Annotated in this window: 201 protein-coding genes, 6 tRNA genes, 6 rRNA genes and 2 riboswitches (2 of these 215 only partly in view); of the genes, 104 read left to right on the top strand and 109 right to left on the bottom strand. The window is 52.8% G+C overall.

What is annotated here, in order from left to right:
* From rng to csrD, 7 genes are all read right to left on the bottom strand, one after another.
* Window positions 1–505: the 5' end (the start) of a ribonuclease G gene (rng, locus tag LCF41_RS01315; RefSeq protein WP_225086561.1), read on the bottom strand. It extends 965 nt beyond the left edge of the window; the window shows 505 of its 1470 coding nt (coding positions 1–505); it begins with the start codon at window positions 503–505; its stop codon lies beyond the left edge, outside the window.
* On the bottom strand, window positions 495–1088 hold the full coding sequence (locus LCF41_RS01310; RefSeq protein WP_225086560.1) for a Maf family protein: 594 nt from the start codon (window positions 1086–1088) through the stop codon (window positions 495–497). The genes rng and LCF41_RS01310 overlap by 11 nt, the downstream gene beginning before the upstream one ends.
* 8 nt (window positions 1089–1096) lie before the next feature.
* Window positions 1097–1585, bottom strand: coding sequence for a rod shape-determining protein MreD (gene mreD, locus LCF41_RS01305; protein WP_225086559.1), 489 nt, complete (start codon window positions 1583–1585; stop codon window positions 1097–1099).
* The gene (gene mreC / locus LCF41_RS01300) at window positions 1582–2568 is read right to left on the bottom strand and encodes a rod shape-determining protein MreC (protein ID WP_225086558.1); all 987 of its coding nucleotides are present in this window, start codon (window positions 2566–2568) and stop codon (window positions 1582–1584) included. Before mreC ends, mreD begins: the two co-directional genes overlap by 4 nt.
* Window positions 2569–2742: 174 nt before the next feature.
* Entirely contained in the window at window positions 2743–3786 is a 1044-nt protein-coding gene (gene mreB, locus LCF41_RS01295) for a rod shape-determining protein MreB (protein WP_039303992.1), read from the bottom strand.
* Window positions 3779–3937, bottom strand: a complete 159-nt coding sequence (locus LCF41_RS01290) for a hypothetical protein (protein WP_156890158.1) — start codon at window positions 3935–3937, stop codon at window positions 3779–3781. Before LCF41_RS01290 ends, mreB begins: the two co-directional genes overlap by 8 nt.
* Window positions 3938–4102: 165 nt before the next feature.
* The gene (csrD, locus tag LCF41_RS01285) at window positions 4103–6040 is read right to left on the bottom strand and encodes an RNase E specificity factor CsrD (protein ID WP_225086557.1); all 1938 of its coding nucleotides are present in this window, start codon (window positions 6038–6040) and stop codon (window positions 4103–4105) included.
* 181 nt (window positions 6041–6221) lie between these two features.
* Here csrD and acuI point away from each other — a divergent pair, with 181 nt between their 5' ends.
* The 6 genes from acuI to accC all read left to right on the top strand — a co-directional run bounded on the left by acuI (window position 6222) and on the right by accC (window position 11812).
* Window positions 6222–7199, top strand: coding sequence for an acrylyl-CoA reductase (NADPH) (acuI, locus tag LCF41_RS01280; RefSeq protein WP_225086556.1), 978 nt, complete (start codon window positions 6222–6224; stop codon window positions 7197–7199).
* A gap of 378 nt (window positions 7200–7577) precedes the next feature.
* Window positions 7578–8579: a protein-methionine-sulfoxide reductase catalytic subunit MsrP gene (gene msrP, locus LCF41_RS01275; protein WP_225086555.1), complete on the top strand. Its 1002-nt coding sequence runs from the start codon at window positions 7578–7580 to the stop codon at window positions 8577–8579.
* A gap of 79 nt (window positions 8580–8658) precedes the next feature.
* On the top strand, window positions 8659–9258 hold the full coding sequence (gene msrQ, locus LCF41_RS01270; RefSeq protein ID WP_225086554.1) for a protein-methionine-sulfoxide reductase heme-binding subunit MsrQ: 600 nt from the start codon (window positions 8659–8661) through the stop codon (window positions 9256–9258).
* A gap of 254 nt (window positions 9259–9512) precedes the next feature.
* Window positions 9513–9965, top strand: a complete 453-nt coding sequence (aroQ, locus tag LCF41_RS01265; protein ID WP_225086553.1) for a type II 3-dehydroquinate dehydratase — start codon at window positions 9513–9515, stop codon at window positions 9963–9965.
* Between the two features lie 24 nt (window positions 9966–9989).
* Window positions 9990–10457 (top strand): acetyl-CoA carboxylase biotin carboxyl carrier protein, encoded by a 468-nt coding sequence (gene accB / locus LCF41_RS01260; RefSeq protein WP_225086552.1) that lies wholly within the window; start codon window positions 9990–9992, stop codon window positions 10455–10457.
* Between the two features lie 11 nt (window positions 10458–10468).
* Window positions 10469–11812, top strand: coding sequence for an acetyl-CoA carboxylase biotin carboxylase subunit (gene accC, locus LCF41_RS01255; protein WP_225086551.1), 1344 nt, complete (start codon window positions 10469–10471; stop codon window positions 11810–11812).
* 166 nt (window positions 11813–11978) lie between these two features.
* On the opposite strand, the gene LCF41_RS01250 is transcribed toward accC, so the two are convergent.
* Window positions 11979–12407 carry a TOBE domain-containing protein gene (locus tag LCF41_RS01250; protein ID WP_225086550.1) on the bottom strand — a complete coding sequence of 143 codons (429 nt, stop codon included), beginning with the start codon at window positions 12405–12407 and terminating at the stop codon, window positions 11979–11981.
* 575 nt (window positions 12408–12982) lie between these two features.
* Between LCF41_RS01250 and LCF41_RS01245 the strand changes: the two genes are divergently transcribed.
* The 6 genes from LCF41_RS01245 (at window position 12983) to fis (ending at window position 18122) form a co-directional block, all read left to right on the top strand.
* Complete coding sequence (locus LCF41_RS01245) at window positions 12983–13225, top strand: YhdT family protein (RefSeq protein WP_225086549.1); 243 nt, start codon at window positions 12983–12985, stop codon at window positions 13223–13225.
* Window positions 13215–14666 carry a sodium/pantothenate symporter gene (gene panF, locus LCF41_RS01240; protein WP_225086548.1) on the top strand — a complete coding sequence of 484 codons (1452 nt, stop codon included), beginning with the start codon at window positions 13215–13217 and terminating at the stop codon, window positions 14664–14666. Before LCF41_RS01245 ends, panF begins: the two co-directional genes overlap by 11 nt.
* Before the next feature lie 17 nt (window positions 14667–14683).
* Entirely contained in the window at window positions 14684–15571 is an 888-nt protein-coding gene (gene prmA, locus LCF41_RS01235) for a 50S ribosomal protein L11 methyltransferase (protein ID WP_225086547.1), read from the top strand.
* Between the two features lie 174 nt (window positions 15572–15745).
* A complete protein-coding gene (locus tag LCF41_RS01230) occupies window positions 15746–16480 on the top strand; it encodes a carbonic anhydrase (RefSeq protein WP_225086546.1) in 735 nt (244 codons plus the stop codon).
* Between the two features lie 356 nt (window positions 16481–16836).
* Complete coding sequence (gene dusB / locus LCF41_RS01225; protein ID WP_225086545.1) at window positions 16837–17802, top strand: tRNA dihydrouridine synthase DusB; 966 nt, start codon at window positions 16837–16839, stop codon at window positions 17800–17802.
* A 23-nt stretch (window positions 17803–17825) separates the two neighbouring features.
* On the top strand, window positions 17826–18122 hold the full coding sequence (fis, locus tag LCF41_RS01220) for a DNA-binding transcriptional regulator Fis (RefSeq protein WP_005975342.1): 297 nt from the start codon (window positions 17826–17828) through the stop codon (window positions 18120–18122).
* Between the two features lie 125 nt (window positions 18123–18247).
* On the opposite strand, the gene LCF41_RS01215 is transcribed toward fis, so the two are convergent.
* Both LCF41_RS01215 and LCF41_RS01210 read right to left on the bottom strand, forming a co-directional pair.
* Window positions 18248–18439: a hypothetical protein gene (locus tag LCF41_RS01215; RefSeq protein ID WP_180743615.1), complete on the bottom strand. Its 192-nt coding sequence runs from the start codon at window positions 18437–18439 to the stop codon at window positions 18248–18250.
* A 10-nt stretch (window positions 18440–18449) separates the two neighbouring features.
* Window positions 18450–18620, bottom strand: coding sequence for a host cell division inhibitor Icd-like protein (locus LCF41_RS01210; protein WP_225086544.1), 171 nt, complete (start codon window positions 18618–18620; stop codon window positions 18450–18452).
* A gap of 186 nt (window positions 18621–18806) precedes the next feature.
* On the opposite strand from LCF41_RS01210, the gene LCF41_RS01205 reads away from it, so the two are divergent.
* The 3 genes from LCF41_RS01205 to LCF41_RS01195 all read left to right on the top strand — a co-directional run bounded on the left by LCF41_RS01205 (window position 18807) and on the right by LCF41_RS01195 (window position 20881).
* A complete protein-coding gene (locus LCF41_RS01205; RefSeq protein ID WP_225086543.1) occupies window positions 18807–18992 on the top strand; it encodes a YlcI/YnfO family protein in 186 nt (61 codons plus the stop codon).
* 408 nt (window positions 18993–19400) lie between these two features.
* Window positions 19401–20132, top strand: a complete 732-nt coding sequence (locus LCF41_RS01200; protein WP_225086542.1) for a protein kinase family protein — start codon at window positions 19401–19403, stop codon at window positions 20130–20132.
* Window positions 20133–20134: 2 nt separating this feature from the next.
* Window positions 20135–20881 carry a PP2C family protein-serine/threonine phosphatase gene (locus LCF41_RS01195; RefSeq protein ID WP_225086541.1) on the top strand — a complete coding sequence of 249 codons (747 nt, stop codon included), beginning with the start codon at window positions 20135–20137 and terminating at the stop codon, window positions 20879–20881.
* Between the two features lie 269 nt (window positions 20882–21150).
* On the opposite strand, the gene LCF41_RS01190 is transcribed toward LCF41_RS01195, so the two are convergent.
* Window positions 21151–21552, bottom strand: coding sequence for an ASCH domain-containing protein (locus LCF41_RS01190; protein WP_040038090.1), 402 nt, complete (start codon window positions 21550–21552; stop codon window positions 21151–21153).
* Window positions 21553–21987: 435 nt separating this feature from the next.
* On the opposite strand from LCF41_RS01190, the gene LCF41_RS01185 reads away from it, so the two are divergent.
* From LCF41_RS01185 to LCF41_RS01160, 6 genes are all read left to right on the top strand, one after another.
* Window positions 21988–22755 (top strand): amino acid ABC transporter substrate-binding protein, encoded by a 768-nt coding sequence (locus LCF41_RS01185; RefSeq protein WP_225086540.1) that lies wholly within the window; start codon window positions 21988–21990, stop codon window positions 22753–22755.
* 42 nt (window positions 22756–22797) lie between these two features.
* Window positions 22798–23463 (top strand): amino acid ABC transporter permease, encoded by a 666-nt coding sequence (locus LCF41_RS01180; protein ID WP_180743621.1) that lies wholly within the window; start codon window positions 22798–22800, stop codon window positions 23461–23463.
* Between the two features lie 390 nt (window positions 23464–23853).
* Window positions 23854–24879: an amino acid ABC transporter substrate-binding protein gene (locus LCF41_RS01175; protein ID WP_005975324.1), complete on the top strand. Its 1026-nt coding sequence runs from the start codon at window positions 23854–23856 to the stop codon at window positions 24877–24879.
* A gap of 65 nt (window positions 24880–24944) precedes the next feature.
* Window positions 24945–26123 (top strand): amino acid ABC transporter permease, encoded by a 1179-nt coding sequence (locus tag LCF41_RS01170; protein ID WP_225086539.1) that lies wholly within the window; start codon window positions 24945–24947, stop codon window positions 26121–26123.
* Window positions 26124–26132: 9 nt separating this feature from the next.
* On the top strand, window positions 26133–27227 hold the full coding sequence (locus tag LCF41_RS01165) for an amino acid ABC transporter permease (protein ID WP_225086538.1): 1095 nt from the start codon (window positions 26133–26135) through the stop codon (window positions 27225–27227).
* An 8-nt stretch (window positions 27228–27235) separates the two neighbouring features.
* Complete coding sequence (locus LCF41_RS01160) at window positions 27236–27997, top strand: amino acid ABC transporter ATP-binding protein (RefSeq protein WP_284144941.1); 762 nt, start codon at window positions 27236–27238, stop codon at window positions 27995–27997.
* A gap of 294 nt (window positions 27998–28291) precedes the next feature.
* Here LCF41_RS01160 and rrf (LCF41_RS01155) read toward each other — a convergent pair.
* From rrf (LCF41_RS01155) to LCF41_RS01140, 4 genes are all read right to left on the bottom strand, one after another.
* Window positions 28292–28407: ribosomal RNA gene (gene rrf / locus LCF41_RS01155) — 5S ribosomal RNA — on the bottom strand.
* Between the two features lie 135 nt (window positions 28408–28542).
* Window positions 28543–31448, bottom strand: a 23S ribosomal RNA gene (locus tag LCF41_RS01150).
* A gap of 260 nt (window positions 31449–31708) precedes the next feature.
* Window positions 31709–31784: transfer RNA gene (locus LCF41_RS01145), tRNA-Glu, on the bottom strand.
* An 86-nt stretch (window positions 31785–31870) separates the two neighbouring features.
* A 16S ribosomal RNA gene (locus tag LCF41_RS01140) occupies window positions 31871–33412 on the bottom strand.
* The 16S, 23S and 5S rRNA genes sit together here with 1 tRNA gene alongside, the layout of an rRNA operon.
* Window positions 33413–34016: 604 nt before the next feature.
* Between LCF41_RS01140 and purH the strand changes: the two genes are divergently transcribed.
* Both purH and purD read left to right on the top strand, forming a co-directional pair.
* A complete protein-coding gene (purH, locus tag LCF41_RS01135; RefSeq protein ID WP_225086537.1) occupies window positions 34017–35606 on the top strand; it encodes a bifunctional phosphoribosylaminoimidazolecarboxamide formyltransferase/IMP cyclohydrolase in 1590 nt (529 codons plus the stop codon).
* Window positions 35607–35624: 18 nt separating this feature from the next.
* Window positions 35625–36911 carry a phosphoribosylamine--glycine ligase gene (gene purD, locus LCF41_RS01130; protein WP_225086536.1) on the top strand — a complete coding sequence of 429 codons (1287 nt, stop codon included), beginning with the start codon at window positions 35625–35627 and terminating at the stop codon, window positions 36909–36911.
* Window positions 36912–36995: 84 nt separating this feature from the next.
* On the opposite strand, the gene LCF41_RS01125 is transcribed toward purD, so the two are convergent.
* The 6 genes from LCF41_RS01125 to nudC form a co-directional block, all read right to left on the bottom strand.
* Complete coding sequence (locus LCF41_RS01125; RefSeq protein WP_225086535.1) at window positions 36996–37682, bottom strand: DUF1481 domain-containing protein; 687 nt, start codon at window positions 37680–37682, stop codon at window positions 36996–36998.
* Between the two features lie 4 nt (window positions 37683–37686).
* Window positions 37687–37959, bottom strand: coding sequence for a nucleoid-associated protein HU-alpha (hupA, locus tag LCF41_RS01120; RefSeq protein WP_005970302.1), 273 nt, complete (start codon window positions 37957–37959; stop codon window positions 37687–37689).
* Window positions 37960–38163: 204 nt separating this feature from the next.
* A complete protein-coding gene (locus tag LCF41_RS01115) occupies window positions 38164–38754 on the bottom strand; it encodes a YjaG family protein (RefSeq protein ID WP_225086534.1) in 591 nt (196 codons plus the stop codon).
* Between the two features lie 77 nt (window positions 38755–38831).
* Window positions 38832–39521, bottom strand: a complete 690-nt coding sequence (gene nfi / locus LCF41_RS01110; RefSeq protein ID WP_225086533.1) for a deoxyribonuclease V — start codon at window positions 39519–39521, stop codon at window positions 38832–38834.
* A 15-nt stretch (window positions 39522–39536) separates the two neighbouring features.
* Window positions 39537–40601 (bottom strand): uroporphyrinogen decarboxylase, encoded by a 1065-nt coding sequence (gene hemE, locus LCF41_RS01105; protein WP_225086532.1) that lies wholly within the window; start codon window positions 40599–40601, stop codon window positions 39537–39539.
* Window positions 40602–40749: 148 nt separating this feature from the next.
* A complete protein-coding gene (gene nudC, locus LCF41_RS01100) occupies window positions 40750–41532 on the bottom strand; it encodes an NAD(+) diphosphatase (protein WP_225086531.1) in 783 nt (260 codons plus the stop codon).
* A 108-nt stretch (window positions 41533–41640) separates the two neighbouring features.
* On the opposite strand from nudC, the gene rsd reads away from it, so the two are divergent.
* The 8 genes from rsd (at window position 41641) to LCF41_RS01060 (ending at window position 48380) form a co-directional block, all read left to right on the top strand.
* Complete coding sequence (gene rsd, locus LCF41_RS01095) at window positions 41641–42102, top strand: sigma D regulator (RefSeq protein WP_225086530.1); 462 nt, start codon at window positions 41641–41643, stop codon at window positions 42100–42102.
* Window positions 42103–42224: 122 nt separating this feature from the next.
* Window positions 42225–42395: riboswitch (TPP riboswitch) on the top strand.
* Between the two features lie 113 nt (window positions 42396–42508).
* Window positions 42509–44464 carry a phosphomethylpyrimidine synthase ThiC gene (thiC, locus tag LCF41_RS01090; RefSeq protein ID WP_225086529.1) on the top strand — a complete coding sequence of 652 codons (1956 nt, stop codon included), beginning with the start codon at window positions 42509–42511 and terminating at the stop codon, window positions 44462–44464.
* Window positions 44461–45102: a thiamine phosphate synthase gene (thiE, locus tag LCF41_RS01085; protein ID WP_225086528.1), complete on the top strand. Its 642-nt coding sequence runs from the start codon at window positions 44461–44463 to the stop codon at window positions 45100–45102. The genes thiC and thiE overlap by 4 nt, the downstream gene beginning before the upstream one ends.
* 1 nt (window position 45103) lies before the next feature.
* Window positions 45104–45883 (top strand): HesA/MoeB/ThiF family protein, encoded by a 780-nt coding sequence (locus LCF41_RS01080; RefSeq protein WP_225086527.1) that lies wholly within the window; start codon window positions 45104–45106, stop codon window positions 45881–45883.
* Window positions 45880–46080: a sulfur carrier protein ThiS gene (gene thiS, locus LCF41_RS01075; protein ID WP_010285513.1), complete on the top strand. Its 201-nt coding sequence runs from the start codon at window positions 45880–45882 to the stop codon at window positions 46078–46080. The genes LCF41_RS01080 and thiS overlap by 4 nt, the downstream gene beginning before the upstream one ends.
* A gap of 1 nt (window position 46081) precedes the next feature.
* Window positions 46082–46867 (top strand): thiazole synthase, encoded by a 786-nt coding sequence (locus LCF41_RS01070; protein ID WP_012772942.1) that lies wholly within the window; start codon window positions 46082–46084, stop codon window positions 46865–46867.
* Window positions 46864–47985, top strand: a complete 1122-nt coding sequence (gene thiH / locus LCF41_RS01065; protein WP_225086526.1) for a 2-iminoacetate synthase ThiH — start codon at window positions 46864–46866, stop codon at window positions 47983–47985. Before LCF41_RS01070 ends, thiH begins: the two co-directional genes overlap by 4 nt.
* Window positions 47986–48128: 143 nt before the next feature.
* Entirely contained in the window at window positions 48129–48380 is a 252-nt protein-coding gene (locus LCF41_RS01060) for a hypothetical protein (RefSeq protein WP_225086525.1), read from the top strand.
* Here LCF41_RS01060 and LCF41_RS01055 read toward each other — a convergent pair.
* Window positions 48377–49801, bottom strand: coding sequence for an aminotransferase-like domain-containing protein (locus LCF41_RS01055; RefSeq protein ID WP_182101257.1), 1425 nt, complete (start codon window positions 49799–49801; stop codon window positions 48377–48379). The genes LCF41_RS01060 and LCF41_RS01055 overlap by 4 nt on opposite strands.
* A gap of 173 nt (window positions 49802–49974) precedes the next feature.
* Here LCF41_RS01055 and LCF41_RS01050 point away from each other — a divergent pair, with 173 nt between their 5' ends.
* Window positions 49975–50166, top strand: a complete 192-nt coding sequence (locus LCF41_RS01050) for a DUF1127 domain-containing protein (protein ID WP_010285501.1) — start codon at window positions 49975–49977, stop codon at window positions 50164–50166.
* A gap of 95 nt (window positions 50167–50261) precedes the next feature.
* Here the strand turns inward: LCF41_RS01050 and shiA are convergent, their stop codons facing one another.
* The 14 genes from shiA to LCF41_RS00980 all read right to left on the bottom strand — a co-directional run bounded on the left by shiA (window position 50262) and on the right by LCF41_RS00980 (window position 66139).
* Window positions 50262–51659 (bottom strand): shikimate transporter, encoded by a 1398-nt coding sequence (gene shiA / locus LCF41_RS01045; protein ID WP_220274105.1) that lies wholly within the window; start codon window positions 51657–51659, stop codon window positions 50262–50264.
* 326 nt (window positions 51660–51985) lie between these two features.
* Window positions 51986–56209 carry a DNA-directed RNA polymerase subunit beta' gene (gene rpoC, locus LCF41_RS01040; RefSeq protein WP_225086524.1) on the bottom strand — a complete coding sequence of 1408 codons (4224 nt, stop codon included), beginning with the start codon at window positions 56207–56209 and terminating at the stop codon, window positions 51986–51988.
* Window positions 56210–56315: 106 nt separating this feature from the next.
* Window positions 56316–60344, bottom strand: coding sequence for a DNA-directed RNA polymerase subunit beta (gene rpoB, locus LCF41_RS01035; protein WP_225086523.1), 4029 nt, complete (start codon window positions 60342–60344; stop codon window positions 56316–56318).
* A 326-nt stretch (window positions 60345–60670) separates the two neighbouring features.
* Window positions 60671–61036 carry a 50S ribosomal protein L7/L12 gene (gene rplL, locus LCF41_RS01030; RefSeq protein ID WP_012772935.1) on the bottom strand — a complete coding sequence of 122 codons (366 nt, stop codon included), beginning with the start codon at window positions 61034–61036 and terminating at the stop codon, window positions 60671–60673.
* 66 nt (window positions 61037–61102) lie between these two features.
* Window positions 61103–61600, bottom strand: a complete 498-nt coding sequence (gene rplJ, locus LCF41_RS01025; RefSeq protein ID WP_012772934.1) for a 50S ribosomal protein L10 — start codon at window positions 61598–61600, stop codon at window positions 61103–61105.
* Between the two features lie 317 nt (window positions 61601–61917).
* Window positions 61918–62622 carry a 50S ribosomal protein L1 gene (gene rplA / locus LCF41_RS01020; protein ID WP_180742832.1) on the bottom strand — a complete coding sequence of 235 codons (705 nt, stop codon included), beginning with the start codon at window positions 62620–62622 and terminating at the stop codon, window positions 61918–61920.
* Between the two features lie 3 nt (window positions 62623–62625).
* Window positions 62626–63054, bottom strand: a complete 429-nt coding sequence (gene rplK, locus LCF41_RS01015; protein WP_012772932.1) for a 50S ribosomal protein L11 — start codon at window positions 63052–63054, stop codon at window positions 62626–62628.
* Between the two features lie 162 nt (window positions 63055–63216).
* Window positions 63217–63762: a transcription termination/antitermination protein NusG gene (gene nusG, locus LCF41_RS01010; protein ID WP_005970339.1), complete on the bottom strand. Its 546-nt coding sequence runs from the start codon at window positions 63760–63762 to the stop codon at window positions 63217–63219.
* 1 nt (window position 63763) lies between these two features.
* The gene (gene secE, locus LCF41_RS01005) at window positions 63764–64147 is read right to left on the bottom strand and encodes a preprotein translocase subunit SecE (protein WP_010285488.1); all 384 of its coding nucleotides are present in this window, start codon (window positions 64145–64147) and stop codon (window positions 63764–63766) included.
* A gap of 237 nt (window positions 64148–64384) precedes the next feature.
* Window positions 64385–65569, bottom strand: coding sequence for an elongation factor Tu (gene tuf, locus LCF41_RS01000; RefSeq protein WP_225086522.1), 1185 nt, complete (start codon window positions 65567–65569; stop codon window positions 64385–64387).
* 107 nt (window positions 65570–65676) lie between these two features.
* Window positions 65677–65752: transfer RNA gene (locus tag LCF41_RS00995), tRNA-Thr, on the bottom strand.
* A gap of 6 nt (window positions 65753–65758) precedes the next feature.
* Window positions 65759–65833 (bottom strand) — tRNA-Gly (locus LCF41_RS00990).
* Between the two features lie 130 nt (window positions 65834–65963).
* Window positions 65964–66048 (bottom strand) — tRNA-Tyr (locus LCF41_RS00985).
* 15 nt (window positions 66049–66063) lie between these two features.
* Window positions 66064–66139, bottom strand: a tRNA-Thr gene (locus LCF41_RS00980).
* A 331-nt stretch (window positions 66140–66470) separates the two neighbouring features.
* Here LCF41_RS00980 and LCF41_RS00975 point away from each other — a divergent pair.
* From LCF41_RS00975 to coaA, 3 genes are all read left to right on the top strand, one after another.
* Window positions 66471–67019, top strand: coding sequence for a GNAT family N-acetyltransferase (locus tag LCF41_RS00975; RefSeq protein WP_225086521.1), 549 nt, complete (start codon window positions 66471–66473; stop codon window positions 67017–67019).
* Between the two features lie 65 nt (window positions 67020–67084).
* A protein-coding gene (locus LCF41_RS00970) for an IS5 family transposase (RefSeq protein ID WP_225086520.1) occupies window positions 67085–67928 on the top strand; the annotation gives its coding sequence in 2 pieces (ribosomal slippage) (window positions 67085–67431 and window positions 67430–67928; 846 coding nt in all).
* 225 nt (window positions 67929–68153) lie between these two features.
* Window positions 68154–69104, top strand: a complete 951-nt coding sequence (coaA, locus tag LCF41_RS00965; RefSeq protein WP_225086519.1) for a type I pantothenate kinase — start codon at window positions 68154–68156, stop codon at window positions 69102–69104.
* A 39-nt stretch (window positions 69105–69143) separates the two neighbouring features.
* Here coaA and birA read toward each other — a convergent pair whose 3' ends face one another.
* The 8 genes from birA to btuB all read right to left on the bottom strand — a co-directional run bounded on the left by birA (window position 69144) and on the right by btuB (window position 79472).
* Entirely contained in the window at window positions 69144–70103 is a 960-nt protein-coding gene (birA, locus tag LCF41_RS00960) for a bifunctional biotin--[acetyl-CoA-carboxylase] ligase/biotin operon repressor BirA (protein WP_225086518.1), read from the bottom strand.
* On the bottom strand, window positions 70100–71137 hold the full coding sequence (gene murB, locus LCF41_RS00955) for a UDP-N-acetylmuramate dehydrogenase (RefSeq protein WP_225086517.1): 1038 nt from the start codon (window positions 71135–71137) through the stop codon (window positions 70100–70102). Before murB ends, birA begins: the two co-directional genes overlap by 4 nt.
* Window positions 71138–71295: 158 nt before the next feature.
* Window positions 71296–71411: ribosomal RNA gene (gene rrf, locus LCF41_RS00950) — 5S ribosomal RNA — on the bottom strand.
* Window positions 71412–71546: 135 nt separating this feature from the next.
* Window positions 71547–74453, bottom strand: a 23S ribosomal RNA gene (locus LCF41_RS00945).
* A 259-nt stretch (window positions 74454–74712) separates the two neighbouring features.
* Window positions 74713–74788: transfer RNA gene (locus LCF41_RS00940), tRNA-Glu, on the bottom strand.
* Between the two features lie 86 nt (window positions 74789–74874).
* Window positions 74875–76416 (bottom strand): 16S ribosomal RNA (locus LCF41_RS00935).
* 379 nt (window positions 76417–76795) lie between these two features.
* Window positions 76796–77653, bottom strand: a complete 858-nt coding sequence (gene murI / locus LCF41_RS00930) for a glutamate racemase (RefSeq protein WP_225086516.1) — start codon at window positions 77651–77653, stop codon at window positions 76796–76798.
* On the bottom strand, window positions 77598–79472 hold the full coding sequence (btuB, locus tag LCF41_RS00925; protein WP_225086515.1) for a TonB-dependent vitamin B12 receptor BtuB: 1875 nt from the start codon (window positions 79470–79472) through the stop codon (window positions 77598–77600). The genes murI and btuB overlap by 56 nt, the downstream gene beginning before the upstream one ends.
* Window positions 79473–79742: 270 nt before the next feature.
* Window positions 79743–79954, bottom strand: a riboswitch (cobalamin riboswitch).
* Window positions 79955–80085: 131 nt separating this feature from the next.
* Between btuB and trmA the strand changes: the two genes are divergently transcribed.
* Window positions 80086–81189: a tRNA (uridine(54)-C5)-methyltransferase TrmA gene (trmA, locus tag LCF41_RS00920; protein ID WP_225086514.1), complete on the top strand. Its 1104-nt coding sequence runs from the start codon at window positions 80086–80088 to the stop codon at window positions 81187–81189.
* A gap of 41 nt (window positions 81190–81230) precedes the next feature.
* On the opposite strand, the gene LCF41_RS00915 is transcribed toward trmA, so the two are convergent.
* Both LCF41_RS00915 and fabR read right to left on the bottom strand, forming a co-directional pair.
* A complete protein-coding gene (locus LCF41_RS00915; protein WP_225086513.1) occupies window positions 81231–81617 on the bottom strand; it encodes a YijD family membrane protein in 387 nt (128 codons plus the stop codon).
* 35 nt (window positions 81618–81652) lie between these two features.
* Window positions 81653–82282, bottom strand: coding sequence for an HTH-type transcriptional repressor FabR (gene fabR / locus LCF41_RS00910; RefSeq protein ID WP_010308157.1), 630 nt, complete (start codon window positions 82280–82282; stop codon window positions 81653–81655).
* Between the two features lie 212 nt (window positions 82283–82494).
* Here fabR and sthA point away from each other — a divergent pair, with 212 nt between their 5' ends.
* Window positions 82495–83901: a Si-specific NAD(P)(+) transhydrogenase gene (gene sthA, locus LCF41_RS00905; RefSeq protein ID WP_225086512.1), complete on the top strand. Its 1407-nt coding sequence runs from the start codon at window positions 82495–82497 to the stop codon at window positions 83899–83901.
* On the opposite strand, the gene oxyR is transcribed toward sthA, so the two are convergent.
* The 10 genes from oxyR to metB all read right to left on the bottom strand — a co-directional run bounded on the left by oxyR (window position 83893) and on the right by metB (window position 96341).
* On the bottom strand, window positions 83893–84801 hold the full coding sequence (gene oxyR / locus LCF41_RS00900; protein WP_010281486.1) for a DNA-binding transcriptional regulator OxyR: 909 nt from the start codon (window positions 84799–84801) through the stop codon (window positions 83893–83895). The genes sthA and oxyR overlap by 9 nt on opposite strands.
* A 477-nt stretch (window positions 84802–85278) precedes the next feature.
* Window positions 85279–86175, bottom strand: coding sequence for a methylenetetrahydrofolate reductase (gene metF / locus LCF41_RS00895; RefSeq protein WP_225086511.1), 897 nt, complete (start codon window positions 86173–86175; stop codon window positions 85279–85281).
* A 504-nt stretch (window positions 86176–86679) separates the two neighbouring features.
* Window positions 86680–87441 (bottom strand): phosphodiesterase, encoded by a 762-nt coding sequence (locus tag LCF41_RS00890; protein WP_225086510.1) that lies wholly within the window; start codon window positions 87439–87441, stop codon window positions 86680–86682.
* Window positions 87442–87488: 47 nt separating this feature from the next.
* Window positions 87489–88493, bottom strand: coding sequence for a LacI family DNA-binding transcriptional regulator (locus LCF41_RS00885; RefSeq protein ID WP_225086509.1), 1005 nt, complete (start codon window positions 88491–88493; stop codon window positions 87489–87491).
* Window positions 88490–89296, bottom strand: a complete 807-nt coding sequence (locus LCF41_RS00880; protein ID WP_225086508.1) for an ABC transporter permease — start codon at window positions 89294–89296, stop codon at window positions 88490–88492. The genes LCF41_RS00885 and LCF41_RS00880 overlap by 4 nt, the downstream gene beginning before the upstream one ends.
* Window positions 89293–90132, bottom strand: a complete 840-nt coding sequence (locus tag LCF41_RS00875) for an ABC transporter permease (RefSeq protein ID WP_225086507.1) — start codon at window positions 90130–90132, stop codon at window positions 89293–89295. Before LCF41_RS00875 ends, LCF41_RS00880 begins: the two co-directional genes overlap by 4 nt.
* A gap of 71 nt (window positions 90133–90203) precedes the next feature.
* Window positions 90204–91337 carry an extracellular solute-binding protein gene (locus LCF41_RS00870; protein ID WP_431191551.1) on the bottom strand — a complete coding sequence of 378 codons (1134 nt, stop codon included), beginning with the start codon at window positions 91335–91337 and terminating at the stop codon, window positions 90204–90206.
* Between the two features lie 22 nt (window positions 91338–91359).
* Window positions 91360–92526 (bottom strand): ABC transporter ATP-binding protein, encoded by a 1167-nt coding sequence (locus LCF41_RS00865; protein WP_225086506.1) that lies wholly within the window; start codon window positions 92524–92526, stop codon window positions 91360–91362.
* Between the two features lie 216 nt (window positions 92527–92742).
* Window positions 92743–95178: a bifunctional aspartate kinase/homoserine dehydrogenase II gene (locus LCF41_RS00860; protein ID WP_225086505.1), complete on the bottom strand. Its 2436-nt coding sequence runs from the start codon at window positions 95176–95178 to the stop codon at window positions 92743–92745.
* Window positions 95179–95180: 2 nt separating this feature from the next.
* Window positions 95181–96341, bottom strand: a complete 1161-nt coding sequence (metB, locus tag LCF41_RS00855; RefSeq protein ID WP_225086504.1) for a cystathionine gamma-synthase — start codon at window positions 96339–96341, stop codon at window positions 95181–95183.
* A 187-nt stretch (window positions 96342–96528) separates the two neighbouring features.
* Here metB and metJ point away from each other — a divergent pair, with 187 nt between their 5' ends.
* The 4 genes from metJ (at window position 96529) to LCF41_RS00835 (ending at window position 99843) form a co-directional block, all read left to right on the top strand.
* The gene (gene metJ / locus LCF41_RS00850) at window positions 96529–96846 is read left to right on the top strand and encodes a met regulon transcriptional regulator MetJ (protein ID WP_005973355.1); all 318 of its coding nucleotides are present in this window, start codon (window positions 96529–96531) and stop codon (window positions 96844–96846) included.
* A gap of 217 nt (window positions 96847–97063) precedes the next feature.
* A complete protein-coding gene (locus LCF41_RS00845; RefSeq protein WP_225086503.1) occupies window positions 97064–97861 on the top strand; it encodes an ABC transporter ATP-binding protein in 798 nt (265 codons plus the stop codon).
* 9 nt (window positions 97862–97870) lie between these two features.
* The gene (locus LCF41_RS00840) at window positions 97871–98833 is read left to right on the top strand and encodes an ABC transporter substrate-binding protein (RefSeq protein ID WP_225088254.1); all 963 of its coding nucleotides are present in this window, start codon (window positions 97871–97873) and stop codon (window positions 98831–98833) included.
* Complete coding sequence (locus LCF41_RS00835) at window positions 98830–99843, top strand: FecCD family ABC transporter permease (protein WP_225086502.1); 1014 nt, start codon at window positions 98830–98832, stop codon at window positions 99841–99843. The genes LCF41_RS00840 and LCF41_RS00835 overlap by 4 nt, the downstream gene beginning before the upstream one ends.
* Window positions 99844–99914: 71 nt before the next feature.
* Here the strand turns inward: LCF41_RS00835 and rpmE are convergent, their stop codons facing one another.
* Window positions 99915–100130, bottom strand: coding sequence for a 50S ribosomal protein L31 (gene rpmE, locus LCF41_RS00830; RefSeq protein ID WP_012772907.1), 216 nt, complete (start codon window positions 100128–100130; stop codon window positions 99915–99917).
* A 313-nt stretch (window positions 100131–100443) separates the two neighbouring features.
* Between rpmE and priA the strand changes: the two genes are divergently transcribed.
* The 7 genes from priA (at window position 100444) to rraA (ending at window position 108592) form a co-directional block, all read left to right on the top strand.
* Window positions 100444–102642, top strand: coding sequence for a primosomal protein N' (gene priA, locus LCF41_RS00825; protein ID WP_225086501.1), 2199 nt, complete (start codon window positions 100444–100446; stop codon window positions 102640–102642).
* Window positions 102643–102930: 288 nt separating this feature from the next.
* Entirely contained in the window at window positions 102931–103974 is a 1044-nt protein-coding gene (cytR, locus tag LCF41_RS00820) for a DNA-binding transcriptional regulator CytR (RefSeq protein WP_225086500.1), read from the top strand.
* An 89-nt stretch (window positions 103975–104063) separates the two neighbouring features.
* On the top strand, window positions 104064–104954 hold the full coding sequence (gene ftsN, locus LCF41_RS00815; RefSeq protein ID WP_225086499.1) for a cell division protein FtsN: 891 nt from the start codon (window positions 104064–104066) through the stop codon (window positions 104952–104954).
* A gap of 83 nt (window positions 104955–105037) precedes the next feature.
* Window positions 105038–105568, top strand: coding sequence for an ATP-dependent protease subunit HslV (hslV, locus tag LCF41_RS00810; protein ID WP_005973334.1), 531 nt, complete (start codon window positions 105038–105040; stop codon window positions 105566–105568).
* Between the two features lie 9 nt (window positions 105569–105577).
* A complete protein-coding gene (gene hslU, locus LCF41_RS00805) occupies window positions 105578–106909 on the top strand; it encodes an ATP-dependent protease ATPase subunit HslU (RefSeq protein ID WP_010299298.1) in 1332 nt (443 codons plus the stop codon).
* Window positions 106910–107054: 145 nt separating this feature from the next.
* Window positions 107055–107972 (top strand): 1,4-dihydroxy-2-naphthoate polyprenyltransferase, encoded by a 918-nt coding sequence (locus tag LCF41_RS00800; RefSeq protein ID WP_225086498.1) that lies wholly within the window; start codon window positions 107055–107057, stop codon window positions 107970–107972.
* Window positions 107973–108106: 134 nt separating this feature from the next.
* On the top strand, window positions 108107–108592 hold the full coding sequence (rraA, locus tag LCF41_RS00795) for a ribonuclease E activity regulator RraA (RefSeq protein WP_180743875.1): 486 nt from the start codon (window positions 108107–108109) through the stop codon (window positions 108590–108592).
* Window positions 108593–108710: 118 nt separating this feature from the next.
* Here rraA and zapB read toward each other — a convergent pair whose 3' ends face one another.
* Window positions 108711–108950, bottom strand: coding sequence for a septal ring assembly protein ZapB (gene zapB, locus LCF41_RS00790; protein WP_225086497.1), 240 nt, complete (start codon window positions 108948–108950; stop codon window positions 108711–108713).
* Window positions 108951–109543: 593 nt separating this feature from the next.
* On the opposite strand from zapB, the gene LCF41_RS00785 reads away from it, so the two are divergent.
* From LCF41_RS00785 to fpr, 4 genes are all read left to right on the top strand, one after another.
* Complete coding sequence (locus tag LCF41_RS00785; RefSeq protein ID WP_225086496.1) at window positions 109544–110383, top strand: MIP/aquaporin family protein; 840 nt, start codon at window positions 109544–109546, stop codon at window positions 110381–110383.
* Window positions 110384–110436: 53 nt separating this feature from the next.
* Window positions 110437–111948 (top strand): glycerol kinase GlpK, encoded by a 1512-nt coding sequence (gene glpK / locus LCF41_RS00780; protein WP_225086495.1) that lies wholly within the window; start codon window positions 110437–110439, stop codon window positions 111946–111948.
* Window positions 111949–112201: 253 nt separating this feature from the next.
* Complete coding sequence (glpX, locus tag LCF41_RS00775; protein ID WP_225086494.1) at window positions 112202–113212, top strand: class II fructose-bisphosphatase; 1011 nt, start codon at window positions 112202–112204, stop codon at window positions 113210–113212.
* A gap of 106 nt (window positions 113213–113318) precedes the next feature.
* Window positions 113319–114065, top strand: a complete 747-nt coding sequence (gene fpr, locus LCF41_RS00770; protein WP_225086493.1) for a ferredoxin--NADP(+) reductase — start codon at window positions 113319–113321, stop codon at window positions 114063–114065.
* Between the two features lie 17 nt (window positions 114066–114082).
* Here fpr and LCF41_RS00765 read toward each other — a convergent pair whose 3' ends face one another.
* Entirely contained in the window at window positions 114083–114505 is a 423-nt protein-coding gene (locus LCF41_RS00765; RefSeq protein WP_225086492.1) for a DUF805 domain-containing protein, read from the bottom strand.
* A 257-nt stretch (window positions 114506–114762) separates the two neighbouring features.
* Between LCF41_RS00765 and LCF41_RS00760 the strand changes: the two genes are divergently transcribed.
* From LCF41_RS00760 to LCF41_RS00750, 3 genes are all read left to right on the top strand, one after another.
* Window positions 114763–115362: a YiiQ family protein gene (locus tag LCF41_RS00760; RefSeq protein WP_225086491.1), complete on the top strand. Its 600-nt coding sequence runs from the start codon at window positions 114763–114765 to the stop codon at window positions 115360–115362.
* Window positions 115363–115542: 180 nt separating this feature from the next.
* Entirely contained in the window at window positions 115543–116310 is a 768-nt protein-coding gene (gene tpiA / locus LCF41_RS00755; RefSeq protein ID WP_225086490.1) for a triose-phosphate isomerase, read from the top strand.
* Between the two features lie 376 nt (window positions 116311–116686).
* Window positions 116687–117001, top strand: a complete 315-nt coding sequence (locus LCF41_RS00750; RefSeq protein WP_102118154.1) for a BrnA antitoxin family protein — start codon at window positions 116687–116689, stop codon at window positions 116999–117001.
* 121 nt (window positions 117002–117122) lie between these two features.
* Here the strand turns inward: LCF41_RS00750 and aguA are convergent, their stop codons facing one another.
* From aguA to LCF41_RS00715, 7 genes are all read right to left on the bottom strand, one after another.
* A complete protein-coding gene (aguA, locus tag LCF41_RS00745) occupies window positions 117123–118226 on the bottom strand; it encodes an agmatine deiminase (RefSeq protein WP_225086489.1) in 1104 nt (367 codons plus the stop codon).
* Window positions 118227–118229: 3 nt separating this feature from the next.
* Window positions 118230–119114: an N-carbamoylputrescine amidase gene (aguB, locus tag LCF41_RS00740; protein ID WP_225086488.1), complete on the bottom strand. Its 885-nt coding sequence runs from the start codon at window positions 119112–119114 to the stop codon at window positions 118230–118232.
* A 520-nt stretch (window positions 119115–119634) separates the two neighbouring features.
* The gene (locus tag LCF41_RS00735) at window positions 119635–120393 is read right to left on the bottom strand and encodes an ABC transporter ATP-binding protein (protein WP_225086487.1); all 759 of its coding nucleotides are present in this window, start codon (window positions 120391–120393) and stop codon (window positions 119635–119637) included.
* A 17-nt stretch (window positions 120394–120410) separates the two neighbouring features.
* Window positions 120411–122009 (bottom strand): ABC transporter permease, encoded by a 1599-nt coding sequence (locus tag LCF41_RS00730; RefSeq protein WP_225086486.1) that lies wholly within the window; start codon window positions 122007–122009, stop codon window positions 120411–120413.
* A 21-nt stretch (window positions 122010–122030) separates the two neighbouring features.
* Window positions 122031–122432, bottom strand: a complete 402-nt coding sequence (locus LCF41_RS00725) for an ExbD/TolR family protein (RefSeq protein ID WP_225086485.1) — start codon at window positions 122430–122432, stop codon at window positions 122031–122033.
* Between the two features lies 1 nt (window position 122433).
* Window positions 122434–123150 carry a MotA/TolQ/ExbB proton channel family protein gene (locus tag LCF41_RS00720; RefSeq protein ID WP_225086484.1) on the bottom strand — a complete coding sequence of 239 codons (717 nt, stop codon included), beginning with the start codon at window positions 123148–123150 and terminating at the stop codon, window positions 122434–122436.
* A 10-nt stretch (window positions 123151–123160) separates the two neighbouring features.
* Entirely contained in the window at window positions 123161–124018 is an 858-nt protein-coding gene (locus LCF41_RS00715; protein WP_225086483.1) for an energy transducer TonB, read from the bottom strand.
* A gap of 446 nt (window positions 124019–124464) precedes the next feature.
* Between LCF41_RS00715 and LCF41_RS00710 the strand changes: the two genes are divergently transcribed.
* The 4 genes from LCF41_RS00710 to LCF41_RS00695 all read left to right on the top strand — a co-directional run bounded on the left by LCF41_RS00710 (window position 124465) and on the right by LCF41_RS00695 (window position 131358).
* Window positions 124465–125472: an ABC transporter substrate-binding protein gene (locus LCF41_RS00710; protein ID WP_225086482.1), complete on the top strand. Its 1008-nt coding sequence runs from the start codon at window positions 124465–124467 to the stop codon at window positions 125470–125472.
* A gap of 171 nt (window positions 125473–125643) precedes the next feature.
* Window positions 125644–127848 carry a TonB-dependent receptor gene (locus tag LCF41_RS00705; protein WP_225086481.1) on the top strand — a complete coding sequence of 735 codons (2205 nt, stop codon included), beginning with the start codon at window positions 125644–125646 and terminating at the stop codon, window positions 127846–127848.
* A gap of 4 nt (window positions 127849–127852) precedes the next feature.
* Complete coding sequence (locus tag LCF41_RS00700) at window positions 127853–130630, top strand: exo-rhamnogalacturonan lyase family protein (RefSeq protein ID WP_225086480.1); 2778 nt, start codon at window positions 127853–127855, stop codon at window positions 130628–130630.
* On the top strand, window positions 130630–131358 hold the full coding sequence (locus LCF41_RS00695; RefSeq protein WP_225086479.1) for a DUF6250 domain-containing protein: 729 nt from the start codon (window positions 130630–130632) through the stop codon (window positions 131356–131358). Before LCF41_RS00700 ends, LCF41_RS00695 begins: the two co-directional genes overlap by 1 nt.
* On the opposite strand, the gene LCF41_RS00690 is transcribed toward LCF41_RS00695, so the two are convergent.
* The 7 genes from LCF41_RS00690 to cpxP form a co-directional block, all read right to left on the bottom strand.
* The gene (locus LCF41_RS00690) at window positions 131345–132274 is read right to left on the bottom strand and encodes a LysR family transcriptional regulator (RefSeq protein ID WP_225086478.1); all 930 of its coding nucleotides are present in this window, start codon (window positions 132272–132274) and stop codon (window positions 131345–131347) included. The genes LCF41_RS00695 and LCF41_RS00690 overlap by 14 nt on opposite strands.
* Window positions 132275–132776: 502 nt before the next feature.
* On the bottom strand, window positions 132777–133739 hold the full coding sequence (gene pfkA / locus LCF41_RS00685) for a 6-phosphofructokinase (protein ID WP_225086477.1): 963 nt from the start codon (window positions 133737–133739) through the stop codon (window positions 132777–132779).
* A gap of 205 nt (window positions 133740–133944) precedes the next feature.
* Window positions 133945–134847, bottom strand: coding sequence for a CDF family cation-efflux transporter FieF (fieF, locus tag LCF41_RS00680; protein WP_225088253.1), 903 nt, complete (start codon window positions 134845–134847; stop codon window positions 133945–133947).
* Window positions 134848–135003: 156 nt separating this feature from the next.
* Window positions 135004–136191, bottom strand: coding sequence for a sugar transporter (locus tag LCF41_RS00675; RefSeq protein WP_225088252.1), 1188 nt, complete (start codon window positions 136189–136191; stop codon window positions 135004–135006).
* 374 nt (window positions 136192–136565) lie between these two features.
* Complete coding sequence (locus tag LCF41_RS00670) at window positions 136566–136928, bottom strand: type II toxin-antitoxin system HicB family antitoxin (RefSeq protein ID WP_180743071.1); 363 nt, start codon at window positions 136926–136928, stop codon at window positions 136566–136568.
* Window positions 136925–137200 (bottom strand): type II toxin-antitoxin system HicA family toxin, encoded by a 276-nt coding sequence (locus LCF41_RS00665; protein WP_225088251.1) that lies wholly within the window; start codon window positions 137198–137200, stop codon window positions 136925–136927. Before LCF41_RS00665 ends, LCF41_RS00670 begins: the two co-directional genes overlap by 4 nt.
* A 228-nt stretch (window positions 137201–137428) precedes the next feature.
* The gene (gene cpxP, locus LCF41_RS00660; protein WP_225086476.1) at window positions 137429–137953 is read right to left on the bottom strand and encodes a cell-envelope stress modulator CpxP; all 525 of its coding nucleotides are present in this window, start codon (window positions 137951–137953) and stop codon (window positions 137429–137431) included.
* A gap of 153 nt (window positions 137954–138106) precedes the next feature.
* Between cpxP and cpxR the strand changes: the two genes are divergently transcribed.
* The 4 genes from cpxR (at window position 138107) to LCF41_RS00640 (ending at window position 143297) form a co-directional block, all read left to right on the top strand.
* Entirely contained in the window at window positions 138107–138805 is a 699-nt protein-coding gene (gene cpxR, locus LCF41_RS00655; protein ID WP_225086475.1) for an envelope stress response regulator transcription factor CpxR, read from the top strand.
* A complete protein-coding gene (gene cpxA, locus LCF41_RS00650; RefSeq protein WP_225086474.1) occupies window positions 138802–140172 on the top strand; it encodes an envelope stress sensor histidine kinase CpxA in 1371 nt (456 codons plus the stop codon). Before cpxR ends, cpxA begins: the two co-directional genes overlap by 4 nt.
* A gap of 180 nt (window positions 140173–140352) precedes the next feature.
* Window positions 140353–142527: a PA5441 family protein gene (locus LCF41_RS00645; protein WP_225086473.1), complete on the top strand. Its 2175-nt coding sequence runs from the start codon at window positions 140353–140355 to the stop codon at window positions 142525–142527.
* A complete protein-coding gene (locus LCF41_RS00640) occupies window positions 142497–143297 on the top strand; it encodes a DUF3142 domain-containing protein (RefSeq protein ID WP_225086472.1) in 801 nt (266 codons plus the stop codon). The genes LCF41_RS00645 and LCF41_RS00640 overlap by 31 nt, the downstream gene beginning before the upstream one ends.
* A gap of 10 nt (window positions 143298–143307) precedes the next feature.
* Here the strand turns inward: LCF41_RS00640 and LCF41_RS00635 are convergent, their stop codons facing one another.
* Complete coding sequence (locus LCF41_RS00635; RefSeq protein ID WP_225086471.1) at window positions 143308–143772, bottom strand: tRNA (cytidine(34)-2'-O)-methyltransferase; 465 nt, start codon at window positions 143770–143772, stop codon at window positions 143308–143310.
* Between the two features lie 203 nt (window positions 143773–143975).
* Between LCF41_RS00635 and LCF41_RS00630 the strand changes: the two genes are divergently transcribed.
* Entirely contained in the window at window positions 143976–144272 is a 297-nt protein-coding gene (locus LCF41_RS00630; protein WP_225086470.1) for a hypothetical protein, read from the top strand.
* A gap of 343 nt (window positions 144273–144615) precedes the next feature.
* On the opposite strand, the gene LCF41_RS00625 is transcribed toward LCF41_RS00630, so the two are convergent.
* From LCF41_RS00625 to ugpB, 6 genes are all read right to left on the bottom strand, one after another.
* The gene (locus LCF41_RS00625) at window positions 144616–145572 is read right to left on the bottom strand and encodes an AEC family transporter (protein WP_225086469.1); all 957 of its coding nucleotides are present in this window, start codon (window positions 145570–145572) and stop codon (window positions 144616–144618) included.
* A gap of 207 nt (window positions 145573–145779) precedes the next feature.
* Entirely contained in the window at window positions 145780–146529 is a 750-nt protein-coding gene (gene ugpQ, locus LCF41_RS00620; RefSeq protein WP_225086468.1) for a glycerophosphodiester phosphodiesterase, read from the bottom strand.
* On the bottom strand, window positions 146529–147602 hold the full coding sequence (locus LCF41_RS00615; protein ID WP_225086467.1) for a sn-glycerol-3-phosphate import ATP-binding protein UgpC: 1074 nt from the start codon (window positions 147600–147602) through the stop codon (window positions 146529–146531). The genes ugpQ and LCF41_RS00615 overlap by 1 nt, the downstream gene beginning before the upstream one ends.
* A 25-nt stretch (window positions 147603–147627) precedes the next feature.
* Window positions 147628–148473, bottom strand: a complete 846-nt coding sequence (gene ugpE, locus LCF41_RS00610) for a sn-glycerol-3-phosphate ABC transporter permease UgpE (protein WP_225086466.1) — start codon at window positions 148471–148473, stop codon at window positions 147628–147630.
* Window positions 148470–149357, bottom strand: a complete 888-nt coding sequence (ugpA, locus tag LCF41_RS00605) for a sn-glycerol-3-phosphate ABC transporter permease UgpA (protein ID WP_225086465.1) — start codon at window positions 149355–149357, stop codon at window positions 148470–148472. Before ugpA ends, ugpE begins: the two co-directional genes overlap by 4 nt.
* A 73-nt stretch (window positions 149358–149430) precedes the next feature.
* Window positions 149431–150765: a sn-glycerol-3-phosphate ABC transporter substrate-binding protein UgpB gene (gene ugpB, locus LCF41_RS00600; protein ID WP_225086464.1), complete on the bottom strand. Its 1335-nt coding sequence runs from the start codon at window positions 150763–150765 to the stop codon at window positions 149431–149433.
* 195 nt (window positions 150766–150960) lie between these two features.
* Between ugpB and LCF41_RS00595 the strand changes: the two genes are divergently transcribed.
* Both LCF41_RS00595 and LCF41_RS00590 read left to right on the top strand, forming a co-directional pair.
* Window positions 150961–151203, top strand: a complete 243-nt coding sequence (locus LCF41_RS00595) for a type II toxin-antitoxin system ParD family antitoxin (RefSeq protein ID WP_012772867.1) — start codon at window positions 150961–150963, stop codon at window positions 151201–151203.
* Window positions 151196–151489, top strand: coding sequence for a type II toxin-antitoxin system RelE/ParE family toxin (locus tag LCF41_RS00590; protein ID WP_225086463.1), 294 nt, complete (start codon window positions 151196–151198; stop codon window positions 151487–151489). Before LCF41_RS00595 ends, LCF41_RS00590 begins: the two co-directional genes overlap by 8 nt.
* 75 nt (window positions 151490–151564) lie before the next feature.
* Here LCF41_RS00590 and LCF41_RS00585 read toward each other — a convergent pair whose 3' ends face one another.
* Window positions 151565–151774, bottom strand: a complete 210-nt coding sequence (locus LCF41_RS00585) for a type II toxin-antitoxin system TacA family antitoxin (RefSeq protein WP_250160543.1) — start codon at window positions 151772–151774, stop codon at window positions 151565–151567.
* Between the two features lie 209 nt (window positions 151775–151983).
* Here LCF41_RS00585 and LCF41_RS00580 point away from each other — a divergent pair, with 209 nt between their 5' ends.
* Together LCF41_RS00580 and LCF41_RS00575 are read left to right on the top strand one after the other, a co-directional pair.
* Window positions 151984–152409: a type II toxin-antitoxin system RelE/ParE family toxin gene (locus tag LCF41_RS00580; RefSeq protein WP_225086462.1), complete on the top strand. Its 426-nt coding sequence runs from the start codon at window positions 151984–151986 to the stop codon at window positions 152407–152409.
* Window positions 152360–152710, top strand: a complete 351-nt coding sequence (locus tag LCF41_RS00575; protein ID WP_225086461.1) for a helix-turn-helix domain-containing protein — start codon at window positions 152360–152362, stop codon at window positions 152708–152710. Before LCF41_RS00580 ends, LCF41_RS00575 begins: the two co-directional genes overlap by 50 nt.
* 3 nt (window positions 152711–152713) lie before the next feature.
* Here LCF41_RS00575 and ygbI read toward each other — a convergent pair whose 3' ends face one another.
* Window positions 152714–153475 (bottom strand): DNA-binding transcriptional repressor YgbI, encoded by a 762-nt coding sequence (gene ygbI / locus LCF41_RS00570; protein ID WP_225086460.1) that lies wholly within the window; start codon window positions 153473–153475, stop codon window positions 152714–152716.
* A 371-nt stretch (window positions 153476–153846) separates the two neighbouring features.
* Between ygbI and ltnD the strand changes: the two genes are divergently transcribed.
* From ltnD to LCF41_RS00530, 8 genes are all read left to right on the top strand, one after another.
* Window positions 153847–154761 (top strand): L-threonate dehydrogenase, encoded by a 915-nt coding sequence (gene ltnD, locus LCF41_RS00565; protein WP_225086459.1) that lies wholly within the window; start codon window positions 153847–153849, stop codon window positions 154759–154761.
* Window positions 154758–156023: a 3-oxo-tetronate kinase gene (gene otnK / locus LCF41_RS00560; protein WP_225086458.1), complete on the top strand. Its 1266-nt coding sequence runs from the start codon at window positions 154758–154760 to the stop codon at window positions 156021–156023. The genes ltnD and otnK overlap by 4 nt, the downstream gene beginning before the upstream one ends.
* Window positions 156020–156676: a 3-oxo-tetronate 4-phosphate decarboxylase gene (gene otnC / locus LCF41_RS00555; RefSeq protein WP_225086457.1), complete on the top strand. Its 657-nt coding sequence runs from the start codon at window positions 156020–156022 to the stop codon at window positions 156674–156676. Before otnK ends, otnC begins: the two co-directional genes overlap by 4 nt.
* A 33-nt stretch (window positions 156677–156709) precedes the next feature.
* Window positions 156710–157498 carry a 2-oxo-tetronate isomerase gene (otnI, locus tag LCF41_RS00550; protein WP_039521266.1) on the top strand — a complete coding sequence of 263 codons (789 nt, stop codon included), beginning with the start codon at window positions 156710–156712 and terminating at the stop codon, window positions 157496–157498.
* 183 nt (window positions 157499–157681) lie between these two features.
* Window positions 157682–159040 carry a GntP family transporter gene (locus tag LCF41_RS00545; protein WP_225086456.1) on the top strand — a complete coding sequence of 453 codons (1359 nt, stop codon included), beginning with the start codon at window positions 157682–157684 and terminating at the stop codon, window positions 159038–159040.
* A gap of 296 nt (window positions 159041–159336) precedes the next feature.
* Window positions 159337–161016, top strand: coding sequence for a methyl-accepting chemotaxis protein (locus LCF41_RS00540; protein WP_225086455.1), 1680 nt, complete (start codon window positions 159337–159339; stop codon window positions 161014–161016).
* A gap of 274 nt (window positions 161017–161290) precedes the next feature.
* Entirely contained in the window at window positions 161291–162961 is a 1671-nt protein-coding gene (locus LCF41_RS00535) for a methyl-accepting chemotaxis protein (RefSeq protein ID WP_225086454.1), read from the top strand.
* 573 nt (window positions 162962–163534) lie between these two features.
* Entirely contained in the window at window positions 163535–165181 is a 1647-nt protein-coding gene (locus LCF41_RS00530; protein WP_225086453.1) for a methyl-accepting chemotaxis protein, read from the top strand.
* Between the two features lie 87 nt (window positions 165182–165268).
* Here the strand turns inward: LCF41_RS00530 and LCF41_RS00525 are convergent, their stop codons facing one another.
* The 6 genes from LCF41_RS00525 to LCF41_RS00500 form a co-directional block, all read right to left on the bottom strand.
* Entirely contained in the window at window positions 165269–166459 is a 1191-nt protein-coding gene (locus LCF41_RS00525) for an aminotransferase-like domain-containing protein (protein WP_225086452.1), read from the bottom strand.
* Between the two features lie 128 nt (window positions 166460–166587).
* On the bottom strand, window positions 166588–167289 hold the full coding sequence (gene livF / locus LCF41_RS00520; protein ID WP_012772851.1) for a high-affinity branched-chain amino acid ABC transporter ATP-binding protein LivF: 702 nt from the start codon (window positions 167287–167289) through the stop codon (window positions 166588–166590).
* A 5-nt stretch (window positions 167290–167294) separates the two neighbouring features.
* On the bottom strand, window positions 167295–168065 hold the full coding sequence (gene livG, locus LCF41_RS00515; RefSeq protein WP_225086451.1) for a high-affinity branched-chain amino acid ABC transporter ATP-binding protein LivG: 771 nt from the start codon (window positions 168063–168065) through the stop codon (window positions 167295–167297).
* Window positions 168062–169336, bottom strand: a complete 1275-nt coding sequence (locus tag LCF41_RS00510) for a high-affinity branched-chain amino acid ABC transporter permease LivM (RefSeq protein WP_225086450.1) — start codon at window positions 169334–169336, stop codon at window positions 168062–168064. The genes livG and LCF41_RS00510 overlap by 4 nt, the downstream gene beginning before the upstream one ends.
* Window positions 169333–170259 (bottom strand): high-affinity branched-chain amino acid ABC transporter permease LivH, encoded by a 927-nt coding sequence (gene livH / locus LCF41_RS00505; protein WP_012772848.1) that lies wholly within the window; start codon window positions 170257–170259, stop codon window positions 169333–169335. The genes LCF41_RS00510 and livH overlap by 4 nt, the downstream gene beginning before the upstream one ends.
* Before the next feature lie 155 nt (window positions 170260–170414).
* Window positions 170415–171527: a branched-chain amino acid ABC transporter substrate-binding protein gene (locus LCF41_RS00500; RefSeq protein WP_225086449.1), complete on the bottom strand. Its 1113-nt coding sequence runs from the start codon at window positions 171525–171527 to the stop codon at window positions 170415–170417.
* A 404-nt stretch (window positions 171528–171931) separates the two neighbouring features.
* Between LCF41_RS00500 and panM the strand changes: the two genes are divergently transcribed.
* Window positions 171932–172378, top strand: a complete 447-nt coding sequence (panM, locus tag LCF41_RS00495) for an aspartate 1-decarboxylase autocleavage activator PanM (protein WP_225086448.1) — start codon at window positions 171932–171934, stop codon at window positions 172376–172378.
* 86 nt (window positions 172379–172464) lie between these two features.
* Here the strand turns inward: panM and rpoH are convergent, their stop codons facing one another.
* From rpoH to ftsY, 4 genes are all read right to left on the bottom strand, one after another.
* The gene (gene rpoH, locus LCF41_RS00490; RefSeq protein ID WP_225086447.1) at window positions 172465–173322 is read right to left on the bottom strand and encodes an RNA polymerase sigma factor RpoH; all 858 of its coding nucleotides are present in this window, start codon (window positions 173320–173322) and stop codon (window positions 172465–172467) included.
* 370 nt (window positions 173323–173692) lie between these two features.
* Entirely contained in the window at window positions 173693–174661 is a 969-nt protein-coding gene (gene ftsX / locus LCF41_RS00485) for a permease-like cell division protein FtsX (protein WP_225086446.1), read from the bottom strand.
* Window positions 174651–175322, bottom strand: a complete 672-nt coding sequence (gene ftsE, locus LCF41_RS00480) for a cell division ATP-binding protein FtsE (protein WP_225086445.1) — start codon at window positions 175320–175322, stop codon at window positions 174651–174653. Before ftsE ends, ftsX begins: the two co-directional genes overlap by 11 nt.
* A gap of 5 nt (window positions 175323–175327) precedes the next feature.
* Window positions 175328–176731, bottom strand: a complete 1404-nt coding sequence (gene ftsY, locus LCF41_RS00475) for a signal recognition particle-docking protein FtsY (RefSeq protein ID WP_225086444.1) — start codon at window positions 176729–176731, stop codon at window positions 175328–175330.
* Between the two features lie 340 nt (window positions 176732–177071).
* On the opposite strand from ftsY, the gene rsmD reads away from it, so the two are divergent.
* Both rsmD and LCF41_RS00465 read left to right on the top strand, forming a co-directional pair.
* Complete coding sequence (rsmD, locus tag LCF41_RS00470; protein ID WP_225086443.1) at window positions 177072–177647, top strand: 16S rRNA (guanine(966)-N(2))-methyltransferase; 576 nt, start codon at window positions 177072–177074, stop codon at window positions 177645–177647.
* Window positions 177648–177676: 29 nt separating this feature from the next.
* Window positions 177677–177952 (top strand): DUF1145 family protein, encoded by a 276-nt coding sequence (locus LCF41_RS00465; protein ID WP_161797826.1) that lies wholly within the window; start codon window positions 177677–177679, stop codon window positions 177950–177952.
* Here LCF41_RS00465 and LCF41_RS00460 read toward each other — a convergent pair whose 3' ends face one another.
* Complete coding sequence (locus tag LCF41_RS00460; RefSeq protein ID WP_225086442.1) at window positions 177953–178315, bottom strand: DUF2500 domain-containing protein; 363 nt, start codon at window positions 178313–178315, stop codon at window positions 177953–177955.
* Window positions 178315–178635: a DUF1820 family protein gene (locus LCF41_RS00455; protein ID WP_225086441.1), complete on the bottom strand. Its 321-nt coding sequence runs from the start codon at window positions 178633–178635 to the stop codon at window positions 178315–178317. The genes LCF41_RS00460 and LCF41_RS00455 overlap by 1 nt, the downstream gene beginning before the upstream one ends.
* Window positions 178636–178827: 192 nt before the next feature.
* On the opposite strand from LCF41_RS00455, the gene LCF41_RS00450 reads away from it, so the two are divergent.
* Together LCF41_RS00450 and LCF41_RS00445 are read left to right on the top strand one after the other, a co-directional pair.
* On the top strand, window positions 178828–179457 hold the full coding sequence (locus LCF41_RS00450; RefSeq protein ID WP_225086440.1) for a lysoplasmalogenase: 630 nt from the start codon (window positions 178828–178830) through the stop codon (window positions 179455–179457).
* 298 nt (window positions 179458–179755) lie between these two features.
* Window positions 179756–182122 carry a zinc/cadmium/mercury/lead-transporting ATPase gene (locus LCF41_RS00445; protein ID WP_225086439.1) on the top strand — a complete coding sequence of 789 codons (2367 nt, stop codon included), beginning with the start codon at window positions 179756–179758 and terminating at the stop codon, window positions 182120–182122.
* Window positions 182123–182259: 137 nt separating this feature from the next.
* Here LCF41_RS00445 and tusA read toward each other — a convergent pair whose 3' ends face one another.
* Complete coding sequence (gene tusA, locus LCF41_RS00440) at window positions 182260–182502, bottom strand: sulfurtransferase TusA (RefSeq protein ID WP_103862344.1); 243 nt, start codon at window positions 182500–182502, stop codon at window positions 182260–182262.
* A gap of 216 nt (window positions 182503–182718) precedes the next feature.
* Between tusA and LCF41_RS00435 the strand changes: the two genes are divergently transcribed.
* Window positions 182719–183396, top strand: coding sequence for a 7-cyano-7-deazaguanine/7-aminomethyl-7-deazaguanine transporter (locus tag LCF41_RS00435; protein WP_225086438.1), 678 nt, complete (start codon window positions 182719–182721; stop codon window positions 183394–183396).
* 169 nt (window positions 183397–183565) lie between these two features.
* On the top strand, window positions 183566–184132 hold the full coding sequence (locus LCF41_RS00430) for a DcrB family lipoprotein (protein ID WP_225086437.1): 567 nt from the start codon (window positions 183566–183568) through the stop codon (window positions 184130–184132).
* 48 nt (window positions 184133–184180) lie between these two features.
* Here LCF41_RS00430 and LCF41_RS00425 read toward each other — a convergent pair whose 3' ends face one another.
* Window positions 184181–185377, bottom strand: a complete 1197-nt coding sequence (locus LCF41_RS00425; RefSeq protein ID WP_225086436.1) for an MFS transporter — start codon at window positions 185375–185377, stop codon at window positions 184181–184183.
* Window positions 185378–185506: 129 nt separating this feature from the next.
* Between LCF41_RS00425 and yhjD the strand changes: the two genes are divergently transcribed.
* Complete coding sequence (yhjD, locus tag LCF41_RS00420) at window positions 185507–186523, top strand: inner membrane protein YhjD (protein WP_225086435.1); 1017 nt, start codon at window positions 185507–185509, stop codon at window positions 186521–186523.
* 166 nt (window positions 186524–186689) lie between these two features.
* Window positions 186690–187622, top strand: a complete 933-nt coding sequence (gene kdgK, locus LCF41_RS00415; protein ID WP_225086434.1) for a 2-dehydro-3-deoxygluconokinase — start codon at window positions 186690–186692, stop codon at window positions 187620–187622.
* Between the two features lie 96 nt (window positions 187623–187718).
* Here kdgK and LCF41_RS00410 read toward each other — a convergent pair whose 3' ends face one another.
* The 7 genes from LCF41_RS00410 to bcsE form a co-directional block, all read right to left on the bottom strand.
* Window positions 187719–187880: a hypothetical protein gene (locus LCF41_RS00410; protein WP_225086433.1), complete on the bottom strand. Its 162-nt coding sequence runs from the start codon at window positions 187878–187880 to the stop codon at window positions 187719–187721.
* Between the two features lie 217 nt (window positions 187881–188097).
* Window positions 188098–189588 carry a M16 family metallopeptidase gene (locus LCF41_RS00405; protein ID WP_225086432.1) on the bottom strand — a complete coding sequence of 497 codons (1491 nt, stop codon included), beginning with the start codon at window positions 189586–189588 and terminating at the stop codon, window positions 188098–188100.
* 380 nt (window positions 189589–189968) lie between these two features.
* Window positions 189969–191261 (bottom strand): dicarboxylate/amino acid:cation symporter, encoded by a 1293-nt coding sequence (locus LCF41_RS00400; protein ID WP_225086431.1) that lies wholly within the window; start codon window positions 191259–191261, stop codon window positions 189969–189971.
* A 319-nt stretch (window positions 191262–191580) separates the two neighbouring features.
* On the bottom strand, window positions 191581–192732 hold the full coding sequence (locus LCF41_RS00395) for an adenylate/guanylate cyclase domain-containing protein (protein WP_225086430.1): 1152 nt from the start codon (window positions 192730–192732) through the stop codon (window positions 191581–191583).
* Between the two features lie 322 nt (window positions 192733–193054).
* Window positions 193055–194716, bottom strand: coding sequence for a cellulose biosynthesis protein BcsG (gene bcsG / locus LCF41_RS00390; RefSeq protein WP_225086429.1), 1662 nt, complete (start codon window positions 194714–194716; stop codon window positions 193055–193057).
* A gap of 1 nt (window position 194717) precedes the next feature.
* A complete protein-coding gene (bcsF, locus tag LCF41_RS00385) occupies window positions 194718–194936 on the bottom strand; it encodes a cellulose biosynthesis protein BcsF (RefSeq protein ID WP_225086428.1) in 219 nt (72 codons plus the stop codon).
* The gene (bcsE, locus tag LCF41_RS00380; protein WP_225086427.1) at window positions 194933–196510 is read right to left on the bottom strand and encodes a cellulose biosynthesis protein BcsE; all 1578 of its coding nucleotides are present in this window, start codon (window positions 196508–196510) and stop codon (window positions 194933–194935) included. Before bcsE ends, bcsF begins: the two co-directional genes overlap by 4 nt.
* A 336-nt stretch (window positions 196511–196846) precedes the next feature.
* Here bcsE and bcsR point away from each other — a divergent pair, with 336 nt between their 5' ends.
* The 6 genes from bcsR (at window position 196847) to bcsC (ending at window position 207477) form a co-directional block, all read left to right on the top strand.
* Window positions 196847–197056 carry a cellulose biosynthesis protein BcsR gene (gene bcsR, locus LCF41_RS00375; protein ID WP_225086426.1) on the top strand — a complete coding sequence of 70 codons (210 nt, stop codon included), beginning with the start codon at window positions 196847–196849 and terminating at the stop codon, window positions 197054–197056.
* A gap of 2 nt (window positions 197057–197058) precedes the next feature.
* A complete protein-coding gene (bcsQ, locus tag LCF41_RS00370) occupies window positions 197059–197796 on the top strand; it encodes a cellulose biosynthesis protein BcsQ (RefSeq protein ID WP_225086425.1) in 738 nt (245 codons plus the stop codon).
* Window positions 197793–200492: a UDP-forming cellulose synthase catalytic subunit gene (gene bcsA, locus LCF41_RS00365; protein ID WP_225086424.1), complete on the top strand. Its 2700-nt coding sequence runs from the start codon at window positions 197793–197795 to the stop codon at window positions 200490–200492. Before bcsQ ends, bcsA begins: the two co-directional genes overlap by 4 nt.
* 74 nt (window positions 200493–200566) lie before the next feature.
* Complete coding sequence (gene bcsB, locus LCF41_RS00360; RefSeq protein WP_225086423.1) at window positions 200567–202894, top strand: cellulose biosynthesis cyclic di-GMP-binding regulatory protein BcsB; 2328 nt, start codon at window positions 200567–200569, stop codon at window positions 202892–202894.
* A gap of 6 nt (window positions 202895–202900) precedes the next feature.
* A complete protein-coding gene (gene bcsZ / locus LCF41_RS00355; protein WP_225086422.1) occupies window positions 202901–204016 on the top strand; it encodes a cellulose synthase complex periplasmic endoglucanase BcsZ in 1116 nt (371 codons plus the stop codon).
* Window positions 203998–207477 carry a cellulose synthase complex outer membrane protein BcsC gene (bcsC, locus tag LCF41_RS00350; RefSeq protein WP_225086421.1) on the top strand — a complete coding sequence of 1160 codons (3480 nt, stop codon included), beginning with the start codon at window positions 203998–204000 and terminating at the stop codon, window positions 207475–207477. The genes bcsZ and bcsC overlap by 19 nt, the downstream gene beginning before the upstream one ends.
* A 6-nt stretch (window positions 207478–207483) precedes the next feature.
* Here the strand turns inward: bcsC and qhpR are convergent, their stop codons facing one another.
* Both qhpR and LCF41_RS00340 read right to left on the bottom strand, forming a co-directional pair.
* Window positions 207484–208542, bottom strand: a complete 1059-nt coding sequence (gene qhpR / locus LCF41_RS00345; protein WP_225086420.1) for an AraC-like transcriptional regulator QhpR — start codon at window positions 208540–208542, stop codon at window positions 207484–207486.
* Window positions 208543–208699: 157 nt separating this feature from the next.
* A complete protein-coding gene (locus LCF41_RS00340) occupies window positions 208700–209707 on the bottom strand; it encodes a phosphotransferase enzyme family protein (protein ID WP_225086419.1) in 1008 nt (335 codons plus the stop codon).
* A gap of 258 nt (window positions 209708–209965) precedes the next feature.
* Between LCF41_RS00340 and eat the strand changes: the two genes are divergently transcribed.
* The 12 genes from eat (at window position 209966) to LCF41_RS00280 (ending at window position 224214) form a co-directional block, all read left to right on the top strand.
* Window positions 209966–211327, top strand: a complete 1362-nt coding sequence (eat, locus tag LCF41_RS00335; protein WP_225088249.1) for an ethanolamine permease — start codon at window positions 209966–209968, stop codon at window positions 211325–211327.
* 25 nt (window positions 211328–211352) lie between these two features.
* A complete protein-coding gene (locus tag LCF41_RS00330; RefSeq protein ID WP_225086418.1) occupies window positions 211353–212696 on the top strand; it encodes an aspartate aminotransferase family protein in 1344 nt (447 codons plus the stop codon).
* 256 nt (window positions 212697–212952) lie between these two features.
* On the top strand, window positions 212953–214635 hold the full coding sequence (locus tag LCF41_RS00325; RefSeq protein WP_225086417.1) for a ShlB/FhaC/HecB family hemolysin secretion/activation protein: 1683 nt from the start codon (window positions 212953–212955) through the stop codon (window positions 214633–214635).
* Between the two features lie 38 nt (window positions 214636–214673).
* Window positions 214674–220046 (top strand): DUF637 domain-containing protein, encoded by a 5373-nt coding sequence (locus tag LCF41_RS00320; RefSeq protein ID WP_225086416.1) that lies wholly within the window; start codon window positions 214674–214676, stop codon window positions 220044–220046.
* Entirely contained in the window at window positions 220043–220429 is a 387-nt protein-coding gene (locus LCF41_RS00315) for a hypothetical protein (RefSeq protein ID WP_225086415.1), read from the top strand. The genes LCF41_RS00320 and LCF41_RS00315 overlap by 4 nt, the downstream gene beginning before the upstream one ends.
* 143 nt (window positions 220430–220572) lie before the next feature.
* Window positions 220573–220962, top strand: coding sequence for a DUF4279 domain-containing protein (locus LCF41_RS00310; RefSeq protein ID WP_225086414.1), 390 nt, complete (start codon window positions 220573–220575; stop codon window positions 220960–220962).
* A 149-nt stretch (window positions 220963–221111) separates the two neighbouring features.
* On the top strand, window positions 221112–221441 hold the full coding sequence (locus tag LCF41_RS00305; protein ID WP_225086413.1) for a zinc ABC transporter substrate-binding protein: 330 nt from the start codon (window positions 221112–221114) through the stop codon (window positions 221439–221441).
* A gap of 357 nt (window positions 221442–221798) precedes the next feature.
* Window positions 221799–222176 (top strand): hypothetical protein, encoded by a 378-nt coding sequence (locus LCF41_RS00300; protein WP_225086412.1) that lies wholly within the window; start codon window positions 221799–221801, stop codon window positions 222174–222176.
* Window positions 222177–222410: 234 nt separating this feature from the next.
* Window positions 222411–222827 (top strand): deaminase domain-containing protein, encoded by a 417-nt coding sequence (locus LCF41_RS00295; RefSeq protein WP_116156659.1) that lies wholly within the window; start codon window positions 222411–222413, stop codon window positions 222825–222827.
* Entirely contained in the window at window positions 222824–223207 is a 384-nt protein-coding gene (locus LCF41_RS00290) for a hypothetical protein (protein WP_225086411.1), read from the top strand. Before LCF41_RS00295 ends, LCF41_RS00290 begins: the two co-directional genes overlap by 4 nt.
* A 144-nt stretch (window positions 223208–223351) precedes the next feature.
* Window positions 223352–223816, top strand: coding sequence for a DUF4279 domain-containing protein (locus LCF41_RS00285; protein ID WP_225086410.1), 465 nt, complete (start codon window positions 223352–223354; stop codon window positions 223814–223816).
* A gap of 71 nt (window positions 223817–223887) precedes the next feature.
* The gene (locus LCF41_RS00280) at window positions 223888–224214 is read left to right on the top strand and encodes a zinc ABC transporter substrate-binding protein (RefSeq protein ID WP_225086409.1); all 327 of its coding nucleotides are present in this window, start codon (window positions 223888–223890) and stop codon (window positions 224212–224214) included.
* Window positions 224215–224330: 116 nt separating this feature from the next.
* On the opposite strand, the gene ggt is transcribed toward LCF41_RS00280, so the two are convergent.
* From ggt to LCF41_RS00265, 3 genes are all read right to left on the bottom strand, one after another.
* Window positions 224331–226124: a gamma-glutamyltransferase gene (ggt, locus tag LCF41_RS00275; protein ID WP_225086408.1), complete on the bottom strand. Its 1794-nt coding sequence runs from the start codon at window positions 226122–226124 to the stop codon at window positions 224331–224333.
* A gap of 212 nt (window positions 226125–226336) precedes the next feature.
* A complete protein-coding gene (locus LCF41_RS00270) occupies window positions 226337–227248 on the bottom strand; it encodes an EamA family transporter (RefSeq protein ID WP_225086407.1) in 912 nt (303 codons plus the stop codon).
* 178 nt (window positions 227249–227426) lie between these two features.
* Window positions 227427–228635: an aldose 1-epimerase family protein gene (locus LCF41_RS00265; protein WP_225086406.1), complete on the bottom strand. Its 1209-nt coding sequence runs from the start codon at window positions 228633–228635 to the stop codon at window positions 227427–227429.
* Window positions 228636–229027: 392 nt separating this feature from the next.
* Here LCF41_RS00265 and LCF41_RS00260 point away from each other — a divergent pair, with 392 nt between their 5' ends.
* Entirely contained in the window at window positions 229028–230278 is a 1251-nt protein-coding gene (locus tag LCF41_RS00260) for a valine--pyruvate transaminase (RefSeq protein ID WP_225086405.1), read from the top strand.
* A gap of 98 nt (window positions 230279–230376) precedes the next feature.
* Here LCF41_RS00260 and dppF read toward each other — a convergent pair whose 3' ends face one another.
* Window positions 230377–230686, bottom strand: the 3' end of a protein-coding gene (gene dppF / locus LCF41_RS00255; RefSeq protein WP_225086404.1) for a dipeptide ABC transporter ATP-binding subunit DppF. It continues 701 nt past the right edge of the window; 310 of the gene's 1011 nt are visible here — the last part of the coding sequence; its start codon lies beyond the right edge, outside the window; the stop codon is at window positions 230377–230379.

The raw sequence follows: 230686 nt of genomic DNA, 5'->3' as shown, positions 1-230686 counted from the left end.
TGAAACCACCGTCATCGTCACAATACTCGGCGACCGTTTTCTTTAAGCGCTCGCGTTCCGCTTCGCTCTCAATCCGCTGTGACACGCCAACGTGCGATGCGCCGGGCATAAACACCAGATAACGTGACGGCAACGTGATATCGGTCGTCAGACGCGCACCTTTGGTTCCGAGTGGATCTTTGACCACCTGAACCATAAGATCCTGTCCTTGACGCACCAGCTCGGCGATATCACGGACGTGAAAATTCTTTTGTTCGTCACCGGCAACACATTCGGTGTGCGGCATAATATCGGACGCATGCAGGAAGGCCGCTTTATCCAGACCGATATCCACGAACGCCGCCTGCATACCTGGCAGAACACGGCTCACGCGGCCTTTATAAATGTTGCCGACGATGCCGCGCTTCGCATCACGCTCAATGTGGATCTCCTGCAGAATACCGCCGTCGATATAGGCAACGCGCGTTTCTGAAGGTGTAACGTTTACCAGTAACTCAGCAGTCATGTTTTCCTCTTGCACTCCGCAATGCAGCAAAATTACTGAATAGCTCCTGGGTTTCTACCAGCGGCAATCCAACCACCGCGTAATAGCTCCCGTTAAGCGACCGGACAAAGCATCCACCCTTGCCCTGAATACCATAAGCCCCGGCTTTATCCATCGGCTCGCCGCTGGCGATATACCGTTCGATATCCTGCTGCGAGAGCGGACGGAAGACGACATCGGTGATCACCAGACAGCTCAATATGTCGTCTTTGTCGGCCAGCGCGACGGCCGTCATCACCTGATGCGGTTTCCCGGACAGCTGACTCAGCATCTCAGCCGCATGGGCTGCATCCCGCGGTTTTTCCAATACCTGACCGTTCAGCACCACAATAGTGTCCGCACCCAGAACCGGTAAATCGAGCGGTGCGACCGCGACACCCGCAGTCGCTTTTTCATGCGCCAGACGCCGGACATAGATTTCCGCCGCTTCCTCCGGTAACCGCTGCTCTTCCACCGCGACGTTCAGTACAGCAAAAGGAATATCGAGCTGCGTGAGCAGTTCACGACGGCGGGGAGAAGCGGAAGCCAGGTAAAGCTGGGTCATGAATCACCTTATTGCACAGTAAACTGACGACGAATTTTTCGCATCAGCAGGAACAGCCACGGCCAGAGTACGCCATCAACGACACAATTCCAGAATGTTTCTGGTCGGAAAGAGACATTAATAACTAAAAATTCTGCCCAGAATACCGTGAGGTCCATCAGCAGCGACAATAGCATCACGATTAATGCCTGTTGCCATAACGCCATATTTCGGAACAGCTGGAATTTAAAGGCGACCAGATAAGCAATAATGCTCAACGCCAGCGCCCGTACTCCCAGTGTAGACCCAAGAATCAGGTCCATAATCAGACCTAATATAAATCCTGTACCCACATTCACCCGATGTGGCAATGCCATCACCCAGTAAATCAGAAACAACGTCAGCCAGGAGGGGCGAAACATGTAGATTTCATCCGGCCACGGCATAATCTGCAAAACCATGGCGATCAAAAAAGAAAGCCAGATAATCCAGTTGCCATGCCTGCGATAACGGTTCATTGGCGGCCTCTCTGCTGCGGCTCGACGGTAGGCCCAGCGGCATCAGGAGGAAGCGGCGGCCCCATCTCGTCAGGCGAGGGTAAAACCTGCGGCATCATCTGCATCAGGCGTTCATTGGCAACCCGATGAACTTCCGCCGGCGGCAGCGACGTATTGGAATTATTCTCCACGCCCCACAGTAACAGCAGATAGCGCAGGCGCTGTAATCCCGCCGTCGGACGTGCCTGAATAATCGTATAGGCACGCTGTGTATCCGCTTTAACCGATGACACGACCGCGACCGGATACCCTTCAGGAAAACGTCCACCCAGCCCGGATGTGACCAGTACGTCACCGACCCGAATATCGGTATTGTTAGGCAGGTGCTCCAGTTGCAGATCGTCGGTGCAGCCATTGCCGGCAGCAATCACGCGGATATCATTGCGCAGCACCTGAATGGGCAACGCGTGGGAAACATCACAAATCAACAAAACCCGGCTGGTAAACTGGCCAACCGCCACAACCTGACCCACCACGCCTTTATCGCTGATGACCGGTTGCCCTTCATACACACCGTTCGCCTGACCTTTATCAATCACGACCTGATCGCTGTAAGGGTCGGTTCCGGCAGACATCACCTGCGTCACCATCTTCTGCTCATCCTGACGCAGCGGCGAGCCGAGCAGTTCACGTAACCGCGCATTTTCCTGCTTGAGCTGGCCTAGCAGCAGCAGGTCACTGTTTTTCATCAACAGTTCCTGACGCAGGGCGGTATTTTCAAGACCTAATTGCCCACGGGTTGCCAGTGAGGCAGACATGTTGTCCAGAACCTGACGAGGCCCATTCGCCAAAAAATAAAATGGGCTAACGGCGGTATCCATGTACGTTCTGATTTTGACAAACGAACCGAGCCGACTGTCCGCAACGATCACGACAATCGCGGTAACGACAGCAAGAAAAAGTCGTAATTGCAGGGAAGGTCCCCTGCTAAAAAGCGGCTTCATAAAATTTGCGTATTCCTCGACAGCAACCTCAAATCGCTCCTGGCGATTTTTAACGTCACAAAGCTGCACCCCGTAGGGCGGATTTCATTCGCTCAGGCAAATAAAAAAGGGGTAACCACGAGAGATGAAAAACGCAGGCGTTCATCCATCCGGTCCCCCCTTTTCCAGACAGGATTACTCCTCGCTGAACAAATCGCCACCGTGCATGTCGATCATTTCCAGCGCCTTGCCGCCACCACGGGCAACACAGGTCAGTGGATCTTCAGCCACCACAACCGGAATACCCGTTTCTTCCATCAGCAAGCGATCCAGGTTACGCAGCAGCGCACCGCCGCCCGTTAACACCATACCGCGCTCGGAGATATCGGAGGCCAGTTCCGGTGGGCACTGTTCCAACGCCGCCATGACCGCGCTGACGATACCCGTCAACGGCTCTTGCAGCGCTTCCAGAATTTCGTTGGAGTTCAACGTGAAGCCACGCGGTACACCTTCAGCAAGGTTACGGCCGCGTACTTCAATCTCAAGCACTTCGTCACCCGGATAAGCGGAGCCGATTTCATGCTTGATACGTTCCGCCGTCGCTTCACCGATCAGTGAACCATAGTTACGACGAACGTAGTTGATGATCGCTTCATCAAAGCGGTCACCACCAATACGGACAGAAGAGGAGTACACCACGCCGTTCAGCGAGATCACCGCCACTTCCGTGGTACCACCACCGATATCCACCACCATGGAACCGGTCGCTTCGGATACCGGCATGCCAGCACCGATCGCAGCCGCCATCGGCTCTTCGATCAGGAACACTTCACGGGCACCTGCACCGAGTGCAGATTCGCGAATGGCACGACGTTCAACCTGGGTTGCTCCTACCGGAACACACACCAGCACGCGCGGGCTCGGACGCATAAAGCTGTCGCTATGCACTTGCTTGATGAAGTGCTGCAACATTTTTTCCGTGACCTGGAAATCGGCGATCACACCGTCTTTCATCGGGCGAATCGCCACGATATTCCCAGGCGTTCTGCCCAGCATCTGCTTAGCGTCATGGCCTACTGCCGCCACGCTTTTTTGGGAACCGGAACGATCCTGACGAATCGCAACGACAGAGGGTTCATTCAGTATGATGCCCTGCCCTTTAACGTAAATCAGGGTATTGGCGGTACCCAGGTCGATGGACAAGTCGTTGGAAAACATGCCACGAAATTTCTTAAACATAACTAAAGGATAATCCTGCAAGCTGGGGGCGAAAAATAAATCCGCCTACTTTACCAACCACACGAAGCAGCGACAAGGCACGAAAAGGCTCTGCTTCGGTGAAAAATGAGTCTGCGTTGCGCACGTCGGCGTCAGGAAGAAGGCACAACATGCTTTCTCCTCACGCGGCAAGGCCTCTTACCGCTGTCCACCCGACAGCATTGCGCTAACACAGGACATAAAATCTAACATTTAATCGGATTGCCGCTATCGTAAGCACACACTAACCGATTTAACAACCGCCTCATTCTACGTCAATTTGCACAGGAGGTTTATATTAAACACGATGCTGCGATGAATATTTTTTCAGCTCATCGGTGACAAGGACTGATGCGGCAAAAAAATCCCCTTGCCCACCATAGGCTCCCTTGCCTAACAGCATTCGCCACTCCTCTTTGGTTCGCACACCAGCGGCAAACACCCGTGTTTGCGTACCCTTACAGGCTTCGGTCAGGCTTTGTACAAACAACTGATTTTCCGGGCGGCGCTCAAGACTCCGAACCAAGCCGGGATGAAGCTTGATGATCTCCACGGGGAGTGACTTGATATACGTCGTGCTGACCAGCGTTAAACCCGCCTGCGTGACGGCCAGGCGACAGCCTAATCCCAGGATCACCTCAAGAACTGGTCGCAGGTGGCCGATATATTGACAAACATCTGCCTCTGCAAGTTCAAATAAAATGCGCTGCCGCTGCGTTTTCGGACATTGCAGTAAGATTTCTTTCAACCAACGTAGGAAAGGCTTCTGTAAAAGTGAGTCCACACTTACCGGCAAAGCCAATGTTTCTCCGGGCCAGCTCGCTGATAAATCAATAATACGCGCCACCAATTGCCGATCATAGCTGGCCACCAGCCCCAATTGTTGCACCAGCGGCATATACTCCGCAGCGAGCAGTTCCTGTTCGCCGTCGTAGATCCGACTCATCATTTCACGATGATGTACCACGCCCTCTTTCGTGACAGCGGGTTTCTGATACAGCCTCGGGCCGCCGCGCGCCAACGTCTGTTCCAGCAAAGTGCGCCACTTCACACTGCCGCGCCCTTTGTCTGGCACCTGTCTGTCAAACACGCACCAGCTGTTACCGCCCTGCAACACTGCATTACGCGTCGCATCTTCCACACTTTCCATCACCTGATCGGCACTTTGCCCGCCGCGATAGGCACAAATACCAATGTGGAGCACCTCTTCCCGATCGATCAGCGGGCAGGCGGGGAGAATATCAATGGCCTTCACCAGTTGCGTAGCAATCGCATTGGCTTCTTTTAAGGTGCTATGGGGGAGCAATACGGTGAAATCGCTGCTGAAGTAACGCGCCAGCAGCGCGGAGGGATAACGCATGACAAACGTCGATAGCAGGTTAACCAGCGTGAAACGGTATTCCTGAAGTGCGCTGGTATAGCCGTGCGTTTCCTGCAAGGTTTCAAAATCGGGTACGCGGATCATCATGACAACGCCGTGCGTCCCCACTTCTGCACCTTCTTCAAGCTGTGTGGTCAGCTGATTATCAAAAAACAGACGATTACTCAGCCCAGTTTCGGCGTCCTGCGCGGCGAAAGCGCGAATTAAGGTATCCACCCGCCCACGTTCCTCACGCGCTTCGACTAAATCAGACAACAGTTTATCGAGCGCGCCGCTGGTATTCACTGGCCATTCACGTACCGAGCCCTGCATAACCGATTCACGTTCGCCCTTGAGAATACGCTGTGCCCGCTCCTCCAACTCTTCCTGCCCGGCGGCCTGACGACGCAGCCAGCGGATGGAGAAATACAGCATCAGGAGCATCAGGCCCGCAGCGAGTAACACCGATAACATCGGCACCACAAAGCGCGGTAAACCAATCAGCGGATCAACATACCTGATGGCGATCGTCATGTTCAGATGATGCATCAGCGGAAATTCAACCTCGTGATAGAGGTGTGTGCGTTCCCAGCCAGCCTCAGGCAACTGTATTAAATAGAGTGTCGAATCGTTGTCCTGAATATCCAGCACAACAATGCCTGCCGTCTTCATCATTGCCGGCAGCCAATATTGGATATTCTCGGGCGATTGCACTAATAATGCCTGATCGATACTGGCCGTAACCTCACGCAGTTGCTGCTCTGTCCGCAACTGGCTGTAATAACAGAGGCTAAATATACTACTGAAAAGCATAAGAAAAATGGCGAGAACCGTCAGCAATACCACGAGTATCGAGAATCTGGTCGTAAATCCCATCCCTACGTCCTATTCCAAATAATTGTCATTTCTGCGAGTTTGTTGTTTTTTATCAGTTCGCATAGGCCAGCTATAACGCATAGTACCAGTACTAACGCAGGTAACTGTATTAACAAATAGTATCTGTAATAACTATAGTCGAATGACTCCCCCTATTTAATCCTGCTACAGGAGATAGCCCATGCAGGCTTTAGTTCTTGAACAGTCAGACGGACTGACCCACGCTCAGATTCGCGAGATTGACGCCGAGCAGCTTCCCACCGGGGATGTAACTGTCGATATTAACTGGTCTGGTATTAACTATAAGGATGCGCTTGCCATTACTGGCAAAGGCAAAATTATTCGTAACTTCCCGATGGTTCCTGGGATCGATTTCGCAGGAACCATACGCCACAGCGACAGCGATCGGTTTACCGTCGGCCAACAAGTCATTCTGACGGGTTGGGGCGTGGGTGAAAACCACTGGGGCGGATTGGCGCAACAGGCTCGCGTGAAGAGCGACTGGCTGGTGCCCCTGCCTGTTTCACTGGATGCACGTAAAGCCATGATCCTGGGTACGGCGGGCTTCACCGCGATGCTGTGCGTCATGGCACTGGAAGACGGCGGCATCACACCGGAAAGCGGCGACATTATTGTGACTGGTGCCAGCGGCGGCGTTGGTAGCACGGCTGTTGCGCTGCTTGCAGAGCTAGGCTATCAGGTCACCGCCGTCAGCGGCCGTGCCGACAACACCGATTACCTGAAAAAACTCGGGGCGAAGCAGGTACTGGATCGCAGCGAATTCAGCGGAAGCCCTCGCCCGCTGGAAAAACAACGCTGGGCTGGCGCGGTGGATACCGTCGGCGATAACGTACTGGCGACGCTGCTGGCGCAGATGGATTACAACGCGACGGTTGCCGCATGCGGCCTGGCTGGCGGTATTGCCCTGCCAACGACCGTGATGCCATTTATTTTACGTAATGTTCGCCTGCAAGGCGTGGATTCCGTCATGGCACCGCTGGCTCGCCGTCAGCAAGCGTGGGAGCGTCTGGCCGCCATCCTGCCCGAGTCGTTCTACCAGCAGGTCACGCGGGAAATTGGGTTAGAAGACGTCCCTGCCACCGCCGCGGCGCTGCTGGAGAACAAAGTCACCGGCCGCACGCTGGTGAAAATCAGCTAACGCCGTTCGTTGACGTATTAATTTGCGGAACGAAAACGGTGATAATGGAATAGAAGAGTAAAGCGTCCGCGACAGGGACAAAGGCGTCAGGAACGCCTTTGAACGTCGCTTGCGACGGCTCTGAAAGGGTGAATCTCAGGGATGAGATTCATATCTGCGCGGCTCGAGCGTACATGGATGTATTCACAGCGTCTTTACGATCTATCCATTATCATCGCCCAACGCATTATCAGTAATCTTGAGCGCTGTTACACCCTGCAAAAAAGTATTTCATCTCTCCTGTCGCGGTTTCTACCGTACTTCATCTATAACTAAGTGAACAGTAAGCAGTAAAAACGCCACTTTGTGTCAAAAAAATAATGACTGGCGGGAGTTCACATGCACAAACATCGCAAGTTCACGGAAGCCGACGTTACCCCGGAATCCCTCTTCTATCAGCGCCGGCGCGTACTCAAAGCGCTGGGTATTTCCGCTGCGGCGCTTGCACTGCCGTTTTCTGCACAGGCCGACCTGCTGGCCTGGTTTAAAGGTGCCGATAAACCCAAAGCGCCGCCGGGTAAACCGCTCACGTTTAGCCAACCTGCGGGCTGGAAGATCGATTTACCACTCACGCCGGAAGATAAGGTCACGGGGTATAACAACTTCTATGAATTCGGGCTCGATAAAGCCGACCCGGCAGCGAATGCTGGTGGGTTAAAAACCGAAGGCTGGACCATCAAGATAGACGGTGATGTCGCCAAACCCCTCACGCTGGATATCGACGACTTGCTCAAACGCTTTCCGCTGGAAGAGCGGATCTATCGTTTTCGCTGCGTTGAGGCGTGGTCGATGGTGATTCCGTGGGTTGGATTTGAGCTGGCCAAGCTGATCAAATTCGCCGAACCCACCAGCAACGCACGCTACGTAGCATTTCAAACGCTTTACGACCCGGAACAAATGCCGGGACAAAAAGATCGCTTTATGGGCGGCGGGCTGGATTATCCCTATGTAGAAGGGCTACGGTTGGATGAAGCCATGAACCCTTTGGCGCTGCTGGCCGTCGGCGTTTACGGCAAGACACTGCCGCCGCAGAACGGTGCCCCCATCCGGTTAGTCACGCCGTGGAAATACGGCTTCAAAAACATCAAATCCATCGTACATATCCGGTTCACTCGTGAGAAACCACCCTGCACCTGGAATCTGGCAGCCCCGGACGAATATGGCTTCTATGCCAACGTTAACCCCCATGTGGATCACCCGCGCTGGTCGCAAGCGACAGAACGCGTCATCGGTTCAGGCGGCCTACTTAACGTTGAGCGTCAACCCACGCTGTTGTTCAACGGCTATGCGGAACAGGTCGCTTCGCTGTATCGCGGCTTGAATCTGCGTGAAAACTTTTAGCGACTGATACCAAAACGTGAACAAATGACACAAAACGTCTAACCAATAACACCTTGTCAGGATAGGAATCCACATCAGCATGAGACTGACGCTACAACACATTACCCGGTTAAAAGTGCTACTCCATCTGGCTGGTTTTCTGCCACTGCTGTGGCTGATATTGTCGGTTGACCAAGGGTGGTTCAGCGCAGATCCGGCCAAGGATATCCAGCACTTTACCGGCAGGATGGCGCTGAAATTGCTGCTGGCGACGCTGTTGGTCACCCCACTGGCGCGCGATGGCAAGCAGCCGCTGCTCATTCGCTGTCGTCGGCTCCTCGGGCTGTGGTGCTTTTTCTGGGCGACGTTACATCTGGTGAGCTATACGCTGCTGGAGCTGGGTCTGAGTCATCTGGAGCTATTGGGTAAGGAACTGATATCCCGTCCCTATTTGACGCTGGGTGTCATAAGCTGGCTGATTTTGCTGGCACTGGCGGTAACGTCGCCACAGATAATGATGCGCAAGTTGGGATCGCAATGGCAAAAACTGCATAATTTCGTCTATTTAGTCGCCATCCTTGCGCCTATACACTATCTTTGGTCAGTTAAAACACTGTCTCCACAGCCTATTTTATATGCACTGGCGGCGCTGATATTGCTGCTGTTCCGTTATAAGAAATTTCGTCAATGGTGGCGCTAAACACCGCGTTGGCACGGGGAAAACCGGGCGTAAGTCACAGCAAGATTCACACCGTCTCACGGTCTGGCTCAGGAATATCTCCGCAGATAAGACCAGTATTTAGCTGCGAATTGCCACGATATGGTTATAATGCACGACTTTAATTTCTCGGGTCGGACAATTTGCATCACGAAAGGTGACAAACGAATAGCTTCGCGCTATTTTGTGCGACACGGTTTTGCCAATCTAGGTCAATCGCGGGAGATAGCAGCACAATGGCAGAAAAGTTTCACATTTTGCTCTTGAACGGTCCAAACCTGAATCTGCTAGGAACCCGAGAGCCCGACAAATACGGTAAGACGACGCTAGCAGACATTGTCAGCGAACTGGAAACACAGGCGCAGACATTGAACGTGGAGTTTTCCCATCTGCAATCCAACGCGGAACATATCCTGATCGATACCATCCATCAGGCCAGAGGAAACACAGACTTCATTCTGATTAACCCAGCGGCATTCACCCACACCAGCGTTGCGCTGCGTGATGCCCTGCTGGCGGTCTCGATTCCGTTTATCGAAATTCATCTGTCCAACGTGCATGCACGCGAGCCTTTTCGTCATCACTCCTATCTTTCTGATGTTGCGGTAGGCGTGATATGTGGCCTGGGGGCAGATGGTTATCAGTATGCTTTACAGACAGCGGTAAAACGCCTGTCAACTTCCAATTAAACAAAAGAGTACGGAACCACATCCATGGATATTCGTAAAATCAAAAAACTGATCGAACTGGTTGAAGAGTCCGGCATCGCCGAACTGGAAATTTCTGAAGGTGAAGAATCAGTACGTATCAGTCGTGCCCCAGCAGCGGTTAACTACCCGATGATGCAACAGGCTTACGCTACGCCAATGATGCAGCCACAGCCTGCTCTGGCCGCCGCCGTTGCACCAGCGCCAGTGGAAGCTGCAGCAGCACCGGCTGCCATCAGTGGACACATCGTTCGTTCTCCAATGGTTGGAACCTTCTATCGCACCCCAAGCCCGGACGCTAAAGCCTTCGTGGAAGTGGGTCAGCACGTCAACGTTGGCGATACCCTGTGCATCGTCGAAGCCATGAAAATGATGAACCAGATCGAAGCCGACAAAGCAGGCGTGGTGAAAGCCATCCTGGTCGAAAGCGGTCAGCCGGTTGAATTTGACGAGCCACTGGTTGTCATCGAATAACGAGGCTTATCATGCTAGATAAAATCGTTATCGCTAACCGCGGAGAGATCGCGCTGCGTATTTTGCGTGCCTGTAAAGAACTGGGCATCAAAACCGTCGCCGTTCACTCCAGTGCGGATCGCGATTTGAAACACGTATTGCTGGCGGACGAAACCGTGTGTATCGGCCCGGCGCCGTCAACAAAAAGCTATCTGAATATCCCTGCGATTATTTCCGCTGCGGAAATCACCGGTGCCGTCGCGATTCACCCTGGCTACGGCTTCCTGTCCGAAAATGCGGATTTCGCCGAGCAGGTTGAACGCTCTGGCTTTATCTTCATCGGCCCACGCGCAGAAACTATTCGCCTGATGGGCGACAAAGTGTCTGCCATCACCGCGATGAAAAAAGCAGGTGTTCCAACCGTACCTGGCTCTGATGGCCCGTTAGACGGTGACATGGACGCTAACCGCGCTCATGCAAAACGCATCGGCTATCCGGTCATCATCAAAGCCTCTGGCGGCGGCGGCGGTCGTGGTATGCGCGTCGTGCGCAGCGACAAAGAGCTGGAACAATCCATCAACATGACCCGTGCAGAAGCCAAAGCGGCTTTCAACAACGACATGGTCTACATGGAAAAATACCTGGAAAACCCACGCCACGTGGAAATTCAGGTATTGGCTGACGGTCAGGGCCATGCTGTTTATCTGGCTGAGCGTGACTGCTCCATGCAGCGTCGCCACCAGAAAGTGGTGGAAGAAGCGCCAGCACCGGGCATCACCGACGAACTGCGTCGCAACATCGGCGATCGCTGCGCCAAAGCCTGTATCGATATCAACTATCGTGGCGCGGGTACGTTCGAGTTCCTGTACGAAAACGGCGAGTTCTACTTCATTGAAATGAACACCCGTATTCAGGTGGAGCATCCGGTCACCGAGATGATTACCGGCGTGGATCTGATCAAAGAACAGCTGCGTATTGCTGCTGGTCTGCCGCTGTCCATCAAGCAGAAAGACGTCAAGGTTCGCGGCCATGCGGTAGAATGCCGTATCAACGCGGAAGATCCGAACACGTTCCTGCCAAGCCCAGGTAAAATCACGCGTTTCCACGCGCCGGGCGGCTTTGGTGTACGTTGGGAATCGCATATTTACGCCGGTTATACCGTACCGCCGTATTACGATTCCATGATCGGCAAGCTGATCACTTACGGTGAAACCCGCGAAATCGCGATTTCCCGTATGAAGAACGCGCTGGCTGAACTGATTATCGATGGTATTAAAACCAACATCGAGCTTCAGATGAAGATCATGAGCGACGAAAACTTCCAGAAAGGTGGCACGAACATCCACTATCTGGAGAAGAAACTCGGCTTGCAGTAAACACTTCGCAATCGAGCCAAAAGGCCAGCTTATGCTGGCCTTTGTTATTTATATCTGCGTATATCTCTTAAATAATCCTATTCAAGGTCAATCTTCCGACGATACCAGACATTGGCTATTTAAACGGGAAATAAGCGATATTTGAATTCACTAAAGAAAGCGGTAATTATTTCCGGGTAGCCAGAATAATACTGGACGCTTTAACCAGAGCAATTAATTCGCTGCCCACATCAATATTCATCTCTTCCAGACTCTCATTGGTAACGGTTGATGTCAGCGTCAACCCACTGGCAGTCACCAACTGCACTGTCGAGTTGACGGCGCCTTTTGTAACGGTGCTCACCTTACCGTGGAACTGATTGCGGGCAGAAAAATTCAAACCACATTCGGCGGATGCCAGAATGACCCAAGGGGCTTTCACCAACGCAATCGCAGGCTTGCCAACGGCAAGGTTCATCGATTGACAGCTGGCTCGTGTAATCACCGTCGTTAACTTATCCCCACTTTCCAAGGTCAATGCGACTTCATTGTTTACTGCACCTTCAACAATGGAAGACACCACACCCGAAAGCTGATTTCTTGCTGAAACTGACATAACGACTCCTTTGGCTCATCTTTAACTATTCTGCTCTGAAAGAGCAGACGATAAATAATAGTCCTACAGTAAACCTTCTCCTGAGAAAATTATGCGATGTGACGTCCATCATTCGCCAATTACCTCAAGATCAATAAGCCAAAATACTCATTTAGTATTATTTTGTGGTGAGATAGATTTTATTTCAGTCTTGACCTGTTGCTCACCAGACCGAAATATACCCGTCGTACTTCCTTTTTAACACCTATCGCAAAGCAGGCTTTTTTTGCCAGACAATGAGCGCCCCGCAATTGAATGCTGAACGCTTACTTCTGGATTTAGGGGAAACACGGTGATGAGGTTCCCGCAGGGATGCCTCACACCGTGGTAGCCCCGGTATCTCGATTCTTAAACGATTAGCATTACCTCCCGAGACTGGCTTTTACGCTGATGGCGTAATTCTTACTAGTCAATTGGCTCACATGCCGTAAAATTCCCGCTTTCGTCATCACGACGTCCATAACAATATGACGCCCATAACAATCCCCATACCCTAAAATGACGGGTTGATGCTCCCATTTACGGTGGAGAAGAACATGGATACACGCTTTCCTCAGGCGCACAAAGAGGCCCGCTGGGCTTTTGGCCTGACGCTGGTTTATTTAGTGGCCTGGGTGCTTGCCGCCTATTTGCCAGACAACACACAAGGGATCACCGGCCTTCCACACTGGTTTGAGATGGCCTGCCTGCTGCTGCCGCTCGTGTTTACGCTGCTATGCTGGCTGATGGTGCGCGTTATTTTCCGCGATATCTCACTGGAGAGTAACGATGCAAATTGAAATTTTATTGCCGCTGATTGGCTACCTGCTTCTGGTGTTCGGGCTGTCGGTTTATGCGTACCGTCGCCGTCAGGCGGGTAACTTTCTTAACGAGTATTTCCTCGGCGGCCGCTCAATGGGCGGATTTGTGCTGGCGATGACGCTCATCGGCACTTACGTCAGCGCCAGCTCGTTTATCGGTGGGCCGGGTGCGGCGTATAAATACGGGCTGGGCTGGGTGCTGCTGTCGATGATCCAGCTTCCCACCATGCTGCTGTCGCTCGGTATTCTGGGGAAAAAGTTCGCCATTTTGGCACGACGCTACAACGCCATCACGCTGAATGACATGCTGTACGCCCGCTACAACAGCCCGCTGCTGGTCTGGTTCGCCAGCATCAGCCTGCTGGTCGCGTTTATCGGCGCCATGGCTGTGCAGTTCATTGGTGGCGCGCGCCTGCTGGAAACCGCCGCGAACATCCCTTACGACATCGGCCTACTGATTTTCGGCGTCACCATCGCGCTGTACACCACGTTTGGCGGCTTCCGCGCCAGCGTGCTTAATGATGCGATGCAGGGCATCGTGATGCTGATCGGCACCGTCATCCTGCTGGTCGGCGTGATCTATGCCGCGGGGGGCTTGCATAGCGCGGTCGATAAACTGCAACAGATTGACCCGATGCTGGTGTCGCCGCAGGGCAGCAACGGTATTCTGTCGATGCCGTTTATGACCTCATTCTGGGTGCTGGTCTGCTTCGGCGTCATCGGCTTGCCGAACACCGCCGTGCGCTGCATCTCTTATCGTGACAGCAAAGCGCTGCACCGTGGAATTATCATCGGCACCATCGTCATCGGCATTCTGATGCTCGGCATGCACTTGGCCGGTGCGCTGGGCCGCGCTGTGATGCCAAATCTGACGATCCCCGATCAAGTGTTACCGGCGCTGATGGTCACCGTATTACCGCCGCTGGCCGCTGGGATCTTTCTCGCCGCGCCAATGGCCGCTATCATGTCCAACATTAATGCGCATTTGCTTCAGGCCTCCGCCACGATCATCAAAGATCTCTATCTCAGCGTGCGCCCGCAGCAGATCCATAACGAACGCCGCATCAAGATCCTCTCCAGCATGACCACGCTGCTATTGGGCCTGCTGGTGCTACTGGCCTCGTTGCGGCCGCCGGATATGATCATTTGGCTGAACCTGCTGGCATTTGGCGGGCTGGAAGCGGTGTTCCTATGGCCGCTGGTGCTGGGCCTGTACTGGGAACGCGCGAACGCCGCAGGTGCGCTTAGCGCCATGTTCACCGGGGCGATTTGCTATACCTTACTGGCCAGCTTCAATCTTCAACTGGCCGGATATCACCCGATTGTGCCATCGCTGTTACTCAGCCTGATGGCGTTTATTATTGGCAACCGCTTTGGTCATAATCCACCAGCGCCGGTTGCCGCTTCATCTTCACTTTAAATGTAATAGAGACTGCTATGCCGTGGATTCAACTGAAAATAAACACCTCAGGAAAGGTTGCTGAACAACTGGGTGACGTCATGATAGAAAGCGGTGCGGTATCCGTTACGTTTCAGGATACGCACGATACCCCGGTGTTCGAACCGCTACCGGGCGAGACCCGCCTGTGGGGCGATACCGACGCGATTGCGCTGTACGATGCTGAAACCGATATGAACACGGTTATCGCTATGCTGGAGCAAGAACCGCTGCTGGGCAGCGGTTTTAAACACAAAATCGAACAGTTGGAAGACAAAGACTGGGAGCGCGAGTGGATGGATAACTTCCACCCGATGCAGTTCGGCAAACGTTTATGGATTTGCCCAAGCTGGCGTGACATTCCTGACCCGACGGCCGTCAACGTGATGCTCGATCCCGGTCTGGCGTTCGGCACCGGCACCCACCCAACGACCGCGCTGTGCCTGCAATGGCTCGACGGACTGGATCTGGAAGGGAAAACCATCATCGATTTCGGCTGCGGTTCCGGTATTCTGGCGATTGCCGCCCTGAAACTGGGTGCTGCACGCGCTATCGGGATTGATATCGATCCGCAGGCGATTCAGGCCAGCCGCGACAACGCACAGCGCAACGGCGTTTCCGAGCGTCTTGAGCTTTATCTGCCGAAAGACCAGCCTGCCGACCTGTCTGCCGATGTCGTCGTCGCCAACATCCTTGCTGGCCCACTACGCGAGCTGGCACCGCTGATTAGCGATTTGCCTAAAGTGGGTGGTCACCTCGGCTTGTCCGGCGTACTAGCGACGCAGGCCGAAGGCGTCGCAGAAGCATACGAAGACAAATTCACGCTCGACCCAGTCGCTGAACGCGAAGAGTGGTGCCGCATTACCGGCCAACGCCGCGCATCGTAATAGTATTACCCCGCGAGTCCCGCCCACCGTATGTGCAACGGTGGGCGCCTTTCTTCTTGCTATATCTCACGATTGATCCCGAAAAGCTGGCGTATGATGCAGCTCGGCAAGTGACCAGACGCACCTGCGCCTGGCGCTCAACGATGCCGTATCATTATTTTCAAGGGATGAAAAATGAAAGGTAAACTCTCTATCGTATTGATGCTGTCCGCCAGCTTTTCCGCCTTGGCGGCCGATCCGGTTCACTGGGGCTACGAAGGCAATGGCGATCCCGCACACTGGGGAAAGCTATCTCCAGACTTCTCGCTGTGTGAAACCGGTAAAAACCAATCTCCCATCAATATCCGCCAGGCACTGAACGCTCAACACGACCCTTTACAGTTGGCTTTCCTGCCAGGGACGCAGCACATTATCAACAACGGGCATACCGTTCAGGTTAACGTCAGTACAGGGAATACGCTGTTGCTGGATAACGAGACATTCACCTTGCAACAGTTTCACTTTCACGCACCGAGCGAGAATGAAATTGACGGTAAGCAGTTCCCGCTGGAAGGCCATTTTGTCTATAAAGACGCGGCTGGCGCGCTTACCGTTATCGCGTTGATGTTTCAGCAAGGAGAGGCCAATCCACAATTAGCCATGGCATGGCAGCAGATTCCGGCTCAGGTTAATCAGGCGGTGGAGATGCGCACGCCAATCGCGATTCAAGCTCTGTTACCAACATCATTAAACTACTATCGGTTTAGCGGGTCACTCACCACGCCACCGTGCTCAGAAGGTATTCGCTGGCTCGTGCTGGATCACCCCGTCACCGCCTCCGCTGAACAGATAAACCAGTTCCGTTCGGTCATGCATCACGCCAATAATCGCCCCATACAGCCGCTTAATGGCCGCGTCATCATCCATTAAGCTACTCGCGAGGCTGGTCAGGCCGTCTGTCGACCAGCCTCTGATGAATCAGTATCCTTTTTTGCCGCATTAACCAACGCATTTCACTGATAACGCATTGATAGCCTGCTGTATCTCCACTAAAAATGGCTACGCTTACAGATAAAATTCTGTAAACAGATGAATATTTCCCAGAACAAAAAATCGCCATAAAAATATAACTAGCTGTTAAATATGGATAATATTTTTACACATCTTCACGATGTGCATTTTCATTGATCGATAGCCGTAAATTGGTCAAAGTTTGGCCTTTCATCTGACGTAAAAAATGCGTAATATACGCGCCCTTGCAGGCACAGTATGGTCAATTTTTGTCTATGCACATTGGACAATTTCAGCTTACCAATCGTTTGATAGCAGCCCCAATGGCTGGTATTAGCGATCGCCCATTTAGAGCACTCTGTCACGCGATGGGCGCTGGAATGACCGTGTCTGAAATGCTTTCTTCCAACCCGGAAGTGTGGCGTTCAGACAAATCGCGTTTGCGAATGGTTCATAGCGATGAACCGGGTATCAGAGCCGTGCAGATTGCCGGTTGTGACCCCGATGAGATGGCGGCGGCAGCGAGAATCAATGCTGATTCCGGCGCACAAATCATTGACATCAATATGGGCTGCCCGGCGAAGAAGGTGAACCGCAAGATGGCAGGATCTGCGTTATTGCAGTATCCGGATTTGGTCAAACAGATCCTCTCTGCGGTAGTGAAAGCGGTAGACGTGCCGGTGACACTGAAAATCCGTACCGGTTGGGCACCAGAGCACCGCAACTGTGTAGAAATTGCCAAACTGGCTGAAGACTGTGGCATTCAGGCGTTAACCATTCACGGACGCACCCGTGCGTGCCTGTTCAATGGTTCCGCCGAGTACGACAGCATTCGGGCAGTTAAGCAGGCCGTTACCATTCCAATTATTGCGAATGGCGACATTACAGACCCGCATAAAGCCAGAGCGGTTCTGGACTACACCGGGGCTGATGCCCTGATGATAGGACGAGCCGCTCAGGGAAGACCCTGGATCTTTCGGGAAATCCAGCATTATCTGGACACAGGGGAGTTGCTGGCACCAATGCCGTTGGCAGAGGTCAAGCGCTTGTTGATCGAGCACATACGGGAATTGCACGACTTTTATGGTCCAGGCAAGGGATTTCGTATCGCTCGTAAGCACGTATCCTGGTATCTCCAGGAGCATGCCCCAAACGACCAGTTTAGGCGCACATTCAACGCCATTGAGGATGCCAGCGAGCAGCTGGAGGCGTTGAAGGCATATTTTGAAAATCTTGCGTAAACAGAAAAAGAGCTGACAGAACTATGTTCGAACAACGCGTGAATTCTGACGTACTGACCGTTTCCACTGTAAACTCTCAGGCTCAGGTAACCCAAAAACCCCTGCGCGACTCGGTTAAACAGGCACTGAAGAACTATTTTGCTCAATTGAACGGTCAGGATGTAAGTGACCTTTATGAGCTGGTACTGGCTGAAGTTGAGCAGCCACTGTTGGACATGGTGATGCAATACACCCGCGGTAACCAAACCCGCGCCGCCCTGATGATGGGCATCAATCGCGGTACTCTGCGTAAGAAATTGAAAAAATACGGCATGAACTGATACTAATCAGTTAAGCATTTGAAAAAAGGCGCTTTACCTTTCGGGTTAAGCGCCTTTTTCTTTGCCCTTGATTAAGGCAAAAACAGCCTTAGCGTGGCGGCCTGAGCATTGTGTCCGCGACGTTGTTAATGACTCATCCCTTCTTGTGTATCCGTCTCCGGCGTATGAAGAATTCGGTATAGGTTATCTAATCGCTCTGCCAACACGAACGTTAAGATCTCTTTCGATTCTGGATGGTTCAATTCAACAATAGCGTAAGCCAGCGCACGACACTGATCGAGCGCTTCTTCGGGTTCTAACGGCGTGTTATCAAACATGGCGCCCCCCCTAAGCAGGCAGGCGGCCAGCGAAGACCATGACATGACCATCAGGGGAATGCTCCCGCGCCTGACGTTCGGTGGTAGCGATAATATGCACGACACATTGGGAAGAGATTCCCAAAGCAAGAAAGCGATACTGAAATTCGGGGCGAGTTTGGGTAGACTGGATATCAGCCATAGTGTTAGCTCCAATAACATTGTGGTTAGAGGCTCGGTTAGTGCTCCAACACTGCCGGGCTTCGTATTTTATAGGTGAATCGCACCTATGCAGCTAACATTACGCCCAAGTGAATCGCACCTCAAGGTATTTTTTAGAATTATTTTTACGTATACTGGATCGCACTTAGTGCATGGAGATCCAGCAATGGCAACGGGTTCAATTAACAACAAATCACAGCAGTTGAATGCAAGATTCCCGCACGACGTTGTTGCTGAAATGGAAAGCAGTCTTGAAGCTGGTGAGACAAAGGCGCAATTCATCATCACCGCAGTAAAAAGCGAGATCAAACGCCGCCAGCGAAAACAGACCAAAGATGAGTCCAGAGACTAGTATTGGCGGGTAGGGTAAGCCAGTTAGTCCAAAGTTAATGCGAATTGAGGCTAGCAATTGGTACTTCATAACTAAATATGCTTTACACATTGATGACTCACATACGACCACCCCATAATCCAAAGCCAGTAAGTGGTAATAATAAAATAGCTTTAAAAAACAAAAAGTAAAAAATTAAAAGCATTCTTACCGAACCACTCATCACAAAAATTTCGACATAATTTGGGTTAAAATCCCCCCCTGATAAATTAACAGTATTGTTAGAGGTTAGTGATAATAATACTATACGGATAGTTATCAATACGTGTCTTTTGGGGGTTAATAAATATGACCTCAACACTGATAATTATTTAATAAAAATAAAATACAACCACCATGGAAAATAACATTAAAATCTAGGAGTTTGATGTGATTCCACATAGCAATTACATAATAGAACCAATGAACCAGATCGGAACTGGTAGTTTTGGGGTAGTTGAAAAAGTAAGAGTTAAAAACACTCAAAACGTTATCTGTGGTGAATACGCTAGAAAAATATTAATCAATCAACATGAAGACCCTGACTTAATTTCAAGGTTTATAAGAGAAGTAAAACTTCAAGATTTATGCCTTCATAAGAATGTTGCTCAAATATTCATATGCAATCTAGATACGACCCCTCCATGGTTTATAATGGAGCTTGCCGAGTCAAATTTAGACAATGAAATTAAATCAGGAAAGCTAAGTAGAAAAGAAAAAATAAACATTGTGTTAATGATAGCAGAAGGAATAGATTGGATTCATTCCAAAGGTTATCTACACCGTGATATAAAACCCCAAAATATATTAAAGTTCTCTAACGGAATTTATAAAATATCTGACTTTGGAATTGCAAGACACATGGATCCGTCCGAAGCCAGCAAAATTCTAACACTAGCAGGCCATTTCCCAAGAACACCAAAATATTTCGATCACAATGTTGTTATTGATGGATACTCAAGACAGTCAGATATTTTCTCTCTAGGTATAATAATCGAAGAATTAAATATTGATGGATTCGATGATATAGTGGCAAGAAGTACTGATAGAAAACTAAAAAAAAGATATGTCAGCGCTGAGCAACTTATAATAGATATCAGAAGAATAGGCGAGGTTATATAACCATGTTAAATTTAACATCAGCTTCATTTTTTTCATTTTCAAAAGAAAATAATAAAACCAACCAAGATACCATTCTTCCCCCATTAAAAATAAATAATGGCTATCTTTTTGCTATTGCTGATGGGCTGGGCGGATATAAAGGTGGAGATAAAGCATCTCAAAGGGTTGTAGACTATCTAGCTAAAAACTTCGTAAATGAAATAGAAAGTGACTTTATAAGCTTATTTTCGAATCTCAAAGATGATCTAAAAAAAATAAGCGAAGTCGAAAAAGAATATGTTAATGCGGCAAGTACATTAACATTGTGCTATGTCACTCAAGAGTCAGTTATTATTGGTCATATTGGCGATTGCAGATTATATATAAAAAGACAATCAAAATTAAACCAGTTAACCAAAGATCATACTCAACATCAAGCTTATATAGATAATGGGGTTTTTACTTCTCGTCAACTTAAAAATGCAAAAGGAAAAAATATACTAACAACAGCCATTTCAAAAACGTTAGATCTAAAATACAACATTATTAATTTCACATTCAAAGAATTAGCAGATGAATATGGGGATTTATCTATTTTCATTATGTCTGATGGTGCACATTCATTTTGGGAAAAGAGACCACGCTTTTCTCTTAACACATTATCAGAGCCTTCACGCTTCAGTTCAAGTTTGAAGAAAAGAATTGAAAATGGCCCCCCCATTGATGACTATTCGCTTATCTCGGTAAAATTCAGATCCCAAGATATTTAACAACCAATTACAAAAATAACACAACCTGGCTAGACTAGTCAGGTTGTGTACTATAAATAGAATTTTTAGATAATTAACATACCTACTTAATAATCTATTGGATTTTATTTCTTCCGACGTATTATGTAATGATTCGTATCCGCCACCGGATACTAGTTACTCTAAAATCATTATTTATACAAATCATAAGATAAATAAATCACAACAGATAATTGCTTTTAAAAATGCTGGAAGTAATCACCAGATTCTTTATGCCTGCTAATCCTGAATCAAAACACCTCAATCAGCTCAAACTCTTCAAACACCAGCAGCATATCTGGGGCGAAGGTACCTTCTCGTTCGAAAAATGTCTGATGACCTTCACGCCAGAAAGCCAGGCTTTTGTCTCCTTCGCCCTCTTTCGCCGCCATCTCGGCCGTCACATCACAGTAGCGCACCAGCGTTAACGAGCGCGTGCGGATTACGCAGGAAGGCTGTCCGGCACCGTCCAGAACGATGTTGTAATCGCCGACCTGTGGCGTTTCCTCGTTTTTAAACGCGTGATACGAGCTACAGGTTGCCGTTTTATGCCCTTCGAGTACCAGTTGCAAAAGCTCATCCGCCAGCTCGGGGCTGTCACCAAATGACCAGCGCAACGCGTCTGGATATTGCTCTAATCCTTGCTTGCTCATCATCTTCCTCGGTTTATATGGCTATCATCGCTCTATTTTCTCACGCCATCATAGCCGTAAAGCGCCTATCAGGTAATATCCTAGGAAGTTGAGAAGCGGAACGGTGGAACAGGTTCTCTACGTTATAACTGGCGATGCGGAGCTTCATTGTTGTCTCCTGCTGGGTAGTGGCAAAAGCAATGATGTCCTTTTGAGGATAGAAGCACATTGTGACAGTTGGTCAGCATTCCCAGCAGCAATAGACTTTTTCTATCGTTCTTTCACTCAACATGGTTAAAACCTGACGGGCGCACTATATTCTCAACACATGCACTATATTCACTTCTGCTATAAACCATCACACAACGTGATTTATAATCAGATGTATTGTCTAGTAGATTAATTATTAACAAAAGTTATAAGCACATCACTGCACTCCACTCACAGGAATTCATAATGAAAAAAATACGTTTTGCTTTACTGACCAGCGCCCTGCTTGCTACCAGCGTATTCGCTCATGCCGATGACCTTAGCGCCATCAAGTCCGCAGGGGTTATCAAGATCGGCACAGAGGGCACCTACGCACCTTATACCTATCATGATAAATCAGGCCAGTTGGTTGGCTTCGATGTGGATATTGGCCGCGCGGTGGCAGAAAAGCTCGGCGTAAAAGCCCAGTTCATTGAAGGACGTTGGGACGGCTTAATCGCCGGTATTGATGCCAAGCGCTACGATGCGGTCATCAATCAGGTTGGTGTGACCAAAGAGCGCCAGGCCAAGTATGATTTCTCCAAGCCGTATATCGACTCCAAAGCGGTGCTGGTTGTCCGTGGCGATAACACCACCATTAAAGATTTCAGCGATTTGAAAGGCAAAAAATCAGCACAAAGCCTGACCAGCAATTACTCTAAACAAGCCACCAGCTACGGCGCGGACATTGTGCCGACGGACGGCTTTAATCAGTCGCTGGATCTGGTTCTCAGCGGCCGTGCGGACGCCACGTTGAACGACAATCTGTCATTCCTGGATTTCAAAAAGCAGAAGCCAGATGCCAACGTGAAGATTGCAGCGACCTCAAAAGACGGCGAACCTTCCGCGATTCTGGTGCGTAAGAATCAGGCACCACTAGTGGAAGCATTGAATAAAGCTCTGGATGAAATCAAAGCAGACGGCACCTATAAAACCATATCTGTGCGATACTTCGGGGAGGATGTTTCTCAATAATCGCACTGTTATCAGCGCATACCGTTATCGGAGCTCGTTTTCATGCCGCCTTGGCTACAACTCATGGCAGACTCCTTTTGGAGTCTGCTGTCTGCGGGACTTAAATTTACCGTCCCTCTGGCGATTCTGTCTTTCATCTTTGGCTTAGCCCTCGGCATTCTCATCGCGCTGGTTCGCCTTTATGGCCCGAAGCCGCTGAAATGGCTGGGTGATTTCTACGTTTGGGTTATTCGTGGCACGCCGTTACTGGTGCAGCTTTTCCTGATTTTTTATGGGCTGCCCAGCGCGGGGATTACTCTCGATGCCTTCCCCGCTGCGCTCATTGGCTTCACCATCAGTGTGGGTGCCTACAGCTCGGAAATCGTCCGTGGAGCCATTTTGTCTGTCCCGAAAGGCCAATGGAATGCCGCCTATTCTCTCGGCATGAACGGCAGGCAGGCGATTCGCTGGGTCATCTTCCCGCAATCCGTTTTCGTGTCGCTACCGCCGCTTTCCAATACGTTTATCTCCTTAATCAAGGATACGTCGCTGGCTGCCGTGATTACCGTACCGGAGATGTTTTTATCCGCTCAGCGCATCGTTTCCGTTACCTATGAGCCTCTGATTCTGTATATCGAAGCAGCGTTGATTTACTTGATGTTCAGCACCGTACTGAGCCAGCTACAGGTGAAACTCGAAAAGTATTATCAGCGCCATATCGCACACTAATGCCGACATCAGCCTATGCACTCCGCTGGGCTGATGCTCCCTCGCAGTCACTCCGCTTTTAAAGCAGCTAGAACGACGACTCCCCATACCAGAAAAATGCGTATATTGGCTGAGGTAGCCTCGCACACTCTATTTCGGCGCACCAAAAGAGGGCGCACCGCCCTCTTTGCATTTGTCACGGTGCGAACATACCCATTTAGAATTACCTATTTAGATCAATAAGCCTTTCATTTCGTCTTCATTATCAAGCAAATAGAAAATTGGCATTTTATTTGCTTCGCTCTGCTCACGTCGGCATCCCGACAGACAGGTATGGTGCACCTTATTGTGTACGTCAAAAACAATTGTGTACTTCAAAAACAGCAAATAACTCTAGACGCTAGGATGATTATGAAAAGAATAGTGATTTCTACTCTGGTTGCTGGCGCGTCACTCTTTGCCGCAATCAATCAAGCCCATGCTGGTGCAACACTGGACGCCATTCAGAAGAAAGGATTTGTGCAATGCGGTATCAGCGATGGCTTACCCGGTTTTTCCTATGCCGATGCAAGCGGTAAATACTCCGGTATTGATGTTGACGTGTGTCGCGGCCTTGCCGCAGCCGTATTCGGCGATGCCAATAAAGTTAAATATACGCCGCTGACGGCGAAGGAACGCTTTACCGCGCTGCAATCCGGTGAAGTTGACGTGCTGTCACGTAACACCACGTGGACATCTTCCCGCGACGGCGGCATGGGTATGCTCTTTACCGGTGTCACTTACTACGACGGTATTGGCTTCCTGACGCACAACAAAGCAGGCTTAACCAGTGCAAAAGAGCTGGATGGCGCAACCGTTTGTATTCAGGCCGGTACCGATACCGAGCTGAACGTCGCAGATTACTTCAAGACCCATAAAATGCAGTACACCCCTGTCACGTTCGACCGCTCTGATGAAAGCGCCAAAGCGCTGGAATCTGGTCGCTGCGATACGCTGGCATCCGACCAGTCACAGCTGTACGCGCTGCGCATCAAGCTGAGCAAACCTGCTGAGTTTATCGTTCTGCCAGAAGTCATTTCTAAAGAGCCGCTGGGCCCGGTGGTACGCCGTGGTGATGAAGAGTGGTTCTCTATCGTGCGCTGGACATTATTCGCCATGCTGAACGCCGAAGAGATGGGTGTGACCTCGAAAAACGTCGATCAGTTGGCAGCAAAACCGACTACGCCAGATATGTCTCACCTGCTGGGTCACGAAGGCAGCTATGGTAAAGATCTCAAATTACCAAACGATTGGGCATTTAAAATCATCAAACAAGTCGGTAACTACGGCGAAATCTTTGAACGTAATGTCGGTATGGGCAGTGAGCTGAAAATTAAGCGCGGCCTGAACGAACTGTGGAACAAAGGCGGGATCCAGTACGCGCCAGCGGTACGTTAATTATCAGAAAAAACCGGGCGCAGCGTATGGCTGCGCCCTTCAGTACCCCGCATCGAGGTTCCAGCATGCTACAACGCCCAACCGTAAAAGGTGATTTATCACTGACTAACCCAGCGGTGCGCGCCTGGCTGTATCAAATTGTCGTTGTGATCGCGGTATTGGCTGTCGCAGCCTACCTGTTGCACAACACCGTAACCAATCTGGCACAGAGGGGCATCACCTCTGGCTTTGATTTTCTGAATAAAAGCGCCGGCTTTGGCATCGTCCAGCACCTGATTGACTATCAACAAGGCGACACCTACGCCCGCGTTTTTCTTGTTGGGTTATTCAACACACTGCTGGTTTCAGCATTGTGTATCGTGTTTGCATCGATTCTCGGCTTTACCGTTGGCCTTGCCCGACTGTCCGATAACTGGTTACTGCGAAAAATATCCAACGTTTACATCGAGATATTTCGTAATATTCCACCGCTATTGCAGATCTTCTTTTGGTACTTTGCGGTACTACGAAATTTGCCGGGGCCACGCCAGTCGATCAGCGCCTTTGATATCGCGTTCCTCAGCAATCGGGGCTTTTATCTACCCTCTCCTGAATTGGGGCCAGGCGCGGCGGCATTTTTCCTTTCTCTGCTGATCGCAGCAGTTGTGGCATGGGTCGTCTTTCGGCGTAACCGGCGCTACCACGCGTTAACCGGCCAGCCACGCAGAACCTGGCCGCTGGCGTTAGGCCTGTTGCTTGTGCTGTGCGCACTCAGTCATTTGATTTTCGGCTCCGCTTTTCACTGGGATATGCCGGAATTGAAAGGCTTCAATTTCCGTGGTGGTATGGTGTTGATCCCTGAACTGGCGGCATTAACCGTCGCGCTTTCGGTCTACACCTCATCGTTTATCGCCGAGATCATTCGTTCAGGTATCCAATCGGTTTCCCACGGTCAACATGAGGCGGCACGTTCTCTCGGGTTGCCAAATCCCGTTACGCTACGCAAAGTGATCCTCCCACAGGCGCTGCGCGTCATCATTCCGCCACTCACCAGCCAGTATCTGAATATTGTGAAGAACTCTTCACTGGCTGCCGCCATTGGCTATCCCGATATGGTGTCGCTGTTCGCAGGAACGGTTCTCAATCAGACCGGCCAGGCCATTGAGACCATCGCCATTACCATGTCGGTCTACCTCATTATCAGCCTGCTGATTTCGCTGCTGATGAATCTGTATAACCGAAAGATCGCATTAGTCGAACGCTAAGAGGACGTCATGACGATGAACCATTATACGCAAGGCCGTCAGTCCTCTCTTTTCAGAGCGATGTTATGGGCTCGACGTAATCTCTTCTCCAGTATCAGCAATAGCCTGCTAACGCTGTTTTGCCTCTGGCTATTGTGGGTTGCCATACCGCCGCTGCTCAACTGGGCGATCTTTCAGGCGAATTGGATTGGCACCACCCGCAATGACTGTACGCGTGATGGCGCTTGTTGGGTCTTCATTCATGAAAGATTTGGTCATTTCATGTATGGCCTGTATCCGGCTGCGGAAGTCTGGCGTATCAACTTTGCGCTCACTATCGGGTTGCTGAGTATCCTGCCGATGTTTCTGAAAAGCATTCCCTATCGCGGGCGCTACATTGCGGTCTGGGCGATGGTGTATCCGCTCATTGCATGGTGGTTACTTTACGGCGGTTTTGGCGGACTTAGCCGAGTGGAAACCTATCAGTGGGGCGGGTTAACGTTAACGCTGATTATCGCCGCCGTGGGTATCGCGGGTGCGTTACCACTTGGCATCTTGCTCGCATTAGGCCGCCGTTCCACACTGCCGATTGTGCGTATGCTTTCCGTTGTCTTCATCGAATTCTGGCGCGGCGTACCGCTTATCACCGTGCTTTTTATGTCCTCCGTGATGCTGCCGCTGTTTTTAACGGAGGGCACGACTATCGACAAACTGCTAAGGGCGCTAGTCGGCGTGATTTTATTCCAGTCCGCCTATGTCGCCGAGGTCGTTCGCGGTGGCTTGCAGGCGCTACCTAAAGGACAGTATGAAGCCGCTGAATCTCTGGGCTTAGGCTATTGGCGTATGCAGGGCCTGGTCATTCTCCCACAAGCGCTGAAAATGGTTATCCCGGGTCTGGTGAATACCATTATTTCTCTCTTTAAAGACACGAGTCTGGTGATCATCATCGGCCTTTTCGATCTCTTCAGCAGCATCCAACAGGCCACGGTCGATCCCACCTGGCTAGGTATGTCGACAGAAGGCTATGTCTTCGCCGCCATGGTCTATTGGATTTTCTGTTTCAGCATGTCGCGTTATAGCCAGCATCTTGAAAATCGTTTTAACACCGGACACAAGTCACACTGAGGCCATCCATGAATCAGACTGCATTCACTCAATCAACCGATCACATGATTACCTTAGAAAATGTGAATAAATGGTACGGGCAATTTCATGTACTTAAAGATATCAATTTGCAGGTCAGACAGGGGGAACGTATCGTACTGTGTGGCCCATCTGGCTCGGGGAAATCAACCACCATACGCTGCATTAATCATCTCGAAGAGCATCAACAAGGGCGAATTGTCGTTGATGGGATCGAATTGAATCATGATTTGCGTAATATCGAAAAAATTCGTACTGAAGTCGGCATGGTTTTCCAACACTTCAATTTGTTCCCACACTTAACCGTATTACAGAACTGCACGCTGGCGCCATGCTGGGTGCGCCACATGCCAAAAAAAGAAGCGGAAGAGCTGGCAATGCACTATCTGGAACGCGTGCGTATCGCCGCCCATGCCCATAAATTTCCGGGACAGTTATCTGGAGGTCAGCAGCAGCGTGTGGCCATCGCCCGTTCACTGTGCATGAAACCTAAGATTATGTTGTTTGATGAACCGACATCCGCGTTGGATCCTGAAATGGTAAAAGAGGTACTCGATACCATGCTTGGACTGGCTCAGGACGGGATGACGATGCTCTGCGTAACGCACGAGATGGGTTTCGCAAGAACGGTCGCTGACCGGGTGATCTTTATGGATCAGGGGGAGATCGTGGAACAAGCGCCACCAGATATCTTCTTCTCCAGCCCTCGCTCAGAACGCACGCAGTCATTTCTCTCGCAGATTCTGCACTAATACCGAAGCACTCTGCCTGCGTGTCTGCGCAGGCCTTTCCTAATAACATCAGTATGATGATGGCTCTCGCGGTTCACATTATCGGATCACTAACGCGATATTAAGGTAGACTGGTTTCACTTCATCACTGGCTCAAAAATAACCGTCAATAGCCCAGAATTGAGCACAGTTTACACAGAGTAATTGAATAGATAGAGGCGGTCTTTCACCATGGGTATAGATAAAATCAGCTCGCACCGACACGCGCACAGCAAAAAGCCCCTGTCTTTCGACAGGGGCCTTCCACTATTTGATGCCTGGCAGTTCCCTACTCTCACATGGGGAAGCCCCACACTACCATCGGCGCTACGGCGTTTCACTTCTGAGTTCGGCATGGGGTCAGGTGGGACCACCGCGCTATCGCCGCCAGGCAAATTCTGTTTCATTCCAACCGTCGCACTTCAGTCGCTTTCGCTTCTCTCTGCACAACCATCAGAACCAATCTTCGAACAAGCTGAGTATTGTTTTTTATGAGTCATCATCACTCAAAACACCTTCGGTGTTGTAAGGTTAAGCCTCTCGGGTCATTAGTACTGGTCAGCTCAACGTATCGCTACGCTTACACACCCAGCCTATCTACGTCGTCGTCTTCAACGGCCCTTCAGGGACATCAAGTGTCCAGGGAAGACTCATCTCGAGGCAAGTTTCCCGCTTAGATGCTTTCAGCGGTTATCTCTTCCGCACTTAGCTACCGGGCAATGCAATTGGCATCACAACCCGTACACCAGTGGTGCGTTCACTCCGGTCCTCTCGTACTAGGAGCAACCCCTCTCAATCTTCCAGCGCCCACGGCAGATAGGGACCGAACTGTCTCACGACGTTCTAAACCCAGCTCGCGTACCACTTTAAATGGCGAACAGCCATACCCTTGGGACCTACTTCAGCCCCAGGATGTGATGAGCCGACATCGAGGTGCCAAACACCGCCGTCGATATGAACTCTTGGGCGGTATCAGCCTGTTATCCCCGGAGTACCTTTTATCCGTTGAGCGATGGCCCTTCCATTCAGAACCACCGGATCACTAAGACCTGCTTTCGCACCTGCTCGAGCTGTCACTCTCGCAGTCAAGCTAGCTTATGCCTTTGCACTAACCTCCTGATGTCCGACCAGGATTAGCTAACCTTCGTGCTCCTCCGTTACGCTTTGGGAGGAGACCGCCCCAGTCAAACTACCCACCAGACACTGTCCGCAACCCGGTTTACGGGCCCACGTTAGAACATCAAACATTAAAGGGTGGTATTTCAAGGTCGGCTCCATGCAGACTGGCGTCCACACTTCAAAGCCTCCCACCTATCCTACACATCAAGGCTCAAGGTTCAGTGTCAAGCTATAGTAAAGGTTCACGGGGTCTTTCCGTCTTGCCGCGGGTACACTGCATCTTCACAGCGAGTTCAATTTCACTGAGTCTCGGGTGGAGACAGCCTGGCCATCATTACGCCATTCGTGCAGGTCGGAACTTACCCGACAAGGAATTTCGCTACCTTAGGACCGTTATAGTTACGGCCGCCGTTTACCGGGGCTTCGATCAAGAGCTTCTCCTTACGGATAACCCCATCAATTAACCTTCCGGCACCGGGCAGGCGTCACACCGTATACGTCCACTTTCGTGTTTGCACAGTGCTGTGTTTTTATTAAACAGTTGCAGCCAGCTGGTATCTTCGACTGGTCTCAGCTCCATCCGCAAGGGACTTCACCTTACACCAGCGTGCCTTCTCCCGAAGTTACGGCACCATTTTGCCTAGTTCCTTCACCCGAGTTCTCTCAAGCGCCTGAGTATTCTCTACCTGACCACCTGTGTCGGTTTGGGGTACGATTCGGTGTTACCTGGAGCTTAGAGGCTTTTCCTGGAAGCGTAGCATCAGTTACTTCATCACCGTAGTGACTCGTCATCACGCCTCAGTGTTAACGATGACCCGGATTTACCAAAGTCACCCACCTTCACGCTTAAACCGGGACAACCGTCGCCCGGATAACCTAGCTTTCTCCGTCCCCCCTTCGCAGTAACACCCAGTACAGGAATATTAACCTGTTTCCCATCGACTACGCTTTTCAGCCTCGCCTTAGGGGTCGACTCACCCTGCCCCGATTAACGTTGGACAGGAACCCTTGGTCTTCCGGCGTGCGGGTTTTTCACCCGCATTATCGTTACTTATGTCAGCATTCGCACTTCTGATACCTCCAGCAACCCTCACAGGCCACCTTCGCAGGCTTACAGAACGCTCCCCTACCCAACAACACCTGAGTGTCGCTGCCGCAGCTTCGGTGCATGGTTTAGCCCCGTTACATCTTCCGCGCAGGCCGACTCGACCAGTGAGCTATTACGCTTTCTTTAAATGATGGCTGCTTCTAAGCCAACATCCTGGCTGTCTGTGCCTTCCCACATCGTTTCCCACTTAACCATGACTTTGGGACCTTAGCTGGCGGTCTGGGTTGTTTCCCTCTTCACGACGAACGTTAGCACCCGCCGTGTGTCTCCCGTGATAACATTCTTCGGTATTCGCAGTTTGCATCGGGTTGGTAAGTCGGGATGACCCCCTAGCCGAAACAGTGCTCTACCCCCGAAGATGAATTCACGAGGCGCTACCTAAATAGCTTTCGGGGAGAACCAGCTATCTCCCGGTTTGATTGGCCTTTCACCCCCAGCCACAAGTCATCCGCTAATTTTTCAACATTAGTCGGTTCGGTCCTCCAGTTAGTGTTACCCAACCTTCAACCTGCCCATGGCTAGATCACCGGGTTTCGGGTCTATACCCTGCAACTTAACGCCCAGTTAAGACTCGGTTTCCCTGCGGCTCCCCTAAACGGTTAACCTTGCTACAGAATATAAGTCGCTGACCCATTATACAAAAGGTACGCAGTCACCTAACAAGTAGGCTCCCACTGCTTGTACGTACACGGTTTCAGGTTCTATTTCACTCCCCTCGCCGGGGTTCTTTTCGCCTTTCCCTCACGGTACTGGTTCACTATCGGTCAGTCAGGAGTATTTAGCCTTGGAGGATGGTCCCCCCATATTCAGACAGGATGTCACGTGTCCCGCCCTACTCATCGAACTCACAATCTGTGCATTTTTGTGTACGGGACTATCACCCTTTACTGTGCGACTTTCCAGACGCTTCCACTAACACACAAACTGATTCAGGTTCTGGGCTCTTCCCCGTTCGCTCGCCGCTACTGGGGGAATCTCGGTTGATTTCTTTTCCTCGGGGTACTGAGATGTTTCAGTTCCCCGGTTCGCCTCATTAACCTATGGATTCAGTTAATGATAGTGTGTCGAAACACACTGGGTTTCCCCATTCGGGTATCGTCGGGTATAACGCTTCATATCAGCTTACCGACGCTTATCGCAGATTAGCACGCCCTTCATCGCCTCTGACTGCCTAGGCATCCACCGTGTACGCTTAGTCGCTTAACCTCACAACCCGAAGGTGTCTTTGATAAATCAAAGTCATCATCGTGCTGTGATTATTTGAGAGACTCATTGACAGACAGAATCATCACAACTCACCCGAAGGCAGTCATGCATGTTCAGCTGTCATGTTTCAATTTTCAGCTTGTTCCAGATTGTTAAAGAGCAATATCTTAAACCCTGACTATCGCTAATCAGTTTTAAGATATGAGGTAAGCAGATTACTTACTGAAGACCCCCGCTTTCACCGGAATGGTCGGATGCGCTGGCGTCCCCTAGGGGATTCGAACCCCTGTTACCGCCGTGAAAGGGCGGTGTCCTAGGCCTCTAGACGAAGGGGACACGACACCGTACTTTGTTGACGCTTTTGCTCGTTATTTTCATCAGACAATCTGTGTGAGCACTTCACTCAACCCACATCTTCTTGGTAAGGAGGTGATCCAACCGCAGGTTCCCCTACGGTTACCTTGTTACGACTTCACCCCAGTCATGAATCACAAAGTGGTAAGCGCCCTCCCGAAGGTTAAGCTACCTACTTCTTTTGCAACCCACTCCCATGGTGTGACGGGCGGTGTGTACAAGGCCCGGGAACGTATTCACCGTAGCATTCTGATCTACGATTACTAGCGATTCCGACTTCATGGAGTCGAGTTGCAGACTCCAATCCGGACTACGACGTACTTTATGAGGTCCGCTTGCTCTCGCGAGGTCGCTTCTCTTTGTATACGCCATTGTAGCACGTGTGTAGCCCTACTCGTAAGGGCCATGATGACTTGACGTCATCCCCACCTTCCTCCAGTTTATCACTGGCAGTCTCCTTTGAGTTCCCGGCCTAACCGCTGGCAACAAAGGATAAGGGTTGCGCTCGTTGCGGGACTTAACCCAACATTTCACAACACGAGCTGACGACAGCCATGCAGCACCTGTCTCAGAGTTCCCGAAGGCACCAAAGCATCTCTGCTAAGTTCTCTGGATGTCAAGAGTAGGTAAGGTTCTTCGCGTTGCATCGAATTAAACCACATGCTCCACCGCTTGTGCGGGCCCCCGTCAATTCATTTGAGTTTTAACCTTGCGGCCGTACTCCCCAGGCGGTCGATTTAACGCGTTAGCTCCGGAAGCCACGCCTCAAGGGCACAACCTCCAAATCGACATCGTTTACAGCGTGGACTACCAGGGTATCTAATCCTGTTTGCTCCCCACGCTTTCGCACCTGAGCGTCAGTCTTTGTCCAGGGGGCCGCCTTCGCCACCGGTATTCCTCCAGATCTCTACGCATTTCACCGCTACACCTGGAATTCTACCCCCCTCTACAAGACTCTAGCTTGCCAGTTTCAAATGCAGTTCCCAAGTTAAGCTCGGGGATTTCACATCTGACTTAACAAACCGCCTGCGTGCGCTTTACGCCCAGTCATTCCGATTAACGCTTGCACCCTCCGTATTACCGCGGCTGCTGGCACGGAGTTAGCCGGTGCTTCTTCTGCGGGTAACGTCAATCGGTGAGAGTATTAATCTCACCGCCTTCCTCCCCGCTGAAAGTGCTTTACAACCCGAAGGCCTTCTTCACACACGCGGCATGGCTGCATCAGGCTTGCGCCCATTGTGCAATATTCCCCACTGCTGCCTCCCGTAGGAGTCTGGACCGTGTCTCAGTTCCAGTGTGGCTGGTCATCCTCTCAGACCAGCTAGGGATCGTCGCCTAGGTGAGCCATTACCTCACCTACCAGCTAATCCCATCTGGGCACATCTGATGGCGCGAGGCCCGAAGGTCCCCCGCTTTGGTCCGAAGACGTTATGCGGTATTAGCTACCGTTTCCAGTAGTTATCCCCCTCCATCAGGCAGTTTCCCAGACATTACTCACCCGTCCGCCGCTCGTCACCCAAGGAGCAAGCTCCTCTGTGCTACCGCCCGACTTGCATGTGTTAGGCCTGCCGCCAGCGTTCAATCTGAGCCATGATCAAACTCTTCAATTTAAGATTTGTTTGATTTGCTGAACTCGTCAGCGATGCTCAAAGAATTAAAACTGTTTATTCGTAATGAATTTACTGTTGTTCACTCTTCAAGACTTTTTATATCGTCAAGATACGGTCTTGTGAGTGCCCACACAGATTGTCTGATTAAATTGTTAAAGAGCAGTGCCACAATCTCTCGTGGCGCGGGTCGCATATACTATGCTAATCCGCTTTAAAGTCAAGTCATTGCTGACTGCTTTATGAAATCTTTTTTCTGTCATCACAACTGCGTTTGCGCTGTTGCCGTGTCAGTGGAGGCGCATTATAGGGACTTCTCGGCAGGCCGCAATAGGTATTTTAAAGAAAAATGTTTGTTTGCTGCATTCCACAGCAAAACCCCGCTTTATACCTATTTTTGCACAAACTTATCCACAGAAAGCATTCTATTCAAAAATTGACGAGCATCACGCAAACGTTTTCGCTACAATTCACCTCGTTCAAAATCGTCGTGTTTTTGCGAACGCTAACTGAATATTTCTCTTTATTCCGCAATTATTGCTCTGACAAAGACGATATTCACATACCGTTCTTTACTGACTACCCAAATCCAGGGGATAACATCATCATGCAACAACGCCGTCCAATTCGCCGCGCTCTGCTCAGCGTTTCTGACAAAGCAGGTATTGTCGAATTTGCTCAAGCTCTGTCCCACCGTGGCGTCGAGCTTCTTTCAACTGGTGGAACCGCCCGTTTGCTGGCTGATGCTGGCTTGCCGGTGACTGAAGTCTCTGACTACACTGGCTTCCCGGAAATGATGGATGGGCGTGTAAAGACTCTGCACCCGAAAGTACACGGCGGTATTTTGGGACGTCGCGATCAAGATGATGCGATCATGACGCAGCATGACATTAAGCCGATCGATATCGTGGTTGTGAATTTGTATCCGTTTGCCCAGACCGTGGCGCGTGAGAACTGCACATTAGAAGACGCTGTCGAGAATATCGATATCGGCGGCCCGACGATGGTTCGCTCCGCCGCCAAGAACCATAAAGATGTGGCTATCGTGGTCAAGAGCAGCGACTACAGTGCCATTATTAATGAAATCGACACCAACGAAGGTTCGCTGACATACGAAACCCGTTTCGATTTAGCCATTAAAGCTTTTGAACATACTGCCGCGTACGACAGCATGATTGCCAATTATTTTGGCGCACTGGTTCCGCCTTACCACGGTGAAACCGATAAACCATCAGGTAACTTCCCGCGCACGTTAAACCTGAACTACATCAAAAAGCAGGACATGCGCTACGGCGAGAACAGCCATCAGCAAGCTGCCTTCTATATAGAAGAGAATATTAGTGAGGCTTCTGTCGCGACGGCTACACAGTTACAAGGAAAGGCACTGTCTTATAACAACATCGCCGATACCGATGCGGCGCTGGAATGTGTGAAAGAATTTTCCGAACCGGCCTGCGTTATCGTTAAACATGCGAACCCATGTGGTGTAGCAATTGGCGGCTCAATTCTTGATGCCTACGAACGCGCCTATAAAACCGACCCAACATCGGCATTCGGCGGCATAATCGCTTTCAACCGTGAGCTAGATGAAGAAACGGCGCAGGCCATTATCAGCCGTCAGTTTGTCGAAGTGATTATTGCGCCATCCGCCAGCGAGGCCGCATTAAAGGTGACGGCTGCCAAACAAAACGTACGTGTCCTGATCAGTGGCAATTGGCAGCAACGCGTTGCTGGCCTGGATTTCAAACGCGTCAACGGCGGTTTGCTGGTACAGGATCGCGATCTGGGCATGGTCGATGCCTCTCAACTGCGTGTCGTGACTGAACGCCAGCCGAGCGAGCAGGAATTGCGCGACGCCCTCTTCTGCTGGAAAGTGGCTAAATTCGTTAAATCCAATGCGATTGTGTATGCACGCGACAATATGACCATCGGAATAGGTGCCGGTCAGATGAGCCGCGTTTATTCAGCAAAAATCGCCGGAATCAAAGCAGGTGATGAAGGGCTGGAGGTAAAAGGTTCCGCGATGGCATCTGATGCGTTCTTCCCATTCCGTGATGGTATTGATGCTGCTGCAGCTGTTGGTATTACCTGTGTGATCCAACCGGGCGGCTCCATTCGCGATGATGAGGTCATTGCCGCCGCCAACGAACACGGCATTGCGATGATCTTTACCGACATGCGCCATTTCCGCCATTAATTCTGGAGCTTGACCGAAATGAACATTTTAGTAATTGGTAATGGCGGACGCGAGCACGCGCTGGCCTGGAAAGCCGCACAGTCACCGCTGGCAAAACGCGTTTATGTCGCTCCGGGAAATGCCGGCACCGCGCTTGAGCCAGCGCTGACCAATGTCGATATCGCCGCAACCGACATTCCAGCGTTAGTCACTTTTGCGCAGGAAAACCACATCGATTTAACCATCGTTGGCCCAGAAACACCGTTAGTTCTCGGTGTTGTCGATGCATTTCAGAACGCGGGTCTAAAAATCTTTGGCCCAACGCAGGGCGCAGCACAGTTAGAAGGCTCCAAAGCCTTCACTAAAGATTTTCTGGCACGCCACAACATCCCGACAGCGGAATACCAAAACTTCACCGAAGTTGAACCTGCACTGGCCTATGTGCGTAGCAAAGGTGCGCCTATCGTCATCAAGGCGGATGGATTAGCCGCTGGCAAGGGTGTGATTGTCGCCATGACGTTGCAGGAAGCAGAAAACGCCATTCAGGATATGCTGGCGGGCAATGCCTTCGGTGATGCCGGGCACCGTATCGTGGTGGAAGAATTCCTTGATGGCGAAGAAGCCAGTTTCATCGTGATGGTGGATGGCAAGAATGTGCTGCCAATGGCCACCAGTCAGGATCATAAACGTGTTGGGGATAAAGATACAGGCCCGAATACTGGCGGTATGGGTGCTTATTCTCCAGCCCCGGTCGTGACTGATGAAATCCACCAGCGAGTGATGGATCAGGTAATTTGGCCAACCGTCAACGGCATGGCCGCAGAGGGAAATACCTACGTCGGTTTCCTGTATGCGGGCCTGATGATTTCTGCCGATGGTCAGCCAAAAGTGATCGAGTTCAACTGTCGTTTTGGCGATCCAGAAACACAGCCAATTATGTTGCGCTTACGCTCTGATCTGGTGGAACTGTGTCTGGCAGCCTGTGACGGCACGCTGGATCAGAAAGATTCCATCTGGGATGAACGTCCGTCTCTGGGTGTGGTATTGGCCGCAGGCGGCTACCCGGCTGACTACAACACGGGCGATGTGATTTCCGGCTTACCGCAGCAAGATGCCGAAGATGGCAAGGTCTTCCATGCTGGTACCAAGCTGAACGGTATTGATGTCGTCACCAACGGCGGCCGCGTACTGTGCGTCACCGCACTGGGCAATACCGTCGCTGAAGCGCAGCAGCGCGCTTACGAAATCGCAGCAGGTATTCAATGGCAAGGTGTATTCTGTCGAAAAGACATCGGCTACCGCGCCATTGAGCGCGAGCAAGCCTGATAGGCGATCCTGATAACGATTGTCTGATAAATACTGAAGCCCGGAGAAATCCGGGTTTTTTATTGCCAGATTTTTAGATTAACGTTATTTAGGCTGCCATTGGCAAACATCATCTTCCACCACCAGCAATAGCTGCGTCCCTTCCGGCGCTTCCAGCCATGCGACGTTTAGCGGGCGCGTGGCATGCACTTTTTGCTCTGCAATCCATTCACGCGAATCATTGTCAAAATCAGGGCGAACTACCGTACCGTCACAAGACTGAACCTGTCCTTCCAGCCATTTCCCTTGTTTTAGCGTCACCTTGCCTGCACGCAGTACATCGCTCAACTCCAGCATGCGCTTAGCATCAAACTGATAGAGCGCGATATCATCGTCAGAAACCGATTCACGCCTTTCGGCAAGTTGCCGCTGCATAAAACTGACGGTTCCATCTTCTGCAAAGCGCAAGCGCATATCTTCTTTTTGCGCGCCGAGCTGATTACGCTGTATCTCACGCAGCTTATCCTGCTGGAACGTATAGCGAGTCACCACCAGGCCGTTACCCTGAAGCGGGTTGAACACGGTGGTCAGCGCCGTCGTATTCTGCGCATCGTCTTTACGCCACAAACGCACAATACCGCGATCGGCAACATAACCGCTGGCAAAAAACTCCGGCGGTGCGGTGCGACTACTACAGGCCACCACAGCAATAAGCACGAGGCCTGCGCCACACAATCGTCGTAAAAGCAAAAGGGGCGAAAACGCCCCTCTGCTTAAACTTTTAACCGACATGGGCTTATTTAACAGCGTCTTTCAGAGCCTTACCAGAAACAAACGCTGGCACGTTGGCAGCAGCAATTTTGATTTCTTTACCGGTTTGTGGGTTGCGGCCAGTGCGCTCATTACGATGGTTGACTTTAAATGTACCAAAACCAACTAATTGTACTGCATCACCTTCTTTCAGAGACTCGGTAATTGCCGCCAGAGTTGATTCCAGAGCTGCTTTAGCCTGTGCTTTTGACAGATCAGCTTTGTCCGCAATTACATCAATCAGTTGAGTCTTATTCATAAGTTATCCTTACAGTGTGTTTATCGCTTGCTAAGCATCGAGTGCGACGGATATGCCATCTCCCTTTTCAGGGTGTGGTAGCACTCTCCTGCATACACGCACCGACAGCCACTTTTTTTACGCCCCCCAAATGTAGACCAGACAGGGTGCGAATGTGAAGCCTTAAGACAGGCCATTTCAGGCCTTAAATCACGTTTTATCGCGTTATTGATGCAAATTTATCCCGATGTTACTACTTCCGGCCTCGCGCAGATCGGAACGGAGCCCTTTTATCAGCTCAATGTCGCGTTCTTCACAGGCCGCCAACAGGCGAAAAATCTCCCATTGGATGTCCCATTCTTCTTCAATTGCAGGCAAAACCTTTAGCTCATCGTCGGTCATTTCTTTGCCTGCCTGCGTCATTTCCAACATGGCAACTGTGCGGATGGACGTTTCGCTAATCGCTATCGCATGTTCGAGCGTTGCACCGCTTAAACGCGAATGAATCAGCTCGCCCAACGCGATACAGGCATCAATAGCCGGGTAGACGCCGTAAAGATCGTAATCTTCCGCAGCAGGAATCGCTTCTTCCAGCTTTTCCAACTGGCTATCGAAATTAACCTTCGCATCTTTAACAACCAATGTTTCCCATACCAAATCGAGAATGCGGCGGTAAACCATCGCATCGCCGAACTCTGTTTGACGACAGAACTCGTGGTAGTTGGGATACATACGTTCACAAAGGCATGCCATAAAAGTGACATGCTGCCAGCTTGCCAGTTTTTCCAGACGTAAATGAATGGGGTTACGTAACATTTTTATGCTCATTAACAGCGACGGACGGCAGTGTACCTGAAATCACAGTGACGCCCTATGCCTGAATTCCTAAAGTTTTACGACAATACGTTAGCATCTTGCTGCCGTTGCCAACGCACAAATGCGGGACGATTCGATGCAACCGCATCAGCCCAGCGGGTCGGCTCCGGTAAACGGTAACCGCGCATACAACATTGTACCCAGTGCAATGCACTGTCTTGTCCAACTCGGTGCCCCGTCGCCACAAACAGCGGATTACAGCGCGCTTTGCTGCGCCAGACCCAGCCAATCTGCTCGCCCTTATCCAGTAACGGCTGCTGGCTGCCGACGCTCTCCGCCAACGGTTCAAATCGGCCACACAGCCGACTTTTTGCCACACCAATCGTCGGAACATCAACCAGCAGGCCAAAATGGCTGGCAACGCCGAGGCGCCGTGGGTGAGAAATCCCATGCCCATCGACAAACAGCAGATCGGGTTTCTGTTCAAGCAATGCCCACGCGGCAAGCAGCCCAGGGCATTCGCGAAATGAAAGAAAACCGGGGATATAGGGCATCGTCGTGCTGATACGCGCAATCTTGTATTCTACCAGCTCCAACGAAGGATAGCGCATTAGCGCAATCGCCGCGCGAGTGACCGAGCCTTCTTGCTCAAAGCCAACGTCAGCACCCGCGATAAACGCAGGCTGCTCAAAAGGTACATCGTCGTGCCGAATCACATCAGAAGCGCGGGCCAGTTGCTCAACCCGCAGCTGTTGTGTATCAATCACATCATCTCCTGTGAATCATGCGTGATAAGGGCGAGACAACCGATGGACAGCCTCAACAAACACGCCCGCATGTTCCGGCGGCACATCTTGGTGAATGCCATGACCCAGATTGAAAACATGCCCGTTGCCTTGCCCAAATCCAGCAAGGATCGACGCCACTTCCTGCTCGATCCGTGCAGGATCGGCATACAACATCGACGGATCCATATTTCCCTGTAGCGCCACTTTATCGCCTACACGGCGGCGTGCATCAGCAATATCACTTGTCCAGTCTAGCCCCAGCGCGTCGCAGCCTGTCTCCGCCATCGCTTCCAGCCACTGGCCTCCACCTTTGGTGAAGAGCGTCACTGGCACACGGCGACCGTCGTTCTCACGCAGTAAACCATCAACAATCTTATGCATGTACCGCAGGGAGAATTCTTTGTAGTCACGTCCGCTCAGCGCGCCGCCCCAGGTATCGAATACCATCACTGCCTGCGCACCAGCACGAATTTGCGCATTGAGATAGAGAATGACGCTATCCGCCAGCTTATCCAGCAACAGGTGTAGCGTTTTAGGCTCAGCAAACATCATTTTCTTGATGACGGTAAACGCTTTGCTGCTACCGCCCTCAACCATGTAGGTCGCCAGCGTCCACGGGCTGCCCGAGAAACCGATCAACGGCACTTCACCGGCGAGGTTTTTACGAATCGTCCGCACTGCATTCATCACATAACCGAGCTCCTGCTCAGGATCGGGAATCGGCAGGTTAACCACATGGGCATGAGACGTAATGGGAGAGTGAAAGCGTGGGCCTTCCCCCGCTTCAAAATAGAGCCCTAATCCCATGGCATCAGGGATGGTCAGGATATCGGAGAACAGGATTGCCGCATCCAGCGCATAGCGCCGTAAAGGTTGTAACGTGACTTCGCAAGCCAGTTCTGCGTTTTTACACAGCGACATAAAATCCCCCGCCTGTGCGCGCGTTGCCTTATATTCCGGCAAATAACGCCCCGCCTGACGCATCATCCACACCGGGGTGACATCAACGGGTTGGCGCAATAACGCCCGCAAGTAGCGATCGTTTTTCAGATCAGTCATGTTCTTTTCCTTTCAACCTCACGGCGGTTCGACACCGGATAGATGTGATGAAACGGATGCGTTATAAAACGAACGCTTTATAAAACGAATACGCTATGACGCGAGTACGTTGTGTACATGAGTCATTCATGGCGCAAATAGTACCACGTCAGCCTTCGTTCTCGTGATAAGCGCGACACAACACCACCGTATCCTCGATAAGTCGACGCGCCACGGTGCCCGGCGGGGGCAGTTGCGGGAGTTGGTCATAGCGGAACCAGCCCGCGTCACGCAGCTCTTTTGGGTCGTGCTTAATGTCTCCACCCGCATAATCGGCCATAAACGCCATCATCAGAGAATGAGGGAATGGCCAAGGCTGCGAACTCACGTAACGCAGGTTTTTTATCTGAATTTGGCTCTCTTCCATTACCTCACGCACGACCGTCTGTTCCAGCGTTTCGCCGACTTCTACAAACCCAGCCAGCACGGTGTACATGTTTCCGCGATGTCGATTGTGCTGCGCCAGCAGAATCTCATCACCACGGCGAATCGCGACGATGATGCAAGGCGCGATCTGCGGATAATAACGTTCTTTGCAGTGGTGACATAAGCACGCCAGCTCCGTTTTGCTCCGCACCATTTCATGGCCGCAGTAACCACAAAAACGATGGGAACGATAAAACTCAGCCAACTGTACGCCTCGCCCCGCGAGCTGGAATAACCCCACGTCCTGATCGAGCAGTTGGCGAACCGAGGCCATATCGGTATCACGGCCCTGACACACCAGCCAGACAGGCTGTTCTTGCCATTCGCCGATTTGGCGAGCCGTTTTCCCCTGCAGAGACCACTTCGTCGCCGTTCCACACGGTAATTCTCCCTGGGGCAGCCAGATTTGTACCGCATCGCTAACCACCCACCAGCCGGTCTCATCACCTTTTAGCGTCTGTTCCATATCTTTTTATTGCTCCACTGCCACTTCACTGGCATTTTACATTCAGAGTGATTACATAAGTTTTATAACTGGGATTTCAGTTATTTCTTACCGTTCACGGAGTCAACAATGCTAAACCAGCTACAAAGTCTGACTGAATACGTTGGTGGCAATAATGCGTTAATCGACCAATGGCTACAAGCGCGTAAGCAGCTTCTGGTGGCTTACTATCATCTGGTTGGCATCAAGCCGAACAAGGATGCGCTTTCTCTTCTGGATGAAGAAGCATTGGATCATTTTTGCCAGAATCTGGTGGACTATCTTTCTACCGGTCACTTTCACTTATACGAAAAGATGCTGCACGAAGCAGCGACACACAGCGAACAACTATTAGCCCTTTCTACCCAGCTCGACCTCGCCCTGCAAAACAACACGCAGCAAATCATGACGTTTTACGATAACCATCTGGCGACGGCTATCGACCATGATAACTGCCTCGAATTTCAGCAGGCACTCTCCAGCGTCGGTGAAGCTCTGGAGGAGCGTTTTACGTTAGAAGACAACATGATCCGTCTGGTTTACGACAACTAGCGGTCATTTGACGTTATTTAAGAACATCGCCACACGCTGTACAGGCAAAACCGTCACGCTTTGACATCCGCGTTTTGCCGTCATACAGTGTAGGGGTTTTATTGGCCCGTTTAAGAAACGGGCATATCTTGTCGGAGTGCCTAGCGTGCTCGTGTTTTGTTTTACGAAAGCAATCGTTTTACGAAAGCAATCGTTTTACGAAATCTATGAGCGCACAGGCTGAGACCGTTAATTCGGGATCCGCGGAACCTGATCGGGTTAATACCTGCGAAGGGAACAAGAGTAATGCACCTCATTGAGCCCAAGGCTGCGTATTCCTACATACCTGCTCTGATGCCCAATATCATTATTACTCCCTCCGGCTCCAGACAAGCAATCTTCCCTTTACGTCTTACAGGAACTTGCTATGTCTACAGAACCCTTGTCTATAAACACAGTGCCGTCAAAATCGGGTCGCCGCGAGCAGCGTGCCGCCGCCCAGCAGTTTATTGAAACCTTACAGGGAACGGCCTTTCCCAATTCCAAACGCATTTATCTTACGGGCTCGCGCGACGACATCGCCGTACCGATGCGGGAAATTCAGCTCAGCCCGACGCTACTCGGCGGCAGCAAAGACAATCCTCAATACGAACCCAATGAACCGATCCCGGTTTACGATACGTCAGGGCCTTATGGCGACCCCGCCGCCCAACCCGATGTCCGCGTTGGGTTAGCGAAGCTGCGCGCCAGCTGGATTGCCGAACGTCACGACACCGAAGCGCTATCCGGCGTCAGTTCCGATTTCACCCAGCAGCGTCTGGCAGATGCAGGACTGGATCATCTGCGCTTCGAACACTTGCCACGGCCGCTACGTGCCAAAGCAGGCAAACGCGTCACCCAACTCCACTATGCGCGACAGGGAATCATTACCCCGGAAATGGAATTTATCGCTATTCGCGAAAATATGGGACGCGAGCGTATTCGTACCGACGTGCTGCGCCAGCAGCATCCGGGACAAAGTTTTGGCGCCCTACTGCCGGAAAACATCACACCGGAATTTGTCCGTCAGGAAGTGGCCGCCGGTCGCGCCATCATCCCTTCCAACATCAACCACCCAGAATCAGAGCCGATGATTATCGGACGCAATTTTCTGGTGAAGGTTAACGCCAATATTGGTAACTCCGCTGTGACGTCCTCCATCGAAGAAGAGGTGGAAAAGCTGGTCTGGTCTACCCGCTGGGGCGCGGATACGGTGATGGATCTCTCAACCGGCCGTTATATTCATGAAACCCGCGAGTGGATTCTGCGTAACAGCCCCGTCCCCATCGGTACCGTGCCAATCTATCAGGCGCTGGAAAAAGTGAACGGCGTGGCGGAAAACCTGAACTGGGAAATGTTCCGCGATACGCTGCTGGAGCAGGCGGAACAAGGCGTGGACTATTTCACTATCCACGCCGGCGTGCTGCTGCGCTACGTGCCAATGACCGCTAAACGCCTGACCGGCATCGTTTCACGCGGGGGTTCCATCATGGCGAAGTGGTGCCTGTCGCATCACAAAGAGAGCTTCCTGTACGAGCACTTCCGTGAAATCTGTGAAATCTGTGCCGCTTACGATGTCGCGCTGTCGCTGGGTGACGGCTTACGCCCCGGTTCCATTCAGGATGCCAACGATGAAGCCCAATTTGCCGAACTGCATACGCTGGGCGAGCTGACCAAAATCGCCTGGGAATACGACGTGCAGGTGATGATCGAAGGCCCCGGCCATGTTCCGATGCAGATGATTCGCCGCAACATGACCGAAGAGCTGGAGCACTGTCACGAAGCCCCGTTCTATACACTCGGCCCGTTAACTACCGATATCGCACCGGGTTACGATCACTTCACCTCCGGCATCGGCGCCGCCATGATCGGCTGGTTCGGCTGCGCGATGCTCTGTTACGTCACGCCGAAGGAGCATCTTGGCTTACCCAATAAAGAAGACGTTAAGCAGGGACTGATTACCTACAAGATCGCTGCCCACGCTGCCGATTTGGCAAAAGGTCACCCCGGCGCACAGATCCGTGATAACGCCATGTCAAAAGCACGCTTCGAATTCCGCTGGGAAGACCAGTTTAATCTGGCGCTCGATCCCCAAACGGCACGTGCCTACCACGATGAAACGCTGCCGCAGGAATCCGGTAAAGTCGCTCACTTCTGTTCTATGTGCGGCCCCAAATTCTGCTCGATGAAAATCTCACAGGAAGTACGCAACTACGCCGCGAAACAGGAAGCGGAAGCCAAACCGATTGAAGTGGGTATGGCGCAGATGTCGCAAGAATTCCGCTCTCGCGGCAGCGAGCTTTATCACAGCGCCACCAGCCTGCAAACCGAGGAAAGCAAATGACAGACTCGACGCCTTTTGCCCCAACGGCGCAGCGGCTGGGGCTATATCCCGTCGTCGATAGCGTGGAGTGGATCGAGCGACTACTCGGCGTCGGGGTGAAAACGATCCAGTTGAGGATCAAAGATCGGTCAGATGAACAAGCCGAAGCCGATGTGATCCAGGCGATCGCCTTGGGTCGTCGCTATCAGGCACAGCTTTTCATCAATGACTATTGGAAATTAGCCGTAAAACATCAGGCGTACGGCGTACATTTGGGTCAGGAAGATCTGGACACCGCCGATCTGGCCGCGATTAAAAAAGCGGGTCTGCGCTTAGGTGTTTCCACGCACGACGATCGTGAACTGGCGCGCGCGGTGGTGATAAACCCGTCCTACATCGCGCTGGGGCACATTTTCCCCACGCAAACCAAAGACATGCCATCAGCGCCGCAGGGGCTGGCCGAGCTGACGCGGCACATAATCGATCTGCAAGGCCGTTTTCCCACCGTTGCGATTGGCGGTATCAGCATCGATAGCGTCCCTGTGGTACTGGAAACGGGCGTCGGCAGTATTGCCGTCGTCAGCGCCATTACGCAGGCAACAGACTGGCGTCAGGCTACGGCAACGCTGCTCAGGATGATTGAAGGGCGGGAGGCATGACATGGTAACGAATCCCCATCCAACACCTGCCGGACTGAGCGATAGCGAATTTATGCGCTACAGCCGCCAGCTCATGCTGGAAGACATTGGCCCGGAGGGTCAGGAGAAGCTCAAAGCCGCCTGCGTTCTGCTGGTTGGCCTGGGCGGGCTGGGTGCTCCCGCTTCGCTTTATCTGGCCGCCGCAGGCATCGGTAAGCTGCTGCTTGCCGACGATGACTCGCTGCACATCAGCAACCTGCAACGCCAGATTCTGTATCGCACCAGCGACACCGACAAACCCAAAGCCGTGTTAGCACAACGTCAGCTACAGGCGTTAAATCCGTACTCGGAAACCATTGCACTTACCGAAAGGCTCAACGGTGACGCACTACACCACGCCGTCAGCCGCGCCGATCTGGTGCTGGATTGCAGCGATAACATGACCACTCGCCATGAGGTTAACGCCGCCTGCTTTAACGCAGGCAAGCCGCTCATCAGCGGGAGTGCCGTCGGTTTCAGCGGACAGCTCGCGGTCTTCACGCCGCCTTATCACGCGGGCTGCTACGCCTGCCTGTATCCCGATACGGCTGAACCACAGCGCAACTGCCGTACCGCTGGCGTGCTGGGGCCGGTGGTCGGCGTGATCGGCACACTTCAGGCGCTGGAAGCGATCAAACTACTGGCAGGTATGCCGTCCGCGCTGGACGGCAAGCTGAGAATGTTCAATGGCAAACAGCAGAGCTGGAACACGCTCCAGCTCACGCGCGCGCCCCATTGCCCGGTATGCGGGGGAGCAGCATGAGAATCACACTGAATGATGAGCCCTTTGAATTCCCAGAGGCCATCACGGTTGAAGCGCTGCTAAGCCAGATAAACCGGCTCCAGCCCGGCACGGCGCTGGCTATCAATCAGACCATTATCCCGCACGCCACCTGGTCACAGCATCAGGTTCAGGACGGTGATGATATTTTGCTTTTTCAGGCAATCGCGGGAGGATGACATGCTGCACATTGCCGATACGACATTAACTTCACGGCTGCTGACTGGCACCGGAAAATTCGCCACGCCAGAACTGATGCTAGCGGCACTCGAGGCTTCCGGTTCGCAGTTGGTTACGATGGCGATGAAACGCGTTGACCTGAACGGCGGCAATGACGCCATTCTCGCCCCGCTACGCCAGCTCGGCATTAAGCTGCTGCCGAATACGTCAGGAGCCAAAACCGCTGACGAAGCCATTTTTGCAGCGCGTCTGGCACGTGAGGCGTTGGGGACTCACTGGCTGAAGCTGGAAATTCATCCCGATGTAAAATACCTGCTGCCCGACCCCATCGAAACGCTGAAGGCCGCTGAACAGTTGGTAAAAGAAGGATTCACGGTACTGCCTTACTGCGGGGCCGACCCGGTACTGTGCAAACGGCTGGAAGAAGTCGGCTGCGCGGCGGTGATGCCTCTCGGTGCACCGATTGGCTCCAATCAGGGGCTACAAACGCGTGATTTTCTCCGCATCATCATCGAACAAGCACGCGTTCCGGTGATTGTCGATGCAGGCATTGGCGCACCCAGCCAGGCGGCCGATGCGCTGGAAATGGGAGCAGATGCCGTGCTGGTCAACACGGCCATCGCCGTTGCTCGCGATCCCGTCGCGATGGCGCGCGCCTTCCGGCTGGCAGTCGAGGCAGGTGGCCTTGCTCGTCAGGCCGGTCTGGGAAGTAAGCAGTTCGTCGCCAGCGCCACCAGCCCGCTCACCGGTTTTCTGCATCAGCAAGCGGAAGGAGCGGTGAGATGAGCGTCAATTTTCAAACCGTCTGGGAACAGCTCGACTGGGATGACCTGACGCTACGCATCAACAGCAAAACCGCACAGGATGTTGAACGGGCGCTCACTGCACCACACCTGACGCGTGACGATTTTATGGCGCTCATTTCACCTGCCGCCAGCGCCTATCTGGAACCGCTTGCCCAGCGGGCGCAGCAGCTCACCCGCCAGCGTTTCGGCAATACGGTGAGTTTCTATGTCCCGCTGTATTTGTCCAATCTGTGCTCTAACGACTGTACCTACTGCGGCTTTTCGATGAGCAACCACATCAAGCGTAAAACGCTGGATGAGGCAGAGATCTTGCGTGAATGCGCCGCTATAAAAGAACTCGGGTTTGAGCACCTGCTGCTCGTCACAGGTGAACACCAGCGTAAAGTGGGGATGGACTATTTTCGGCGCGTTTTTCCACTGATCCGGCCGCTTTTCAGTTCCCTGATGATCGAAGTTCAGCCGTTGTCGCAGGATGAGTACGCCGAATTAAAAGCACTGGGGCTGGATGGTGTGATGGTCTATCAGGAAACCTATCATCCGGCGACCTACCAGTTGCATCATCTAAAAGGACAAAAGCAGGATTTCCACTGGCGGCTTGCCACACCGGATCGGCTTGGCCGTGCCGGGATCGACAAGATCGGGCTAGGTGCCTTAATCGGCCTGTCCAATAGCTGGCGTACCGACTGCTACATGGTGGCAGAGCACCTGTTGCACTTGCAGCAACGCTACTGGCAGAGCCGGTATTCTATCTCGTTCCCTCGCCTGCGCCCCTGTGCGGGCGGCATTGAACCGGCGTCGTTAATGAATGAAGCACAGCTGATGCAGGTGATTTGCGCATTCCGCTTGCTAGCGCCGGATATTGAATTGTCGCTGTCCACACGTGAATCACCGTTCTTTCGCGATCATGCGATCCCTATCGCGATTAACAACGTCAGCGCCTTCTCCAAAACCCAACCGGGTGGCTACGCCGACGACCATCCTGAACTGGAACAATTTTCTCCCCACGATTCACGGCGTCCTGAAGACGTAGCGCAGGCCATCGTGCGTGCAGGTCTTCAACCAGTATGGAAAGACTGGGACGGCTATTTGGGCAGATAAGGCTGGATACGTTTGATAATGTTCACTTAATCGTCAGTGAGAGGGAAACACGGTGATGAGGTTCCTGCAGAGCACCTCGCACCGTGGTAGCCCTCGTATCTCGAAGCTTAAGCGATCGGAATAAGTGATACACAGGATTTGGGATGCGGCTCGCAAGCCAAAGTGAGAATTACACGGAAGACAACATTCTTGGGATAGCGCCGCGCAACATGACATTCGGCCTATCGCCACGATCCGTGACGAAGAATACAGTAGCGTCGTTGGCAGGCCTAAGCATTACGGCGCTTGCTGGCCGGAGCCGTTTGTCACTCATCGGTTCTGCACATCAACCCGCCGATACGGGGCTTATCCTTACCCGTATCGGCCCTTCCCTAACACTCTCGGAGGCGCTCTAGTCAGAAGGCGTATGCATCATCTTCGCAACCTCATTACCCACGATACGCAGCCCTTCCCTCATCTCTTCCGTGAAGCGATTGGCATAGTTGAGTCGAATACAATTGCGGTATTTCCCTGAGGCAGAGAAGAGCGACCCGGCGGCGATCTGTATGCCTGATTTTCTGACCTCACGGGTGAGCTTGAGCGAATCAAAATATTCCGGCAGTTCAATCCACATCAGGAATCCCCCTTGCGGACGACTGACGCAAATATTGGACGGAAAATACTCGCGCACCCAGCAGGTAAACGTACTCAGATTGGCTTTGTACTGGGCGCGCATGCGGCGCAGATGAGGCTGATAGTGCCCTTGGCGAATGAACTCCGCCACCGCTAGTTGCGGCTGCACCACCGTCGATCCCGTACTGATGTATTTTGTATGGATCACCCGCTCCAGATAACGCCCCGGAGCGATCCAACCCACGCGCAAACCGGGCGCCAGGTTCTTTGAAAATGAGCTGCACAACAGCACACGCCCATCTTCATCAAACGACTTTATTGCGCGGGGACGCGGATATTCATAGGCCAGCTCACCGTAGGCATCATCTTCAATAATGGCGATATCGAAATGCTGCGCCAGCGTCACCAGCGATTTCTTACGGGCGTCTGGCATGATGAAACCAAGCGGGTTATTGCAGCTCGGCACCAGCAATACGGCTTTGATCGGCCATTGATCCAGCGCCAGCCTCAATGCTTCGAGACTGATCCCCGTTACTGAATCGGTTGGGATCTCGATCGCTTTGATATCCAGCCCGCGAAGGATCTGCATCGTGCCCGGAAAAGCGGGTGATTCAACGGCCACGATGTCGCCGGGCTGACAAACGGCGCGGACAGCGACAAATAGAGCTTCCTGACATCCGGTCGTAACCACAATATCATCTTGAGTCAGCTGGCAGCCGCAGTCCACGGTAAGACGGGCAATCTGTTCACGCAGCGCAGGCACGCCATATACGCTGTCATATTGTAAGATACGAGGATCCTGATACTGGCAGAGGCGAGCCATCTCTTTCCACAGTGGTTTGATGGTCGGCTGGCTTACATCCGGCATTCCGCTACCAAATTTCAGCACGTTCGTTTCCAGACGCACGTTCACCAACTCCAGTACCGATTCCCACTGCGTAATCTCAACCGGACGTTGGGCAGGACGCGTTAGCGCGGGTACAGGCGGCGTGGCCTTACGCGGCGTGACAAAATATCCCGAACGCGGCTGCGGCATAATCAACTGCCGAGTTTCCAGCAGATGGTAGGCCTGCTGTACGGTACTGATGCTGACACCATGTTCTGTACTCAGCGCCCGTACAGAAGGCAGGCGCTCTCCACTTTGGTATAACCCTTGTTCGATCCGCTGTTCTAACAACCCAGCAAGGTGCTGATAACGCGTCATCAGTATCGTCCTCTATCAAGATTCCCAGCAGCAACCAGTACAGATTTAAATAAAAATCACCATTCAGATGCAATATCACACAATCTGTATGCTAAAAAAATGAATTTTTTGCGTCTGTATTGAAAATACCTTTCGCCCCATCATAGCGATCATTCACTGGCGAGGGGGAAAATATGGAATTTCATGAGAATCGATCACAAAAACCGTTCCGCGAGTCACCGTTCTGGCTAATGCTTATTTTGCCGTACCGCTTGTGGAAAGCCTGGCGGGCAAGAGCACAAACGCTGAAGATACTACGGAATATGAGCGATGACGGGCTTAAAGATATCGGGCTGAAGCGAAGCGATCTCGATCGATTCAGATAACAGCGCCGCAGAAAACAATAGATAAAACACAGTAGAAATATGCCGATACAGACGCTGCGTCTGTATCGGTATTTTGGATTACAGCGATGAAGAAGTTAGTGAGGTAAGGCATCCGCCGATTTTGCTTTCATTTGCATCCCGACAATCGCCGACAGCAAACAGCCAATGGCGAGGTAAGCCGCCACGGCGTGCCATGAACCATCCATAAACTGCACCAGCAGAACAGCGATAAAAGGCGTAAATCCGCCGCCTACCACGCTGGCAACCTGATAACCCACTCCCGCTCCACTATAGCGATAAGCGGTACCAAATAGCTCGGTAAACATCGGCTGCTGTACGCTAACAATCATATCGTGGGCAATGTTCGCCAGCATGATGGCAAAGAACAGAATCAGCAGCGTGTTATGGCTTTCCAGCGCCATAAAGAACGGCACTGCACTCGCAGCACCAATCAGCGCACCAGTAACGTAGATCCGACGTCGGCCAAAGCTATCCGCCAGATAGGCAAAGAAAGGAATAGACACGCAGCTGATCGCCCCCACCAGCAGCCCGATATTCAGGAAAATATCCCGCGATAGCCCAAGATGAGTGGTGGAGTAATTGAGCGCAAACGCGGTGACGATATACATCGTCAACAGTTCTCCAAGCCGTAGCGCAATAATCAGCAGAAAGGCTTTCGGGTGTTGGCGTAGTGCTTCCATAATGGGGAACGAACGCAGTTTGTTTGCCCTTTCTCCCAGAGTCTTATTCGCCTCAAACTCTTGAGACTCATCCATCCCGTTACGCACCCACCAGGCAATCGCAACCAGAATCAGGCTGAATAAGAACGGCAAACGCCAGCCCCAGGTGATAAATTCTTCGTTGGTCGTCAAATTGCTAACTAGCGAGACCGACCCTGTAGCCAGTAATAACCCGACCCCAAAGCCAACCTGTACGCCGCTGCTGTAAAAGGCTTTCTTCTTCTTTGGCGCGCTCTCTACCGCCAACAGCGCCGCACCGCCCCATTCGCCACCGACAGCAAAACCCTGAATGGCTCGCAGCATAACCAGCAGCACTGGCGCCCACCAACCGATGGAGTCAAACGACGGCAACAGACCAATCAGCGCGGTGGAAATGCCCATCATCCAGACCGTGATCATCAACATCCGTTTACGACCCAGCTTATCGCCGAAGTGCCCAAACACCATACCGCCAAGCGGACGGAACAGAAAACCCACGCCAAACGTACCAAATGCTGCCAGCGTCCCCATTGTCGGGCTGACCTGCGGGAAAAATTCGGTATTAAATACAAGAGCGGCAACAATTCCGTACAGCAAGAAATCATACCAATCCACCACGGCCCCCACAAAGCTGCCCCAGGCGGCACGTTTCGCTTTATTCTGAGAATGGCTTACTGACTGTGTTTGTAGGGTTTTATCAGATGAAATTGAATCATCCTGATGAGGTACTGAGCCGCCAGGCTGTGAGAGTGTTGGCGTAGTTGAGGTGTCCATGTCGGTTCCGTTCTATTTACTTTACACTACTGTACAACAAAAAATTTCAGGAAGAAATTTTTAACGTCGCTTGCGACGGCCTTTAGGTAGCGCACAGGGATGTGCGCTATAAAAAATTTCAGGATGATATAAAACGCCGGGAGCGTTTTTTAACAACGCATCGCGTTGGCCCACAGGGTGGAAGGCAGGACGCCTTCCATCAATTTTTAACGTCGCTTGCGACGGCTTGACCACGAGCATCTATAGGGCAGGCACCATAAAAAAACCCCGACCATAATAGCCGGGGTTTTCGTTATTTACCGCATGGTAGTACAGCGTAAAGAGACTTATTCGTCGTCGCTGCTACCAAAGCCTGCGTTCAGCAGTTCTGCCAGGTTAGCAGAAGCTTCATCGGCACTCACCTGAGGTACGATTGGCGCTTCACCCGCCTGACGGCGGCGCATACGATCCTGATGGTACGCATAACCCGTACCCGCTGGGATCAGACGACCCACGATAACGTTCTCTTTCAGGCCACGCAGTTCATCACGTTTACCCGCAACAGCGGCTTCGGTCAGTACGCGAGTGGTTTCCTGGAACGATGCCGCAGAAATGAAGGACTCGGTCGCCAGAGATGCTTTGGTAATACCCAGCAGATCGCGGCTAAACGTTGCCGTAATCTTGCCATCCGCTTCCAACTGACGGTTGGCAATCTTGATGCGAGAGACTTCTGCCTGTTCGCCTTCCAGGAACTCGGTGCTACCTGCGTTAACGATGGTGCCTTTACGCAACATCTGACGAACGATAACTTCGATGTGTTTATCGTTAATCTTAACGCCTTGCAGACGGTAAACTTCCTGAACTTCGTTGGTGATATAACGCGTTACTGCATGTACGCCACGCAGACGCAGGATATCGTGCGGAGACTCTGGGCCGTCGGAAACAACGTCACCACGTTCAACCACTTCACCTTCGAACACGTTGAGCTGACGCCATTTCGGAATCATCTCTTCGTAAGCATCGCTGCCATCCAACGGAGAAATCACCAGACGGCGTTTACCTTTGGTTTCTTTACCGAAGGAAATGATACCGCTGATCTCTGCCAGAATAGCCGGCTCTTTCGGACGACGGGCTTCGAACAGGTCGGCTACGCGTGGCAGACCACCGGTAATATCCTTGGTACCGCCGGATTCCTGAGGAATACGCGCCAGAGTATCACCGCTGCTGATTTTCACGCCGTCTTCCAACTGCACGATCGCTTTGCCCGGCAGGAAGTACTGAGCAGGCATATCCGTACCTGGAATCAGTACGTCTTCACCTTTGTCATCAACGATTTTCAGTGCCGGACGCAGGTCTTTACCGCTACCGGTACGCTCTGCACTATCCAGAACCACGATAGAGGACAAACCGGTCAGTTCGTCGGTCTGACGAGTAATCGTCTGGCCGTCGATCATGTCGGTGAAGCGAATGTTACCGCTCACTTCGGTGATAACCGGCATGGTATGCGGGTCCCAGTTCGCTACGGTTTCGCCACCGTTAACTTCTGCGCCATCGCCTTTCGCCATCGCCGCACCGTAAGGCACTTTATAGCTTTCTTTAGTACGTCCGAATTCGTCGATCAGCTTCAGTTCGGTATTACGTGAAGTAATAACCAGTTTACCGCTGCTGTTCACAACGAACTTCGCGTTGCTCAGTTTCAGGCTACCTTTGTTTTTCACCTGAATGCTGGACTCAGCTGCCGCACGCGATGCCGCACCACCGATGTGGAACGTACGCATGGTTAACTGTGTACCCGGCTCACCGATGGACTGTGCCGCGATAACCCCGATAGCCTCACCTTTGTTGATGATATGACCACGAGCCAGATCGCGACCGTAGCAATTGGCGCACACGCCAAAGTCGGTTTCGCAGCTTACTACTGAACGTACTTTAACGGCGTCAACGGAGTTCTCTTCCAACATGTCACACCACTGCTCGTTCAGCAGCGTGTTGCGTGGAACCAGAATATCCGCCGTGCCCGGTTTGATCACGTCTTCAGCCGTTACACGACCCAGTACGCGTTCACGCAGTGGTTCTTTAACATCACCACCCTCGATAACCGGCGTCATCATGATACCTTCGTGGGTACCACAATCGTCTTCGGTCACAACCAGATCCTGCGCAACGTCAACCAGACGACGAGTCAGGTAACCGGAGTTTGCGGTTTTCAGTGCGGTATCCGCCAGACCTTTACGCGCACCGTGCGTCGAGATGAAGTACTGGAGTACGTTCAGACCTTCACGGAAGTTTGCGGTAATCGGCGTCTCGATGATGGAACCATCTGGTTTCGCCATCAGACCACGCATTCCCGCCAACTGACGAATCTGTGCCGCAGAACCACGCGCACCGGAGTCAGCCATCATAAAGATGCTGTTGAAAGAAACCTGCTGCTCAACCACGCCATCACGGTTAACCACATCCTCAACGGACAGGTTTTCCATCATCGCTTTCGCAACACGCTCGTTCGCCGCAGCCCAGATATCGATCACTTTGTTATAGCGTTCGCCCGCGGTAACCAGACCAGACTGGAACTGCTCCTGAATCTCGGCAACTTCGGTTTCGGCTTCTTCGATAATCTCGGCTTTCTTCTCTGGGATAACCATGTCATCGATACCTACGGAAGCACCAGAGCGCGCCGCGTAAGCAAAACCGGTATACATGATCTGGTCAGCAAAGATAACGGTCGGTTTCAGACCCAAAATGCGGTAACAGGTGTTCAGCATTTTGGAGATCGCTTTCTTGCCCAGAGGCTGGTTAACGATCGAATACGGCAGACCTTTCGGTACGATCATCCACAGGATGGCACGGCCGATAGTCGTATCAATCAGCGTCGTCTGATGCGTGATCTCGCCTTCGATGCTCTTGATCTCTTCCGTGATACGCACTTTCACGCGCGCATGCAGAGAGGCCAGACCAGCGCGATAAACGCGTTCAGCTTCTTTCGGACCCGTGAGAACCATGCCTTCGCCTTTGGCGTTAACACAGTCACGCGTCATGTAATACAGACCCAATACCACGTCCTGAGAAGGAACGATGATTGGCTCACCATTCGCAGGAGACAGGATGTTGTTGGTCGACATCATCAACGCACGCGCTTCCAACTGGGCTTCCAGCGTCAGCGGTACGTGCACAGCCATCTGGTCACCATCGAAGTCGGCGTTATAGGCCGCACAAACCAGCGGGTGCAGCTGGATCGCTTTACCTTCGATCAGAACCGGTTCGAATGCCTGGATACCCAAACGGTGCAGTGTTGGTGCACGGTTCAGCAGAACCGGGTGTTCGCGAATCACTTCGTCCAGGATATCCCATACGACAGCTTCTTCGCGCTCAACCATTTTCTTGGCGGCTTTAATGGTGGTAGCAAGACCACGCAGTTCCAGCTTGCCGTAGATGAACGGTTTGAACAGCTCCAGTGCCATTTTCTTCGGCAGACCACACTGATGCAGACGCAGGTATGGACCAACGGTGATTACAGAACGGCCGGAGTAGTCAACACGCTTACCGAGCAGGTTCTGACGGAAACGACCCTGTTTACCTTTGATCATATCGGCCAAAGATTTCAGAGGACGCTTGTTAGAACCGGTGATCGCACGACCGCGACGGCCGTTATCCAACAGCGCATCAACCGCTTCCTGCAACATACGTTTTTCGTTACGTACGATGATGTCTGGCGCAGCCAGATCCAGCAGGCGTTTCAGACGGTTGTTACGGTTGATCACGCGACGATACAGATCGTTCAGGTCGGAAGTCGCGAAACGACCACCATCCAACGGAACCAACGGACGCAGATCTGGCGGCAGTACCGGCAGAACGGTCAGAATCATCCACTCTGGTTTGTTACCAGACTGTACGAACGCTTCCAGCAGCTTAATACGCTTCGTCAGCTTCTTACGTTTGGTTTCGGAGTTGGTTTCGGTCAGCTCTTCACGCAGCTGCTCACATTCCTGCTCCAGATCCATATTCTTCAGCAGAGCCTGGATCGCTTCGGCGCCCATTTTCGCGTCGAATTCATCACCAAACTCTTCCAGCGCATCCAGATACTGCTCTTCAGTCAGGATCTGACGGCGCTCAAGGTTGGTCATGCCACCTTCAACCACAACATAAGATTCGAAATAAAGCACACGCTCAATATCACGCAGCGGCATATCCAGCAGCAAGCCGATACGGGAAGGCAGTGACTTCAGGAACCAGATGTGCGCAGTCGGAGAAGCCAGCTCGATGTGGCCCATACGCTCACGGCGCACTTTAGTCTGGGTCACTTCAACGCCGCACTTCTCACAAATCACACCGCGGTGTTTCAGGCGCTTATACTTACCGCACAAGCACTCATAATCTTTTACCGGCCCAAAGATACGGGCGCAGAAAAGGCCGTCACGTTCAGGTTTGAACGTACGGTAGTTGATGGTTTCTGGCTTTTTAACTTCACCAAAAGACCACGAACGGATCATGTCTGGCGAGGCCAGAGCAATTTTGATCGCATCAAACTCTTCGGTTTTAGTTTGCGCTTTCAGAAACTTTAATAAGTCTTTCACGGATTGGCTCCTGTCGGAGTTAGACCTGATAGACACCTGAACCATGCCTTTAACAACACAATTCAGGTGTCCCTATGACGAATGCCAGCAATACAACGAGCTGGGATTACTCTTCTTCCAGCTCGATGTTGATACCCAGCGAGCGGATTTCTTTCAACAATACGTTGAAGGATTCCGGCATGCCTGGTTCCATCTGATGATTGCCATCCACGATGTTCTTATACATCTTGGTACGGCCGTTCACATCATCAGACTTAACGGTCAACATTTCTTGCAGGGTATAAGCTGCACCATAAGCTTCCAGCGCCCACACTTCCATCTCACCGAAGCGTTGACCACCGAACTGCGCCTTACCACCCAGCGGCTGCTGAGTAACCAGGCTGTAAGAGCCGGTGGAACGAGCATGCATCTTATCGTCAACCAAGTGGTTCAGTTTCAGCATGTACATGTAGCCCACTGTAACCTGACGTTCAAATTTCTCACCGGTACGTCCATCGTACAGGGTAATCTGACCGGAGGTAGGGATACCGCCCATCTGCAACAGTTCCTTGATTTCTTTCTCTTTTGCACCGTCGAATACTGGCGTTGCAATTGGCATACCTTTCTTCAGGTTTTCAGCCAGACGCATCACTTCTTCGTCTGAGAAAGTGCTCAGGTCGACTTTCTGACGCACATCGTCGCCCAGATCGTAGGCTCTCTGGATGAACTCACGCAGTTTAGTCACTTCTTCGTGCTGCTTGAGCATGGCGTTGATCTTCTCGCCGATACCTTTCGCAGCCATACCCAAGTGGGTTTCCAGAATCTGACCAATGTTCATACGTGAAGGTACGCCCAGTGGGTTCAGTACAATATCGACCGGCGTACCGTTCTCATCGTAAGGCATATCTTCGATCGGGTTGATCTTGGAGATAACACCTTTGTTCCCGTGACGACCTGCCATTTTGTCACCCGGTTGGATCTGACGTTTAACAGCCAGATAAACCTTGACGATTTTCAGCACGCCCGGTGCCAGATCATCGCCCTGAGTGATTTTACGGCGCTTAGCTTCGAGTTTTTTCTCAAACTCGTGCTTCAGCTCATCATATTGTTCTGCCAACTGCTCCAACTGATTCTGTTTATCTTCATCAGTCAGACCCAGTTCCAACCAACGCTCACGCGGCAGTTTGTCCAGTTTGTCAGCTTCTACGCCGCCGGAAACCAGCACAGCGTGGATACGTGCAAACAGGCCCGCTTCCAGAATCTGCAATTCTTCAGTCAGGTCTTTCTTCGCCTGCTTCAGCTGCATTTCTTCGATTTCCAGCGCACGCTTGTCTTTTTCCACGCCATCGCGGGTAAAGACCTGTACGTCGATAATCGTACCGGAAACACCGTTTGGTACACGCAGAGAAGAGTCTTTAACGTCAGACGCTTTCTCACCGAAGATCGCACGCAGCAGTTTTTCTTCTGGCGTCAGTTGGGTTTCACCTTTCGGCGTAACCTTACCAACCAGAATGTCACCACCGGTCACTTCCGCACCGATGTAAACGATGCCGGACTCATCCAGTTTAGAAAGTGCTGCTTCACCCACATTCGGGATATCCGCAGTAATTTCTTCAGGCCCTAACTTGGTGTCACGAGACACACAGGCAAGTTCCTGAATGTGGATGGTCGTAAAGCGATCTTCCTGAACCACACGCTCGGAAACGAGGATGGAGTCTTCGAAGTTGTAACCATTCCATGGCATGAATGCCACGCGCATGTTCTGACCCAGCGCCAGTTCACCCAGATCGGTGGACGGGCCATCTGCCAGAACGTCGCCACGTTCTACCGGCTCACCCAAAGACACACACGGCATCTGGCTGATGCAGGTGTTCTGGTTAGAACGGGTATATTTGGTCAGGTTATAGATGTCGATCCCGGCTTCGCCTGGATACATTTCATCGTCATTAACGCGGATTACAATACGGGATGCATCCACGTACTGTACTGTACCACCACGTTTGGCTACGGCAGTTACACCGGAGTCAACCGCAACAGCACGTTCCATACCGGTACCAACCAGCGGCTTATCAGCACGCAGGGTAGGAACGGCCTGACGTTGCATGTTCGCACCCATCAGGGCACGGTTGGCGTCATCGTGTTCCAGGAACGGAATCAGGGATGCACCGACGGAAACCACCTGCTGTGTGGAAACGTCCATATATTCAACCTGATCGCGGCTGAACAAGCTGGACTCACCTTTGTTACGGCAGGTAACCAGTTCGTCGATGAAGCGGCCTTCTTCGTCCAAATTGGTGTTGGCCTGTGCGATAACGAAGTTACCTTCTTCAATCGCAGACAGGTAATGGATCTCATCCGTCACCACGTTGTCACGCACGCGACGATACGGGGTTTCAAGGAAACCGTATTCGTTCGTTTGCGCATAAACGGACAAGGAGTTGATCAGACCGATGTTCGGACCTTCCGGGGTTTCGATAGGACAAACACGGCCGTAGTGAGTTGGGTGTACGTCACGGACTTCAAAGCCAGCGCGTTCACGCGTCAGACCGCCTGGACCCAATGCAGAGATACGACGTTTGTGCGTAATCTCGGACAGCGGGTTGTTCTGGTCCATAAACTGTGACAGTTGGCTCGAACCGAAGAACTCTTTCACGGCAGCCGAAATCGGCTTGGCGTTGATCATGTCCTGTGGCATCAGCGTATCAAGATCGCCCAGAGACAGACGCTCTTTTACAGCACGTTCTACACGCACCAGACCCACGCGGAATTGGTTTTCTGCCATTTCGCCGACGGAACGAATACGACGGTTGCCGAGGTGGTCGATATCGTCCACTTCGCCTTTACCGTTACGGATATCAATGAGCTTCTTCATCACTTCGATGATGTCATCTTTGCTCAGGATACCGGAACCTTCGATCTCATCACGCAACAGAGAACGGTTGAACTTCATACGACCGACCGCAGACAGATCGTAGCGGTCTTCAGAGAAGAACAGGTTCTCAAACAGCGTTTCTGCTGCTTCACGCGTTGGCGGCTCACCAGGACGCATCATACGATAGATTTCAACCAGCGCACTCAGACGATCGTTTGATGGATCGACACGCACAGTTTCAGACATGTATGCGCCGTGATCGAGATCGTTGGTGAACAGAGTCTCGATACGTTTGTGGCCAGACTGGCTCAGTTTAGCCAGCAGATCCAGCGACAGCTCCATGTTGGCTGCGCCGATCAGTTCACCGGTGCTCTCGTCGATATAGTCTTTGGACAGTACTTTGCCAGCAATATATTCAACAGGCACTTCAATGCGCTCAATACCGTCTTTCTCTAACTGACGAATATGACGCGCAGTGATACGGCGACCTTTTTCGATATAAACTTTACCGTTCGCTTCGATATCAAACGATGCGGTTTCACCACGCAGGCGCTCAGGAACCAGATCCATCTGTAACTTATTGCCATTGATTTCATAGACAATTTTATCGAAGAAAAGATCGAGGATCTGTTCGGTGGAGTAACCCAGCGCGCGCAGGATAATGGTCGCAGGCAATTTGCGGCGACGGTCGATACGAACAAACAGGTTATCCTTCGGATCAAACTCGAAATCCAACCAGGAACCACGGTAAGGAATAATACGTGCGTTATACAGCACCTTACCTGAAGAGTGGGTTTTACCTTTGTCGCTATCGAAGAACACACCTGGACTACGATGCAACTGAGATACGATTACACGCTCAGTGCCGTTGATCACGAAGGTACCGTTGTCGGTCATGAGCGGAATTTCGCCCATGTAAACTTCTTGTTCTTTGATGTCTTTAACGGTGCCTTCAGGCGCTTCGCGCTCGTAGATCACCAAGCGCAGTTTCACGCGTAGCGGCGCAGAGAACGTCACACCACGGATCTGACATTCTTTAACGTCAAATACTGGCTCGCCCAAGCGATAGCTAACGTATTGCAGCTCTGAATTACCGCTATAGCTTTTTATGGGGAAAACAGAACGGAATGCAGCTTCCAAACCGTACTGACCTTCCGGGTCTTGCTCGATAAACTTCTGGAACGAGTCAAGTTGGATAGAAAGGAGATAAGGTACGTCCAAAACCTGCGGACGTTTACCAAAATCCTTACGAATGCGTTTTTTCTCGGTATAGGAGTAAACCATAGGGTTCCTCAGCTAGCTGACAAGTCGAACCACTCTGTCTGCCCTAAGAAGGACAGTTCATGCAACACTATTTATGTTGGTCGGAAAATGGGGAACTTTCCGTAATACGTCTTTCTATTACTCTTAAACCATTTCATTGCTTTTGCTCAGGCAGGGAACCCGTTCTGGAAAGCAGTATATTAAGTCGTCAATAGAAAAAAATATTGGGGAAATCAATGGCTAAACAGTGCGAAAGCCCATTGATGCCCTACAGCGCAAAAAGGCTGGTGACTAAAAAGCCACCAGCCATCAGCCTAATAAATCAGGCTGCAACCTGAAAGATTGGCTTATTTAACTTCAACTTCTGCGCCAGCTTCTTCCAGTGATTTTTTCAGTGCTTCAGCGTCATCTTTGCTCACGCCTTCTTTCAGAACTGCTGGTGCAGATTCAACCAGATCTTTGGCTTCTTTCAGGCCCAGACCAGTCGCGCCACGAACAGCTTTGATTACAGCAACTTTGTTAGCGCCGATGCCTTTCAGCACAACGTCGAACTCAGTTTTTTCTTCAGCAACTTCAGCTGGGCCAGCAGCAACAGCTACAGCAGCAGCAGCAGAAACACCGAATTTTTCTTCCATAGCAGAAACCAGCTCAACAACATCCATTACAGACATAGCTGCTACTGCTTCCAGAATTTGATCTTTAGTGATAGACATAACAATTGTTCCTAAGAATCAGAAATAGTTTATACGTTAGCAAGTGCGTTAGAAAAGAAAGCGCTATTACGCAGCTTCTTTTGCATCGCGAACAGCAGCCAGAGTGCGAACCAGTTTGCCTGCAGCGGCTTCTTTCATGGTCGACATCAGACGTGCCAGTGCTTCTTCGTAAGTCGGCAGCGTTGCCAGACGGTCAATTTGAGCCGCCGGGATCAGCTCACCTTCAAAGGCTGCAGCTTTGACCTCAAATTTTGCATTCGCTTTCGCGAACTCTTTGAACAGACGAGCAGCAGCGCCCGGGTGTTCCATAGAATATGCAATCAGGGTCGGACCAACAAACGTGTCTTTCAGGCATTCAAATTGAGTGCCTTCAACGACGCGGCGCAGCAGGGTGTTACGAACAACACGCATGTAAACGCCAGCTTCACGACCTGCTTTACGCAGTTCGGTCATTTTATCAACGGTAACGCCACGGGAATCCGCAACAACCGCAGACAGCGCACCTTTGGCTACTTCGCTGACTTCAGCAACAATCGCTTGTTTGTCTTGAAGATTTAATGCCATTAGCTTTTGCTCCTGGATTTAGCCGGAGAAAATCTCCGGAACTCACTTCACTTATCGCCAAAATTAGAGATAAGCGTTGAAACACGGTGAGCAGAATCCAGTAAAAAATTATTCTTTATAAAAAAGAAAAACGTTATTTAGGCTCTGTCACCGTCTACGCAGGAAGGATTAAGTTTCTTTCGAAACACCTGCGGTCTTGGACGGAGGCCTGGATAGGCCAGGCTCCAACCGAAAATTCTTGCGTTATTCCACTTGAGGAACAACGGGCGTAAAATTATAGGTAAATCTCACACCCGAGTAAAGCGGAACAAAAGCTATTAGTTAGCAGCAGCGTTCAGACCGCTCTGGTCGATAGCAACGCCAGCGCCCATAGTGGTAGACAGGCTAACTTTCTTGATGTACACGCCTTTTGCCTGAGATGGTTTTGCTTTTTTCAGCGCAACCAGCAAGGCTTCCAGGTTTTCTTTCAATTTGTTAGAATCGAAATCAACCTTACCAATAGTGGTATGGATGATACCGTTCTTGTCGTTACGGTAACGAACCTGACCAGCTTTAGCATTGTTAACCGCTTCAGCAACGTTAGGAGTTACAGTACCCACTTTCGGGTTTGGCATCAGGCCACGTGGCCCCAGAACCTGGCCCAATTGGCCAACAACGCGCATAGCATCAGGAGATGCAATAACAACGTCAAAGCCCATTTCGCCTTTCTTGATCTGATCAGCCAGATCTTCCATGCCCACGAATTCAGCGCCAGCAGCTTTAGCAGCTTCAGCGTTTGCACCCTGGGTGAAGACAGCTACGCGAACAGAACGACCGGTGCCGTGAGGCAGAACGGTTGCACCGCGAACGTTTTGGTCAGATTTACGTGCATCGATGCCGAGGTTAACAGCGACGTCTACACTTTCTACGAACTTAGCAGTGGCCAGCTCTTTGAGCAGAGCAACAGCTTCGTTGATGTCGTACTGTTTAGTTACATCAACTTTGTCACGGATCACGCGCATGCGCTTGGTCAGCTTAGCCATTTATTAATCCTCCACTACCAGGCCCATGGAACGAGCGGTACCTGCGATAGAACGCGCCATGGCGTCTACATCAGAACCAGTCATGTCCGCAGCTTTAGTTTCTGCGATTTCACGAACCTGAGCGCTCGTTACTTTACCAACTTTGTCTTTGTTCGGCTTACCAGAACCAGACTTGATACCAGCTGCTTTCTTCAGCAGAACAGCTGCTGGAGGCGTTTTGGTAACGAAGGTGAAAGAACGGTCAGAATAAACGGTAATAACAACAGGAATTGGCAGACCTTTTTCAACGCTTTCAGTTTTAGCATTGAACGCCTTACAGAATTCCATGATGTTTACACCCTGCTGACCCAGAGCCGGACCTACCGGTGGGCTTGGGTTAGCCATACCAGCTGCAACCTGCAGCTTGACATAGGCTTGTACTTTCTTGGCCATTTAGCTTTCCTCAATTGGGTAATAGCGCCTAGTGAAAGGCTCCCCGTGGTTTGTATTACGTTTCAGACGCCTTTAAGGCCCCTGAAAAACAAAAGGCGCGAAATTATAGGTTAATTTCGCGCCATAGGCAAGTAGCTATTTCCAGCAAATCTTGTGGAAAAATTAGCCTTTTTCGACTTGAGCAAAGTCCAGTTCAACCGGCGTTGCACGACCAAAGATAGAGACAGACACCTTCAGGCGGCTCTTCTCATAGTCAACTTCTTCAACAACACCGTTAAAGTCAGCAAATGGACCGTCGTTAACGCGCACCATTTCACCCGGTTCAAACAGCGTTTTCGGACGAGGTTTGTCACCAACTTGCTGGAGACGATTCATAATCGCATCCACTTCTTTGTCACTGATTGGCGCAGGGCGATCAGATGTACCGCCAATGAACCCCATAACACGAGGTACGCTGCGTACAAGATGCCAACTGGCATCTTCCATCACCATCTGTACCAAGACATAACCAGGGAAAAACTTGCGCTCACTCTTGCGACGCTGGCCACCACGGATTTCGACTACTTCTTCAGTAGGCACCATGACTTCGCCAAACAGTTCTTCCATATTATGGAGTTTGATATGTTCACGCAGTGATTGTGCTACGCGACCTTCAAAACCAGAGAACGCCTGAACGACGTACCAACGTTTTTTTGGAGCTTCAGACATCTTAGAACCTCAGGCCAGTGATAAACGATACCAGACGGACCAGAATACCATCCAGTCCCCACAAAATCAGTGACATCACGGCAGTCACCGCGGCAACGATTAACGTGGTGTGTAACGTTTCCTGACGAGTCGGCCAAATTACTTTGCGCACTTCGGTACGCGCTTCGCGAGCAAACGCTACGGTTGCTTTGCCTTTCGTGGTCAGCAGTGCCACACCACCGGCTGCGGCGATCAGGATAACAACGGCCAATGCACGCAGAGGAAGACTAAATTCGCGGTAATAATAATTGCCAACAATCGCAACAACCAGCAAGGCACCTACTACCAGCCACTTAATCACTTCCAGGCCACGCCCACTATCCTGAGCTTCGGTATTCGCACTCATAAACCAACCTGTCACAATGATTCAGACAAATAACTTTGCCCCGTAACCACGGGGCAACCAAACCGAAAGATGTTCTGTAAAACGAATAATTCGGTATTTACGCCGTATCTACAGAGCCTATCTCACCAATGATTATATCCCACAATCGCTGATGAGATAGGTTCTACCATGACAGCGTAGAAAAAGGGCATCAAATGATGCCCTTTTATCGCGTGTCGCGTCAAACGTTATCAGCGATTAAGCGATAACTTTAGCAACAACGCCCGCGCCTACTGTACGGCCGCCTTCACGGATTGCAAAACGCAAACCGTCATCCATCGCGATTGGGTGGATCAGGGTAACAACCATTTTGATGTTGTCGCCCGGCATTACCATCTCTACGCCTTCTGGCAGTTCGATGGTGCCCGTTACGTCAGTGGTACGGAAGTAGAACTGAGGACGGTAGCCTTTGAAGAACGGAGTATGACGGCCGCCTTCATCCTTGCTCAGGATATACACTTCTGATTCGAACTTGGTGTGTGGCTTGATTGAACCCGGCTTAGCCAGTACCTGACCACGCTCGATTTCTTCACGCTTGATACCACGCAGCAGAACACCAACGTTCTCACCCGCACGACCTTCGTCCAGCAGTTTGCGGAACATTTCTACGCCGGTACAGGTAGATTTCGCGGTGTCTTTGATACCAACGATTTCCACTTCTTCACCAACTTTAACGATACCGCGCTCTACACGACCGGTAACAACGGTACCACGGCCGGAGATGGAGAATACGTCTTCGATTGGCAGCAGGAACGGCTTGTCAATTGCACGCTCTGGCTCTGGGATATAAGAATCCAGGAACCCTGCCAGTTCGATGATTTTCGCTTCCCACTCAGCGTCGCCTTCCAGCGCTTTCAGCGCAGAACCACGAACCACTGGGGTATCGTCGCCTGGGAAGTCGTACTGAGACAGCAGCTCACGCACTTCCATCTCAACCAGTTCCAGCAACTCTTCGTCATCAACCATGTCACACTTGTTCAGGAACACGATGATGAAAGGAACGCCAACCTGGCGACCCAGCAGGATGTGCTCACGCGTCTGAGGCATTGGGCCGTCAGTCGCAGCAACAACCAGGATCGCGCCGTCCATCTGGGCAGCACCGGTGATCATGTTCTTCACATAGTCGGCGTGTCCTGGGCAGTCAACGTGCGCGTAGTGGCGAGACGGGGTATCGTATTCAACGTGAGACGTGTTGATGGTGATACCACGTGCTTTTTCTTCTGGCGCGTTATCGATCTGGTCGAATGCACGTGCGTTACCACCGTAGGTTTTAGCCAGAACGGTAGTGATTGCAGCGGTCAGCGTTGTTTTACCATGGTCAACGTGGCCGATAGTACCGACGTTAACGTGCGGTTTTGTACGTTCAAATTTTTCTTTAGACATCGATTGTCCCTCTAAGACACGGATAAATCGGTGGTATCACCACATCAACCAAGCAATAGCTTGCTGAATTTATTCACAGAAAGAAAATCAGGAGGAGGAAAAGGAAGTGGTGCTGATAGGCAGATTCGAACTGCCGACCTCACCCTTACCAAGGGTGCGCTCTACCAACTGAGCTATATCAGCACATCTTGGAGCGGGCAGTGGGAATCGAACCCACATCATCAGCTTGGAAGGCTGAGGTAATAGCCATTATACGATGCCCGCATCCTGGAACTCGGCTACCTAATTTTTCTGTAGATTTTGAAGTTGAGGAATAAGAACTTATAGACCCCGCGTTCGTCGATCCGGCTTGGTCTTGCTACCGTATCGAATATCCTGTTACCAGGATTGAATTTGGTGGTGGGGGAAGGATTCGAACCTTCGAAGTCTGTGACGGCAGATTTACAGTCTGCTCCCTTTGGCCGCTCGGGAACCCCACCTGATTGTGTACTTGATGGTGCCGGCTACCGGAATCGAACTGGTGACCTACTGATTACAAGTCAGTTGCTCTACCTACTGAGCTAAGCCGGCATCAAGTGCTGCGCATTCTAGGTAGACAGAGCGCTCGATGCAACAAAAAAATTGCGTAAAATGTGCTTTCGCTTAGATTTTATCCAGATTCACTCACAATTCTAGGTCAGCAACAAGAATTAGTGCAAAGAACCATCAAATCTTCTCCAGGAAATGCGCATTGCACCATCAAATTTGCCCTATATCTCTTGCACCAAAAATGCGCCTTTTGCCCTTAAAGAGAACATGTCCCTCACTGACAGACGCTATTTTGCTCGTTTTTCTAAGAAAATAGACTTGGAACAAATTTTGCTGAGTTAGAAACAAATTTCTGAAGAACGAGCAAAATACGATGAAAATAGTTCAACTCAATGCGGCAACCTTACCTGTCTATCGTGAAGAACTGGCCAGTCTATTAATAGATGCTGTAGAAAAAGGCGCCTCTGTTGGATATCAATCGCCTCTGCACCACAAAGAAGCTATGGAATATTTTCATGGATTACAAGCATCTGTCGCTAACGGTGATCGCATACTATGGGCAGCACGCGACGAGGAAGGTATCGTCGGAAGTGTACAGCTAGAGTTATGTCAAAAGCCAAACGGGAGAAACAGAGCTGAAATTCAAAAATTGTTAGTTCATAGCCGTGTACGGAGAGCGGGAATAGGCAGACAGCTCATTCAGTTACTGGAAAAACACGCGCTTTTCCAACAGAGAGGGTTACTCTATTTAGATACCCAAGCTGGCTCCCCAGCAGAAGCATTCTACCGAGCCATGGGTTATCACCATCTGGGAGAGTTGCCTGACTATGCTTGCACACCCGATGGTTATTACCATCCAACGGCTATCTACTATAAACGCCTCTTTGCCGTGAATGGGTTAGGTAAAGCAATCGCCAGCTAGGCTGTGTCCCGTAACTATTTTTTGTACAATACGAAGCATAGTTTAACCACAAAAAGTCCTTCAATTTGGCTCGTTACGATTTCCCTGATGATGCATGGTTTCTGATTGCACCGATGCTGCCACCTGAGAGAGGTTCTGCTAAAGGGGGGCGGCCTTATCTTGCGCACAGGCATGTCATGAATGGAATATTTTGGGTTCTTTGTTCTGGAGCGCCGTGGAGGGATTTACCCGAACGCTATGGTCACTGGAAAACGATTTATAACCGCTTTAACCGGTGGTCAAAAACCGGAATAATGAACAGCCTTTTCAATAAGCTACTTCAAATTCTGGATGAAAAATCACTGATTGACTGGGATGTCATCGCGCTTGATGGCAGCAATATTCGAGCCCTGAAAGCCGCTGCAGGAGCTAAAAAAACATCCCGATGAACTCGACGATCATGGGCTGGGTCGCTCTCGCGGCGGCTTTGGCACCAAGATCCATCTGGCGACAGATGGCACCGGATTGCCATTAAGTTTCTGTCTGAGCGGTGGGCAAGCCCACGAAAGCCAGTATGCAAAAGACCTGCTCAACCGAGTTGGTGTTATTCGTAAAAGTGGGTGCCTGAAATCGCGTCCAAAAGCTGTACTGGCGGATAAGGGATACTCAGGGAAAAGTCTTCGTATTTATTTGAAGGTTAAGGGAATAAAGTCAGTCATCCCTTTTAAACGGAATGAGAAAGCCAGTCAGGATAGACGCAGAAAACTCAATAGCCGGTTGTACAAAAAACGCAATGTTGTGGAGCGCTGCTTTGCGGGATTAAAGGAAAATCGTCGCATCGCTACACGCTCAGAAAAAACAGCAAGAAATTATCTGAGTATGCTTAAACTGGGGGCGATCCGGTTATTTTTGAAGCGAGTGTTAAGTTAAGGGACACAGCCTAGCCTGTACCCGATGCGTAAACTATAGAAGCATCGGGTACAGAACCGATTTTCTCTTCTTCTTTCTATCAGCAAAGTGTTAACCTGCCCATTATCAAAAATTTATTACATAAGAAAAGGTGCCGCGATCATAGCGTTGGCTAAACTAATAGCCCGTTTTCTTCGCTGGCTGAGAGTCCCTTTTCTTACCTGTGAAGCAGGCAGAACACGACTTATGAGCAATAGAGAGCAATCCTTGGCCACGCCATATCTACAATTTAATCGCAGCCAATGGGCCGCCTTGCGCGATTCCGTCCCGTTAACGCTGACAGAGGAAGAAATCGTTAAGCTCAAAGGGATTAACGAAGACCTTTCATTAGACGAAGTCGCAGAAATTTATCTGCCACTATCCCGCCTGCTCAATTTTTATATCAGCTCTAATTTACGCCGTCAGGCCGTGCTTGAGCAGTTCTTAGGTACGGATGGCCAAAAGATACCTTACATAATTGGTATTGCGGGTAGCGTCGCCGTGGGAAAAAGTACCACAGCCCGTGTGCTCCAAGCATTATTAAGCCGCTGGCCGGAACATCGAAGTGTAGAACTCATTACAACCGACGGATTTCTTCATCCAAATAAGGTGTTAAAAGCACGTGATTTGATGAAGAAAAAAGGCTTTCCGCAATCATACGATATGCATAGCCTGGTAAAATTTGTTTCTGATATAAAATCAGGGACACACAAAGTCACAGCCCCAACGTATTCTCATCTAACCTACGATATCGTTCCTGATAACAATAAAGTGTTGGAGCAACCTGATATCTTAATATTAGAAGGTTTGAATGTTCTACAAAGTGGAATGGACTATCCACATGATCCACATAGAGTTTTCGTCTCTGACTTTGTAGACTTCTCTATCTACGTTGATGCACCTGAAGCATTGCTACAGACATGGTATATAAATCGTTTCTTGAAATTTAGGCAAGGTGCTTTCTCAAATCCGAACTCATACTTTCATAATTATGCGAAACTGACGGAAGAAGAAGCTGTCGGCATTGCATCTCAATTATGGAAAGAAATTAACGGACTGAATCTAAAAGAAAATATTCTACCCACGCGGGAAAGAGCTAGCCTTATTATGACTAAAAGCGCTAATCATGCAGTTGAATGTGTTAGGTTAAGAAAGTGACAAGCGAGTAAATATGTAAAAAGGGGGAGTCCCCCTTTTTCATGCACCACGTAGAGAAATTTCCCCACCAATATATGGTGTAACTAAACCGTCGTTTTCTAATAGCAATGCACCCTGGCGATCTATTCCTCGGTCAGTCCCATATATTTCACGATTACCAATAATCAACCGAACTGGGCGATTAAAATAATTATCCAATTTTTCCCATCGAGGAATGAATGGTTCAAGACCCTGTAGTTCAAAGATAGCTAAAGCATTCCTTAATTCAGAAATAAGAGTCGAAGCAAGCGTATTACGATTAATACCTATACCTGCTTCTTGTAAATTTATCCAGCCTTGACTAATTGTATCTGAAGCAGGTTCTCTCATTTGTAAATTAATGCCCGCACCCATAACCAGATTAGCCGCATCCCCCGTTTTTCCAGTGAGTTCGACAAGAATACCGGCGAGTTTTCTATCCTTCAGATATAAATCATTGGGCCATTTGACTCGTACACCATCAGCACCAAGCTTATGTAGCACTTCTGCCATTACGATACCGATAACCAAACTAACCCCGACAGCTGCTGCTGGCCCCTGTTCTAGGCGCCAATATAAGGACAAATACAAATTTGCACCAAAGGGCGAAAACCATTGCCGGCCTCGACGACCACGCCCAGATTGCTGATATTCAGCAAGACATGCATCACCGGAGGATAAGGAGTCCAGGCGATCTAAAATATACTGATTAGTAGAATCAACGACAGGTAAAACTGTCACTCCACCTTCGGGTAGATGCTTGAGGATAATCTCCTCATCTAATAACTGCATAGGCGCAGGTAAAGAATAGCCCTTACCCGTCACAGTAAAAACATCAATTCCCCAATCACGTATGGTCTGAATATGTTTATTAATCGCAGCTCGACTCATCCCCATCATTTCACCCAGTAACTCACCGGAATAAAATTCACCATCAGAGAGAATTCTGATTAATTTAAGGGGAACCGTAATATCTTTCATGATAATACCTCGATGGCATTGACCTCTCCAGACGCAGCAATAAAGCGGACCTCTGGCTCCAGATGTATGGAGAATTTCTCAGCAACCTGGTTACGAACATGACGCGCTAATTCGACAATATCTGAACTTTTTGCATTGTTTTTATTAATTAGAACCAATGCCTGCTTCTCGTGCACAGCCGCACCACCAAGCTGAAATCCTTTAAGATTACACTGATCAATTAGCCATCCAGCGGCCAATTTAACGTTTCCATCGGCTTGTAAATACTGAGGAGCGTGCGGATACTCTCGTAAAATGCATTCAGCATGCTGTGGTGTAATTATCGGGTTTTTGAAGAAGCTACCAGCATTACCTGTCACGGTAGGATCTGGAAGCTTACTTCGACGCATATGGCACACGGAATCAAATATCTGCTGTGGCGTAACGGTTGCAGGGTCCAATTTGACCAAATCGCCATAGTTAAGTACCGGGTTCCACTCTTTCTTTAAAAAGAACCCTACTGCGGTAATCGCAAACCCAGCGCGGTATTGATGCTTAAATATGCTTTCACGGTAATCGAACTGGCATTCCTCAGAGGTAAAACGCATGACGTTACCTTCAGTCAGATCCAGCACGTCAACATAATCACAAACATGCTGTAACTCGATACCATACGCACCAATATTCTGTATCGGTGCAGAACCCACACATCCGGGAATTAATGCCAGATTTTCTAATCCGGGAACACCACACTTGAGCGTACATTCAACTAATTGATGCCAGTTCTCGCCGGCTCCGACATGAATATACCAGCCGTCACTTTCTTCTCGAATATCTATACCCTTGAGCCGATTTAGCAGAATAGTACCTAAGAAATCTTCGAGAAAAAGGACATTACTCCCTTCTCCTAGCAACAAAATCGGCTCTCGTGATTCACTGGCGACGCGCCATCCTTCAATCAATTTCTCCTGAGTATCCGCAACCTTAATACAAGATGCGGAAACGGGTAATGAGAAAGAGTTATAAGACTTCAATGAAATAACGCTCGACGCCATAATAGAGATACCGACTAATTCAGATATGACATAGTCTACCTGATCTACGCAGGATAGAGGCGGTCTTTCACTATGGGTACGGATAAAATCAGCTTGATTGCATCGACGCGCACAGCAAAAAGCCCCTGTCTTTCGACAGGGGCCTTCCACTATTTGATGCCTGGCAGTTCCCTACTCTCACATGGGGAAGCCCCACACTACCATCGGCGCTACGGCGTTTCACTTCTGAGTTCGGCATGGGGTCAGGTGGGACCACCGCGCTATCGCCGCCAGGCAAATTCTGTTTCATTCCAACCGTCGCACTTCAGTCGCTTTCGCTTCTCTCTGCACAACCATCAGAACCAATCTTCGAACAAGCTGAGTATTGTTTTTTATGAGTCATCATCACTCAAAACACCTTCGGTGTTGTAAGGTTAAGCCTCTCGGGTCATTAGTACTGGTCAGCTCAACGTATCGCTACGCTTACACACCCAGCCTATCTACGTCGTCGTCTTCAACGGCCCTTCAGGGACATCAAGTGTCCAGGGAAGACTCATCTCGAGGCAAGTTTCCCGCTTAGATGCTTTCAGCGGTTATCTCTTCCGCACTTAGCTACCGGGCAATGCAATTGGCATCACAACCCGTACACCAGTGGTGCGTTCACTCCGGTCCTCTCGTACTAGGAGCAACCCCTCTCAATCTTCCAACGCCCACGGCAGATAGGGACCGAACTGTCTCACGACGTTCTAAACCCAGCTCGCGTACCACTTTAAATGGCGAACAGCCATACCCTTGGGACCTACTTCAGCCCCAGGATGTGATGAGCCGACATCGAGGTGCCAAACACCGCCGTCGATATGAACTCTTGGGCGGTATCAGCCTGTTATCCCCGGAGTACCTTTTATCCGTTGAGCGATGGCCCTTCCATTCAGAACCACCGGATCACTAAGACCTGCTTTCGCACCTGCTCGAGCTGTCACTCTCGCAGTCAAGCTAGCTTATGCCTTTGCACTAACCTCCTGATGTCCGACCAGGATTAGCTAACCTTCGTGCTCCTCCGTTACGCTTTGGGAGGAGACCGCCCCAGTCAAACTACCCACCAGACACTGTCCGCAACCCGGTTTACGGGCCCACGTTAGAACATCAAACATTAAAGGGTGGTATTTCAAGGTCGGCTCCATGCAGACTGGCGTCCACACTTCAAAGCCTCCCACCTATCCTACACATCAAGGCTCAAGGTTCAGTGTCAAGCTATAGTAAAGGTTCACGGGGTCTTTCCGTCTTGCCGCGGGTACACTGCATCTTCACAGCGAGTTCAATTTCACTGAGTCTCGGGTGGAGACAGCCCGGCCATCATTACGCCATTCGTGCAGGTCGGAACTTACCCGACAAGGAATTTCGCTACCTTAGGACCGTTATAGTTACGGCCGCCGTTTACCGGGGCTTCGATCAAGAGCTTCTCCTTACGGATAACCCCATCAATTAACCTTCCGGCACCGGGCAGGCGTCACACCGTATACGTCCACTTTCGTGTTTGCACAGTGCTGTGTTTTTATTAAACAGTTGCAGCCAGCTGGTATCTTCGACTGGTCTCAGCTCCATCCGCAAGGGACTTCACCTTACACCAGCGTGCCTTCTCCCGAAGTTACGGCACCATTTTGCCTAGTTCCTTCACCCGAGTTCTCTCAAGCGCCTGAGTATTCTCTACCTGACCACCTGTGTCGGTTTGGGGGTACGATTCGGTGTTACCTGGAGCTTAGAGGCTTTTCCTGGAAGCGTAGCATCAGTTACTTCATCACCGTAGTGACTCGTCATCACGCCTCAGTGTTAACGATGACCCGGATTTACCAAAGTCACCCACCTTCACGCTTAAACCGGGACAACCGTCGCCCGGATAACCTAGCTTTCTCCGTCCCCCCTTCGCAGTAACACCCAGTACAGGAATATTAACCTGTTTCCCATCGACTACGCTTTTCAGCCTCGCCTTAGGGGTCGACTCACCCTGCCCCGATTAACGTTGGACAGGAACCCTTGGTCTTCCGGCGTGCGGGTTTTTCACCCGCATTATCGTTACTTATGTCAGCATTCGCACTTCTGATACCTCCAGCAACCCTCACAGGCCACCTTCGCAGGCTTACAGAACGCTCCCCTACCCAACAACACCTGAGTGTCGCTGCCGCAGCTTCGGTGCATGGTTTAGCCCCGTTACATCTTCCGCGCAGGCCGACTCGACCAGTGAGCTATTACGCTTTCTTTAAATGATGGCTGCTTCTAAGCCAACATCCTGGCTGTCTGTGCCTTCCCACATCGTTTCCCACTTAACCATGACTTTGGGACCTTAGCTGGCGGTCTGGGTTGTTTCCCTCTTCACGACGAACGTTAGCACCCGCCGTGTGTCTCCCGTGATAACATTCTTCGGTATTCGCAGTTTGCATCGGGTTGGTAAGTCGGGATGACCCCCTAGCCGAAACAGTGCTCTACCCCCGAAGATGAATTCACGAGGCGCTACCTAAATAGCTTTCGGGGAGAACCAGCTATCTCCCGGTTTGATTGGCCTTTCACCCCCAGCCACAAGTCATCCGCTAATTTTTCAACATTAGTCGGTTCGGTCCTCCAGTTAGTGTTACCCAACCTTCAACCTGCCCATGGCTAGATCACCGGGTTTCGGGTCTATACCCTGCAACTTAACGCCCAGTTAAGACTCGGTTTCCCTGCGGCTCCCCTAAACGGTTAACCTTGCTACAGAATATAAGTCGCTGACCCATTATACAAAGGTACGCAGTCACCTAACAAGTAGGCTCCCACTGCTTGTACGTACACGGTTTCAGGTTCTATTTCACTCCCCTCGCCGGGGTTCTTTTCGCCTTTCCCTCACGGTACTGGTTCACTATCGGTCAGTCAGGAGTATTTAGCCTTGGAGGATGGTCCCCCCATATTCAGACAGGATGTCACGTGTCCCGCCCTACTCATCGAACTCACAATCTGTGCATTTTTGTGTACGGGACTATCACCCTTTACTGTGCGACTTTCCAGACGCTTCCACTAACACACAAACTGATTCAGGTTCTGGGCTCTTCCCCGTTCGCTCGCCGCTACTGGGGGAATCTCGGTTGATTTCTTTTCCTCGGGGTACTGAGATGTTTCAGTTCCCCCGGTTCGCCTCATTAACCTATGGATTCAGTTAATGATAGTGTGTCGAAACACACTGGGTTTCCCCATTCGGGTATCGTCGGGTATAACGCTTCATATCAGCTTACCGACGCTTATCGCAGATTAGCACGCCCTTCATCGCCTCTGACTGCCTAGGCATCCACCGTGTACGCTTAGTCGCTTAACCTCACAACCCGAAGGTGTCTTTGATAAATCAAAGTCATCATCGTGCTGTGATTATTTGAGAGACTCATTGACAGACTGATGCACCATTCACACCCGAAGGCATCAATGCATGTTCAGCTGTCATGTTTCAATTTTCAGCTTGTTCCAGATTGTTAAAGAGCAATATCTTAAACCCTGACTATCGCTAATCAGTTTTAAGATATGAGGTAAGCAGGCTACTTACTGAAGACCCCCGCTTTCACCGGAATGGTCGGATGCGCTGGCGTCCCCTAGGGGATTCGAACCCCTGTTACCGCCGTGAAAGGGCGGTGTCCTAGGCCTCTAGACGAAGGGGACACGACACCGTACTTTGTTGACGCTTTTGCTCATTATTTTCATCAGACAATCTGTGTGAGCACTTCACTCAACCTACATCTTCTTGGTAAGGAGGTGATCCAACCGCAGGTTCCCCTACGGTTACCTTGTTACGACTTCACCCCAGTCATGAATCACAAAGTGGTAAGCGCCCTCCCGAAGGTTAAGCTACCTACTTCTTTTGCAACCCACTCCCATGGTGTGACGGGCGGTGTGTACAAGGCCCGGGAACGTATTCACCGTAGCATTCTGATCTACGATTACTAGCGATTCCGACTTCATGGAGTCGAGTTGCAGACTCCAATCCGGACTACGACGTACTTTATGAGGTCCGCTTGCCCTCGCGAGGTCGCTTCTCTTTGTATACGCCATTGTAGCACGTGTGTAGCCCTACTCGTAAGGGCCATGATGACTTGACGTCATCCCCACCTTCCTCCAGTTTATCACTGGCAGTCTCCTTTGAGTTCCCGGCCTAACCGCTGGCAACAAAGGATAAGGGTTGCGCTCGTTGCGGGACTTAACCCAACATTTCACAACACGAGCTGACGACAGCCATGCAGCACCTGTCTCAGAGTTCCCGAAGGCACTAAGCTATCTCTAGCAAATTCTCTGGATGTCAAGAGTAGGTAAGGTTCTTCGCGTTGCATCGAATTAAACCACATGCTCCACCGCTTGTGCGGGCCCCCGTCAATTCATTTGAGTTTTAACCTTGCGGCCGTACTCCCCAGGCGGTCGATTTAACGCGTTAGCTCCGGAAGCCACGCCTCAAGGGCACAACCTCCAAATCGACATCGTTTACAGCGTGGACTACCAGGGTATCTAATCCTGTTTGCTCCCCACGCTTTCGCACCTGAGCGTCAGTCTTTGTCCAGGGGGCCGCCTTCGCCACCGGTATTCCTCCAGATCTCTACGCATTTCACCGCTACACCTGGAATTCTACCCCCCTCTACAAGACTCTAGCTTGCCAGTTTCAAATGCAGTTCCCAAGTTAAGCTCGGGGATTTCACATCTGACTTAACAAACCGCCTGCGTGCGCTTTACGCCCAGTCATTCCGATTAACGCTTGCACCCTCCGTATTACCGCGGCTGCTGGCACGGAGTTAGCCGGTGCTTCTTCTGCGGGTAACGTCAATCGGTGAGAGTATTAATCTCACCGCCTTCCTCCCCGCTGAAAGTGCTTTACAACCCGAAGGCCTTCTTCACACACGCGGCATGGCTGCATCAGGCTTGCGCCCATTGTGCAATATTCCCCACTGCTGCCTCCCGTAGGAGTCTGGACCGTGTCTCAGTTCCAGTGTGGCTGGTCATCCTCTCAGACCAGCTAGGGATCGTCGCCTAGGTGAGCCATTACCTCACCTACCAGCTAATCCCATCTGGGCACATCTGATGGCGCGAGGCTCGAAAGTCCCCCGCTTTGGTCCGAAGACGTTATGCGGTATTAGCTACCGTTTCCAGTAGTTATCCCCCTCCATCAGGCAGTTTCCCAGACATTACTCACCCGTCCGCCGCTCGTCACCCAAGGAGCAAGCTCCTCTGTGCTACCGCCCGACTTGCATGTGTTAGGCCTGCCGCCAGCGTTCAATCTGAGCCATGATCAAACTCTTCAATTTAAGATTTGTTTGATTTGCTGAACTCGTCAGCGATGCTCAAAGAATTAAAACTGTTTATTCGTAATGAATTTACTGTTGTTCACTCTTCAAGACTTTTTGTATCGTTAAGATACGGTCTTGTGAGTGCCCACACAGATTGTCTGATTAAATTGTTAAAGAGCAGTGCCACAATCTCTCGTGGCGCGGGTCGCATATACTATGCTAATCCGCTTTAAAGTCAAGTCATTGCTGACTGCTTTATGAAATCTTTTTTGCTGTTACCGCAACCGCGTGTCGCTGTTGCCGTGTCAGTGGAGGCGCATTATAGGGACTTCTCGCCGCCTGACAAGCGCTAAATGCAAAAAAATTATCGTTTGTCTACTATTTACCCATAAGGCTATCAAAGTGGCAGTTTTTCCAGCGAATCGAAGCCATAACGCTGCAATATTGGCCACAGCGTAGCGACTTTAGGTGTAATCGCCAGGCAATAAACCAGATTCTTATCTGTCGAAAGCGGTGGATTATCCAGATTGGCAATGAGCCACGCGGTTCTTCTGGCGATAGCAGCACCGGAATCGACAAGACGCGTGCCATCTGGCAATGCCGCTTTCAGCTCTTCTGCTAACAACGGAAAATGCGTACAACCTAGTACAACCGTATCTGGCGGCTCCGGTAAACGCAGCCAGGGACGCAGGATTTTTTGCAGTTCGGAAATGGAAATCGTCTCCCCCTGCAATTTCGCTTCTGCCAATTCAACCAGCTCTGACGACCCCAGCGACAAAATCTGGCAATCCGTCGCAAAACGGGCAATCAGTTCGTACGTATAGGGGCGCTGAACCGTTGCGCGCGTCGCCAGTAGGCCAACAACGCCGTTGCGCGTCAGCTTAGCTGCCGGCTTCACCGCAGGAACGACGCCCACGACAGGGAAAGCAAAACGCTCACGTAACGCTGGAAGGGAAATCGTACTCGCCGTATTACAGGCAATCACAACCAGTGCGAGCTGATGGCGTAGTTGAACTGCGTTAACAATCTCAACCACGCGCTCGATAATAAACTGCTGTGATTTCTCACCATAGGGAAACGCTTCGTTATCGAATGCGTATATATAGTGAAGATCCGGCAAGAGTTGCCGGATTTCATCATAAACAGACAGCCCGCCTACGCCGGAATCGAAGACCAGAACCGTAGGACGGGATGGCAGGTTAGAAGGTATAGCTTCCGGTGAGATAGTATTCTCGCCCTGCCGTGCGGTAGCCATATGCCGTCTCATAATCTTTATCAAACAGGTTGGCGATTCTACCACGAACTGTCAGATGAGAGGTGATCGGATATGAGGCAGCGAGATCCCAAAGGCTATAGCCACCTAGTTTGACGGGTTTAGGCTGGAAAGTGACAGGATCGAAATCCGAATCAGAGCGAGCACCTTGGTAAAGCCACGTTAGCGACATGTTCACATCGTTTAACATAGTTGAAAGCTCATACTTCGCTTTCTTATGGGCACGACGCGCTAAAGCTTTATCTGTCGTTTTATCTTTGGCATCCAAATATTCCAGAGTCACCTGATGCGACAACCACCATGTATCATAGGCCGCAGTAAACTCCGCACCGGTCATTACCGCTTTACCGATATTATCGTAGGTACTCTGGCCCAGAGGGAGTGAACGAAAGTTAATGAGGTTATCAACTTCATTACGGTAGCCGGACACCCGCCAGTTCACCGGGCCACTTAAGCCTTCCACGCCAAGTTCCCACTGCTTACTTTCTTCAGGCGATAAATTGGGATTTCCCTGCGAATATGCCGTGTCATATATCTTGTCAAACGTTGGCGCTTTAAACGCCGTACCGTAAGAACCTATAATTCGATAACCGTCAACAAACTCCCATGCAGCACCGGTTTGCCACGTGCCATGTCGGCCATATTGTTGATTATCATCACCACGAACAGCGCCCTCTAACGTAACAGAACCAAACTGCTGCTTAGTCGTTAAATAGATGCCTGTATTGTCACGGCTATGAGCCTGATTATAGGCGGCGCTGCCTCCTGGTTGCGCTCGTTCATTGCGCCAGTCAGTTCCGACACTTACGCTACCATTTCCTACATTGAAGACATTGCCCCATTGCAGATTACGTTGCTCAATTTGCGTAATCGTGCCGTTATATTTTCCGGTCACATCATTAAAATTGAGATCATCATAGGTTTGGTAACTAGCAATTAATTGGCTTGAATATATACCTTCGTTGAACTTCAGACCCGCGTCATAATTTCGAGTATTCAAATAACGCTTATCATTTCCTTGATAGGTACCAACAACATCATAATCCGTATTATTGTCATATCCATAGGCACGGAAAAAACCGGAAGTATTTTCAGAGAAACGCTGTTCCAGCGATCCCCAAAAAGATTTGCTGCGATAACCATCATTATCTCTGTCAGCTGGCCAAGGCGAGGAAGGATAGACATTATATCCATGGGTAGCTTCATAGCTTCCTGCAACACTGACAACGGTATTGTCACTCACATGACCACGTACTGAACCATCATAGTTTTGATAAGCATGAGAACCGTAACCAGCATTTAGCACGCCTCCATCCTGAGCACGTTCAGTAATAATATTGATGACGCCACTGATAGCATCAGAACCGTACACAGCAGAACGAGGACCACGAATATATTCAATACGCTGTACTAACGACATAGGTATCTGACTGAAGTCAACACTGCCAGAGACTCCTGCAGAGGCAAGACGAACGCCGTCAACCAGCACCAATACATGGTTAGAATTGCTGCCACGAATAAACATCGAACCAAGTTGTCCTCGGCCACCACTCTCAGCAATATCTACTCCCGGTAAACGACGCATCACATCATTGAGCGACTTGGCCTGCCAGCGGTCGATATCTTCTCTTGTCACTACGGTAGTGGGTGCCAACACCGAAGAAACCGGCTGTGCGAAACGATTTGCCGTTACGACCATGTCATCGGCATTTTTTTCCGATGGCGAATTTTGGTTTTCCTGCGCCCAGCCAGAAAATGCCGTGACAGAAAGCGCCGTCAGCAGCGAAACTTTTTTAATCATTGTTAAAGCATCCGAGAAATAATAAGGATGCCGCAGGCTCTGTTAATAGCACGCGATATGCAGAGCCAATTGCGACGTATTCCGGCAGGTCTTCGGGCTTGGATGCCGCTGTTACCACAAACCGTCAACGGTAAGGGATACAACGAAAGCGATGACTTCCCATCTATACCCGTCATATTTCAAGTTGCATGTGCGTTGGCTGCGTTCACTCACCCGAATCACTTACTTGAGTAAGCTCATCGGGATGAAATGAGAGACATCCTGTCTCTCACCGAAGGCCAGCCGTTGGCTGGTCAAATTCGTTCCCGACGAATTTGTCCCTCTCTTGCCGCCTACCTGAAACTCGAATTATTTAGGGTACATAACAGTGTCTGCATAATAATGCTATCGCCGGGGCTTTCTTTACCGCTGCGCGTCAGCTCCAGATTTACACTGGATTCCCTTTTGACTTGTGTTACAAGACCGGATGCTCATCCTACAATCGCGAATTGTGGAAGTCTAGACTTCTATATCACTACAGGATAATCACGTAACAAAACTGGACATCCTGGCCGAATTCCCTACAATTCCCGGCCAATAACACCCTTTTAGACGCTGTTCAGACGAGAAAACCATGACGCCAGAGATCCTGCCCATCGAACAATACGACGACCAGCTTGTAGAGAAAACCGAGCGTCTGAGTGGGCTGATGGCACCGTTCAATGCACCGGAACCTGCCGTCTTTCGTTCTCCCGTCAGCCACTATCGGATGCGCGCCGAGTTCCGTATCTGGCACGAGGGTGATGAGCTTTACCACATCATGTTTGACCAGCAAACCAAACAGCGCATTCGGGTCGATCGCTTTCCGGCAGCCAGCGAGTTGATCAACCGCCTGATGCCGGCGCTGCTTGCTGCAATCCAGCCCGATTCCGTTCTACGCCGCAAACTGTTCCAGATAGACTATCTGTCTACCCTGAGCGGCGAAGTGATCGTTTCGCTGCTGTATCACCGCACTCTGGACGAGGAGTGGCAGGCTCATGCCCGCGCGCTGCGCGATAGCCTGACGGCGCAGGGGTTCCGTCTACAGTTGATTGGTCGTGCGACAAAAACCAAAATCTGCCTCGACCGCGATTATGTTGATGAATGTCTGCCGGTTGCGGGTCGGGATATGATTTACCGCCAGGTAGAAAACAGCTTCACGCAGCCGAATGCGGCAATCAATATTCAGATGCTGGAGTGGGCGCTGGACGCGACGGCAGGGTCGACAGGGGATTTGCTGGAGCTGTATTGCGGTAACGGCAATTTTTCACTCGCGCTGGCAAGAAATTTCGAACGCGTACTGGCCACCGAGATCGCCAAGCCATCCGTTGCGGCAGCACAATATAATATCGCCGCGAACCAGATAGAGAACGTGCAGATTATCCGTATGGCGGCAGAAGAATTCACGCAAGCTATGCAGGGGGTACGTCAGTTTAACCGCTTGCAGGGCATCGATCTGACGAGCTACCAGTGCGAGACCATTTTTGTTGACCCGCCGCGCAGCGGACTGGATGACGAAACGGTGAAACTGGTTCAGGCGTATCCACGTATTCTTTATATTTCCTGCAACCCGGAAACGCTGAGCCATAACCTGCAAACGCTCTCAGAAACCCACGACATTCGCCGTCTGGCACTGTTCGATCAATTCCCTTACACCCACCATATGGAGTGTGGCGTGCTGTTAGAAAAGCGTCAGTAACCGCACATCAACTGGCGGGTCACCCCGCCAGAGCACACCTGTTACAGCGTATCACTCTCTTCTGCTGAAACTGACTCCGTGGCTTTTTTGCGGCGCAGTTTCAGGCCAATCCAGAAAACCAATGCCACGCACAGGATCGAGGGAATAAAGTTCGAGCCAATAGCGGGATATTCCACACGCACGATGGCACTGTAGATCAATAATCCCAGCAGAAAACTGGCTGCTGCCAGCATCGGAATGCCTTCCGGCATACTGTGATGCAAATAACGTTGATGCAGGCAGTAAATGGACAATACCAGCGCAATCAGGGGAAAAATCGAGAACGGAACAATACTGCTGAACAAGGCGGCGAATGCGCCATTGACGGATAAGCCCGCAATCAACGCCAGCACCAGCGTACCTTTTTCTTGGTGAGGTTTTTCTGTCATGGTTTCTCCCTTTTCATGTTGTTGGTATAGAGGATTTATGGCACGGTAAAACTACTATCGTGTTCTTTTCTGTACCAGTAATACGCCCCTTTGGCGATCATCCGCAGTTGCAGTACCAGTCGTTCTTCCAGCTGTTTACGCTGTTCCAAAGAAACATCCAACGCCTCTGCTCCCGCGCTGAACACAATGGTCACCATCGCTTCTGACTGCGCTTCCGCAAAGCTGCGGGGAATATGGTTTTCCACCTCAAGATAATCCGCCAGTTCTGCGATGAAATGCTGAATTTCGCGCGCGACTGCCGCACGAAAGGCCGCCGACGTCCCTGAACGTTCACGCAGCAACAGCCGGAACGCATTAGGATTATTGCCGATAAATTCCATGAAGGTGGAAACCGACGTCCTGATTACGCTACCGGTCTTGGCAATACGCTGCCGAGCCTGTCGCATTAACTGACGCAGCATCAGCCCGCTTTCGTCAACCATTGTCAGCCCCAGTTCATCCACGTCACGAAAATGACGATAGAAAGATGTCGGCGCGATACCCGCTTCACGGGCAACCTCACGCAGACTCAGGCTGGCAAAACTACGCTCAGCGCTTAACTGGCTAAATGCAGCTTCAATAAGGGAACGACGAGTCCGTTCTTTTTGTTGTGCTCTGACACCCATTATGCTGCCCAAATGATCTACTCCCCTTTCCAGAGGGGCACTATAGCAAACTTTATTGTCCGCAGAATGAGACAAAGTTTGCCATATTAAGAATGTGAGAATCTGTTTCCATAGTAAAGGCAGGGATGATTGGGTTCTGCCGCAGTCGATGTTACAATCGCACGATGTTAAGTCCACGTTATTATTTTGTATAAAAACAGGTTTAACCTACCATGACTCTACAACATCAATACGATTATGATGCCATTGTGATTGGTTCCGGTCCCGGCGGTGAAGGTGCAGCAATGGGATTAGCCAAGCACGGCGCCAAAATTGCGGTGATTGAACGTCACTACAATGTCGGCGGCGGCTGTACCCACTGGGGTACGATTCCTTCCAAAGCCCTCCGTCACGCCGTCAGCCGCATTATCGAGTTCAATCAAAATCCCCTCTACAGTGACAACTCCCGCATTATCCGCTCCTCATTTTCCGACATTCTACGCCATGCCGACAGCGTCATCGGTCAGCAAACCCGTATGCGACAAGGGTTTTATGAGCGTAACCAGTGTGAGTTGTTCTCCGGCGAGGCCAGTTTCATCGACGCCCATACGATTGCCGTTCACTACCCAGACAACACCCATGAAACGCTGACCGCTGCCAATATCATTATCGCGACAGGCTCACGTCCGTATCATCCGGCAGAAGTCGACTTCAACCACCCGCGTATTTATGACAGCGACTCTATTCTGCAACTCGACCATGAGCCCCAGCACGTCATCATCTATGGCGCGGGCGTGATTGGCTGCGAATATGCCTCTATCTTTCGCGGCCTGAGCGTTAAGGTCGATTTAATCAATACCCGCGACAGGCTGCTGGCGTTTCTCGATCAGGAAATGTCGGATGCGCTGTCCTATCACTTCTGGAATAACGGCGTGGTTATCCGCCACAACGAAGAGTTCGAAAGTATTGAAGGGCTGTCCGACGGCGTCATCGTCAATCTGAAATCAGGCAAAAAGATGAAGGCAGACTGCCTGCTCTATGCCAACGGACGCACGGGGAATACGGAAACGCTGGGGCTGGAGAATATTGGCCTGAGCACCGACAGCCGCGGCCAGCTCAAGGTCAACAGCATGTACCAGACGGCGCTGGCGCATATTTATGCGATTGGTGATGTCATCGGCTATCCTAGCCTGGCATCAGCGGCGTACGATCAGGGCCGGCTCGCCGCGCAGGCGATTATCAAAGGCGATGCCAGCGCGCATCTCATCGAAGATATTCCAACCGGCATTTATACCATCCCAGAAATCAGCTCCGTGGGGAAAACCGAACAAGAGCTTACCGCGATGAAAGTGCCTTATGAAGTCGGGCGGGCACAGTTCAAACATCTGGCACGGGCGCAGATTGTCGGGATGAACGTGGGGAGTTTGAAGATTCTGTTTCACCGCGAAACGAAACAGATTTTGGGTATTCACTGCTTTGGTGAGCGCGCCGCTGAGATTATCCACATCGGGCAGGCCATCATGGAACAAAAAGGTGAAGGTAATACTATCGAATACTTCGTTAATACCACCTTCAACTATCCAACCATGGCAGAAGCTTACCGTGTGGCGGCGCTGAACGGATTGAACCGCTTATTTTGACAGGTTTTCCATATAGCCCTGCATATGCTCGCGGATGGTATCAGCAAGTTGCTCATAGCGTCCGCGCAGCGGTGAACCGGGGCGATACACCAGCGCGATAGTGCGCTTGGGCTCCGGTTTATAGCACGGTAAATAGCAGACGCCATCGCGTTCGCGTTCGCGCGGGACCGACAACGACGGCAGCAGTGTAATACCACTTCCCGCTGCAACCATATTACGCAACGTCTCCAGGCTGGTTGCCCGGAAATGCGTATCTTCATCCGCCCCCGCCTGAAAACAGAAGCCCATGGCCTGGTCGCGCAGGCAGTGGCCATCTTCCAGCATCAGCAGCTTTTCACCCGCCAGATCGGACATCGCCACGCGTTCGCGGTTCGCCCAAGGGTGATCCTGATAAATGGCCAGCTTCATCGGCTCGTCGAAGAGGGGAACCTCGATAAAGGCTTCGGACTCTTTCACCATTGCCAGAATGGCGCAGTCCAGTTTGCCGCTGTCCAACTGGGCCAGCAACTGATGGGTTTGCGCTTCGTGCAGATACATTTCGAGTTTGGGAAACGTGCGATGCAACATTGGAATGATTTGCGGCAGCAGATAAGGTCCCACGGTAGGGATCAGGCCGATATGCAACGGCCCAGACATGGTTTCACCCTGCTGGCTCGCCATCTCTTTTAGTACCTTGACCTCGCGTAATACCGTTCGTGCCTGCTCGACCAGCAGCAGCCCCGCTTGGGTAAACAAGACTTTACGACTGGTTCTCTCCAGCAGCATCACGCCGAGTTCATCTTCCAGTTTACGAATCTGTCCACTGAGTGTTGGCTGACTCACATGGCAGGAATCTGCCGCTCGCCGAAAGTGACGATGTTCTGCCAGCGCGACAAGATACTCTAAATCCCGAATATTCATTATTATTCTCCTTATCATGATAGCTAACAGCGATAGATAGGATATCAATGAACGACAATTTCTATCAACATCCAAAATGAATAATATATCCCACCGAAGCGTGTCGGCTTATTCCAGCCACCTGTAACGCTATACCGAGCAGGCTAATATATTCAAGTGATTTGACGATGACAGCATTTTGTGTCTCTCAGTCAGGCAAGCATGATGAATGCGAGGAAATTTGATGCGTAGGCTGAGAATGTATCATGTGAATCAGTGGAAAGCGGATAGGGATTGGAGGCTTGTAAAGCGGCGGTCAGTAAGGTGATAGAAAAGCGATTCAGTCTCCAACGGCTAAGCTAAAATCGCTGGATAGGAATCTCATCCCTGAAAGTCCCTCTTTTCATGGCCGCGGTAAGTGACGTTGAAAGGTATTCCGATACCGTCATTCTCCATCACCGCTGCGGCCTCGTTCTTCCTGAAATGTTGCGCGTCGCCTCAGCGTGCCACATCAGGGCGGACGCCCAGTGTATGGCAAATCGCGTAGCTCAGCTCAGCACGGTTCAGCGTATAGAAATGGAAATCTTTTACGCCTTCGCGGCTGAGAATTTTCACCATGTCCATCGCGATAGACGCCCCCACCATTTTGCGGGTTTCGGGATCGTTATCCAGGCCGTCAAACATGGCCGTCATCCAGTTTGGCACGCGGACGTTCGTCATCGTAGCAAACCTCTGCAATTGCTTGAAATTCGACACGGGCAGGATGCCCGGTACAATTTCTACATCAATGCCCGTCGCTACACAGCGGTCACGGAATCGCAGGTAGCTTTCTACGTCGAAAAAGAACTGTGTGATCGCGCGATTCGCGCCGGCATCAATCTTGTGTTTCAGGTTAATCAGGTCAGCCTGTGCGCTTTTCGCTTCAGGGTGCACTTCAGGATAAGCGGCAACGGAAATATCGAAATCGCCAACCTCTTTCAGCAGGGAAACCAGATCCGCCGCGTACATGTCCGGTTTACCACCTTCTGGCGGCAAATCGCCACGCAGCGCGACAATATGGCGGATACCGCTCTGCCAGTAATCCTGAGCAATTTCACGCAGCTGTTCACGCGAAGCATCAATACAAGTCAGGTGAGGCGCCGCTTCCAGACCGGTACGTTCTTTGATCGTTTTGATAATGCTATGAGTACGGTCACGCTCGCCGGAATTCGCCCCGTAGGTCACGGAAACAAACTTGGGCTTCAGGCTGCTCAGCCGATCAATTGAGCTCCACAGGGTTTCTTCCATATCGCTGGTACGCGGCGGGAAAAATTCGAACGACACATTAATCCGTCCCTGTAATTCCGCCAGACTTTGATTCAGCGCTTCCCGCTGGTTTGCGTGAAAAAAGCTCATACCTGCTACCCCGTTGACCGTGATTGTTATTATCATTCGACAAACGTCTATACGTTTAGACGTCTATATAGAAAATGACGTAATCTACTTAAAGAGTCAACGCTTTTCAGCACGCAAGCCGTGATGATTGCTCACGATAAATGAAAAAAGTTCATGATGGATCAGGCGTGGTGACTTTTATACGCAAACCCCAGAGATGTCGTGGGTTTTGCCGTTATCCGGCGTAAAAAATTATGCTGAGGAGATAGCAGGCTTAGGATGAGCCGCAGGGACGCGGCTCAAGCTTGCGCCACGTAGGGAACGTGTCGCAAGCGGTCCGTTAAGCCTAATACCGACGAAGGCACCGCGTTAGCGGCATAATTTGCGCCGGAAAGCCAGGGGTCACGGGGCGAGCGGCGCTGAGCCGCCCCGTGTCGGGCGTGTGCTACGAGGTAGCATGAAAATGGCGGGATTGTGACGCACGAAACCATCTCTCAGGCTACATGAGCGAAAGAGGATACGCCCTCAGCCACAGGGAAAATCGTGAAAATGTACGGTATGCCCTGCTTCTGTCGTCAAAAAAATGGCGTATTGCGGGGCTTCCAGACTGGTTTCGAATCCGGGTGCGAAACGCAGGGCGGACTGATGGTTGGTGCCGCGTACCGTGCTAAACGATATTCCTCGCCAGTTGCCGCTAGCAGGCCGATGCACGTGCCCTGCGGAAATATGCCGCACATTGCCGAAACGATGGCACACCTGATACAGCGCGTCTGCCGCCTCGGAAGCCAATCGAACGCTATCCAGCGCCGGAAGCCCGATCGACATTGGAGGATGGTGCAGGAACAGGAACACATTCTTGCTTTCCGCAGCCTGAAGCTGTCGCTCAAGCCACGACAGCCGCGCAGAACACAGCGTTCCGGCTACCTCGCTGGCCTGCAACGAGTCCAGCAGAATGACGCAATCATCTCCCACAGACGTCACGTTCTGCACAAACCCATTTTCATCCGCCAGCGTCGGGAACTGAGCCAAAAATACCTCTCGGTCGTCGTGATTCCCCATCGTCACACGCCAGGGAAGCTGCAATTCAGCCAGCGCCGCAGCCAGAAACGTATAGGATGCCGCACTGCCGTCATCGGACAGATCGCCTGAGATAACCACCAAATCGGCATCGCGGTGGTGTGCGTTGATATCGGCAATCGCCGCCTTCAACTGCTGCTCGGGATCGCGACCATGCAAATTGCCGCCTTGCGCGGTCAGATGGAGGTCGGAGAGTTGAATCAGTTTCATATTATCCTCGGTTCTCACTATCTACGGGCTCTCGCCCGTCACTACCGTTACGCCGACTGGCGGCGGATTAGCGGGGCAGCCACTTTCGCTCTACACGCGGGTTCTTGTACCTGAGACTGGCGTCGATCGAGCAACGCCAACGCCTGCGCTGCCATCGTTGCAGGATCCTGACGAAAGGTCGTCAGCGCATAGGCATCCCATCCTGCGGCCGGAATATCATCAAACCCGATCACCATGAGATCATGCGGAACGGCCAGGCCAAACTGCTTTGCACGATCGATCACACCAAACGCGACTAAATCGTTAACGCAGAACACCGCATCTGGCCTGACGGCTTCAGGAAGCGAAAACAGCGTCTGCCCTACCGTTAATCCATCGTCATAATCCGTATCACCGCCGCGAACTACAGCCACAGGCAGCCCTAAGGCTCTCGCCTCATCACAAAATGCCTGCTCACGTTCAATGATATTGGGCGTCGCCGACGCCGCACCCGCCAGCGCCAGACGCGTTCTGCCCGATGAAGCAAACAGCCGTGCCGCCATACGTGCTGCGGTGTCATTATCGATGTGTACGCTATCGCACGCCGGTTCGTGTCGCCCAATAACAATCAGCGGCTGACCGTTTAGCTGTGCCAGCTCAACAAACTCTTTCGGCGGCGAGCCGGAAAGCACAATCGTCGCTTCCGCACGATGCCCAAATAGAATGGAGCGCGCGGCCGCCATCGCTTCCCGCACATGGCTGGTATTGATGAGAACGGGAATTGAGCCGCGTTGAATTAACGCCTGCGACAGTTCCGCAACCAGATTGGCACGAAACCCAACCTCGGGGTGTGTCACCACCAACCCAACCAGACGGCTGCTGTTCGTCAGCAGGCCACGCGCCAGATCGTTAACCTGATAACCCAGTTCCTGCGCCGCCGTCATTACTTTGGCATAGGTAGCTGCCGACACACTGGCGCCGGGGGTAAAGCTACGGGATACCGCCGAGCGCGATACGCCAGCCCGGCGCGCCACATCCTGTGCGCTGACGTAGCCCTGTTTACCTACCTTCATTTCCCTATCCTTGCCATTACGTCGGCTTTCAAAAAACGTTCCACCACCAGCATGAACAGCACGGAAGGGATCAGCAGCACCAGCGCGGTAATAGAAGCGATCTGGTAGTTACCGCCCGCCCCAGCGGTATAAAGCAGCAACGGCATCATCTGCACATCCGGTGCCCCCACGAAATAGCTGCCGGTAAATTCATCCAGCGACTCAAGGAAAACAAAGATGGCGGACGCCATCAGCCCCGGCATAGCCAGCGGCAGGGTGATATCGACAAAGGCACGCCATGGCCCGGCACCAATCGATCGTGCCGCCTGTTCCATTTCACGTCCCACCGCCGAGAACGCCGCCGAGGCAATCCAGACGGCAAACACCAACCCGTGAACCGTGTGAACCAGTACCACACCCAGCAGCGTGCCGTTCAGCCCCCACTGATAAAACAGGCGAGCGATATTGACGTACACCGTCAAATTCGGAAACGCCTGCGGAATCAGGAATATCAGCAGTATCAATCCACGAGCAGGCAGCGGCAGACGCGCCAGCGCATACCCAGCCGGAATCGCCAGCGACAGCGAAGCCAGCACGGTAAACACCGCCACCAGCACGCTATTTCCCAGCGTTTCCCAGGCCACACCGCGCGGTGAAAACACGCGTTTCCAGAAGGCGAAGCCCCAGTCATTGGGCAACAGGTGAGGATAAAACCATTTTTCCGCTACCGACCACAGCAAGAGGTTAGCCAATGGCCCAAAGATCAAGAAGATCAGCGTCCCCAGAATCAGCATTCTCGGGATCCACCACAGTACGTTCTTCATGCTTTATCCCTCATGTTCAAGCGGAGATAAATCACGGCAAACAGACCGGTCATCAGCAGGGAAATCACCCCCAACGCATTCGCCACGCCATAATCTCCGTAGGCGTTAATGCGGAAGGCAATGTTGGCGGTTAACATCGTCGGCGACTGAGCATTAATCATCATCGGTACGGACAGTACCGACATCATGGTGACAAAAGAGAGAATGAGCCCGGTAAGCAGCGTTTGCCCAACCTGAGGCACCACAATTTCACACAGGATACGCAAGCGCGACGCGCCTAAGTTACGGGCGGACTCTATCATTGTGCGATCCAGCGACGCCATCGCACCAGCGATCAGCAGCGCCACAAACGGCGTCTGTTTCCAGACAAAAGCGAACACAATGCCACGCCAGTCCAGCCAGTTGCTGGCACTGGCCATATCGACAATGCCGAGCGTATCCAGTGCGCCATTCAGCCAGCCGTTCTTAGCCAGAAACGTGCGTAAAATTTGCCCGGTCACGATAAACGGAATAAACAGGGGCCAGCGATAGACACAGCGCAGCAACGCCACCATACGCGGGCTTTCCCCTAGCGTCAGGTAACCGCCGATCATGACCGATAGCAGGCCAATCAGCAGCGTTGAGAGGCTCACTATCAGTAAGGTAAACAGGATATCGGGCAGATACAGCGTCAATGCCGTGACAAAATTATCAATGCCCACGCCATTCTGACTGACAAAAGCGCCCCCAACCGACAGCCCCAGCGGCGTGATAAAACAGACAGCCACCACCGCCAGCGCGGGTAGCACAAGCGCGATACCCGCCAGTCGGGAGGAAAATTGGGATACGTGCAACATGAATGTCTCCGCTCTCTGGCTTCATCCCGCCAGAGCGCATGTGATGCTAAGGGGTATCTAAGCCAGCGGCACTATTTCGCCATCGCCTGCTCATAGGCGTTCAGAATCGCGGTGTGATAAGGCGCGATAGGGAACGTTTTTCCTTTGCTCGCCAGCTCATCCGGCGTCACATCCGTGAACAGACGTTGCCATACCGCGGGTTTTAGCTCAGCCTGAACGTACTTGGCATCGATCCCCGGATACCAGTTAAAGCGTTCCACAATCCCTTCGGCCTGTACTTTGGCGCTGGTTGCCAGTTCAACAAACTGCTTAGCCAGTTCGCGGTTCGGTGCCTGCGCGGGGATGACATAGTGCATCGGCTGCCCCGGCATACCGGGCGCAGGCAACAGCAATTTGAAATTGTCCGGCAGTTGTCCGCTCGCTTTCCAGGAGTAGAACATGTCGACCCACACCGGCCCCATCGCGATTTCGCCACGGCTCAACATATCGAGCGTGCCAGCGTTGCCCGGCGTCAGCGTCACGTTCTTGTTAAAAGCTTTCAGGCGTTCAAACGCCGGCTGCCATTTCTGCGCTGCCGTCTCATCAAACGGTCCGTTCATCAGCTTCTGGGCATCGCCGCCGTAAGCGTAAATCCAGCCCATCACGAAGCTCACACCCGACGCACCGCCTTTAATCCCGTTATAGCCGAACATTTTCGGATTCGCGGCAGCCCACTGTTGAATTTCGTCATAGCTTTTAGGCGGATTCGCTACCATGCCAGGGTTATAGGCCAGCGCCGTCTGGCTGCTGAACATCGGCATGACATAGCCTTTTACGTCCGTCCCCATGGCTTTATCCGCCGCGGCCATGCTAACCAACTTTCCACTGGCGATATCGTCGCGATATTTCAGCAGATCGCCCTTTTGCACCATCGGGCCGACAAACTTCTCATGCACGACCGCCACATCGGTGTCCCAGACTTTGGCACCCGCGGCCTGCTGTGCATTGAAACGCTCAAGAATCTTCTGCGACCCCGCATCACCCGGTCCGGTGCCGACCGCACGTACTTTTACGCCGGGATGCTGTTTCTCAAACAGCGGCCCCAGATATTCATTGACATAGTCGACCATGTTCTGGTCACCCGCCGTCAACACCGTTAATTCCTGAGCCTGTACAGCAGCCAGTGGCGTACTCATCATCAGCGTTGCAGCAAAAATGCGTTTCATATCATTTGTCTCCAATTCAGGATCAGGCCGTCAGGCCGGGAAGCGAGGAATAACGTGAAGAGGTGTCCGGTACCGCTGGCGAAGACATCGCCTCTTCTGCCAGCGGGAAAAGAAACAGCGCCTCGGCAGGGATTTGCACCGCAACCCGCTGCCCAATGGCATAGGGATGCGCGGCGTGAACCTGTATCCGCCAGGAACCACTGGAAATTGTATGCAGCCAGTATCCACCGGGGTAACTTTGTGCCTGCACCGTACCGTAGCGCATCAACATACCGGGTTGGATGAGCGGAACCTCTGCCGCATCGTAAAGACAAGCCGCTTCCGCACGAAAGCGCGCTTCTATCAGGCCGGGCTGTAGCGACGTATGCGCTGGCACCAGCGAGTGACTTTCGGCATCCCCAGGGATCATCAGCGTCTCACCGTCATAGCGCGCTTCCAGCACCAGCCGGTTTTCTGCGCCCATAAACGCCGCGACAAACGCACTGGCCGGATGGTGGTACACCTCTTGCGGGCTACCCGCCTGCATGATGCGGCCCTGATTCAAAATCACGATGCGATCCGCCATCACCATCGCTTCTTCGCGATCGTGCGTCACGTGGATCGCCGTCAATCCCAGACGCTGTTGCAGCGCACGGATCTCATCGCGCAGCTGTAGGCGAATGCGGGCATCCAGATTGGAGAGCGGTTCGTCCAGCAGTAAAATATCGGGCCTCACCGCCAGTGCACGCCCCAAGGCGACGCGCTGACGCTGCCCACCGGACAGCTCCGCAGGCTTACGGGCGCTCAACCCCGTCAACCCAAGCATGGTTTCCAGTTCCGCCACACGGCTGGCAATCTCCGCACGCGGTACGCGGTGTAAACGCAGCCCGTAAGCAATATGCTGTGCCACCGTCATATGCGGCCACAGCGCGTAACTCTGAAACACCAGCGCCATTCCGCGTTTCTCCGGCGGCGCTTGCGTCATATCCTGCCCATTAACGCGAATCGCTCCCGCTCTCGGTGACGAGAACCCCGCAACCGTACGCAGTAACGTCGTCTTGCCGCATCCTGACGAACCGAGCAATGCCACGAATTCGCCCTGTGCAATCTCCAGATGGATATCGTTCAATACGGCGGTCGTGCCGTATCCAACGTGTAGGTGGTCGATGACAATGTGCGGTGATGCCGCAGAGGAAGTTGTTTTTTGCACAGCTGTGCATTCCACGATAAACAAACAATGCGCAGATTGTGCGGTGGGTTCGTGTCAGTGGCGTGTTGTCACCATGACATTTCAATGACACGACTTACGAGGAGGATGACGGGGGACATTTTTGGCGAACAGAAAAACGGGAAAATGTATCTGGAGTATTGGCCATCTCCCACTGTGTGGAAATGGCCAACAATGCTGCCGCGATTACAGCAGATTCTACAGTAACTGCGCCAAGCGGTTTAGGTCAGATTGAAGCGCACCTGCCGTAACATCGCGCCCCGCGCCCGGCCCACGGATAACCAGCGGGTTATCCCGATACCAGCGGCTTTCAATCGCAAACACGTTATCACCCGGCAGCAGCGAGGCCAGCGGATGATCGGGGCGAACCGCTTCAACGCCCACGCGCGCTTTACCATTGCTGTCAAAGCGTGCGACGTGACGCAGAACTAAGCCCATTTCCTGTGCCGCTTCCAGACGTTGCAGCATCTGCTCGTTCAGCGAATCGCCATTCTCGAAGAAGTAATCGACTGATCCCTGTTCACAGCCCGGCGGCACCAGCGACTCAACCCGAACCTGACTAGGTTCGATGTCATAGCCCGCCTCACGCGCCAGAATCACCAGCTTGCGCATAACGTCCTGACCAGAGAGGTCAACGCGCGGATCCGGCTCAGTCAGCCCCTGCTGGCAAGCCTGATCGACCAGATCGGTGAACGGTACGGTGCCATCGAACTGCAAGAACAACCAGGAGAGCGTGCCGGAGAAAATCCCGCTAATCGCCAGAATACTGTCGCCGCTTTCCCGCAGATCGCGCACCGCAAAGTTGACCGGCAACCCTGCGCCGACGGTCGCGTTATACAACCAGTGGCGATCCGTTTTCGCGAACGCATCGCGGATCTGGCGATAGTTATTGCCGCCGGATGCACCGGCTAACTTGTTGGCGCTAATGACATGGAAACCATAGCTGGCGAAATCCAGATACAGATCGGCGACGGAATCACTGGCGGTGACGTCCAACACCACCAAATCATCGAAGGGGTGCGCACGCATCCACAGGAACAGATCTTCACCATCCCGCTCCTGCGCTTCACTTTCAAAGAAGGCCAACGCCCGGCTGGCATCCAACCCATCATAGTTCAGCAGGCTGCGCGTACTGTCCACCACGCCAGCCAGAACAAACTCAAAGCCGGTACGTGCAGACAGATTGCTCTGCTCACGCGCAAACAGCTCCAGCCAGCGTGAACCAATATTGCCTTTGCCGAACAGCACCAGACCGATGCGCTTCTCTGCACGGAATAGTGAATGGTGCAGCCCACGAATCAAATGCTCCGTCGGACCAACGCGCAGCACCGCCACCAGACTGATGCCATCATCGGCCTGGCGGACAAATTCAATCGGCTGGTCTTTCAACTGCTGATAGAAACGGTGGCTGTGCAGCGGATTTTTACCCACGCCTGCACCGACCATCGCCACCATCGCCAGCCCGTCACGCTGGTTGAGTTCAACCGGTAACGCGGCCTGTGCCAGCAGTTGCAGCGCGCTATCCACCACTTCGGAGGTGTAGCACAGTTGCAGCAGGTTACGATCCTGATGAACGCCGATTGCCAGCGGTTTCAGCTGCGCACGGTTCAGAAGCTGTTCGACTTCTTTTTGCAGCAGCGCGAAATCGTGTTCAGAAGGAACCTGAACTTCAATCAGGCACACGTCATCGTGGCTGGTGACAATTTTGGCGCCCGTGCCCGAGGCCAGCACGCGTTCGATGCGCGTAGACCCTTGTTCAGGCTGATAGCTGCAACGCAGTTGTAGGTCGATATCGCTGCCGGAAACAGGCTGCAAGGTACGGGTATGCAGTACCGGCGCCGCCAGACGCGCCAGCTCACTGGCTTCATCTAACCGCAGCAGCGGCAACAGGCAGGCATCTTTCACTTTGCGCGGATCGGCGCTATAAACCCCGGCAACGTCGCTCCAGATGGTCACGCGTTCCACCCCCGCCAGCGCACCAATTTGCGTGGCCGAGTAGTCACTTCCGTTGCGCCCCAGCAGTACCGTTTCACCCGCGTCATTGCGGCAGATAAAACCGGTGACCACCAAACGCTGCCCCGCATGTTGCGTCAGATATTGCTGCAACAACGGCCAGGAACGGCCTTCATCAACCTGCGGCTGTGCGGCACGCTCCGCACAGAGAAAATCGCGCGCATCCAGCCAGGCCGCATTCATATCCAGCTGATTCAACACCGCAGACATCAGGCGAGCCGACCAGATTTCACCGTGCCCAACCACTTCGGCGTAAACGGCATCGGTAATTTTGCCATCCAGCAGCGTAGCCAAACACTCCAGATCGCGAATAAACTGGGCGGTCAGCGCTTCTGCCGCTTGCGCAGGCAGAAGACCGGCGATCAGTTCGCTGTGATAACGGCGTAACGCCTGCTGCACCTGATGCGCTGACAGGCGATCGCTCTGACTGAGTTTCAACCAGCTAATCAGCTGGTTTGTGGTACTACCTGCGGCAGACACCACCATTAAATCACCGGGGTGGCTATACTCCGCCATAATACCGGCAACGCGCAGGTAACACTTCACATCGGCCAGACTGCTACCGCCAAACTTATGCAGTTGTCGGCCCGTTACCGATGGCGCTACTCCTAATGCACTCATTCTTACCTCTTGGCTGCGGCTTGAAACGCACGATCCAGATCGGCAACCAGATCATCGCCGTCTTCAATGCCGGTGGAAATACGCAGTAATGTTTCAGAGATACCCGCCGCGGCACGCGCTTCTGGCGCCATACCGGCGTGCGTCATCGTTGCCGCATGAGAGATGAGGCTCTCAACCCCGCCCAGCGATTCCGCCAGCGTGAACAGCTCCAGCGACGCCAGAAAACGCCGCAGCGTGTCTTCATCCCCATCCAGCTCAAAACTTAGCATAGCGCCAAAACCGGATTGTTGACGGCGGGCAATATCATGGCCGGGATTGTTCGGCAGTGAAGGATGGTACAGCGCCTTCACCAATGGCTGCGTCTGTAAAAATTCAACGATTTGTTGCGCGTTACGCTGCGCGGCGGCCATACGCGGCGCCAACGTACGCAGGCCGCGTAGCAACAGATAGCTGTCAAACGCTGCACCGGTGACACCGATATTGTTCGCCCACCAGGCCAGTTCAGTAATGGTATCGGCATCTCTGGCAATCACGGCACCCGCGACGACATCAGAGTGACCGTTCAGATATTTGGTACAGGAATGCACCACCAGATCGGCACCCAGCTCTAGCGGCTTTTGCAGCGCCGGGCTCAGGAAGGTGTTATCCACCACGCTGACCGCATCCGCTTCCCGCGCGGCCTGACAAATCGCGGCAATATCGACGACGCGCAGCAGCGGATTGCTCGGGCTTTCCACCAGCACCAGCTTCGGCTTTTCTGCCAGCGCCGCGTTGAGCGCATCGGCATCACTTTGATCGACAAATTTGACGCGAAACGCGCCGCGCTTGCTCAGGCTATCAAACAGACGATAGCTGCCGCCGTAGCAATCATGCGGCGCCACCAGCAGATCGCCGGGACGCAGGAACACCGTGCAAACCAGCATAATCGCCGACATTCCGCTGCTCGTCATTACCGCACCCGCGCCGCCTTCCAGTTCGGCAAGCGCACGCTGTACAACATCACGCGTGGGGTTGCCGCGCCGCGAATAGTCGTGTGCGCGTGGCTGGTTGAACCCGGTAAAATTATACGTGCTGGAAAGGTGAATGGGGGGAACGACGCAGCCATACTGTTCATCATCATTTAACCCACTGCGGACTGCGATCGTTGCCTGTTTACGCGTCATCGGCTCATTTCCTGACTGGAGGCTGAAAAGATAGGAACTTAAGAGTAAACGCAGTTTCAATGGACGTCAATACATCTAGACATCTAAACCTCTTTGCGTATAGATTGAGCACAGGCAGAATAACCGTTAGAATCGTGGCATTTCATGACAGATGCTGTCTTCATTAGATTAATTTTTAAGGTATCCCATGGCTGAGTGGAACGGCGAGTATGTCAGCCCTTACGCTGAACACGGTAAAAAAAGCGAGCAAGTCAAGAAGATAACAGTATCTATCCCTCTGAAAGTATTAAAGATACTGACTGACGAACGCACGCGTCGTCAGGTGAACAACCTGCGACATGCCACCAACAGCGAGCTGCTGTGTGAGGCGTTCCTGCACGCGTTCACGGGCCAACCGTTACCGAATGACGAAGACCTGCGCAAAGAACGCAGCGATGAAATTCCTGAAGCCGCGAAAATCATCATGCGTGAAATGGGTATCGACCCGGATACGTGGGAATACTGATCGCGTTTGCGCTATCGATTTTCTCGCTAACCCCGCCTTCCCCGGCGGGGTTTTGCTATGCAGATAATGCCCACTCAATTCACCGCTCTCGTTAACGTCCGCCGTTCTCTTCTTACGACCGTTTCTTCTTCCACTCACGTTGTGAATCGGGATTGCATTTAATTTGTTATGTTATAACATATCATTTCATGGCATATAACGGTGATATATCCACATTATGACAGAGCCTCTCTCCGCCAGCCGCGTGCTGCTACAACTGCACCATGTTTCCGTCGCTGACGCGAATCGTGCACCGAGACTCAGTGATATTTCGCTGTCCATGCAGGCGGGTGAACGCTTAGCGCTGATTGGACCCAACGGCAGCGGCAAATCCACGCTGCTACGCGTGTTAACCAGCGAACTCGGCACAACGACGGGTTACATCCATCTGAATGGTCAGCCGCTGAATACGCTCAGCCGCCATGAGCGAGCAAAGCGCATCGCGATTCTGGCCCAGAACGATACGCCAGATCTGCGTCTACGAGTCGCGGAATACGTTGCTTTGGGGCGGATTCCACACCACGGATTCAGCACGCCTGCGTACGATCGCCAGCTCATCGAAGAGGCGCTGGACGATACCAGCTTATTACCGCTGCGCCACCGTCTGCTGGGGACACTCTCCGGCGGGGAACGTCAGCGCGCCGCACTGGCACGTGCTTTTGCGCAAACGCCACAACTTCTGCTGCTGGATGAACCGACGAACCATCTCGATCCGTTGGCACGTGCGCAACTGCTGTCTCTGGTGCGGAAGCGCGGCATTTCAACGCTCGCGGTGCTGCACGACCTGACACTCATCACGCCCTTTGCCGATCGCGTCGCCGTTTTGCAGCAGGGCACGCTGCTTCGCTGGGGAACACCTGCACACGCGTTGAGCGCCGACTGTGTGAAATCCGTCTTTGGGATGGAGAGTTTTACGGTGCCGCACCCGATAAACGGCTCGCCCATTCGCATCTTTGAAGCCCCTGAACTGCACTGAGGAATCATGATGAAAATAACGCTTCTGTCTGGAGTGCTGGCATTGACGTCGTGCTGGGCGCACGCCTCTGGCTTTCCGGTCACGGTGGATAGCTGTGGGCAACCGCTAACCTTCACCCAACCGCCGCAGCGCGGCGTTATTCATGACCTAAACATGACGGAAATGGCGTTTGCACTTGGGCTGCAAAAAAATATTGTCGGGCTGACGGGGATTACCGGCTGGTATAAAGCGCCCCCAGACTTTATCAAGCAGCAGGGCACGATCCCCGAACTGGCAGCAAAATACCCGACGTTGGAAAACCTGTTGGCCGTACACCCGGATTTCTTCTTTGCCGGGTGGAACTACGGCATGAAAGTCGGTGGCGACGTCACGCCGCAAGCGCTGAAAAAATACGGCATTCAAACGCTGGTACTCAGCGAAAGCTGCGTGTTCACCGAACAACAGCAGCAGCGCCCACGAGCCAGCATGGAGCTGCTTTACGGCGACATGCTGAAACTGGGGAAAGTTTTCGGTAAGCAGGAACAGGCTCAGGAACACATCGACGATTGGAAACAGCACATTGCTGCCCTGCAAACCCGTATTGGCGATCGGCCAAAGCAGACGGTTTTCCTGTATGACTCTGGCGACGATAAACCTTTTACCAGCGGGAAATTCGCCATGCCAACCGCCATCATTGAGGCCGCAGGCGGCAGAAACGTAATGGACGATATGGCAACGAGCTGGGCCTCGACATCGTGGGAAAACGTAGCGGCACGCGAGCCTGATTTCATTATTTTGCTGGATTACCAGACGGGCAACGGCGCGGATGCGTTGAGGCGTTTTCTGGAATCACACCCGCTGATGAAATTTACCCCCGCCGTACAGCAGCATCGCTATCTAAAGCTGCAATATGCGGAGCTCACGCCGGGGCCGGCGAATATCGCGGCCGTCGATAAACTGGCGCACGCACTCTACCCGGATGCCTTTAAGTGAACCCAACGTCTTCACGTTATGCTGTGACGGTCGTTATCGCGCTACTGATATTGGTTGGGCTGATGCTGTTAAATATTGCGACAGGCAGCACGACGATTCCCCTTACGCAGGTCGCCAGTGTCTTAGGGCTATCATCGGCGGATGTCTCTCCAATGACGTCACGTATCATTCTGGAACTGCGCATTCCCCGCAGCCTGCTGGCGGCGCTGTGCGGCGCGGGGTTAGCGATGGTCGGTGCCTTTTTGCAAACGGCAACCCGTAACGATCTGGCCGATCCTTTTCTGTTCGGCCTGTCTGCCGGCGCTTCGGCGGGGGCGGTCGCCGTCATCACCCGTTTTGGTGAGCAGCTCGGTGGCTGGGCGCTGCCGATAGCGGCCTTCTGCGGCGGTATCTTATCGGCCGTTGCCGTGACGGTGCTATTCCTGCTGCAACAGGCGCGGGGCGCAGAACGCCTGATCATTTGCGGATTGGCGATCTCTTTTCTGTTCGGCGCACTGACGAACTACCTGGTATTTTCCGGCGATCAGCGAGCCGCCAGCTCGATTCTTTTCTGGTCGCTGGGCGGGCTAGGCCTTGCCCGTTGGGACACGCTACCTTTTGCAGTATTCAGCGTTCTGCTGCTATTCGGCCTCACTGCCCTACGCTGGCGTGCGCTCGATGCGCTGCTGGCTGGCGGACAAACCGCAGCCTCAATGGGGGTTAACCTGTCTCACGTACGGGTGGAAATTTTTATCTGCTGCGCGTTCGCCACCTCGCTACTAGTTGCGCTTACCGGCGTGATCGGTTTTATCGGTCTGATGATTCCCCATCTGGCCCGCCCGCTGAGCGGCGTGCTGCACAAGAGGCTTCTGCCAATGACAGCCGTACTGGGCGCGATATTGCTGTGCGGCGGCGACTGGCTCAGCCGGCAGCTACTGGCGCCACAGGAATTGCCCATCGGGATTATTACGGCGGGGTTAGGCGGCGTCTTCGTTCTGGGGATGCTGATAAAACGTCAGCAGGGTTACTGAACCACCAGAAACAACAAAGGCACCTGTCGGTGCCTTTGTCAAAGTTACTGTGCCAATGAGGCCAGTAAAACTTATTTTTTAGTGCCTGGTACGGAGAAACGCTTGTTGAAGCGGTCAACACGGCCACCCGTTGCAACATCACGTTGTTTACCGGTGTAGAACGGGTGGCATTCGCCACAAACGTCCAGGTTCAGGTCACGACCCACGGTAGAATGGGTTTTGATCACGTTACCGCAAGAGCAAGTTACAGTAACTGCAGAATAATTCGGGTGAATACCTTTTTTCATGGGGAAACCTCAGTTAAGGCCGTGTCGCTATCCAGCCCTGTTCCGCCAGACACCACACGAAAGTTGTATAAGTAAGTTCATTATGCGAACGGCGCAATGATTTTCGCAAACGATTCATCATTTGTGCAAACAGCATAGTGGCGGCGGATCATACAGAATCTGATACCCCGATGCAATCGCATCCACACATTATCCCTCGCAGCATGTACACTAGCGCCTTGCGTTATTTTCACCCTGCTCGGCGCGTGATACAAACCACCCGGTTGTGTCTTAGATCGCCGCGCGAATCCACGTCGATTATCACGGAGATGTTATGTCTGTCGCTCAGGTCGCTTTGCCCGTGCCGTTGGCGCGTACATTCGATTATTTGCTGCCCGCTGGAGGTATCGCTCCGCAGGTTGGCGCGCGCGTCAGCGTCTCCTTTGGTAACCGTAAAGCCATCGGCATTATTACCGCACTGAACAACACCAGCGAGCTTCCGCTTGAGCAATTAAAACCCGTACATGATGTGCTGGACGAACAGCCGCTGTTTCCTCCCAGCCTGTGGCGCATTCTGCTGTGGGCCGTTGAGTACTATCACTATCCGATTGGCGAAGTGCTGTTCCATGCATTGCCGATATTACTGCGTCAGGGGAAACACGCACACCGTGCCCCGCTCTGGCAGTGGTTTGCCACCGAACAGGGTCGGGCGACCCCGCTCAACACGCTCAAACGCGCCGTGAAGCAGCAGCAGGCGCTGGCAGCCTTACTTCAGTCGCCGATTTATCGCCATCAGGTGAGCGAAATCGGGCTGACGGAAACGGCGTTGCAGGCACTGCGTAGCAAAGGACTGTGCGAATTGCAGGCCGCAGAGCAAACGCTCCATGACTGGCGTCAAAGCTTTAGTCTGGCGACCGACAGGCTACGTCTAAATACCGAACAGGCTACTGCCGTCGGTGCGATCCGCAGCGAAGATAACCACTTTGCCGCCTGGTTGCTTGCGGGCATCACCGGTTCAGGCAAAACCGAAGTCTATCTCAGCGTGCTGGAAAACGTACTGGCGCAGGGCAAACAGGCGTTGGTGTTAGTCCCGGAAATTGGGCTGACGCCGCAAACCATCGCCCGCTTCCGTGAACGCTTTAACGCGCCGGTGGATGTCCTGCACTCGGCACTCAACGACAGCGAACGCCTTGCCGTCTGGCTACGCGCCCGCAGCGGTGAAGCCGCGATCGTCATCGGGACACGATCGGCACTATTTACCCCCTTTGCCCGTTTGGGGCTAATCGTGATTGATGAAGAACACGACAGCTCCTATAAACAGCAGGAAGGCTGGCGTTATCACGCTCGCGACTTGGCGGTGTTCCGCGCCAGAGAAGAAGACATTCCTATCGTCATGGGAACGGCGACGCCCGCGCTGGAAACGCTGTATAACGTCCAGATCGGCAAGTATCGACGCTTGAATCTGACCAAAAGAGCGGGCAATGCCGCATTGGCCAAACAGCACGTTATCGATCTGAAAGGACTACCGTTGACGGCGGGGTTATCTCAGCCGCTGATTACCCGCATTCGCCACCATCTGACGAACGATAATCAGGTTATCTTGTTTCTTAATCGGCGCGGGTTCGCCCCCGTGGTGATGTGCCACGAGTGCGGCTGGATTGCCGAATGTCAGCGCTGCGATCACTACTATACCTACCACCAGCATCAGAAAATGTTGCGCTGCCACCACTGCGACAGCCAGCGTCCAGTGCCACAACAGTGCCCCAGTTGCGGTTCAACGCATATGGTGCCCGTCGGTCTGGGCACCGAGCAGTTGGAGCAAAGCCTTGCTCCGCTATTTCCTGATGTTCCGATCACCCGCATCGATCGTGATACCACCAGCCGTAAAGGCGCGCTTGAGCAGCAGCTCTCGCAAGTCAGGCAAGGCGGCGCACGTCTTCTCATCGGCACACAGATGTTGGCGAAAGGCCATCACTTCCCAGACGTAACGCTGGTTGCCCTGCTGGACGTGGACGGTTCGCTGTTTTCTGCCGACTTCCGCGCGGCAGAGCGTTTTGCCCAGCTCTATACTCAAGTGGCGGGTCGTGCGGGACGCGCGGGCAAGGCGGGCGAAGTGGCGTTGCAAACTCACCACCCGGATCACCCGCTATTACAAACGCTGCTACAACAGGGTTACGATGCCTTTGCCAGCCAGGCGCTTACCGAACGGAAAAGCGTTTTTCTGCCACCGTTTACCAGCCATATCCTCTTCCGCGCTGACGATCACGATAATCAGCAGGCCGCCTTATTCCTCCAGCAATTGCGTAATTTGCTGGAGGCGAGCCCATTGCGAGATGAATCACTTTGGCTGCTGGGCCCGGTACCCGCTTTACAACCCAAACGCGCGGGGCGCTTCCGCTGGCAGCTTTTACTACAGCACCCTTCCCGAGCGCTATTGCAGAAACTGGTCAGAACCTCGATGGCGTTGATCGGCACGCTGCCGCAAGCACGTAAAGTGAAATGGATGCTGGATGTCGATCCCACGGACGGTTAGCGTTTCCTGTTAGATCATGTCGGTTTCTTGCCACGCTTTTTTTGCGAGCAGCGTCGAGAACACGATATTCATCACACTTTCCGTGCAAATTAAGCAACAAAACCTGCGTTCAATCTGTTATCACTGTCTGCGCAGGCAGTATGCTGAGGCTGGTCGTGTACTGACATACTGTGCCATTCAGTCGGTATACCGTGCCGAAAATCGTTACCCGTCATCATAGAAAGTCAGTAGACAGGAGCGTTCTGCTGACAGTCAGCGCCAGTTAACGCTGACGCAAGGAGAAAAGCGTTGAAGCAGAAGAAAGGCGTCACCACGGCGACGATGAAAGACGTGGCGGATGAGGCGGGCGTTTCCACCGCGACCGTATCCCGAACGTTAATGAACCCAGAAAAAGTCTCTGCGACCACCCGCAGGAAGGTCGAGCAGGCTGTCATCGCCGTTGGCTATTCGCCCCACGCGCTCAACAGGAACCTCAAACGTAACGAATCGCGTACGATCCTGACGATCGTACCGGATATCTGCGATCCTTATTTCTCTGAAATCTTTCGCGGGATCGAGGAAACCGCAGCCGAACACGGCTATCTGGTGTTGATTGGCGACTGTGCCCACCAGCATCAGAAAGAAAAAACCTTCGTCGATCTGATTATTACCAAACAGATCGACGGCATGGTGTTGCTCGGCTCTCATCTGCCATTTGATGCCGGTCAGGAAGAGCAGCGTAATCTGCCGCCGATGGTGATGGCGAATGAGTTCTCACCGGATCTGGCACTGCCCACCGTGCATATCGATAACCTGACCGCCGCCTTTGAAGCCGTACATTATCTGCATCAGGCGGGTCATCAGCGCATCGCCTGCATTGCTGGCCCGGAGCATATGCACCTGAGCCAATATCGCCTACAGGGATATATTCAGGCTCTACGGCGCAACGGGATTCTCATCGACAACCAGTACATCTTTCGGGGCGATTTCACCTATGAAACCGGGATGCACGGCCTGATTGCGCTGATGCAGCACCCGCAGCCGCCCAGCGCGATCTTCTGTCATAGCGATCTCATGGCACTGGGCGTGCTGGCGCAGGCCAGAAAGATGGGGCTGGATATCCCGCGCGACCTTTCCGTCGTCGGTTTCGATGATATTGAACAGGCGAAATACAGCTGGCCGCCGCTGACGTCTGTCGCCCAGCCGCGTTATCAGATCGGACGCGAGGCAATGCTGCTACTCTTAGAGCAGTTGCAAGGTAACACGGTACAAAGCGGTTCCCGTCTGTTGTCCAGTGAACTGGTTATCCGCGATAGCGTCGCCGCGCCGAATTACGCCCGTAACAGGCTTTAAGACTTCAGGTGCTGGTCAAATATTTGAGGGTTCAGTAACATGACCCCCTAATTATGTTAATTACCTAATCAATTCACAGCGAAACGACAGTGGCACAAAGAGACTACGTGAGCCGGGGACGTTCATCAGGGACGCGTCGGAAAACGACAAATAGCCGAAAAAAAGGCAAGGCTTCAGGTGCATCAAAAACGATGATCGCCTTGGCTGTTGCCGTTTTGGTCACCTTCGCGGGCGGTCTGTACTTTATCGCCCATAACAAACCCGACGAGTCCCCCGTTCTGCCGCATCAAAACGTGGGTAAAGGTAACGGGCTGCCACCCAAGCCAGAAGAACGCTGGCGCTACATCAAAGAGTTGGAAAATCGTCAGTTGGGCGTCACGACGCCAACGGAGCCTTCCGCGGGGGGCGAGATTCAGTCGCCAGTGCAGTTGACGGATGAACAGCGCCAACTGCTGGAACAGATGCAGTCTGATATGCGTCGCCAGCCAACACAGCTTTCCGAAGTGCCGTATAACGACCAGACGCAGGTTCCGCGCTCTCAGGTGACGATTAAGCCGCCGACACAACCGATGCAGCAGCCACCTGTTGTGACGACGCAGCCCACCACGCGGGCACCGGCGGTCACGCAAACGACGCCAGCGGTTCCAAGACAAGATATTCCAAAACAAGACATTGCAAGACAAGAAACGCCAAAACAGGAAGCGCCGAAGCAACAGCCGGTCAAGCAGCCTGAAGCGCCAAAAGTCGAAAAAACTCAACGTTGGGCGATTCAATGTGGTTCCTTCAAAACTCTGGATCCTGCCGAATCGGTGCGAGCGCAGCTGGCGTTTGCCGGTATCGAAAGTCGCATTACCTCCAACGGTGGCTGGAACCGTATTATGCTGGGGCCTTATAACAATCGTGCTGCCGCAGATAGCATGATCCAACGCCTGAAGAGTGCGGGCGCATCAAACTGTATTCCTCTTGCCAGCGGGGGTTGAAAAACCCCACGCCTTCCCCCATCTATAACATCAATGCGCCCCGAATCATGCGGGGATCTTTTTCTTCAAACGGGGACTAACTCGTGACAACAATTGTAAGCGTACGCCGCAACGGCCAGGTGGTCATTGGCGGTGATGGACAAGCCACTCTGGGCAACACCGTGATGAAAGGCAACGTGCGTAAGGTACGTCGCCTCTACCATGACCGCGTCATCGCCGGTTTCGCAGGCGGCACGGCGGATGCCTTCACCCTTTTTGAGCTTTTTGAACGCAAGCTGGAATTGCACCAGGGTCATCTGGTGAAAGCCGCTGTCGAGCTGGCGAAAGACTGGCGTACCGACCGTATGCTACGCAAGCTGGAAGCCCTGTTGGCCGTCGCGGACGAAAATGCCTCGCTGATCATTACTGGTAATGGCGATGTCGTGCAGCCTGAAAACGATCTGATCGCGATTGGTTCCGGCGGTCCTTATGCACAGGCTGCCGCGCGTGCGTTACTGGAAAACACCGAGCTGGGTGCGCGTGATATCGTCGAAAAATCGCTGGGGATTGCGGGCGACATCTGTATCTACACCAACCAGTTCCACACGATAGAAGAATTAGCCTCCAAGGCGTAAGGATCAACTATGTCTGAAATGACCCCGCGCGAGATAGTCAGCGAACTCGACAGCTATATCATCGGCCAGCATAAAGCGAAACGTGCCGTTTCCATCGCGCTGCGTAACCGCTGGCGCCGTATGCAGTTGGACGAAGCACTTCGTCATGAAGTGACGCCTAAAAACATTCTCATGATCGGCCCGACCGGCGTCGGTAAAACCGAAATCGCTCGTCGTCTGGCAAAGCTCGCCAATGCGCCGTTCATCAAAGTGGAAGCAACCAAATTCACCGAAGTGGGCTATGTCGGTAAAGAAGTTGACTCCATCATCCGCGATCTGACGGATTCCGCGATCAAAATGGTGCGCCTCCAGTCCATCGAAAAAAACCGTTTCCGTGCGGAAGAGATGGCGGAAGACCGCATTCTGGACGTGCTGATTCCACCAGCGAAGAACAACTGGGGGCAGGCAGAAAGCACACCTGAACCTTCCGCAGCACGCCAGGCATTCCGCAAGAAACTGCGTGAAGGCCAATTGGACGACAAAGAGATCGAGATCGATCTGGCTGCTGCGCCTGTTGGCGTAGAGATCATGGCACCACCGGGCATGGAAGAGATGACCAATCAGCTCCAGTCCATGTTCCAGAATCTGGCAGGCCAAAAGCAGAAAGCCCGCAAGATCAAAATCAAAGACGCCTTCAAACTGCTGATAGAAGAAGAAGCCGCCAAGCTGGTGAACCCGGAAGAGTTGAAGCAGCAGGCGATTGAAGCCGTTGAGCAGCACGGTATCGTGTTCATTGATGAGATCGACAAGATCTGTAAGCGTGGTGAAAGCTCCGGCCCGGATGTGTCCCGTGAAGGCGTTCAGCGCGATCTGCTGCCACTGGTTGAAGGCTGTACCGTGTCCACCAAACACGGCATGGTCAAAACCGACCACATCCTGTTTATCGCCTCCGGCGCGTTCCAGGTTGCCAGCCCGTCCGATCTGATTCCTGAATTGCAGGGACGTCTGCCGATTCGCGTGGAATTGCAGGCGCTGACGACGGAAGATTTCGAGCGCATCCTGACAGAACCTAGCGCCTCGTTGACAGAGCAGTACAAAGCGCTGATGGCGACGGAAGGTGTGGATATTTCGTTCACGGCCGATGGCATCCGCCGTATTGCCGAAGCAGCCTGGCAGGTAAACGAAAGCACCGAGAATATCGGCGCACGCCGTCTGCATACCGTGATGGAGCGTCTGATCGAAGACGTTTCTTACGACGCCAGCGAAATGAACGGCCAAAGCGTTACCATTGACGCAGATTACGTACGTAATCATCTGGATGAATTAGTAGCAGATGAAGATCTGAGTCGATTTATCTTATAATCCGTTTTCGCGGATCGCACGATTAACGACAAAGTGGGAGGCGTTGGCCTCCCACTTTTGTTTCTGACACCGCCATCACTGACTTTTCTTGTTTATAAACGGATGATTCACGCAATTGGATCGTCAATAAAAATTGAAGCGCACCATGACCTTATCAACCCATAGCAGCAAAACCAAAGCCTGGCTGGATAGTCTGCGTCCAAAAACGTTGCCATTAGCTTTCGCGTCCATCGTCACAGGCTCGGCGATTGCGAGCTGGCATAGCAGCTTTAAACCGGGCGTAGCATTACTGGCGTTGTTGACCGCCGGACTGCTGCAAATCCTTTCCAATCTGGCGAACGACTATGGGGATGCGGTAAAAGGCAGCGATACCGAGGATCGTATCGGGCCACTGCGCGGTATCCAGACCGGTGCCATTACGCTGGTGCAACTGCGCAATGCACTGATCGTGACGGTGGTGCTCACCATCATTTCCGGCGTGAGTCTGGTGATTCTGGCGTGTGAAAAGCCCGCAGATATCTTTGGTTTCCTGATTCTGGGACTGCTGGCGATTTTCGCCGCCATCACCTATACCGTCGGTAACAAGCCCTACGGTTACATTGGGCTCGGTGATATCTCGGTGCTGATTTTTTTCGGCTGGCTCAGCGTCGCCGGGTCGTATTATCTGCAAACCGGCCACTTCGACAGCATCGTGATGCTGCCTGCCACGGCCTGCGGTCTGCTGGCTACGGCGGTCCTGAACATCAACAACCTGCGCGATATCGACAACGATCGCATCAGCGGCAAAAACACACTGGCGGTGCGCCTCGGCGCGGAAAAAGCGCGCTTCTACCACACGATGCTGCTGCTGCTGGCGCCGGTTTGTCTTGGTCTGTTTGCCACGTTTTATCTGCACAGTCTGGCGGGCTGGCTCTTTATTCTGGCACTCCCGTTGCTGATTAAGCAGGCGCGCTATGTGCTGCGTGAAACCAGCGCATTCAGCATGCGCCCGATGTTGGAAAAAACGGTGAAAGGCGCGCTGCTGACCAACATTCTGTTCGCCGTGGGTGTGATACTGAGCTAGTGCGGGTAAAGTGAGCGCAGGCGAAAAGCGGCGCGTATTTACTGATGCGCATCAAGTTAACATTTGATGATTTTGCCAACAGCCGCCAGAAAGGGATATACTCATGATTCCGGCGGCAAACAGACGTTAATCCTATGAAATACGATACTTCCGAACTGTGCGATATCTACCACGAAGAGGTGAATGTTGTTGAGCCTCTGTTCTCTAACTTTGGCGGGCGTACTTCATTTGGTGGCAAAATCACCACGGTGAAATGTTTTGAGGATAACGGCCTGCTGTTCGATCTCCTTGAAGAGAACGGCCTGGGGCGCGTGCTTCTGGTCGATGGCGGGGGTTCCGTGCGCCGCGCGTTGATCAACGCGGAAATCGCCCGGTTGGCGACGCAAAACGAATGGGAAGGCATTGTCGTTTATGGCGCGGTGCGTCAGGTCGACGATTTAGCTGAGCTGGATATTGGTATTCAGGCGATGGCCGCGATTCCGGTCGGTGCCAGTAGCGAAGGTATCGGCGAAAGCGATATTCGCGTCAACTTCGGTGGCGTGACCTTCTTCTCCGGTGATCATTTGTATGCCGATAATACTGGCATCATTCTGGCGGAAGACCCGCTGGATATTGAATAATATCGTTGAATCTCCGCGTTTTTATTGCGGTAACATCATCACAAAAAAGGGCGATAACCGCCCTTTTTTATTTGGCTCAATCGATAATTGATTCCTTCGTCTGAGCCGGCAATCCCTATTAGACTTCTTCCATTTTGCCTAACAGCGCGCGTAAGCGCTCTTGCCATACCACTTGCTCTTCTTTCAACTGTTCGTTCTCGCGCACCAGCGCGTCACGTGAACCCGCTGCCGCCTGAACATCCTGCGACAGCGCGTTGTTCTGCTCTTTCAGCTCTTCAATTTCCATTTGCAACAGCGTGATGGTATCAATCGCCTGCTGAACTTTCGCTTCCAGCTTTTCAAACACTTCAAATGACATTCTTCAAACCCCTTTTAATCGCAACAAGGCAAAGATCGGTTAACGCTGGCCTTCGGACTCTGTAACCAACACCCAACGGTGTCGCCATCCGCCCGTAAACATAATCCTGACCGCAGGACCGCTGGCAAGACAGACCATAGCGAAATTGTATGTAGCCAACCGCCACCTGTCTAGCGCACATCCCCCACTACGCGAGTGTGGCAGCTTTTCTTACGTAACACTATCAGTACAAACTGAAAAACGGGCAGTACAAACCGAAAAACGGGCAACGCGAGCTGAAAAACAAACTGCATAAACGGAAAAAGCGAGTGGCATAGACTGAAAACGACTCCTGTTCGCTTCCGCATTACTCCTATGGTGTTAATAAATTTAACCTGAGCGTTACTCTCAGCGATGGACAAAAAACCACCACGAGTCATTTAATAAGCGAATACGCTCATTTTTTTGACGCGCAACACACATTTCAATTTCGATATTTCTCGTTTTCGAACATTAACGATAAATTCACATCATAAATACATTTAAAACAGAGGATGCCACTAAGCGGTATCCTTAGACCTACCACTCTGTACGTTACCCAGCAGGAAAAAAATATGAGCCAAGCAGAACGTTCAACGCTAAAAGGCCAGTGTATCGCCGAATTTCTCGGCACTGGCCTGCTGATTTTCTTCGGTGTCGGCTGCGTCGCCGCATTGAAACTGGCGGGAGCCAGCTTCGGACAGTGGGAGATCAGCATCATTTGGGGCCTGGGGGTTGCGATGGCAATCTACCTGACTGCCGCCATTTCCGGCGCCCACCTCAATCCGGCCGTCACCATTGCCCTATGGCTGTTTGCCTGTTTCGATGGTCGCAAAGTGGTGCCTTACATTCTGGCGCAGATTGCGGGGGCATTTTGTGCCGCCGCGCTGGTCTACAGTCTGTATCACAATCTGTTTGTCGATTTTGAACAAGCCAACAATATAGTGCGTGGCAGTACGGAGAGCCTGAGTTTAGCAGGCATTTTCTCAACCTATCCGAACCCGCACATTTCCGTCATGCAGGCGCTGCTGGTTGAAACCGTCATCACTGCCATCCTGATGTGCCTGATTCTGGCGCTGACCGACGATGGTAACGGCATCCCACGTGGGCCACTCGCTCCCCTGCTGATCGGTATTCTGATTGCCGTCATCGGTGCGTCCATGGGGCCGCTGACCGGCTTCGCCCTCAACCCAGCGCGTGACTTTGGTCCTAAGCTGTTCGCTTTCCTGGCGGGTTGGGGCAACGTGGCCTTCACTGGTGCACGCGACATTCCTTACTTTCTGGTTCCTATCTTCGGCCCCATTATCGGTGCCTGTCTGGGTGCCTTCGGCTATCGCGCGCTAATTGGCCGTAATCTGCCATGCGATGTCTGCGAACCCGAGGCAGAAACTACCACGCGTCGTGAAAGCCGTTAAACTTAACGCCACGACCATCCTATTTCACGGTTAATCACTACAGGATTGGATTTATGAACCCGGAAAAAAAATACATTGTCGCGCTCGATCAGGGCACAACCAGCTCCCGCGCTATCGTACTGGATCACGATGCCAATATCGTGAGCGTCTCGCAGCGTGAATTCACTCAGATCTATCCAAAGGCAGGCTGGGTAGAACACGACCCGATGGAGATTTGGGCATCACAAAGCTCCACGCTGGTCGAAGTGCTGGCTAAAGCCGACATCAGCTCGGATGAAGTCGCGGGCATTGGTATCACCAACCAGCGTGAAACTACCGTGGTATGGGAAAAAGAGAGCGGCAAACCGATTTATAACGCCATCGTCTGGCAGTGTCGTCGTACTGCTGAAATTTGTGAAAAGCTGAAGAAAGACGGTCTGGAAGAGTACGTTCGCAACACCACCGGACTGGTGGTCGACCCCTACTTCTCCGGCACCAAGGTGAAGTGGATTCTGGATCACGTTGAAGGCTCTCGTGAACGCGCCAAACGCGGCGAACTGCTGTTTGGTACGATTGACACCTGGCTGATCTGGAAAATGACGCAGGGGCGTGTTCACGTCACGGATTACACCAACGCTTCCCGCACTATGCTGTTTAACATTCATACGCTGGAATGGGATACCCGCATGCTGGAAGCGCTGGATATCCCGCGTGAGATGCTGCCAGAGGTGCGCGCGTCGTCAGAAGTTTACGGCCAGACCAACATTGGCGGTAAAGGCGGTACACGTATTCCTATCGCCGGTATCGCGGGTGACCAGCAAGCGGCGCTGTACGGCCAGCTCTGTGTTAACCCTGGGCAGGCGAAAAACACCTACGGCACCGGCTGCTTCCTGCTGATGAATACCGGTAAAGAAGCGGTGCTATCCAAACATGGCCTGCTGACCACCATCGCCTGCGGCCCACGCGGCGAAGTTAACTACGCGCTGGAAGGTTCGGTGTTCGTTGGCGGCGCTTCTATCCAATGGCTGCGTGACGAGCTGAAGCTGATCGGCGACTCAATGGACTCCGAATACTTCGCAACAAAAGTGAAGGACACCAACGGCGTCTATGTCGTACCCGCTTTCACCGGTCTGGGCGCCCCTTACTGGGATCCGTATGCCCGTGGCGCGATCTTCGGGCTGACCCGTGGCGTGAACGCGAACCACATCATCCGTGCGACGCTGGAATCCATCGCCTTCCAGACCCGCGACGTACTGGATGCCATGCAGGCAGACGCCGATACGCGCCTGAAAGCGCTACGTGTCGACGGCGGTGCGGTCGCCAACAACTTCCTGATGCAGTTCCAGTCCGATATTCTTGGCACGCGCGTGGAACGCCCGGAAGTGCGTGAATCCACCGCGCTGGGTGCCGCTTTCCTGGCAGGCCTTGCCACAGGATTCTGGAACGATCTGGACGAAGTGAAGAGCAAAGCGACGATCGAGCGCGAATTCCGCCCCAGCATTGAAACCGTGGAGCGTAATTATCGCTACAGCGGCTGGCAGAAAGCCGTTGCCCGCGCCCGTAACTGGGAAGATCACGACGATTAATCCAGCCACAAATATCAACATCGGGCGCGCCTGTCGCGCCCGTTTTTTCCCTACCGCTCAACCGCCACTCTCCCCTCGTTGTGATAAAATCGCTTCCACATCCTAATGTTGCTCGTTTAAGAACCGAGATACCGGGGCGACCACGGTGCGAGGCATCCCTGCGGGAACCTCATCACCGTGTTTCCCCTAAAATTCAGACTTAAGTGGCTAACATAAGGCAACACCTTTCCCGATCGACAACAGACAGGTATTTATGAAACGTGAATTAGCCATCGAGTTCTCGCGCGTCACCGAAGCAGCCGCGCTGGCAGGCTATAAGTGGTTAGGTCGTGGCGACAAAAATGCCGCCGACAATGCTGCCGTACAGGCGATGCGCATCATGCTGAACCAGGTCAATATCAACGGCCAGATTGTCATCGGCGAAGGGGAAATCGACGAAGCGCCGATGCTATTCATCGGTGAGCAGGTCGGCACTGGTCATGGCGATGCCGTGGACATCGCCGTCGACCCGATTGAAGGTACGCGGATGACAGCAATGGGTCAGGCGAATGCACTGGCCGTGCTGGCTGTCGGTGAAAAAGGCGCATTTCTGCACGCGCCAGACATGTACATGGAAAAACTGATCGTCGGGCCCGACGCGAAAGGCGCAATTGACCTCAACCTGCCGCTGGCGGACAACCTACGTAATGTCGCGATCAAACTGGGCAAACCACTCAGCCAGTTAACGGTGATTACGCTGGCTAAACCGCGTCACGATGCCTGCATCGCGGAAATGCAGCAGTTGGGCGTGAAAGTGTTCGCGATTCCAGATGGCGACGTAGCCGCATCCATTCTCACCTGCATGCCGGAGAGCGAAGTTGACGTGCTGTACGGTATCGGTGGTGCGCCAGAAGGCGTGATCTCGGCGGCCGTCATTCGCGCGCTTGATGGCGACATGCAAGGACGTTTGCTGGCACGTCATCAGGTCAAAGGTGATAACGCCGAAAACCGCCGTATCGGTGAAGATGAGCTGGCACGCTGCCGACAAATGGGCATCGAAGCCGGCGGCGTTCTCAAGCTTGATGACATGGCGCGTAACGATAATGTGATTTTCTCCGCGACCGGCATCACCAAAGGCGACTTACTGGACGGGATCGCGCGTAAAGGCAACATGGCTACCACGGAAACACTGCTGATCCGCGGTAAATCCCGCACGATCCGCCGGATTAAATCGACGCATTATCTGGATCGCAAGGATCGCACCTTGCACGAATTTTTGCTGTAACAGGCGATTACCCGGCTGACTGATTGTTTCACAGTTGTTAATAAATAGCGTATCGTAGACGCACAAATATAGTGGCGTCTAATATCGGCAACAGGAGCAGAAAAATATGGCTGAATGGGTGACAGGCAAAGTGATTCAGGTGGAAAACTGGACAGACAGTCTGTTTAGCATTCGGGTTCACGCACCCACCGATGCATTCACTGCTGGGCAGTATGGCAAACTGGCGCTGGAGATTGAGGGAGAGAAAGTGCAGCGCGCGTATTCCTATGTGAATGCGCCCAGCGATCCCACGCTTGAGTTCTATCTGGTCACCGTGCCAGAGGGCAAGCTCAGCCCTCATCTGCATGCGTTGCAACCCGGTTCAGACATCATGATCGTCAAAGAGGCTGCCGGCTTTTTCGTGCTGGAAGAAGTTCCTGATTGTGAAACGCTGTGGATGCTGGCCACAGGGACAGGCATTGGCCCATACCTGTCGATTCTTCAGGAAGGTAAGGATCTGGAACGCTTTAAGAACATCGTGCTGGTTCACGCCGCCCGATTCTCACACGATCTGAGCTATCTGCCGCTGATGCAGCAACTACAGCAGCGCTACCACGGCAAGCTAAGAATTCAAACGGTAGTCAGCCGGGAAGAGGAAGCGGGGTCGCTGACAGGCCGTATTCCCACCTTGATCAGCAACGGTACGCTGGAAGCCGCCGTGGGATTACCGATGGATGCAGCAACCAGCCACGTCATGCTGTGCGGCAACCCGCAGATGGTACGTGATACCCAGCTGCTGCTGAAAGAAGAACGGCAAATGACCAAGCACCTGCGCCGCAGACCCGGTCATATGACCGCTGAAAACTATTGGTAAACCATCGGTTGTTTTAACTAGCGGCGGAAGCGAAACGGTTCCGCCTCTACGCCAAAGCGGTTTTCCCCTTTTGTGCCGAGAAAAACGCCGCAGTCGAGCAGCGTCATCACGACAATCAGGATCGGCAGGAAGCGGCCAATTCCCCACTGCCAGACGGCAGAGAACATCGTCCAGTTGCCCGAAGACAGCATCCATGCAACCACTAACAGCAGCGCCCACCAGCCGCTCTTATTGCGGTCGTGCAGTCGTTTCACCATAATGGCCGCCGTCGGCCACAGCAATACCACCAAACCAAACGCCGTCGATTGCGTATCCAGCCAGCTTTGGCCGGATAGCGTAAACAGCACCGCCATCAGGGCAACCCAAATGGCCATCCAAAGCCAGAAATCACGACGGCCAATGCGGCCTTTAAACGAGAAGCACCATTGCTGTAATGTCATTAACGATAACGCCCTGAATTGTCGGCCTGTTTGGCCGAATGAATCGGTATTTTGTTCTGACTGATTTTACCTCAACCGACATGTTTACCCGCAACCTTTACGCAATTTTTGCCAGCCACGTGCGATTTCTCACAACGACGTACTTATTTTGACAACGACGTACTTGTTTTGACAACGACGTACAAATGCCGCTTTAATCAAACGTATTCCGCCGTTATTGGCCTGGACATCTTCTGAAGTGGCTGACCCGAATCCCTATGACACGAAAACGCATCGCTTCACTTTTGGTTTTATCATCGCTGGTGTTGTACCAGACCCACGCGGGAGCCGATCCGACGTTCCCACCCAAAACCTCAGCCAATGCGCCGTACCTGCTGGCCGGTGCTCCAACCTTCGATCAAACCATCACGCAGTTCCGTTCCCGCTATAACCTGAGCAACCCAACGCTGCCGATCGGTGAATTTCGGGTTGTCGACACCGGTAATATCACCAGTATGCTGACCCGTGCCGCCAGCCGAATCAACGACCATCTCTATGCCTCAACCGCGCTGGAAAAAGGCACTGGGAAAATCAAAACGCTGCAAATCACCTGGCTACCGCAGCCACAGAGCGAACAAGAAAGCGCGGCACGCCGTAAGCAGGCCATCGACTATATGGCTGCGCTGGCACGCACGTTCGCCCCATCGCTGACGGAAGAACAGAGCGTGAAAAAAGTCACCGAACTGCTGGAAAAAGGCAAAGGAAAACGCTTTTATCCGCAAACGGAAGGCGCCTTGCGTTATGTTGTTGCAGATGATGGCGAAAAAGGGCTAACTTTTGCTGTTGAACCGATTAAGCTAACGCTATCTGAACCGTGATCAACACGGTAATTCATGACGAAAAACAGAGCCACGGTCACATTTCGTCTCTATACTGTGGGCAGGTCATATTGCCTGACGGCAGTGAAATTTATGCGTCTATTCACTAACGCATTGATTTATTAAACTTTTATTTATTAATGCCTTGATTCATTCGCGATTCCGGCTGGAGGAAAAAAGATGCGACATCCATTAGTTATGGGTAACTGGAAGCTGAACGGCAGCACTCACATGGTCAACGAACTGATCGCGGGTCTGCGTAAAGAACTCAGCACCGTTGACGGCTGTGGCGTAGCGATTGCACCACCTGCTCTCTACCTCGATCAGGCTAATCACCAACTGGCTGGCAGCCGCATTGCGCTGGGCGCGCAGAACGTAGACGTAAACCTTTCTGGTGCCTTCACCGGTGAAACCTCCGCCGACATGCTGAAAGACATCGGCGCAAAATACATCATCATCGGCCACTCTGAGCGCCGCACCTACCATAAAGAAAGCGACGAATTTATTGCGAAGAAATTTGGCGTGCTGAAAGACGCGGGCCTGATTCCGGTGCTGTGTATTGGCGAAACCGAAGCAGAAAACGAAGCAGGCCAGACGGAAGCTGTCTGTGCACGTCAGTTGGATGCCGTGCTGAACACGCTGGGCGCGAAAGCATTTGAAAACACCGTTATCGCCTACGAGCCAGTATGGGCTATCGGTACCGGCAAATCTGCGACCCCTGCGCAAGCGCAGGCCGTTCACAAATTCATCCGCGATCATATCGCCAAGCAAGATGCCGCAGTTGCTGAACAAGTTATCATCCAGTACGGCGGTTCTGTGAATGCAGCAAATGCCGCAGAGCTGTTCACCCAGCCGGACATCGACGGCGCGCTGGTTGGCGGTGCATCACTCAAAGCCGACGCCTTTGCTGTCATCGTGAAGGCCGCCGCCGACGCGAAACGTGGCTAAGCGTTGACAGAAAACGGACGGACATCTGTTCGTCTAATCAAAAAAGCCGGTTCGCGCTGTTGCGCCAACCGGCTTTTTTTGATCTCATTCAACTGTCAGCACCACTAGATTCACTGTCAGCTTGTCTGGCTATTTCTATACGTTTGACTTCATATTTATTGTAGCTACAATAAATAAATGAAAATTATATTCGACCCGATTAAGAATCAGAGTAATAAGCAAAAACACGGCGTTTACTTGGCCGACGCTAAATATCTTGATTGGGACCGAATGGTTGCCGCATCTGACTCTCTTGGTAACTACAGCGATGGAGACGACGAAGAAATTTACCGCATCATCAGTTTGCGGAAAGCCACTAAAGCGGAGGTGGAAAAATATGCCAAAACTTAAGCAGGGTACTATCCTCCCTACGGATGAGGAAGACCGTAAAATTCAGGAAGCTATTGCACAAGATCCTGATACACGCTCGCTTGAAGGTGAGAACGTGCAGCTTATGCCTTTCAGTAAATTGAAAGCAATGCGCAAACAGGGACGCCCCGTTAAACCTGCACCAAAAGTACAAGTCAGTATTCGATACTCACCGGAAGTTATCGCAGCCTTCAAAGCGACGGGTCGCGGTTGGCAAACCCGCATGGATGCAGCGATGGCGGATTGGCTTAAAAACCATTCCCCAAGCGACATCAAAATTTGATGCAACGTCTAAAACCAGCCTTTACGCTAATCCTGATGAGATGATCCCCCTGTGAGCAGCATGCTAACAGGGGGAATAATCACGGCTAGCGTGATCGCCCACCGTCAGAGAATAGGAAACGTTACTTCGCCGCAGGGATTTGCTGCGTAATGCAGTGAATATTTCCCCCGCCCAGCAGGATTTCCCGCGCAGGCACGCCGCTAATCAAGTAGCCAGGGAACATCTGTTGTAGTAGATCGCGTGCAACGTCATCCGTCTTCTCATCCAGCAGCGGGAAAATGATTTGCTGGTTGCTGATCAGGAAATTCACATAAGAACCCGCCAAACGCGAACCGGCAAGGCGCTCAACCGCATCACCGCTGTCCACGCCCTGCGCTTCCTCTTTGGTTGCATATAGCGGACCGGGGGCAGGCAATTTCCAGATTTTCAGCTCACGGCCTTGCGCATCCCGCGCCGCAGACAGCACGTCATAGGCCGCAACAGAGCGAGCATACTGTGGATCGTTTTCATCATCCGTCCAGTGCAGTGCGACTTCACCGGGGCGCACGAAACAGCACATGTTATCGATATGCCCGTCAGTTTCGTCGTTGTACACGCCCTCTTCCAGCCAGATAATCGTCGAGATGCTGAGGTAATCACGCATCAACTGCTCGATTTCCGCTTTGTTCAGGTGCGGGTTGCGATTCGGATTGAGCAGGCACTCCGCCGTGGTCAGCAAAGTACCTTCACCATCGACATGGATCGAGCCGCCTTCCAGAATCAGCGGCGCGGCATAGCGTGCAGCCTGATGATAGTCCAGCACCTGTGCCGCGACGTTCTCATCCTGACGCCAGTCTTCATAAAGACCGCCCAGCTCGCCACCCCAGGCATTGAACTGCCAGTCGATCCCCCGACGTTCCCCCGCCGCATTCAGCACAATGGTCGGGCCGGTGTCGCGCATCCAGGCGTCGTCGCTTTCCATTTCTACCAGCGTGACATTCACCGGCATCACTTGTTGCGCATTCGCCATGTAGCGTGCAGGCACGCCCATGATAACCGGTGTTTTCTGGGCGATGGCTTCCGCCACGCGCGCGAACGTTTTCTGCGCCGGAACGCCCTGTTCACGCCAGTTGTCGGTACGATACGGCCAAATCATCCACACGGCATCATGCGGTGCCCATTCGGCGGGCATCGCAAACCCATCCTGATGCGGCGTGGTGAGCGGAGGCGTCGCTAACTGTGACATCACTTATCTCCAGGTCTTGCCGTCAGAGGTGGCAATCGTGCCATACATGTCCGGGCGACGGTCGCGGAACAGCCCCCATGACGCACGCTGCGCAGCAATGGCGTCTAAATCAAACTCATGCACCAGAATCGCTTCATCCGTCTTATTGGCCTGTGCCAGCAACGCACCAGTTTGGTCAGCAATGAATGACGAACCGTAGAACGTCATTTCCAGACCGTCGATGTATTTGCTGGCTTCCGTACCAATACGGTTGGATGCGATCACTGGCACCAGATTCGCGGCAGCGTGACCTTGCTGAACGCGGGTCCAGTGCGGTTGGCTGTCGATGTCTGGGTAAGCCGGTTCGGAACCAATCGCGGTCGGATAGAAAATCAGCTCAGCACCCTGCAACGCCAGGCTGCGTGCGGTTTCCGGGAACCACTGATCCCAACAAATACCCACGCCGATTTTTGCGTAGCGTGTCTGCCAGACTTTAAAGCCGGTGTCGCCCGGAATGAAGAATTGCTTCTCCTGATACGCCGGGCCGTTCGGAATATGCGTTTTACGATAAACGTCCAGCACGGTGCCGTCCGCGTCAATCATCACCAGCGAATTGTAATAGGCGTTATTGGCGCGTTCAAAGAAGCTCAACGGCAGCACTACGTTCAGTTCCGCCGCCAGTGCGGAAAAATGCTTAATCAGCGGGCTGGTTTCCAGCTCCTGCGCCAGCGCATAGTGCTCTGGGCTTTGATCGATACAGAAATACGGTGCGGCAAACAGTTCCTGAATCAGGATAACCTGCGCACCTTTTGCATGCGCTTGTCGCACCAGTTTTTCGGCGTTTTCAATGTTCTTAGGCAGATCCCAGGAACACGCCATTTGTGTTGCGGCAACGGTAACTTTTTTCATGCGAAAACCTCAATAATAACGATATATACCCGCCCTTTTTCACCGGCGAGTATCGGCAATAAGTGTTTCTCTCGGTCACGATTATGCATCGACGCTAACCCGCGCGGCCTTAACGAGTGTCTACTCTAAATAATTCAAGTTTCAGGCAGGCGGCAAGAGAAGGACAAATTCGTCGGGAACGAATTTGACCAGCCAAAGGCTGGCCTCCGGTGAGAGACAGGATGTCTCTCATTTCATCCCGATGAGCTTACTCAAGTAAGTGATTCGGGTGAGTGAACGCAGCCAACGTACATGCAACTTGAAGTATGACGAGTATAGGCCAACACACCTGCGCATACCCAATAGGAATATCCTGTTAAGGTATTGACCGAAAATGACATGCGCATTATGCCAGTTAATCACAGCACTTCACTATGCTGAAAATGCATGGATTTCGCGTGACGGGCAGAAAAGAAAAACCGCCTTTTTCACGGCGGTTTCTATCAATAATGAAGAGTGAGAGAAAGCGGCAGGCCTTACATCAGGCCGCAACGGTATCCGCCTGATGTAAGGCCTGACTGACCGCTTGCCGCTGTTCCAGAAGCGTTGCGCTGGTACGGTCACGGGGATAAGCCAGATTGATCGGTAAGATTGCGCTGATTCGGCCGGGCCGGGGCGACATTACCACCACTCTGTCCGCCAGAAAAACCGCCTCTTCCACATCGTGCGTCACCAGTAATATCGTCAAATCCGTTTGCTGACGTATTTCGGCCAAGCGCGTCTGCAACTGCTGTTTGGTCAGCGCATCCAGCGCACCAAAAGGTTCATCCAGCAGGAGAATGCGCGGCGTCGATACCAGCCCTCGGGCGATCGCGACACGCTGCGCCATTCCCCCTGATAGCTGATGCGGCCATGCGTCGGCAAAGCCTTCCAGCCCCATCATCTGAAGAGAGTGCGCAATACGACGCGTCACTTCAGCAGGAGAAAGGTTAAGGTTGAGCATACCGAGGCGGATATTGTCCGTCACGGTGAGCCACGGAAACAGGCGCGGTTCCTGAAACACCAGACTGACATCGTCGGGAATACCGCGCACAGGCCGCTCGCCAATCAGAATGCGTCCACGTTCAGTGGTATCAATCCCAGCCGCCAAACGCAGCAGCGTCGATTTGCCACAGCCACTGGCACCGATGATGGCAACCAGTTCACCCGCATGCAGCGACAGGTCGACGTCCTGCAACACCGTCAGCGGGGTGCCATTGACGGTAAAGTGTTTGGTAATGTGCTGAAAATGCAGGGACATAGCTTCTCCGTTAACGGTCATGCAAAGCGCCAGCGGGTCAACCGCCGCTCAGACAAAGTAATCAGCCGGGAAAAGAGCGCGGCGACGGTGGCAATCAGCACCACGCCCGCCATGATGCGATCGGATTCAAGCAACTGCTGTGCGCGAATCATCATGCCACCCAGCCCTTCCCCCGACGGCATGAAATACTCTGCGCCAATCGCTCCCGTCCACGCATGCATCAGCGCCAGCCGCAGACCGGAAAACAGCGGCGGCAACACGCTGGGCAGTATCAGTGTGCGGAGCGTCTGCACGGGCGTCAAACGCAGCACCAGTGCCACTTCCAACAAGGCGGGCGGAAGCTGGGCAATCCCCTGACGGGTTGCCAGCATCACGGGAAAGAACGCCGCCACGGCGATAAACACGATTTTGGCGCTCTCTCCTAACCCGAACCAGGCCGTAATCAGCGGCAGCCAGGCGAATAGTGCCACGCAGCGCAGCGCGGACAACGCCGGATTAAACAGCTTGTCAGCGATACGCCAGCCGCCGAGCACCGCGCCTACCAGCACGCCGATCGCACTCCCCAGCATAAACCCCTGTAGCGCCCGCAGCAGGCTGGCATTGAGATCGATGAGCAGCCCGCCCTGAACCAGTCCCGTCGATAGCGCGTCGATCACGCGACTCGGTGCAGGAAGAAAAGCCGCATTCACCCACTCATGGGTGCTACTAACCTGCCACAGCGCAACCAGTATCAACGGGGCTAACCAGGGCGCCAGCGACAAACTCGGCAACGCCGTGCTCAGGCTATCACGCCCCAGCACCGGCGCAGGCCAGTGAATCCAGCGGCGTTCCAGCGCCAGCAGCACGCGTTCTCCAGCAAACCCCAGTATGCCAATGATCAGAATGCAGACGAATACCAGATCCAGCATGAACAACTGGCGACTTTGTACCAGCAGATAGCCCAGCCCTTCGCTGGATGCCAACAGTTCGACCGCAATCAGGGCGACCCATCCGGTAGAAAACGCCAGCCTAACGCCCGTCATCACATACGGCAGCATCGCAGGCAGAATCAGGTAACGCAGGAAGGCGGCAGGTGGCAAACGCAGGCTACGTGCCATTTCATGCAGCTTTTGTGGCGTCTGTTGAATCCCGGCACAGGTGTAGAGCGTCACTGGCACCGTCACCGATTTCACCAGTACCACCAGTTTCAGCGCTTCACCGATACCCAGTGACAGCATCAAGAGCGGAATCCAGGCCAGCGTCGGGATCTGCGCAATGACGGTAAAGAGCGGCATAAACAGCGCATTCAGCCGTCGATTCAGACCAAACAGGCTACCCAGCACCAGACCCAGCGCGATCCCCCCGCTAAAACCAATCACCAGCCGCAGCAGACTGATAGGCAACTGGTGAATCAGCTCCTCGGGGATAAAAGCCCGTGCGCTATCAATCACCGCCAGCGGTGACGGCAGGATCTGTTCAGACATCCACCCGTGTCGGCTGGCAAGCCACCAGCCGACAAGCACCAATAGCGGCACAACCAGAGACACGACTAACGCAGAGTACCCCGCCGACAGCGCGGTAGCCGTCAGCGAAGCATCGGGGGCGGAGCGTATCCGCAGCGGGTATTTGGGCATCATGATTGTCGATATCCGGCGGCGTTATTTTTGCGTCAGCAGGGAAAGACGGGTAATCCCTGCCTGCTCGACATCGGCCAGTAGCGCAGCGACCGCGCCGTAACTCGCGTCTTTATCCGCCTGTACTTGCACCACCAGATCCGCATTACTCGTTTTAGCCTGTTGCAGGCGCGGCACTAGTTGCTCGCGCGCCAGATTCTCTTTATTGATGAACACGCGCTGCTCGCCATCAATACTAATCACCACCGGATCGGCGCGGTCAGCGGGCGCCACCGCCGACGTTTTTGGGAGCTGAATCGGAATGGCGTTGGTCAACATCGGCGCAGTCACAATAAACACCACCAGCAGCACCAGCATGACATCCACGAGCGGTGTGATATTCATTTCACTCATGACGTCTTCATCATTACGCGAGGTAAATGCCATATCAGACCACCTCTCTCAGGTTCTTCACGGAGAAAGCGGTGGCCGAGGATTCCACGCTGGTATGAAACGTGCTGACATGAAAATCGTTCGCCTGCATCACGCTGTAGACATCATGGGCGAAGTCATCCATGTCCGCGACGACCAGCTTGAGGCGACGTAAAAAGTAGTTGTAGATCAGCACCGCAGGCACCGCGACGGCAATCCCGATTCCGGTGGCAATCAGCGCATTACCAATCGGCCCTGCGACAGTGTCAAGACTGGCTGAACCCGATAGCCCAATGTCCTGTAACGCCGCCATAATGCCCCAAACGGTGCCAAACAGGCCGATAAACGGTGACGTACTGCCGATACTCGCCAGAATCGCTAGCCCGCTTTCCAGCGAACGGCGCTCACGCTGAATCTGCTGTTGCAGCGCACGTTCAACCCGATCGGGAAGATGACTATTCAGCGCAAGCTGCCCGCTAATTCGCTCCGGCGCTTTGACCGCCGCCAGCGCCAGATTGGCAAGCGAACCGGGCAATCTGGCGCTGGTTTCCGGCGTCTGGTTGACATCATCCTGCTGCCAGAAGGCCTCGCGGAAACGCCGATCGCGCCGCTGTGCCCGCCCGTACTGGACGAATTTCAGTAATCCCAGCCCCCAGGTGACGAGGGAAAACAGCAGCAATAACAGAATCACTGCGCCTTCCGCAGAAAAGAGTTCAATGTGTCCGAGCGTCATAACCAATACCTCATGAGTTCAGCGAAAAATCGACGGGAACAACCACCCAGCCGCTCACCGGCTGGTTGCCGCGGCGCGCCGGAACGAAAGACCAGCGCAGCACCGTGTCTCTGGCCGCCTCGTCCAACGAGGGGTAGCCGCTTGATTGATGAATCCGAATGGTTTGCACCTTGCCATCAGCACGTACCTGTACATTCAGGAGTACGGTGCCTTCATAACCACGGCTAATCGCCACGTCGGGATAAGACGGAGCGGGATTATGCAGGTAGTCCGCATTCGCCAGCGGCGGCGTCAGCGGCGCATCAACGGGTTGCGCGGCGGCCTGTGGCGTTACCGGAGCAGACGTTATTGGCGCGACAGCTGATTTGCCTTCCGCCTGGGGTTTCGGTGCTGGCGGGTTCTTTTTCACCGCGACCTTTTTTGGTGTCGGCTCTGGCCTTTTCTCTGGAACCTTTTTCTCAGGTTCTGTTTTCTCAGGCGCTGGCGGCAACAGCGCGTTGTCATCGACGGGGGTGGCCACCGAGGGAGGCGCGATCTCCGGCGGCGGCGTCACCGCTTCAGGCTCAATAGGTTCAGTTGGCAGCTCTGGCTCCGCCACCGCCGCAACCAGTTCAACGCTGACAGGCTGTGGTCGGGCAGGCACGGTAACCGGCGGCGTCGATGCTGCGTTGAACAACGCCAGCACCGCCGCGTGCAATAGCAGTGTCGCGATGACGGCCAACCAGCGCTCCGGCCGGGACGAAACTGTCGTATTCAACGTCGGTACGCGCGACTGCACGACGCCGCTCACCCGGCTGGCGTGCGGAGTCGGCTCCGGTGAATAAGACCGGGATCCTGACACCGCTCCCGCATAGAGTAATTCCGTCATGGTTAGTGCTCCTGACCGTGTTTATTGATACCCCTCATACTTCAACTCGCAGGCAACATTGAGAGGTAACCTAAAATAGCGTTGGAATAATCGATTCTTTCTGCATGCGAAATAAAGTCAACGTATGTATCTGTATATCGATATTTATTTAATTGGAAAGATAATGGCATTCATCGTCTAACGACAAACTAAAGGTAATAAGTCCCGATAGGCTAATGCATAGTTGGAATAGTTTTTTTTCGTTCGCTGCATAGCAATGAAATAAGCGATGAATACTGATTTAGCGATTTATTAAAAATAATAATGCTTTTTTTGTATTAGTCAGTTTATTGCCAAGCCTTTAAATGTGTTTCTGCCACAAGATGACGCCGCGCTAAACCGGCGCAATAACAACATTGATATTCGCACACTCACATTCAAACATTTCATCACTGACGGGTAACATAATGACGACATTAGGACGAAAATGGTTAGTGACCAGCTTATTGACAATGGGTATAGCCTGGTCAGGCATCGCATCGGCGATCACTGAAATTCGTATTGCCGCGCCAGACATTGGCGCAGGTACAAAACCCAGCGGCGGCGGCCTGCTTGACGTCATTCACAGCCAGAAGTTGCTGGAACGCGAATTTGGCAAAGACGGCATCAGCGTCCGCTGGACGTTTATTAAAGGCGCAGGCCCCGTCATCAATGAAGCGTTTGGCAACCATCAGGTTGACGTGGCCTATCTGGGAGATTTAGCCAGCATTATCGGCCGTGCACGCGGGCTGGATACGCGCGTGATCGCCGTGGCATCACGCGGCATCAATCACTATCTGGCGGTGGCGAAAGGCTCCGGTATTGAGAAAATCGCCGATCTGAAAGGTAAACGCATCGGGATCTTTCGTGGAACAGCCGGTGAGCTTTCGTTCGTCAGCGCGCTTGATTCGCAGGGTCTAAAGCCCTCTGACGTGAAGCTGATTAATCTCGACTTCGCGGCGGCCAGCGCGGCGTTAGCAGCCGGACAGATTGATGCGACCTGGGGCGGCAGCAATACGCTTTCGCTGCGAGATAAAGGGCTGGCGGACATCCCACTGTCTAGCCGTGACCTGAATGGCGCCGGCCAACTCAGCGGCTTCCTGCTGGTGGATGAGAAATTTGCCAAAGGCAACGAGGATATTCTGCGCCGCCTGGTCAAAGTTCAACGAGAAGCGGCAAACTGGGCAAGCGATGAGAAAAATAAAGATGAATTTATTCAACTCTTAGCCACCCAGTCAGGCTATCCGGAAAATATATTACGCGTCGAATGGGATACATTGCCGCCATTAACCGAGCGTCTTTCACCCGAATTGGATCCAGCCTTCGTGGAAAAATTAAAACGCGCCGTCACATTGGCTTATGAATCACGCCTTATTCGGCAACCTTTTGATGTCGATAAATGGCTGGATGATTCTTATCTGAAAGCCACACAGTAATTTATTTCCCAAAAAATTATAGCCCCTGTATTGCCGTGAATTTCACGGCAATCGGTAGCCTATTGACTGAATTCGGAAGACGCCATGTATTTAAAAAGACACCAGCAGTATTTTAAAAAACACCAACAGTATTTAAAAAAACACCAGCGCAACATAACGTCGGGCATTTTAATGAGCTGCGTCTTAACGCTTCCTGCGATAGCGCGCGCAGCCGACTCGCAGATCGCCGCGGATAATACTCCCCGTACGGAGGCCACAACCGCCGCCCCCGTCCAACTAAAACGTGTGAAAGTGAACGCCCAGCGTACGCCCGTTCAGCCGCCGACGACGCTGGCATCGGTGATCGATGGCAAAACGCTTGAAGAAGAACGGGTGTATCGTTTTGAAGAACTGTCGCAGTTGGTGACAGGGCTGGATGTCGATACCGTCGATGTGATGGACACCACGGTGACCATTCGTGGAATCGGCGACGGGGGTGAGAGCGGCACCAATATCGGTATGCCGGGCAGCGTCGGGCTGTTTGTCGATGGCGTTTACTTATCCCGCCCCGGCGTCATCTCTAACGATTTACTGGATATCGACAGTACCCGCGTGCTGAAAGGGGCGCAGGGGGCAGCCTACGGCTTTAATACCACTGGCGGCGCGATTGATATTCGCACCCGCAAGCCGACCTTCACGCCTGAATATTCCCTGGAGCAATCCTTCGGGCAACGCGGCTATCTGCAATCCAAACTGATGGCGTCCGGACCGCTCAGCGACCACTGGGCAGGACGCATCAATCTGTCGCGCACCGAACGGGGCGGCAACGTCACCAATATCGAAAACGGCCATAAACTGGGGGGCAGCACCAATAACGGCGTGCGCGGCCAGCTACTTTATCAGCCTAATGACAGCTTTAGCCTTCGTATCACCGGCGATTACAGTGATTCTACGCAGCGTCCGGTTTCGGTGCTGGTGAGCGCAACCGATGCGTTTCGTACCCGGGCGGAACAGACTGGCCTCAAGGTTGTCGGTGGCCGTCAGGTCGCGATGGATGACGAGAATATTATTCGTGTAGCTCAAGGCGGTGGTTCGGTAGAGGCCAACTGGAAGCTGAAAAACGGCTATAGCGTTAATTCTCTGTCGTCACTGCGCTATTTCCGCGTACTGCCCAGCACGGCGGATAACTGGAACATTCCGCTCTATCACGACAGCGGCGCTGACGTGCGCGATCGCGTCTGGTCACAGAGTTTTTGGCTGGATTCCCCCAAAGGCAATACGTTCGATTATTCGCTGGGCGTCGATTACTGGGGAGAGAACCTCGATACCGAAGCAAACAGCCGCTACTACAACGACAACCGCGTGCGGACGTGGGTAGGAAATGGCTATCAGGGGATTAACGTTCAGCGCTTTGGCACGCTGGATGACACCGTTTATTCCGTCTATGGTCGTGGAACCTGGCATGCCGCCGAGAAACTGGATGTGATTGTCGGCCTGCGCCAGACCTATGAGAAAAAAGAGGGGACGTTTGTTCGCAAAAACCGCGCAACCTTTGACTCTGGCCCGCTCTCGCAAACCAATCGCCTGCCTTCGGGCTCTATCAGCCTGAACTGGTTCGCAGCACCGAACGTCACCCCTTACGTCACACTGGGCTACGGGGAAAAATCCGGTGGTCTGAACGTTTCATCCGGGGCAGCAAGGCAGCTCGGAATCGATTCGCTGTACGTCGATCCAGAAAAAACCCGTTCGGCGGAGTTGGGGGTCAAAACCCACTGGTTACAGCGCAAAGTGGAATGGAATACCGCACTGTTCTGGAGCGTTGTCGAAGATTTCCAGAACAACGCCTATGACGAGGAAACGGATACCAGCTACCTGATTAACGCCGGGAAATTCCGCTCACGCGGCGGCGAAACCCAGCTGACGCTGCGCCCCATTGACGGGTTGAGTATCAGTCTGGCCGGTACGGTTCTGGATGCCCGCTACCTGAACTTCCCTAACGCCCGCTGCCCGGCAGAAATCTCCGCTGTCTCGTGCGATATGTCAGGAAAGCGCGTCTTTAAGTCCCCGACGCTGAGCTACAACACACGCGTGCGTTATCAATGGGATACACCAAACAATCTGCAAGCCTCGGTTTCCGGTCAATGGTCATGGCGGAGCTGGGCCTACGGCACGCTCGACGATTCCGAATACAACCGCATTCCAGCGTATGGCGTTCTGAACCTGTCTAGCGGACTGAGCGGCAAGCAAGGCGACAACCGCTGGAACGTCTCGCTGTGGGTGAAAAATGCGCTGGATAAAGACTACTACCGCTCCGTCAGAGGCTCCAGCGCCACAACGGGCGTGATTGGCGAACCGCGCATGGTCGGGATCTCGGTCGGCTACGACTTCAAGGGCTAACGTCATGGACAAGATGGCTTACTCACGCCGACGCTTCCTGCGCGACAGCACGCTGCTGGCGCTATCGGCACCGTTCTGGACATCGGCGCACGCCAACGCGCCTCAAGCCTCTACCTACGCAGGCGAATCTGCACCACAGGTCAGCCTGCGCTGGCTTGACGGACAACAGCCCCGCGCGTTCACTGGCGTGACCTGGGGGGCTGCCTGGCCGCAGGGCGCGGTGCGTAACGACAGCGGCTTCCAACTGCACGATGCGCAACAGCGTGCTTACGACCTGCAAAGCTGGCCGCTGGCTCACTGGCCGGACGGTTCGATTAAATGGTCGGCACACGCGCTGGGCGGCACCACGCCGCCCGAAGATAAACTTACGCTGAAACCGACAGCCAAAGCGGAAGAGCCAACGAAGACTGGCATGGTCAGCGAGCATGAGCACGGCTGGATGGTGGAGACGGGCCGCATTCGCTATGTGATTCCACGCTCTGGCTCGCAGTTGATCGAAGAAATCTGGCGGGATAATCGGCTGGCGTTAACCAACGGCAGGCTGGTGTTGCGCATGCAGAGAGGGGCGGAGACGGATAGCGCACTGACGCAGGACGCGTATCAGGGCGTGATTGATACGGTAACGGTGGAGCAAACCGGGCCACAGCGGACAGTAATTGCACTACGCGGTACACATCACGCCCAGCAGCAGGAGCGGACGGCTATCCCCTTTATTATCCGGTTTTATAGCTATGCGAACACCGATTCACTGCGTGTCATACATACCCTGATTTATGACAACGACGACGACCTCGTTAGCCTGAAAGGACTTGGGCTGGCGTTCGATGTTCCGCTTCAGGGAGAACTGCACGATCGTCACGTCCGTTTCGTTTCCGATCAAGGTGGACTCTTTCGTGAGGCGGTACGCGGCCTGAGCGGGCTACGCCGCGATCCTGGCGCGGCCGTTATCGCGGCACAGCTGGCCGGGCAAGCCACGCCGCCAATCGCGGACTTTTCACCGGAGGTCGGCAAACGGCTGGATTATATTCCCGCGTTTGGCAGCTACCGCCTGACCCAACACCATCCCGACGGCTTCCAGATACATAAACGCACCGCGGCCGGACAGGGCTGGCTGCTTTCCGCCACCGGAGAACGAGCGGCGGGCGTTGGCTATCTGGGCACGCCAACCGGCGGCGTGGCGTTCGGAATTCGCCATTTCTGGCAGAGCTACCCGGCCTGTCTGGAAATCGAGAATGCCCATACCGACACGGCGACCGTCACGCTCTGGCTGTGGTCACCGTGGGCGGAACCGATGGATATGCGCTTTTATCATGACGGGTTGGGTCAGGATACCCATGACAAACAGCGCGAAGGGCTGGCGATCACCTATGAAGATTACGAACCGGGCTTCGGTTCGGCAGTTGGCGTGGCTCGCACCAGCGAACTGTTTATTGATGTGCTGCCCGCGACGCCCGATGCGGACGATCTGGTGAATCGGGCACAGCGCATGCAACAACCACCGCTGCTGGTGGCGGACGCTCAGGACTTGCGCCGCGCGCAGGCGTTTGGCCCACTGTGGGCACCCGCCTCTTCTTCCTCTGCCACTACGCCAGCCCGCGTCCGGCTGGAGAAACAGCTGGAGGCATATTTCAATGCCTATCAGCAGGAGGTCGAACAGCGGAAATGGTACGGCTTCTGGGATTTCGGCGATGTCATGCACACGTATGACAGCGACCGTCACGTCTGGCGCTACGATGTAGGTGGCTACGCGTGGGATAACTCGGAGCTCAGCACCGATCTGTGGCTCTGGTATTACTTTCTGCACAGCGGGCGCGCCGAGGTATTTCGCATGGCGGAAGCCATGACGCGCCACACGGGCGAAGTGGACGTACACCATCTGGGACGCTTCAGTCCACTAGGGTCACGGCACAATGTTCGCCACTGGGGCGACAGCGCCAAACAGTTGCGTATTTCTACCGTCGCCAACCGTCGTTTTCTGTACTACCTCACCGCCGATGAGCGCATCGGTGAACTGATGGACGAACAGGTCGAGGCGCTACGTACGCTCGGCACCGTCCTGCCCGGCCGCAAGATCGGACAAACATCGCCCGCCGATCCGCATCACGTCAGCCTGAGCTTCGGGACGGACTGGGGCGCGGTAGCCGCTGCCTGGCTGACCGCCTGGGAACGGCACGGCGATCCAGCGATACGCGCGCGCCTGCTCACCAGTATGCAGACCATCGCGGCGCAGCCACACGGCTTTTTCACTGGCGGGTCAGCTATCGATCCCGATACCGGGCGCATCGTGCTGGCACCGCCGGATCAAGTGGAGATTTCACATCTGAGCGCGGTTTTTGGTCTAACAGAAATCTGTAGTGAGCTGGTCGAAGCGCTGCCCGACCCCGCGTTTACCCGTGCGTGGCTCGACTACTGCCGACTGTATAACGACCCCGTCGCGCTAAGCGCAGCCGTGGGTAAAACGGTGAAAAAGCTCAATCTGGCTCAAGGGCATGCCCGGCTGACTGCCTTTGCCGCACGACGGTTGAACGATCGTGCGCTGGCACAACGCGCCTGGACAGAGTTCACCACTGGCAGCGGCGGCATCGCTCATCCAACTCTCGAACAGCGGCGCTTAACACCTCCGACCGTGCTCTATGCGATCAATGAACCCGTGATCGATTCCACCATTGATAAACATTCCGGCAGCACCGCGGCCACCAATCTGGCGACCAATGCCGTCGCGCAGTGGGGATTAACGGCCATCGCCCTGCTGGCCTTGCTGGATGACATTCCCTCTTCTTAATGCCGCCACCCGGCGGCACGCTACAGGACATCACCATGACTGACCCAGGCTGTACTGAAAACACGCACCTCCTGTCGCCACAGGCAGGCGGCACACATGACATTATCGATTCGCCACACCGTTCAACGTTTATCTGGTCCACGGATTCAACCGGTCAGCCGCTACGCTGGCAGGTGGAGCAGGAAGACCCTGACCGCACGGCGATCCAGACCACGCCGGAACATCTGAGGCTGGAAAGCGCCGCCGGGCTGACGATCTGGCTAGACGCCCCACTCTCGGGCACCTACCGTATCGCCTTCACGCGCGAGGTTTTAGTCGCGGATCGCCCTTACGACCGCGTGTCCGACGTGAACCAGTTCTGGGCCGCGCGCGACCTGCATCACCCGAACCTGTTTACCCGGTACGGCAAGCTCAACGAATATGACAGCCTGAATTTGTACTATGTCGGCATGGGCGGTAACTGGAACAGCACCACGCGTTTTCGGTATTACGATGGTCACGGCGAGCGCCTGCTGCTTGGCGAATATACCGATGCTGCGCATCTGCTGCGCTCTCATCATCGCTATCGCATCGTGATTGAAGTGGATCGGCGGGAAACGCGTTTTTGGGTCGATAATGTGCTTTATTTCCACGCCAGCTATCCAAATACGCCAGCCTCAGGCTATTTCGGCTTTCGGACCGTTTTTTCACGTCAGGAAATCAGTGATTTCAGCATCACTCCGCTGTAAGCGCCGCAGGCGTACCGTGCAGGTCGCCATCGACCTGCACGAAGGTTTCAATCAACTTGCGTGCCAGCAGGGACAGACGGGCGTCCGCCAGATAAATAATGCCGTAGTGGGTATAAAATTCGTCGGTGTTGTCGTCTAGCCCCGCAATCTTCAACATATGAATCCCGTGCCGATCGGGCTCGTTGAAATGGTTGGTCGTCCCAATAGCATCCGAATGGCGCACCACGTCTAGCAGACTGTAGCCATTCTCACACTCAATGCTGGTACGAATATCCAGTTTACCGCTCAGTTGCACCAGCGCACGGTGCAGGTTGGGTGGGCGGATCGTTGCCGCCAGCGGATAGGAAAAGAACTGCTCAACGGTAATTTCTTCCTGTACCGCCAATGGGTGCCCGCTACGGCAGCAGAAGCCCCAACGGTGCTGGCTCAGCGGCTGAACACGATAGCGGGTATCAAATTCAAAATTGCGCATATCCGCCACGATAAAATCCAGCTCTTCGGCCATCAGCCGATGGCCCAGTGCCTGCCAGTTATCGACACGAAAAACCATCCGCACCTTCGGGTAATGTCGGGAGAACGCCCCGATCACCTGCGGCATCAGCCAGGCGGCGGGGGCTGGTCCGCAGCCAAAATTCACTTCACCCGCCTCTTTCTCATTGAACTGCTGGATATCGTTAAACAAATCGTGCGTCTGATTAATCAGGCGGCGCGCGTGTTCCAGCACCACCAGCCCTTTCGGCGTCGGCTCCAGTTGGTTCATTCGATCAATCAGGCGAGTGCCAATGGTCTGCTCCAGCGACTGGATGCTACGGCTGAAAGCGGATTGAGAAAGCTTCATCGCCTGTGCTGCCGACGTAAAATTTCGATGTTCAATCAGAGCAATAAAGTGCCGCAGTTGGCGAAGATCGATGTTCATAGCAGCAATCAGCGTGTCATCAGGACGGAAGTAACGGGCAGGCTAGCAGGTCTGAACGTGCAGAAAAAATAATAAAACCGATTTTTATATGCTCGTCGGTTATATGCGTAGCAGCTGGCGTGATGAGGGGAATAACGGAGAGAGCATTTCCACTTAATGCCGTCTTCTAGATTTTATATAATCCAGGAGATAGTTTCGTGCGCGATAATGACGTTATTTTCATGCTACCTCGTAGCACGCGCCCGACACGGGACGGCTCAAACGCCGCTCGCCCCGTGACCCCAGGCTTTCGGCGGAAATTATGCCGCTGACGCGGTGCCTTCGTCGATATCCAGCTTAACGGACCGCTTGCGACACGCTCCATGCGTGGCGCAAGCTTTCGCCGCGTCCCTGCGGCTCATCCTAAGCCTGCTATCTCCTCAGCATAATTTTTTACGCCGGATAACAGCAAAACCTGCAAGATTGGTGTCGCCGTCACTTAGCGAGCGCATCAATTCGTGGATCAGAACAGTTTTTTCGCTGTATCCAGCCAGTCGCCTTTGAAAGGACGTTTCATGTTCTCAATGGCGTCGATGATGTCGTGGTGCACCATTTTTTCATTCTGGATACCGACACAGCGGCCGCCGTAGCCCTGCTGCAACAGTTCGATAGAATAAGCGCCCATACGCGAAGCCAGAATACGGTCATACGCCACCGGTGAACCACCGCGCTGAATGTGGCCGAGCACGGTCGCACGGGTTTCGCGCCCCGTTTCTTTTTCAATATATTTCGCCAGTTCGTCGACGTCGCACACCAGTTCAGTGATCGCCACAATCGCGTGTTTTTTGCCTTTCTCAATACCTGCTTTGATTTCGCAGACCAGATCTTCCGGGCTGAACGGCACTTCCGGCAGAACGATGAATTCACAACCACCGGCAATCGCCGCCGCCAGCGTCAGGTCACCACAGTGGCGCCCCATCACTTCCACAATAGAAATACGCTGGTGGGAAGAGGAGGTGTCGCGCAGGCGGTCAATCGCTTCCAGCACGGTTTCCAGCGCGGTAAAGTAGCCGATAGTGTAGTCCGTACCCGCCACGTCGTTATCGATCGTGCCCGGTAAGCCGATACAAGGGAAACCCATTTCGGTCAGACGTTTCGCACCCATATAGGAACCGTCACCGCCGATAACCACCAGCGCATCCAGACCGCGTCTTTTCATATTTTCTACGCAAACCTGACGCACCGCTTCATCACGGAACTGCGGGAAACGAGCGGATCCCAGAAACGTACCGCCACGGTTAATCACATCCGATACGCTGTAGCGATCCAACTGCTCCATGCGATCTTCATACAAGCCCTGATAACCATCATAAATGCCGTAAACTTCCAGCCCTTCCGTTAGCGCAGCGCGAACCACACCACGAATTGCGGCATTCATACCTGGTGCATCGCCACCGCTCGTCAACACTCCGATTCTTCTAATCATGACAACCTCTGGACTTGTAGATGTAATTTTGCAGGATTCTTCTATCGTAAATTCACCGCCGCCGTGAAACAGGCAGCAACGCCTTATTCTTTTATTAGCATATTATAACAAACACCCGAAGCTGAATTGATTCAGGTCAGGCTAAATTGTGCATAAATTTTCATGGCGTATCACGTTTTTAACATAAAATGCGAAACATGGCCGACTATACCGCCAGCCTGCCACGCTGATTTTCCGGCACGACGGAAATCGGATCCTGATGGATAATAATATCGGCACCCGGAAACTGTTTAAGTAATGCCTGCTCCAGTTCATCTGCAATTTGATGAGCCTGAACCAGCGGCAGGGCATCATCCATTTCCAGATGCAGCTGAATAAAGCGCGTTGGACCGGAACGTCGGGTACGCAACGCATGGGCGCCGCGAATCCCCGGCCAGTTTACGATAACCTCAGCAATGGCGCGATGCTCGTCCTCCGGCAGCGCCCGATCCAGCAGCGACTGCACGGCGTCATACCCCATGCGCAACGCGCTGTATAAAATATAGACACCGATACCCAATGCAAACAGCGAGTCGGCGCGCGTAACACCTTTCCAACTGAGTGCCAACGCCACCAGAATCGCGCCGTTCATCAACAGATCGGACTGATAATGCAGCATATCCGCCCGTACCGCCTGACTGTGCGTACGCTTCACGACCCAACGCTGGAACGATACCAGCAGCAGCGTGGCCACGAGCGCAATGAGCGTCACCCACACGCCCACTTCCGGCGCGTGCAGCGTCTGCGGTTCCAGCGAGTGTTGCAACCCCGTCAGAATCAGGAACAGTGCCGAACCGGAGATAAACATGCTCTGCGCCAGCGCCGCCAGCGATTCCGCCTTACCGTGGCCAAACGCATGTTCGGTATCCGCCGGCTGCAACGAATAGCGCACCACCAGCAGGTTCACCAGCGACGCGGCGATGTCCACCAGCGAATCAACCAGCGATGCCAGCAGGCTCACCGAACCGGTGTGCCACCAGGCAAACACTTTCATTATGAACAGCACCAGCGCCACAGCCGTCGCGCTCACAGCGGCTAGCGTCACCAGACGTGCATAGTGTGGATTCATCATGCCCTCACGTAATGGCAAAAGCCGCTACTGGTCACTTAAGCCCGTTATTAGGGGAAACACAGGGGGAGGTTCCCGCAGGAGGCCTCACCCCTGTGGTCGCCCCGTGTATCTCAATGCTTCAACGATTGGCATTAGCCTGATAATGCCCTGCATTCAGCTCGTTAATGGCGTTTTTAACACACGGGAATAGCGAACAAACGTAAAAATACAGCATGCCGTCGCCAACATCGCCATCGCCGCACCGATGAAACCGATGTCAGGCAGGCCCAAATGGATAATAACCTGATTGCCCAGCAGCGCACCGCCGCCGATCCCAATGTTATAAATCCCCGAATAGAGCGCCATTGCCACGTCGGTCGCATCCGATGCCAGCGTTAGCACCTTAACCTGCATCCCCAGACTCAGCGCCATAATGGCGATGCCCCAGACGATACACAACGTCGACAGACTCCAGCCGCTGAATGACAACGGCAGCAGTAACAGCAAACACACCGCCAAAAACGCGAAGGAAACAATCAGGAATCCCGCTGGGTATTTGCTGCTGTAGCGGCTAAACAACATACTGCCAATGATGCCGGCACCGCCAAAAATCAACAGCAAGATAGTAGTGAAATTCTCACTCAGCAACGCCACTTTCTGGATAAACGGCTCAATATAACTGTAGGCGGTAAAGTGCGCCGTTACGATCATCACCGTCAGGCCGTACACGCACAGCAAGGCCGGACGCTTAAGCAGGAGAGGCAAACTCTTCAACGAACCGGAATTGCTGCTCGGCAACACGGGCAACAGTTTCATCAGACCCAGCATAATCGCTGCGGCGATCAAGCCAATAAGGACAAACGTTACACGCCAGCCCAAATACTGCCCGACCACACGTCCCAGCGGTAACCCTAGCACCAGCGCCAGCGCCGTGCCGGTCGCCAGCAAACTTAATGCCTGCGCCTTTTTGTCCGCAGGCGCCAACCGTACCACCAGCGATGCCGTAATTGACCAGAACACCGCGTGAGCCAGCGCCACACCGATACGGGCAATGACCAGCACCCAATAATTCCAGGCCAGACCAGACAGCACATTGCTGACGACAAACAGGATAAAGATTTTGATCAGCAGGCTGCGTCGTTCCATATCACTGGACAGTAGCATGCAGGGCAACGACATCAGCCCGACCACCCAGGCGTAAATCGTGATGATCAGCCCAACCTGCGCGGCGCTCATGGAAAAGCTGGCGGCAATGTCTGACAGTAACGCAACAGGGGCAAATTCCGCGGTGTTAAAAATGAATGCCGCCAGAGAAAGGCTGACGACGCGTAACCAGGCGGTCGAACGGGAAGAACGGGTCATGGTATTGATATCAAAAGTTAACATAAAAGAATGCGCCCCCCTGTCGTGGCAGAGGCTAACGCGATGGAGCAATGGTACAGGGAAAGTATGACATCGCCGTGTAATCGGCGAGCGGCCAAGGGTGTTTCAGCGTGCTTTTATGAGGATGTCAGCCAAAAGCCTGAAAACAGGTAAGGGAACATTCATGAGCATCATTTTTGGTGCTCATATTCTACGCGTTACCACTTCCTTATGCTGTCTTTTTTCGTGCCTTTCTAGCACTGCTTTGTATCCGGTTTCTATCGGTAAAGCGTAGCGGCACCAAGAGATGTTGCGGTGTAATACGCGTTTGCACTGTTGTTTTTATGCAATAAAACCGCCAAAGCGGCAGCCAGTTATACCTGTTTCATATGTTCGTTAAGTGTTTCGACAATAAACGCATTCACTGAAATTTGGCGCTCAGCTGCCGCAATGGTCAGCCGTTCCCCGAATGATTCAGGATAACGAAGAGTGAACGTTTTCACTTTCTCTTCACGCTCGTAAGGTTCAATGCCGTTTTCCTGACAATCTTCCAGATATTCACGTAGCGAAATTTCACCCTCACTCCTCAAGCCATTAATACTGTCGGCGACAAAATCACAGTAGCCAGATAAGCCAATAAACTTGCCGCGAAACATACCGATTTCCGGTACGTAACTGATAATGGCCGGCTGGCCGGAAACCACCATCGTATTTGGTGTGTTAAGTGCTTTAGTCATGGTTTTACTCCTATACTTTCCAGCCATTCGCGCAGGCTAACCAGTGCGCCTTTATCGGTATCTGGTGACGGGTGAGGACGATGGAATCGGGCAATACTCCCATTCAATAAAAATCGCACCCGTGACCCGCTACCTTCCTTAATTTCACCACCTAACGCAGTGATGAGTGACTCAACATTTGACCATTTAACACCTGAAAGCACGGGTGTTTTGAAAATTTGGCTCAGCGTTTCTCGCTGCTTTTTTCGTAGACTGGCTAGTTTTCCCTGCATTGCCGATTCCATGATGTCATTTTTTGAAGTCATTATAGAACCCATTCATTTGAAGTCAAATAGTGAAGTCAAAATATGTTGCCGCTTTTAAAAAAGCAAAAAAAAACCCTCCATCATGGAGGGCAAAAAGACAGGGATGGTGTCTATGGCAAGGAAAAACAGGGTGTGTACCTACTACACATTACTACTCGGACTGCACTACGTTTACTGCTTACTACACTAGCGCTACTACTCGGGACTATCTGTCTCAACATCGTTTGTCGTGCCTGGTGATGGCGCGGACATCTGGTTAAACATGGATACCTGCTGCTGCATCTCTTTCATGCGTTGCTTATGCTTCAGCTCTAATATTTCTTTCTGCGCTGGCGTCAGCAGGTTGTACATTTGGTTGCGTACTCGGGTCATCTTAATCTGACGCTCAATCTGCACAGTCATCATTCGGGTTATCTGCGCTCGCACCGCTGCTTCATCAAACGTTTCCGCCGTCACCAGCTTGTGCATGGCTTTAACATCTTCAGTGTTAAACGCCGGTTTGTCTTGACGGCTCTGGTGCATCAAATCACGCATTTGCTGGCGCTGTTGCTCAGTCAACCTCACGCCATCGAACATACCTTGCTGACCGGATACGCCTTTTATGGCGGAATCATCGATGTGCCAGCCGCTCGCCGAGGCGTCTCCACTTTCTGCTGCAACGGCGGTAAAAGTGCCTAGCATAAGCAGTGAAGCAAGAGATAAGGTTGCGAACTGTTGCATCGATAACTCTCCAGAGCGGTACGTCATTTTGTGAATCAATGAGCAGGAGTCTACGCATCTTGCTGCAAACATGCGTCAGAGGATGTAAAACTACGTAAAGTCATGGAATAGCGCTAATCTATGTCGTATTTTGCCCTTGGAGGTAGAGAAAACATGAATAAAATTCTGCTGGTTGATGACGATAGAGAGCTAACGGCTTTATTGAAAGAGTTGCTCGAAATGGAAGGTTTTAACGTCGTTGTCGCCTACGACGGCGAGCAGGCGTTACAGGTATTAGATAGCACGATTGACCTGTTATTACTGGACGTAATGATGCCGAAGAAAAACGGTATCGATACATTAAAAGAACTACGACAGCAGCATCAAACACCAGTCATTATGCTGACCGCTCGCGGCAGCGAATTAGACCGCGTTCTGGGTCTGGAACTGGGTGCCGATGATTACCTGCCGAAGCCGTTTAACGACCGGGAACTGGTGGCGCGAATTCGCGCGATTCTCCGCCGTTCGAACTGGACCGATCAACAGCAGGCGGGCGATAACAGCGCACCGACGCTGGAAGTCGACGGCCTGCGTCTGAATCCCGGACGGCAGGAAGCCAGCTTTGACGATGTTGTGCTGGATCTGACAGGCACCGAATTTACGCTGCTCTATCTGTTAGCCCAGCGGCTGGGACAGGTGGTTTCCCGCGAGCATTTAAGCCAGGAAGTGCTGGGGAAACGCCTGACGCCATTTGACCGCGCGATCGATATGCATATCTCGAACCTGCGCCGTAAATTGCCAGAACGCAAGGACGGTTTGCCCTGGTTTAAAACGCTGCGTGGACGAGGCTATCTGATGGTATCCGCTGCATGATCAATAGTTTGACCGCCCGTATTTTTGCCATTTTTTGGTTAACGCTGGCGCTAGTACTCATGTTGGTTCTGATGGTGCCCAAGCTGGACTCGCGCCAGCTTACCGCCTTGCTGGAAAACGAGCAGCGACAGGGCATCATGCTGGAACAGCACATTGAAGCAGACCTTGCCAACACGCCCGCCAACGATCTGCGCTGGTGGCTACGGCTGTTCTGGGTGTTGGAGAAGTGGGCTCCGCCGGGACAGCGCCTTTTTCTGGTCACCAGTGAAGGCCGGATCTTTGGCGTAGAAAAACATGAAACCCCGATTGTGCGTAATTTTATCGGGCTATCGGATAACGCCGACCACCCGCAAAAGAAAAATTACGGCCGCATTGAGCTGCTCGGTCCTTTTGCGATCCGCGATGGTGATGACAACTACCAACTCTACCTGATTCGCCCTGCCAGCAGTCCGCAGTCGGATTTCATCAGCCTGCTGTTTGACCGACCTTTACTGCTGCTGATCTTCACCATGTTGATCAGTTCACCGCTGCTGCTCTGGCTTGCCTGGAGTCTGGCAAAACCCGCGCGTAAACTCAAACATGCTGCCGATGAAGTCGCCAAAGGCAACTTACGCCAGCATCCTGAGCTGGAATCCGGCCCGCAGGAGTTTCAGGCGACGGGCGTCAGCTTTAACCAGATGGTCAGCGCGCTGGAACGGATGGTTACCGCGCAGCAACGTCTGCTGTCGGATATCTCTCATGAGCTGCGCACGCCGCTGACGCGCTTGCAGTTGGCAACGGCGCTACTGCGTCGACGTCAGGGGGAAGGCAATGAGCTGAACCGCATCGAGACGGAAACGCAGCGGCTCGACAGCATGATTAACGATCTGCTGGTGCTCTCACGCAATCAGCACAAGAACGAGCTGACCCGTGAATTCCTACGCGCCGATGAGCTGTGGGGCAATGTGCTGGACGATGCCGCCTTTGAAGCCGAGCAGATGGGGAAAACGCTGGAAGTACCTTATCCACCGGGGCCGTGGACGCTCTTTGGCAACCCTGCCTCGCTCGACAGTGCGCTGGAAAATATCGTGCGCAACGCGCTGCGCTATTCTCACAACCACATCGAAGTGGCCTTTTCAGTGGATAATCAGGGCATCACCATCAAAGTGGATGATGACGGCCCCGGAGTGAGCCCGGAAGATCGCGAACAGATTTTCCGCCCCTTCTACCGCACGGATGAAGCGCGTGACCGTGAATCCGGCGGCAGCGGTTTGGGGCTTGCCATCGTGGAAACCGCCATTACGCAGCATAAAGGCTGGGTAAAAGCGGAAGACAGCACGCTGGGTGGATTGCGCTTAATCATCTGGCTGCCGTTGCATCAACGGTAAATCGGACAGCTTCTTCCTCGCCGCCGACGTTTTCACATTCAGGTGCCCGATAGGGCACCTGTCATGTTCTGTTTACCTTCTCAAAGTTACACTGGATTGCGTTTTTTACGCGATTGCGTAGAGTGATCCCCACTCATGCCGAAAACAGGCAAGACCCGTGTTAAATGAAGGATACCAACCATGAAAGGAGTAACGCTGCTGGCTGGCGTACTGACCGCGTTAATGAGCAGTCAGGCATTCAGTTCCAGCGATGGAGTGTGCGGCTTTTCCGACTCAGAATGCGGCATGTCCGCCTTGCCTTACCTGCAACCGGGTAATGACACACGTACGAATCTGATGTTGCTGCAAAGCCGCCTCCACGGAATTTCGCTTCCGTTACCCCATCCTTTACCCGATCAAACGCGTTCACGTATCGACCCTTTTACGGCCTACCGAGTCATGGGGATCGCGGCGACGGAAACGCATCAGACGTCAGAGGCAGGAGAAGATGTCACGGCGGATGCGCCTTATCTCTCCACGCTCAATAAAGCAAAGCAGCTGAATCTTCCTTTATCTGTTCAGAGCACCATCTCCACGTTTTCACCTGATGATAACGAAGGACGGCATATTTCCAATGCGCTCTCCACGCTGGAAGCGTTTTTCGACGTTCTACTGGCAGACAAGCAACTCACCGAGGAACAGCGCACGCTGCTGGCTCATCAACGGGTAAATCTCCTCAACCCGTTGTATACCAAAGAGGCGCTGAATGAGGGTCTGGTCAGCTTGCCGGACGAAGGGCATGCTGGCGCACTCATGCACTACCTGTTTGCGGTTCTGGCGTTTTATCAGGGCCATTTTGATGAGGCGGAAAGCGGTTTTCAGGCGTTAATCTCCTCACCACAGCCGTGGGTGGCCGAAACCTCACGCTACATGCTGATTCGCGTGGCAATCAATAAAGCCATGGAAAACGCGCTTGATGAATACAACATGTTCGATGCCAGTAAAGCCGATAAGGCCGCCGCTCAACTGGCCGTTCAGCATATTGATGACTACCTGAAGCAGTATCCCGAGGGACAATACGTCGATTCCGCTAACGGACTGTATCGCCGCGCCTACTGGATCATGAATGATACGAATGCCCTGGCGAAAACGTACCAACACGAACTGGACGGCACCACCGATGTCGAAGACCTCCTTGAATTGAACGATGAGATAGACAATAAACTGCTGGAAAATAGTCAGTTTACCAGTGCGCCAGACAGCGCGCCGTTGACGATGGTGCAAGACCTCAAGCGCTTGCGTTCAGATGAAGGCTGGCTGGCATTACCCGCCTTATCCGCTGACGAACTGGCCGTACAGAAACCGCTGTTTGAGCAAAACAACATGCAGGACGCGTTTAGCTACCTTCAAGCCGCCCAGCTGTTTTATGGTCAAAAAGATTACGCTGCCGTGGTTAACAGCGTTCCCGCGACACAAGCCAACGATCTCACCGATACCGTGCGTTTTAGTTTGCAAGTGCTGCGCGGCCGGGCGCTGGTGCGTCTGGAGCGCTGGGATGAGGCGGAAACACACTGGCGCCAGCTGTTAACGCGTAATATGGGGTACACGCAAAATCAGTTCCTGCAACTGGCACTGGCGGAAACGCTGGTCAAAGCGGGTCACCCCGAGCGGATCTTTACCGCCGACAGCCCGGTGAAAAATCTGCGTTTCCGTTCCGCCGTGCTGAAGATTAGCGCCAACGCCGATTTGCTCCGTCAGCAAACAGGTCCGCAACAGAGCCATGAGGAGCGGGCTATCGCGCTGCATACATTGTTAACCAAATCGCTGACTCATGGCGATTACGCCAGCTATCTCAAAGATGTTCAGTTGCGAAAAGACATCGCACCGCTGGTCAGCAGCGAAAATCAAAGCTGGAATCAGGAAGATCTGACGGCGTTTGATTGGGATGGCAGCGACACCGAAGAAGACTATCAATGTCCGGCGCTGAATGACGTGGTCACGACGCTGAACCAACGCCCCAATGACGCCCGAGCGATTAACTGCCTCGGCGAATTTTTCCTGCGTACCAATAACAGCGTGGGCTTCGACTGGGGTGAAGGTAGCATGTTGAGTGGGCTCACCAACGCGCCAACGCAATTCGTCGGCACCGAATATAATCGTCTGGATGGTTATATGCGGGTGATTGCCGATCCGAAAGCGCCGCCGGAAGACAAAACCTATGCCCTATATCGCGCGGTCTACTGCTATGCGCCGAGCGGCTATAACGACTGTGGCCCACAGGAAATCAGCAAAGCCACTCGCAAAGCCTGGTTTACCCAACTGAAAACCAAGTACAAAGGCAGCGTGTGGGCAGACAAGCTCGATTATTACTGGTAACGCCGTCAATCGTGCTGATCGGCCTGCTTGCATTCTTTACGCAGGCCGCTTCCGCTAACGCAGCACCGTTAACCACCCACGCGGCACCCACCATCGTTGATGCTACGCGCTATCAGGATTTCTGGCTGTGGGCGGCGGTAAGACCGCAGCCCATCCTGCATCAGGCACAGACGCTGTACTTGCATCAGGGAGAAGTGGCTCGCCGTCAGGGCAAAGTCGTTTTCCTGCGTCAGGGGATCCCGCCCAGCCAGCTGCGCGTTAACCGTGTCTGGCTGGCTTTCCGCATGACCACGCTGGAGCTTTCCGATCGCCATTTGAACCGGATGCTAAAACTGCGAGAAAAATGGCAGCGCCACGGTAATCAGTCTGTCGGGATTCAGATTGATTTTGACGCGAAAAGCTATCAGTTAGCAGGTTATGTCGCGTTTCTGACACAGCTGCGCGAGCGTTTACCCGAAGATTGTCAGCTCAGCATTACCGGGCTGCTCGACTGGTCGAAAACCGGGGATGTGTCGGCGTTGAACCGTTTACAGGGCAAGCTGGATGAAGTGGTGGTGCAGACCTATCAGGGGCGCAGCACCATTACCAACTACGCCGAGTACCTGCCCGCACTGCTGAAACTGGCTCTGCCTTTCCGAGTAGGGCTGGTACAAAACGGCAAGTGGGAACCACAGTGGCAGCAGCGCCTTGCCACTTCACCGTATTATCGCGGGGAAGTGGTTTTTCTGGTGAATCCGCCGCTGAAAAAATCCGCCACCGGCAAGCTGTAGCAAACCGTGGCTACAGGCAACCGCCGAAGCCATTTTGCCGCCAGGCTTCATAGCTGATGATCGCCACCGCATTGGACAGATTCAGGCTACGGTTATTAGACTGCATGGGAATGCGGATACGAAAATCTGGTTCGAAGCCATTGCGAATCTCATCCGGCAGACCGGACGTTTCCGATCCAAACAGCAATACATCACCGGGCTGGTAGCTCGGTTGGTCATAAGGACGGCTGCCTTTGGTGGTACAAGCGAAGATGCGCTTACCCGGTACTGCGGCCAGAAAATCCTGATAGTTTTGATGACGGCTGACGTTCGCCAGATCGTGATAATCCAGCCCCGCACGGCGCAGCTTTTTCTCTTCAAAATCAAACCCCAGCGGTTCAATTAAATGAAGCGTACAGCCGTTATTGGCCGCCAGTCGGATGATATTGCCAGTGTTTGGTGCAATTTGAGGCTCATAGAGCGCGATATGGAACATGAGATAACGTCAACCACGAAGGAAAATTCCGCCGCAGTATAGCGCATTCCCACAGGGCAACCCAAAACCTGTACGCCAGAATGCGGATTACTCTGCACGACGTTTTCACCCACAGCGATTACACTTGATCTTACAGATAAAGGCATTCCATTTTCGTTTCACAAATGGCTTATCGACAGGCCGAAGGCTTGTGTGGAGGTTTAATGAAATACCCTAAGACATTATTGGCCTGTGCTGTATTGCTCGGCCTGCCGCTTGTGGCAAGCGCCAACACGACACAAGCGCCCACACCTCAACAGCAGTTTGAAAATGGCATCAGCAGCCAGAAACAGCTACAGCAGACTATGCAGCAGAACCAGAAATTGCAGCAACAGCAACTGAATCAGCAGCTCCAGCAGCGTAATCAACAGTTGAATCAACAACGTCAGCAGCAGCTACAGAAAGATTTGGAGCGGTCGCAGAGAACCACGCCGCCACCGCCAATTCAACAGAACCCCTGACCAACAGGTCTGCTCTTTTGGTTTTTTATTATCTTACGCGCGTAAAGAATTACGCTGAGGTGGGCATGACCGCCGGATGAGCGGTATGGACACCGCGAAAGCCTGTGCAGCGCCGGGAGCGCGTCACAGGCGGTCCGAGTAGCGGGCATGAACACCGAAGGTACCGCAAAGCGGCGTGATTCCCCGCGAAAAGCCGGGGGTCACGGGGCGGCGGCGATTGAGCCGCACCGTGTCGGGCGCATACGACAACGGTTGCAGAAAACCACGAGAACAAACGCGCACGAAACATTACATAACACTAACAGAATGCCTAACCACAGGCTTCCTAGCCAAGCGTGGCTGACTATAACCGCACACCCATCAGCGTTAAAATCAACGGCGTGGTTAATGCCGCCATCGCCGTTGATAACAGCAGGCTGGATGCCACCGGGCCGCCCAGCACATCGAACTGGCGAGACATCAGATAGACGTTGACGCCCACCGCCATCGACCCCAGCAACACAACCGCACGCGTTTCCATTTCCGGCAGACCGAGTGCGATCGCAATCCCCCAGATCACCAGCGGCTGCACCAGCAGCTTGATCGTGCAAATCGCCGTGCTAATCTGCCAACCATCACGCACGCGGTATTCCGCCAGCCCCATTCCCAGTGCCACCAGCGACAGCGGCGCGGCAATCTGCCCCAGCATGGAAAGCGGCTGATCGACATACGATGGCAGCGGCAGGCCGGTCAGACTGAACGCCGTACCGGACAGAATGCCAATAATCAGCGGGTTCTTCAGCACGCCCAGCGCGGTTTTGGTAAAGCCCTGTAGCGACAGCGCCCCGTTACGCGCCCATTCCACCGACACCGTCACCAGCGTCCACAAGATAAGCCCGTTAAACACCACCACCAGCGCAACCGACGGGATTGCCTCTTCGCCCAGCATCAGCGTAGCAATCGGCAGCCCCAGCATCACGTTGTTGGAGAAGATGCCGCTCAACGCAAACAGCGAGCCGGAGACGCCATCAAGATGAAAGACTTTGCGCGCCACGATGCGGCCTAGGACAAACACCAGCAGGCAGCCGCCGAAAAAGGCGATCAGCAGTCGGGCATCCACCACCGGACGTTTGGAAAAATCCGACATCAGGCGGAACAGCATGGCGGGCATGGCTACGGAGAAGACAAAGCGCGTCATGCCGTCGGTCACGGTGGTCGGCCATTTACCGTAGCGAATCAGGCTATAGCCGAGCGCGATAAGAACAAAGAGGGGTAACGACAGAAAAATCTGGTGCCAAAGCGAAACAATAAATGCGGGCATGACGCCACTTCCTTATTACCGGCACCGAGTCAGAAAGGGGATCCGCCGCAATCAAAGATAATACGGCAATAGGCGAATGCTGGTCACTTAATCATGAGTATGGATTTAGGGGAAACACGGTGATGAGGTTCCCGCAGGGATGCCTCACACCGTGGTAGCCCCGGTATCTCGATCCTTAAACGATCGACATTCGGCGATGAGCAGACCTCAGCCGGTCGCGAAGTTAGCCCCAATTAAATCTATCCGGTCAGTGCAGATGCAGTCAACGCCCCAATCCAGCAAAGTTTGCGCGCGATCAGGTTGGTTGACGGTATAAACCAGAATGCGTAAACCCGCGGCTTTCAGCGCCGCGACGCGTTCTGCCGTCAGCAGTTTGTGATTCAGGTGGATGGACACGCACCCCAGACGCTGCGTTAACGTCGGCCAGTCTTCTTCCCACTCATCCAGCAGCAGCCCGCGCGGGAGTTCCGGTACAGCCTGTTGCGCGGCTTCCAGAGCGTCGATAGAGAACGATGACAGCAGCGGTGCAACCGGATGATCGGCCCACAGCTGGCGCGCCGCCAGCGCAATCACCCGCCCGGTTTCGGTTTCATATCCGGTGGTGGGTTTAATCTCGATATTGGCTGCCATACCATACTGCGCGCAGCGTTTTGCCACTTCCGATAGCAGCGGCAGGCGTTCACCAACAAATTTATGACCGTACCAGCCGCCGACATCGAGCCCGACCAGCTTGTCCCACGGCAGTTCCCCGGCAATGCCCCAACCGTTGCTGGTGCGTTCAAGCGTATCGTCGTGTAGGAGGAAAATCTGGCCGTCCTGCGACAGCTTGGCGTCAAATTCGATCATCTTGTGACCGAGGCTGGCGCCGACATCAATCGCCGCCAGCGTGTTTTCTGGAGCCAGTGAACCACCGCCGCGATGGGCGACAATGCTCGGGTAAGGCCAGAGTGTTTCCATTATTCCATCCGTAATCCGCTTTGCGAATCAAACAGGTGCCATGATGACGTCGGTAAATGCAGCCAAAGCGTCGAACCGATGGCGGGACAGTGTTCGTAAGAGAGCCGCGCGATGACGTTTTGTCCGCCCCACTTGCCGTGCGCTAAGTTGTCCGCACCCAGCAGTTCGAGTGTTGAAATCTGCAACGGGATACCGCCGGTTTCGCGCGTCGCCAGCTGAATATGCTCTGGTCGTACCCCCAGCGTCAATGCTTTACCGCTCCACTGCGGCTTCGGCTCAGGCAGCGCCAGAGCGATGTCGCCACCGATTTCAAAGCGGCAGCTGTCATCGCTAATGCGGCCCGACCACAGGTTCATCGCGGGTGAACCAATAAAGCTGGCCACAAACAGCGAGGCAGGACGGCGATAAATTTCAGCCGGCGCGCCAATTTGCTCGGCAATCCCTTTGTTCATCACGATGACGCGCTGTGCCAGCGTCATGGCTTCAACCTGATCGTGTGTGACGTACAGGCTGGTGGTTTTCAGGCGCTGGTGCAGTTGCTGCAATTCCAGCCGCATTTGTACGCGCAGTTTGGCATCCAGATTCGACAGCGGTTCGTCGAACAGGAACACCGCCGGTTCACGGACAATCGCCCGCCCCATCGCCACGCGCTGACGCTGGCCGCCTGATAGTTCACGCGGTTTGCGTTGCAGCAACGGCATCAACTCCAGAATTCGCGCCGCGTCTTCTACACGCTCACGAATCTGTGCCTTACCAAAGCCGCGAATTTTCAGGCCGTAAGCCATGTTGTCGAACACGTTCATGTGGGGATAAAGCGCATAGTTCTGGAACACCATCGCAATGCCGCGATCTTTCGGTTCCAGATCGGTGACCCGCTGGTTATCAATATAGATGTCACCACTGGTGGTGCGTTCGAGGCCTGCCACCATACGCAGCAGTGTCGATTTACCGCAGCCTGACGGCCCGACCATCACCACGAATTCGCCATCCGCGACATCCAGATCGATGGGTTGGATAATCTGTGTTTTGCCATCATAAGACTTGGTGACGGCCTGAAGTTTTAAACATGCCATAAGCGTTTCCGAAATTCGTCTTGATTTATTTTTCGCTGTCGACCAGACCGCGAACGAACCAGCGCTGCATCAGTAGCACGACCAGCAGCGGCGGCAGCATGGTCAACAGCATGGCAGCCATTACCTGATTCCACTGGGTCGCCCCATCACCGGAGGCAATCATGCTTTTAATCCCGGCGACCGCAGTACCCAGATTGGCATCGCTGACAATCAGCAGCGGCCACAGGTACTGGTTCCAGCCGTAGATGAACGTGATCACAAACAGCGCCGCCAGATTGGTCTTCGACAGCGGTAACACCATGTCGAAGAAGAAACGCATCGGGCTGGCACCGTCGATACGCGCCGCTTCCATCAGCTCATCCGGCAGCGTCATAAAGAACTGGCGGAACAGGAAGGTCGCGGTCGCCGAGGCCATCAGCGGCAGCGTTAAACCGGTGTAGCTGTCCATCATGTCCAGCCGCGCGATCACTTCCACCGTCGGGAAAATACGCACTTCCACCGGCAGCATCAGCGTCAGGAAAATCATCCAGAAGAACAGGTTGCGAAGCGGGAAACGAAAATAGACGATGGCGTAAGCGGACAGGATCGAGACGGTGATTTTGCCCACCGTAATCGCCAGTGCCATCACAAAGCTGTTAAGCAGCATCAGTCCGAACGGCGTGGTGTTGTTGCCTGCACCATGCAGCCAGATATAACGCAGGTTTTCCCACAGGTGAGTACCGGGGATCAGCGTCATCGGTGCCTGAAAGACTTCCTGATTATCCAGCGTGGCAGCGACAAACCCCACGTACAGAGGAAACAAGACGGCGAGAATGCCGACGATCAGCATGACGTGGCTGAAAATATCTAACCCGCGACGATTCTCAATCATTGGTAATTCACCTTCCGTTCAACAAAACGGAACTGAATAATGGTCAGCCCGATAACCAGCATCATCAGTACCACCGACTGCGCTGCCGAACTGGACAGATCCAGCCCCGCAAAGCCCTCACGATAAATTTTGTAGATCAGCGTAGTCGTCGACTGCACCGGCCCACCGGCTGTCGCGGCATCGATAATCGGGAAGGTATCAAAAAAGGCGTATACCAGATTGACCACCAGCAGGAAGAAGCTCACTGGCGAGATCATCGGCAGCACCAGATTGAAGAAGCGCCGCACGGGGCCTGCACCATCAATCGCGCCCGCTTCGACTAATGAACGGGGAATAGATTGCAGCGCCGCAAGGAAGAACAGGAAGTTATAGCTAATCTGCTTCCAGACCGACGCCAGTACCACCAGAAACATCGCCTGACCGCTGTTCTGTGCGTGGTTCCACGTATAACCCATCAGCCCGAGAAAATGGGTAATCAGCCCCAGACCGGGGTTAAACAGGAACATCCACAGCACGGCAGCAACGGCGGGAGCCACAGCATAGGGCAGAATGATCAACGTCTGGTACAGGCGGCTGGGACGGATCACATAGTCCACCAGCGCGGCCAGAAAGAGTGAAATCAGCATGCCAAACCCGGCTACCAGAAAGCTGAATATCAGCGTGGTGTAAAACGAATCGAGGTAGTAAGGGTTATTGAACAGCTGTCTGAAGTTTTCCATGCCAACAAATTCGCTGGATAACCCAAACGGATCGAGATTCTGCACCGAATACCACAGCGCCTGACCGGCTGGCCAGATAAAGAAAATCACGGTAATCAGCAGTTGAGGCAACACCAACACATAGGGCAACCAGCTGCTACGAAAAACGGGGCGGGATGATGTCATGCGGTAACTCATTGCAAACAGAAAAGAAACAGGCCGATTCCCTTCGGCCCGGTATTACTCAGCAAAAAACGTCTTACTTCGTCGACTGCTCAAAGCGACGCAGCAGCGCGTTACCGCGTTCTACTGCGCTATCCAACGCCTGTTGCGGCGTCTTCTTACCTGTCCATACGCTTTCTAATTCTTCATCCACAACGGTACGAATTTGCGGCATGTTGCCCAAACGCAGACCTTTGGTGAACGGCAACGGTGGCTTGTTCAGCATCTGACGCGTGGCGATATCCGCACCTGGGTTTTTCTCGTAGAAGCCCTGCTTCTGCGTCAACTCATATGCCGCAGTCGTGATGGGCAGATAACCGGTTTTCTGGTGCCATTCAGCGGCATTTTCCGGTTCGGCCAGGAACTTCATAAACTCAGCGACGCCTTTGTAGGTCGCAGCATCTTTGCCGCCCATCACCCACAGGCTGGCTCCGCCGATAATGGCGTTCTGCGGCGCGCCTTTCGCATCGGCGTCATACGGCATCATGCCGACGCCATAGTTAAACTTGGCGTGTTCGCGGATGTTCGCCAGCGAACCGGAAGAAGCGGTCGTGATAGCGCAGTCGCCGTTATAGAATTTCTCGGTCGGCTCATCCTTACGCCCGAAATAGGTGAAATCACCCTTCTTGTTCATGTCCTGCAACAGCTGGATGTGCTTAACCTGCGTTGGCTTGTTGAATTCCAGTACCGCATCGGTGCCGTCAAAGCCGTTGTTTTTGCTCGCAACTGGCAGACCGTGCCAGGCGCTGAAGTTTTCAATCTGAATCCAGCCCTGCCAACCGCTGGCGTAGCCGCACTTCATCCCGGCGGCACGCAGTTTGGCGGTGTACTCCGCCATTTGCTGCCAGGTTTTCGGTGGCTGTTCAGGATCTAAACCCGCCTTCTTGAAGGCATCTTTGTTGTAGTACAGCACTGGCGTGGAGCTGTTAAACGGCTGCGACAGCAGGTGACCGCTCTTCGCATCGGTGTAATAACCGGAGACAGTCGGCACAAACACCGACTCATCGAAATTAATGCCTGACTCTTTGAAGACTTCATAGACAGGCTTGATGGCTTTACTTGCCATCATGGTAGCCGTACCCACTTCGTAGACCTGCAAAATGGCTGGCGCATTCCCCGCGCGGTAAGCCGCAATCCCAGCTGCGAGGTTCTGCTCGTAGTTACCTTTATAGACCGGCACAATTTTTACATCGCTATGTGCTTGGTTAAAACGGTCAACCAGAGAATTCACTTCTTTCCCTAATTCGCCTTCCATGGAGTGCCAGAAAGGAATTTCTGTCACGGCCTGCGCACTGGCGCTCATCAGCGCGAATGCCACACACGCCGCGGCGGTGCGAATAGCATGTGTTTTACGAATTGTGTTGTTGAACATGCCTGTCTCCTGCAATCAATTAAATGCGCCATCATTACGGCGTTTTTTATGCGAAGGTAAACATGACATGAGCGCATGACAGAAAAATAACTGGAAGATGACGGGAAAGTGACAAAGGAAGAAGGTCTTCTTATTGGCTACTAAGTAGGCTGTTCTGTGCTACCATCTGTGTTAATAGATAACACAGGAGGTTTTATGCCTAGAACGACAAGTATTACGATCGGCGAACAACTGGATGATTTTGTCTCCAAATTAATAGATAGCGGTCGCTATAGTTCTACCAGTGAAGTCATCAGGTCAGCACTTCGTCTTCTTGAACAACAAGAATCCAAAACAGAGGCTCTGAAAAAAGCGATTTATGCAGGGGAGCAAAGTGGAGAAAGTTCGTTGACGCTGCGTGAAATTGCAGCAAAAAAGAAGCGCGAACGGAATGTATAAACTCTCTAATCTTGCAGCAGAAGATTTCGCAAGCATCTTTGAGTACACATTGATCAACTACGGCATCAGTCAGGCTGACAATTATACAGAGTCGCTAGAGAATACGCTGATTCTGCTAGCAGAATCCCCTTATATAGGCCAAGAGTACCCTGAAATTAGCCAGGGTGTGCGCCGATTCGATCATAGGCAACACGCTATTTTCTACCGCATACGAGAAGAAGATCTTCTTATCATCCGAATCCTGCATCAGCAAATGGAACCTATGTGCCACTTTTTTGATATTTAAAAAGTGACTAAATAAGGATCTATTCAATCAATAGCATGCCACCAAGAACAATTATCAGTAATGGCTCTGGTGCTGTTATTCCCATGGCGATTGACGACACATAAGATCGTTAATGCGAGCCTGACGCTCTGCGGTAATAGGCGCATCCAACTCGGCCAAAAATTCGTCAAACTGCTCGTTGTCCAAAATAAACAAACGTTTATCCAACAATATGTCCTGCGCCTCGCGGCAAGCTGCTTCAAGCATAAAGTCGGTACGTGATTTTGACACAAGGTTTGCAGCCATATCGATCCAATCCCGCTGGGAGGCTTTGGCCCGAATAGTGATTCATGCTTCTTTAGTTTCAGGTTTCATCATCATGCCTGTGTAGTGAATCTCTCTACACCCCTACATGACGTGTACAAAAATGCTACACACTGAAACACCACGAACATTGTAGAAAACCCGTAATTTAGACTATAGTTATTGTTACTAGTCATGTTTAAGGATGAACCGTGGCGGTATACACAACGAAGCTCTTCGATAAAAAACTAAAAAGCGAAATGCTTTCTGATAGTTATCTTTGTGAGATTGCTCATGAAGTGATGAATGGCCGTGTTGAGGCTGACCTTGGCGGTGGTGTGCTTAAAAAACGAATTGCATTGAATGCCGGAAAGAGTGCAGGAGCCAGAACTATCATCTTTTTCAAACTAGGCTCTAATCTATTTTTTGCCGATGGATGGAAAAAAAATCAGGTCAGGAAAGGCGTTAAAGAAATTCAGGATGATGAGCTGGCTGTTTATAAAGACATTGCTGGTGACCTACTTCAACTCACCGTTCAACAAATAGCTCAATTGGTAAAAGTGAAAGAACTACGAGAGGTGGAATGCGATGGCTGCAAAGATGAAAGAGCTGCAGGAAATGGCGCAAAACCTGCATGAACACGGGGGTATCACTGATACTACGATGGAACGCATCAATAATCGGGTTGCCGCACGGGAATTCCGTGAACGCATCGAGCAAGCTCACGCAATGAGCGGGGCAGAAATTCAGAACATGCGTTCCCGTTATAAAATGTCGCAATCTTCTTTAGCTTACGCTCTCAATATGTCCGTTGAGAGCGTCTCAAAATGGGAACGTAATGAGAAAAAACCCTCTGGGGCTGCACTACGTCTTCTCAATATAATCAGCGAGAAAGGTCTGGATATTTTTTGCCAGTTAGATATCAACAAACAGAAATAGCCCTCACCCCGCCACCAGCACCTCAACACCCATTTTGCTCAAGGCTTCTTTGGCGGCGGCGGGCAGGCCGTCGTCGGTGATGATGCTATCGAATACGCTGAGCGGCGTGGCGAGGTGGGTGGCGATGCGGCCGTATTTTGAGGTGTCACACAGCAGTACGCACTTGCTGCTGGCTTCTACCGCCGCGCGTTTCACGACCACTTTGTCTTCATTCGGCGTGGACAGCCCGCGCAGGCTCCACGAAGAGGCGGAGATAAAGGCGATATCAATAAACAGGTTGCGCAGCGCCTGCGCGACGGCTTCTCCAACGCAGGAGCGGTTTTCCCGGCACAGCGTGCCGCCCGTGTGGATCATGCGGCACTGGCTGGACTCAATCAGAAAAGCGGCAATCGCAAAATCGTTAGTGACAATCACGAGATCGTCGCGTTCAGCCAGCTCGCGCGCCAGCGATAGCGTGGTCGTGCCCGCATCCAGATAAATGCAGCTATTCAGCGGAATGTGCTGCGCCGCCAGTTTCCCCATCGCCGCTTTCTGCTGGCTGAACATCACGGATTTGTCCTGATGCGACGGCTCGATCGCCAACCGTTCAGGCGAGCGCACGCCACCAGAGACGCTCAGCAGCAGGCCATCCTGCTCCAGCTTTTGCACATCACGCCGCACCGTCATGTGTGACACACCCAGCCGTTCGGTCAGCTCGTTAATGCTAACCGCGCCACGCTCGGCGATCAGCGCCAGAATCTGTTGATGACGTTCTACTGGAATCACGCTGCCCGTTCCCTATTTGATAATGCTGGTTTGATAGACATTTGGTTTGATAAAGACCGTGTTTGATAAAGACCGAGTCTGATAAATATTGTGAGAAACAGCCCATTTAATGACGATAATTATCATAAATTCACGTTATAAACTACACCAGACATGACTGCGCTCATCGTCATACGACACCCAACCCCCCCATAATCACATGATATATAAAGGTAATTATGGATGTCTTTTTCCACGCAGTGTTCAGCTACACTGAATCATCACGATCTCAATGTTAATTTATGTGATAAAAATCACCATAATTTGTTCTGATAGTCCTTATATTTAACACCAGAGAACAAAAAATCACTAATTTTAACAAGGCAACCACGATGAAAAAGACTTCTGATTATGCTGTCGCCGTTATCGGTCTGGGTTCCATGGGATTTGGCGCTGCGGCGTCCTGCATCAACGCGGGCCTGACGACATACGGTGTCGATATCAACCCGCAGGCACTGGAAAGATTACGTCAGGCAGGAGCAGCGCAGGCCGATACGCGTATTGATGCCTTTGCAGACAAGCTGGATGCCGTCGTGCTGCTGGTGGTAAACGCCGCGCAGGTGAACGGGATTCTGTTCGGTGAACCACAGGTTGCAGCGAAGCTCAAGCCCGGTACGGTGGTCATGGTGTCATCCACGATCTCCGCGCAGGATGCCAAGAATATTGAGCAGCGCCTGGCAGAACATCAGTTGATTATGCTGGATGCACCGGTCTCTGGGGGGGCGGCCAAAGCCGCCGCTGGCGACATGACGGTAATGGCATCCGGCTCCGACCTGGCCTTTGAGAAACTGAAACCGGTACTCGACGCCGTCGCAGGCAAGGTCTACCGCATCGGTGAAGACATTGGACTGGGCGCGACAGTTAAAATTATCCATCAGCTGTTGGCCGGCGTACACATCGCCGCCGGCGCAGAAGCGATGGCGCTGGCCGCTCGCGCCGATATCCCGCTGGATATCATGTACGACGTGGTGACCAACGCTGCTGGGAACTCCTGGATGTTTGAGAACCGCATGCGCCACGTGGTAGACGGCGACTACACGCCAAAATCCGCCGTCGATATCTTCGTGAAAGATCTGGGACTGGTTACCGACACCGCTAAATCGCTGCACTTCCCGCTGCCGCTGGCCTCCACGGCATTCAACATGTTTACCGCCGCCAGCAACGCCGGATTCGGTAAAGAAGACGACAGCGCGGTCATTAAGATTTTTAACGGCATTACGCTGCCGGAAAAGAAGGAGGCACCATGATCAAGCTAGGTGTGATTGCCGACGATTTTACCGGTGCGACGGATATCGCCAGTTTTCTGGTCAACAACGGGCTGCCGACCGTACAACTCAACGGCGTACCGCCGTCCGATTTTAAGGTCGACACGCAGGCCGTGGTCATTAGCCTAAAATCACGCTCCTGCCCGGCGGAGCAAGCGGTAGCGGATTCCCTCAAGGCGCTGGCATGGCTGCAACAACAGGGCTGTCAGCAGTTCTACTTTAAATATTGCTCCACCTTCGACAGCACCGCGAAAGGCAACATCGGTCCGGTGACCGATGCACTGTTGGAACAGCTCGGCGAAACGCAGACCATCATCTCTCCGGCGCTGCCGGTGAACGGCAGAACCGTCTATCAGGGTCACCTGTTCGTGATGGATCAACTGCTGTCCGAATCCGGGATGCGTCACCATCCGGTTACGCCGATGACGGACAGCAACCTGATACGCGTCATGGAACAGCAGGCAGCCGGGCGCTGCGGACTGGTGCCGTATGCCGTGATGGATCAAGGGGCGGAAGCCGTTAAACAGCGGCTAACCCAGCTGAAAGAACAAGGTGTGCGCTATGTGGTACTGGATACGTTGAATGAACAGCACCTGTTAACGCAGGGAGAAGCGCTACGCGACATGAAGCTGGTTACTGGCGGTTCCGGCCTGGCGATTGGTCTGGCACGTCAGTGGGCAGAACCCGCGACACAAACTGGTTCCGCCACCAAGGCGGGCAAGCCGCAGTCCGGCGCAGGCGTTGTGCTGTCCGGCTCCTGTTCGGTCATGACCAATAAGCAGGTCGCCCAGTACCTGAAACAGGCGGCGGGTCGCGCCATTGACGTTGCTCGCAGCCTGCAAGGCGATGAATCTTACGTGCAGGAATTGGTTGATTGGGTGAAACCCCACCGTGGCGACGCGCTTGCGCCACTGCTGTATGCCACGTCATCACCTGACGAACTGGCACAGATTCAGCAGCGCTGGGGCGCAGAAGCCAGCAGTCAGGCGGTGGAGAAACTGTTTGCTGCCGTCGCTCGCCAGCTCCAGCAGGAAGGCTTTCAGCGCTTCATTATTGCGGGCGGTGAAACCTCCAGCATCGTGGTACAGACGCTGGGTATTCACGCGTTCCATATCGGGCCGTCCATTTCTCCCGGCGTACCGTGGGTGCGTTCTACCACTCACCCACTCTCGCTGGCGCTGAAATCCGGTAATTTTGGTGATGAAGACTTTTTTGCCCGCGCCCAAAAGGAGTTTGCCGTATGAGTGAAAAACACCACAACACCGAAACCGCACTGAACAACGAGCAGCGCGCACGCGCGGAGATGGTTAAGCTGGGCGCGTCCTTTTTCCAGCGCGGTTACGCCACCGGTTCAGCCGGAAACCTCTCGCTGCTACTGGATGACGGTACGCTGCTGGCAACACCGACCGGCTCTTGCCTCGGTGAACTGGATGCCGAGCGGCTATCCAAAGTCAGCATGAGCGGCGAGTGGATCTCCGGGGATAAACCATCGAAAGAGGTCAGTTTTCACCTGTCGATTTACCGTAACGATCCCGAGTGCAAGGCGATCGTACACCTGCACAGCACCTATCTGACCGCGCTCTCCTGTCTGGAAGGGCTGGATACGCAGGATGCCATCAAGCCGTTCACGCCCTATGTGGTGATGCGCGTCGGTAAAGTGCCCGTCGTCCCTTATTACCGCCCTGGCGATGCGCGGCTAGGCGAGGATCTCGCGAAGCTGGCTTCGCGTTACAAGGCGTTCTTATTGGCTAACCACGGCCCCGTCGTCACCGGTAAAGATCTGCGTGCGGCGGCGGACAACATGGAAGAGCTGGAAGAAACTGCCAAGCTGATTTTTATTCTCGGTGACCGAAAAATTCGCTACCTCACCGCTGACGAAATTACCGAGCTCTCTTGATGAGCCACTTTTTACTGAGCGATGGAGTTAACCATGCCTAAGTTTGCTGCCAATCTTTCTATGCTGTTTACTGACGTGCCGTTTCTCGATCGGTTTAAAGCCGCTGCCGATGCGGGTTTCACCTCGGTCGAGTACCTGTTTCCTTATGAGTATCCGGCACCGCTGCTGGCGGAAAAACTGCGGGAAAATGGCTTAAAGCAGGTGTTGTTCAATACCGCACCCGGCAATATTGCCGCAGGCGAATGGGGCGTCTCAGCCCTGCCCGACCGCATTGAGGATGCTCGCCGTGATATCGACAACGCGCTGGAATATGCGCTGGCGCTGAACTGCCCTTCGGTGCTGGTGATGGGCGGCGTCGTCCCGCCCGGTGAAGACCGCGCGGCCTATCAGCAAACCTTCATCGATAACCTACGCTACGCCGCCGATAAATTTGCACCACACGGCATCAATATCATGATTGAAGCGCTGAGTGCGAAGGTGAAACCGAATTATCTGTTCGCCAGTCAGTATCAGGCGCTGGAATTAGCCAATTTGATCGACCGACCTAATGTGTATATCCAGCTGGATTTCTTCCACGCGCAGATTGTCGATGGCAACCTGACGCAAATTATTCACGATTTATCTGGCCGCATCGGACATATTCAAATTGCGTCTGTCCCTGCACGACATGAACCCGATGAAGGGGAAATTAATTATCCATTCATCTTTGCCGAATTAGATCGCGTGAATTATTCCGGCTGGGTTGGCTGTGAATATAACCCGCGCGGTAAAACCGAAGACGGATTGGGATGGGCTAAACCTTGGCTGGAGAAAAAACACTAATTCACTTATCCAAGAAACAAACCAACACCAGAGACATATTCGTTACACACGAATAAATAAAAATAATAGGTCAGATTCCCGTATTCATTACGGGAATCGAGGCACCCTTATACAAATAACAAACGACTATCCCATCTCTTTCAGCCTCTGAATTGAAAAGACGGGGTCAATGAGGATAAGAATATGGCCACCTCGCTCTTACTCTGCATCGCTATCGCCGGGGTATTACTCCTGTTGCTGATGGTCATTAAATTTAAGATTCAGCCCTTTGTCGCCCTGCTGGTTGTCAGCTTACTCGTCGCATTGGCAACGGGTATTCCTACTGGCGAAGTCATGAAAGTGATTACTTCCGGCATGGGCGGTATTCTCGGTTCGGTGGCGATTATTATCGGCCTCGGTGCCATGCTGGGCAGAATGATCGAAGTCTCTGGTGGCGCAGAATCTCTGGCGCACCGCTTTGCCCAATTAATGGGGCCGGGATTAATGGTGGCGGCATTAACCATCGCCGCTTTTATTCTGGGTATTCCGGTCTTTTTCGATGTCGGCTTTATTATCCTCGCCCCGATTATTTACGGCTTTGCGAAAGTCGCGAAGGTCTCTCCGATTAAATTCGGTTTGCCCGTCGCGGGCGTGATGCTGACAGTGCACGTCGCGCTGCCGCCGCATCCCGGTCCGGTCGCCGCCGCTGGCCTGTTAAACGCGGATATCGGCTGGCTGACCATCATTGGCCTGCTGGTGTCGATTCCTGTCGGCATCATCAGCTATTGGGCTGCCAAGGCCATGAATCGCCGTAAGTATGCGCTTTCCGTTGAAGTATTAGAGCAGTTACAGCTGGCAAAACCGGAAGATGCGACGCCAGATACCGCGCCTGTATCGGCTCCCTCGGCTGGGCTGATCGCTGCGCTGATTGCGATTCCCATCGCCATCATTATGCTCGGCACCGTGTCTGCGACCATTCTGCCTGCCGGACACCCGGTACGTAACGTGATGTCGCTGGTCGGCTCTCCCGCTGTCGCGCTGCTAATTGCTCTGGCCTTAGCGTTCTGGCTGATTGCCCTGCGTCGTGGCTGGTCGCTGGAGAAAGCCAGCGGTGTAATGGGCGATGCCATGCCTGCCGCGGCGATGGTCATTATGGTGACCGGTGCGGGTGGCGTATTCGGTAAAGTGCTGGTGGAATCAGGCATCGGTAAAGCGCTGGCGGATACGCTGACCAGCATTCACCTGCCGCTGGTGCCTGCCGCCTTTATTCTGTCGCTGGCGCTACGCGCCTCGCAAGGCTCCGCCACCGTCGCCATTCTTACCACCTGCGGCCTGCTGAGTGAAGCCGTCAGCGGCTTGAACCAGATGCAACTGGTACTGGTAACGCTTTCTGCCTGCTTTGGCGGATTGGGACTGTCCCACGTTAATGACTCCGGTTTCTGGATCGTCACCAAGTATCTGGGGCTGTCCGTCGCCGATGGCTTGCGTACCTGGACGGTACTGACGACCATTCTCGGGCTGGCTGGATTCCTCTTCACCTGGGCGTTGTGGCTGGTGATGTAAATCCCTAACCTTTCCCCCTTACGACGTTTCACTAAAGGAAAAACCGCTGATATTCAGCGGTTTTTCTCCTTATGCCGGAAAATGCGCCCGTTTTACTTCTATATTCCACATCTGCCTATCCACACCCTGTCTTTATACTGTGCCTGGGGTAAAGAACCGTGCGTTCCTTTGCCACCGCTCAGCAAGTCTGCATACCAAACCATGACGTCATCAGAAGTACACCCTATTCCTGACCTGTCGCAGAAGAGATCCAATCCACAAAGCAGAACCTGCATCATCGATAATAAAGGAACATTATGAATTTTCTCGCAAAAATGAAGCTCGGCACCATGTTGGGTTCCGGTTTCGCCTCTGTCATCATCATCGGCCTGATGGTCGCCGTTCTGGGGCGCTTCCATTTGGTCGATCTGGGGGAAGATATTGAATCGCTATCCGAAAAAAACCTGGCCAGCCTCATCCTGATACAAGATGCCAAGAGCGGCTTTGATGCCGTAGCACGTTCCGTGCGTAACATTGGCCTGACCGATGACAGGAACCGTATTCAGGAAGAAAAGCGCCTGATCGATCAGCAAATTGCCCGCAATACTGACACGCTGACCAAACTGTATGCGCACCTGTCCGAACCAGAAACCCGCGACTCGCTGGAGAGCCTGACGCAGGCTCGTCCGGCTTATCGGGATGCCGTGAATAAAGCGGTTGAACTCGGCCTGTCCGAAAACGCAGAAGAAAGAGCGCGTGCCGTGCAGATCATGGTCAATGAGATGCAGGTGACGCAGGCACCGGTTTTCGCCGCACTGGATAGCATGGCGCAATTCCAGAAAAAGCGGACGCAGGACATGACGACGAGCGCCATGCAGGAAGCACGTGGCGACGGTAACATGCTGATTATCTTCGCCGCGATTGCGGTGCTGGTCGGCATTCTGGTTTCCGTGCTGATTACCCGCACGATTAAAGGGCTATTGGGTGGAGAAGTGGTTTATGCCGCTCAGATCGCACAGGCCATTGCGCAAGGAAATCTGGCCGTCGCGATCAGTCTACGTCCCGGCGATAACCACAGCATGCTTGCCGCCATGAATGCGATGCGTAAAAGCCTGAGCGGCATTGTTGAACAGGTACGTGAGAGCAGTGAATCTATCGCCACCGGCGCCAGCCAGATCGCCGCAGGCAGTACCGATCTCAGCCAGCGTACGGAAGAGCAGGCGGCCAACCTGCAACAAACCGCCGCCTCAATGGAAGAGATGAGCCAAACCGTACGCCAGAACTCAGACACCGTGCGTAATGCCGCTCAGTTGGCGCAGGCCGCCAGCAATACCGCGGCTAAAGGCGGTGAAGCCGTCGGCAATATCGTGGTTACCATGAAAGAAATTACCGACAGCTCGCATAAAATTGGCGACATCATCAGCGTCATTGACGGCATCGCTTTCCAGACCAACATTCTGGCGCTCAACGCGGCGGTAGAAGCCGCCCGGGCCGGTGAACAAGGCCGTGGCTTTGCCGTCGTGGCAGGTGAAGTGCGCTCGCTGGCGCAGCGCTCCGCCACCGCAGCCAAAGAGATTAAAGAGCTGATCGGCCACAGCGTCGAGAAAGTGGAGACGGGATCCGCGTTGGTTAGCGATGCAGGAACGACAATTGAAGAGCTGGTTCGTCAGGCGCGCCACGTTGCCGATCTGATTAACGAAATTGGCGTCACCACGCAGGAACAGGAATCCGGCGTGTCACAGATTCATGATGCCGTGAACCAACTCGATCAGGTTACGCAGCAGAACGCCGCGCTCGTTGAGCAATCCGCGTCCGCCGCCGATAGCCTGAGCGATCAGGCAGCCCGTCTGGTCGAGCTGATGAAAGTCTTCGTTGTGGAAGGTGGAACGTCACAGCGCTCTGCCCCGCAGTTGAAAAGACCTGACAGCGCAACGCTCTCCCTTGCCCATCCCAGAAGCAGCACGGGAAGCGATAATCAAAACTGGGAACAGTTCTGATGCTACACAGGGGGATGGATCGCGCATCCCCCTCTTCACTTTCTCACCATTGCACCACCCGTACCCGCCATCCTCTACATTTTCTGGTTTGTCCTCATCAGCAGGCAACATCGGCGACAATTAAAATCAATGTTTTCTCTGCTCATGCCGATATTCTAGGGTGAAGTGCTTATTCATCAAAAGGACGCGAAGCCTTAGGAGAGCATTGCTTCCCACGTGCAAAGGAAAATCTGCTTAATAACAATAAATACTGTAAATAAGTCATGAGGATAACATGCAGCGTACAAAAAAAATGAAACTGGGTACTCAGGTCGGTTCAGGCTTTGCCTTTGTGATTATTATTGGCCTGTTAGTGGCCATCTTCGGCAGAATGCATCTGGTTGGCCTCGGTAATACTACGGACAGACTGGCTAAACACCACCTTGCCAACCTCATCGTGCTACAAGAACTGAAAGATAACCTTAACGTCACGATCAAAACCACGTTGCGTATGCTCATCGCTACCGAACAAAAGGTTCTGGAAGACAATCAAAAGCTGATTGAAACCACGAGTGCCAAAAACACGACGCTCGTCGCTCAGTTGGAAGCCAATTTACGGGCAACCGAGGTCCGCAATATTTTGGGTGAACTTCAGCAAAATCGCACTGAATTTGCCAGAGTAGGCCGCCAGGCCGTCGCACTGTCACTCAGCAATAGACAGGCTGAAGCTATCGAGTTAGTTAAAACCCAGCTTGAACCTATCCAAACCAAGCTTTTTAACAATCTGAACACCATGATTCAGTTGCAGAGAGACTACACCACACAAACGGCAACCAACGCGATTGAAGAGTCCTACTACGATGGTAATTCATTGTTGATTCTGGCACTCATCGCCTCATTCTTCGGCGCAGGCATCGCCTGGCTGATTACCCGCCATATCAAGAAGCAACTGGGTGGTGAACCGGCTTATGCCACACAGGTCACACAGGAAATCGCACAAGGTAATCTGGCAATACCGGTCGCTCTGGCGTCAGGTGATAATACCAGTTTGCTGTTCGCGATGAATCACATGCGCAAAAGCTTAAGCAGCATTGTTGAACAGGTGCGTGAGAGCAGTGAATCTATCGCCACCGGAGCCAAACAGATTGCGGCTGGCAGCGCGGACCTTAGCCAACGTACGGAAGAACAGGCGGCCAATCTGCAACAAACCGCCGCCTCTACGGAAGAAATGAGCCAAACGGTGCGTCAAAATACCGATACGGTGCGTAATGCCGCACAACTGGCACAGGCCGCCAGTAACACTGCGGCTAAAGGTGGTGAAGCCGTCGGCAATATCGTGGTCACCATGAAAGAAATTACCGACAGCTCGCACAAGATTAACGACATCATCAGCGTGATTGACGGCATCGCTTTCCAAACCAACATTCTGGCGCTCAACGCGGCGGTAGAAGCCGCCCGGGCTGGTGAGCAAGGCCGTGGCTTTGCCGTCGTAGCCGGTGAAGTTCGCTCACTGGCGCAGCGCTCCGCCACCGCAGCCAAAGAGATTAAAGAGCTGATCGGCCACAGCGTCGAGAAGGTGGAGACAGGCTCCGCGCTGGTCAGCGATGCAGGAACGACAATCGAAGAGCTGGTTCGTCAGGCGCGCCACGTTGCCGATCTGATTAACGAAATTGGTATTACCACGCAGGAACAGGAATCCGGCGTGTCGCAGATTCATGAGGCAGTGAACCAACTCGATCAGGTGACCCAGCAGAACGCCGCGCTCGTTGAGCAGTCTGCGTCCGCCGCCGATAGCCTGAGCGAACAGGCCGCCCATCTGGTCGAGTTGATGAAAGTCTTCATCGTTGAAGGAGGATCGGCGCAACGCCTTGCTCCGCAGCTGAAAAGACCTGACAGTGCAAAACTCTCACTTGCCAATCCCAAAAGTAACGCGGGAAGCGATAAGCAAAACTGGGAAACCTTTTAACGAATGCGTCGTTTGTAAAATCTCGCCTTGTAGCAAACCAAATAAAGCCGCTGAGTTTTCAGCGGCTTTTTACTTTCAGATCAATGGAGTAAATAATAAGATTAATGAACACATAAATTAATAAAAATCAGAATCAGGAGTAAAAAACGCAACCCAATGAAAGATAATAAAAAACATCAACCAGATTGAGCTCAAAGTCATATATTAATATTTATAACTTACCCTAAAAACTATAATTAAATAATATTAAAGTTTTATTAATTCATAAAAAATGGCAGTTTTATTACATTATCCTTCCATCAACATACTACAATAGTGTATACACTCCATTTGTCATTCCCTTAACTTGTACACACCCACAATTGGAATTCCTACGCACATGAAAGTGGCCCCCCTTTACCAATACCGTTACGGGGGTTATCAACACCGTTGGGCTTTTTGTATCAGACAAATGTCAAGAGAGCGTGGGATGATCAAAGGTAGCGTTAGTTGACCAATCGCATTTGTAGCATTATCTCCCTTAACAAAAAATAACTACACCTGTCGTGTATAACCTCAATAAAAGAGCACATAATGAAAAATGTAAGTTTGGGAAAAATGTTAGGTACAGGCTTTACACTCATTATCATCATTGGTTTTTTAGTCGCCACACTAGGTCGTATTCAGTTAGACCGACTTGGAGGAAATATTCAGGTTTTATCGCAAGTGCGAATAACCAATCTTTTGTTAATGCAGGAAATGAAAGATAGCGTTAACATTATCGCCCGCTCTATGAGAAATATTGCGTTTCTCAGCGATCCACAACAAATGAAAGCCGAGAATGATCGCATTCAGAAAGCCTTCGCACATAATAGTGACTTACTCATACAATTAGGTAAGAGTACCGTGGATAACGAGGCGAAAACGTATCTCGCTATGCTTGAACAAGCGCAGCCTGCGTATACGAATAGCGTGAAAAAATCCGTCGAACTGGTCATGTCCAACCAAGACGACGCCTTTCGTAATTTACTGCTGACAGAAGTGCGTACCACACAAACCAGCATATTCGATATACTGGACAAAATGATTGAGAGACAGAAGCAACTCACAGTCACCATGGCCGAAAAGTCCGAGCAAGAAGCGATAAATGCGGGTTCCTTGATGCTAATTTTAGCACTCTGTTCTTCCTTGCTTGGGGGCGTGATAGCCTGGTGGATCACCCGGAAAATCAAACGTCAGTTGGGCGGTGAACCGGCTTATACGCTGGAGATTACCCGTCAGGTCGCGCAGGGGAATCTTGCCATTTCCATTGAACGACGTACCGGAGACACCACTAGCATCCTGGCTGCAATGGAAGAAATGCGCCAAAGCCTGAGCAACATTGTCGGGCAAGTCCATCAAAGCAGCGAGTCTATCGCCACCGGCGCCAGCCAGATTGCCATCGGCAATACCGACCTAAGCCAGCGCACGGAAGAACAGGCCGCGAACCTACAGGAAACTGCTGCCTCTATGGAAGAAATGAACATCACCGTGAAGCAGAATGCTGACACCGTAAGAACAGCGACTCAACTCGCTAACGCCGCCAGCACCTCTGCGCGCAAAGGCGGTGATGTCGTTAGTAATGTTGTGCGGACAATGGAAGAGATCACGACGAGTTCGCGTAAAATTGGCGATATTATTGGTGTGATTGACGGCATTGCCTTCCAGACCAACATTCTGGCACTCAACGCCGCCGTCGAAGCAGCCCGCGCAGGAGAGCAGGGGCGTGGGTTCGCCGTGGTTGCCGGAGAAGTGCGCTCGCTCGCTCAGCGTTCTGCCTCGGCGGCACGCGAGATCAAAGATCTGATTGGCATCAGCGTAGAGAAAGTGCAAGCCGGTGGGCTGCTCGTCAACGAAGCTGGGATAACTATAGGAGAAATTGTGGAGCAGTCTCAGCGTGTTGCTGATCTTATCAATGAGATAGGCTTGACCACCCACGAGCAGGAGCAGGGCGTTTCTCAGGTGAATGATGCGGTCAATCAGCTCGATCAGGTCACTCAGCAAAATGCGGCGCTGGTTGAAGAGTCAGCATCTGCCGCAGAGAGTTTAAGCCAGCAGGCCAGAAATTTGGTTGAATTAATGGGTGTGTTCAAAATCGACGGTATCCAGCCACAGCAAGTCAACACCCCTGTCGCTACACAGCAAAAGCCACAATTGGCGTTAGCGGGCAATTCAACGAAGCAAAACTGGGAAACCTTTTAACTTCTCAGTCTGGTAATACGGCCTCATAAAGAAAAACCGCTGAAATATCAGCGGTTTTCACATTAACAGGCAGGCAGTTATTGGCGCTTACAGCGCGCGACGCAGGCGTGCTACTGCTTCATGCATTTGCTCATCCGTTGCCGTCGCGAAGGACAGACGCAGCGTTGAGTAATCAAGACTATCTGGGAAGAAGAACTCGCCCGGTACGAAGACAACGCCCTGCTCCAGCGTCTTCTTCAGCCATTCCGTCGTGTTGAAATCGTCCTGACGGAATTTCGCCCACAGGAACATCCCGCCTTTCGGCTGGTTGAAGGTGATCACATCCCCCAGTTCCTTCTCGACCAGTTGCGCCAGCAGCTCGCCTTTGTGCTTATAAGCGTGACGAATTTTTTCGATCTGCGAATCCAGACGACCTAGCCCCAAATAGCATTCCGCGACGGTCTGCGACAGCGCGCTGGCGTGCAGGTCGGCGGCCTGTTTGATAATCGCCACTTTGTGCAACAGCCAGTCCGGCAGAATCGCCCAGCCAAGACGCAGCCCCGGTGCCAGCACTTTCGAGAACGTCGAGGTATACAGCACGTATTCCGTGCTACCCAGCTTCTCCTGCGCCAGTTGGAACAGCGTAGGGTTACGCTCTTCGGTGAAGCGCAACTCGCCATAGGGATCGTCTTCAATAATGACAAAACCGTAGCGTTCTGCCAGTTGAATCAATTGCAGACGACGTTCATAGCTCAGCGTCACGCCGCTCGGGTTACCGAAGTTCGGAACGATATAAACGCCTTTAATGCGCTGTTTCGTCAGCAGTTCTTCCAGCTCGTCGACGACCATGCCGTTAGCATCAGATGACACAGACATCACCTGCGCCTGCGCCAGCTCCAGCGTTTGCAGCGCTGCCAGATAAGTCGGGCGTTCAACGACGAACACATCACCCGGATCGACCATCGAGCGCATAATCAGGTCCAGCGCCTGCTGCGAACCTGCCGTCACCACAATATCGTCGCCGCGCGTTTTTACACCGCGCACAGCGCACAGTTCGGCAATGCGATCGCGCAGCACGCTGCTGCCTTCGGTTAAGCCATACTGGAATGCCGTTTTCGGCTGTTCGGTAATTGCTAACTGTGTAGCCTGGTTTAACCCTTCAAAATCAAACAAGGCATCTGACGGAATCCCGCCAGCCAGCGAAATAATGTTTTCCATCTTGCTGTGTTTCAGCAGTTCACGGATGGCGGAACTTTTTAACTGAGCGATGCGGTGCGCTAACAACCCTTCAATGGCCATTTCTTCTTAACCCTTCTACGAAACAGGCCGGTAAACCGGCCCGGTAGCGATTCCCCTGTCACTCTTCAGGCTGCATGCCCGTTGGCTTTCCGCAACCTGAATGATTTAGGGTAGATCTGCTCTAAAAATTATCCGCCCAGATAGGCCGAACGTACCGCTTCATTAGCTAACAATGCCGCACCGGTATCTTCCAACACGACATGGCCGTTTTCAAGCACATAACCTCGGTCAGCCAGTTTCAGCGCCTGATTGGCATTCTGCTCCACCAGGAAGATGGTCATACCCTCTTCACGCAGTTGCTGGATGGTATCGAAAATTTGCAGGATGATAATCGGTGCCAGCCCCAGCGACGGCTCGTCCAGCAGCAGTAGACGCGGCTGACTCATCAGCGCACGGCCAATCGCCAGCATCTGCTGCTCACCACCAGACATGGTGCCGGAACGCTGAGCGCGGCGCTCATACAGGCGCGGGAACAGATCGTAGACGCGCGCAATGCGTTCCTGATACTGCTCGCGATCGGCAAAGAACCCTCCCATCGCCAGATTTTCTTCTACCGTCATGCGGGAAAAGACGCGGCGGCCTTCCGGTACAATCGCGATCGCTTCACGCATAATCTGCGCGGTCTGCCAGTTCGTGATGTCCTTACCGTCAAACGTGATGGTGCCTTCCGTCGCGCGCGGATCGCCGCACAGCGTGCCCAGCAACGTGGTTTTACCGGCGCCGTTCGCGCCGATCAGCGTAACAATCTCGCCCTGATTAATATGCAGGCTAACCTGGTGCAGCGCCTGAATTTTTCCGTAATGGGCGGAAACCTGATGTAATGACAGCATAAACGTTATCCTTCACCCAGATAGGCACGAATGACATCCGGGTTGTTACGAATTTCAGCTGGAGTACCCTGTGCCAGCGGCGTGCCCTGATTGACAACATAAATCCGGTCGGAAATCCCCATGACCAGCTTCATATCGTGTTCAATCAACAGCACCGATACCTGATGGCTATCGCGCAGTTCCGCAATCAGCTGATTTAACTCGTCAGTTTCTTTCGGGTTCAGACCGGCCGCAGGCTCGTCCAGCATCAGCAATTCAGGCCGCGTCACCATACAGCGGGCAATTTCCAGACGGCGCTGCTGGCCATAAGCCAGATTCCCCGCCTGACGGTTCGCTAAATCCAGCAGACCGATGCGCTCCAGCCACACCGCGGCGCGCGCCTGCGCATCGGCTTCCGCACGACGAAAGCCCGGCGTTTTCAACAGCCCGGCAAACACGCCGCTTTTCAGGTGCTGATGCTGCGCCACCAGCAGGTTCTCCACCACCGTCATTTCACGGAACAGGCGAACGTGCTGGAACGTACGTACCACGCCCATACGGGCAATCGCCTGTCCCGGTAGCCCTTCCAGATGACGATCGCGCAGCATGATGGTGCCGCCGCTCGGGCGATAAAAACCGGTCAGGCAGTTAAAGACCGTGGTTTTCCCCGCCCCGTTCGGGCCGATCAGCGAGACAATTTCGCCAGCATGAATATCCATTTCAACGTTGTTGACCGCCAGCAGGCCGCCAAAACGCATCATCAGACCTCTGACTGATAATAGTGGCTGCGTGCTCATGCTTGCTCTTCCTTCTTCGCGACTTTCAACTTCATCTCAGGACGCTTCATCGGCAGCAGGCCTTGCGGACGCCAAATCATCATCAGAACCATCAACGCACCCAGCAGCAGCATGCTGTATTCATTCAGATCGCGCATCAGCTCGCGGGATACGACCAGCAAGATTGCCGCAAGAATGACCGCAAACTGCGAGCCCATTCCGCCCAACACGACGATGGCCAGCACAAAAGCAGATTCAGCGAACGTGAACGATTCCGGGCTGACGAAGCCCTGACGTGCGGCAAACAGCGTACCGGCAAACCCTGCGAACGCGGCGCTGATGGTGAAAGCGGTCAGCTTGATGCGCGTTGGGCTCAGACCCAGAGAACGACAGGCGATCTCATCGTCACGCAGCGCTTCCCACGCACGCCCCAACGGCATCCGCAGCAGGCGGTTAATCACAAACAGGGTCAACACAACCAACAGCAGCGCGACCAGATACAGGAAGATAATACGGTCGCTCGGATCGTATTGCAGACCGAAGAAATTGTGGAACGTATCCCAACCGCCATCGCGCGCGCTGCGGCTGAATTCCAGACCAAAGAACGTCGGTTTAGGGATCTGGCTGATGCCGTTCGGGCCACCGGTAATTTCGGTATTATTCAGCAACAGGATACGGACAATCTCGCCGAACCCAAGCGTCACAATCGCCAGATAGTCGCCGCGCAAACGCAACACCGGGAAACCGAGCAGGAAGCCAGACAGCGCCGCCGCCATACCCGCCAGCGGCAGACTTTCCCAGAAGCCCAATCCGTAATAGTGGTTCAGCAACGCATAGGTATACGCGCCAATGGCGTAAAACCCGCCGTAGCCCAATACCAGCAGGCCGGACAGGCCAACCACCACGTTCAAACCCAGACCCAGCATCACGTAAATCAGCGTGAGGGTGGCGATATCCACCGTACCGCGCGACACCAGAAACGGCCAGGCGATCGCCGCAATAATCAAGGCCGCAGCCAATACTTTCTGCCGCGGCGTACTGCCATCAAAGCTCGGCAGCACCAGCGACGGCGCAGAAAATTTCTTGATGCTTTGCTGGAAGAACGGGCGAATCAGTTGGAAGAAGAACACCACGATGCAGCCTGCGCCAATCCAGTACCAGCGCACTTCATCGGCACCGCGCACCACCAGTTTGGTGCCATCCAGCGCCAACTGCATGCCCATTAAGAACGAGGCCAGCACCAGCAACATGAACGCGGAAACCAGCGCGTTAAATAGGTTGAGCTGTTTCATACTTTCTCAACCTCCGGGCGACCCAGAATGCCGGTCGGCATCACCAGCAGCACCACAATCAGCAGCGCAAATGACACCGCATCTTTGTATTCCGTGCTCAAGTACGCGGACGTCAGCGCTTCGGCTACGCCCAGAATCAGCCCACCAATCATCGCGCCAGGAATACTGCCGATTCCACCCAGTACCGCAGCGGTAAAGGCTTTCATCCCAGCCATAAAGCCAATATAGGGATTGATGACGCCGTAAAACTGCCCCAACAGCACGCCAGCAACGGCAGCCATGAGCGCGCCGATGACGAAGGTCAGGGAAATGACGCGATCGGTGCTGATACCCAGCAGGCTCGCCATTTTTAGGTCTTCCGCGCAAGCGCGGCAGGCGCGTCCCATACGGGAATAGCGAATGAACAACGTCAGCGCCAACATGGCGAGGAACGTAACAATCCAGATGATCAGCTGCATGGAGCTAATGGTTGCGGCAAAGCCATTGCTTTCGCCCAACACCCACTGGCCGGTCACCAGACTCGGCAGCGCCACATCACGTGAGCCCTGATTCAGGCTGACGTAGTTTTGCAGGAAGATGGACATCCCGATGGCGGAAATCAGCGCGATCAGGCGCTTTGACGTTCGAACCGGCCGGTAGGCCACCCGTTCGATACTCCAGCCGTAAGCGCTGGAAATGACCACGGCGGCAATGAAAGCGGCGCCAATCAGCAGCCAGCCAGCATCAATGCCCATCATCATCAGGGCCGCAATCACAATAAAGGAGACATAGCTACCGATCATGTACACTTCGCCGTGTGCGAAGTTAATCATGCCGATAATGCCGTAAACCATGGTGTAGCCAATGGCGATCAGCGCATAGGTGCTGCCCAACGTCAGGCCGTTGAACATCTGCTGAAAAAAGTAAAGGAACTGCTCGGACATACCTTAACCTTAAATGCTGCCCCCGCGCCTTGCGGCAACGGGGGCTCGGTATTGAGGGATTAGTAGTGGTACACACGCAGAGGGCGGAGAATGCTCCTCACACCGCAGAGGCAGACAACGGTAAATTCATCCGCTATCCGCCTACGGCATGGTGATTATTTCACTGCGCTGGACGTACCGTCTTTGTGCCACTCAAATACGCCAAATTCAAACCCTTTCAGGTCGCCTTTTGCATCCCAGCTTAATGGTCCCATTACGGTATCCACGGATTTCGCTTTCAGATCCGCAACCAGTTTTTCCGGCTCATCGCTACCCGTACGCGTCATCGCGGTGGTCAGCGATTGCAGCGCGGCATAGGTCGTCCAGACGAACGGGCCAGTCGGGTCCAGTTTCTTGGCTTTCAGCGCATCCACAATCGGTTGGTTAGCAGGCACCTGATCGTAACGCTTCGGCAGCGTGACCAACATGCCTTCAGACGCATCGCCCGCGATGTTGGACAGCGAAGAGTTACCCACGCCTTCCGGCCCCATGAACTTGGTTGTCATGCCAGCCTGACGCGATTGGCGCAGAATCTGCCCCATTTCCGGGTAATAGCCGCCGAAATAGACGAAATCGACGTTCTCTTTCTTCAGACGAGCAACCAGCGTAGAGAAATCTTTGTCACCCGCCGTCACACCTTCAAACAGTACGACATTCGCACCGGCTTTTTTCAGGCTATCCTGAACAGAGCGAGCCAAACCTTCGCCATATTGCTGCTTGTCATGCACGACAGCGATGCGCTGAGGTTTGATGGTTTCGACGATGTACTTGGCCGCGGTTGGCCCCTGATCGGAATCCAGCCCCGTCGTACGCAGCACCATTTTGTAACCACGCGTGGTCAGGTCGGCGTTGGTTGCCGCAGGCGTAATCATGATCACGCCTTCTTCTTCATAAATATCAGACGCGGGCTGCGTAGAGGAGGAACACAGATGGCCAATCACATAACGGATACCGTCATTGATGACCTTGTTCGCTACGGCAACCGCCTGCTTAGGGTCGCACGCGTCATCATATTCAACGCCAACCAGTTTGTTACCGTTTATGCCGCCTTTTGCGTTGATATCAGCAATCGCCTGACGCGCGCCAATAAATTCCATGTCGCCATACTGAGCAACCGGGCCAGACATCGCGCCAACAACCGCAACCTTAATATCGGCAGCATTGACCGCGTGACTCAACGCCGCAGCCATACAACCCATCAGCAATACTTTACCTTTACTGAATTTCATTCTTTTTACCCCATCTGTCATTATGGATATTGCCGAAAACCTGACTGCCTTCTGCCATAACCCGCTATTTTCTTATAAGTAAGAAAGGCTTAGGTTATTATTAGTAATGATTTCTAATAAGGCTTTATTTTTCATATTATTAAACAGGAATATTATGCTGCAAATCAACTCACATTGTCAGAAACAAGCGGAGCAAACAGCACAAAACACCAGATGCAAAATCCAGCATTTAATTTATATATAGTCAGATATTCTACTTTATGCATTAATTGTTGATGGATTACTCGAAAAACAAAGAACAAGAAAAACATTTGCCCTATTAACCATAACGATCAAATTACACAACTGATCTACTACAAAACAACTACATTATTCTTCACTCATATGATGGAGTGCCGATAAAAATGAAACTCACCGTTGAATGCCTTACCCAATTCAGCCCCCAGGACAAAATTGATCTGGCAAAAATCTGGCCGCATCAAAATATTGATTTATTAGAAGCAGGGCTAAAACCGACTCGACGACTCTTTGCCGCCCGTTTTAACGATCGGTTACTTGGAGGTATGCTGGTCGAAATTGCAGGGGACTATGCGGAGCTGAGCGATCTGATGGTGCGTGAAGTCACAAGGCGGCGGGGCGTAGGACAACTTCTGATTGATGAAGCACGCCGTCAATTGCCTGAAGTGAACGAATGGTGGCTGGCCACGGCGAATCATGCCGCGATCAAAGAGGAAGTTCTGGCCCGGTTTATGGTGTCCTGCGGCTTCTCACCGGTATCCGGCGGCTGGCGCTATATTCGCCGAAAAGAAACGCCGCTGATTCTTGATGAAATCAACTCAGAGAAGCCATAACCCAAACCCGACAGCCTGGCATCAGACAAAAACAAAACGACCGGGCATTACCCGGTCGCTACAGAAAGAAACAATGATGAAAGCAATTAGGCTTCTATCGCCGCTCGCAGTTTCTTCATCGCATTCTTTTCTAACTGACGCACGCGCTCGGCGGAAACGCCGTATTGATCGGCCAAGTCCTGCAAAGTGGATTTGTTGTCATCGTCCAACCAACGAGCACGGATAATATGCTGGCTGCGCTCATCCAGCCCTTCCAGCGCGTAGGTGAGCTTATCCGCCGCATGCGTTTCCCAGTTATCTTCTTCAATGCCATCGGCAAAATCAGACGATTTATCCTGTAGGTAAAGCATCGGCGACATCGCCTTGCCGTCATGCGAATCCTCTTCCGGCGTGGGATCGAATGTCATATCCTGCGCCGCCATGCGGGATTCCATCTCACGCACGTCTTTGCTGGTCACGCCAAGTTCACGTGCCACCAGTTCGACTTCATCCTGATTAAACCAACCGAGGCGCGTTTTCGTCTTGCGCAGGTTAAAGAACAGCTTACGCTGCGCTTTAGTGGTTGCGACTTTCACGATACGCCAGTTACGCAGCACATATTCGTGAATTTCTGCTTTGATCCAGTGCACGGCGAAAGAGACCAGACGCACGCCCACTTCAGGGTTAAAGCGACGTACCGCCTTCATCAGGCCGATGTTCCCTTCCTGAATCAGATCCGCCTGCGGCAGGCCGTAGCCGGAATAGTTACGGGCAACGTGAATAACAAAACGCAGGTGTGACAGAATCAGGTGCTTAGCCGCATCCAGATCGCCCTGATAATGCAGCCGTTCAGCCAGCGCCCGCTCTTCCTCCGCCGTCAGCATCGGATAGGCATTGGCGGCACGAATATACCCTTCCAGACTGCCCTGGGGAACTAAGGTGAAAGTTTGCATATCTTTGGTCATTCAACCCTCTCAGTTGCTCTACTCGTCATATTGCAGTCGACTATTTGCAGTCGACTATCTTAGCACTGCTTCGCCGCATCGTTTTGCGCGAAAATGGCAAAACACGGCACCTTAAAGATGAATTTTATTAAAAACCCCGAAAACGGGTTACTCAAATCCTAAACACTGTCTATTCAGACTGTGATTTCGCTCGCAAGTTCCTATCATTTTATTCACCCCATGCCAGAGATCAAGCAGGGGAAAAACGAGCCGATAACGCACCAAAAACCAAGGGGAAAACACAGCGGGAAGCGCAAAGAAGAGATGTCGCTGAGGAGATTTCCCCTGCAATACGGTCTGAATTACAGGGGATGATTATACCAGAAAACGCTTACTGTGGTGTAAAACGGCGTAAATGTTGTACGGTGGCCAGCCAGGCGGCCAACCAGCCAATCATGCCGGCAATGAGCAGCAGCAACAGGGATTCATCCCAGCTCAGCCCTTTGACAGCAAACGTCGTACCAAAGACGGAAGCGACCTGTGCGACTACCACATCCAGTTTCCAGACCAGCGCCTGCGATAGAATCAGCGATAGCACCGCGCCACCCACGCCCATTGCCGCGCCGCCATTCAGGAACGGACGCAGAATAAAACCGTCCGTCGCGCCAATCAGCTTCATCACGTTGATGGTTTCCCGACGGCTGAAAATACTCAGACGCACGCTATTGCCGATCACCAAAAAGACGGCCACGACCATCAAAATACCAATCGTCGCGGAAATCTGCCCGACCAGATTGGTCAGCGCCACCAGCCGGGCAAACCAGCTGTCGTCCATCCGAACTTCATCCACCCCCTGCGTCGCCGCCACGCGATCGCGCAGCGTTGTCAGCGTGGTGGAATCCTGAAAGCTCAATTTCGGCGTGATAATCGCCACTGCCGGCAGCGGATTCTCTTCCAGCATATCCAGCGCACCGCCAAAACCAGACCAGTTGCGGAACTCGCCCATCGCTTCATTGCGCGACAGGTAATTCACTTTATCAACGCCCTCTTCCGATTGAAGCTGCGTGATAACCGCCTGCGCCGCGTTGTCATCCAGCGATTTATCCAGATACACCGTCAACTGCGGTGAGGGATACCACTGCGAGGCAGCCTGGCTGACGTTTTTCCACACCAGATAACAGATGCTGGGCAATGCCAGCGAAATAGCGATAACCATGACGGTCAGGAACGTCGCCAGCGGCTGGCGCAGCATATCAGCCAGCGTATTCGTCCAGGCATAGCGCCACTGTTCCTGCCAGCCGCCACGCAGCGCTTTGGCTTTTGCGACAGGCTTTTTCGCATTACGGACGTTATTCGCCATCGTGGTTTCCCCCCACCATGCGGCCATCCGACAGCGTCAGCACACGGTAATTGCGGCGGGCGATCAGCCCGGTATCATGCGTCGCCATCAGGACGGTGACGCCAACGCGATTGAACTCTTCAAACAGGCGCAAAATGCCTTCGGACAGCGCATCGTCCAGGTTGCCGGTCGGTTCATCCGCCAGTAACACGGCGGGTTTGTTCACCACCGCGCGCGCTATACCCACGCGCTGCTGCTCACCGCCCGACAGCTGGATAGGATAGTTTTTCGCTTTATCCAACAGACCCACCTTGTCCAGTGCGGCGGAGACCCGACGACGGATATCCTCACTGCTGGCGCCCGCGATGATAAGCGGCATCGCGACGTTGTCATAAACCGTACGTTCCATCAGCAGATGGTGATCCTGAAAGATCATGCCGATCTGACGCCGCAAGAACGGGACTTCACGTTTTTTCAGGCGGCTAATGTTATGACCGCCAAACAAAATCTGACCCGCGCTGGGACGTTCAATGCCACAAATCAGTTTCAGCAGGGTACTTTTCCCTGCGCCGGAATGGCCGGTCAGGAACGCCATTTCCGCAGGGCGCAGATGGAAATCCACCCCTTGCAATGCCTGACGCCCACCGAGGTAAGCTTTACTGACCTGTTCAAAACGAATCATCCGTTTTAATCCTCTCGGGCAAAAAGTGCCTCAATAAAATCATCGGCCTTGAAGGGCCGTAAATCATCAATGCCTTCCCCAACCCCAATATAGCGGATAGGAATCGCAAACTGGTCGGCAATGGCGAAAATCACCCCGCCTTTCGCGGTACCGTCCAGCTTCGTCAGGGTAATCCCCGTCAGCCCAACGGCTTCATTAAACAATTTAGCCTGACTCACCGCGTTCTGACCGGTGCTCGCATCCAACGTCAGCATCACTTCATGCGGCGCGTCTTCGTCCAGCTTCTTCATCACACGCACAATCTTTTTCAGTTCTTCCATCAGGTGCGCTTTGTTCTGCAAGCGACCGGCGGTATCCGCAATCAGCACATCAACACCGCGCGCTTTCGCCGCCTGAATTGCATCGAAAATCACCGATGCCGAATCCGCACCGGTATGCTGCCCGACCACCGCCACGTTATTACGCTGTCCCCAGACCTGAAGCTGCTCGACCGCCGCCGCACGGAAGGTATCACCCGCCGCCAGCATCACGGATTTGCCCTGCGCCTGGAACTGGCGCGCCAGTTTCCCGATGGTGGTGGTTTTGCCCACGCCATTAACGCCAACCATCAGAATGACATAAGGTGTTTTGCCTTCGATATTCAGCGGGGCGTCCACCTTAGCAAGAATCTCCGCCATTTCGTCTTTCAGCTTAACAAAAAGCGTATCAGCATCTTTCAACTGGCGGCGACTGGCGTGCTCTGTCAGGCTGGTGATAATTTTACGGGTCGTTTCTACCCCAACATCCGCAACCAGCAATTGTTCTTCCAGTTCATCAAACAGATCGTCGTCGATTTTCTTACCACGAAACAATCCGATAAATCCTGAACCGAGGTTCTGGCGCGTTTTTACCAGACTGCGTTTCAGGCGCGCGAAGAAACCTTCTTTCGTCGGACGTTCTTGCTCTTGCGCAGCGACTGGAATTTCATCCGGCTGCTCATTTTCCTGTTCTTCTTGCGCCGCGACGTCAGGCTCTGCCTCGGCTACCGTCGTGCTTTCTGCGATCTCAGCCTGCACGATCGGATCGGTAATATCCCGATCGAGATCATCATGATCGGCCGGTTCACGCTCGGCGACCGATGGGGTCAGTTCTTCCGCTTCAACGTCTGTTTTTTCTTCAGCGACTTGTTCTTCAAGGAGTTGATCTTCAATGACAAGCTCTTCTGGCTGTGGTTGCTCTACAAGTTCTGGCGCGTGTTCAACGGTCTGCTGAACCAATGCTGCGGTATCCGGTTCCGCCGCCGACGGCTGTTCTTCAACAACAGCCTTCTCTTGAGCAATCGGCTTCTCTTGCGGCTGCTCTTGTTGTTTTTCTTCCTGTTTCCCTAATCCCAGCCAGGAAAAAAAACCGCGCTTCTTTTCTTTTGACATGTGCGATCGCGCTCCACGCTGCTCACCGCAGCGAATCAATCAATGAAAATCATATTTAAACAATAAGTTTAACACTTTCCTGCCGACAGCAACACGGAGGCAATGGCAGACAATGCGACTCGCTACCCGCAATCTTCGTAACGAAAGGCAATGTCCGTAACGAAGTGTGTCAAACACGGCACACTATCGAAAAGCCGCAGACAGCACAAAATTTTGGCTTAAGCGCTTTAACGTCTATCTTAACATTCCCTCTACACGTAACCGCCGCTAGAATAGCGCCAGAAATTTCCTGCCCGTATCCACACCATGATGATGCGGCACAACAATAACCCTGTGAGCTATGGCTAAAAAAAATGCATCGTCAGCCGCCGGACAAATCCGAATCATCGGTGGTCAATGGCGCGGCAGAAAACTTCCGGTTCCCGATAGCCCCGGTTTACGCCCCACCACCGATCGCGTGCGGGAAACGCTGTTTAACTGGCTGGCTCCCGTCATCCAACAGGCACGCTGTCTGGACTGCTTTGCTGGCAGCGGCGCACTGGGGCTGGAAGCGTTATCCCGTTATGCTGCCCACGCCACATTATTGGAGATGGAACGTGCAGTCGCCCAGCAATTAACGCAAAATCTGGCGCTGCTTCGGGCGGAAAACGCCGAGGTGGTCAATACTGATGCCCTGAGCTGGCTGGCGAAGCCGGGTACACCGTTTGACGTCGTGTTTCTCGATCCACCGTTTCGTAAAGAGCTGCTGAACAACACGCTTGCCCTGCTGGAACAACAGGGCTGGCTGGCACCAGAGGCGTGGATTTACGTGGAAACTGAAGCGGAAAATGCGCAACTGACCATCCCGGAGAATTGGCAACTGCACCGTGAAAAAATTGCGGGTCAGGTCGCCTACCGTTTGTACATCCGTCAATGAGCTTCGCAGCAACGTAAGGGTAAGAGATGATTTTGATTAACCTTGGCAGATTATTGATGCTGGGCGTGTGGGGATTTTTGTTGCTTAACCTGATTCAGCCGTTTCCCAAGCCATTGAATATCTTCATGACCGTGGCGATGGTGTTTATGATCCTGATGCATGGTTTCCAACTGCTGCTGTTAAAATCCAGCCAGCCGAAAGACAGCCCCGCGCTAAACCGCGCGCTTCAGGCTCGCATTTTCCTTTTTGGCGTGTTTGAACTGCTGGCGTGGCAGAAAAAACAGCCTAAGCCACCAAAACCGTAATCACGACCTTTGCAGGGGCACAAAGCGAATAAAGCGCGTGCCCTTTAGTTGCAACGATCCCTGTATACCGGTATCAAGCTGGTGATAATCCGCGTTCTCAAGGCGCAGCGTGATCGTCGCACCGCCGGCAATCGGCCTGAACGTGACCTCATAAAGCATGTCCTCTACAACCATACTCTGATGCTCACGCGCGCGCCGACGGCTACGGGGAAATTCGCGTTTGTGCTTCACCTCTGCGGCCACAGTGCGTAGCGGAGCGGCATCGTTCTGCGCTTCCCGCTCACGTTGACGTCGATACTGCCGCGCCGCCAGCACCAGAATCGCGCCAACGGCCAACGCCAACAGCCAGGGGAAGTCATTCATCAGGGTTTCTTGCCGGGAAGATAAGGAAACGCGGTCACGTTATCGCCTAAATCAGAGATGCGGGCGCTGCCTTTTTCCGTCACGGCATCAATGCGAATGATTGCCTGTAAAGGGATGAAACTGCGGCTAACGCCGGAAAATTCCGTTTTCAGTTTCTCGGTTGACGGGTCAACCAACACCGCAGACTGGCTATCAAACACGAAGTCGGCGATTTCAATAAAGCCGAACAGGCTACTCTGAACCAACTCACGCACGTAAAGCTGGTAATTTTTACCGTTATTTATAAATTGAATACGATAAAGCGCGGACTCATTACTCATTCAACACAATGCTCCCTTCAGAGACTTCACGGCGCCCATCTACAATAAAAACAGGCGATAACATACCATGAAGCTCACAGAAGTCGCATCCATCTCACGACGTGTTGTTTAACTTCCTCACAATCCCCTACACTGAATAAAGAACGGCTTATCTTTATCCTGACACAAACAAAAACACAAAAAGGACACGCTATGCTTTGGTCATTTATTGCTGTGCTTTTTTCTGGTTGGTTGTATGTGGACGCCAGCTACCGTGGTCCAACGTGGCAACGTTGGTTATTCAAACCGGTCACGATGCTACTGCTGCTGGCGCTGGCCTGGCAGACGCCGCTGCTTGGCGTGCCAGGCTATCTGATTGTGCTGGGATTGCTGGCAACGTTGGTTGCAGACACCTTGCTATTGCTGCCGACTCAGCGCCTGCTTTACGCGTTTGGCGCTTATTTCCTCTCCCATCTGCTGTACACCATTAGCTTTTTTACCGGACAAATCGCGCTCACATTCTTCTGGCCGCTGGCAGTAACGCTCGTCATTCTGGCCGCGATGCTGATCGCGATTATCTGGGGGCGGCTGGAAACACAGCGCTGGCCCGCCTGCGCATTCATCATCATGACCACGCTGATGGTCTGGGTTGCCGGTGAACGCTATTTTGCGCTGGGGACAAACGCGAATTTCTCCCTGCTGACGGGCACCGTACTGCTGTTTATCGCCCATGCAGCCTGGCTGATTCACCATTACCGTTTTCCGTTCCGCGCCCATCAAGCGATTGTGGCGGCGGGCTATTTTGGTGGCCATTTCCTGATTGTTCGCTCCCTCTATTTCTAGCGTTGACGGCGCTCACGAAAATCTGGCTAAGCGTTGAACAGCGGTGTAAAGTTCCTGATGAGAATCGCTATCACTAATAACCTATTCCAGTAGGCGTTATTGGTGCAGCAAGTTTGGACACGGACAGCGCGGAAAAACCGGAGCGTACACGTAGTACGTGAGGATTTATTCGCTTCGCTCACCCTACGGGCCACCCTGAAGTGTGTTCAAACGCTATCGCGTTTGTGCGAGCACTGCCCAGGTTCAAAATGGCAAATGAAATAGCCCTAATGGGATAGGTTCAACACAGGAGGAAAAGATGCACTCTCATCAGCATAACCACAGCGCTGAAAAGTCAGCCTGCTGCAATAACGGCGTTCATCACGCGCCGCGCAAAACCGCGCAACATACCAAAAGCTGCTGCAATGAACACGCGCAGCATTCGAACCATGCCGAGCACAGTTGCTGTTCAACCAAACACGCATCTGACGCCGTGGGACAGACCGCGGGTGGCACAGAGCAGCATTCGTCAGACGGCGGCGGTAGCGCAGATTCAGACGACCCCGACGGCGGAGACAGCGACAGGCCCCGATCAAACCAGCGCTTTAGCTGGAAAATCAGCGGGATGGATTGTCCCAGCTGCGCACGTAAAATCGAAAATGCAGTAAAAAATCTCACCGGAATTGAACAAGCCAAAGTGCTGTTCGCCACCGAAAAACTGGTTGTTGATGCCTACACCGATATTCGTCCTCAGGTTCAACATGCCGTTCAGCAAGCTGGCTTCACCTTGCAGGACACCGCACTCCCTCTCGCACCACCCGAACCCTCTACCGTACGCCGTTTCGTACATGAATATGGTTTCTTAATACTTTTCACTTTGCTGGCTGCTGCAAGCTGGGGACTTTCCCTGTTAAGCGAGCGCGGCGGGCAGATCGCGTTTATCGCGACCACGATTGTCGGGCTGGCTCCGATCCTGAAAAAAGCGGTGCAGCTCATTCGCTCCGGTACTCCCTTCGCGATTGAAACGCTGATGAGCGTGGCTTCCATCGGGGCGCTCTTGATTGGCGCCACCACCGAAGCTACGGTCATCTTGCTGCTGTTTATGCTGGGCGAATACCTGGAGTCTTACGCGGCCAACCGCGCACGACGGGGCGTAACGGCACTGATGGCACTGCTTCCCGAAGACGCCACGGCAATCGTCAACGGGCAACGGCGTCTTGTGCCTGTCGCCAGTCTGGTTCCCGGCGATGTGATTGAAGTCGCACCCGGTGGGCGCCTTCCCGCTGATGCGGAGCTCTTAAACAGCGACGCCAGCTTTGATGAAAGCGCCCTGACCGGCGAGTCGGTCCCTATTGAGCGTACGCCGGGTGAGAAAATTGCCGCAGGCAGCCTGTGTGTCGATCGGGTCGTGCAATTGCGCGTGGTCTCACAGCCGGGCAACAGCGCGATCGACCGCATTCTGCAACTGATAGAAGAAGCGGAAGAACGCCGTGCACCGATAGAGCGCTTCCTCGATAAGTTCAGCCGCTATTACACGCCGGCCATCATGCTGCTGTCGCTGCTGGTGATCCTCGTGCCGCCGCTGCTGCTGGCACAGCCGTGGCAAGAGTGGATTTATCGCGGTCTGACGCTGCTGTTAATCGGCTGTCCGTGTGCGCTGGTGATCTCAACGCCTGCGGCGATTACATCCGGGCTGGCCGCCGCTACGCGCCGTGGGGCGTTGATTAAAGGCGGTGCGGTGCTGGAATCGCTGGGCAGCATCAAGACCATCGCGTTCGACAAAACGGGCACGCTGACGGAAGGTAAGCCGCAGGTAACGGACGTGCTCCCCGCCGCAGGCATTAGCGAAACGGCGCTGCTGACACGCACCGCCGCCGTGGAATCGGGTTCTCATCACCCACTTGCCAAAGCCATTGTCCAGCATGCGTTATCCAGCAACACATTCCTGCCGCTGGCGGAAAACCGCAAAGCGCTAGCGGGGGTCGGCGTGGAAGGCACGATAGGCGGCAAACGGATTCAGGTCAGCGCGCCAACTCGCGTCGCGCCCGACTTGCTCGACGCCGACGGGCTACAGCAGATTGACGCGCTGGAAAGCGAAGGGAAAACCGTCGTGGTGGTACAAGAAGACGGCAAGCTGCTTGGTTTACTGGCGCTGAGCGATACCCTACGCCACGACGCGCGTGAAGCGCTGGATGCCTTGCAGCAGTTGGGGATCAGAGGCGTGATGCTCACGGGCGATAATCCCCGCGCGGCAGCGGCCATCGCGGCGACATTAGGGATCGATTACCGCGCCAGTCTGCTCCCTGCCGATAAGGTCACGGCCGTCAGCGAGTTGAGCAAACAGCACGCTGTCGCGATGGTGGGCGACGGTATCAACGACGCGCCGGCGATGAAAGCCGCAACGATCGGGATTGCGATGGGAAGCGGGACGGATGTGGCGCTGGAAACAGCCGATGCGGCCTTAACGCACAGCCGCCTGACCGGGCTGGCTGCCATGATTAGCCTGTCGCGGGCGACGCAGCGTAATATTCGTCAGAACATTGCCATCGCGCTGGGGCTGAAAGCGGTCTTTCTGGTCACCAGTATTCTGGGCATTACCGGACTGTGGCTGGCGGTACTGGCCGATTCCGGCGCAACGGCGCTGGTTACCGCTAACGCCCTGCGGCTATTGAGAAAACAGGACTGATATTACCGTTGCTGGCTGTGAATTGAAGGATCGAGATACACGGAGCGACCACGGGGCGAGGCCTCCCTACGGGAACCTCATCCCCGTGTTTCTCCTAATCACACACGTCAACGAACGATATAACGCACTGAGTATTATTAACCTTTGCGCAGCAGATACCGATAGGGAAGCTGTTCGGTTTCCTGCGCCAGAAGCTCATGCTCCATATAGACGCAAAAACCGGGAATATCGCGGGTGGTGGCCGGATCGTCGGCGATAATCAGCAGCGTTTGCCCGGTTTCCATCTGGCGTACCGTCTTACGCACCATCATCACAGGCTCAGGGCAGCGCAGCCCCTGCGCATCAAGGGTTTTATCCGGGTTGGTAAAGGGATCGGTCATCAACGTTCTCAGTGCTGGAATCAAAAAACCGCCCTAGTTTACGCTGAGGATTTCCCGACGCAAGCGACGACAACGTTTGCGCATAAAACAACCATCCTTTCCCGGTAAAACACATTGCATTAGCGATGCAATTGCGTATTATGCCGCCGCGTTGCAGCATAAATCTGCACGTTATTTCTTGGGTTCCCTAACCCCAATAACCAAAAAGGTCACATTATGTATCGTTTTACTCCCCAGCAGCGGCTTACGGCGCTGATCTGGCTATCGTTGTTTCATGTCCTGATCATTACGTCGAGTAATTATCTGGTGCAGCTCCCGGTATTGATTTTCGGTTTTCATACCACCTGGGGCGCGTTTACCTTCCCGTTTATTTTTCTGGCAACTGACCTGACGGTACGGATTTTCGGTGCACCGCTGGCGCGTCGTATTATTTTGACCGTAATGGTACCTGCACTGGTGATTTCCTATCTGGTTTCATCCCTGTTTTATCAGGGATCGTGGCAGTCGTTCGAAGCGTTAAGTCAGGTGAATATTGTCGTAGCGCGTATTGCCTGCGCCAGCTTCATGGCCTATGTTCTCGGCCAGATTCTGGATGTTCACGTCTTCAATCGGCTGCGCCAGAAACGTGCGTGGTGGATCGCTCCAGCCGTTTCGATCGCATTTGGTAATTTCAGCGATACGCTGGCCTTTTTCTTCATCGCGTTTTATCGCAGCACCGATGCCTTTATGGCCGCAAACTGGGTTGAAATCGCGATGGTGGATTATACCTTTAAACTTTTGATCAGCCTGGCGTTCTTCCTGCCGATGTACGGCGTGATGCTAAACATGGTACTCAAACGACTGAGCGAGCAGAAAGACTCAGCCAACTACCGTTCTGTCAGCAGCCACCATTAATGCCTATCGGGCGGCCATTTGCGCCGCCTTTTCTCATTAAGTCACTCATCGTTTTGTAAAAATAACGCAGGCAACAACAACGGTTTGCAACAACAAAATGCTTGTTTTTGCTATCTGAATAGGGTGCCATACTGTTATGACCTGTTCAAAAACGAGAGAAAGGGATCCCATGTCGAATGTAATCAAATACCTCGGTGTCGGCTTGCTTGTCGGCCTGCTTGCTGCTTGTGATGGCAAAACGGATGACGCCGCAAAAGCGGGCGCGCAAGATAAACCTGCCGCAGAAGCCAGCGCAGGCCAGAATATTGAATTAATGGAAGGCAAAATTGCGTTTACCCTGCCCGCCGACATGCGTGACCAAAGCGGCAAAGTAGGGACGCAGGCGAACAACATGCACGTTTACGCCAATGACAATGGGCAGAAAGCGGTCATCGTGATTCTGGGCGACAACACCACGGAAGAGTTGACCGTGCTGGCGCAGCGTCTGGAAGATCAACAGCGCACGCGTGACGCCAACCTTCAGGTCGTGACCAACAAAACCATCGACGTTGACGGCAAGAAGCTGCAACAGCTCGACAGCATTATTACCAGCAGCGGGCAGCAGGCTTATTCCTCTGTCGTGTTGGGCAAAGTGGAAAATCAACTGCTGACGTTGCAGATCACGCTGCCAGCCAGCAATCAGCAGCAGGCGCAAACCGAAGCGGAAGGCATCATCCACACGCTGAAGCTGAAATAATCGGTGTTATCGTCGGACAGTAGCCACCGAGGTGGCTACTGTTGTTCTCTATACGCTCGCGATCCGCTGAGCCAGCCGCCACGTCAGCGCCAGACCGCATAGTCCCAGCAGCGCCGCCGCCAGATAAATAGAGGCGATACCGGTATAGGCCATCAGTCCCCCCGCCACCGGCCCGACGACACCCAGCGACAAATCGAGAAATATGGTATAGGTTGCCAGCGCACTACCTTGATTCTGCGGCGAGACAGCCTGAACGGCGACAACGCCTAATGCCGGGAACACCAAAGAGAAACCCGCCCCCGCGAGGAATGCGCCGATTTCTGCCATCAGCGGTTGCGTCGCGCCCCAGACCAGCAGCAACCCCACGATCTCAACCACAAAGCACGCCATCGCCACGCGTAACCCACCAAACCGTTGAATACTGTTAGGAAACACCAGCCGCGCACCGACAAAAGCGCAGCTGAAAATCGTCAGCGTCAGCGCGGCACCTTCCCAGTTCCGATCGGCATAAAACAGCGTGATAAAGGTGGCGATCACGCCAAAACCCGCAGAGGCGATCGCCAGAATAATGCCGTAAACCCAGACTTTCCCCAGCACTTCGCGAAAAGGAATCTTTTTCCCCGGCGCCACCTGCACCGCCGGGCGCGGCAGCGCGAAGAGGATCGCCACCGCTGCAATCAGGATAATGCACACGGAGAGCAGTTTTAGCCCACCGATATGGTTAAGCCAGACGCCGAGCGGTGCGCCAATCGCCATCGCGCCGTAGGTGGCAATACCATTCCATGAAATTACGCGTCCGATGTGTCGGGAACCCACCACACCAACGCCCCAGAGCGTCGCGCCGGTCCCGGCAAAACTCTGTCCGGCCCCCAGAACGATACGCCCGAGACACAATAACAGCAGCGTAATCACCGGCGAGGCGTCGCTAAAGGCAGCCAGCAGGTAAAACACCCCGCTCAGCATGACGCCAGCCAGCCCCCAGACAACGATTTTCTTCGGCCCTTTTTCATCGGCGCTACGCCCCGCGTGCGGGCGGCTCAACAGAGTGGAAAAATATTGCAGGCTGATCACCAGCCCGGCCCAGAACGCGCTATAGCCAAGGTGATCGTGCACGTATCCCGGCAGCACCGCCAACGGCAGACCAATATTCAAATAGCTGGCGAAGTTGAACGCCACAATAGAAACGATGCGCAGATTAAGGCGCAGACCGCTCAGCGACGGTTCGGATGGTGAAGGTGTTGGCATGGAAAATTCACTCGCTTAACGTCCGTGTATGACGTACGTTCAGAAAAATATCGAAAAGTCACATTCTTATATTGTTGGTTATAATCAAGCTTATGCTAATAAACTAATCCCGAACACAGGAGAAACGTAATGCCTGTACCGGCAGACTCGGACCGCCAGTCAACATCGTCAACCCCTGAAAGGGACACATCGCCACAGCAACCTCTCTCGTTTTTGGGCAAGAGCAAACGTCTGGCCGCTCGTATTCAGGCAATTCCCAGTGTGGCACACCTGATCCGCGCGGGCGAACGTTTCAACGATCGCATGGGCAACCAGTTTGGTGCGGCAATTACCTATTTTTCCTTTCTGTCGCTGATCCCGATTCTCATGGTGTCTTTTGCCGCCGTCGGTTTTGTGCTGGCCTCCAACCCCGATCTGCTGACAGGACTAATTAACCGCATCGTCAACAGTATCAGCGATCCTAATCTGGCTACTACGCTGAAAAATACCGTCAACACGGCCGTGCAGCAGCGTACCACCGTCGGGATTACCGGTTTGCTGATCGCGCTCTATTCCGGCATTAGCTGGATGGGAAACCTGCGTGAAGCGATTCGCGCCCAGTCGCGCGATGTGTGGGAACGGAACCCGAAAGACGAAGAGAAGATTTACTTTCAATACACGCGGGATTTCCTGTCGCTAACTGGCCTGGTCATTGCGCTTATCATTACGCTTTTCCTGACTTCCGTTGCTGGCACCGCGCAAAACATGATTGTAACCGCGCTGGGGCTGGATGGCATCGAGTGGTTACGCCCGGCGATGACGCTGATTGCCCTATCCATCTCCATTTTCGCTAACTATCTGTTGTTCCTCTGGATATTCTTCGTTTTGCCGCGCCATAAGCCTAAACGCAAAGCGCTCTTCCGCGGCACGCTGATCGCCGCCGTAGGCTTTGAAGTCATCAAATTCGCGATGACCGTGGCATTACCTAAGCTGGCCAGCTCGCCTTCCGGTGCCGCATTCGGCTCGGTCATTGGTCTGATGGCATTCTTCTATTTCTTCGCGCGTCTGACGCTCTTTTGCGCCGCCTGGATCGCCACAGCGAACTATAAAGGTGACACCTCGACAGACAAGAATGAGCAGGAAAAAGAACCGCCCTCACCTCGCTAAAATCAGCGGGAAAGCACTGGTTTTCCGATCTGCATCATGAAAAAATAAAACATCGTTTCAAGACTATTGACTCAGTCTCACGTAATGTTGAGACTGACGTTAATTTCCGCGTTTTTTATACCCAATAAACATCAGGTGCAGGGTACCTTTTCAAAGGCCAAAAGTGATGACAACTACTAACATTGCCGTAATCGGCGAATGCATGATCGAACTGTCGCAGAAGGGCACGGATCTTAACCGTGGATTTGGCGGCGATACGCTGAACACTGCCGTTTACATTGCCCGTCAGGTAAACGCCGATAAACTGGGCGTGCATTACGTGACCGCACTCGGCACCGATAGCTTCAGTACCGAGATGGTTGCCGCCTGGCAAAAAGAAGGGGTGAAAACCGACCTGATTCAGCGACTGGACAACAAGCTGCCCGGTTTATATTTCATTGAAACCGACGCGAGCGGCGAGCGTACATTCTACTATTGGCGTAATGACGCCGCTGCCCGCTACTGGCTGGACAGCCCGGAAGCAGAAAAAATCGGTCAGTCGCTGGCACACTTTGACTATCTCTACCTGAGCGGCATCAGTCTGGCGATTCTGAACGCCGACAGCCGTCAGCGTCTCCTCGCCCTGCTGCGCGCCTGCCGCGCCAACGGCGGTAAAGTGATTTTTGATAACAACTACCGTCCACGTCTGTGGCAGAGCAAGGAAGAGACGCAACAGGCCTACACCGACATCCTGTCCTGCACAGATATTGCCTTCCTGACGCTGGATGACGAAGACATGCTGTGGGGCGCGAAGCCACTGGAAGCAGTATTGGAACGGACGCACAATCTGGGCGTTAGCGAAGTGGTAATCAAACGCGGTGCCGATTCCTGCATCGTGTCAGAACGTGGACAAGCGCTGGTTGATGTCCCGGCGATCAAATTGCCCAAAGAGAAAGTGGTCGATACCACCGCAGCGGGCGACTCTTTCAGTGCAGGTTACCTGTCAGTGCGCCTGAATGGCGGCAGCACGCAGGAAGCGGCGCAGCGCGGCCACCTGACAGCCAGCACGGTCATTCAATACCGTGGGGCGATTATCCCGCTTGAGGCAATGCCTGCGTAAACACCGTGCATCACATCAATCTTAAGGCCGCAATAGCGGCCTTAAGGTATAACGCATAACAGTGGTAGCACTCTGCCTCACCGATGGCTTTGCGGTTTAACGTGCTCCTGGCTGGTTCATCGGCTGTTCCTCAAAGCCCCCGAATGGACCACCTCCCCGACCACCGCCGCCGCCTCCACCACCCGGAGGTGGGAACAGACAACCGCTCAACATGGTGATCAGCACGAACACCCCCGCAGCTTTCAGAATACGACTCATATTTTATCCCTCGGTACATTTTATGAAACACGAGGGATAATAGGGGTGGAGAAAGCTAGCAACAACGAGATTTATCCTTAAAACCTACGTATAAATAAAGAGTTACATTACCTAACGTTCTGCTAACGATATCCTGTACTTTACTATACGTGGCCTTTTACTCCGCCCGGCAACCACAAACCGCTACCCTGCATCCTGATACCCAAAGGCGACTGCCCTACTGCGCGGCAGGCGGTTTCTCAGTTTGAGACCCTGCTGCTGCGGTGCTGGCAGCAGGTTCAGTGGCTGGCGTCATAATCTGGTCATAGACGTCCTGCAACGCCTTCATATTTGCTTCCGGTTCACCGGGCTGTTGGATCAGCATCAATGTCGTATCCTGCACCAGTTGCTGGTGAAGTTCCTGATTCAGCATATCGAGCGTCAGTGAGGACAGATAGGTCTGGCGCAGTTTCTGATACTGTTCGGGAGCAATATCTACAACACCGTTTTGCTGGGAGCGCAGGCGTTGATCCATCAGGATGTCCGTGCTGGTACGCGCATAAGTGGCAAACAGCTTATTCAACTCGTCCGTCTTGCGCGCGATTAGCGCATCAAACTCTTGCTGTGTCAGCCCTTTTTCACGCAGCGTCGCCAGCTCACGAGCGATAAACGTCACGCCCGGTTCAACGCTCTCGCTGTTCGGCACATCCATATTAATCGCGCACTGAGAACGGGTATAAAACACATTGCAGTCGAAGCGGAGGTTGTTGCCCTTCAGCGGGCTCTTCTCCAGTGCTTGCTGCAAGTGCCAGAACATTGCTTCCCGCGTCATATCACCCAGCCAGTAGCGCACCAGTGCCTGTGATTCACGAATCGGGTGCCACGGGGCATCCCACATTATCGACACCGTATCCTGCTGGACGTTGTTATTCATCAGGCTGATCGGCTGCGTCGGCAGCGGGCTTAACGTCGGTAACGGCGCAGGGGCTTCACGTTTCCCTTCCAGCGGAGAGAAGACTTTCCCGATCTGCTCGATCACGCTGCGGTTATCCACATGACCGACGATGTAGAGCGTCATTGCATCTGGCGTATACCAGGTTTTATAAAATTGTTGGAGCTGTTCGCCATTTAACGGCGGTTTGACGTCCTGAGCAGGATCGTGTGCCAGCAGGGGCGAGCCTTTCAGGCGATAGCGCCAACCCGGATCCTGTGGGTTAATCGGAAAGGTTGCCACCTGATCGGGCACCTTCAGCGCGGCCTGTAGGCTTTTTTCGTCGAACGTCATCTGCCCTGCGCTTTCCGCCAGCCACGTCAGCGCTTCTTTCAGCAGCTCGGGACGGTTGTTCGGCAAACTCAGATTATACGACGTGAAATCGTACGAGATAATTGCCGGAGGCAGGACACGGGAACCGTTAGCATCGCGCATCCACATGGAAGGTCGCTGGGCTGCGGACAATTTATCGCCGGGCGCTAAGGCCAGACGAGGAAGAAAGTGAGCAAAACCTACCTGCTGGGCGTTTTCCAGCAGCGACCCGGCATTCACCACCAAACGCAGCTCAACCCGATCGCCGGGGCGCTGTGGCGTGGTTAACAACTGCCAGGTAAAACCATTATCAAGCTTACCCTGCTGCCAGGCAGGATCGGGCTGTAGTGCTTCAGCCTGCACGCTGCTGCTGACCACAGCCAGCAACAAACCACCAACGAAAAGCGCCTTTTTGGTGCCCTGCATGTGAACCCCTACTTATAGCTATCCAACATAATAAATGTGGTTATTGTTGATCATTATGGTGGCCTTGCGTCTGCCACCGCACACTCTCGTGGATATATCACGGAAAAAATTGAAGACGCGAAGTGTACCATTCCCTTAGACCGCGCGCTTTTGTCTATGTCACTCCAGGAGGCGAAATAATCTGCAAAAAAGGCAAAAATAGTCATATGTAACAATATTTTTACGTTTCATGACGGGTAAGAAAAGCGGGAGATACGCGTGGCCTGGGTTGGTTTACAGATAAAAAAATTCCCCACGGTGCGTTAACACCGCAGGGAACTGATTGAGCAAACTATACCGGAATGATAAAACTCAGCCGGAATGATAACGGTATGCTGGAATTACGACTGCGCCGTCGGCGTAGCCGCGTTATCACTTTTATTGGTACCGGACAGCTCAGCATCCAGTTTCTTCTCATCCAGCTCGCGGCAGTATTTCGCTACCACGATGGTCGCAACGCCGTTACCAATCAGGTTGGTCAGCGCACGGGCTTCTGACATGAAACGGTCGATACCCAGAATCAGCGCCAGACCGGCAACAGGCAGGTGGCCCACAGCAGACAGCGTTGCCGCCAGCACAATGAATCCACTTCCCGTCACGCCCGCTGCACCTTTAGAGGACAGCAGCAGCACCACCAGCAGGGTAATCTGATGCCAGATGTCCATGTGGCTGTTGGTTGCCTGAGCGATAAATACCGCCGCCATCGTCAGGTAGATAGAAGTACCGTCAAGGTTGAACGAGTAACCGGTAGGGATCACCAGACCAACGACAGATTTCTTACAACCGACCTTCTCCATCTTCTCCAGCATACGTGGCAGCACAGATTCAGAAGAGGACGTCCCCAGCACGATCAGCAGTTCCTCACGGATGTAGCGAATAAATTTGAAGATACTGAAACCCGTCGCTTTGGCAATACTGCCCAGCACCAGGAAGATGAACAGAACACAGGTGATGTAGAAGCAGGCAATCAGTTGCCCCAGTTGCACCAGCGTACCGACACCATATTTACCGATGGTGAAAGCCATTGCACCGAACGCACCCAGCGGAGCCAGTTTCATGATCATGTTAATGACGCCGAAAATGACCTTGGAGAAGCTGTCGATCACGTCAAAAATCACTTTGCCTTTTGGCCCTAAGCGGTGCAGAGCGAAGCCGAACATCACCGCAAACAGCAGAACCTGCAAGATATTACCGCTGGCAAACGCGCCGACCACACTCGCCGGAATCACGTCCATCAGGAACGGAATCAGACCCTGTTGCGAAGCCTGTTGGGTATAAACCGCCACCGCAGACGCATCAAGCGTACTTGGATCGATGTTCATGCCCGCGCCAGGCTGCACGATGTTGACCACGACCAGACCGATAATCAGCGCAATCGTACTCACGATTTCAAAATACAGCAGGGCGACCGCACCAGTGCGACCGACCGACTTCATGCTTTCCATTCCTGCGATACCGGTAACGACCGTACAGAAGATAACCGGCGCAATAATCATTTTAATTAATTTAACAAACCCATCGCCCAGAGGCTTCATTTGCTCGCCAAGCTGGGGGTAGAAATGCCCCAGCAGTATCCCTATCGTAATGGCGGCAAGAACTTGAAAATAAAGACTTTTAAAAATTGATGTTTTCATACATACGTCCTATGGTGGGGAAAACACAGGAGGGGAATAGGGTACGAAAATGCCGCCTGTGATTGCGCCGGAAAGTAACATCGCAATAACAAGCTGAGAATGTTTTATAAGTTTAGTTTGTGAACGGCAGGTTAAAAACAAGAGCTGAATCACGTCAGCAAGAATTATAAAGAAACATCAGTGCAATTTACTTGTAACAGATGCACATTTTTGCAGCAGAGCAATCCTCTTAAAAACCGTTCAAACCCCCGCCATACGGGGAAGGCGCGTTTCAGGAAACCCATCGACAAAAAGTAACATTTACGTTACCTGTGAATATTCAGGAAGACGCGCTGAAGCAATGAATGCCGCATTTCTTATCGCGCCGCGCCAGTTGCATGGCAAAACGCGCCTGTGACAACAGCAGCGCTGCCGCCTCTGGCCGAGGATCGGTAATAGTGAGAATACCGACGCTGACAGCCCGCTCAGGCTGGGAGCCTGCGGGTAAAAAAGGCAGATTAATCGCCAGCATGACACGTTGTGCCCAATCCTGCGCTTGCCCAGCGGATCCCAGTGTTTTCCCAATGAGGGCGAACTCATCGCAATCAAGACGCGCCAGACAGACGGCTCCTGCCTCGTGCTGCTCTTCAATCACCGCGCGGAGCTGCGTAGCCAGCGTGGTCATATCGCCCTGCTTACCCGCTGAGGCGTCAAGCCCGAAAACCAGCAGGCTGAACGGTGTCGCATCAGCAAGACGCTGTTCGAGGCGTCGCATGAAATGCGCTTTATCCGGCAACCCCGCCCCTTCCGTTCCGGCAGCGAGAGACTGCTCCAGCAGTTGCTGATTACGGTTGTAGCTGCGCACCAGCGCACCCAGTTCATCATCCTGATGCCAGGCCGGCAACGTAAGCGGACGGTGGAGCATGGCGTCCGGCGGGAGATTCTGTAGCTCGATAATAATCCCACGCAGCGGGTGTATCAGCAGGCGGTTCATGCACCAGGTAATGGCGATCGACATAATCAACGCCAGTAGCAGGTACGTTGCCAGCATGGTTGAAAAGGTGCTGACGATAAATTGATACATCCGGTAGGAATCTGCCTGTAAGACCAGATGTGCCAGCGGCGCTGAATACTGCGTCTGCGGCGGGGAATAGAGCGGAATAGAAATACGGATCGGCAGCCTGAATACCCGAGCGATCCAGTCTGGCACCGGGCGTTCTTTCGGGAAATTCGCGTGCAGCGTCTGGAAATCATCCGGCAGCAGCACATCTGCCCGGCTCAGAAAGGCAACCGGTAATAGGCTGTCCAGAATATTGCCCGCCCGCTGTACTTCACCTTGCAGCACCGCATCCGTCAGCGGTTGACGCACGGAATAGGCGATACTTTCCAGCTGTCTGGCATAGTCTTCACGGCGCTGATGAACGAAGTGAAAGAGCTGTATGACGATAAACAGGCTGATCGTCACCAGTGCCACGGCAGACACGGCTGTCATCTGTTTAATCGTTAATGAACGTCTGAGCCGCAAGCGCTTTCTCCGTCAACCTTTATGCAGACCTGAATACCTGGATAGTATTGAATACCTGGATAGTATAAGGCAGCTTATCGCCGCCTTAACGCTGTTTTCTACGGATATTCGGGGGATTTCATCTTAATCCTAAGCTCCCCACGGCAACCGCGGTAACGCGGCCTCAGAATAGGGTATATCCCCTGCATAAGCCAGTATCGCTATTCGGTAACAGACAGAAGGTGGCGGGCACAACCGGAAGAAAAATCGGGCAAGCTTTTCGCTTGCCCGATCGCGTCACAAGATGAGGTTATTGCGGGTACGGCACCCAGTCTCCGCCGTTCAGACGAATGTAGGGTTTTCCTTGATATTGCATCACGATAGCGTTCTCATTTTCCGAGATCGCTTCCGTTTGCGGCAGCGCGCTCGTCAGCGTTTGCCAGTCTATGGAAGGGGTCGTGAACACTTTGCCGTCCACCATTCGCGCCACCAGCTCCGAAATCGCCAGATAGCTGCTCGGTGACGTAATCTCCAGCGCGTCACCCTGATGCGGCGCCTGTTGACCAAACAGTTTCACACCGACGGGAATATGCGTGATGCGCGGGCTGGGAATATCGCGCAGCCCGGACATTTGCATCTTATCCCCGGCCAGCGCCGCACCGTGTTCCGGCACCATAATCACCATCACCTTGCGACCGGATTTTTGCAGCTCGTCAAAAAACGCATCCAACTGGTCAAACAAAATCTTCGCACGTGGCGCATAGTCCGCTGACTGATTGGTGCCGACAAAGCGATTGCCGTCATGCAGCGGAATCAGGTTAAAGAAGGTCGCATTGCGCGTCGTTGTCGCTTTATCCCGATCGCCCAGCCAGCGATTTAACAGCTCCAGATCGTTATAAATCGGCTCGCCGTCGAACGAGGTAATCTGGTGGCTGATTCCCTCCTGCGACAGCATTGGGATCTGAATATCGCCCTCTTCACGCACCTCACGCAGGTAATTACCAAAGACGCCGGAGTGATCGAGCATCAGCTGTTCTTCAAAGCCCAACTTCACCAAATTGCTAAACAGGTAGCACTGTTGATTCACTGGCTGGTACAAATCCGTGTGGGACTGCTGGCCGCAGCTTGCGCGCAGCAGACGAATAGATGCCGGTCCGCTATAGGCGGTGGCAGAGTTAAACTGACGGAACAGGATATCGAACTTCTTCCACAGCGGGTGATTGTCCAACTGCGCGACTTCCAGATCCGACCACGACAGCGAACAAATATTGATAATCAGGAGATCAAAAGGCTGTGCATCCTGCGGCAGCGCGGCAGGGAACGCCGTGGTTCGCGCTTTTTCTCGCGTATAAAACTGGTTCAGATAAGCCGTTAGGTTCGCGTTCGTTGGCGGTAATGTCGCTTCGGGCAACGCGGCATCGCCTCCCGTTGGAGACGCTGCCGCCGAGGGGGCGGACGTCGTCGATACCGCGGGCATCAGCGACACGGCAGGGCCAGCCAGATTGACGATGTTTAACCACGCCAGTGCCACCACAGTAAACACCGTAATACGAATCCACTGGGCGAAGAACAAGTAAGCCACGCTAATGACCACCGCCGCGCCAACCATTTGCCAGTTAATGAAGCGATTTAACAGCTCCAGCAAATAGGCCGCGCTAAAGCCAGCAACCTCCGTTCCCTGGCTGAGAATGCTACTGATGCCCGGCAACCAGGTATCGTGGTAAAACAGTCCGATACCGAGCGGAATAGCAATAATATGCCGCCAGCGGTGCAGCGTGACGTTGGGGATAGGGAACAGCAGAAACGCCAGAAAGACCAGATTAAGCAGCGGATGAAAATTCAGGTAGCCAAACCATAGCAGGGCAAATTTCAGCAAAAAATATAAATTCCAGGCACCGAGTCCACGCCAGTAGCGCCATAGGTTCTGCTGTTTTTGCGTATGATTTTGCTGAGTACGTGTTTTTTCGTCCATTTTATTTTTTAGTCTCTGCTGAAGTCGGCTTGGTTGAGACCGTCTTTGTTGAAGAAGAACTGCGCATCCAGATGCTCGCAGGCTTCAGGTAGCGTGGCGACAGCAGCCTGTTTTTCCAGTACTGAAGCCAGTTGGGAATCACACGATGCGCCAGATAGCCAAGCGTAAAGAAGACGACCGCGCTCAATAACACCAGTTGAACGATATCCATCAGGTTCATGACGCTTCTCCCGGTGCGCGGGCCAGTAAATCAGGTTTCAGTAAATCAATCGCAATGGGTTCACGCCGCGGCGTCTGGCTGTGTGGTGTAGATTCAGCCTGCTGCAATTGAACATAATCGTTAATCTGCTGTTCCTGACCCAGCGTATCCTCCTGCACCAGCGATTTAACTTCTGCCAGAATCTGCAGGTCTTGTGACCAGACAATCCGATTGCTGAACGCTTCATCTACCGGCAGGCGGAAAATGGATTTCAGCGCAATATCCAGCTCATTCAGGCGGCAATTGGACAGGAACAAAAACAGCCGCCCCTGCGCGATCGTGACGACATCACCAAAGCGCCGTAGCGTGCACAGCGTCAACGCTTGCGCCGCCCTTACGCCCGGCACGGGACGCAATGCGACCAGCACGCCTTTGCTGCCTTCTGGCATGAGCGTGCTATCAATCAACATCTGCACAGATTGTCGAAAGGTCTCGGGAGGCTGATAGCCCTTAATCTGTAGCGGCCGCATGGTGGTCAGCAAGACCTCGACATCGACAGGAACATGCTTGGTAAAGCGCTGCCCTTGCACGCTTTCGATCCGCGCCAGAAAACGGGATAGCGGCTCGGAATGGGAGACAATAATATTGGCGCCACATGCCAACAGCAGGCGCTCGTCACTGGCACGCAGGCAAGGCTTCATTTCGCGCACCACAATCTTCAGCAATTCGCCACGCTGCCGCCGCAGGCTATGAACCTGTTTGACGAGCGTATCCACCTGGCTGGTTTGGCTGAGCGCAAAAACGAGGGTAGCCGAATTCGTCAACATGCCGGTTTGTACCAAAATGGCGTTGTCGTCCAGCAGTTGCCAGTTTTCTGACAGCGCAGGCGCCCCTTCCATTACGCTCTTTTCCATCAGGAATAGCCCATCGTCATCCAGAGACGGCGTGAGTACCGGTTCCTCTTCCTTCAGCATGTGCCATCCGTCATTACCGGATTGCAGCATCTGTACCTTATTCGCCCGTACGCCTCTTTCCGTTGCCCACCATGACACCAGATACTGGGCGCGATCCTGTTGCCATTGCAGGCTGGCTAAACCATAGAGCCCACGATGTTGGGAAATCAGCATATTCCTCAGGCGGGTTACGCCGCTGCTGTGGCCGATCACCACCAGCGTGCACTGGCGCTGATGTAGCCATGCCGCCGTGTCATCTATCCAACGTTGCAGCCTGTCCGGCGAAATATCCCGCCACAGGCTAGCGGGTGCATAAAGCACCAGAAGGCGATTTTTGGGGCGTAATGCGCGCATTAAATCATCGGTTAAATTCAGCAACGCGGCTTTATTTTCCGGTAATATGTAGCAAGATAGTTGTTTTGTTTCGGTAATATTTATTTCATCAGTAAACAACGCATCAGATCGCTCTCCACAGCCTATTAACGTCACTCTCGCGTCGTTATTCTGGCCATGTATGATTTGCTGACAAAATAATGCGGCATCAACCTGTCGATCGATATTTACCCAATAAAAGCCAGCCAGTTGGAGCGTAGCCAGTTCATCCCAAAGGTCACGAATACCTAATGAAAAGTTCTGCTTCATAGACTGATTTCTTTTCCGTTAATGGCGAAATTCCACCTTAAATATGCAGCCAAAATAAACTCTAGCAGCCCCTTGTGGGATCACAACTGTACGTTATGAATTATTCCTATCCGTTGATAAATCACCCGTTACTATTTTTCCCTATTCACATTGCAATCATGAATTCATTGCTATAGTTAATTGGCACACCTGACTCCTGATTAAAGACAGCAGAGGCGTAAACCTTCATCTACCAGACTGTCTGTTATGGATGCAAAAGAAGCACCACATCTGCCATGCAGATGTTTCCCTTTATCAATCTCAATGATAATGGATAGCCTATTTCAGAGGCATGGAATGAATAACGAACCGACTCGTATAAATACCAGCGCACACGCCGATTTAACCGAAAATGCAAGAGCCGATGACGATCTGCGGGTTCTCAGTCAGGCCTTTTCTTTACCTGAAATAAACTATATCGATATCGCCCGTCAGGTGCGTCTGAGCCAAATGATGGCTCGCTGGCCGCTGCTGGATGAATTAAAAGAACCGGCCGGGAGCGACTGACGATGCCCGTGATTGCATTGCAGGGAATCCGCGGCGGCGTGGGCACCACCTCGATAGCCGCTGCACTGGGGTGGGCCTTCCAGCGGCTGGGTGAATCCGCGCTGGTGATTGATTTTTCGCCGGACAACTTGCTGCGCATTAATTTTAATATGCCGTTTGAGCAGCGCCGTGGCTGGGCGCGGGCGGAAGCCGACGGCGCACCGTGGCAAACCGGCGCGATGCAATATCTGCCCAGACTGGATTTTCTGCCGTTTGGTCGCCTGAACACGCAGGAAATCGCCACGCTCCAACAGCATTACCACCAGCACCCTGCTACCTGGCAAAAGAATTTGGCGCAGCTCAGCGCGGCGGGTCGCCATCGTTGGGTACTGATCGATGTCCCGGCGGACAATAGCCCGCTCACACGGCAGGCGTTAGCCACCGCGAACACCGTTTTTCAGGTGGTGGTGGCGGATGCCAACTGCCACTCACGCTTACATCAGCAGGTATTGCCGCGTCAGTGTCATTTTCTGGTGAATCAATTTTCCCCCCTCAGCACGCTCCAGCAGGATTTACACCAGCTCTGGCTGCACACGCTTTCACACCTGTTGCCGCTGCTGGTACACCGCGACGAAGCGTTGGCAGAATCGCTGATGCTGAAACAGCCGCTGGGTGAATGCCGCCCGGACAGCGTTGCTGCGGAAGAGATCATGACGCTGGCAAACTGGTGCCTGATTCACGTTAAGGAAAGCGGCGTATGAGCGGGATCCTGCGCCTCTTTCTCGTCCCCCCCGCCAGACAGGCGATACAGCAGCGCTACCGCGGCTATCGTCAGCAGGGCGCTTCCGCCTTTGCCGCCTTTTTCGCCACGCTGTTTGCGATACTCGGCTGGATTTTTCTGCGGTTGGAGTCTGAGGGGTGGCAACAGATTCGCGCGCAGCAAACCTACTGGTTCCCCCACATTTCGCCTCAACGCCCACGTCCGGCCGATATGCTTCGCTACCTGACGCAGGGTCTGTGGCTGTTGATCATCAAAAACGGCCAGTTGCCGACATCACGCCGCAATGTCTTCTCCGCGCTACCGCGCTGGCGGCAACGCTACATGAACGCGCAACAAGCGCTGTTCGACCGCTTTAGCCACGCGAATATGGACGATCGCGAAGACAGTGATTCAGCTTCCGCCAAAACGAACAGCATACAAACGCTGGTGACGGTGATACTGAGCCTGCTGTGCGCGGCGTTGGCACTACTGTGCATCACGCAGCCGTTTGATTTGCTGTCACAGTTTATCTTCATGACGCTGCTGTGGGGCATCGCCATGCTCGTGCGTAACATGCCGGGACGTATGCCAACGCTCATGATGATCGCCCTTTCTTTCACCGTCTCCTGCCGTTACCTGTGGTGGCGCTACACCGAAACGCTGAACTGGGACGATCCGCTGAGCCTGATCTGCGGCATGCTACTGCTGGCGGCAGAAACCTATGCCTGGGTCGTGTTGGTTCTGGGCTATTTCCAGACGATCTGGCCGCTGAACCGCCACCCGATTTCACTGCCGGAAGACAGCAAAACGTGGCCGACCGTCGATCTGATGATCCCGACCTATAATGAGCCGCTGAGCGTTGTGAAACCGACGGTGTATGCCGCGCTGGGTATCGACTGGCCGAAGGATAAGCTCAATATCTATATTCTGGATGACGGCGGCCGAGATGAATTTAGAGCCTTCGCCAGAGAAGTCGGCGTCCATTACATCGCCCGCGTCACGCACGAACATGCCAAAGCCGGGAATATCAACAACGCGCTGAAGCAGGCAACAGGCGAATTCGTCGCCATTTTCGACTGCGACCACGTCCCAACCCGCTCCTTCCTGCAATTAACCATGGGCTGGTTTTTCAAAGACAAAAAGCTGGCGATGCTGCAAACGCCGCACCATTTCTTCTCACCCGACCCGTTCGAACGCAATTTGGGCCGCTTCCGCCGTACCCCCAATGAAGGCACGCTGTTCTACGGTCTGGTGCAGGACGGTAACGACATGTGGGATGCCACGTTCTTCTGCGGCTCCTGCGCCATCCTGCGGCGTAGACCGCTGGACGAGATTGGCGGTATCGCGGTCGAAACGGTCACGGAGGATGCGCACACCTCGCTGCGCCTGCATCGTCGTGGATACAGCTCGGCCTATATTCGAATTCCACAGGCCGCCGGGCTGGCGACCGAGAGCCTCTCCGCTCACATCGGCCAACGCATTCGCTGGGCGCGCGGCATGGTACAAATCTTCCGGTTGGACAATCCCCTGCTTGGCAAAGGGCTGAAGCTGGGGCAACGGCTATGTTATGCCAACGCCATGATGCACTTTCTGTCCGGTATTCCCCGGCTAATCTTTCTGACTGCGCCGCTGGCGTTTCTGTTGCTGCACGCCTATATCATTTTCGCCCCGGCGCTAGCGATCGCGCTCTATGTGCTGCCGCATATGGTGCATGCCAGCCTGACCAACTCACGCGTTCAGGGGCGCTACCGCCACTCGTTCTGGAGTGAGATCTATGAAACCGTGCTGGCGTGGTACATCGCCCGCCCGACTACCGTGGCGCTGTTTAACCCACACAAAGGGAAATTCAACGTGACGGCCAAAGGTGGGCTGGTTGAAGAACAGCATGTCGATTGGGTGATCACGCGGCCTTATCTGGTGCTGGTGCTGCTAAATATCGCCGGCGTGGTGTACGGCATCTGGCGTCTGATTTACGGGCCGCCGGAAGAGATCATGACAGTGCTCATCAGTCTGATCTGGGTCGCCTACAACATGACCATTTTAGGGGGAGCCGTCGCGGTTGCGGTAGAAGCCAAACAGGTTCGTCAGGCACACCGAGTGGAGATGTCGATGTCCGCCGCGCTCCTTCGTGCTGATGGCCATCTTTTCCCCTGCGTCCTGCGCGACTATTCCGATGGCGGCGTCGGCGTTGAAGCCCGTGAATCAGGCATTCTTCAGGTCGGGGATAACGTCTCGCTGTTGCTAAAACGCGGCCAGCAGGAATACGCCTTCCCTTTCAGCGTCACCCGCGCGTTCGATAACAAGATTGGCCTGCGCATGGCCAATCTGACCATCCGCCAGCATATTGATTTCATTCAGTGTACCTTTGCCCGCGCCGATACCTGGGCGCTCTGGCAAGACAGCTTCCCGCAGGATAAACCGGTCGAAAGTCTGGTTGATGTACTCGCCCTCGGCTTTCGCGGCTACCTGCGTCTGGCGGATTACGCACCGCCCGTCATACGCAACATTATTCTGGCCTTCCTCAACATTGTGGTCTGGGTTGTGTCATTCATCCCGCGCTATGTAGGAAAACGCACCGTCACAGATCAGCCGGGCACGGTGTTGCCGGAAAAAACCGTCCATCAGGGCAAGACGCCATTTGCCCATGAAATGCGATTTGCACAAGAGAACCTGTTTGCAGAAAAGACAGTGGCTTGATTGCCATTCACAGGCCGTGATCAACGGTCTTTCTTCCGACAACGAGAAAGACCCTTAACATTGATGATGACACGATGACGAAAAAAATAATCTGGTTCACCGCATTGGCTTTAGGCGTCAGCTCATTATCTCAGGCTGTCACCGCGCCGCACGCACAAACACCGGCTACGGGGGACGCGACCCAGCCGCCTGCCAACGCTGCCACCGCAGCGCCAGCGACGACGATGCCAGCGATTCCTCTGGCGCAACCAGCGACCAACGCCGCCGTGCGCAACGTGATGCTGCCTTTTGCGCAAATCGCGCCTGCGCCAGGCACCTTTGCGCTGCGCGGTATCGATCCCAACGGGCAGATTGAGTTCGGCGTTCGCAGCGACGAAGTGGTCACACAGGCTTCTCTCGACCTCGAATTTACCCCGTCACCGGCGCTGATCCCCACCGAGTCACATATCAAGGTTTACCTGAACAATGAGCTCATGGGCGTCACCACGATTAGCAAAGAGCAGATGGGGAAATCCAACCGCGTGCGCATGCCTATCGATCCGCGCTACATCACGGACTTTAACCGCCTGCAATTGGTGTTCGTCGGCCATTATCAGAACATCTGCGAAAACCCAGCCAGCACCAGCCTGTGGTTGGATGTCAGCAAAGCCAGCGCGCTCAACCTGCAATACCAGAAGCTGACACTGAAGGACGATCTGTCGCCGTTCCCTGCGCCGTTTTTTGACAGCCGCGATACCCGTCCGCTAACGCTGCCTATTGTCTTTGCCGACCAGCCGGACCTGGTGCAACAGCGTGCCGCCGCGGTACTCGCCTCGTGGTTTGGCAGCAAAGCACAATGGCGCGGTCAGTCTTTCCCTGCCCTCTTCAACCAACTGCCGAATAGTCACGGTATTGTGTTCGCTACCAACGAGAAGCGGCCGGATTTCCTGCGTGATACTCCCGCCGTGAACGGACCAACGGTATCGATCATCAGCCATCCCAACGATCCGCACATCAAGCTGCTATTGGTTCAGGGGCGTGATGACAATGAACTGCTCACCGCCGTGCAGGGCATCGCTCAGGGGAACACACTGTTCCGTGGGCAAAGCGTCACCATCAATAAGGTCGAACAGCTTGCCCCACGCCAGCCGTATGATGCGCCCAACTGGGTTCGCACCGACCGTCCGATGACCTTCGCCGAGCTTCAGCAATATAACGAACAACTGCAAACCGACGGTATCGTGCCCCGGCCGATTTCACTCACCATGAACCTGCCGCCCGATCTGTTCCTGATCCACAGTCAGGGCATCGATATGCGCCTGAAATACCGCTACACTGCCCCGCAAGTTCAGGATGGTTCACGTCTGAGCATCAACCTGAACAACCAGTTTGTACAAGCCTTCTCGCTGGCGCCGGAGCACAATCAGAACTCTTTATTAATGCGCTTGCCGCTAACGCAGGGGCTATGGGATTCCGACAAGAGCCTGTCCATTCCGGCATTGAAACTGGGCACAACCAACCAGTTACGCTTTGATTTCAACTACACCACGCTGCTCTCCAGCGGCACCGCTGACCGCTGTGAAACCTATACGCCGGTCGTGAATCACGCCGTTATCGACAGCAACTCGACGATTAACTTCTCTGGCTACCGCCACTTTATGGCGATGCCGGATCTGCGCGCCTTTGCCAATGCTGGCTATCCGTTCAGCCGATTGGCTGACCTGTCACAAACGCTGGTACTGGTGAACAAGCAGCCACAGCCGGCTCAGGTCAGCGCTATGCTAAACGCCATCGGTAACATCGGGGCACAAACCGGCTACCCGGCGTTGGCGGTACAGCTCAGCGATGACTGGACGCAAGTCGACAAGCAGGACAGCGATATTTTGATGATCGGCGCTATCCCGCCAGCGCTGCACGATGACAGCAAAATCAACCTGCTGGTCGAGCAAACGCAAAGCTGGATTAAGCAACCAACGCGCCAGACCGCAGTCCCGGATACGGGGTCGCCTGCCTCTGACGCGAAGCCAGACAGCAAAACCACCGTCAGCGGTGACGGGCCGATGTCGGCGATTATCGGCTTCCAGTCTCCGTATCACGACCAGCGTAGCGTTGTCGCGCTGCTGGCCGATAGCCCACAGGGCTATACGCTACTCAATAACGCGCTGATCGACAGCGAAAAAAGAGCGTCGCTATTCGGTTCCGTTTCCGTCATCCGCGAATCGGGCATCAATAATCTCCGCGTCGGAGACATTTATTACGTCGGCCATCTGCCGTGGTGGGAGCGCATCTGGCACGCTCTGGCACAGCACCCCGTCTGGCTGGCCATCATATCGACCCTTACCGTCATTATTGTTGCCTGGCTGCTGTGGCGTGGCCTGAAATTCTTCAGTCGCCGTCGCCTGTCGCCGGATGAAAGGGACTAACGCACCATGCCACGCGTGCTGCGCTACCTGATCCCCACGCTGCTGTGGCTATGGACTTCCCTGGCCACCGCCGCCGTCTGCGACTGGCCAGCCTGGGAGCAGTACAAGCAGCATTACATCAGCGCGGAAGGACGGGTGATTGATACCTCCACACCCAACAAAATCACCACGTCCGAGGGACAAAGCTACGCTATGTTCTTTGCGCTGGTCGCCAACGATCGCGTGATGTTTGATCGGCTGTTGCAATGGACGGAAAACAACCTGTCCGCAGGTGATTTGAGCGCTCATCTGCCTGCCTGGCTGTGGGGAGAGAACAAGGATAAGCAGTGGACGGTGCTGGATCCGAACTCTGCTTCCGATGCCGACCTGTGGATTGCCTATAGCCTGCTTGAAGCTGGCCGACTGTGGAAAGAAGCACGCTATCAGACAGTCGGTACCGCGCTGCTCGCACGTATCGCCAAGGAAGAGGTCGTTCATATTCCGGGACTGGGCGTGATGCTATTGCCCGGCAAAGTGGGCTTCGCAGAGAAAGAGAGCTGGCGCTTGAACCCGAGCTACCTTCCGCCACAGCTGCTGGCTCGATTTGCTCCGCTGGGTGAGAAATGGAAAGCGATGCAGCGCACCACGCAACGCCTGCTGCTGGAAACCGCGCCGAAAGGATTCTCGCCGGATTGGGTCATCTGGCAAAAAGATAAGGGGTGGCAGCCCGATACCACTAAACCCAACGTCGGCAGCTACGACGCCATCCGCGTTTATCTGTGGGCAGGGATGATGGCCGACAGCAGCAGAGGAAAAACCGAACTGGTCAAACAGTTCCAGCCGATGATTCAGCAGACTATCCAGCAAGGTCTGCCGCCCGAAAAAACGGATACCGCGACAGGTGCCGTTACCGGACAGGGATCGGTAGGCTTTTCCGCCTCGCTGCTGCCGATGCTCTCTCGTCAACCAGACGCGCTAGCTGCCCAGCGACAGCGGCTCGCCGACAATCCACCGGGGGACGATGCGTATTTCTCCGCCTCTCTGACGCTCTTTGGTCAGGGATGGGATCAGAAGCGCTATCGTTTCACTTCACAAGGCCAACTTTTACCGTCTCGGGGCAGCCAATGCACAACAACACCGTAAACTGGCTGCGCATCTTCCCGTTATTGCTGGTTGCTGCGCCGCAGGCATACAGCGCGGAAACCGCGTCGCCAGAGCAATTTCTGATGGAACAGGTGCGTCTGGGGGAAGCCAGCAACAAAGACGATCTCGTGCGCCAGTCACTTTATCGGCTGGAGCTGATCGACCCGGATAGTCCCGACGTTATCGCCGCCAAACTGCGGCTGGCGCTGCGTCAAGGCGATCAGACACAGGCACGCCAGCAGTTGGACAAGCTGAAGGCCGTGGCTCCCGATTCTGCCGTTTATCGACAGGCAGAGATGACGCTGGCACTGACACAGGAAACCGCACGTCAACAGTTACAGCAGGCGCGGTTGCTGTCTACCGCCGGGCGCTATACGGAAGCCAAAGCGCAGTACGACGCGCTCTTTCACGGCGAGCCACCCACACTCGATCTCGCTGTGGAGTATTGGCGGCTGGTTTCTCGTTTACCGAATCAGGAACCGTTCGCGATCAAACAGTTGGAAGCGCTGGATCAGGTTTACCCTGACAACGTTCCGCTGCGTATGGTGTTATCACGCCTGCTCTTCAGCCAGGATCGCAACGAACAGGCCTATCCGTTGCTAAAACAGCTATCTACCGACCCCGTCGGACGCAGCCAGGCGGCGTCGCTATGGCTGGAAATTATTGGCCGGATGCCGGTCACACCGCAGAGCGTGGCGGAGCTCAACCGCTTCCTGACAGTATTTAATGACGGTGAACAGGCGGAAACCGCACGCAAAGAACTCAACCGCCAGCAGGGCATGTTGGCCGACCCCACCTATCAGGCACGTCTCCACAGTCTGGCGCAGGTTGAAAGCGGCGGCGGCAACAGCGCCACGCTTAGCGAGTTGAATAAGGCACTGGCCGCCACGCCAAACGATCCTGAACTGATCGGCGCGGTGGGTCTGGTTTACCTGCGCGCGGGCGATCGGGCAAAAGCGCTGGCACAGTTCCAGAAAGCATTGCAGGCGGATGTTAATCACCTGAACAGCGGCAAATGGGAAGGGCTGATTCAAAGCACGCAATATTGGACCACCATTGCGGAAGGCGATAACGCGCTAAAAGCCAATAATTTACCGCTGGCACGGCAGAAATATCAGCAGGCACGCCAGATGGATAACACCAATCCCTATGCGCTGATTGGTCTGGGCGATGTCGCCGTTGCCAGCCAAAACGATGCCGTCGCCCTGCCGCTCTATCAGCAGGCGTTACGCCTTGAACCCGGCAACGACAGCGCCTTACGCGGTCTGGTTGGTATTTATCAACGCCAGTCACCGGAGAAAGCGCTCACTTACCTCAACAGCCTGCCGCGCAGCCAGCAGAATGCAATGCGGGAAACGCTTGCCGCACTGCAACTCGATATCCTGAAACAGCAGGCAGACCGGCTGGCAGAGCAGCAGCAGTGGGCGCAGGCTGAGGAGAAGTATCGTCAGGCGAACCAGCAGGATCCAAACGATGTGTGGCTGGCCTATCACTATGCCCAGACGCTGCGCCAACAGGGAAAAACGCAGCAGGCAGACAGCGTGGTGCAGCGCGCGACGGCCGTGCCACCGGCCAGCGCGGAGAAGAACTACGTTTACTCGCTTTACCTGTCATCCACCAATCGCGACGAGCAAGCGCTCGCTCACCTGAACACGCTGCCCGCCGCACAGTGGAGCGACGACATGCGTGATTTATCCCGGCGCCTGGCAATGCAGACCACGTTGGCAAAAGCGGAAGCGATGCGCGATGCAGGTAACGAACCCGCCGCCATTGCTTTCCTGCGCCAGCAACCATCTGACACCCGTATCGATCTGTTGCTGGCAGACTGGGCGCTGGCACGGGGTGAATATGCGACGGCGCTGGCGGATTATCAACGCATCCGCACACGAGAACCACAGAACCCCGATGCACAGCTGGGTGAGATCGATGCGTTTATCGCGCAGGGTCGGCAAGATGAGGCGCGCCAGCATCTGAACCAGCTCCCCGCGCAGGCCGCGGACACTCTCAACGCACAGCGGCGCGTCGCCAACGCCTGGCAAGCGGTAGGCAATCCGCAAAAATCGACGGCGCTTTTCCGCCAGCTAAAAATCGACGCGCAGAAAGAGTCCGTCGGTCAGACCAAGGCTCTAGTCTATCGCGATGCGGCACGCGTTGAGCAGCAACAGTCTCAGCCTGAACAGGCACAGCAGGACTATAAGCAAGCGATGGTCGCCAGCGGCATCACACCGACGCTGCCGCAAACCGACGATGACTATACCCGGCTGACGCGCAATCATGCAGGAGACGACTGGCTGCAACGTGGCATCCGCGCCGATGCGGCAGACCTGTATCGTCAGCAGGATATTACCGTCACCCTTGACCACGATTACTGGCGTTCGAGCGGCACTGGCGGGATTTCCGATCTGAGCGCCCACGACACCATGTTGCAGATAGACATGCCGCTGTACGATGGCCGCGCCTTCTTCCGCACCGATACCATGCAGATGAACGCCGGTTCCTTCTCAACGGGCAGCAACGGCGCCTACCGGGAAACCTTCGGAACCTGCGCCGCACAGGACTGCTTCAGCGGTAAATCGCAGAAAACGACCGGCACCAGCGTCGCCGCAGGCTGGAAGAATGATCGCTGGTCAGCGGATATCGGCACCACGCCGCTCGGCTTCGACGTGGTCGATATTGTCGGGGGCGCAAGCTACAGCGGTGACTGGCGGCAAATCGGCTGGACTGCGACGGCCTCGCGCCGTCCCATCTCCAGCTCGTTGCTGGCATTCGGCGGCACTAAAGACCCTGGCACCGGCATTACCTGGGGTGGCGTGCGCGCCACAGGCGTCAGCCTTGGGTTGAGCTACGACAGGGGCGAAGCGCACGGTGTCTGGAGTGATTTCAGCGTCCACCAAATCACCGGTAAAAACGTGGCCGATAATGACCGCGCCCGCGCTATGGCAGGGTATTACTACAAGCTGATTAACGAGGATAACCGCCGCGTCACGGTCGGCCTGAACAGTATGTGGTGGCGCTACCAGAAAGATCTCAGCGGTTACTCGCTCGGTCAGGGCGGTTACTACAGCCCGCAGCAATATTTCTCGCTGGGTGTGCCGGTGAACTATCGACAGAGGACGGAAAACTGGTCGTGGGAGCTCGGTGGATCGCTGTCGTGGTCCCATTCGTCAACGAAAAACCAGCGTCGCTACCCACTGGTTGGCCTGCTGGGTAACACCGCGCTCACCGACAGAGACAACATTGAACAAGGCAGCAGCAGTTCCGGCTTCGGCTATACGGCACGTGCCGTCGTCGAACGACGCCTCAGCTCACACTGGACACTGGGTGTCGGTATCGACATTCAACAGGCGAAGGACTACACCCCAAGCCACGGCCTCCTCTACCTGCGCTACTCCGCTTCCGGCTGGCAAGGCGATCTCGACAGCCCGCCACAGCCGCTCACGCCGTACGCGGACTTTAAGTAATCCGCATCAGGCGAGGTTGAGAGCCTCGCCTTTGCGCCACTGACGAGGGCTGATGCCAAACCAGCGACGGAATGCCCGGGAAAAGGCGCTCACCTCGGAATAACCAAGCAACAGCGCCATTTCCGAAATCGGCAGCTGCTTCTGTTGAAGATAGTGCGTCGCCATTTCACAGCGCAGCTTATCAACCAGCAATGAGAAACTGAGCCCTTCTTCACGTAAACGACGCTGAAGGGACCAACTGGATAACCCGACCTTTTCCGCCACGTCTTCCAGCGTCGGCTCTTTCTGCATCAATAACAGATGCACCTGCGTGCGCACCTGATCGACAATGCTTTGCTGTGGTGACGCTTCATTCAGGCGGCGAATGGCATCCTGCATCACCAGCAACAACGTCATATCGCGATCCGGCATGGTACGAATCAGCTGATGTTTGGGGATCAGCAGGGAATTGTAGGGTTGATCGAAGTAAACCGGCGCATCGAACACCTTGCAGTGCTCATGCCACATTTCAGGACGAGGATGCTCAAAATGCACCTCGCGTGGCGCCCAATGCCGACCCAGAACATGGCGGATCAGGTTGAGAAACATGCCGAGCGTCAGTTCAGCATCCTGACGGCGATGTAAAATGGCGCCGTGCCGCACCTGATAATCCAGCCGCCAGCAGTCTCCTTTATCCACCATGCGCGTCAACGTATCGTGTTGATGGCAGGGAAATGCCTTCACCACGTTGTGCAACGCCTGCTCCAATGTGTCGGAACATAAGCCGATATAGCCGATCAGGCCTAATGACTGCGGTTTAAACTGCTTGCCGTAGTGTAAACCGAAATTATCAACACCCGAATTACGCGCCGCTTCCTCCATCACCCGGCAATAGTTCACCAGTCCCAGACTGAGTGTCGGGCTGGCAAGTTGTTCTGGATCGACGCCGCTAATGCCAAAGATACGATCGGCATCGCCGCCGTTATCATGAATAAAGTCGCCAAGCCCGGTCGCTGCCGCCGCCAAAACACCTCGGTGGCAGCAGAATGCCGCGTTCAGTGCCGAAGAGTACGTCACATTTTCCATTTTCTTTCACCTCGCCGTATCACTCTGCCCGCCAACGGGTCATGAAACGATCAGCAAGTTTCGTACCAGTCCTCACTCACATTAAATCAATGGGTTATAAACCGTGCATTCAATGAGCGGGCATTACCATAGCGCAGGCTGCCCGCCCGTGGTGCATTCAGGCCACGCCAATCGGCAGATCGCTGGTTTCCAGATAGCGACGACACAGGCGCACACTGTGTTTTGCCCAGTCAGCACCGAGACTTTGCGCCATCTCCGTTTCTGCATGCGACCCCACCCATGCGGTGAGCTGGACACGCCGTTGTATCAGCAGCGTCGGCAGCAGCGCCAGCTCCTCATCGCTGACGTGCGCGACACGTTCGTAGCCACACAGCCAGTTTTCAACCCACTCTGCCGCACGCGGATGGTGCTCCACAAAGCTAATCGCCGCAGCCAGATCGTGCAGATACCACCCCATGCCGCAATCATCAAAATCGATCACGCGCGTTTCACCACGATGCAAAAGTAGATTGGTCAGGCGCAGGTCGGCGTGAATCAGGCCATAGCGCTGCGGCGCTTTACCAAATGCCGCCATCTCTGCCCCCATACGCTCAATCGCGTCTTCCACAATGCCGTGCTCCGCCATCGACAAATTCGGCGCGTCACGCCAGTTCCCCCAGTGGCTCTGCGCACTGACCATCGTGTGATGATCCCAGACAATACGCCGGAAACCGTCGGGCTTTTGCCACTGACGGCTGTGCTGGTGCAACCGGCCGGTGATTTCGCCCAGTTGCCGGAACGCACGTGGATCGACGCTAGTGGTCGGCATATCGCCGTCAATCCAGTGAAACAACACGGCGTAGCGGCAGGAGCCGTCAGGGAGAGCCAGCGACTGTACACGTTCCCCCACCGCATCACGCACGGCTTCCGGTACCACAATCCCCGTATCACGCAACGCGTCCAGCCACTGTAACTCGCTTTCAATTTCCGCTTTCTGATGGTAATGGCTGCGATGTAACCGCAGTGCATAGCGCTTACCGGCCGACGAAACAAGAAACGTCGCATTTTCCGAACGACATAGCAGCCGCAGTTCCCCTTGCAGCGCCGCCGGATAGCAGGCCAGCGCCCGGTGCGCCAGCGCGGTAATTTCTGCATTACTTAAGGTGTCATATTGTTTAGCACTCATGGTTCCCACTCCGACGCGAGTCAACGAGCGTTCAGCATGGCGTGTGTCGTGCAGAGAAACTTGACGCACCAGAACCCCGGTTTGACCCCAGAAGGCGCAGGCGCGATACCCACCGTAAAAGTTGACTTCAGCGCGCAGCATTCGATACGCCAGCGTCAAGTTTTCTACCAACAAGCGTGGGCATTATCGCTACACAAGCCAACAGGGGTTGCCGTACTGGCCCCGAATAACCATGAGCAGACTGACGGGGATAATGTGATGACGAGCAAATTAAAGCCCACGCTGGGCACCCTGCATTTGTGGGGTATCGCGGTAGGACTGGTAATTTCTGGTGAATATTTTGGCTGGAGCTACGGCTGGGGCGTCGCGGGCACGTTAGGGTTTTTGGTCACGACGCTGTTCATCGCCGCCATGTACACCTGCTTTATTTTTAGCTTTACCGAACTCACTACGGCGATCCCCCATGCTGGCGGCCCCTTTGCCTATAGCCGACTCGCGTTCGGCGATCTGGGCGGCCTGATTGCCGGTATGGCCACGCTGATTGAATTTGTTTTCGCACCGCCTGCCATTTCGATGGCGATTGGCGCCTACCTGAACGTGCAATATCCCGAGCTGAATCCCAAATTCGCGGCCGTTGGCGCATACCTTATCTTCATGAGCCTTAACATTCTCGGCGTGAAGCTGGCGGCGATGTTTGAGCTGGTGGTCACGCTGCTGGCGGTCATGGAATTACTGGTCTTTATGGGCGTAGTCGCACCGGGCTTCAGCCTGAGTAATTTCGTGGCGCACGGTTGGGCGGGACAACATGAATTTTCACCCGCAGCCATTTCCGGTATGTTTGCGGCGATACCGTTCGCCATCTGGTTTTTCCTCGCTATCGAAGGCGCGGCAATGGCTGCCGAAGAAGCGAAAGATCCCAAACGCACGATTCCGCGCGCCTACGTAAGCGGCATTCTGACGCTCGTGGTTTTAGCCATTGGCGTGATGCTGATGGCGGGCGGCGTAGGTGACTGGCGCCAGCTCTCCGACCTCAACGATCCCTTGCCACAGGCAATGAAGATCATCGTCGGGGAAAACTCCAACTGGATGCACATGCTGGTGTGGATTGGCCTGTTCGGCCTCATCGCCAGCTTCCACGGCATTATTCTGGGCTACTCCCGTCAGTTTTTCGCACTGGCGCGCGCAGGTTATCTTCCGCCGGGACTTGCCAAGCTGTCCCGCTTCCATACGCCACACCGTGCGATTCTGGCTGGCGGCGCGATCGGGATTGCCGCCATCTTCTGCGATGGCATTAATCTCCAGGGCATGAACCTGACCGCAGCGATGATTACCATGGCGGTTTTTGGTGCCATCGTCATGTACATCATGAGCATGCTAAGCCTGTTTCGCCTGCGCCGCAGCGCACCCAATATGGCACGCAGCTATCGCGCGCCCGGTTACCCCATCGTCCCCGCATTCGCACTCGTCTGCGCCATCATCTGCCTGATCGCGATGCTCTGGTTCAATCCGGTGATAGGTGGGCTGTTCTGTACCTTTATGTTGCTCGGTTACCTCTATTTCCTGACAACCAAAGCACGACGGGAACATCTGCTTGAACCACTTGTCGCCGATGCCAACTAACATTGCAACGCACATTGGAGAGATTATGGCTACACGTTCAACCATCATGGATACCAACAGTTTCCGCGCCGAGCATGCCGACGCGCTGAGCGCGGATATCCGTACGCTGACCGACAAGCGCAGCCGGGTACTGGGCGAGTCCTATCGACTGTTTTATCGCAAACCGGTTCATCTGGTGCGCGGTGAGGGACAATATCTCTGGGACGCTGATGGCAAAAAGTACCTCGACGTCTATAACAACGTCGCCAGCATCGGGCACTGCCACCCGGCAGTCATCGATGCCGTTCATCAACAAATGATGCAGTTGAACACCCATACTCGCTATTTGCATGAACGTATTCTGGACTATTCAGAGCAGCTCCTCGCCACCGCACCCGCGGCCATCAACCGTGCCATGTATATGTGCACAGGTTCGGAAGCCAACGATCTGGCGATCCGCGTCGCGCGGGCCTGGAGCGGCGGCACAGGGGTTATCGTGACGCGTGAGGCCTACCATGGCACCAGCGATCTGACTTCCGGCGCCTCACCCGCATTAGGCAGCGGCCAACCGCTGGCGGCGACCACTCGACTGGTGCCACCACCGGACGCTTATCGCGTCAATACGCCCGATCTGGGCGTATGGTTTGCCAATGAAATCCAGAAACAGATCGATGATATGGCAGCGCACGGCATCAAATTTGCCGCGTTCCTTGCGGACTCGATCTTCTCTTCCGATGGCGTACACCCCAATCCGCGCGGCTTTTTGCGTCCTGTGGTTGATGTGGTGCACCGTAATGGCGGTATTTTCATCGCGGATGAAGTTCAGCCCGGCTTCGCGCGCACCGGCGATGCTTTCTGGGGTTTCGCACGGCATGATGTCGTGCCGGATATCATCACCACCGGAAAACCGATGGGCAACGGCATCCCGGTTTCCGGGCTGCTGGCAAAAAGCGACGTGCTCGCCGCTTTCAGCGACCAGATCCCCTACTTCAACACGTTCGGCGGAAATCCAGTGGCCATGGCTGCGGCGCAGGCGGTGCTGAAAGTAATTCACGATGAGCAACTTCAGGAACACAGTCGCGTCGTGGGCGCGCAGTTACTGGCGGAACTGACCACCCTGCAAGACAAATACGCTTGTGTAGGCAACGTGCGCGGCGCGGGGTTATTTATCGGGTTTGAACTGGTGAGCGACAGAGAGAACAAAACACCGGATAAAACGCTGGCGCTGAATCTGACAGAAGCACTACGCGACCGTGGTGTACTGACATCAGTCGCTGGCCCTTATGGCAACGTACTTAAACTGCGTCCACCATTGGCGTTCCAAACTCAGGACATTGACTGGCTGGTCGGCGCGCTGGATGACTGCCTGGGCGCGCTAACCCACGTCTGATTTCGTGTTCTCCCCTTCATAGGGTTTCCATAGCAGCGGAAACCCTATGATAAATATAAAAATTATTATGTCTTACGATATTGTTATCTGCCTATTTATATAAAAATGATAATGACTCTCATTTTTATTCTCATAAATTAAATTTCTCAACGCATTCTGTCGAATTTCTATCGGGTATCGATTTTACCTAGTCACGGAATAAGGCATTTGTGTATATAAGCGCAAAATGTAAATCAACGTAAGGATCGCGTTCATTTTGTGTAAAACCCTTTCTTTTATAAGCCTTATTCTTTTGAGCCTCAGCAGCTCAGCCTTTGCCGCCACTGCCATCAGCCCAACGGATCGAGATGCACTGGAACTCCAGCAAAAAGCATTACTGGAGCAGGCCAAACAGCAGCGGTTATCGTTGGAAAACAGCACCACCTTAACGATACCCACGGTCACTGAATCAACAGTAAAAGATGCCGTCTGCTTCCCCATCCAAAACATTGTCTTTCACGATGCAAACACTCTCTCGACGAAAGATCGGGCCGCTCTCCAGCAACGCTACCAAAATCGCTGCCTGGATTTAGTCACCATCCATAACGCCGTGAGGGAAACGACCAACACCTATCTCAATCACGGCTTTGTCACCAGTCAGGCCTATTTACAGGAGCAAGACCTCTCTGGAGGCACACTCATCATCAGCGTCAGCGAGGGAAAGATAGAAGCCATCCGCATGGAAGGGGAAACACCACTGGCAATCAAGATGGCATTCCCCGGGCTGGAAGGACGTATTCTTAATCTGCGCGATATCGAACAAGGGATGGAACAGCTTAATCGCCTACCTTCACGACAGGTAGCGATTGATATTCAGCCGGGAAAGCAAGCCGGAAGTTCGATTGTTTACCTCAAACGCACCACGCAATCCCGTCCTGTGACCGTGTCCCTCAATGCTGACAACAGCGGGCAAAAAAGCACGGGCCGCGAACAGCTTTCCACTCATTTCACGCTCGATAACCCGCTGCGACTCGCTGACCGCTGGTGGCTCACCGCCAGCCGTGATAGCGCATTCAACCATCGCTACGGCAGCCAAGCGTTATCGGGCGGGATGTCCTTGCCTTATGGCTACTGGACGCTCGGCTATCAATACGCCTGGAACGACTTTTTCCAGCCAATCCCGATTGGCAGTAGCACGTATCGCTATGAAGGCCAAAGCAACACCAATCGGCTAAGCCTCAACAGAACGCTCTACCGAGATGGGAAGCAGAAGCTGGCGCTGGATAGCGCGCTCTCTCGCCGACGCACCGAGAACCGCATGGCAGGTGAACGCCTTGGAATCAGCAGCCCGACGGTCAGTAGCGCCAGTATTGGACTGAGCTATAGCACCACGCTGGCGGGTGGATATTTTACGCTTAACCCGATGCTAAGCCACGGCTTGAGGAGCTGGGGTGCAACGGATGACACAAAGGAAAACCGTGGCCTGCCGCGCAGCGAGTTCCGTAAATTTAGCGTCAGCAGCAGCTATTTCTATCCGCTTGCCCCCTCGCTGACCTTCCTGACATCCCTTTACGGCCAAACCACGCCGGACAACCTGTATACCAGCGAACGCGTCTCGCTCGGCGGCGAGTATTCCGTCCGGGGATTTAAAGAGCAAACGCTGACCGGCAATCGGGGTTTCTACTGGCGCAACGAAGTGAACTGGCAAGTCGCCACGCTACCGCTTCTGGGTGATATCGCGCTCACAACGGCAGTGGATAGCGGATGGATCGCCGGAAAAACCGGCAAAGTCGATGGCGGCAATATGACCGGTGCTTCCGTTGGTCTGTCCGCATCTTCACGTTGGGTAAGCCAATCCGTGTCGCTCGGCGTACCGCTGTATTTCCCAGACGATCTCCATCCCGATAACGCCGTCGTTTACTGGAACGTCTCCCTCCCCGTTACAGCACTTTTTGATTAGCGTTTTATTCACAGCAAAAGGAAAACAAGGAAAGTCACATGGAAAAATTCAATAACCGCGCCACACGCGGACTTAGCTATCTGCTGATCTACCTGACCGCGATCCAACCGTTACACCCCGCATTCGCGGCACTCACGCCAGACGGCCCACGCACGCAGGTCAACAACGCGGGTGCCGTACCGGTCATCAATATCGCAACACCAAATGCGGCAGGTGTTTCTCACAATACCTATAAAGATTTCAGCGTCGGGACACCCGGTGCGGTGCTCAACAACAGCATTGCCGCAGGTCAATCGCAGTTGGCCGGACAGCTCAATGCTAACGCCAACCTCAAGGGCAAAGCGGCCGATCTGATTATCAACGAAGTGACGGGCTCCACCCGCTCAGACCTGCAAGGGAAAATAGAAGTCTTCGGGAAGAAAGCCAACGTATTGATTGCCAACCCGAATGGTATCACCTGTGATGGATGTGGGTTCATCAACACACCTTCAGCCACGCTGACGACGGGTAAACCGGTGCTGGATCAGCAAGGCGCACTTGAAGCGTTGGAAGTGAAAAAAGGCAGCATCACCATTGGTGGAAAAGGCCTGGACGGTTCAGCAACGGATTATGTCGATATCCTCAGCCGGGCAACTGAACTGAACGGCAAAATCAACGCAAAAGGCCTGACGCTGACTCAAGGCAGCAATCGGGTCGATTTCAAAACCGGCACGATCGCCCCCATCGCCGGAGAAGGTACCAAACCGCTGTTGGCGGTGGATACCAAAGCGCTCGGCGGTATGTATGCAGAACGCATCCGGCTCGTGGCAACCGAGGACGGAGTCGGCGCTAACGTCGCTAACCTGACCAGCTCTCAACAGGGCATCACGCTGGACAGCAAAGGCAAAATTCAGCTCGGTAATGTTCACGCGAAAACCGATCTTAATCTGAGTGCACAGCAGGTCGATATTGCTGCTGGTAATACAGTGAAAAGCGACCGAGATATCACGCTTGCCAGTACCGTATTGAATAACCAAGGGAATATTATAGCAGGCGAAGATATGCGCCTGTTCAACGATAACCTGACCAACACGCAGGCCACCATTCAGGCCAACAACAACCTGTGGATCCAAAAAGACGCGACAGGGAACAAAGGCGTTAAGGTCGAAAACCGCTCGGGGACGATTAAGACCAATACCGGGGATTTGGTGATTCGGACGGAGCTGTTGGATAATATCGTCGATCAATTCTCAATTAATAAAATTAGCACACCAGCCAATTCAACATCAATTGATGGCCAATTTGGAATAATGATTGATGGCTCAGGGCGTGATTCATTCGTTACCATTTATTCTGGTGTAGTAGATGATAGGAATTTACGCTGGATTGGCAGTTTTAAATTTACAGAAAATCCGTACGCCAACACAGAAAAAAACAAGTACACATTTTTTTCCAGCGGAGAAGGGAACATTTCATCAGGAAAAAACATCTATATAAATTCATCTACACTGAATAGCAAATACAGTACTATTTCCGCACTGGGAGATATTCTTACCACTGGAAAAAATGCAAATATATTTAACCATTCTATTGGTGATTCAAATAGCTACGTCAAATTAGCTCTTAAGTTCGACGAGAGAGACATTGGCATTGATATTTCACCAATCCCTGATGGTTTTAACATTGATGAATATCCATTATGGGGAGATGCCTCAGTTCCCTTAGTTCGGGATGGTAATAAAAAAACCTGGCTTGAAAAAGAATATTTGAGCAGCAAAATCCATGCAGGTGGCAGTCTTGTTTTAGATTTCACTGACACAATAAAGATCGAGGATAACGCCCCTGAGAATCTTACGGAACTTTATGAGAAAACTTACTCAGCACCACATTCCTATAGTATCACAGGGAAAGAAATTATCTTTAAGTCCAAAGATATAAAAAACCAAAGTTCTGTAAAATCAACAGGGAATCTGAGTATATTATCTGAAGGAAATGTAAAACTAACTGGTGGTGAACTGAACTCAGCAGGTGATCTTTCTATTCTCGCAAGTAATGGAATTGATGCAAATCAAAATAAATTCTTAGGAAAAAATATTACAATTTTAAGTCGTGAAGGAGAGACTTCACTTTATACCGAAAGCGCCGAAAAGCATTTCTCCGTTGATGGAGATCGTCAATTCAGCACATTAAATGCAACAGAAAACCTATCTATTCAGTCGGGGAAAGACATTCTATTAAATGGCATTGACATAGGAAAAACAAAAAACATTTCATTTATTTCAGGCAATAATATTACAGTTAAAAATGATGGGGCTATTTTAGACCCTCAAAAAATTGGTAGTACGTTCACCAATCCCGAAAAACAGAAAAAATTTGATAATGCTTTTAACCACCTTGGGAACATTACTTCAACAGACAGCATTACGTTAAATGCCAGAAACGTGCTGGATATAGCAGGTATTTCACTGGAGGCGACTAAAGATATCAACCTGACGGCAGGAGATAATATCAATCTAAATCCAAGAGAGAGCAACACGATTCCCGAGGCGTTATTTGCCAACTCTCGACAGGCCGAACTAAGCAGTACTATCAACGCCGGAAATCAGCTATTAATTTCTAGCGGAAAAGACTTGCTTGCACAATCAGCTAGCTTATCCGCCAATGGCAATGTAGCTCTACTCGCAGGCAATAGCTTGAAATTGCTCGCTACGGCCTACTCCGCAATTGACAGTCAGAACGATAATAATAAAGACGACCGAAATGTTACCGCCAAGGTTCATGCGGGCAAAAACCTGACGATAGCTTCCAATGGAGAGCTGAGCGCAATTGGAACCGATTTCTCTTCCGGCGGCGATATGACATTAAGTTCCGGTGGGAAAATGGAATTTAACGCCGTGGCTAATCACATTTATCGAGAGGGAAGCAACGAATATAGCGAGTCCGTCACGCAAAAAAATGTCGCTTTAAACAGTGGTGGAATACTCACCCTATTATCCAACGGCAGCATTCTCTTCCAGGCGACCCAGTTGATCGCCAAAGGCACGTTAGATGCCGCAGCCAAAGGCGGTTTCCTTTACGCACAAGCGGTAGAAGAAAGTAACCATTACGAGAAAACCACCACTAAGCGCAAATGGTACGGCAAGAAAACCACCATTCGACAAACCAGCCACAATGTAACGAACAAAGTGACAGAATTCACCGCAGGCGGTGATATCAATTTGCTCAGCCGTGATGACAGCACCTATGAAGCCAGCAAAATCAACGCAGGCAAAAACGCCAAGCTGACCAGCACACAAGGCAAGGTGAACTTCAAAGCCGTCAAAAATACGGCATTTGAGCAGACGATCACTACCTCAAAAGGGTTCTTCATCAAGAGCAATGACAAAGGCTATACCAAAGACACCTGGTTGCTTCCAAGCATCTACTCTGGCGGCCAACTGACAATTGATGCCGCTACTGGTATTACCGCTGATATAAAAACCCAGAATGCGCAGTCCCTGCAAAATGCCCTACTAACACTAAGTAATAACCCCGGCACAGCCTGGCTGAAAGACTTAAATACCCGCCCCGATGTGCAATGGAACACGGTACAAGACGCTTACAGTACCTGGAACCACACCACACAAAGCCTGAACCCTGTTGTTGGAGCTGTGATTGCGATTGCCGTTGCGGCGGTAACCGCAGGTTCTGGTCTGGCGGCTTATGCGGCAGATTTAGCTGCCGGTACGGTAGGAAGCACAAGTGCGGTAGTGACTGCCTCAACCTATGGAGCAGCCTACTCAGGGATGACAGCACTGACCTCGCAGGCGGCAGTCGCACTGGTTGATAACAAAGGCAACCTGTCTAAAACGTTACAGGCCATGAGCAGCAGTGACTCGGTCAAATCACTGGTTACCTCAATGGTGATCGGCGGCGCATTAGCAGGCTTCGATGAAATCATGCAATTTAGTCAGGCTGCTAACGGTACAACCGTCATCGATCCCGCTAAAGCCAAATTGCCCATGCTCAGCAACGGTGACTGGAGCAAGGTCGCGCAGCGTGTCGCTGGACAGTCAGTGATCAGCTCCAGCATCGGCACCGCGATTAACGGCGGTAGCTTCAAAGATAATTTCACCACCGCGCTCCTAAGTAATATCGGCAGCCAAATTAACGCTGAAGGGGCGAAGTTTATAGGGGATAACGGCTCTGTCCTTGATGTGCCGGGCAAAGCACTCAGCCATGCTGTCGTCGCGGGCGTAGCAGCTGAAATCAGCGGTGGTAACGTCAAAGGCGCTGCGGCTGGTGCATTGGCAGCAGAGCTGGCTGGCATAATTATTAACGATAACCTTGTAAAATCAGAAGGGTGGCAAGAAAAGCAGGCACAAATCAGCCGCTTCGCGGGTGCGATTATGGGCGCAGTCGCCACAGGCAAAGCCAGTGGCGTCAATAGCGGTGCCAGCGCCGCTGAAATTGTTGAACGCTTTAATCGACAATTACACCTTGATGAAATTCAGGCCATCAAAGAGCTTGCTAAAGGTGACAAAGAGAAGGAAATGCGCCTGTTGGCAGCATCCTGCCGCAAAGTTAACTGTGTGGCACAGGAATCATTAAATTCAGAAGAACGCCAGCAATATGAAACGTTGATGGCACTGTACCCAACAACACGCGAAGAAGATGGAATACTCGCCAATTATTGGGTGCAAAAAGATCGGCAACGTACAAGCAATTATCCGCTTTATGTTGGCTATGACATGGAACAGTTGTTTACCTATACCACAGGCGACAGCATTTCTGATGGTCAGATGTTTGCCAGAAACCAATGGATTGAAAATTTTAGCCAGATGACAGGCTGGTCTAAGGACACAGTAGAAACTTTAGGCTTTGGTATTTCGATAGCGAGTACATTCGCGGGCATGGGCAAGGCAGGCGTCGGTAATCAGTACCTGTCAAAAAGCCTCGTGACGCCAACCGCAGGCTGGAAAAGTTATCTGGTTAATGAGAAGACCATACAGCAAGCAGCAGGTTTTAGGCAGCAGGTGCTGGACGCAAGAGCACCATTTTCACGTGACATAAGAACTTCAGGTAATGTGGCCGTGGCACAAATTGATATACCCAATATGCCAAAATCCATGGCGGCACACAGTAGGATTGACATTGAGGAAAAAAGTTTTGTAGGAAAAGGCAGTGAAAATTTTAAATATGAAGTTATTAAAAACAATGAAGGTAAGCCAATATCTAGAAATACTGACTCTGAATATAAGATACTGGATAATCTGGCTGACAAGTTGGGGGGTAACGTCACAGCCCAAGGTAAAGTTACCATCTTTACGGAACGGACAGCATGTGAGAGTTGCCTTGGTGTTGTTGACCAGTTTCAGAAAAAATATCCGGGAATCACAGTGGAAGTCATTGACAATAATGACGTAATGTTAGTCCCAAGGAGATTAAAATGATCGACGACGAACGAATGACATATAAAGAATTAAGAGATATGTTTTTGAGTTGCTTTTATGATTGTTGTAGAAACAAACTACAACTATATATAAAAACAGGTGAGAAGAATGATTATGATGGTGAAGAGATTGGATATGCTTCCTATCAGTTTGAAAACACTCCCTTTATACCTATTGAAAAACTAATGTTAAATGTCTTTAAGCTTATTTTAATAGCTGGCAGGGAAACTGAAAATGTAGAAGATAGTATCCGGAAATCAATAACCACTATTTTAGCGGAAAACTCTCTGGAAGAACTGATTAAAGATATTGGAGAAGATGAGAAGAAAGACTTACTTTATGACATGCAACTACTAAGATTGATTGAAAAAAAACCTAAATAATTCAGGCAGAGCGGCCCTTGTGGGCCGCTACTCAAAAGATGAATAAATTATCTTCAGCACGACTTTCATAGGTGAAATCTATACAATAGCAATGACAGCGATATCGTTGGCGAAGTAGTTGGAAGCATCGGAGATTTATTATAATGAACCCTATCCACTCAAGATTAAACACTATAGCCCACGACTTTCAAACATGTCTAGAATGCCATGCATTACTAGCAATCTATCCTGGTGAAATGCACCCCGATAACATTAGTGAATTACTAAATATCGAGCCGACAGAAAAATTTGTAGCTGGAGATGAAATAACAAATTCTATTGGACGCACACGAAAGGTAAATATATCATCATGGTTTCTTTCCTCTGAAAACAATGTTGAGTCGAAAGATTTAAGGGCACATATTGATTGGGTCATCGATAAGCTCAATAGCTCTCATTCCGGATTACGCGAGTTGCAAAGCACTTCTGGCGTAAAAATGTCACTAAGGTGTGTATGGTGGTCTGCATATGGTGACGGCGGCCCCGTTCTTTAGCCAGAGCAGATGAAGGCATTAGCTGATTTGGATCTAGAATGTGCTTTTGATATCTATTTTTCTCCTGAAGAATAACATCATAAAGTATACCAATAATAAATTACCTGATTTAAAATAACGCATTAATAAATAGTTCGGTCATCCTATTAATGAAAAAAATAAAAAAGAACGAAATATATATAAAAATGTTGTTACTTTCTATTCCTTATATCAGGAACATGCAAAAACATAAAAAATCATCTGATTTATCATGCTACTATGAAGCAGAACTTGTCCATAACCTGGCTTACACGATCTTGACGCCAGACTTTGAAGATCACGACATCTACTTTCTTAACAATCAAGCAAGGTATTATATTGAAAACTGTAGCGATGAAATTTCAATAGCTTATAGCGGTCAAAAAGAACTTATATCATCTCTTTTTGAGATGGTTCCACAAGGAATGAAGTCTAAGCTCTTGTGGGAAGGTCCAAAATAAGAGATTAAGAGTAATTCAGACAACATCCATGAAGTTTAATTCATGGATGTTGTGTAATCGTTAAAAACAACCATAGGCATGGGGAGGGGAAATATGAATATCAAAAAAATCAACCTATAACCAATTGATATCAATTAAATTACAAGATTATTCACCATTCGATATAAATGTCATTTGTCAGAAGTGTTCGTCCAGACGATAACCAAACTCAATAATAAAAATGCCTTCACTGAAAAACCGGCCTGCGACAGATTTTTAGGTTTTATTGAACAGTTTCAGAAAAAACACCCTGGAATTAAAGTTGACGTTTTGGATAACAATGGTGTAAGACTTACCCCCGGGAGAAGGAATTAGAAAATGAAACGTATTGATTACAAAGAAATAAAAGAATCATTTTTAATTAAATATTATGACTGCTGTAGAAACATAATATTTGTTAAAAACAAAGGGAAAGAAATAGAAAATATTTACTTTCAAGAGATTGGCTATGCCTATGATCAAGCAGAGGGATCTTATGATTTCCCCATTGAAAATTTAATGCTTGAGGTCTTATCTTTAATTATGATTGCAGGAAGAGGGCCAGAAAGAGCAGAAAAATACCATAGAGAGATGATAGAAAAAATTCTCGCTGAACATCCTCTGGCACAGTTATTAGAGGTGATCACCGAGGAGGAAAAATCAGATCTTCTCTATGATATGTCTTTATTAGGATTAGTTGATAAAAAATCAGAATAGATCAGACAGAGCGGCCCTTGTGGGTCGCTACTAGCAAAAATTAATAGGCCTCATCTTGAGGCTAAATAAACTTTAGGTTTTGGTATTTCGATAGCGAGTACATTCGCGGGCATCGGGAAGGCAGGCGTCGGTAATCAGTACCAGTCAAAAAGCCTCGTTACGCCAACCGCTGGCTGGAAAAGTTATCTGATTAATGAGAAGACCATACAACAAGCGGCTGGTTTTAGGCAGCAGGTGACAGATTTAAGAGCAGGACTACCATCAGATCCCAAACGTAGTGGTAATGTTGCTGTTGCGGATATTAATATCCCCGGAATTCCAAAAACGCTAGCTGCGCATAGTGGTGTGAATGTATCCGGTAATGGCTTAGTTGGTAAAGGAAGTGAGAGTTTCAAATACCAAGAGATACCTAACAATAAGGGGTTTATAATAGCCAGAAATACGGATTCAGAATATAAGATACTGGATAATATTTCAGACAAATTAGCTGGTAATATATCAGCTAAAGGAACGGTTACTATCTTTACAGAGCGTCCAGCCTGTGGAAGTTGCTTAGGAGTTGTAGAGCAATTTCAGCAAAGATATCCTGGGATTGAAGTGAAAATACTTGACAACAACGGGATTACATTGAGACCAGGAGCAAAAAAATGACAGAGGAAAGAATTAATTATGAAGAAATTAAAAACTCTCTTTTAAGATATTATTATGTCTATTGCAGGAATAAACTTGAGTCGTTTAATCGCCGAGGTGAAAGATGGGCTGAACATGAGTCAGAGATCGGCTATGCATACTATCAGTTTGAAAATGCTTATGAATTAGATATAGAAAACCTAATGCTCGACGTAGTCACATTGGTTTTAATGGCAGGAAGGGGACCACAGCAGGTTGAAAAAAATTTACGTAACAGTATAAACATACGCCTCTCAAATCAGGATTTGGATAGACTCATCCAAGATATCACCGAGGAAGAAAAATCAGATCTTCTCTATGATATGTCTTTATTAGGGTTAATTGATAAAAAATCAGAATAGACCAGACAGAGCGGCCCTCTACGGGCCGCTACTCAAAAGATGAATAAATTATCTTCAGCACGACCTTTATAGGTGAAATCTATACAATAGCAATGACAGCGATATCGTTGGCGAAGTAGTTGGAAGCATCGGAGATTTTTTATAATGAACCCTATCCACTCAAGGATAAACACCGTAAATCCTGATTTTCAGACATGCCTAGAATGCCATGCAATGCTATCAATCTACCCTGGTGAAATGCACCCGGATAACATTAGTGGATTACTAAACATCGAGCCAACAGGAAAATTTATAGTTGGTGATGAAATAACAAATAGCCTTGGACGTACACGAAAGGTAAAAATATCATCATGGTTTCTTTCGTCTGAAAACGATGTTAAATCGAAAGATTTAAGAGAGCATATTGACTGGGTCATCGATAAACTCAGCGCCTCTCATTCTGGATTACGAGAATTGCAAAGCACTTCTGGCGTACAAATGACATTGAGGTGTGTGTGGTGGTCTGCACATGGTGAAGGTGACCCCGTTCTCTGGCCAGAGCAAATGAAAGCATTAGCTGATTTAGATCTAGAGTGCTCACTTAATATTTATTTCTTCCCTGACGAATAAGTAAATCGTACTACTGACAAAACGCCTGGTTTTACAATCAGGCATTTTTATAAAAAAATAACGAATAAAAAATGAAAATTAATAAAAACGAAATCTACGTTAAAATGCTTATTCTCGCTATCCCGTACATTCGTAACGTACAGTCACATAAGGGAAGAACCGATCGTTCATGCTATCATGAGGCAGAACTTGTCCATAACTTGGCTTACACGATCTTGACGCCAGATTTTGAAGATCACGATATTTACTTTCTAAACAATCAGGCAAGGTATTATATCGAAAACTGTAGTGATGATATTTCAATAGCTTATAGCGGTCAAAAAAAACTTATATCATCTCTTTTTGAGATGCTTCCACAAGAAATGAAGTCTAAGCTCTTGTGGGAAGGTCCAAAATGAGAGATTAAGAGTAATTAAGACAACATCCATGATGTTTAATTCATGGATGTTGTTAATAGTTAAAAATAATCCATAGGTAGGGGGAAGTAAACCGCTTCTCCTTACGTGCATTCAAATCAATACCCTATCGCCGCTCCGGCTGGGCGGCGGATGTCGTTTGCGCCGTACAGGTAGCCTTCCCGTACTTTGCCGGATACCGCCGAGTCATTGCCCGAATCCGCTGGCGTGACGCCCGCCGCGCCCGGTAAGCCGACCAAAATCATCTCTGCTGCGCCCCAAGGCGTCTGTTCCACCATCTTGTAGCCACGCTGCTTCAGCAGGTTCAGCGTATCGGCAGACAGCCCGCGCTGTTCGTAATACACCTCGTCCGGCAGCCACTGATGATGGATGCGCGGCGCGTCTACCGCTTCCTGCGGTGCCATGCCGTGATCGATGATATTCAGCGCCGTTTGCAGCGTGATAGTGATAATGCGCGAACCGCCGGGTGAGCCAAGCACCATGAAGACCTTGCCGTCTTTCGTCACCAGCGACGGGCTCATGGACGAAAGTGGGCGCTTACCGGGGGCGATCGAATTACGCTCCCCTTGCACCAAACCGTACAGGTTTTTCTCGCCCACTTTCACCGTAAAATCATCCATTTCGTTATTGAGGAAGAAACCTGTTCCCGGCGCAATCACCACCGAACCAAAACGCCCGTTCACGGTATAAGTCGTGGACACCGCGTTGCCTTGATTATCCACGATGGAATAGTGCGTGGTTTCCGGTCGCTCATGCGGGCCGATCCCCGGCTGCACGTTTTTGGACGGCGTCGCGTTCTCCGGTTCGATTTGTTTGCGAATTTCAGCGGCATAATCCTTACTCAATAACCGCTCAACGGGGTTACTAACAAATGCCGGGTCGCCGAGGTAGGTGTTGCGATCCATGTAAGCATGACGCATCGCTTCCGTCAGCACATGCACGGTGGCCGCCGAGTTAAAGCTTGCCGATTTAATGTCGTAACCTTCGACAATATTGAGGATTTCACACATGGTGACGCCACCGGAACTGGGCGGCGGCGAGGAGACAAATTGATAACCGCGATAATTACAGGTTACCGGCGCCGTTTCGGTAATGCGATAATCGGCAAAATCAGCCGCCGTCAGAATGCCGCCGCCCTGCTTTGCCGCTTTCTCCACCGCCTGCGGAATTTCACCTTTATAGAAGGCATCCGGCCCTTTCGCGGCAATCGCCGCCAGCGTATTCGCCAGATCGGTTTGTACCAGCTTATCACCGGGCTGCAACGGGCTGCCGTCGGGACGCAGGAAAATGCGCGCCGCTTCAGGATCGGCTTTGAAGCGTTTTACGGTAGTGTCCAGAATATCGGTGTCTGCCCGCGTCAGCTCAAAGCCTTCACGTGCCAGCTTAATCGCCGGGGCCATTACCTGTTCACGCGTCAATTTGCCGTATTTTTGTAGCGCGGTATCCAGCCCCAGCACCGTTCCCGGTACGCCAGCGGCCAGATAGCCGTACAGGCTAGCATCTTTTTTCACGCTCCCATCCGCGTTCAAATACATGTTGGCGCTGGCCGCCGCAGGTGCCGTTTCACGGAAGTTGATAAAGGTGTCTTTCCCATCGGCCAGATGCAGCGTCATAAACCCACCGCCACCAATATTGCCACAGCAGGGGTTCACCACCGCCTGCGCGTAGCCCACGGCCACGGCGGCATCAATCGCATTGCCGCCCATCTTCATGATATCGACACCAATCTGCGAAGCCAGATACTGCGAGCTAACCACCATGCCGTTTTTCGCTTCCACCGCAGGGGCAGACGCCGCCTGCACAGCCCCACTCACCAGCAGCGCCGTCACACTCAGTGACAGCAGCCATTTTCCCGATGCCACCCTTCCCAATGTCGTGTTTCTTATTCTCATGGAGACCCCTTTATCCCGTTGATTTCACTGACTGCTTTTAGCTCTACCCTCTTGCGAAGCCAACTTGCAAAGTCCGCGCCAGAAAATGACCACGGCTTAACGGATCCGTCAGCACCAGTAAAAAGCGTAGGAAAGGCATGAGAAATTGCGAAAATAGCCGCGTAGCTTTGCGACGCTGCACGATAAATACGCCCCATTACGGGACACGCAGCTCACGGCTGTCGCACGGGTCGCCATGAGCGCAGCCGTGCACCAAACACATTCACCAACAAGCCGAGCATGATCAGCACCGCGCCCACAATCTGTAATAGTGAGAGCGATTCACCCAGAAAAATGGCGGCGCTCACCAACCCAACGACGGGAACCAGCAGCGACAAAGGTGCCACACGCCAGGTTTCATAGCGTGCCAGCAAGCTGCCCCAAATCCCGTAACCGATGATGGTTGCCGCAAACGCCAGATAGGCCAAAGACAAGATCGTCGGCAGTTGGATCGTCGTTAAACTATGGACAATCGCGTCTCCGCCTTCGAACAACCAGGAACTGATGAAAAACGGCACGACAGGCACCAGCGCGCCCCACACCACCAGCGACATGATGCGTACATCGCTGTTTTTGCTCATGATAATTTTATTGATGATGTTACCCACCGCCCATGACAGCGCCGCCGCCAGCGTCAGCAGCAGCGTGGTGGTGGTCATACCGGAAGACATTTGCAGCGCCGTGCGTCCTTCAGCCAGCACCACCATGCCCATCACCGCCACCAGAATCCCAACCACGTGATTCCAGCGCAGCTTTTCTGACAGCAACACCGCGCCAACCAGCAGCGTAAAAAAGGCCTGAGCCTGTAACACCAGCGAGGCAATCCCTGCGGGCATGCCCAGCTTGATAGCGAGAAACAGAAAGCCAAACTGACCGAAGCTGATAGTCATGCCGTAGGCAACCAGCCATTTCAGGGGAATACGCGGAAAAGGCACAAAGAAAATAGCCGGGAGCGCCACCAGCGAAAAACGCAGCCCTGCCAGCAAAAAAGGCGGCATGTCGTTCAGCCCCACTTTGATCACGACAAAGTTCACACCCCATAACACCACAACACAAAGCGCGAGCAGCGCATCTTTCAACGACATCCTCATCCCCTGATCAAATAGGTAACCAATACCCTCTTCAAGGTACGCGTAAAATGAAAAAACGAATAAGAAAAGATAATTATGACATTACGTGACAATGACTAAGCGGAATAATGGACAAGCAGAAGAATGGGGTGGAATAGCCGACCACCTGACCCGTGGTCGGCATAGATCGCAGCTACTCGATGGCGATAGGTTTTTCCGTCAGCGTGGTGGTGTTGTCACCCTGAATGGCTTTCACTTTCTGTTCCGTTTTCTGTACCGCCTCTGCGCTACTCAACAGGCTGTATGTCAGCTCAAACGTCGTGCTCTGGCCGGGTTGTAGCTTTTTAACCCGCCCTTGCTCACGCTCAATCGTCACCGGGTAGGCGTAGTTAGTGCCGGGCTCGATCCCCGTGACGTAGCCCTGTTTTTCCGTGTCCGTGTTTTTCCACAGCGTCAGCAACGGCAGTTGATGGGTGTCAAAGGCAATCGACACGCCCTTATCACCCGCCTTGTTCACCAGCGCCGCCAGCGTTTTGCCCTGTGCATCCGTGTACGGCGTAATGTTGAACACCATTTCATCAAAGTCTTTCGTCGGCCCTTTATAGGTTTGCCAGCTGGCCAGACCCGCTTTAGCGTGGTCATTAAACGGAGAAATCTCTTTCACCGGCGCGATGAAACGTGCGCCTTCTTCCAGAATCGGCGTGCCAAAATTGCTGTGGTAGATAATTTGGTAGTCACGCGGGTAATCCGCTTTGTTGGTCAGCACATCGTGCACGGTAAACGACTCGCTGCCGGGGACATAACGCAGCTCGGTCCAGGTTTCCAGATTCGACTTCTTAAAGCTGTTTTCTTTCAGCAGGCCTCGTACCGTAATGGTATGCGGGGCTTTATCGCTGACTTCCACGACCACTTTTGAAGCTGGTGTGTTGCCCGCACGGCCATGCAGGGTATAGATCATGCCTTCGCTGACGACCGGGTGCCCCGTCCATTCGAATCCGCAACGCACCATCATCTCATTGAAACCTTCCAGCCAGCCCAGTCCATTACGGCTTTCCAGATTGATGGTGTTCGGGTTTACGACCTCATCAACCGGCGAATCCCACCCCAAACGGATGTTTTTGCCCGTCACATGCAGTAAATTCATCCCTCGCGTCGGGCTAAGGGCAATTTTCAGCCCGTCCTGGCTGGTAATCGTAATCACTTTACTGCCTTCCTGACGTCCGCCGTGCAGGACTTTTTGCTCAATGCTGAAATGCTGATTTTTTATCTTCAGGGCATCACTGCCAATTTGCCAGTTTCCCTTTTCTACACTGCCTTCAGCATCTGTCAGCACAAACGTCTGCGCCGATAATTGCCATGATGTCAGCGCCAATGTAATGCCTATAGCCAGTAATTTTTTCATGTTGATCATCCCTCTTTGCTGAATTGTTTTAGCTAATGCGGGCTAAAGACTACAAATCAGCTGATGGTCAGAATGTGATAGCTATCACCAGATAGAAAAATTCAGCATTGTCGCGTTATTTATCCGATTAGCATCACTAACTCACCATGAATGGCATCTATATTTACAGAATTATTGAGATATTGATCGGTAAAAGCTGACATCGTTTCAGCCACATAAAATATGTCGCCTAAAATCCTTTTCTCGCCAGCATGACTTTCAGACATTCATGCTGAATTTTAAATACATGGCGAGATAAAAAATTATCAGATTATTTTTTGACCACATTGCACCCTATTGGCGCAAGCGCTATGGTTGCCGCTAACCTGTGTACGATCACTGATAAATAAACTATGAACTTTTCTCTTTTCGGCAAGAAATTCACGCGCCACGCTGGCATCACCCAATTAATGGACGACCTGAACGAAGGGCTACGTACGCCAGGCGCAATCATGCTGGGGGGCGGCAATCCGGCACACATTCCGGAGATGGACCGCTACTTCCAGCAGCTGTGTCAGGATATGCTGGAACAAGGGAAATTAACGGAAGCGCTATGCAACTACGACGGTCCGCAAGGTAAGGATACGCTGCTTAAAGCGTTGGCCGAACTCCTGAGTAACGAATTAGGCTGGCAGATTGGACCACAGAATATTGCGCTGACAAATGGCAGCCAAAGTGCGTTTTTCTACTTATTTAACCTGTTTGCAGGTCGCCACAGCGATGGCAGCCTGAAAAAGGTGCTGTTCCCGCTGGCGCCAGAATATATCGGCTATTCGGATTCCGGGCTGGACGACAACATGTTCGTCTCCGTTCGTCCACAGATCGAGCTGTTGCCTGAAGGGCAATTCAAATATCACGTTGATTTCGATCACCTATCGATTACCGATGATATCGGGCTGGTCTGCGTATCTCGCCCAACCAATCCGACCGGTAATGTACTAACCGACGACGAACTGATGCGTCTGGATATTCTGGCGCAGCAGCACAAGGTTCCCTTGCTGATTGATAACGCCTATGGGGTGCCTTTCCCCGGTATCATCTTCAGCGACGCGACGCCGCTGTGGAACCCGAATATCATCCTGTGCATGAGCCTGTCCAAGCTGGGCCTGCCCGGTTCACGCTGCGGTATCGTGATTGCGGATGAAAAGGTGATTTCGGCGATCGGCAACATGAACGGCATCATTAGCCTGTCTCCAGGTGCGGTCGGGCCGGCGCTAGCGCACGAGATGATTCAGCGTGGCGATCTGCTGCGCTTATCTAACGACGTCATACGCCCGTTCTACCAGCAGCGCGTAACAGAAACTATCGCCATTATTCGCCGCTACCTGTCGCCCGAGCAGTGCCTGATTCATAAACCGGAAGGGGCGATCTTCCTCTGGCTGTGGTTTAAGGATCTGCCTATCACGACGGAAATCCTGTACCAGCGCCTGAAAAAACGCGGTGTTCTCATGGTACCGGGCCACTATTTCTTCCCCGGTCTGGATCAGGACTGGCCGCACGCCAACCAGTGCATGCGCATGAACTATGTGCCGGAGCCGGAGAAAATCGAACAGGGTATTGCGATTCTGGCGGAAGAAGTGGAAAAGGCGATGCAGGAAGCCTAATTCACCACGATTGTCGCAATAGTAGCGGCTAACTCGCGGCGCGACAGTCACGTTTCCACTCACCTACGCCAGCACAACGTAGGTGAGGTGAAGGCAAACTAGGCGACGGCGCTACCCTGTTCATCCTGATCGACAGCGAAGCAGGCGACCTGCTGTTCACCGTAGGTTTTCAACTGTGGCTGGAACTGGGTGCAGGTGCTGAAGCAGCGCTGGCAGCGGGCGTTGAACGCACAGCCCGGCGGTGGATTCAGCGGGCTGGGCAGCTCGCCCGTCAGCTTGATGCGTTCGCGGCGTAAATCCGGGTTCAGGCGCGGCGTCGCGGACAGTAACGCCTGTGTATAAGGGTGACGCGGGTTGTTGAAAATGGCATCTTTACTGCCCTTCTCGACACAGCGACCCAGATACATC

This window comes from Pectobacterium colocasium (assembly GCF_020181655.1).
GTDB classification, from domain to species: domain Bacteria; phylum Pseudomonadota; class Gammaproteobacteria; order Enterobacterales; family Enterobacteriaceae; genus Pectobacterium; species Pectobacterium colocasium.
Note: the sequence above shows the minus strand (reverse complement) of the source record. Positions and strands in the feature narration are given on the sequence as shown.

Bases quoted from the DNA above. Each gene is read 5' to 3' on its own strand.
- LCF41_RS01310 (WP_225086560.1), bottom strand. From the start codon at position 1,088: ATGACCCAGCTTTACCTGGCTTCCGCTTCTCCCCGCCGTCGTGAACTG.
- mreD (WP_225086559.1), bottom strand. From the start codon at position 1,585: ATGAACCGTTATCGCAGGCATGGCAACTGGATTATCTGGCTTTCTTTT.
- mreC (WP_225086558.1), bottom strand. From the start codon at position 2,568: ATGAAGCCGCTTTTTAGCAGGGGACCTTCCCTGCAATTACGACTTTTT.
- mreB (WP_039303992.1), bottom strand. From the start codon at position 3,786: ATGTTTAAGAAATTTCGTGGCATGTTTTCCAACGACTTGTCCATCGAC.
- LCF41_RS01290 (WP_156890158.1), bottom strand. From the start codon at position 3,937: ATGTTGTGCCTTCTTCCTGACGCCGACGTGCGCAACGCAGACTCATTT.
- csrD (WP_225086557.1), bottom strand. From the start codon at position 6,040: ATGGGATTTACGACCAGATTCTCGATACTCGTGGTATTGCTGACGGTT.
- acuI (WP_225086556.1), top strand. From the start codon at position 6,222: ATGCAGGCTTTAGTTCTTGAACAGTCAGACGGACTGACCCACGCTCAG.
- msrP (WP_225086555.1), top strand. From the start codon at position 7,578: ATGCACAAACATCGCAAGTTCACGGAAGCCGACGTTACCCCGGAATCC.
- msrQ (WP_225086554.1), top strand. From the start codon at position 8,659: ATGAGACTGACGCTACAACACATTACCCGGTTAAAAGTGCTACTCCAT.
- aroQ (WP_225086553.1), top strand. From the start codon at position 9,513: ATGGCAGAAAAGTTTCACATTTTGCTCTTGAACGGTCCAAACCTGAAT.
- accB (WP_225086552.1), top strand. From the start codon at position 9,990: ATGGATATTCGTAAAATCAAAAAACTGATCGAACTGGTTGAAGAGTCC.
- accC (WP_225086551.1), top strand. From the start codon at position 10,469: ATGCTAGATAAAATCGTTATCGCTAACCGCGGAGAGATCGCGCTGCGT.
- LCF41_RS01250 (WP_225086550.1), bottom strand. From the start codon at position 12,407: ATGTCAGTTTCAGCAAGAAATCAGCTTTCGGGTGTGGTGTCTTCCATT.
- LCF41_RS01245 (WP_225086549.1), top strand. From the start codon at position 12,983: ATGGATACACGCTTTCCTCAGGCGCACAAAGAGGCCCGCTGGGCTTTT.
- panF (WP_225086548.1), top strand. From the start codon at position 13,215: ATGCAAATTGAAATTTTATTGCCGCTGATTGGCTACCTGCTTCTGGTG.
- prmA (WP_225086547.1), top strand. From the start codon at position 14,684: ATGCCGTGGATTCAACTGAAAATAAACACCTCAGGAAAGGTTGCTGAA.
- LCF41_RS01230 (WP_225086546.1), top strand. From the start codon at position 15,746: ATGAAAGGTAAACTCTCTATCGTATTGATGCTGTCCGCCAGCTTTTCC.
- dusB (WP_225086545.1), top strand. From the start codon at position 16,837: ATGCACATTGGACAATTTCAGCTTACCAATCGTTTGATAGCAGCCCCA.
- fis (WP_005975342.1), top strand. From the start codon at position 17,826: ATGTTCGAACAACGCGTGAATTCTGACGTACTGACCGTTTCCACTGTA.
- LCF41_RS01215 (WP_180743615.1), bottom strand. From the start codon at position 18,439: ATGTTTGATAACACGCCGTTAGAACCCGAAGAAGCGCTCGATCAGTGT.
- LCF41_RS01210 (WP_225086544.1), bottom strand. From the start codon at position 18,620: ATGGCTGATATCCAGTCTACCCAAACTCGCCCCGAATTTCAGTATCGC.
- LCF41_RS01205 (WP_225086543.1), top strand. From the start codon at position 18,807: ATGGCAACGGGTTCAATTAACAACAAATCACAGCAGTTGAATGCAAGA.
- LCF41_RS01195 (WP_225086541.1), top strand. From the start codon at position 20,135: ATGTTAAATTTAACATCAGCTTCATTTTTTTCATTTTCAAAAGAAAAT.
- LCF41_RS01190 (WP_040038090.1), bottom strand. From the start codon at position 21,552: ATGAGCAAGCAAGGATTAGAGCAATATCCAGACGCGTTGCGCTGGTCA.
- LCF41_RS01185 (WP_225086540.1), top strand. From the start codon at position 21,988: ATGAAAAAAATACGTTTTGCTTTACTGACCAGCGCCCTGCTTGCTACC.
- LCF41_RS01180 (WP_180743621.1), top strand. From the start codon at position 22,798: ATGCCGCCTTGGCTACAACTCATGGCAGACTCCTTTTGGAGTCTGCTG.
- LCF41_RS01175 (WP_005975324.1), top strand. From the start codon at position 23,854: ATGAAAAGAATAGTGATTTCTACTCTGGTTGCTGGCGCGTCACTCTTT.
- LCF41_RS01170 (WP_225086539.1), top strand. From the start codon at position 24,945: ATGCTACAACGCCCAACCGTAAAAGGTGATTTATCACTGACTAACCCA.
- LCF41_RS01165 (WP_225086538.1), top strand. From the start codon at position 26,133: ATGACGATGAACCATTATACGCAAGGCCGTCAGTCCTCTCTTTTCAGA.
- LCF41_RS01160 (WP_284144941.1), top strand. From the start codon at position 27,236: ATGAATCAGACTGCATTCACTCAATCAACCGATCACATGATTACCTTA.
- purH (WP_225086537.1), top strand. From the start codon at position 34,017: ATGCAACAACGCCGTCCAATTCGCCGCGCTCTGCTCAGCGTTTCTGAC.
- purD (WP_225086536.1), top strand. From the start codon at position 35,625: ATGAACATTTTAGTAATTGGTAATGGCGGACGCGAGCACGCGCTGGCC.
- LCF41_RS01125 (WP_225086535.1), bottom strand. From the start codon at position 37,682: ATGTCGGTTAAAAGTTTAAGCAGAGGGGCGTTTTCGCCCCTTTTGCTT.
- hupA (WP_005970302.1), bottom strand. From the start codon at position 37,959: ATGAATAAGACTCAACTGATTGATGTAATTGCGGACAAAGCTGATCTG.
- LCF41_RS01115 (WP_225086534.1), bottom strand. From the start codon at position 38,754: ATGTTACGTAACCCCATTCATTTACGTCTGGAAAAACTGGCAAGCTGG.
- hemE (WP_225086532.1), bottom strand. From the start codon at position 40,601: ATGACTGATCTGAAAAACGATCGCTACTTGCGGGCGTTATTGCGCCAA.
- nudC (WP_225086531.1), bottom strand. From the start codon at position 41,532: ATGGAACAGACGCTAAAAGGTGATGAGACCGGCTGGTGGGTGGTTAGC.
- rsd (WP_225086530.1), top strand. From the start codon at position 41,641: ATGCTAAACCAGCTACAAAGTCTGACTGAATACGTTGGTGGCAATAAT.
- thiC (WP_225086529.1), top strand. From the start codon at position 42,509: ATGTCTACAGAACCCTTGTCTATAAACACAGTGCCGTCAAAATCGGGT.
- thiE (WP_225086528.1), top strand. From the start codon at position 44,461: ATGACAGACTCGACGCCTTTTGCCCCAACGGCGCAGCGGCTGGGGCTA.
- LCF41_RS01080 (WP_225086527.1), top strand. From the start codon at position 45,104: ATGGTAACGAATCCCCATCCAACACCTGCCGGACTGAGCGATAGCGAA.
- thiS (WP_010285513.1), top strand. From the start codon at position 45,880: ATGAGAATCACACTGAATGATGAGCCCTTTGAATTCCCAGAGGCCATC.
- LCF41_RS01070 (WP_012772942.1), top strand. From the start codon at position 46,082: ATGCTGCACATTGCCGATACGACATTAACTTCACGGCTGCTGACTGGC.
- thiH (WP_225086526.1), top strand. From the start codon at position 46,864: ATGAGCGTCAATTTTCAAACCGTCTGGGAACAGCTCGACTGGGATGAC.
- LCF41_RS01060 (WP_225086525.1), top strand. From the start codon at position 48,129: ATGCGGCTCGCAAGCCAAAGTGAGAATTACACGGAAGACAACATTCTT.
- LCF41_RS01055 (WP_182101257.1), bottom strand. From the start codon at position 49,801: ATGACGCGTTATCAGCACCTTGCTGGGTTGTTAGAACAGCGGATCGAA.
- LCF41_RS01050 (WP_010285501.1), top strand. From the start codon at position 49,975: ATGGAATTTCATGAGAATCGATCACAAAAACCGTTCCGCGAGTCACCG.
- shiA (WP_220274105.1), bottom strand. From the start codon at position 51,659: ATGGACACCTCAACTACGCCAACACTCTCACAGCCTGGCGGCTCAGTA.
- rpoB (WP_225086523.1), bottom strand. From the start codon at position 60,344: ATGGTTTACTCCTATACCGAGAAAAAACGCATTCGTAAGGATTTTGGT.
- rplL (WP_012772935.1), bottom strand. From the start codon at position 61,036: ATGTCTATCACTAAAGATCAAATTCTGGAAGCAGTAGCAGCTATGTCT.
- rplJ (WP_012772934.1), bottom strand. From the start codon at position 61,600: ATGGCATTAAATCTTCAAGACAAACAAGCGATTGTTGCTGAAGTCAGC.
- rplA (WP_180742832.1), bottom strand. From the start codon at position 62,622: ATGGCTAAGCTGACCAAGCGCATGCGCGTGATCCGTGACAAAGTTGAT.
- rplK (WP_012772932.1), bottom strand. From the start codon at position 63,054: ATGGCCAAGAAAGTACAAGCCTATGTCAAGCTGCAGGTTGCAGCTGGT.
- nusG (WP_005970339.1), bottom strand. From the start codon at position 63,762: ATGTCTGAAGCTCCAAAAAAACGTTGGTACGTCGTTCAGGCGTTCTCT.
- secE (WP_010285488.1), bottom strand. From the start codon at position 64,147: ATGAGTGCGAATACCGAAGCTCAGGATAGTGGGCGTGGCCTGGAAGTG.
- tuf (WP_225086522.1), bottom strand. From the start codon at position 65,569: ATGTCTAAAGAAAAATTTGAACGTACAAAACCGCACGTTAACGTCGGT.
- LCF41_RS00975 (WP_225086521.1), top strand. From the start codon at position 66,471: ATGAAAATAGTTCAACTCAATGCGGCAACCTTACCTGTCTATCGTGAA.
- coaA (WP_225086519.1), top strand. From the start codon at position 68,154: ATGAGCAATAGAGAGCAATCCTTGGCCACGCCATATCTACAATTTAAT.
- birA (WP_225086518.1), bottom strand. From the start codon at position 70,103: ATGAAAGATATTACGGTTCCCCTTAAATTAATCAGAATTCTCTCTGAT.
- murB (WP_225086517.1), bottom strand. From the start codon at position 71,137: ATGGCGTCGAGCGTTATTTCATTGAAGTCTTATAACTCTTTCTCATTA.
- murI (WP_225086516.1), bottom strand. From the start codon at position 77,653: ATGGCTACCGCACGGCAGGGCGAGAATACTATCTCACCGGAAGCTATA.
- btuB (WP_225086515.1), bottom strand. From the start codon at position 79,472: ATGATTAAAAAAGTTTCGCTGCTGACGGCGCTTTCTGTCACGGCATTT.
- trmA (WP_225086514.1), top strand. From the start codon at position 80,086: ATGACGCCAGAGATCCTGCCCATCGAACAATACGACGACCAGCTTGTA.
- LCF41_RS00915 (WP_225086513.1), bottom strand. From the start codon at position 81,617: ATGACAGAAAAACCTCACCAAGAAAAAGGTACGCTGGTGCTGGCGTTG.
- fabR (WP_010308157.1), bottom strand. From the start codon at position 82,282: ATGGGTGTCAGAGCACAACAAAAAGAACGGACTCGTCGTTCCCTTATT.
- sthA (WP_225086512.1), top strand. From the start codon at position 82,495: ATGACTCTACAACATCAATACGATTATGATGCCATTGTGATTGGTTCC.
- oxyR (WP_010281486.1), bottom strand. From the start codon at position 84,801: ATGAATATTCGGGATTTAGAGTATCTTGTCGCGCTGGCAGAACATCGT.
- metF (WP_225086511.1), bottom strand. From the start codon at position 86,175: ATGAGCTTTTTTCACGCAAACCAGCGGGAAGCGCTGAATCAAAGTCTG.
- LCF41_RS00890 (WP_225086510.1), bottom strand. From the start codon at position 87,441: ATGAAACTGATTCAACTCTCCGACCTCCATCTGACCGCGCAAGGCGGC.
- LCF41_RS00885 (WP_225086509.1), bottom strand. From the start codon at position 88,493: ATGAAGGTAGGTAAACAGGGCTACGTCAGCGCACAGGATGTGGCGCGC.
- LCF41_RS00880 (WP_225086508.1), bottom strand. From the start codon at position 89,296: ATGAAGAACGTACTGTGGTGGATCCCGAGAATGCTGATTCTGGGGACG.
- LCF41_RS00875 (WP_225086507.1), bottom strand. From the start codon at position 90,132: ATGTTGCACGTATCCCAATTTTCCTCCCGACTGGCGGGTATCGCGCTT.
- LCF41_RS00870 (WP_431191551.1), bottom strand. From the start codon at position 91,337: ATGAAACGCATTTTTGCTGCAACGCTGATGATGAGTACGCCACTGGCT.
- LCF41_RS00860 (WP_225086505.1), bottom strand. From the start codon at position 95,178: ATGAGTGCATTAGGAGTAGCGCCATCGGTAACGGGCCGACAACTGCAT.
- metB (WP_225086504.1), bottom strand. From the start codon at position 96,341: ATGACGCGTAAACAGGCAACGATCGCAGTCCGCAGTGGGTTAAATGAT.
- metJ (WP_005973355.1), top strand. From the start codon at position 96,529: ATGGCTGAGTGGAACGGCGAGTATGTCAGCCCTTACGCTGAACACGGT.
- LCF41_RS00845 (WP_225086503.1), top strand. From the start codon at position 97,064: ATGACAGAGCCTCTCTCCGCCAGCCGCGTGCTGCTACAACTGCACCAT.
- LCF41_RS00840 (WP_225088254.1), top strand. From the start codon at position 97,871: ATGAAAATAACGCTTCTGTCTGGAGTGCTGGCATTGACGTCGTGCTGG.
- rpmE (WP_012772907.1), bottom strand. From the start codon at position 100,130: ATGAAAAAAGGTATTCACCCGAATTATTCTGCAGTTACTGTAACTTGC.
- priA (WP_225086501.1), top strand. From the start codon at position 100,444: ATGTCTGTCGCTCAGGTCGCTTTGCCCGTGCCGTTGGCGCGTACATTC.
- hslU (WP_010299298.1), top strand. From the start codon at position 105,578: ATGTCTGAAATGACCCCGCGCGAGATAGTCAGCGAACTCGACAGCTAT.
- LCF41_RS00800 (WP_225086498.1), top strand. From the start codon at position 107,055: ATGACCTTATCAACCCATAGCAGCAAAACCAAAGCCTGGCTGGATAGT.
- rraA (WP_180743875.1), top strand. From the start codon at position 108,107: ATGAAATACGATACTTCCGAACTGTGCGATATCTACCACGAAGAGGTG.
- zapB (WP_225086497.1), bottom strand. From the start codon at position 108,950: ATGTCATTTGAAGTGTTTGAAAAGCTGGAAGCGAAAGTTCAGCAGGCG.
- LCF41_RS00785 (WP_225086496.1), top strand. From the start codon at position 109,544: ATGAGCCAAGCAGAACGTTCAACGCTAAAAGGCCAGTGTATCGCCGAA.
- glpK (WP_225086495.1), top strand. From the start codon at position 110,437: ATGAACCCGGAAAAAAAATACATTGTCGCGCTCGATCAGGGCACAACC.
- glpX (WP_225086494.1), top strand. From the start codon at position 112,202: ATGAAACGTGAATTAGCCATCGAGTTCTCGCGCGTCACCGAAGCAGCC.
- fpr (WP_225086493.1), top strand. From the start codon at position 113,319: ATGGCTGAATGGGTGACAGGCAAAGTGATTCAGGTGGAAAACTGGACA.
- LCF41_RS00765 (WP_225086492.1), bottom strand. From the start codon at position 114,505: ATGACATTACAGCAATGGTGCTTCTCGTTTAAAGGCCGCATTGGCCGT.
- LCF41_RS00760 (WP_225086491.1), top strand. From the start codon at position 114,763: ATGACACGAAAACGCATCGCTTCACTTTTGGTTTTATCATCGCTGGTG.
- tpiA (WP_225086490.1), top strand. From the start codon at position 115,543: ATGCGACATCCATTAGTTATGGGTAACTGGAAGCTGAACGGCAGCACT.
- LCF41_RS00750 (WP_102118154.1), top strand. From the start codon at position 116,687: ATGCCAAAACTTAAGCAGGGTACTATCCTCCCTACGGATGAGGAAGAC.
- aguA (WP_225086489.1), bottom strand. From the start codon at position 118,226: ATGTCACAGTTAGCGACGCCTCCGCTCACCACGCCGCATCAGGATGGG.
- aguB (WP_225086488.1), bottom strand. From the start codon at position 119,114: ATGAAAAAAGTTACCGTTGCCGCAACACAAATGGCGTGTTCCTGGGAT.
- LCF41_RS00735 (WP_225086487.1), bottom strand. From the start codon at position 120,393: ATGTCCCTGCATTTTCAGCACATTACCAAACACTTTACCGTCAATGGC.
- LCF41_RS00730 (WP_225086486.1), bottom strand. From the start codon at position 122,009: ATGATGCCCAAATACCCGCTGCGGATACGCTCCGCCCCCGATGCTTCG.
- LCF41_RS00725 (WP_225086485.1), bottom strand. From the start codon at position 122,432: ATGGCATTTACCTCGCGTAATGATGAAGACGTCATGAGTGAAATGAAT.
- LCF41_RS00720 (WP_225086484.1), bottom strand. From the start codon at position 123,150: ATGACGCTCGGACACATTGAACTCTTTTCTGCGGAAGGCGCAGTGATT.
- LCF41_RS00715 (WP_225086483.1), bottom strand. From the start codon at position 124,018: ATGACGGAATTACTCTATGCGGGAGCGGTGTCAGGATCCCGGTCTTAT.
- LCF41_RS00710 (WP_225086482.1), top strand. From the start codon at position 124,465: ATGACGACATTAGGACGAAAATGGTTAGTGACCAGCTTATTGACAATG.
- LCF41_RS00705 (WP_225086481.1), top strand. From the start codon at position 125,644: ATGAGCTGCGTCTTAACGCTTCCTGCGATAGCGCGCGCAGCCGACTCG.
- LCF41_RS00700 (WP_225086480.1), top strand. From the start codon at position 127,853: ATGGACAAGATGGCTTACTCACGCCGACGCTTCCTGCGCGACAGCACG.
- LCF41_RS00695 (WP_225086479.1), top strand. From the start codon at position 130,630: ATGCCGCCACCCGGCGGCACGCTACAGGACATCACCATGACTGACCCA.
- LCF41_RS00690 (WP_225086478.1), bottom strand. From the start codon at position 132,274: ATGAACATCGATCTTCGCCAACTGCGGCACTTTATTGCTCTGATTGAA.
- pfkA (WP_225086477.1), bottom strand. From the start codon at position 133,739: ATGATTAGAAGAATCGGAGTGTTGACGAGCGGTGGCGATGCACCAGGT.
- fieF (WP_225088253.1), bottom strand. From the start codon at position 134,847: ATGAATCCACACTATGCACGTCTGGTGACGCTAGCCGCTGTGAGCGCG.
- LCF41_RS00675 (WP_225088252.1), bottom strand. From the start codon at position 136,191: ATGACCCGTTCTTCCCGTTCGACCGCCTGGTTACGCGTCGTCAGCCTT.
- LCF41_RS00670 (WP_180743071.1), bottom strand. From the start codon at position 136,928: ATGACTAAAGCACTTAACACACCAAATACGATGGTGGTTTCCGGCCAG.
- LCF41_RS00665 (WP_225088251.1), bottom strand. From the start codon at position 137,200: ATGCAGGGAAAACTAGCCAGTCTACGAAAAAAGCAGCGAGAAACGCTG.
- cpxP (WP_225086476.1), bottom strand. From the start codon at position 137,953: ATGCAACAGTTCGCAACCTTATCTCTTGCTTCACTGCTTATGCTAGGC.
- cpxR (WP_225086475.1), top strand. From the start codon at position 138,107: ATGAATAAAATTCTGCTGGTTGATGACGATAGAGAGCTAACGGCTTTA.
- cpxA (WP_225086474.1), top strand. From the start codon at position 138,802: ATGATCAATAGTTTGACCGCCCGTATTTTTGCCATTTTTTGGTTAACG.
- LCF41_RS00645 (WP_225086473.1), top strand. From the start codon at position 140,353: ATGAAAGGAGTAACGCTGCTGGCTGGCGTACTGACCGCGTTAATGAGC.
- LCF41_RS00635 (WP_225086471.1), bottom strand. From the start codon at position 143,772: ATGTTCCATATCGCGCTCTATGAGCCTCAAATTGCACCAAACACTGGC.
- LCF41_RS00630 (WP_225086470.1), top strand. From the start codon at position 143,976: ATGAAATACCCTAAGACATTATTGGCCTGTGCTGTATTGCTCGGCCTG.
- LCF41_RS00625 (WP_225086469.1), bottom strand. From the start codon at position 145,572: ATGCCCGCATTTATTGTTTCGCTTTGGCACCAGATTTTTCTGTCGTTA.
- ugpQ (WP_225086468.1), bottom strand. From the start codon at position 146,529: ATGGAAACACTCTGGCCTTACCCGAGCATTGTCGCCCATCGCGGCGGT.
- LCF41_RS00615 (WP_225086467.1), bottom strand. From the start codon at position 147,602: ATGGCATGTTTAAAACTTCAGGCCGTCACCAAGTCTTATGATGGCAAA.
- ugpE (WP_225086466.1), bottom strand. From the start codon at position 148,473: ATGATTGAGAATCGTCGCGGGTTAGATATTTTCAGCCACGTCATGCTG.
- ugpA (WP_225086465.1), bottom strand. From the start codon at position 149,357: ATGACATCATCCCGCCCCGTTTTTCGTAGCAGCTGGTTGCCCTATGTG.
- ugpB (WP_225086464.1), bottom strand. From the start codon at position 150,765: ATGTTCAACAACACAATTCGTAAAACACATGCTATTCGCACCGCCGCG.
- LCF41_RS00595 (WP_012772867.1), top strand. From the start codon at position 150,961: ATGCCTAGAACGACAAGTATTACGATCGGCGAACAACTGGATGATTTT.
- LCF41_RS00590 (WP_225086463.1), top strand. From the start codon at position 151,196: ATGTATAAACTCTCTAATCTTGCAGCAGAAGATTTCGCAAGCATCTTT.
- LCF41_RS00585 (WP_250160543.1), bottom strand. From the start codon at position 151,774: ATGGCTGCAAACCTTGTGTCAAAATCACGTACCGACTTTATGCTTGAA.
- LCF41_RS00575 (WP_225086461.1), top strand. From the start codon at position 152,360: ATGGCTGCAAAGATGAAAGAGCTGCAGGAAATGGCGCAAAACCTGCAT.
- ltnD (WP_225086459.1), top strand. From the start codon at position 153,847: ATGAAAAAGACTTCTGATTATGCTGTCGCCGTTATCGGTCTGGGTTCC.
- otnK (WP_225086458.1), top strand. From the start codon at position 154,758: ATGATCAAGCTAGGTGTGATTGCCGACGATTTTACCGGTGCGACGGAT.
- otnC (WP_225086457.1), top strand. From the start codon at position 156,020: ATGAGTGAAAAACACCACAACACCGAAACCGCACTGAACAACGAGCAG.
- otnI (WP_039521266.1), top strand. From the start codon at position 156,710: ATGCCTAAGTTTGCTGCCAATCTTTCTATGCTGTTTACTGACGTGCCG.
- LCF41_RS00545 (WP_225086456.1), top strand. From the start codon at position 157,682: ATGGCCACCTCGCTCTTACTCTGCATCGCTATCGCCGGGGTATTACTC.
- LCF41_RS00540 (WP_225086455.1), top strand. From the start codon at position 159,337: ATGAATTTTCTCGCAAAAATGAAGCTCGGCACCATGTTGGGTTCCGGT.
- LCF41_RS00535 (WP_225086454.1), top strand. From the start codon at position 161,291: ATGCAGCGTACAAAAAAAATGAAACTGGGTACTCAGGTCGGTTCAGGC.
- LCF41_RS00530 (WP_225086453.1), top strand. From the start codon at position 163,535: ATGAAAAATGTAAGTTTGGGAAAAATGTTAGGTACAGGCTTTACACTC.
- LCF41_RS00525 (WP_225086452.1), bottom strand. From the start codon at position 166,459: ATGGCCATTGAAGGGTTGTTAGCGCACCGCATCGCTCAGTTAAAAAGT.
- livF (WP_012772851.1), bottom strand. From the start codon at position 167,289: ATGCTGTCATTACATCAGGTTTCCGCCCATTACGGAAAAATTCAGGCG.
- livG (WP_225086451.1), bottom strand. From the start codon at position 168,065: ATGAGCACGCAGCCACTATTATCAGTCAGAGGTCTGATGATGCGTTTT.
- LCF41_RS00510 (WP_225086450.1), bottom strand. From the start codon at position 169,336: ATGAAACAGCTCAACCTATTTAACGCGCTGGTTTCCGCGTTCATGTTG.
- livH (WP_012772848.1), bottom strand. From the start codon at position 170,259: ATGTCCGAGCAGTTCCTTTACTTTTTTCAGCAGATGTTCAACGGCCTG.
- LCF41_RS00500 (WP_225086449.1), bottom strand. From the start codon at position 171,527: ATGAAATTCAGTAAAGGTAAAGTATTGCTGATGGGTTGTATGGCTGCG.
- panM (WP_225086448.1), top strand. From the start codon at position 171,932: ATGAAACTCACCGTTGAATGCCTTACCCAATTCAGCCCCCAGGACAAA.
- rpoH (WP_225086447.1), bottom strand. From the start codon at position 173,322: ATGACCAAAGATATGCAAACTTTCACCTTAGTTCCCCAGGGCAGTCTG.
- ftsX (WP_225086446.1), bottom strand. From the start codon at position 174,661: ATGGCGAATAACGTCCGTAATGCGAAAAAGCCTGTCGCAAAAGCCAAA.
- ftsE (WP_225086445.1), bottom strand. From the start codon at position 175,322: ATGATTCGTTTTGAACAGGTCAGTAAAGCTTACCTCGGTGGGCGTCAG.
- ftsY (WP_225086444.1), bottom strand. From the start codon at position 176,731: ATGTCAAAAGAAAAGAAGCGCGGTTTTTTTTCCTGGCTGGGATTAGGG.
- rsmD (WP_225086443.1), top strand. From the start codon at position 177,072: ATGGCTAAAAAAAATGCATCGTCAGCCGCCGGACAAATCCGAATCATC.
- LCF41_RS00460 (WP_225086442.1), bottom strand. From the start codon at position 178,315: ATGAATGACTTCCCCTGGCTGTTGGCGTTGGCCGTTGGCGCGATTCTG.
- LCF41_RS00455 (WP_225086441.1), bottom strand. From the start codon at position 178,635: ATGAGTAATGAGTCCGCGCTTTATCGTATTCAATTTATAAATAACGGT.
- LCF41_RS00450 (WP_225086440.1), top strand. From the start codon at position 178,828: ATGCTTTGGTCATTTATTGCTGTGCTTTTTTCTGGTTGGTTGTATGTG.
- LCF41_RS00445 (WP_225086439.1), top strand. From the start codon at position 179,756: ATGCACTCTCATCAGCATAACCACAGCGCTGAAAAGTCAGCCTGCTGC.
- tusA (WP_103862344.1), bottom strand. From the start codon at position 182,502: ATGACCGATCCCTTTACCAACCCGGATAAAACCCTTGATGCGCAGGGG.
- LCF41_RS00435 (WP_225086438.1), top strand. From the start codon at position 182,719: ATGTATCGTTTTACTCCCCAGCAGCGGCTTACGGCGCTGATCTGGCTA.
- LCF41_RS00430 (WP_225086437.1), top strand. From the start codon at position 183,566: ATGTCGAATGTAATCAAATACCTCGGTGTCGGCTTGCTTGTCGGCCTG.
- LCF41_RS00425 (WP_225086436.1), bottom strand. From the start codon at position 185,377: ATGCCAACACCTTCACCATCCGAACCGTCGCTGAGCGGTCTGCGCCTT.
- yhjD (WP_225086435.1), top strand. From the start codon at position 185,507: ATGCCTGTACCGGCAGACTCGGACCGCCAGTCAACATCGTCAACCCCT.
- kdgK (WP_225086434.1), top strand. From the start codon at position 186,690: ATGACAACTACTAACATTGCCGTAATCGGCGAATGCATGATCGAACTG.
- LCF41_RS00410 (WP_225086433.1), bottom strand. From the start codon at position 187,880: ATGAGTCGTATTCTGAAAGCTGCGGGGGTGTTCGTGCTGATCACCATG.
- LCF41_RS00405 (WP_225086432.1), bottom strand. From the start codon at position 189,588: ATGCAGGGCACCAAAAAGGCGCTTTTCGTTGGTGGTTTGTTGCTGGCT.
- LCF41_RS00400 (WP_225086431.1), bottom strand. From the start codon at position 191,261: ATGAAAACATCAATTTTTAAAAGTCTTTATTTTCAAGTTCTTGCCGCC.
- LCF41_RS00395 (WP_225086430.1), bottom strand. From the start codon at position 192,732: ATGACAGCCGTGTCTGCCGTGGCACTGGTGACGATCAGCCTGTTTATC.
- bcsG (WP_225086429.1), bottom strand. From the start codon at position 194,716: ATGGACGAAAAAACACGTACTCAGCAAAATCATACGCAAAAACAGCAG.
- bcsF (WP_225086428.1), bottom strand. From the start codon at position 194,936: ATGAACCTGATGGATATCGTTCAACTGGTGTTATTGAGCGCGGTCGTC.
- bcsE (WP_225086427.1), bottom strand. From the start codon at position 196,510: ATGAAGCAGAACTTTTCATTAGGTATTCGTGACCTTTGGGATGAACTG.
- bcsR (WP_225086426.1), top strand. From the start codon at position 196,847: ATGAATAACGAACCGACTCGTATAAATACCAGCGCACACGCCGATTTA.
- bcsQ (WP_225086425.1), top strand. From the start codon at position 197,059: ATGCCCGTGATTGCATTGCAGGGAATCCGCGGCGGCGTGGGCACCACC.
- bcsA (WP_225086424.1), top strand. From the start codon at position 197,793: ATGAGCGGGATCCTGCGCCTCTTTCTCGTCCCCCCCGCCAGACAGGCG.
- bcsB (WP_225086423.1), top strand. From the start codon at position 200,567: ATGACGAAAAAAATAATCTGGTTCACCGCATTGGCTTTAGGCGTCAGC.
- bcsZ (WP_225086422.1), top strand. From the start codon at position 202,901: ATGCCACGCGTGCTGCGCTACCTGATCCCCACGCTGCTGTGGCTATGG.
- bcsC (WP_225086421.1), top strand. From the start codon at position 203,998: ATGCACAACAACACCGTAAACTGGCTGCGCATCTTCCCGTTATTGCTG.
- qhpR (WP_225086420.1), bottom strand. From the start codon at position 208,542: ATGGAAAATGTGACGTACTCTTCGGCACTGAACGCGGCATTCTGCTGC.
- LCF41_RS00340 (WP_225086419.1), bottom strand. From the start codon at position 209,707: ATGAGTGCTAAACAATATGACACCTTAAGTAATGCAGAAATTACCGCG.
- eat (WP_225088249.1), top strand. From the start codon at position 209,966: ATGACGAGCAAATTAAAGCCCACGCTGGGCACCCTGCATTTGTGGGGT.
- LCF41_RS00330 (WP_225086418.1), top strand. From the start codon at position 211,353: ATGGCTACACGTTCAACCATCATGGATACCAACAGTTTCCGCGCCGAG.
- LCF41_RS00320 (WP_225086416.1), top strand. From the start codon at position 214,674: ATGGAAAAATTCAATAACCGCGCCACACGCGGACTTAGCTATCTGCTG.
- LCF41_RS00315 (WP_225086415.1), top strand. From the start codon at position 220,043: ATGATCGACGACGAACGAATGACATATAAAGAATTAAGAGATATGTTT.
- LCF41_RS00310 (WP_225086414.1), top strand. From the start codon at position 220,573: ATGAACCCTATCCACTCAAGATTAAACACTATAGCCCACGACTTTCAA.
- LCF41_RS00305 (WP_225086413.1), top strand. From the start codon at position 221,112: ATGAAAAAAATAAAAAAGAACGAAATATATATAAAAATGTTGTTACTT.
- LCF41_RS00300 (WP_225086412.1), top strand. From the start codon at position 221,799: ATGAAACGTATTGATTACAAAGAAATAAAAGAATCATTTTTAATTAAA.
- LCF41_RS00290 (WP_225086411.1), top strand. From the start codon at position 222,824: ATGACAGAGGAAAGAATTAATTATGAAGAAATTAAAAACTCTCTTTTA.
- LCF41_RS00285 (WP_225086410.1), top strand. From the start codon at position 223,352: ATGAACCCTATCCACTCAAGGATAAACACCGTAAATCCTGATTTTCAG.
- LCF41_RS00280 (WP_225086409.1), top strand. From the start codon at position 223,888: ATGAAAATTAATAAAAACGAAATCTACGTTAAAATGCTTATTCTCGCT.
- ggt (WP_225086408.1), bottom strand. From the start codon at position 226,124: ATGAGAATAAGAAACACGACATTGGGAAGGGTGGCATCGGGAAAATGG.
- LCF41_RS00270 (WP_225086407.1), bottom strand. From the start codon at position 227,248: ATGTCGTTGAAAGATGCGCTGCTCGCGCTTTGTGTTGTGGTGTTATGG.
- LCF41_RS00265 (WP_225086406.1), bottom strand. From the start codon at position 228,635: ATGAAAAAATTACTGGCTATAGGCATTACATTGGCGCTGACATCATGG.
- LCF41_RS00260 (WP_225086405.1), top strand. From the start codon at position 229,028: ATGAACTTTTCTCTTTTCGGCAAGAAATTCACGCGCCACGCTGGCATC.